The organism is Chlorobiota bacterium, assembly GCA_016700335.1.
In the GTDB taxonomy this organism is placed as follows: domain Bacteria; phylum Bacteroidota; class Ignavibacteria; order OLB7; family OLB7.
Genome location: CP065014.1, coordinates 57,672 through 277,500, shown reverse-complemented (window position 1 = coordinate 277,500; position 219,829 = coordinate 57,672). Strand labels below are relative to the sequence as shown.

Here is a 219,829-nt window from a genome sequence, read left to right as displayed (position 1 = left end):
GTTCTAATTCAAGCATTTTTGCTACTTCTTCAACTCTTTTATTGATATCAACAATCAATAATTTTCTCATTTTTAGTGCAAAAGCTAAATTTTCCCTAACAGTCATGTGAGGATATAGAGCATAATTCTGAAAAACCATTGCAATATCACGGTCTTTTGGAGGTAAATAATTAACAACGGTACCATCAATAATTACTTCCCCTGAAGTTATTTCTTCTAACCCTGCAATCATTCGGAGTGTTGTTGATTTCCCACACCCTGAGGGTCCTACAATAACACAAAATTGTCCATCTGGTATAACTAAAGAAACATTATCTACAACTGTTGTTCCATCATCAAAAATCTTACTAAGATTTTTTAAAGTTACTGAAGCCATAAAATGATTTTCTCTAAATTTATTCTTTTATTTGTAAAATATCTATCAGAGTCTTTACTCTGTAATCATCATTAAGATTAATTAGTGTACAATGGGAATCTGCTAAAGAACAAAGTATAATTTGAGAAAGTGTAATGTATAAATCGTTATAGCAGTTCAACTCACATCCACCTTTTAAAGATCCAATGTTTTTTACTCTAAAACCATCTTCAAATTCTTCAGTTTCAATACCTAGCATTTCATAATTATTAACTATTGCTAAGATTCTATCACATGTTTGTTGCCTCATATCGATAGCTCCTTTAACAATAATTTCTCCACCACCAGCTCCAATTAATGTTGAAAGCAAAACAATGGATGAACCCAAATTTTTAACATCATCACAATTCAATACTAATTTCCCACTAATGTTGGAATAAACTGGGATAAGAGTTTCGCTTTTTAAATAATTTATATTGCAATTATTATGTATAAGTCCAAATCTAGCATTTATTTTAGGTATATAATTTAAAAATGTGGTCTCTTTAAACAAACAAGATCTATTATATAATTCAATATTATTTTTATTAGATAATAAACCCAAAATTGTCAAACAATCACAAATTAAAGTGTCAGAAGGTAATTCAGCATTAAATCCATTATAGACATTTGGTTTTACATTAATATGATATGATTTGTTAAAATCTAAATTGCAATCGAAAAAATATTCTGTAATAGATCTTGAAGGGTATGGTTCTATAATCTCAGTATTTAAACCACTATAAGAAGATGCTATAATTAATGACGATTTTAAATAGAAATTTGGGATTGGTAAATCTATAATAACATCTGTATTGTAATTAGAATTTGGGAAAATTCTTACTGGAGAAGTACCCCTTTCAGAGCAAATAATTTCACATCCTAATTCTCGAAGTGGTATTAAAGTTCTTTCAATATTTCTTTTAGAAAGCGGAAATTCAGATTCTATTATCCCATTTACATTTTGAGATTGTGCTATTGCAATAAAAATTCTCATTGCATATCCAGCATTTTCAAAATTTATTGAGAATTTTTCATTAGGGATATCTTTAGCTAATGGATTGATCAATATCTTATCACTCTCTCTTAAAATGCAAAACCCAATTCTTATTAAAGATTTGATTAATAAATCTGTATCATGGTCATCAGGAACATTCGTGATTATTGATTCAGTGGTTGATAAACAAGCCAAAGCAATAGCATTCTGAGCAAATACAGAATCCCCTATTGTATTAGATTTAAAAGTTAAATTGTTTAACGGATAGATTACCAACATAAATTCATTTATTCCATTTAGAAATTATCAACCTTTTAAATTAAAGATAGATTATGGATACAGTATAGAACTTTTTAAAAAAATAAAATGATTATATTTATATAACAAAAAATCAAATTAATTTTAATCATTATCAATTGAAAGCACTGCTAAGAAAGCTTCTTGAGGAATTTCAACTGAACCCACTTGTTTCATTCTTTTCTTCCCTTCCTTTTGTTTTTCTAACAATTTTCTTTTACGTGAAATATCACCACCATAACACTTAGCGGTTACATCTTTTCTCATGGCTCTAACAGTTTCACGAGAAATTATTTTAACTCCAATTGCAGCTTGAATAATTACTTCAAACATTTGCCTTGGAATCAATTCTCTAAGTTTTGAGCAAAGTTTTTTACCATAATAAAACGATTTAGATCGATGAGTAATAATTGATAAAGCATCTACTGGCTCGTTATTTAACAACACATCAACTTTTACTAAATCACCTTCTCTTAAACCAATTATTTCATAATCAAGGGAAGCATAACCTCGAGTCATTGATTTAAGCTTATCATAAAAATCAAAAATCACTTCAGCTAAAGGGAGTTCAAAAGTAATATCAACCCTTTCTGAAGTTAAATATTGAGTGTTCTTATAAATACCACGGCGTTCAATGCATAATTTGTTAATAGCTCCAATAAACTCAGAAGGACAAATCATTTGAGCTTTTATATAAGGTTCTTCAATAAAATCAATATTTCCAATTGGTGGCATTTGGGAAGGATTATCTATTATAGAAGTTTTTCCATTATTTAAATGAACAATATATTCAACATTTGGAATTGTTGTAATAATTGATTGATTAAACTCTCGTTCAAGTCTTTCTTTGATAATCTCCATATGTAACATTCCCAAAAACCCACATCTGAAACCGAATCCTAATGCAGTTGATGTTTCAGGTTCATAAACTAGTGCAGAATCATTTAAAGAGAGTTTCCCTAAAGAATCTCGCAATGACTCATAATCTTCTGTTGTAGTAGGATAAATACCTGCAAATACCATTGGTTTTACTTCACGAAAACCTGGTACTGGTAGTTCAGATCCTCCTTTTAATTTAGTAACAGTATCTCCAACTTTAACATCCTTAACATCTTTTATTGCAGCAGTAAAATATCCTACTGAACCACAAGGAATTTTCCCAGTATTAACTCTATTCATGTATAATATGCCACATTCTTCAACAATGAAATCTTTTTTGGTGTTCATAAACCTAATTTTATCTCCAGATTTAATTTCACCATCAAGAACTCTAACATAACCAATAACCCCTCTATAACTGTCAAACAATGAATCAAAAATTAATGCTCTTAATGGTGCATTCTCATCACCTTTAGGAGAAGGTATTTTTTCAACAATAGCTTCAAGAATTTCTTCAATTCCAATACCAGCTTTTGCTGAAGCAAGAATTATTTCATTTTCCTTACAACCAATTAAATCCATTACTTGTTGCTTTACTCCTTCAAGGGTTGTTAATGCTGATGGTAAATCAATTTTGTTTATAACTGGAATTATCTCTAAGCCTGCATCTATTGCCAAATACAAATTTGAAATAGTTTGAGCTTCAACTCCTTGAGTTGCATCTACGATTAACAATGCCCCTTCACAAGCAGCTAATGATCTTGAAACTTCATAACTAAAATCGACATGACCAGGAGTATCAATCAAATTTAAGATGTATTTATCGGTATCACCAGTTGCTATTGGTCTAATATAATCCATTTCGATAGCATGCAATTTTATTGTAATTCCCCGTTCTTGTTCTAATGGATTATCATCTAGAATTTGAGCGTTTGTCATTTCTCGTTTAGTAACACGCCCAGTATGTTCAAGCAACCTATCAGCTAAAGTCGATTTGCCATGATCTATATGTGCAATTATGCAAAAGTTGCGAATTTTTTTCATTTAATAATTAATTAAGTAACGTTTGAGATAAAGTAGTAAAAAAAATTAAACAAAGTTAAGAAATAAGGTGTGAAGTATTAGTTATTGATTATATTAGAGATTTATCAATAACAAATCATGCTTAATTACAATTTACTTTTTGAAAATGTTTGTAATTTATAGATAGTTAAGATTGAGTTTAGAAATGGTGTGTGATTTTATATTATTCTATAAAATTTCATACATATTTATATTCTAAAAATTGTATTTATATTCTAAAAATTGTACTTATATTTTTAAATAAATTTATTAATAAAGTATTAAATCCTTTTTTAAATTATAAAATTATATTTATAAAAATTTACCATGCAAATGTCATGGTAATTCTACCTAACATTTCATCGTAATTTAGAGTTTTATCAATTGTATTATCATAAATATTTTTTTCCCCTCTCAATTCAATAATTCCATATTTACTTCCATCTTTATTTTGAAAAACCCTATATGAACTTGATAAACCGACTCCAAGTTTACTATCAATTGAGTTTGTTGATTGACGATAGAAATTGATTCCATTATCCCAAATTTGAAAAGCTGTATAAGTAGCACCTAAATTAACATCTAATATATCTGATTTAATATCTACCAATCCAGTTTGAGCCAAGCTATTAACTGATACTCCAAATGATAAAGTTAAAGGAAAAGCAAAACTTAAAGTTTGATTTAAAAACAGTACACTGTTATCGAAACCAATACTGTTCTCAAAATTATTTTCTTGGGATTGTTTGTTAAAAGCTGCAGTTGTAGATCCATAAATGGATGAATTTTTATCTATTGGATAGCTATAAGAAGCTTGTATTCCTAATGATGTTGTTGTACTTTTTAGAGTAAAAACAGAATCTGTTCTATAACTACTTTCTTGGGATATTGGAGAGTAATTCATAGATATAAAAGGTAATCCTTTAAAATTTAATCCCAATTTTAAACCGAACCCATTTGATACAGTAGTTGAACTTTTTAAATTTGCTAAATTGTCAGATTCTGTTCTATAAAATCCACCAACGGAAATTTGCCTTGAAAGAAATTTTTGTTCTGCAATTGCTTCATATTTCAAGTAATCTGTTCTTAAAAAAGGAGTACCTAATGATAAATAACCAGGACCTACATATTGAGTTGATAAAGAAACATTAAAATCACTTTTAGGTAAATTCAACATGGCTTTTCCAAGAAAAGTTAAATCAAGATGAGTTGATGTTTTAGGACTAACAATTGAATTTAGTTGATCTGGAATTAAGCCTTCGGTACTGCTAGCTCTTTCATCTTCAGTAATAGAACTTCCATTAACTTGACCTAATATTGTTAATTTATCTTCCAAAAAAGAGATTTTACCTTCTAGTCCTAATACATAATTTGATTGAGGAGCAACTTGTTTTGAAATTGAATCATTTAGTGAAGTAATATCATCATTTGCATACAATCCTGTTAAAAAGATATGGGTTCCATCATTCCTTCCAAATCCTGCTCTAGCTGAATATAAACCCCTGTAATAAGTAGGTGTAACATTTACAGAATCGGTAGTTAATGGATCTATAATTACACCAAATTGATTAACTGCTTTTTGAGATTTACCAAAAGCTCCAGCTAGATAAAGTAAACCACCTGGATTAAATTCAGCCATAGCACCATTCATTGTCAACCCACTTAAAATATATTCTGAAAAATTTGGTGTTATATTGCCTATTCCAAATGAAGGAAAATTTAAGAAAATACTTTCTGCTCCAAAAAGCAAACCTGTATTTTTAAGTTTATCAATATCTTCAGGAATTTTTGCCTCAGTAAGTTCTTTTAGTTGAGTTAGTTTTGATTCTAAACCATCAAGATCTTTCAATTGTTCTGGTGCATATCTGCTTAATGAATCTCTTAACATATCAATACCAATTCTATCTTTAAGTTCATTTAAATCTTCAAGTTTTGATATTTGATTTGAAATCCTAGAGCCAAGTAATTCTCTTAATTTTTGAGTTCCAAAACTTAGATTAAATGAGGCTAAATTAATATTTTGCCTAATATCTGTTTGTTCAGAAGATATTAAGAAAAGAGCACTGAAAGGAACTCCATATAAAAATATGGTTGGTTCTGCTTCTATTCTCCATAATGTTGCTGGTCTTTGCGATAAAGTATCTCTTCTATCAGAAGATTCTAGAGAAGCTCGAGCTGTTCCTCCAAAGCCAAATTTTTGAGCTATTACTCTATTTTGTATAGTAACAATAGTTACCAATATTACTAGAAGCAATTTTTGAGCTTTCATAATTTATTGAGGCTTTAATTAGTTTTTCAAAAAACAAAAATAGAAACTAAAACAAATAATAACCGCTTTATTTGAAATATATTTAAATTAATTTGCATAATTATTTTTTAAGGTTTTTTAAGTGGTAAATAATTTAATTTTTAATTCAATAAATTTACATCTAATTTCAACTTTAAATTACATGTGATTTATAATACCAAAATTATACTAAAATTAAATATCTATGAAGTATTTATTAATTACCATCTTAAGTTTTTTAATCGTAAACTTTTCATACTCACAAATTCATTCAATAATATATGAACAAAATAAAATCTTTTCCCAATTGAATTACAGTTCAGAATTAGAATGGGATAGTTTAAATTTAAAAAGTAATGATATTGAAAATTATTCAACTCAATTAAAGTCGAAGAATGATTTAACACTCCAAAAACTAAATGATAGTTGTAAACTTAATAAAATAGTTTTTGGTTGGAATCCATATTGGGTTGGTTCTAATTATAATGAATATGATTTTTCTTTACTTTCTGATATTTCATATTTTGGTTATCAAGTTGATGGAACTACTGGAAATTATTCTTCAATCCATAGTTGGAAAACAACTGATTTGGTTACTAAAGCTAAAGCAAATGGAGTTCGAGTAAATTTGTGTGTAACTTTGTTTGAAAACCATTCTTTATTTTTTTCAAATCTTGAATCTCAAAAAAGATTAATAGATAGTCTGATTTCATTAGTAAAATTGCGTGCTGCAAATGGAGTTAACATAGACTTCGAAGCAGTTCCTTCATCACAAAAAACCCAACTTACTAATTTTTTAAAAGAATTAGGGAAACGATTTCATAATGAAATTCCAGGTTCTCAAATTTCAATTGCTCTTCCTGCTGTTGATTGGGGCAATACCTTCGATGTAAATTCTATGTTAGGATATGTAGATTTATTTATTATCATGGGTTACGATTATCATTGGTCAAGTTCAGCTCAATCTGGTCCGGTTTCACCAAAAAATAATGGGATAATGTGGAGCGCATATGATGTTACAAGGTCTATCAATTATTATTTAAACAAAGGAGTTCCAAAAAAAAATCTTTGTCTTGGTTTACCATATTATGGTTATAATTGGAATTGTAAGGATTCAACACCTGCTTCAAACACAATTGGTAAAGGGAATGCAGAATTTTATTCTACAGCCGTTTCAAAAGCGAATTTAATAGGTAGAAAATGGGATCCACAATCATCAAATCCATATTATGTACAAAAAATAAATGACTCTTCATATAACCAATGTTGGTATGATGATGAAGAAAGTTTAGGCTTGAAATACGATTTAGTAAATATGAAAGATATTGGTGGAATTGGAATTTGGGCTTTAAGTTATGATGCTGGCTCGAAAAAACTTTGGAATAAATTAAAAGAGAAATTCACAAATTGTGGGGATTCTCCCTGTCAAGGTTCAATCACTGACATGGGTGGTTCATTTGGTAATTATTATGATAATGATAATTTCTCATTTACAATAGCTCCTTTAAACTCTAAGCAGTTAACAATAAAATTCAAGAGTTTCAACATTTCAAATGATGAGATGAAAATTTTTGATGGTAAGGATAATTTATCAAAGTTGATTGGAGTTTTTACTTCAACAAATTCACCTAATATTATAACATCTAAAAGTGGGGCAATAACAATTCAATTCAAATCTGATGGAGCTTCAAATTCATGGGGTTGGCTTGCAGATTGGGAGTGTAGTTTGAATACTGGATATCTAGATGAAGTAAATTCAAAGGCTGATATATTACAAGTTAAATTATTTACTATGCAAGGTAAATTAATTAGTAGTTTTCAAACTAATGAGAAGGACTTATATAATAAACTTAATAGATTAAATTTGCTTAAAGGGGTTTACCTAATTCAAAAAATTTCTGGTGATAAATTTATGTTTGAAAAGTATGTTAGATAATTAATATTGTTTCAATTAAATATTTTTTTTTTGCATATTGTATATTAAAATAATTCATTACACTTTATTATTTTTAGTCTACTAATTCAAATTTCTTTTGATTTGAGAATACAAGCTAAATGATTATTAATTTTACAAACATTCATGCCTATATATTACTCTTTTATTGTCATCTCTAAACCAATTTGAGGATTTATAAATACATTGTTTAATTTTCACTAATATTTTAAGTCAATTGATAATTTTTTGAAGTTGTTTATAATAGATTATGATTCAAAACTTTAAATTCAGAATTATATATATTTATGAGATTTGAAACATCTTTTAAATTTTTTCTTACAAACCAGCAGTATTGATTCTAATTTAGATATTCCCTTGTTTGATAATTTAAGTAGTAAAAATCAAAATCAGCCATAAACTTCAATTTTCAATTTTCTGTTTACTAATAACTAAAATTTAACATTTATTAACTTTGAATTACATAATGTTCTTTCAAAAAATTTATCTTTGCAACATATAAATTTCAATTTTTATGAATCCAGATATTTTTAGCCGTCCACGAAGATTAAGAAGAACACCTCAAATAAGGGATTTAGTTAGGGAGACAACATTAAATAAAAACAATTTTGTTTATCCATTATTTGTTGTTCCTGGGAAAAAATTTCGAAGAGAAATATCTTCAATGCCAAATGTATTTCAGTTATCAATTGATGAAGTGGTTAGAGAATGTGCTGAACTTTTAGATTTGGGTATAAATTCTGTAATTTTATTTGGGATTCCAGAAGAAAAAGATGAGGCTGGTTCTGGAGCTTATAACGGTCACGGAATTGTACAAGAAGCAATTCGAGCAATAAAAAGAGAACTTCCTGAAATGCTTGTAATTACCGATGTATGCCTGTGTGAATATACTTCGCATGGTCATTGTGGGATATTAAATGGTGATGAAATATTAAATGATCCAACTGTAGAGTTATTGTCAAGAATAGCTTTATCTCATGCTGAAAGTGGAGCAGATATAATTGCACCAAGTGATATGATGGATGGCAGAGTTGGTGCTATTCGTGAAACTCTTGATGATAATGGTTTTGATGATATTTCAATTATGAGTTATGCTGTTAAATATTCGAGTGCATTTTATGGACCATTTAGAGATGCAGCTGAATCAACACCTAAATTTGGTGATAGGAAAACACATCAAATGGATTATTCAAATTCGCGCGAAGCAATTAAAGAAGCAGCATTGGATATTACTGAAGGTGCTGATATACTAATGGTTAAACCAGCAATGCCAAGTTTAGATATAATAAAGTCTCTATATGAAATAACAAACCTGCCAATTGCAGCATATCAAGTTTCTGGCGAATATTCTATGATTCATGCTGCTTCTCAAAATGGATGGATTGATTTAGAAAAAGCAATGTTAGAGTCTTTAACTGTTATTAAAAGAGCTGGAGCAAGTATTATTATATCTTATTTTGCTAAAGACATTGCATTGAAATTATAAAAATTGAATTGAATTTTATTTCAAATTAAATACAATTATTATTACTTTTTATCTTCATTTGTAATAAATTCTTTTTGTTTACATTTAATGTGGATTGTCTAAATTCATAAATCAATTTTCAATAAAAAAAATAATTAAAGATAATATGGTTCCTATTTTAGAATCATAACTTAATTTTGTACAATAAAAATTAATGAGTTTTAATAATTGAAATATAGGCTGTTATATGCAAATACTTGAAGGGCGCATTGCCATAGTAACTGGAGGTTCAAAAGGAATTGGGAAATCTATTGTTGAGAAGTTTGTTAAGGAAGGGGCTAAAGTTGTTTTCACTTATAATTCATCTCCTCAATCTGCTGAAGATGTATTAATTGCTCTTGGTGAAGAAAATGTTATGGCTGTTAAATGTAATGTAACAAATACTGATGAAGTAACAGCATTGATTGATGCAACTAATGCAAAATTTGGAACAATTGATATACTCGTTAATAATGCAGGTATTACCAAAGATACATTAATAATGAGAATGAGTGAGAATGATTTTGAATCAGTCATTAAAACTAATTTAACAAGTGCTTTTATCACTATTAAAGCTGTTATGAGAACAATGATGTCAAAACGAAGTGGTAGAATAATTAATATAGCCTCTGTTGTTGGCTTGATAGGAAATCCTGGTCAAGCAAATTATGTTGCTTCAAAAGCTGGATTGATTGGAATGAGCAAATCAGTTGCTCAAGAGGTTGCATCAAGAAATATTTTAGTAAATTGTGTTGCTCCTGGTTTTATTGAAACAGATATGACTTCTAAACTTTCATTATCTGATGATCAGCGTTCAGCTTTAATGGGTCAAATTCCATTAAAGAAAGCAGGTACTCCAGAAGATGTTGCGAATATGGTAGCTTTTCTTGCAAGTGATAATGCAAAATATATTACTGGTCAAGTTTTTGCAGTTGATGGGGGTATGACAATGGTTGGATAGATTATTATTTGAATTATTTCAATAAAATTAAACATTTAGAGGGATTTGTTTATCCTTTCATTTAAGAATTAAAACAAGCAAGTTATAAATAATTATATTATCAATTATCAATTTAAAAATCTAATGGTTGAGTCACAAGTAAAAAGTATTATTGTAAGTAAGTTAGGTGTTGAAGAATCTCAGATTACTCCAACTGCATCATTTATAAATGATCTTGGTGCAGATTCTTTGGATACTGTTGAACTTATAATGGAATTTGAAAAACAATTCAATATCACAATTGACGATGCAGATGCAGAAAAAATTACTACAGTTGGAGATGCAGTAACATACATAACTGCTAAAGTATAATTATTTTATTAGTTTTAATAAGGTGGAATGATTAATTATTTATAATTCATTCCATCTTTATTTTTCTTTTCAATTTTAAAATTTAAACTTAAGTAAAACAATAAGATATATGAACAATACATCCAAAAGGAGGGTGGTAATTACTGGAATGGGTGCTGTAACTCCTATAGGGAATACAGTTCCAGAATATTGGGCAGGTCTTATTCAAGGTAAAAGTGGTGCTGATTATATTACACGCTTCGATTCTACTGATTTTGATACAAAATTTGCTTGCGAAGTAAAGGGATTTGATGCAATTGCAAGGTTAGATAGAAAGATAGTTAATAGAACTGATATATATTCTCAATTAGCACTTGCTGCAACTGACGAAGCTATGCAAGATGCTGGATTAAGTGCTGAAAAGATTGTGTCAGATAGATGTGGGGTTGTCTTTGGTTCTGGAATTGGTGGTATGACAACTTACCATACACAACAAAAGATTCTTTTTGAACAAGGACCTTCAAGAATTTCCCCATTTTTTGTTCCAATGATGATTTCAGATATTGCAGCAGGGTTAATATCAATGAGATACATACTGAAAGGTCCAAATTATGCTACAACTTCTGCTTGCGCTACTAGCTCTAATGCTATTGCTGATGCTTTTATGCTTATTCAAAGAGGAAATGCAGACATGATGGTTGCTGGTGGATCTGAATCTGTTGTTTCTCCAATGGCTATTGGAGGGTTTAATGCTATGAAAGCTTTATCAACTCGGAATGATGACCCTAAAACTGCAAGCAGACCATTTGATACCGGGCGTGATGGATTTGTTTTAGGTGAAGGGGCGGGAGTTTTTATACTTGAACTTTTAGAATCAGCAATTAATCGTGGAGCAAAAATTCATGCTGAATTAGTTGGTTGTGGTTTGACTGCCGATGCTCATCACATTACTGCTCCTCATCCTGAGGGTGAAGGAGCTGCTAGAGCAATGATTCTTGCTGTTCAAGATGCTGGTTTGAATATGAATGACATTAATTATATTAATGTTCATGGCACTTCAACTCCATTAGGTGATATTGCAGAAGTTTCAGCAATTAAAAGAGCTTTTGGAGATCATTCCAAAAATTTGTTAATAAGTGGTACTAAATCAATGATTGGTCATTTACTTGGTGCTGCGGGTGTAGTTCAAGCAATTGCAACTGTTTTAATGATGGAGAATTCATTAGTACATCCAACAATTAACAATATAAACCCAGATCCATTGTGTGATATAGATTTTGTTCCTAATATACCTCGTAAACATGAGATTAATGCTGCTGTTTCTAATGCGTTTGGTTTTGGAGGTCATAATGTTTCACTTTGTTTTAGAAAATATACTGAATAGATTATTATAATTATTTTTCTTTCTTAACTTATTCCTTCAAAATATAGTTATTTATTAAGATTACAAAATGAGTATCGACTCATACTCAATTAAAAATTTACATGTTATGAATATTTGATGAAGAAAATTTTTTCTTACATAACAAATCTATTTACTAAGGATTTTGCTAATAATACTCCTAAAGTAGAAGATTCTAAGTTTCCTTCAAAGAATTTTTTATCAAATGAAAGTTCACTTGCTTTAAAAAAAATAATCAATTATGATTTCAAAAATATAGGTTATTTTGAACAAGCACTAACCCACAGAAGTTACTTACAACTTACCAACAAACAAACCTTAAGCAATGAAAGATTAGAGTTTCTTGGAGACTCAATTTTAAATATGCTTGTTGGAGAATCAATTTTTAACAATAATCCAGACTGGCAAGAAGGTCAAATGACTAAGCTTAGAAGTAGATTAGTAAGCAGGAAAGCTTTAACATTATTAGCTCATAGAATAGGCTTAGATAAATTTGTTTTGTTAAATGTTTCTGCTGAACAATCCCTCGAGCAAGGTAATGATTCGCTTTTAGCAGATGCTTTTGAAGCTATTATAGCTGCAATTTATTTAGATAGCGGAAGTAATTTAGATGAACCTAGAGAATTTTTAAAAAGAACAATTTTAAAAGAAGAGACAATTCTAGAGGTGCAATCTTCTGACATCAATTTTAAGAGTTTATTACTTGAATATGTACAAGGAATCGGCTCAATAGCTCCTCATTACGAAGTTATCCAACAAGAAGGACCAGATCATGAAAGAGTATTTACAATAGTAGTTCATGTTAATGACTCAATCCATGGTACTGGGAAAGGTAGAAGTAAAAAAGATGCTGAACAACTTGCAGCTGCAGAAGCAATCAAGTCATTAGGCGTACCTATAAATACAAATGCCTAAAACAACAATTTGGATTTTAGCAATAAGATTTGTATTTTCTCAAAAAATTAAATCTCATCTTTAATTCTAGTTAATTCTTTTTCAATTGCCTTACTTGGAATTATCCAAACTATTGCTACTATTGTAAATATTGCTAATGATACTTTTGTATTCCAAAATGAAATGGGAATTGAAATTGAATAAAGCAAAATTGAAAATAACTCCTTTATCTTAGATTTTACAACCTTTTTCATCCTATCATTTGAATCTAAACTTTTATATATTGCTTGACTCAAAAAGCTATATGCTAACCCACATAACAATAGCAATATTGCATATACTATAACAGTAAATTTATCAAAATGAGATTCATCCATCCATTTAGTTGCAAATGGGACCAATGATAACCAGAACAATAAATTTAAGTTTGTCCACATAATTAATGGAGAAACTTTAGATGCAGAATGTAATAAATGGTGGTGATTATTCTAATAGATACCTACAAACATAAAACTTAAAAAATATCCAAATATTGTTGGCAATAATATTAAAAACCCTTCAATGTTAGCCGATTCTGGGGTTTTAATTTCAAGCACCATTATAGTGATAATTATTGCTATAACACCATCACTAAAAGCCTCTAACCTATTTTTATTCATATTTAATAAATTTTATTTTAATAATTTGAATGCTATTCTTTGATAAATTAAGTACATTATTTACATAGTTAAAATAAAGAATACAATAATATATATTAATTTTGAGTTGAATTTTGAGTTATAACTCCTATAAAACTTGAGTTTTAAACTTAACTTGTTATAGTTTTAATTAATGAATAATTTTATAATTGAAGAACCTCCATTTATTTTTTTTATTTTTAACAGATAAGCACCTTTAGTTTCTGAAGTCAAATCGATTTTTAAATTATCAGAACAAATATTGTTTTGATAAATTATTTCACCTAATTCATTAATTATTTCTAAACTTGAAAATTTTACATTTGATTGTAAATGGAATGTTCCATTGCTTGGATTTGGAAAACAAGTTATTCTATCAATTAATCCTAGTTGGTCTAAATAAGTAGTTAATGGCACTTTAAATTCAAATGCTCCTATGGATCTTTTTAAATTAAAGTTAAATCCAGAATTATCTGCTTTAGGTTCAGAAACCGTTTTCCCAATTCCTATAGCAGGACTTCGTGCTGCAAGATGAAAATTATTTTTTGAAGTATCTACAAACATAACTGTTTCTTTGCCTAACAGAATTAGGTTATTTTCTTTAACCAAATCCATTTCTGGAGTATCCCAAAAAGGACCATTAAAATTAGTGTTAACTAAACTATAATAAATGTTGTTATTGAAAAATGTTGAACCAGCTTGTTGGGTACTTCCGTTCATATATGCATTCGAGCCAAATGCAAATAAATTATTAACTACAATATTGTTATTCAATAATGGATATAAACTGCTTGTTTTTAATAATCTTATAGTTGCTCCACTACAATTATAAAATGTATTGTTAACTACTTTACAATCTTGAGCTGATGACAAAGCAAACCCCCTAGAACCACCAATTATTAAGTTTGAATAAAATCTTAAGTTTTTCACTTCAAAAGTATCATTTTTACAATAGAATTGAGGACCAGTATCTCCACCAAATTCAAAAACAACCCAACCATTAGTTGAAGCATTAACAAATGTGTTTTGCTCCATAGTAATATCTGAAGCACCACCTTTTATGTGTCCTGCTGATTGGCAATTTTCTATGTAATTTCCTTTAATTAAACCATGATGACATACATTAAAATCGAAAGCACTACAATTTGGGAAGTTCTTGAAAATACAGTTTGTAACTTGAAAATTTTCTACCCCTCCAAATTTGAATGATGTAATAGCATTAATATCTGTAACATCTGAAAAGCTACAACTATCAAAAACTATATAGTTAGATTGGGTTGAGCAATCTCCATTATTATCAACATTAATTAATCTCCCTGTAGAATTGATATTTGCTTTAAAATTTAAATTTTTAAAAGTTATATATTCACAAGATTGAAATTGCCAATTACCACTTATATCATGAATGTCATTCTTATAACGAGTTATTACAATTGGCTTTTTCGATGTTCCTTTTAACCCAGTTATTCCTTGATAACCTTTGTATGAACCTGCATGAACAAAAATAGTATCCCCAGGTTTAATTATAGTTGAGGCACTTTGGATATTTTTATAAATTTCATTTGGTCCGATATTTATTTGAGCAACCAAATTTTGAAGGAACATTAATAAAATAAAATTGCAAAAAATGATTCTATTTATTTTAAGTATTACTTTCACAATTTAAAAATTAAGTTCTTAAACAGAAAATTCTTCATTTCTATTATTAATTATTTGTTTAAAATAAAAAAAACTACTGTAAATATTTTAATATATTATAAACATATTTAGAATCAATTTTATCCAATTTAATTTATATTAAATATCAAAAAAACATATAATAAATAAGATTAAATGTTAATGACTTTAGAATAGATTCCTATGCTCTTGATTACTAATAATCTTATAAAATAACTAATGATAAAATTTAATAATATTTGGAATTAGTCAATTTAAACTTTAACGATTTAGTTTAATTCGATACTATAATTTTTTTATTTATAGTTGTCAATCCATTAGTAATTAATATTTGATATTCTCCTGAATATAACGTTCTTGTATCAAAATAAGCTATAGTACTTCCTTGATAAATTATAGTTTTATTTAACAGCTTTCCATTAACATTATATAGTTCTAAAAAGTAATTCTCATTAGTAATATGATTTAATTGAATAGCAACCAAATCTGTGGCAGGATTTGGATAAACAGTAACATACATTTCAACTAAATTGCTTTCATGAATTGTTGTTGCAGGTGGAGTATAAGTTGTAACTTGCTCGCCAATATTTTGTACTTTAGAAGAGTTACGAACGCCATAAAAAGTAGGACCTATTACATAAGGATAAGCTGAATTCCAATTTTCATCTACTGTACAGAAGTAACAATATATTCCTTGAGGATATTCTGGGGTAATGCAAAATCTTCCATTATGTTCATCTAAATAATCTGGTGTTGATTCTGAAGTAGGTATATATTCATAATCTTCACGGAAATATCCTACAGGATATTGTGTACTAACTCCCGGACCATTAGTAACATTAGAGCCATCAGCATAATTAGTTCTTACTGAAATATCCCTTTTTCTAAAACTTGATTTCATTCTAATTATTTCTCCTTTACCATTAACATTCTTAAATCCATAAGCACCATAAATTGGGAATCCATCATATGCAAAACCTATTAAAGGAGAATGTTTTGTAGAATCAATTTTATATAATCCATCAGATGCATACAAATTACATACATTGGAAATTGAAGTTAAATCTAAATTAAATGCACTAGGATTTTGATGATGATGATAATTCCCCATAGCAGGATGAGCCTTAGCACAATCAAATCCAAGCCTTTCTCCAACAACTGCATCTCGTGTCCAGACGTTATCTCCCATGCCCATTATTGGACCACCCTTTAATGAGTTTGAAGAATTTTGCCAAGAAACCCCATCCCTATAATCAAACAATGCTACTCCATTTATAAAAAGTCCTATATTCCCTCCCGTTGTTCCAGTAGGTGTTCCAGTGTTTTTGATTGGATTTAAAGGTAACTTAAAAATTCCATTTTGACTAGTTGCTAAAGATGGATTGCCATCTAAAAATGGACCAGTTATATAAGATGGGATTCCGTTAGTTGCAATGTAAACAGAATTTGCAGAGTATTTAACGGACTGACAGTTTACTAAAACATTATCAGCAATTGGAGTAGAATTTCCTTTTACATAATGCCTCCCTTTTATTCCTGTTGTGTTTTGTAACCATTTGGTGATACAAGGATTTGTTTGTGATGAAACATCTTTAACAAGCAAACAAATTGCAATTAAAGTAATTATTTTACTTAACATAATTTTTCTTTTTTATTAAAATTTTTTTCAAATTATAGTTATTTTTTTAAATTTTTCTAATATGTTCAAACATACAATTCTTTAAGCAATTTTTAGTTTTATAAAATTACTTTTTTTGATTTAAATTAATAACCACAATTTTTTCGATTCAATAAATTCAAAAAAATCATTTAATTTTCATAAATATTAAACTAATTAATAAACATTGTTAAATTTGATTGATTTAATAACTAGTTCAAATCAAATAATTTCAATATCATATTTATCTAACAATCCAATAATATTTTGAATAGAAAATTTTGCCCCTTTAACTTTGTTCATTTCTAAATCTATTGAAAAATTGTAAGATGTCTTAAAATCAACGTTTTCTAATATAGAATTAATAAATTTTGAATTAAGTAAATTGCAGTTTTCAAATTGAGAACTTGTTAAATCTGTTTGGTTAAATTCAACATCTTGTAAACTTGAATTAATAAATTTAGTTTTTTTTATTTTTAATTTAAAAAAAGATGATAAGTTCAAATTACAATTTTCAAATCTTACATCAAATGTAAATTGGTTGCAGTCCTCAAAATGCAATCCTATTAATTTTGAATTCAAAAACAAAATTGAATTGAACGAAGTTTTAAAAAGATTCACCATACTCAAATTACAATCAATGAACTGACAATCTGTAAAATTATAATTTGATAAATCACATTCATAAAAGTTGCAATTATAATAATTGCAATCACTATAATCACCTTTATCTAAAAATTCTTCAGTGAAATTTTTATTCTCGAATGTAATTCCATCTATAAAAACAAGATCCATTATTTAGATTTTTTCTTGAATACTTTAATTATACTTTATTCATCTTCTGCAAAAGTTAAAACATAATTATTTACATCTACTAAAGAAAATTCTGTTGCTCCATAAAATGTTTTATCTAAATGTTTAAGAATAATAACTTCATCTTTTATCCTATTGTAAAACTCCCTTATTCCCTTGATTTGAATATACAATAATAAAGATCCACCATTATTTCTTTTTATTGGAGGCAAATCATCACCAATACTATTAAAAGTTTGAAACATTAATTCAACCTTATTACAGCTCATCATAACCCAAACAAATTCCCCTTCTTTTGGAACAGTTATTTTAACATCAAAACCTAACAATTTATAATACTCTATTGTTTTTTGTATATCCTTAACAAAAATGTTTGGCGTTAGTGATTCCATCATTAGAAAATTTATTTATTAACTGAAATTATTTGACTGAATTTAATTTTTGAGTTGTTTAATTCCTCCTCCATTATTCTATTATTAGTTTCATTTGCAACAAAGTTAATGTGTTTATAAATAATTGTTCTATCTAAAAAAGAGATGAATGTATTTTGAACTTCTGGGTTTATTCTATTTAGGTTTACATAGCTTTCTTCATCATTTAATGAAGGTACATATGTTATATCTATATACTCTATTTTCAGATCCTTCGCTAGTTTAACTAATTCATTTGTTCTATTTTGTTCAGAAAAATTATGATCATTTCCATAAACAAAATAAACCTTAAAATAACCTGTTCTAATTTTGTTTTGATAATCCAAAAAAGTAAGCCATTTTTTAATGTCAACCCAATTCGGATTATTTCCGATGAAATAAACTAGACCTTGAATCAATCCATACTTACATATAGGACAAGTTCTAGAGCCTTTATCAGGACCCCATACATGAAAGGGCATAAATGATGGGCTATCTTCCCCTATCTCCAATCCAGATGCACTCTTTTCACTTTTTGATACTTCAATTTTTTTGTTAAGATTGGTATTCTCCTTGCATCCATTTTGAAAACAAATTGTTAAAATTATTATAGGAATTAAAAATTTAAACATCATAATATTTTAAATTTTGTGCAAGTTTTGCAATTTACTTACTAGATTATTTAGATTAAATAACTCATTAAATTCCTAAAGCTGTCTGTTGAATTATATAATCAACAACTGCTTTTGTATCTTTATCATTTTCATTATATACTTTTAGTTGTCTTTCAGCACCAGTATTGTTTTCTAGTATAGTTTTAATATATTCAATTTCATTTCGGCTTCCTAAGTCATCAACAACATCATCAACAAAGTGAAGCAATTCTAGAATAAGTTCTCGAGTTGAAACTTCTTTTTGTTTTCCAAAATCAATCAACTTGCCATCTAAACCATATCTAACAGCCCTCCATTTATTTTCCATAATTAAAGCTCTACTATAAAGTCTAAAAGTTAGATTTTTTTGATAAAGTTTAAACAATTTTGCAGTTATTGCTTGAACTAAAGCTGCAATTGCAACAGTTTCGTTGAGCGTCATCGGCAAATCACAAATCCGAATTTCTAGAGTTGGAAATGTAGGATGAGGTCTTATATCATACCAAACTTTTTTTGCATTATCAATACAATTGGTTCTAATTAAAAGTTTTACATAACTTTGATAATCATTCCAACTTTTAAACTCTCCTGGTATTCCAGTTCTTGGGAACCTTTCAAATACTTTTGAACGATAACTTTTCAATCCAGTATTAAAGCCAGTCCAAAATGGAGAGTTAACTGCTAAAGCTAAAATATGTGGCATAAAGTAACGTAACTCATTCATTAGCTGAATCTGAATTTCACGATTTTCAATACCAACATGAATATGCATTCCAAAAATTATTAAAGAGCGTGCAAGTACTTGCATGTCTTCTACAATAGCCTCATATCTGGCATCTGGTGTAATTTCTTGAGTTGACCAATGTGAAAATGGATGAGTACTTGCAGCACCAAGTTTTAAACCATTCTCTTCAACTAAATCAATAACAATTTTTCTTATTCTTCTTAAATCATCTTTTAATATTGCAGAATTGTTACATACTTCACTACCAATTTCGAGCATTGATCCATGCATTTCGGGCTTAACATTTGAATGCAATTTCACTTGGGCTTTTTCTAATATCCCAAATTCCAAATGAGATTTTAATTCACGTGTATTAGGATCTATAATCATATACTCTTCCTCTACACCTAAAGAAAATGTAGGCTTTAAATATGGATCTATTTCAGATGAAGTTTTATTTATAAACTCTTGTGGTTTCATTAAATATGGTTTTAATGCAATTTGTTTTATTGGTAATATTAATCTCTTAAAGAATCTATAATTAAGTACTATTTTTTTTCTAATTTTAAAAATACGAATTTCTAAATCATATATTATCTATTAACTTGTTTCAATAAAACAAAAAAGCAACCAGTAATTTCTTACCAATTGCTTCTTTATTAATAAATTTATACTTTATAAATTATGATTTTTTTAACTCAATGTTACAAATTAAAGTAACTTCTTTACCAACAACTGCACCTCCAACTTCAGTTAAGGTATTCCATTTTAAGTTATAATCAAAACGATTGATTTTAGTTGTTGCTTTAAAACCAGCCTTAACATTTCCCCAAGGATCTTTTACAGTTCCTCCATATATTACATTAAATGTAACTGGCTTAGTTATGTCTCTAATTTTAAGGTTTCCAATTAATTTATAGTTATTACCTTTAACTTTTGTAAAAGATGTGCTTGTAAAAACTGCTTTTGGAAATTGTTCAGCATTAAAAAAATCATCACTCTTTAAATGTTTATCACGGTCTGCATTATCAGTGTTAATAGAATTAACATCAATATCAAAATTAATTAATGCATCGGTAAAATCTGGCTTATCTGAAAGTACACTTGCATTTGCAATCTTGAAAGTACCTTCAGTTTCTGACACTAGTAAATGTGTAACAGAGAATTTTACATTTGAATGAGATTTGTCCAAATCCCATTTTCCTACTGGAACTGGTTTAAATGCTAATACACCAAAACCTATTAAAGTTACTAAAGTAGCTAAAATTAATTTTTTCATTTTTATTGTTTTTAAGTTAGTTTTAAATAAAATTTAACTGATTATTTTGAGTTTGCAATAATTGATGTTGCAACATCAATTATTGCAAAAAAAATTATCAAAAATTAGTCGATAATAACTTATGATGTTTAACTATTAATTTTATTTTAAAACATTTAAAAAATGTACATCCCAATTTCTTTATCATCTCCAAAATTAGAATTAGGTGAAAGAGAACTTAAACAATATTTAAAAAGAATTGGGGCTAGTTATGATCATTTAGGTGAGTTGAGATATTTAAATCACCTACATCATAGGCATTTGCTTTCTGTTCCTTTTGAAAATTATGATATAGTAAACAAAATTCATATTGAATTAGAATGGCCAAATTTATTTGATAAAATTATTATTAGAAAAAGAGGTGGATTCTGTTACGAATTGAACTATATGTTTTCTTGGATGTTAAAAAATACTTTTTATGAAGTGGATTTAATATCAGCAAATGTATATTCAAGAGGAAAATTTCCAGTTAATGATTCTAATTTACCAAAATCTACTTTCGATTTGTTGATTAATGATTGGGTTGCTGGAAAGTTAGGTCAAAACTTTGATCATCTATGTTTGATTATAAATACTTCTAATGGAAAATATTTAGCCGATGTAGGATTTGGTGGATTATTTATTCATCCGTTAAAAATTGAAATTGGTGTGGTAACTGAACAAAGATCTGGGACTTGGAGAATTGTTGATGGAATTAATAATAAATATATATTGGAAAAATTTTACAATAATATTTGGCTACCAATATATAAATTCTCAACAACTACTTACGATATAAAAAATTTTTCTCAAATGTTAAATTATCATTCCACTTCACCAAAATCAACTTTCACACAATTTTCTCAAGCACAAATATTAACAGAAAATGGGAGGGCTTCGTTCAATGGGAACATGTTATCAATTAAAAAGGAGAACCTTATTGTTTCACAAAAAGAAGTTTCAATTGAAGAATTTAAATATTACCTTGAACACATTTTTGATTTCTTACCTAGTGAAATTGAACAAATCACCAACGGAAATTATTTTTTATAGAAAAATTAATTATCTATTTTATTCTTTTCTAATGCCCAAAAATGCTTAGATCTTCGAGAGTTATCCTTTGATAATGATCCATTTTTTTTCCTAGAAATTGTTCTCCAACCTCCACAAATTTATGAGGAAGATCTGTTAGATAATATTCATATCTCGGATCATCACTAGTATCATTTAAAAGATTATTTTCGGCTAGAACTTTCTTAGCTTCAATAGAAGTTGCAATTCCAGGATCAATTAAAACAATATTATCACCACAAATTTCAGCTATACTTGGCTCTAAAACAGGATAATGGGTACAGCCCATAATTAATGTATCTATTGAATTATTTAATAAAGGTTTTAAATATTCATTAGCAATAAGTAGTGTTGCTTTATGATGAGCCCACCCTTCTTCAGCTAGTGCAACGAACAAAGGACAAGCCTGAACTGAAACTTGTGAATCTTTCTTGAATTCTGTTATATATTTTTTATATGCTCCAGATCTAATAGTTCCTTCAGTACCAATCACACCAATCCTACCCATTTTTGATAATTCAACTGCAGCTTTTGCACCTGGCTTTATCACACCAATCACAGGGATCTTTACCCTAGATTGAACTGCTTCTAAAGCAACAGCTGATGCAGTATTACATGCAATAATAATTATCTTCACTCCTAAACTCTCTAAATATTCTGCAGCTTGAAGTGAATATCCAATTACTGTATCAGTTGATTTTGAACCATAGGGAACTCTTGCTGTATCACCGAAATAAATAATGTTTTCATTTGACATAGAAGCCATTACCTGCCTTACAACAGTTAATCCACCTATACCAGAATCAAATAACCCTATTGGAGATGTCTGCTTTAACAAAAGATACCTATGATTGATTTAATTTATTAATTAAGTTTTTTCTAGTTAACGTAACTAATCTAGAACAAAAGAAATTTAAAATTAAGGTTTATTATAATTTTGATTAGTAATTTTATAAATATAAAGTTATAAATTCCTATTTTCCACTAATATTATGTCTAACTTTCTAATGAAATATTTCTTAATAATCTTATTTGTATCCATTGAATTGTTTTCTTGTTCCAGTCATGATTCCCCTTCTGAAACAACTAAACCTAAGCCAGATTCTGCATATACTAATTCTCAAGCCCCAAAGCCCAGTTATTATCAGCCTCTAAACAAAACAAGCATTGAAGACATGATGTTCAATGAATATGCAAAGCGTGCTGTTGATATTCCTAAAAGAATTTTAGATAGCGCAATGAGACTTAAAAATGTAGCAAAAATAAATAACACAATTACAATTTATGCTGCAAAGCAAGACCTTATTGCAAGGAAAATTATTTGTGAAAGATATCATGTAACTAATGAAGAATTAAATAGAGTATTAAAGAAAAAAGAAAAAGAAAATATGAAAAAGAATAAATAATTCTTAATTAGATTTAAGCAACTGTATAAATTCATTTCAAAAAATTTTTGTTTAATAAATCTATTATTATTAATTAAGAAAATCAAATTTTCATGTTATTTTTATATTATACTCTATTACTTAATCAATTAATTCAATAATTTACATCCATTTTATGAACTCAATATTTACGAAACCTTTTTTGCTTGAATCAAATTAATTTTTAATTTTAACTTTCATTGTGAACAAACAAATTTATCCTTATTTATGGTTTGATTGAAAAGCCAAAGAAGCAGCAGATTACTATTGTTCCATTTTTAAAGATTCTAGAGTAACATCAGAAAATCCTCTAGTTGTTACTTTTTAATTAAATGGAAATAAATTCATGGGTTTAAACGGTGGTCCAAAATATAAATTCTCACCTGTAACTTCATTTGTTATTGAATGTGATACTCAAGAAGAAATAGATTATTATTGGGATAACTTAGGTAAAGATGTAGTTTATAATCAGTGTAGTTGGTTAGATGATCAACATGGAATTTCTTGGCAAACTGTTCCAACAATACTTGGTCAGTTAATGTCAAATCCAGAAAAAAGTCAAAAAGTTATTGTAGCGTTTTTAAAAATGACTAAATTTGATATTGCTACTTTAATAAATTCTTAAAATTAATACATAATGAAAAATGCTATTAACTGGTTCGAAATCCCAGTAAAAGATTTCGCAAGAGCTAAAAGTTTTTACGAAACAATATTAAGTTGTGAAATGCAAGTAATGGAAGGCATGGGTATGAAATCTGCATTCTTTCCTGCTGATATGCAAAACGGTATTGGTGGTTGTATTATTGAAGGAGATGGTTATGAGCCATCAATTAATGGATCATTAGTTTATTTAAATGGTGGAGAAGACTTAAGTTTAGTTTTATCTAAAGTAGAATCTGCAGGTGGTAGTATCATATTATCTAAAACCCTTATAGGTTCAAACGGCTTCATGGCTTATTTTACTGATACAGAGGGGAATAAAATTGGTCTTCATTCAACTAAATAGTTTTTTATTAATTTTGGAATAAAAACTTCAATTATAATTTTAAAAATATTTAAATTTTCATTTTATACATATGATTGCTATTATATTATGATTTTATCTGAGTTTTTTTAAAAATTATCCAAACCTTCCAATTATTTTTTTAGATAATATTTGGAAGGTTTTTTAACTTTAATTCTAAAATGAACTTATTAAAATAGCACAAACAATTTAAAGTTTTATAAGCTACTTCAAAATAGATATTTTTTTATTAAACACTTTCCCTTTATATGTTACTACTTGAACAAAATAATCTCCATTTACAAATTCAGGTATATTAAGTTTTTCCATAATTGAAAAATTAACAAATTGTTTTTTAAAAACTTCTTTACCATTAACATCAAAAATTGTCAACTCAAGTTGTTTTATATCATTTGAGGGTAATAATAGATTTAAATAATTACTAATTGGATTTGGATAAACTGAAAACTCATCTTTTTGAATGTTAATTTCATCTAAGTCTGTTGTGCCTAAGTCATACTCCCAAAAGTCATTTTGAAGCCCTTTCCCTACTACAGATCCTAACCCAACATAACCCTTATTACCAATCGAAAATGATACAGATTCGAAACGTTCTCCACCTGGGAAATTAGTTGCAACAGTCCAACTATTTTTCAATTGATTGTAAGCCCAAAAGTCAACTGCTCCACCTGTATGTCCTAAACCTACAAACGCATATAATCCTATTACAAATGAAACAGATTCAGACCTTGCAACTCCAGCATAATTTAATTTTTGTGACCATTTATTATTGATGGCATCATATTCCCATAAGTCATTATAGACCGATGATCCATTTCTCCCTGTAGTTAAATATGCTTTATTCCCTAAGGTAAACACAATTGAAGCATCACGTATTGATGCAGGCAAACTTGCTTTTACTATCCATTTATCTAATTGTGGATCATATTCGTATAAATCATTATTTTTTACTTTAGAATCACTTCCTAATCCAATATAACCTTTGTTATCTATTGCAAAACCAATTGCATCCCTTCTTGGGGTTCCAGGAAATTTTGTTTTTACTGTCCACTTATCTATAGCTGGATCATATTCCCAAAAATCATTTATAAGTGAAGTTCCATTCATTCCTGTCCCTATGTATGCTTTGTTTCCAATAACAAAAGCCACAGGCTCGCGTAATCCATCAATTGGAGCATTAGATTTTTTAATCCAACTATCATTGCTTGGGTTGTATTCCCAAACTTCATTAGTCCAATTTGGATATTTAATTGTACCACCAACAATGTAACCTTTCCCATTTATAGTAAATCCTACTCCCTCATGAGTAGCAACTCCTGGAAAATTAGCCTTTTGAATCCATTTACCTTGTCCATATAAAGATATATTTAGAGTCAAGATTACTGAAAGTAGAACAACAAATTTATTCATTTTTTTTGATTTTTTTTGATAACATATATTAATTATTTTTAGCACCATCATCTAACCAACAGCTAATTTTTTTTAGCTCTAAATCAGATAATGACAAATTTACTGGCATATCTTTTTTCTCTAAAACTCGGTTCTTAAAAGTTCCTAAATTAACTGAAACCATAAGCCCCTCATAAGTTGCGTAATTTGTTGGGGCTACTCCAGCACCATCGTGGCACCTTGCATTCATACAAGTTGAATTAATTATTACTTTAATAGAACTTGAGTACTTCGAATCTAAATTTTCACAAGGTAATTGAGCATCTAAAACCTTTGTGTTATTTGTACATGAATAACAAAACTGTATTAATAATACAAACAAAACTATATTATTATAATGGATTAGGTAATTTAATTTAAATTTCATTTCTATGAATAACAATTGTTATAATTTAAATTTCAAGTTATAAAATTTCTTGAAATTAGAATGTACTATATTGACTAATCAATACGAAAACTTATTTACTGATTTTTGTTAATACATTTTATTAATTAAACTTCTCTAAATTAAATTTGAAATACTTTGCAAATTGACAATTATAAATAAATGTTTTTTAAACTACATAATACTCGTAGTTTATTGTTTGAAAAAAATCAATATTCTATTTTTTAGATTTCATGATTAATCAAAAATTTAATTAATAAATTCTAATCAAATGAACATTAATCATTTCTTAAAAGTTTTTCAAAATTCTACAAATCTTTTAAACAGTTCAGAACTTACAAAATTAGAAATAGATTTTAGTGTTGGTATTTATTTGGACTCCGTTTTTTTGAAATTATATAAAAAAGAATGGGGTAATAATTTTAGTGATCCATTAAATGCTAATACTAGAATTTTTTTTTCTGTTTGGGTTAGCAACAAAACTCTTCTCAATGATAAATTGTTTTATAATATTCATGCTTTTAAACTCAGGGATTTAAAAGGTTATTCAATTTCAAGCAGAGATTTTGCTTCAAATTTTAGGTCAAAATTCAATGCTTTCAAACATGAATGGGAAAATGTAAGTGTTAATTTCGGTCCATTAACATTAATGGAAGGATGGGTTAATTATAACAAATTAGAAATCGAAAGAACTATCTCCAACTTAGCAAATAATTTTATTAAAATCTCAGACTTGATTGATGAAACTCTAAAAATATTTGAGCACCAAAGTAATAAATAAAAATCTAAGATGTTTCATTTTTTTAGTTAATTAGTTAATTACAAATATTTATGTAATAATATATAATTTTATATAAAGTATTTTATTCACTCTTAGAATCATAAGCAATTTCTACATTAATAAATTAATTTCCAAGTTTTTAACTCAATTAGTATTTTCAATAATATCTAATTTACAAAATGAAAATTTCAGAAGAAAAATCAAAAAAAATATTTATTGATGGAGCAATTACTCCAAACTTCATAGCAGAATCTATAGCAAAACATAGTATTAAAAAGAACATTGGAGCTCATCAAATTTTCTTAGGTCAAATTAGAAGTGATGAAATTAATGGGAGAATTGTTCAAGCAATTGATTTTACAGCATTTAAAGAAATGGCTGAAAAAGAGTACTATAATTTACGTGAAATTATTTTTGGGAAATATGAATTAACTTGTATGCACGTTTATCACAGTCTAGGAAAAATTTATGCTGGTGAAATAAATTTATTTGTATTCACTTCATCAGCTCATAGGAAGCATGCTACTGAAGCTTGTGCTGAAATGGTTGAGCTTATAAAAACTAATTTGCAAGTTTGGGGTAAGGAAATATTTGATGATGAAAATCATTCTTGGAAAGTAAATAAGTAAAGAAATTTAAAGTAGAAAACAATAAAATAATCTAGTAATGAAATGATTTATGGTTGATATTATAAATAAAATTAAAACACTTCGTTATGCTAAAGCTCAAGCAATTGTAAGGCTAAGTAGTCAATCAACTGTAGAAACTATATTAAATAAGTTAGTACCTAAAGGTGATGTATTTGAAATAGGAAAAGCCGCAGCATTGCTTGCAATAAAAAATACAAGCAATGTAATCCCAGATTGTCATCCAATACCAATAGAATTTGCTTCTGTTAATTTTTGGATTGAGTTATTAGAGATAATTATTGAAGTTGAGGTTAAAACTATTTATAAAACTGGTGTTGAAGTTGAAGCAATGCATGGAGCATCAATTGCTGCTTTAACAGCTTATGATATGCTCAAACCAATTGATAAAGGTATTGAAATAAATTCAATTAAATTGTTAGAGAAAAAAGGTGGTAAAACTGATTTTAATGGAAAGTTTATGATGGGTTTAAATGCTGCAGTGGTTGTATGTTCAGATTCAATATCAACTGGTAAAAAAGTTGACTTTGCTGGCAAAGCAATTATAAGCATGTTGGAATCATTAAAAATTAATATTAAAGATTATTCAATTATACCAGATGAACCTAAGCTTATTAAAAATAAAACTCTAAGTCTTGTTGATGATAAAATAAATTTGATAATTTTTTCCGGTGGTACTGGCCTATCCCCACGAGACCTTACACCTGAAACTATCTTACCTTTAATTGATAGAAAAATTCCTGGAATTGAGGAAACTATGAGGAGTTATGGTCAAGAGAGAACACCATACAGTATGTTATCTAGAGGTGTTGCAGGAATGATTAAGGGCTCATTAATACTAACACTTCCTGGCTCAACAAAAGGTGCACAAGAAAGCATGAATGCTCTTTTTCCATATATACTTCATGTGTTCAATGTAATGAATATGGAAAATCATTATTGATTTTATATTTTTAAAAAATATTTGATTAAATTAATTTGATAATAAAAATTGGCAAACAAAACTTCACAACATATTTTAGGAACCTCAACAAACTTACTTGGTTTCTGTTTGATTATAATAACATCATTACACTTAACCAATCAAACTGAAAGTAATTACTTAGACGAATTTGCTTCCATTATTGCATTACTACTAACAATCTCTTCTGGGTTATCTTTTTTATCTGTTAAATCTGAAAATATAAAATGGGAATTTAAATTAGAACAAATGGCTGATTTTTTGTTTTTTGTTTCCTTACTAGGAATTTTTGGAATTGTTATAATTCTACTCACAAATTTTTGGAATAAATAATATAACATAATCATAAAGCTTTATCTAGCTTTATGAATTATGTAGGTAACAATTCCCCAGACAGAAAAATCATTCTCTTCAGTAATTATTATTGGCTCATAATCAGTGTTTGCTGGCATAAGCCATACTCCTTTTGCGTTTACACGGAGTGTTTTGAGCGTGAATTCTGAATCAATATAACAAACAGCTTTTGAGCCATCAACTGGAGTTAAAGACCTATCAATCACTAGAATATCACCCTCATAAATTCCAGCATCTCGCATTGATTGTCCTCTTACACGACCATAAAAAGTTGAGCTAGGGTTTTTTACAAGTTCTAAGTTAAGATCAATAGCAAGTTCAAGATATTCTTCAGCTGGGCTTGGGAAGCCCGCACTAATGCGTTCAGCTAATGGTAGCATTAATTTTGTATCTACATTTGCTGTATAAAAATCTATCGTCGATGTACTGTAAAGTTTTTTTAACATGTTATTAAGTTACACTACCTTTTTAAACTATCTTTTTAAAAAATATTTACAAATGATTACTAATATCAACTTAAAAGTAAAAACTGAAAGTAAAATTTTAAATTTATAAATAAAATTCTATTTATTCATTTTATAACGCAGAATTACTCTATTATCTGGATCTAAATATTTTTTTGCAACTCTTAAAATATCATTTTTGGTAATAGCTTTCATCATACTTATTTCTTTGTTTATTAAAGCAGGTTTTTGAAAATAAAAATCAAGCTCACCCAATTTAATTGACTTTTCAAGTGTATTAGATCTTTCTTCAACCATTTCAAACTCCATCATATTTTTAGCTTTATTTAGGTCTTGATCAGTAACTTCTGAATTTGATATATTCGAAATTTCTCTATCTAATTCAAGCATAATATTCTCGAAAATTGTGCTAGGATACATTACTGCGAATATACCAAGTATACCCCCTTTTTCAAAAAATAATGGTAACCCTTGTACATCTAAAGCGAGGGAGTTAGTTGATATTAGATTTTGTGAAATTTTTGAAGATCTCCCTTCAACAAGAATTTTTGATAACAAAGCCACTGCAATGTAATCAGAATCTTTTTTGCCAATGGTTTTATAAGAATAAGAAATTGCTGGGAGATCATTCTTAGAATCTTTAATATCAATTTGGAGTTCCTTTGTGGATGGCTTCCATTCAAAATTTTGCCTTGGAATTAAATTCCCTTTTGGAATTCCAGAAAAATAATCTAAAACCCAAGATTTTGTTTTAATAGTATCAAAATCCCCAGATAAAATGAGTATGGCATTATTGGGAACATAAAACTTTTTATAAAAGTCTTGAAACTCTCCAATTCTAGCTCTATCAATATATTGTGCTGAGCCAATTGGAGCCCAAGAATATGGCGTTCCTAATCCATTGTAAGCAAGAATATTCTCAATTACAAAACCATATTGCTTGTTGTCAATTAATTGTTTTCGTTCCTCACGAATTATTCTTCTTTGAGATTCAATTCCTGCCTCTTCAATTCGAGCACTTTTCATTCTTTCTGCTTCTATCCACAAACCTAACTTGATTTGATTCGAAGGAAGCTCACTGTAATAAACTGTATAATCATTAGTTGTAATTCCATTAATAGTACCACCTGCAATTTGAATTAAGTCATCAATTTCTCCATGCTTAATATTATTGCTACCTTCAAACATCAGGTGTTCAAAAAAATGTGCGAACCCTGTTCTTTCTGGTGATTCATCCTTTGAACCAACCCGATACATCATTACTGCTGTGACTGTTGGGGATGTTTTATCTGGACATAATATTACCCTCATATCATTAGGCAAGAAGAACCTAGAATACCTTATGGTAATACTATCATCTTGAGAATAACATTTTTGAATGTAGAAAAATGAAAATACTATAATTATATATTTGAAACCTTTTATCAATATTTTCAATTTGACAAATTTATATTTCTAATTAAATTCTGATATTTCAATTAAATTGAATTGGAGGATTTTTATTTTGAATTAAAAAAATGCAAATCATTAATAGTTGAATTGTAAGAAGCAAATACCATTTATAGATTGCAATTTATAATATTTTAAATGTAATTTTTTACTTATCAGCTTCACCCATCACTGGATCTAGTGATCCTATAATTGCAACAACATCAGATATCATAGCCCCTTCACACATAACTTGTAATGCTTGAAGATTACAAAATGATGGAGAATGTATTTTCATTCTCCAAGGGTGACCAGTACCATCCGAACAGATATAAAACCCAAGTTCACCTTTAGGTGATTCAATTGCTTGATAAATTTCACCTTTTTCAGGCATTGCACCAAAATTTACTAGCATAAAATCATGGATAAGTTCCTCCATTTTTGTATAAACTTCCTGCTTATGTGGTAAAGAATATTTAGCTTCATCGGCAATTATTGCACCTTGAGGATTCATATTCAGAAGTTGATTTACTAACTTAATTGATTCTTTCATTTCATCTCCGCGGACCAAATATCTTGATAAACAATCTCCATCAGTATATGTAATTACATCAAAATCTAATTCAGGATAAAGAAGATATGGTTCATCTCTTCGGAGGTCATGAGCAACACCACTACCTCTTAAGCAAGGTCCGGTAAGTCCTAATGAAATAGCATCTTTTGCAGATATTACACCTAACCCTTCAATACGATCCATGAATATTCTATTTCTATTAATTAGTCCTTCAAAATCGGATAATTGTTTGGGAAATTGAGAAATAAAATCTTTAATCATAGGAATAACTTCAGGAACAAAATCGTTTGCCACACCACCAATTCTACTATAGCTTGTTGTAAATCTTGCTCCACAAATCTTCTCAAAAATATCATATAATTTTTCACGTTCTCGGAAAGTCCAGAGTAACATTGTAACAGCCCCAACATCCATTGCCATAGCCCCCATAGCCATTAAGTGAGAGCTTATACGTGCAAGTTCACAAATTAGAGTTCGAATCCATTGAGCTCTATGTGGGGCATTTATACCAATTGCTTTTTCAACTGATAATGCACAAGCAACATTGTTAGACATTGGCGATAAGTAATCAAGCCTATCTGTATGAGGAATAAATTCATGATATGTAATATTCTCAGCTAGTTTTTCATAACCACGATGTAAGTACCCTAACTCTGGAATACATTTTTCTACTCTTTCACCATCAAGCCTTAGCAACACTCTCAATACCCCATGAGTTGCAGGATGCTGAGGTCCCATATTTAATACCATTGTATTATCTAAAGGATCATGTTCAGTAAATGTTATATTTTTATCTAATATTTTACTAACAATTTTGCGTTGTCTTTCTCCATAAACGCGTTCAAGAGTTGCAGTTGAATTCAATTGAATTATATAATATTTTATTTTATTTGACTAAATTCTTTTATAAATTTTGATTATGAATTTTTAGTAATACATTCCATATCAAATAAAAAATAACGATTCTAAGTAACAATTCATAACTTAATTTTTAATTAATCAATCACGTTGTGGCAAAGGCAATGAACCAGGAATTCCCATTACTGGAAAATCTTTTCTTAAAGGATACAAAGGTTCTCCTGTTGAAGGATTGTTAAAATCATCTGGCATATACATTCTCCTTAAATCTGGATGATGGCTAAAATATATTCCATGCATATCGAATGCTTCACGTTCATACCAATTTGCTGCAGTATATAAATTACAAATTGAATCTACTCTTGGTGAATCTTCAGTACATGTTGTTTTGATTCTAAGCCTAAGATTATCTTTTAAAGAAAATAAATTATAACCTACCTCAAATCTTGGATTTTTTTTATACCAATCAACACAGTATATATCTTTTAATATATCAAAACCCAACTCACTTTTTAAAAAAGAAATTACTGTATGCAACCCTTCCTTGGGAATTGTAATAGATGTCTCTTCTCTAAAAATTATTTTTTGAAATTCTATTTCAGGAAATTTTTCAATTAATTTTGGAATTATTTCAGAATCTATAAATTCGATTTTAGACATTTATATTATATTTTTTTTGAATAATCATTTAAGAAATTTTTCTCTTCTTTAGTTAAGTTATCAATTCCATGTTCATGAATTTTTTCTAACAACTCGTTCAAAATTTCCTCATTAGTTTGAATTGTTTGTATAAATATATGTTGAATAAGTTTTGGTCTTGCATTCTGAACTTTTGTTTGTACATTGTTATTAAGCACTGGTAAGCTTGACAACACATCTATGTGATTGCCATCAACAAATTCTTCAACTTTTCTGATTGGACCTAAGAAAAGAGAATACTTCTGATATCTAACATGGAAATAGACTCCACCAAGAATAATCCCATATATACTTTCAGCAAGGAATGGTAGAATTAATTTATCGTAAATGGCTAGATAAGCAGATATGATTACAACAATTCCTGTTGCAAAATATAAAAGAAATTTACTCTTAAAACTGAACACAAAAAAACGAAGTTCGCTGTTTGGGAATAAGTAAACAAAGCCTACAAGTACGAACATAGATACATTTCCTAATGCTCCAAACATATTACTACTCCTGTAAAAGAGTATCATATTTAGCATTGCAGTAATAAGAGTAATGGAAATTATAAGGAGAGTAAATCTCTTTTTACCAAGAAAAACTTCAAGCTCTTCAGATGGTAATGAAAAACAAATTATGCCTATAAAAAAACCAAATACTTCAAACTTTAATGGGAAAGTAACTAGCCTCCAAAGTTCAAAACTTGGAAAAACTTTTAAAGGTATTAAACTTGTATAATAATTTATTATTACACCTATTTGAAAAAATGAGCAAGCCCAAATAACAAATATACCCACCAATATTTTTCTTGAAACTGAATACATATTATGTGCAAAAATAAGTTAATTTATTGAGTTTTAACTTCCAAACTTTTATTTATGTTTAAAGTATTTTAAATCAACCTTAACTTTTGAATAATTTAATAATTCAATTTTTTTTATAATTTATTATTCAATTTAACTTCTATTAGCTCACTTTTAAATAATTATTATCAATTTAATCATATTTAGATTTATTTCTAATATGAATCATCTTATTATTTAAAAAATTTTCAATTCAAGAAAGCACTTTTATATCAATTTCTGGATTTAAATTACTCAATTAAACATAAATTCTCAATTCCTTTTTTTAATATTTATTATTTTTTGTATATTCGTGCCTCAAAAAAATTAGCACTCTAATTTAAAGAGTGCCAATAATTTTTAAACTGAATCGTTTTAGCTCCAAACAAACTTATAAATTTTACTTTAACTATATTTAATTACAAAAATGAATTTAAAACCACTTCACGACAGAATTATTATCAAGCCAGCACCAGCTGAAGAGATGACTTCCTCAGGTCTTATTATTCCAGATACAGCAAAAGAAAAGCCACAACGTGGTGAAGTTGTTGCTATTGGAACTGGTAAAGTTAACGACGAAGGTAAAGTTACACCTTTAGTAGTTAAAGCTGGAGATACCGTACTTTATGGAAAATATTCCGGAACAGAAATTTCAGTTGAAGGTTCAGATTACCTAATTATGCGTGAAAGCGATGTATTTGCAATTATTGGTTAATAAAAACTTTGAAAACTGCATTCTATCAAATATCAAGTAAGATATTGAATTTATATAACAATTTATTCAATATAAATTTAATAAAATCAACAGCTAAAAACAGCTTTTCATTTTCAAAACTTTAAAAATTAATTTAACAAAATAAAATGGCATCTAAAATAATAACATTTGATACTGACGCACGTGCAGCAATGAAGCGTGGAGTTGATCAATTAGCTAACGCAGTAAAAGTAACTTTAGGTCCTAAAGGACGTAACGTAGTTATTGAGAAGAAATTTGGCGCACCACTTATAACTAAAGATGGTGTTACAGTTGCAAAAGAAATAGAACTTGAAGATGCAATTGAAAACATGGGAGCTCAAATGGTTCGTGAAGTTGCATCAAAAACTAGTGATGTAGCTGGAGATGGAACAACAACAGCAACAGTACTTGCTCAAGCAATTATTAGAGAAGGATTAAAGAACGTTACAGCTGGAGCAAATCCAATGGACTTAAAAAGAGGTATTGACTTAGCTGTAACTCAAATAGTGATTGGTTTGAAAGAAATTAGCCGTGAGGTTCAAGGTAAAAAAGAAATTGCTCAAGTAGGCACAATTTCTGCAAACAATGATTCATCAATCGGAACATTATTAGCAGATGCAATGGACAAAGTTGGTAAAGATGGTGTAATAACAGTAGAGGAAGCTCGTGGAACTGAAACGGTTTTAGATGTTGTTGAAGGTATGCAGTTTGACCGTGGTTATTTATCACCATATTTTGTAACTGATGCTGACACAATGGAGGTAATTTTAGAAACTCCATTTATTTTAATTCATGATAAGAAAATCTCAGCAATGAAAGATCTTCTTCCAATTTTAGAAAAAGTTGCTCAAGCTGGAAAAACTTTATTAATTATTTCTGAAGATTTAGAAGGAGAAGCATTAGCAACTTTAGTTGTTAACAAACTTCGTGGCACTTTACGAGTATGTGCAGTAAAAGCACCTGGCTTTGGAGACCGCAGAAAAGCTATGTTAGAAGATATTGCTATTTTAACTGGTGGTACTGTTATAAGTGAAGAAAAAGGATACAAACTTGAAACTGCTACAGTTGAATATCTTGGAACTGCTAAAAAAATTAGTGTTGATAAAGATAATACAACAATTATTGAAGGAGCTGGAACAAGTGATGAAATTAAGAAAAGAATTAATGAGATTAAATCTCAAATAGAAAAAACAACTTCTGATTATGACCGTGAAAAATTGCAAGAACGACTTGCAAAATTATCTGGTGGAGTTGCAGTAATTAAAATTGGTGCAGCAACTGAAGTTGAGATGAAAGAGAAAAAAGCTCGTGTTGAAGATGCTCTTCATGCTACTCGTGCTGCGATTGAAGAAGGAATTGTACCAGGTGGTGGAGTTGCATACTTACGTGCAGTTTCTAAACTTGATGGTTTGAAAGGTGAAAATGCAGATCAAAATATAGGGATTTCTATTATTCGTCGTGCTATAGAAGAACCTATTCGACAGATTGTTTCAAATGCTGGATTAGAAGGTTCAGTTATTGTTGCAAAAGTAAAAGATGGAACAGGTGATTTTGGATATAATGCTTACAATGATGAATATTGTAATATGATTGAAAAGGGAGTTATAGATCCAACTAAAGTTTCAAGAGTAGCGCTTGAAAATGCAGCGTCAGTTTCAGCACTATTAATTACTACTGAAGCAACAGTAGTTGAGAAAAAAGAGAAAGAAGAGCCAGCTGCTCCGCATAACCATGGTGGTGGAATGGGAGACATGTATTAATAGATTAATTATTTTATGTAGATTTAAGAAGCTCATTTGAATTGATTCAAATGAGCTTCTTTATTTTAAGCTATGTATTTTTATTAATTGAAATAATAAATACATACAAACAATTAGTTAATTTTAACCACTTCGAAAGGCTTGACAAGCTCTGGTAAGTAGCTAGTAAGAGTATTTGTTATTGTATCTAACACAATATAAGTTGCTGGAATATCTCTTTTTTTTGAAGGATCATAACCCATAACTGTGCCTGGATTTGCAAGTATTGTGTTCTCTTTTCTTTCAATATTGTAAATGTGATTATGTCCATAAAAAACAATATCATAAACAGAGGATCGAGCTAGAATTTCTGCTATATTATCAAAATGATGCATTGCTATTCTTAAGCCTCCAACGTCACGTTTTTCATAATCTCCAAATAAATTCTCGAAATCAACTCTTTTAACTAGCTTTCCATTGTATTCAACTAACTCAGCAAATTCACCGTGAATATGTACATCAAATTGAGTTTGATGAGCCTTCGCCGTAATTCTAAAAGAATCACCATCATTGTTACCTAACACTAAATGAATTGGTTTCTTCTGAAAACTATCCATCATTAAACCTAACGTGAATGGAGAACATAAATCTCCTAAAAAAATCATAGCGTCTAAATCATTGTGATCTGCAAGGGTAGATCTTAAATTTCGGATATGATCATGGATATCTGATAATACTAATATTTTCATCTATTTTTGTTTTGCACCTTGTTTCTGTAATTGTTCCTGAATTTGCTTTTGAAAGATTTGTTGTTGATCTTTTTCGCTGTTATTTGAGGTAACATTTTTATTAACTTCTTTTGGTTGTTCAATTGCCAAACCTAATCTAGAATTTGCTTCTGGTAAATATCTATTCTCACCCTGAATTTTTTCTATCACTCCCACCACAGCTCGACTAGAACTTTCAGTAAGTTTAAGGAAAGTATTTGGTTGAAATCCAATCCATACAAATAAGATTACTAATGGAATAACTAATCCAATTTCAGTTTTTGTTAAATCTGATAAAGTACTATTTTCTGTTTTAGTTATAGCACCCATAAATATTTTTTGATAAAGTAACAACAAATAAACAGCTGCAAAAATTACACCTGAAGCACCAATAATTGCAAACCATTTTGATGATAAATGTTGAGAAGTAAAAGTACCAATAAGTGTTAGATATTCACCAACAAAACCATTTAACCCTGGAGCACCAACACTCGAGAGCATTGCAAAAGCAAACATCACTGCAAATATTGGCATAGATTTAGCAACCCCCCCAAACTCATTAATCTCCCTAGTATGCCTTCTTTCATATATAAATCCAACACATAAAAACAACATGCCTGTCGATAAACCATGATTTACCATTTGAAGTACTGCCCCTTGAACTCCTTCTACTGTCATTGAAAATATGCCTAGAACAACAAATCCTAAGTGAGCAACAGATGAATAAGCAACTAATTTCTTAATGTCAGTTTGTACCATTGCAACTAAAGCACCATAAATAATTCCAATAACTGCTAAGGTTGATATAACATCTGCATAATAGAGTGAAGATTGTGGAAACAACTGCAAATTAAATCTGATAAGACCGTAAGTACCCATTTTTAAAAGTACAGCTGCAAGTAATACAGATCCAGCAGTTGGAGCTTGTGTATGTGCATCTGGTAGCCAAGTATGTAATGGGAATAATGGAACTTTAATACAGAAAGAGAGTGCAAATGCTAGAAAAAGCCATTTCTGTGTTACAAATGGGATTGAAGGTCCAATATGCATAAGTTTGATAAAATCTGAAGTAAAAGCACCTCCAGATTTTTGAGCCTCGTGTCCTAACCATATTATAGCTACAAGCATTAATAAAGAGCCCGCCATTGTATAGATAAAGAATTTAACTGCTGCATAAATTCTTTCTTTTCCACCCCATATTCCTATAAGTAAATACATTGGAATTAGAACTAACTCCCAAAAAACATAAAACACAAATGTATCAAGTGATATAAAAACGCCTATAACTCCAAACTCTAATAATAATAATAATGGGTAATAAAAGGATTTTTTTTCCTTAATAGATTCCCAACTAGATATTATTGCTATTGGGAAAATTAGAGTGGTGAGTAAAACTAACAATAAGGACATACCATCAATTCCAAATTTGAAATTAATATCTAATGAATTGATCCATGGGTAACTTGTTACAAATTGAAATTTCGAATCTGATGGATTAAAACCACTGTAAAACAATAACGAAACTGCAAATGTTATTATTGAGAAAAAAGCAGAAGAATATTTAACTGCTTTCCCATTAAGAAATGGAGTTATTATTGCTCCTATTAAAGGTATTAGTAAAGTAAGTAACAGCATTTATCAATTTATATTTATCGGTTAACAATAATTGAATTTGCAATAATTATCAATTTCAATATTTAAAGAAGAAAACAATCCATCCTAAAATAACTACTACTCCAGCTATAAATAAAGTTGCATAATGCTGGACAACTCCAGTTTGTATTTGCCTAAAGATACCTGAAAAACCAGCAATTAAGCGGCTTCCACCGTTGATGCTTCCATCAATTAATTTTCTATCTATTACATTATACAAGAATTTATCAGAAATAAATTGAATTGGTTTTAAGATAAAATTATTATAAATTTCATCTACATACCATTTATTCAAAAGCAACTTATAAATTCCATTAAATTGAATTGATATTTTTTGAGGTAGTTCAGTTTTCTTCAAATAAAAAGTTCTTGCTAGCATAATTCCACAAGTAGCAATAACAGTTGATATTATAATTAAAATCATTTCTAAAGAATGCTGCTCATGAACAGTATTTAAAAATTTTTCTGCTGGATCAAAAACTGGTTCAAGCCAATGATGTAAAACATTTACAAAATTAAAATTTCCAATTATAGCAGGAATTCCTAACAAACCAGCAGTAGCTGATAGTAATGCAAGTATCCATAATGGAATTGTCATTGTTTTAGGAGATTCATGAGGGTGCACATGATGATGATCAAAATTTTCATTCCCATCAAAAGTCATATAAACTGATCTAAACATATAAAATGCAGTCATAAAAGCAGCAACAGCTGCTACAATCCATAACACCCAGCTTCCATTTACCCAAGCTTTAAATAAAATTTCATCTTTAGAAAAAAATCCAGAAAGAGGGGGTATTCCAGCTATTGCAATAGCGCCTATTAAGTAAGTTTTATAAGTTTGAGGCATATATTTTTTCAAACCACCCATTTTTCTCATATCCTGTTCGTGGTGCATTCCATGAATAACAGAACCACTTCCCAAGAATAAAAGAGCTTTAAAAAATGCATGGGTTAGAACATGAAAAACTGCTGCAGAAAATGAGCCAACTCCTAAAGCAACAAACATAAATCCTAGTTGAGAGACAGTTGAATAAGCTAATACTTTTTTAATATCATTTTGTACTAAACCTATAGTTGCAGCAATCAATGCAGTTGTTATTGCAATTCCAGTCATTACAGACATTGTAAATGGTGATAAAGCAAAAAGTACTGATGTTCTAGAAACTAAGAATATTCCAGAGGTTACCATTGTAGCTGCATGAATAAGTGCTGAAACAGGTGTAGGACCAGCCATTGCATCAGGGAGCCATACTCCTAATGGGATTTGTGCAGATTTCCCGCATGCTCCTAATAATAAAGACAATGTTGCATAAGTTAAAGCACTACTTTGCCCTGGTGAGAAACCACCATTTGAAACAATTGTAATTAACTCTTGATATTTTAAAGTTCCAAATTCATTATATAAAATAAACATTGCAATCAGCATTCCCAAATCTCCAATTCTATTTACAATAAATGCTTTTTTTGCAGCGTCTCCAGTTGTTTTAATACCTACTCCTTCAAACTTCTGATCATACCAAAACCCTATCAATAAAAACGAACACAATCCAACACCTTCCCAACCCAAAAAAGTTACAGCTAAGTTATCAGCTAAAACTAGATTGAGCATCATGAAAATAAATAAATTTAGGTAAGCAAAAAATCTTGCAAATCCTTTATCTCCATGCATGTATCCAATTGAATAAATATGGATTAGAGTACCAACACCAGTAATTACTAAAAGGAAAACAATTGATAATTGGTCTAATTGGTAATTCAAACCTACATTGAATTTCCCTGCTGAAATCCAATCTGCAACATGCACCATAATACTCCTTTTTTCAACTGGCAAACTGATCATATTGAAAAGTAAACTAACTGAAATAATGAAACCGATGCCTACTGTACTCGTACCAATAATTCCTGAAATCTTTTCATTATTTATCTTCTTACCAAAAATGCCATTAATAGCAAATCCAATAAGCGGTAGAATAATTATTGTTACTATATAAAAGTCCATAATATAAAAATTAGTCTTGTATCATTATTAATTTCGAAAATGAGAACTACAACAAACTAAATTGTTAGTTTTATTCTTTACATCAAATAAATTGTTGAAATTTAGTTCAGTTGTTTAAAACTAATATTTAAATTTTCATCAACAATCATCATTGAATTTCTTTCAACTCTCATCCAATCAGATTTATTTTCTGTAAATGGTTCGCTTGCAATAATAACCGAGCCAGCTTTCCCTGTATCTGGAATCATATATGATTTTTCGTTTTCATCTACAATATACTCTTTACCATAAACATAATAGAGGGAGGCAGGTTGAACTCTCGGATTTGTTGTATATCTAGTAGCAATTATTGATTTGCCATTAGTTACACATATATTAATGTAAGAATGTTCTTCAATTTTTTTCTCTAGCAACAATTTTTTCAAATCATTATACATATCGCTCAATGCAATTATCATTTCATCAGTTGAAACATCACCTTTAGGATTTTTGAGTTTATTAAGAAACAATCCAAACATATATTCACTATCTGTTGAACCCCGGATTACCTCATAACTTTCATCATTAAGTCCACTTAGCAAAGATCTCCTAATAGATTTGAAACCACCAACCATACCATTATGCATCCAAGAAAGCTGACCATATACAAATGGATGGCAGTTTAATTGATCTATTATAGCTCCAGGTGAAGCTGCTCTAACGTGAGCAAACAATAATGATGTTTTAATTTTTTGGCATAATAATCTTAAATTAGTATTCGACCAAGACGGATGAATAGAACGAAACTGACCAGGCTCTGAATCAATTCTAAAATCATACCAAGAAACTCCACATCCATCACCATTGATAGGAGTAGACATTTCTTCAGCACGAATTGCTTGTCTCTGCATTAAGGAATGTTGTGGTTTGTAGAGCAAATCGCTCGCAAGAACCGGCTTGCCTGCATATGCAATTAATCTACACAAACTGATTTATACAATTAAATATTAAAGAGAAAAATAAATTATAAAGAGAAAAATATTTCGCAAAATTAAGATATATGATTAAATATATGGTATGAATATTAAAATCAATTTAAACCATTATCAAAATTAGTTCCATTAAAAATAACATTTAAAAATTGATTTTAAATTTAATCAATAATTATTGATATTGAGTTGTAACAAAAATTTAACTTTTGTGTCAATTATATCTATGTATTGATTTATAAAATAATTTTAAAATTAATTACAAACTATTTTCATAATTTTACAATCTTACTTTATTATAAATCTCAAAAACTTAAAAATTATAAATTACTTTAAAAAATTAATGATGAAACGAATTCTTATTTACGTGACTATGTTGTTTGCTACTTTTTCTTTAAGTATAGCTCAGCAAAGTATAGAACCTCAAAAAATATCTGATTCAAAAATTGATTATTCAAAATTTACTCCAACTGTTTCAACTACTGGCATTTCAAAAATAGCTGAAGCCCAAGATTATGTATGGCAGAGTAGTATTTTAAGAAGAATTGATGAAACCGGACGTGATACAAATAGAAATGATATGCGAGTACCTTTAAATTTTGGTAGCGGAACTGAGTTTCGTGGCTTTGGTCAGGTGTTCTCACCCCAAGCTGTATATAAATTTTTCAATGGAAAAGTTTATAACTCAACAAGCAATATAATTAAAAGTGACAATCCTGAATTTAATGATTCTGTTTGGATTGCTCAATTTAAAGAGCCAAAAGGTTCTTTTACTGTTGATTCTGTAAAGTTTTTTGTTTACAAAAATCCTAATAGCACTCCAAATAACTCTGGTAAAATACTTGCATTCAAATATAAAAATGCAGGATTAACTGGTACAACTTATATTAAAGGTGGAATTAATTTAAACAGAACTACATTAAATTCTGCAACTAATTATTTTGAAGGATATAAAGCTCCAGTTCAATTTGAAGTTACTCCAGATGAAATGGATAAAAAAATAACAGAGGGTGATCAACCAGGATCTTACAGAATTTCACAAACTGTTGTTGGGTTTGAACCACCTTTGAAAGCTACTTCAAGTGATGCAATAATAATAATGTACGTAAATGATGAGTCACCTGCTTTAACACAACCTGTTCAAGAATCAGATGAATATCAACAAATAATTACTACAAATGAGTTTAGAGAAGGAGATTTCACTGTTGATGGAGATACAAGAGCTAACCCATTAGATTCTTTTATGGCTATGAGTGTTGTACTTTATAAGACAGGAACTACACAATCTATTATTAGTTCATGGAAAGGATTAGTATTTACATCTAAAGATGGAGGACAAATTAGAAGTCATTTGAATATCAATATGTCATGGTATGGAACAATAATTTTACCATCTGGTGTTGAATATCATTATGGAACTGATGCAACTTCTCAAGGATTAGATAACGTTGTCCCATCACCTGTTGTTCCAGGGAAAATATCTCGTCAGAATTTTTCAATTACTCAGAGAACTAACCTTACAATTCAGATGTTTGATGCAACTGGTAAGTTAGTTAAAACGCTTATTGATAATCAAGACTATATACCTGGAAAATATTCAATATCTCTCCCAGTAGAAGATTTGCTAAGTGGAACTTATATGGTAAGTATGAAAACTGGTGAAAATGTTTATACAAGTAAAGTAAATATTACCAAATAATTTTTATAATTTTTAGAAATCTAAATAGATTGTTTAAATTAGATTTAAACTGTTTCCTTTAAAAGGATAATTAAAAACCTTCATCATTAAATAGTGCTGAAGGTTTTTTTATATTGCAAATTAATAATAACTTTATCCAACATTTTTAATTCAATGAGCATTTCATTTTGGGAAAAAGAATCCTTTACTTGTAATGATGTTATTGTAATTGGAGGAGGAATTATTGGTCTTTCAGTAGCAATTAGTTTATTAGAATCAAATAGTAAATTATCAGTATTGTTACTTGAAAGAGGAGTATTCCCAAGTGGAGCAAGCACTAAAAATGCTGGTTTTGCTTGTTTTGGTAGTCCAACAGAGATTTTAAATGATATTGAAATAAATGGTTTAGATAGTACCATTGCTATAGTTGAGAAAAGAATTCATGGTCTTGAATTGTTGCGTTCAAGATTGGGAGAAAGCAAAATAGGCTTTGAACAAAATGGAGGATACGAATTACTTTTTGATTCATATACACTCTCAAAAGATAAACTCAATAACTTGAATGAAAAACTATTTGGGTTATTTAACCAAAACATTTTTTCATTCCGAAATGATCTAGTTTACAAATTTGGGTTTGATCAAGTTCATTCATTAATTCAAAATAAATTTGAAGGTCAAATCCATACTGGCAAAATGATGAAATCATTAATTGAGAAAGCCAAATCTCTTGGTGTAAATATATTAACAGGTTCAGAGGTTATAGAAATAAATGATAATGAAAAATTTGTTGAAGTAATTGTGTCTAATCAATCTATTAATGAGAAAATAAAATTCATTTCATCTAAAGTTTCGGTATGTAATAATGCATTTGCAAAAAAACTATTCAAAACATTACCCCTGAAGCCAGCTCGCGGTCAAGTTATGATTACTTCTGAAATTAGCAATTTAAAATTTAAAGGGACATTTCATTTTGATAAAGGATTTTACTATTTTAGGAATGTTGGTAATAGAGTTCTTATTGGTGGCGGCAGAAATACGGATATAACCAATGAGGAGAGTTTTGACTTTGTTGAGAATTTAGATATATTATCTACTTTGAAAAAATACTTAACTGATATAATACTACCAAATAATAATTTTGAAATTGAAATGAATTGGCAAGGAATAATGGGATTTAGTGAGAACAAATTACCTATTGTAAATAATGTTTCTACAAATGTATTTTGTGCCTTTGGTTGTAATGGAATGGGTGTAGCACTTGGCTCACAAATAGGTATTGAAATGGCTTTTTTAATGAATCAAATCATTTAATCAACTAATAATAGTCTTATAATTTAATGTGATATTATCAAACTTTTAGTTTGAGACCAAGAACCAGATCTTAATTTATAATAATATACCCCAGATGGTAATTTACTTGCATCTATTTCTAAAATGTAATCACCTTTTTTTAGATTTTCATTAATTAATTCAGAAATTAGTTCCCCATTTTTATTAAATAGAATCATTGATGTAGGGTTTGTAAATCCTAAACTAAATTTAATTTTAAAGCTATTATCTGATGGGTTTGGCTCAGTTTGTTTCAATGAGAAATTTACATTTGACAAATCAATTAACCTAGATTTCAAACCACAAACAGAGTCAATTGAAACTATTGATGATTCTGGTTGGTTAATTATACAGTCATTAAATGAGTTAAAATCTAAATTACACTTCAAAAATCCTTTTTCGGTTTCACCAACAAACAAAATAAATTTCATATTAAACAACTCTCCTGTTCCATTTAAATACTTATTCAAGGAATAGAACTCAATAGATAAATTTCCTGGAGTATATTGAATTATATTAAAGTCCCAACCATCAAGTAAAGTCCCTTTTATCATCGAAGAAGCTATATCAATTTTTGAATAATTTATTAAATTTAAAACAGTTTTTTCATATCCTAAATTTAATCTAAATTTATTTATTTTAAGTTCGCTAATATCATTTTTCAATAAATAAGGAACAGATAATACTTGATTCAAATTGCCATGATAATATTGCGACAAACCTGAAGCTAATGAATATTTATTTACTTTACCAGATATGTTAGTGGTAGCACTTTCTATTAAAATATCTGAAGTTGCATCTAAAATATCAAACAAAATCTTAGCATTGTAATCTCCTTCCTGAATTGGTTTTAAAGCTATAGAAATAACTATTGAGTCGTTGTAATTAAGTATTTTTTTAGAAGAATCCAAAATTGTTATAGTATTATCTTTATCAACAATTCTGAAATTATTTACTTTTAAAGGAACATCAACATAATTTCTAATCACTATTTTTTGTAATGTTATTGAACACAAAAAAGCATTTACAAAATCTATGTTATTGTTAAATTTATACAAATATCCATCTTTATAAGCCAAACCTGTTAAACTTGGGATTGAATCATCGCAGAATGAATTATCTGATATTAATTCAAGTTTTGCAGATTTCTTACCAGTACTTAATGGTTTGAAAGTAATAGGGATTTTTCTAATTTCATTTGGCATAATTACCCATTTATTTAAACTATCAGGGAGAATAAACCCTGATTTAAAAGTAAAATCGAGTGAATCCTTGCCAATTATTTTTATTCCAGTTATAGTAGTGTTACGTGTTTTACGAGCAATCAAAAGTACATCTTGATTAATTTCAGTAAGCTTAGGACCTTTGAATATTAATACTCCAATATTTGTTTTGTCAACAATTAAATGAGATTCAGTTCCTTCTCCAAGAATTTGGGTTTTGATAGTGTCACCATTCTTAAGAACCAAAACCAAATTGCAATAATATTCTTTTTCAGATATTGGTTTAAAAATTAGATGTACGGGAAGAAAATTATACTTTGAACTAATTCCAAATATTGTATCTGTTGAATTTAAAAGTTTTGTTGTATCTATTTTAAAAACACCCATTTCGTAATCTAGTCCTTCAAGGAATACTTTACTTATATTAAATGCTCTTTCTCCATTATTGACAATATAAATTGTAGTATCATATTGTTTAATAATATTCTTAGTACATTTAACCTCATTTGAAATCCATTTGTCACCCCAATCTATATGAGTTAAGTAAGGGTCTGGCTTAGCAGCTTTCCCTTTAAAGAAGAAAGGGAATTTTTTAATTCTACAATTCAATTCAATTAAAATAGTATCTGAAACAGAGTCATTAATACTTATCTGACGAGCAATTATATTTACTTTTTCATTTCTTTTTAGAAAGACAGGAATTGATTGTGAAAGTGATAATAGATTTACATTATCCCCAAATGAAAATTTAAGAGATTGAACAAAAATAGTTTTATCAGATAAGTTTGTAAGTGTAAAATAGTAATACGAATCATTAGGCAAATGCCTAATAGAATCACTCTCTAATTTTAAATTTGTCTGTTGAAAATGAAAATAATATCTCCACTTTTTACCACTAATATCAGTAATTACCAATGTTCCTTCAGCATCCGCTGAGGTATCAATAACTGCAACTTCAACTTCTGCGTAAGTTGATTTGAAAAGTGACTGAGGGTTTGGTGGGTTTATAAAATTTAGTCTTAAATTTTTTGGATTTTCTAAATAAATACTTCTTAATCCAATTGGATTTTTGTTTAAAGTTTTAATTATTATAGATGCTGATTGGCAGTAAATAGTTGTATCTACAAACAATGTATCACCCCCTCTTTGGTATTCGGTTTCAGATGACAAAGCATAACCAAATCCATCGTAAGCCTGGAAACCATATAAGTAAGCTGCAAAAGGGCAAGTACTAACAAGTTGATAAGATCCATTACTTAAATTGATTGTCCCTCCTAAATAAGTTTTACCATTATACTTGACTGGGAATGGCTTAAAACCATTATTTGTGTCAGCTATAACTTTTACTAAGGGTGAATTAATTTTACCAATTTCTAATTTGTCAAACTCAGATGAATCAATTACAACATTAAGATAGTTTTGAGAAAATGATGTGTCATCCAAACTAAAAAGAACTTTCCCTTTTTTAATAAATTGCTCAGTAGGTATTAAATTTAACATAAACGGGTCTGAATTTAACACAGAATCGTAAGTCCAAGAATTTGAAAATTGTTGAACAAATATTTGCTTATTACTTACAAAAGTGGTTAAATCGTTAGAGTTGGAGTTGGAATTGTATTGGAACCAACCTTTAAAATTCTCTCCTCCATATGTTGGTAAAGTTCTCCATAACACTTCATTTATAAATACCTTACTATTTGTATCACCAGAATATATTCTATATGTATCAGATGAAGTTCTAGTTTTTAATGGGACTGAGTAATAAATTTTTCCCCAAGAAGTTGTTGGAATAATCATTTCAACAATATGGTTACAAGCTGTATAAGTATCATCTGGAATTTTTATACATTGAGAACCAGAAACTAAAGCAATAATTTTATCTGAAGTTATTTTAGTACCAGACAAATCTGAGTTTGTTACAAGATCATTCCCAACACAAATAAATACATCACCTTTATTCATATTTACAGAAAAATTTCTTGTGTGATTCAATGATTTAGTATTAGAGGGAATTGTTATATTAATATCTGAATTATCAGCTGTGGCTATAATCATCATTTGTGATGAAGAATATGAAGGGAAAATATATTCATCTCCTAATGATTCTAATGGTAGGATTAACATCCCATCGCTCGATTGCAGGGATCTGTTCATCCCATAAACTGTAATTGGGTAGTCGGACTTTATAAAGAGAGCTTTATTTTTAAAAACTAAATCATTTTTTAATGATGAAATTGGGGTAACTTGAGCGATATCAATTGGAACATCGAATGTAGTAACCTCAAATGGTTTTGCTTTTACTAACCCAATTAAACTATCACCTTTGTAAATTCTTACATCACCAGAATTATTTCCAGAAGTAAAATAAAGCCTAATATATCTTAATACAAATATATCATTTCTATTGTTTGGGAAAGAACACCAAAACTCAGTCCCTCGCCCATTACTTTGGGCTTTTACTTCATAACTATTTATAGAGTATATAAAGGTTATTATAAGAAAAAAATATAATATTAACTTGTTCAAAACGAAAAGGGATTAAAAAATTCAATTCAAGTTTTTAGGTTAAAATAATTTTGATAACATTAGGTTTTCAGATATTTATTTAACTAACTAAACGTTATTCACTTTACAGTAAAATTAACTACATTCAATAGAAAATTTCACAATATAGAATCAAAACAATTTAAAGTTTTAGATTATCTACTCATCATAATAATTTTAACAACAATTTTATCTTTGCCCCTTAATAAAGTAGTTTCAACTTCATCACCAGGAATGAATTCACCTAGTGCATCTGTATAATCATATATATTATCAATTACTTTGTTATTCATTTTAACAATGATATCACCATCTTTTACACCAGCTTTTTGAGCAGGGGCACCATCAGTAACGCCGCTTAATTTTAGCCCCTTTCCATCGTAGGCATAATCTGGAATTGTACCAGCATATACCTTAAATCCAGTTGAATTGCGGTTCTGAGCCGATGCTTGCACCTTAGTAAACTCTGGCTTTTGAATCATTTGATCTATCCCATTCACACATTTATATACTAATCCTAAAACTTTAGCCATTCCTGAAGTATTAATTTTATCCCAAGTATCTGTTGGTTTGTGGTAATCTTTATGAAGCCCAGTAAAGAAAAATAATACAGGAATATTTTTTGTATAAAAACTTGAATGGTCACTTGGTCCAAATCCATCTTTTACAAACTTGATGTTAAACTTATCATATTTGTTTAAATTCTTAACAAAACTCTCCCAGATTGGTGAAGTACCAGAGCCTTGAACAATTAGATTATTAGAATCCAACCTACCAATCATATCCATATTTATCATAGTAATCACTTTTCCTAGTTCTAAAGGAAATTTTTCAACAATAGCAGCTGAACCAAGAAGTCCCATTTCCTCAGCATTAAAACAAATGAAAACCAGAGTTCTTTTTGTTTTGATATTATTCTTTCCAAAAGCCTCGGCTAAAGCCAAAACCCCTACAGTACCAGAAGCATTATCATCAGCTCCATAATGTATTGATGGAGTTTTTGTAGTGTTTAATGAACCATCATCACCCATTCCTAAATGATCAAAATGACCTCCAATAACAATAAACTCATCTTTAAGAACAGGATCAGTTCCAGGTAAAACACCTATCACATTTGGTACATTTTTTTTCTCTAAAATTAAATCACAAGTGATATTTGCTTTAGAATCTTTTATTATATAAGAAGCAGGTTTTCGTACTGAATCAATATGTTGTTGAATTTCTTTTAAATTTCTACCTAAACTATCTCTTAGATTAATAAAAACATCACCACTAACTGACACACATGGGATTCCACATCTTACAAAACTTTTATCAAGTTTTGTTTCAAATATTGAACTTGAATCTTTCGGTGGTGAAATAAAAATTATTCCTGCGGCAGCGTTCTCTTTAGCAGTTCGTACTTTACTAGTCATAGATCCATATTTAGCAAACAAACTGTGTGGGTTGTTGTTGTTTGGGAAATATCTCATTATAATAATTATTTTCCCTTTTACATCAATTTCAGAATAATCATTATATTGCAATTCAGGTGCATTAATTCCATACCCAACAAATACCAGACTTGAACTTATTGATGATGAATCGCTAAAACTCATAACTGAATAACTATTATTTAGTTTTAACTTTTGCTCAACTCCATTAATATTAATTTCAACCTTTGAATTATCTCCAGTTTTAACTGATGCTAAAAATGAAAAATAATTATAGTAATCTTCATTTGAGTATTGTTTCTTTTTAGTTGTGTTGTATCCAATTGGCTTTAATCCTGCTTCACGGTATTTAATGGCAATGAAATTAGCGGCATCAGCATTACCTTTCAAGTATGGGCTTCTGCCAGAAAGTGAATCACTGGCAAGAAATTTAATATTATCTCTTAAATTCAAAGAATCAAAAATTATTGAATCATTTTTTAAGTTTTGAGTAAAAGAATTTGAAAAAATTAAAGTACTAAAAAAAAGGGAAAAAAGAAATTTCTTCATCAATTATATTAATTTTAATTATACAAATATAAATTTTTAGTTTTTTAATTAACTACTTTTTAAAAGACAAAAACAATTTGGAATTAATTGGTTAATTAAATCCTTTAGTAAAAAACAAGATACAATTTCACTAATATTTAGAAAATCATATCTTGTAAATTTTAAATTTCTTTTATTAAAGTACTACTAATACAAGCATTGGATTATATTTAGGAATTTCTTCAAAAACTTTATTAATAAGTTTAAGGCTTCATACTTAGTGTATTAACAGCAACAACCAATTCTTTAATTTTAGCAGCATCAGTTCCGCCTAAATATATATACAATGCAATATGTTTTTGAGATTGTTCAGGTGAAACTCCTGCAAAAAAGTCTGGTGAGTTCAATTCCCTTAAATAGAACTTATCACCATTTGGAGATTTTTCTTCCCAAACTTTCCATTGAAGTGGTTGTGCAGCAATAACAACATTTTCAATTGTGCTATCTGATTGACCAGCAAAACCATTTGGTGGCTTTGATGTAACTTGTAACCTAGCAAAAGCTCTAACAGTAGCCGATTTGTCTTTTAAGCTTGGATCACTTTTATCAAAAATATAAAATGCAGATCCGTTGCCTGATGCTTCAGGACTAATTGCGAAATTTTTCGGTAATGTAATCCACAAATCAGTTCCAACAAATTTACTCAAAGGTATTTGGAATCTACCATCTTTTGCAACTGGAAGAGTGCTTTGGGCAGGATCTTTTACAGGAAAATTAATAATTGTATCTTTTGAATCAGTAGTATCATATTCGTTTGTAATTCCATTCTTTGTTTTACTATTTAAATTTGCATTCTCTTTCTTGCAAGATGTTAGAACAAACAATAAAATTAGAAGTAAATAAATTTCTTTTTTAAACATTCTTTGATTTATATTTTTTGATAAAGTAATTCGTTGTAAAATAAACAACAACTAAAGCTAAAACTGACAATACAACCATATTATATTCAGATAATAATTTCACACCATACTCCCAATTGTCTCCTAATAATTTCCCAATATTTATCAAAATGGTGTTCCATATTAAAGCTGAAATAGAACATAAAATTGTGGTAGGAACAATTTTTAATTTAGACATTCCAGCAAAAAAAGAAATTATAGCTCTTGTTCCTGCCAAAAATCTATTTGCGATAATAATTCCATAATTATACTTTTCAAACCAATTTTCAACTTTTTCAAATGAACTTTTATCAAGAAATTTAAATTTCTTATCATCAATCCATTTGCGTCCATATTTCCTACCTAACCAGAAAGCTGTTAGAAAGCCAGTTATACTTCCTAATGTTGAAATAATAATTGACTCTCCTAAGCCAATTGTTCCAATTCCTATTAGTGTTGCAATAAATATTATTAAAATATCACTTGGAGAAGGTGGGAAAATATTCTCAATGTATGATATAAAAAACAACATAGAATAAAGACCAATTGGTGAGAGCTGTGAAAGCCATTTAATTATGTCTGCAAGTTCAATCATTATTTTTTTTCAAAAATATCATTTTAATTTTGGTTTTAGATATTTTTCAAAACAAAAAAAAAGACGTATCAATTATTGATAACGTCTTTCATTTTTCAGTTTAATAATTATTTTGATAACATTAATATTATTTTCTTGCAACCAATTTCCCTTTTGTATATTTTGATTGTTTGAAAGAACTGATTTTACTTTCAGATTTATTTACTTTAATATTTTTTTTAGCTATTAACTTTTTCTCACTAATATCATTTGATTCAGTTGATTTTTTTCTATCTGAATTTTTATTAGTAAGGGTATTCTTAGTTAGATTATTTTTTTTAATAACTATCTTTTCACTTTCTTTTTTAACAGATTTAGAATTTAAAGATATGTTTTTGTTATTCTTTAAATCAATTCCAGTTGATTTTTTTGTGTTAGATTTAATCTTAATCTTTGAACCAGTTTTTAAGCCATTTTCAGCAGTTTCTGGGTTCCATTTTTTTAAATCTCCAACACTAATTTCATATTTAGTTGCAATTCCATAAAGGGTTTCACCCTTTTGCACTGAATGCTCCTTGCTTATCTCTTTTTTAGATTTAGTCGTTTTATCTGCTAAGTCTTTTTTAGTATTACTTTTAGTATCCTTTAAATTTTCCTTTTCTATATTTTGTTTTTTATCTTTATTTAAAGTGAGATTCTTTTTTGAAAGGGATTCTTTTTTAGAAGTTAATTCCTTTTTTGAAGCAATTTCTTTTTTAGATACTATTTCTTTTTTTAAAGATATTTCTTTTTTAGATGCAATTTTTTTTGATAATACATTATTGTTAGATGTTATATCTTTCTTTAAAGTTGTATTCAATGAACCAGTTTTAGAAGTAGTTTTATTTTTTATTGAATTATTTGGTTCTTCATCCTCAATTTTAGAAATTGCAGATGATGTTTTTTTATCTTCTGGAACTAGGTTCCTTTTTATATTAACATCATCATTAGATTTATCTTTTAAACCTGTTTCTGGTTCTTTCTCTTCTTTAGTTAATGGTATTGTTCCAATTTCACTTTTTGAATTAGATTTAATATTCTCATTTTCTGAAATATTTTGGAGTACGCTGTTTTCTAAACTATCTTGAGAAAGATTTATGTTTAAATCCTGATTCAAAGTAATATCTGTTTTTGTTCTTTGAATTTGTATTTTCAAAGTAATTCCACGACCAACCTGAGAAGTTGGAGAAATATTGTTTAAATCGCAAATAGAATTTACTGTTACATCATATTTAGATGCAATTGATTTTAAAGATTCACCTTTTTGAACTTTATGAGATATAAGTGAATTAGTTAATGTATCAGCAGGCAAGCTTTTCATTGCTTCATAAATATCCACTGTTACATAGGTAGGTATATTCAATGGATAATCATAATAACCTGATGGAATTTTATCTCTTAAGAGTTCAGGATTAAATCTGCGTAGTTCATCAACTGGAACATTTGCTGCCTTAGATATTTTGTCAAATGAAGTACCCCCTTTTAAAACAATCGTTTTGTATTCTGTCGGTTTTTCATAATTAATATCAGTAAAACCATAATCTTCTGGATTCATTGTAATTAAAGCAGCAGCAATATACAATGGTACATATTGTTGAGTCTCACGTGGTAAATACTTTCTAACTTCCCAGTAATTGCGGCTTCCACCAGCTGAATTAATTGCTTGACGCACTCTGCCAGGTCCACAATTATAAGAGGCTAAAGCCAAATGCCAATCACCCATATCATCATTTAAATCACTTAAGTAACGTGCAGCAGCTCTAGTAGCTTTTTCAGGATTACGTCTTTCATCTATTGCCCAACTCGTATTTAAGCCATACATTCTACCAGTACCTGGGATAAACTGCCACAAGCCAACAGCCTTTGCCCATGACGCAATTGTAGGGTTAAGACCTGACTCAATCATTGAAAGAAATTTTAATTCTAATGGTGCACCTTCTTCCTTCAATATCCTATCATACATTGGGAAATATTTTGTAGTTCTCCCTAACCAATTACTAAAAGTACGCCTTCCTTTTTCTGAAGTAAAATATGCTATACACTGGTCAACTGCTGGTTGGTCAGATAATTCAATTTGCATTCCATCAACCTTACCTTTAACAGGATTTTTCAAGTCACTTCTTTTAACTCTAGATTTATCAATTGGAATATTTTCAATTTCACTCATTATTTTGTCACGTAAAACAAAGAAGTTACTTCCTGGTTCTAATTTATCAAGTGGGATTTTTTCTTCATAATCTTTTACTACAGTCTCTGAAAGTTTTGCAAAATCTTTATAGGAATATATATCTGGATACGTGCTTAATTCATTCAATATACCTAATGCAGTTTCGTAGTTTTTGGCAGCTTGAGTAATCTTCTTAACATTAGCATATCTACCGGCAAGCAAATAATAACCACGAGCTTCATCGAGTTTTCTTCTTATTGCTGGATCATTAGCATACTTATCAACTGAATTCTCATCAAGCACAGAAAATTCATCATCAATCTGAACCTTGCTCGCACGCTTGGTTTTAGAGGATTGCGTTGAACTACCGCAACTTGAAAGTATTATAATCGATATAAAAAATATAAAGAATATTCCTATTTTGTTCTTCATAGTGGAAAATTGATTTTACTAAATAATTTCATTGAAAAATGTTTAGTTGTAAAATAAAAAATGTATAAGGCATATTGCCCTAACAAAAATAAATTAGCTAAATCTGTAAAGTTTGATAATAACATACTTCAAAATAAAGTACATTATTCTCTTACATTAGTTCCAATTAGTTATCGTAAAGATTATTAGTTTAATTATGAAAAAAGAGAAAAAAATAATAGTAGTTATAAAACTACATTTTGAGATTCTGAAATTTACAACTTTTTATCCATAAAATTTAATAACAAAAATTTAATGAATAAAAATTGTTTCTTGAAAGTAAAGAATTTTATTAAATAGATTTTTTAACTAAACTAGAATCTACAAATTTTATTGTACTAAATTCATAAATTAAAAGTGCTACAAATAACAAATTATCAAGTTGAAGTAAGATCTTAGTTTTTCAATCTGTTATGAATTTCAATAGATTAGGAGAGATAATTTCTGTATTTATCTATATTTATATGACACGAATGCACAAATGTTTATTTTATTCGTGCATTCGTGGCAATTTTCTTCTATAATTTTTTAAAAGAAATACCTAATTAGAGCTTAGTTTTTCAATCTGTTTTGTATTTCAATAGATTAGGAGAGATAATTTCTGTTTTTAACTATATTTATATGCCACGAATTCACGAATGTTTATTTTATTCGTGCATTCGTGGCAATTTTCTTCTATTATTTTTTAAAAGAAATACCTCTGTAAAGATATATTTAGACTAAAAAAACATTGTAAAACTTAGTCTTCCAAAAAATGGAGTTCCAGGAGTAAAGTGAATTTCTGAAATTGGTGCCGATTCAGATTGTAACTGACTTTCAGTGTCAAATTGAGTTTCCTTCCATTTAGTATTTAGCAGGTTTTGAATAGATAATCCAGCTTCCCAATTACTCGTATTATAATTAATTGCTGCATCAATTATAAAGTACCCTTCAGCTATAATTGTATTATCTTCATTTGCTGGTCTGGAGTCCATAAACCTATAACGTAAGCTTCCATTTAACCCTTTTTCATTTCTGTAAGTAAGACCTCCAACACTTGTGAAACAAGGTGCTAATGGCAAATAACTTTCAGAAGCAACAACACCAACAGACTTTGGGTTTGCAAGACTTAAGTCTACATCTACAAATAGATTTTTCACCACTTCAAATCTTGCTGAAAGGTCAAAGCCTAATCGTTGTGATTGACCTCCTGGTTCAACTATACCTTCATCACCTACATATACAAACTCCTGGTCAAGCCATAAATACCATAATGCTGATTGAACTATTAAGTTATCACCAATTTTAAAAATTCCACCTAAATCTGTTCCATAAGCAGGTGGTAAAACTTTCTTTCCATTTTGTTGTACAGCTACTCTTGTATCGTTGCTATGAAATCCTTTGCCATTATACAAATATAATTGTACATTATCATTTGCACGATAATTGAAATTTAGTTTCGGACTTATGATTGTTGAATTTGATGTTAATCCTTGTGAAATTAATTTATCATTATATTGGTTATTATAATAATCAAATCTTAATGCTCCAGTTATGTCAAAATTATCTGATAAAGATATATTTTGTGATAAATAAGCTGCAGCATTTAACTCATTAACAATACCAATCATTATTTCTTTAGTATTTACAATTCTGTTCTTTGTACGAGTTAATTCTATATCATCAACAATATCATATCTTATTTGAACACCAGCCTTAGTTTCTGTGATTAATTTTCCTATATAAGAATCTTTTTGATAAAATCCATTGTAGCCAATAATATTCCTGCTTTCTTTCTGCCTTATTTGGTCACCATTTATTCGATCCTCTTTATAAAAAGTGAAGTTGGAATATAATTCAAAATTGTATTTGCTATAATAAAGTTGATTATTAAGCAAACCACCATCACTAAATCTGCTTTGCAAAGCAATATTTAAATTATGACGAGAAGTACTTCCACCTTCGGTATTATCAATTGCTCCATAAAAACCAACACTGCCATTTTCAACTGCTCGATCGGGTATTTGACCTGATGCATGCCAATTACTTTTAAACCCAGTTAGTGTTGCGTTTAATGTGTTTTGATTGTTAATGTTACCATGATATTTAAGCAAACCATTAAAGCGACTAAAATCTTGTGGGCTTTCAAAATACCCTTTAGTAAACGAACCTTCTCCAGCAAAATATAAACTTTGATCTCGTTTTTGTCCTTCAGGTTTTAATATATTAATACCAGCTATTCCACGAAAAGTATTAAACTGACCACCTTCTGTTTTTACAAAATTACTTTCTAAATAATCTTTTGTTTTAAACTCAACAAAACCTGCAGTTGTAAAATTTCCTTTATCAGCATAATATGGTCCTTTATTAAAATTTACATTATCAATTATTTCAGGGATTACAAAATGCAAATCGGCATAGCCTTGACCATGCGCATGACTTGGCATATTAACTGGCATACCGTCAACTGAAATATTTATATCTGTTCCATGGTCTATATCAAAGCCTCTTAAGAATATCTGCTCTGCTTTACCACCGCCTGCATGTTGACCAATAAATAAACCAGGAACCATTCTCAAAACTTCTTGTGAGTTATTTATTCGACGTAAATGAATATCTAAATCACTAATTGTTTTAAAGATTCCTTTATTTGCAGATACGACAACATTTACTTCCTGTATGCTTGTAACTTTGGGGGTTAAATAAATAATTGAACTTTTATTAATAAAAGTGAGTTTTGTGATTTCAATATTTATTGATTGAAAACCGACACATGATATTATTAAATTTTTTGATAAAACTGACAAATTTTTTAAATCAATAAAACCATTCTCATCTGAAATTGTATTAAAACTATTATCATTACTTTTTACAGATACATCTTGTAATGGTATTTTTGAATTAATATTTACTAAATAAATTCCTTTATCAGTTTCTTGAGATTTTAATAAGATGGGAACTGAAAATGTTAACAAACAAATTAAAAGAAAGTAAATATTTTCTATATGAAATCGCATTTTAAAAGTTGGAAAATAATTTGATATTTCATCAAAGTACGAGAATAGATTCTTTTTGGATTTTGAATAAATAAGATTTGTTTTGTTATATCAAATTATATTTTAAGGTTAAGAATCCAATAAATGTTTAAAATGGTCTTATCAAATTTTTGTTCAACTTTTCTACTTTAGTTTTTATATAGTTGTTTGCCACGAATGCACGAATAAGAATCAAAGAATAATTCTTTTGTAATTCAATTTTAATTCCCCAAAATTCACAATTAAAGCTAAACTATTTTGAGATACTTTTAAGTAATTAATTGCCTGTGCTATAAACTCATCTGGAATTAGTAAAAAACATTTAATTTCTAAAATTATATTTCCATTTACTACAAAATCAGCATAAAATTTGTGAAGTAGAATGATTCCTTTGTAATTAACTTCATACATTTTTTCTCTTTCAAATAAGATATTGGCTTTTCTGAATTCATATTCTAATGCATCTTTATAAACTATCTCCGAAAATCTAGCTCCGAGATTATTATGCACTTACATACATCTACCTATTATCAAGTAACTTTCTTCCTTATATAAAATTTTATCCATAATATTTCTTGCCACGAATGCTATTTTTTATTCGTGCATTCGTGGCTATTTTCTTAATAAATAAAAAGCCTAATCCAATAACCCTTTTCCCATGAGAATTTGTTCTTTAAATTTTTCTATTCTTGCAATTTTAGTTTTAGATTGTTTTGGTTGTGAAAAGTAAAGAATGTATGCTCTTTGTCTTCCTGGTGTTAATAATTCAAATGCAGTTTTTAAAGCAGGGTTTTCTATTAATTTGCTTTGGAATTCTTCTGGTAACTTATATTCAATTGTATTTTTTAATTTTACTTTCAAACCAAGATCTTCAACTTTACAAGCTTCAAAAACATATTCTTTTAAAATTGATTTCAAACTCTCAATTTCATTAACAGATGTAAATCGAATTTGTCTTGCTGATTGAACATTCTCTGTTTGTTGAATTAGTACACTTTTTGAATCTTTTAGTAAAACACCTTTGGGAAATAAAATTGCACAATATTCTTTAAAAGTATGAATCAATACAATGTTACTTTTCTTGTAAGTGTAAGTTGGAACACCCCATTTTAATTCTTCTGTTAGCTGACAATCAAGAATTATAGACCTTAATAATTTTATTTCTTTTTGCCATATATTATCCTTTTCAAAATACCAATCAACCTTTTCCTTCATGATTATAATTAGAGATATTATTCAAATTTAAAAGGCAATTGAATTACTTAAATAAGCATTGGTTATTAAATACTGGAACATTATTGCTTGTATTCAACTCACAAATGTTAAAAGTTTGATTTTGTATTTTCAAAATTGGAAATTGTTAGTGATAATCTTAATAAAATTTATTTAACTATTTCTGTAATAGCATTGAATTAGTTTTTCTCCAACTTCCTGAGTGTAGTGTATAATAATATAAACCTGATGGATATGCTGCTGCATCCCATTCTATAACATAGCTTCCTGATTTCAAATATGTATTAACTAATGTTTCAACTTTTTCACCAATTGAGTTGAAAATTTCTATCGAACTATACCCATCAAGACCTAATGTAAAAGAGATATTAGTTGAAGGATTAAATGGATTTGGTTTGTTTTGGTCAAGAGAATAATTATTGTTAGTTAATTCTATTAACCTAATGCTTGATCCGCAAACACTATCAATTGAAACATTAGCTGAATTGGTTGTAAACTTTACACATTTAACTTGTTCATTTTGTTCTAATGTATATGTAATTTTACTTGTTAAAGACTGACCTAAAAACAAGCCAAATTCAAGATTTAATAAAGTTCCTTTACCTTTGAGTATTTCACCTTGAGGAGCAGTAAATATAACGCTTAATGTGCCTGGTATATTACTTAAAACATTCCCTTTCCACCCATCAATTAAAGTTCCTTTTGTTAAAGATTCTGTATTTACATCAGTTTGATTTGCAAGTATTATACAGTTTGTTTGATAAGTCAAAGTAAATTTCAAACTACTTACGTTGCCAGTATCTGCTGAATTATCATTAACTAAAACTGGAATTGGAATCAATCCTTCTGGTTTAGGAGAATTAATATTGCTAATTGAGGTATTTGTAATCAAACTAAATCCTTTTCCATAAAGCTTTGTGAAAGTGGTTGTTAATACTTTAGTTCCTGTAGAATCAAAACAATTAATTAACACATCTGCTGAATCTGGTAAATCATTTTTTGGATAGAAAGAAACAGGGATAGAAACTTTCTCCCCCTTTCTTATAATTGTTGGGTTAATATCTGAAACTATAAAAGCTGGATTGTTTGGGGTTAGCAAAGCGGTTTTAATCAAAAGTACTGCATCGCCAGTATTTGTAACATTTATTTCACTCGAATCATTAGAGCAAGAAATGACATCTTTAAAATTAACTTTTGTCGCAATTGCTTCTGATTTTGGTGGAATAGAATCAATGTGAAGCAATTCCACATTTATAACAGTACAGCTATCATCACATTTGGAATGATCGCCTACAACACATACATTTGCACTTTTCTTCCCATTTTTTGATGCTCTAAAGCGAACAGGAATATCAAAACTTTCGCCAATAGCAAGAGTTTTAATTCTATCTGGTTTTGGCAAAGGAAATAATGGATCAAAAGATATTTCAAAATCACCTTGAATTGTAATTCCAGATATTGAAAATGGTCTTGTTCCAACTGATTTTACAGATAATGTTTTGTAATAGTAAACACCAAACGAATCAACTAAACCAAAATTAACTGGATCTACTTTTACATGCGATTCAATTCCTGTTCCTCTAATTATACTTTCAACTGTATCACCAACCCCTGTAACTAACCTTAGTTTACAACTATATTCTCTTTCATCTTTTGGAGAAAAATAAACAAGTTGATATCTAAAATTATCTTCAGTTGAATCCTTGCCTCTTAGTTTATCTCCAATTTGAATTTTAGGTTTGTTACCAAATGAAAAATATCCATCTTGAGCATCTTTTCCTATTAATTCAAAATTCTTTATTACGTATTCACCTGAACCATTATTCCAAGCTTTTACAATTGTTTCATATTTAGTTGTATCATTTTTAGTACAACTATTTAATGGAGTTGTAACTTGCTTAGTGCTAAAATCATAAGACGAAACACGAGGACCAGGCACCTTTACAAAAGCTGTCCAATATGATGTATCACGTCTTCCAGCTGCTGTTGAATAGAATTGAGATTTATTCACATAATAGCCTTCTGTGTCTGATTTAAAAGTAATCTCAACATCAATACATTCTTGATGACCAATTTTTGCATTTCTTAATTTGACAAGTTCAGCTTGGCTTATTGAAAAACTACGATTCAACCATTCAACAACATCTCTACCAGGACCAGGGCTTTTAAAGGCAACTATTCCACCACCTATATTACATACTTGCAAAGTTTTTGTTCTTGATTCTCCCGGAAGTAAATCACCAAAATTTAAGTCATCAATATAAATCCAAGGTTCATTTCCCCTTAGAGAATATACTGTTGCAATTGTTTGAGTACATTCAGTCTGCAATAAAATACTATCTCTATAAAATACTTTTCTTGCTGATTCTGGTGGAGGAGTTTGACTAATTTTTATTAATACTTTTTCTCCTGGTTTTAAAGTTGCTGGCAATGGAGGTTCAGATGAAACAAAAGTAAATCCCCATAATTTATTTACAAAATCTACTTTAGTAAGAACAACAGTTTTTGAATTATTATTTACAGCTTCAAATTCAATTAATTTTGATTCAATTTGAGGTGTTACTTCACCCATTAGAATTGTATCTTTAAGTAAAGTAAGTTTCTCTGAATAATAATTATATTGTAGTTTCCAACTGTACCCTGTTCTATCCATAATAACGACTGTTGCAGAGGCGTCTTTTGTTTGATTAACAGGGACAACTTTAAAGGAAATGTTTGAATCTCCAATAACTCTAAAATAACTTGTTGGCTTAACGAATAATATTTTTGAGTTATTATTATTTTCTAAAAGTACAGATCTGAATCCAGATTTATTTAGATTTAATATACTTGCATTTACATCTAAAGCAGGGCAAGTATAACTAGTATCTATTTTAACAGAATCATGGGGCTGAAGATACCATTTATTAGGTGCAATTGGGTAACCATAACTACGTGATGAGTACTCAAGATATTGTGCTCTTGGTCGTTGGTTTTCAAAACCACTGTTATCACGACTTAATCCATAACATACTGCATAAAATTTACCTGAAGATGAATTTAAAAAGCCAAATGTATTCATTTGCAACTTAATTGTTGCCCAAACTAAATCACTTCCTTTAACTTTTTTTGTAAAAATAATTTTAGAAGCAGAACCATTATTGTTAGTAATTTCAATACTCTGTGAAGAAGCTGTTGCGGAGTCTGTAACAATATTCAAATAATTGTCCATTGCAGTTTCCGGAGTGAAAAACGGTCCTGATTTAATCCATTGTTCACGAGGAACTAATTCAACCATATATGGGGCTTGTGTAAAAGCTGATGTTTGAGCTCCTTCTAGAGTAAGACCACCAAACATTTGTTCAGCATAGGCTGAAGATGTGGAATACGCTTCAGTTGGTTTATCTGACTTGAAATATGTTGCTTCAAAAGTTGAAAATACTGAGCTTGTTGGAGTTACAATAAACTGATTATTTGGTAACACTGATCCAGTACTATTTGAAATTTGTCTAGTAAATAATGGCAAACCAGTTGTTGTATATGAATCTGTACTTGTTACTACTGTATTATTTGCTGATGTACCTATAAAACGTACTATTTCATTTTTGCGTAATGCACCACCTGTTTGCGGAGCAAGTCCTAATTCTTGTTTTCCATCCCATGTTGGCATAAAAACAAATTCTTTTCCTAAAGTTTGAATTGGTGACATAGCTTCTATTAACATATTTTTATGTGAATTTCTAGTTATCCCACGAAAAACTGTATCAGGTTGAAAGCCACCATTACTTCTCATGTTTCCAGAAATTACACCAAACGGTTTTTCTGATGTTATTTTAGTACCTCCAATATCACTTGCAATTACTAAGTTTCCATTCATACTTACTGCACTGTGAATTGCATAAGAGTCATCTTGACCAATGAAAACTACATTCCTTGCGCCTTGAGGAGTAACTGCTGCTTGATTTACAGTTCCATAACCTGGAACTTGATAATATATTAATGTGTTAGTATCTAAAGATGTTGTAATAATTTGAGAAGGGGCAGGAATATTATTTCCTCTTGAACTAAATCTTATAACAGTACCTGGAACTGTTGATGCATAGTACTCTTTACCCCATTGTTCACATGGAACTGGAGCCCAAGCCTCTGCTTGAGTTTTTGTTTCCATATAACAATAAACTAAAATTGGATCAGGTGATTCAATCCTGAAAGTTCTTCCAGCATTAACTACATCTGGTGTTTGAATAAAAGGATCTATAGTTCCGGCAACTAATTTATTCTTTGATACTATATCATATATATATGGCTTTTTAGCAAGTACTTTTACTAAATCAAATAATCCATCAGGACGCTTAATTGATACGGTTTGTGCGACTTGAGAGAACATACACAAATATGAATTTGCTTCGGTTTTATCAGGTGTAGAGAAATTATCTAGTTTATCTGTTTGAGTTGCTGGAAAAGCTATTACAAACAATCTTCCTGCTGAACCTTCATCAAAACTTTGGGCTGATATTTTAATATTAGATTGAAAAATTAAAAAAAATATTATTGCTAATATTAAATTTAACGAACCATTCAAAAAGTATTTCATGAAGTACTTAGTAATAAATTTGATCATTTTGTTATCATGTAAAGTTGAGTAGAATTTATTAATTATCTAGAAGACTTTTCTAAATTAAAGTCCGTTAAAACAAATAATCAATAAATTTAAAATTGTTTGAAATGTAAAGACACCAAAGTAATAAATAAAAGTTCATACTTCTACCAATTTGATACTTTATTTCTCCTTCAAAAATAACTAAATATAAAATTCATAAGAACATATTTAACAATTTATGGATTTTCATTAAGTCGATGATTTGTTTTTACAATTAAATAATAATGCAATTTATTACTCTTAATTTAAAGTTATATGATTTAGCTTTTTGTATTTATACAGTTTAGTTATTAAATATAAGTGTTTTTTTAATTGACTTTACAATTAATTTATTTTTAAAACGACTGAAATTAACTCCATATTTTTCAAGTCTGAAAATTATTAAATTAAATTTTTTCTGCTAGAAATTCAAATAATATTATAAAGATATAATCTCTAAAGTTCAGATTAGTTTTTACAAAAAAATTGCATTAGATAATTTCTATTTAAAAACAATTACTTTTGCCAACCAAATTTCAATAAAAATAAAATTATTTCAAAATATGAATACTGATAATAAAACAAAAAAGAATAAAATTTCTTACGTTTGGGCTTTCAATGAATTTATTTGGCCTAGAAAAAAAATTATTTCTATTGGATTAGTGTTAATAATGATTAGGAGTTTGGCTGCATTAATCTTACCATATGCAACAAAATCTCTTATAGATGACATTATACCTAATAAAAATTATACATCTTTAAATATATTATTAGTTGTTGTCTGCCTTTCAATTTTGCTTCAAGCAGTTAGTTCTTATGTTTTAACAAAGTTGTTAAGCGTTGAAGCTCAACTCTTAATCTCGCAGATGCGTGCAAAAGTTCAACGGAAATTGATGACTTTACCAGTTAGTTTTTTTGATAATAATAAGTCCGGTGCTTTGGTTTCTCGAGTTATGAATGATGTTGAAGGTGTAAGAAATTTAATAGGAACTGGATTGGTTCAATTGATTGGTGGTACAATTACTGCAATTATTTCTTTAGTCATACTCATTCGAATTAATGCTACTATGACTTTATTTGTTTTGTTACCCGTAGCAGTTTTTGCAATTATAGCTATGAAAGCTTTTGCTTACATTCGTCCTATTTTTAGAACTAGAGGTGTGCTCAATGCAGAAGTAACTGGAAGATTAACAGAAACATTAAATGGTGTTCGTATTATCAAGGGGTTCAATGCCGAGGAACAAGAAAGTAAAGTTTTTGAAGATGGAGTTGAACGATTATTTATAAATGTTAAAAATAGTTTAACTGCAACTTCATTAATAACTAGTTCTTCAACTTTTTTATTAGGTCTTGCTTCAACAGGAATTATGGGTATAGGTGGATATTTTATGATGAATAAAACAATGACTTATGGGGATTTCTTATCATTCACATTGTTTTTAGGGTTCATGATAGCACCAATAGTTCAAATGAGTAATATTGGAAGTCAGTTAACAGAAGCTATGGCAGGGTTGGACCGCACGCAAGAGCTGATGGTAATGGATGAAGAAGATAATCCTTTGGTTCGAACAGAAGTTATAAACTCTATTAAAGGTGACATTGTGTTTAATGACGTTTCTTTTAGGTATCAAGAGAATAAAGATGTACTTCATAATATTTCATTTGATGCACCTGCTGGAAGTGTTACAGCTTTAGTCGGTTCATCTGGTTCTGGTAAGACAACAATTGCCGGACTAGTTGCAACTTTTTTAAACCCAATTAGTGGGTTAATCACTCTAGATGGACATGATTTATCAAAAATCAATTTAAGTTCTTATCGCAAATTTTTAGCAGTAGTTTTACAAGATGACTTTTTGTATGAGGGAACTATACGTGAAAATATATTATTTCCAAGACCTAATGCCACAGAGGAAGATCTTCAGAATGCAGTTGTGGGAGCTTATGTTAATGAATTTACAGACCGATTTGATTTAGGTTTAGATACTGTAATTGGAGAAAGAGGTGTGAAATTATCAGGCGGTCAACGCCAAAGAATTTCAATAGCTCGAGCTCTTTTGGCAAATCCTAAAATTATTATTTTGGATGAAGCAACTTCAAATTTGGATACTGAAAGTGAATCTTTTATTCAGAAGAGTTTGCAAGTTCTTATGAAAAATAGAACAACTTTTGTTATTGCTCATAGGTTAAGCACCATTCAAAAAGCCGATCAGATTTTAGTAATTGAAGATGGTAATATTGTTGAAAGAGGTCAACATCAAGATTTAATCGAATCTAAAGGGAGGTATCATGATTTGTTTACTTATCAGAGTAGAATATAATTAGGTTAATATTTTTCTATGTTAATTATTTTTAGTTAATAATCTGGCTTATTTTATAAACAATCTTCTTGCTCCAATCAAAACTAAAATTAAAAGTGAATAATAAATAAAAAAAGGTAAAATATAATTCTTTAAACCTAAAGGAAGCATGACCGCTATAATTAGCAATTGGAATCCTAATCCATAAATTGATAGAAAGGTCATGAACCAATTGGGGAACGTTTTTACTTTGTAAGCATTCTGATCAATGAAATAAATAGTGCTATCAAAAATTATATAACAAACTCTAAAAACAATATATAATATATTAACTAATTTCTGCTTTTCCCCTGGCAGAGCTTTAGGAGTTTTATTTTCAAAAATCTTACTAGTCTTATCACCACCAATTGATTTATTCCTTAATATTACATAGTAGTAATTATACAATGTTCCTTGGAGTTGCATCCCAATAAAAGCTAAGCTAACAGATAAAATTTCAGCATTAGAAACGTGACTAATTGAGAGCAAAATTAATAGATTTAATATTATGTCAAATATACTATCCAAGTACCTACCAGAATATGATGGAGTCTTTTTGAGCCTTGCTAATTCACCATCGGCGGCGTCTAGGCTAGATTTCAATATGAGAAAAAGGCCAGCAATTAAGAAGTAATTGTTATAAATACAATAAACTGCAATTAAGCCTGATATTCCAAAATAAAAAGTAACATGAATTGGAGTCGTGTTTGTTTTTTTTAGCCTGTTTGCTAAAAATTTTCCAAAGAATCGACCATAATCTGACAAATCCAAAAATTTGTCTTTATCTGATAGTTTAGTCATTTAATTTGATTTGTAAATAGTACTGCATTACCTTCAATGCTTAAATACACAGAGTTGATAAGCAATAACTTTTGAAATGCCAATTACCAAAGATATAAAGATAATATAGTTTTAAATTTAGAAAACCAATATTTTATTAAATTAATTCTTATAAAGCATTAAAAAATAGAGTTAGTTTGACTTATCAAACATTATACATCACAAGTCAAGTTCGAACTTAATTTGCATATTGTTATAAGGGCAATTTTTAACCATTATAAATTTTGTATATTTGTTTTATTAACTCTTTTTTAAAGGCTTACCAATAGCATTTTTTATGATAGCCCTTATTGACTGCAATAATTTTTATGCTTCCTGCGAAAGGGTTTTTAATCCTTCCTTGCAAGGCAAGCCTGTGGTTGTATTATCAAATAATGATGGCTGCGTAGTTGCTCGGAGCAATGAAGCAAAGAATTTAGGTATTAAAATGGGGGAACCTATTTTTAAGATTGAAAGCGTTGTCAGTAAGCATAACATAAAAGTTTTTTCTTCAAACTATGCACTTTATGGTGATATGAGCGGACGAGTGATGAGCACTTTGAGAGAGTTTTCACCTGAAGTTGAAGTTTATTCTATTGATGAAGCCTTTCTCAGTTTCCAAGGAATTGAACAAGATAATATTCATGGTTATTTAAGTAAAATCAGAAAAACAATTTTACAGAACCTAGGTATTCCAGTAAGTATTGGTCTTGCTAAAACTAAAACTTTAGCTAAAGTTGCTAATCATTATGCAAAAAAATTTCCTGCTTACAAAGGAGTTTGTATTATTGATTCAGAGGAGAAAAGAATTAAAGCCTTACAAAGTTTTGATATTGAAGAAGTTTGGGGGATAGGTCGCCAATACGCAAAGCTACTAAGAAAACATTCCATATTTACAGCTTATGATTTTACTAATTACAACCCTAACTGGATTCAAAGAAAAATGACTGTTGCTGGGGTTAAAATGCTTAATGAGCTCTTAGGATATAGTTGCCACAACCTTGAGCTAGTTGCTAGTTCTAAGAAACAAATAATCAACTCTCGTAGCTTTGGGAGTATGCAATCAGAACTGACTCAGCTCAGCGAAGCAGTTTCAAATTTTGCCTCCTCTTGTGCTCATAAATTACGCAAACAGAAATCATGCTGTAATCTTATAACTGTATTTATACACACAAATTTCCATAGAAGAGATTTACCTCAATACTCAAACTCTACCACTATTCAGCTCCCTGTTGCCTCAAACAGCTCTTTTGAACTTATTGAGTATTCTAAAAAAGCACTTGCTTCAATATTTGTTGAAGGTTATCGATATAAAAAAGCAGGGGTAATAATAAACGGAATAGTGCCCGAACTTCCCTTGCAACCAGCTTTTTTTGATTCAACCAACCGTAACCAACATAAATTAATTTTAAAAGAATTAGATAAAATCAACCTTCGTTATGGAAAAAATACACTGAGAAGTGCTGCACAAGGCGGACGTAAAAAAGAATGGAGACTAAGGCAAGAAAGGTTGTCCCCTTCTTACACCACAAATTTAGATGAAGCAATTTTAGTTGTTGTTTAATCTCTGTTAATAAATTTTATTGGAAGTTCTTTTTTTATGTTGTTTGGAGTGTGAATGTTTGAATTAAGAAGTTTGTTATATACTACTTGATATTACCATATCTGAAAAGTAAAAAAAGCCATAAACTTGGGAAATAGTTTATAGCTTTAATTTAGCTCCGCAGGTAGGACTTGAACCTACGACCCCCTGATTAACAGTCAGGTGCTCTAACCAACTGAGCTACTGCGGAATAAATTTTAGGACAGCAAAAATAAGGTTTTGAACTTATCTCACAAACATTTTTTTTAAAATATTGATATTTATTAAATTAATTTGCTCTAAATAAAAAAGTAACTTAATGAACATATTGCATAATAAATATTTTTCTGATAATTTTCAAGGTCAATTTTCCTCAGTTCTAGACAAGATTTTATTAGGCTTATTCTTCTTTCTAGTGTGTAACAATCTATTCTCACAAAACAAGCAGATAATAGGAAACAAGGCTATTCCAACTTCGGTTATTCAAGAGGTATTATCTAAATATTCAAAAGATTCTTTAATTGAAAATTTATCTAAACCTTATTTTGATATTGGATATTTTTCAGTACAGTTTATAATTGATTCAAACGAAGTTATTGTTAATGAAGGAGATCAATTTATTTTATCAGATATAATTATTGAACCAGATTCTATTATAAAATTTATACCAAATTCAATTAACAGAATTCATGACCTATTAGGTAGTAATTATTCCACCAATACTTTAAAATCTATTATAAACTCTATTCTTAATGAGCTAGACTTGAGAATGTTTCCTTTAGTTCAAGGATACTTAAATGGAATCGATTTTACTGATAATTTAAAATTAGCAGATTCAATTAAAGGAAAAAATAAATGTAAAATTGGGTTGATATTTGAGAATATTAAAAAGGTAAATATTTCTGAATTAAATTTTATTGGACTCAAAGAAACATCTGAAAAATTGTTAAGGGTTGCATCTGGAATTTCAGAAAATGATTATTATAACTCAGCTGTTGGTGAAAAAATCAAACGTAGAATAAGTGGTCTTAATGTGTTCAGTAACGTTGGGGATCCTGAACTTTATTATATTAATTCAGATATAGATTCAACTCGCAAAGATACTTTGATGAGTAAGGATAAAAAGTCTGCTTCAATTATTGCAAATGAATCTAGTAATGCTTCAACTAAATATGGATTGCAATTAAAAGTAACTGAAAATAATTCAAATAGTTTTGATGGAATAATTGGCTTGGTTCCTGATGCAAACTCAAATGAACCTATAAAAATATTTGGAAGTATAAAAATTGGACTAAAGAATATAAGTGGTACTGGCAGGAATTTATCAGCAAAATGGGAAAAGCTTCAAAATAATAGTTCTGAATTGTCAGCAGAATATCATGAACCATTTATTTTCACACTCCCATTTGATTTCAACCTATCATATTCTCAAACTCAATATCCTTCAACTAATTTTCTAACAAGTTATGTTCAGAGATATATTAATTCATGGGGTGAATTTTATGCTTTCGATAACTTAATTTGTAAATTAGGTATTGGTTACGAACAGAGTTTACCTCAGCCAGACACAACAAGGGCTTGTTTTGAGCAGCTTATTAAAACAAGTGCTTATTATGGTGAGGTTGCTGCAAAATATGATACAAGGAATAGTAGAATAAATCCAATTACTGGTGTTTACTACAATACATCATTAACTTTTGGAATCAAATCTCTTAATCAAACAGAAAGTTGTTACGATTCAACTATTATAGGGAGTTATCAAAGGCAAAAAGTTGATGTTAACCTGCAATTATACCAAAAGATTTTCAAACCAATTATTGGTGTTATTACATTTAATTTTAGTTCAGTTATTTCAGACCAAATTCAAGAGAGTGATTTATACAAATTTGGAGGACAATCCACTGTTCGTGGTTACCGTGAGAGTCAGTTCAGAGCTGATAGAATGGCTTGGAGCAATGCTGAATTAAGATTGCCATTAAATGAGTTTTCATACTTTGGTTTATTTTTTGATTTAGGTTATTTTTTAAAAAATGGAAGTGTGAAATCAAACATTGATAAAATAGAAAATTATATTTTTGGTTATGGTTTGTCATCCCAACTTGAAACTCCAATAGGAATTGTAAAAGTTTCGTTCGCATTGAGCAAAGATGATAAATTCGACAGTGGTAAAATATTTTTTGGATTACTAAGTGAAATATAAATTGAAGAATAACGTGTTATTAGTTTATAATTAAATTATAAATAATAAGATAAATTTTGATTATTTATCAATACATCTAATCTGAAATTTATTTCGTATATTTTATTTACAAATTCAGTTAAACTAATAAATAAATGGAGTTAACAATTTTAGAGAACAACACAGTTGCAAGTAAATATGATTTTATTGGTCAATTGGAAAATAGTTCTATATCCCTAACCCCAATTTCAATTGATACATTGCAAATTAACACTGGTAAATTATGTAATCAGGCTTGCAGACATTGCCATGTTGATGCCTCTCCAACTCGAACAGAAATGATGAAAAAAGATGTTTTTGATAAAATTTTGGAAGTGCTCTATTTACACCCACAAATTACAAAATTAGATATTACTGGTGGTGCACCAGAATTAAATGAACATTTTAATTGGCTTGTAATTGAAGCCAAAAAACTTGGGAAGCATATTATGGTAAGGCACAACTTGACTGTTCAATTTGATGGTAATCCTGTAACTGGCGAATCAAAAAGCTATCTTCCTGAATTTTTTGCTGAATACAATTGCGAAGTAATATGTTCGCTACCTTATTACAGTGAATATTTTACTGATAAACAAAGGGGTAAAGGTGTGTTTAATAAATCTATAGAAGGTATTATTAGACTTAATAAAGTTGGGTATGGTACAGATAAAATTTTAAATTTAGTTTATAATCCAGTAGGACCTTTTTTGCCTGCAGATCAATCTCAACTTGAATCAGATTTTAAAAGAGAATTGGATAAAAATTTTGGTATTAGATTTAATAATTTATTTACAATTACAAATATGCCAATTCATAGGTTCAGAGAGGATTTGTTAAGAACTGGAGGTTATGAAGAATATATGAATAAGTTAGTGAATGCATTCAATCCAACTGCTGCTAATGGTGTTATGTGTAGGTCGTTAATTAATGTGAATTATGATGGTACACTTTCAGATTGTGATTTTAATCAGATGCTAGATATGCCCCTTGAAAAAAATGCACCCCAAAACATTTTTGATTTTGATTTTGATAACATAATATCAAGAAAAATATATTTTGATGATCATTGTTTTGGATGTACTGCTGGTGCTGGAAGCTCATGCGGAGGTGCCACATCCACATAATCATAAATGAAAAACAAAAGAGTGAAAAATATTACTTCTTTTCTAGTAGTACAGAATAAAAACAATCTGTACCATGAATATGGCTCCAAAGCCTCATAGATCCGTCATTGGATAAAATATCTGACTTAGATTTAAACGGTTTTATTTTCCATTCTTTATTTTTTTCTAAAAAATTCTCGATTTGTAATTCATTCTCTTCAGTTAATAATGAACAGGTTGCATAGAGTAAATATCCTCCTTTTTTAACAAGTTGAGAGTAATCGTTTAAAACATCAGTTTGAACTGCAATCATTCTTTCAAGTGTGTTAACGTCAAGATTCATCCTTGCTCCAGGGTTTCTTCTCAAAACACCTGCACCAGTGCAAGGAGCATCAATAAGAACAATATCAAATTTGCCAACTAAAGATTTTTTATTCTCAAGATATTCTTCATTGTTCATTGTTCTTACATTCTGTACTGTACTTCTCTTTAGTCTAGTTTTAGACTCACCAAGCCTTCGGGCATTTGTATCGTGAATTATTATGGAACCTCTACCCTTCATGAGTGCTGAAAGATGAAGGGCTTTTCCACCTGACCCGGCACATGCATCAAAAATTTTACTTGTCGGCTTTGGATCAAGTAACTCACAAATCATTTGACTTCCTTCATCTTGCAATTCAAAATGACCTTCTTTAAATTCAATTAATGCATTTGCATTTATCCTTCTCTGCAATATTATTGAGTCCTTACTTATTTTGCCCGCACCACTTGGAATACCTTGTGCCATCAAATTAACAATTAGTTCTTCTCTATCAGTTACTAAAGTATTTGTTCTTAAAGTTATTGGAGCTTGTTTATTTAATGATTCAAATAATTTCTCAGACCATTCTAAATTGTGTTCTTTAAATATTCTTTCAACAATAAACTCTGGCAAAGAAAAAAGAATTGAACAACGCTTTATATCTGTTAAAGTTTCAATTTTTTCTAAAGCAGTTTTAACAAGCTTTTTTACTTTTGGAATATCGCCATCATCAATTTCCATTGCTTCGCATAACATTCTTTCATCTGGAACTAAATTAGTTTTTATACAATGTAAAATTATAATTTGCTTAACTGTATAATCACCATGAAGTATAAAATCATAGAAAAATATATTTCTTAGAATCGAATAAATATTATCTGAAATAAATCCACGATCACGACTTCCAAGATATTTTCTATCTCTAAAAAAACGAGTTATTAAAATATCTGCTGGGAAAGATGGATTCTCCAAAACCTCCGTTAATAATTCACCACAATGAGATAAAAGAAACCTATAATTTGGTGTACGGCTTTGCTTATGATTTTCTTCGTTGGTTTTATATTTAGCTTGATGTTTTATATTCAACATTCTTTTTTTAATTATAAAATTTCGTCCTTTTAGTATATAACATTTTAACCACTCCTATTATTAACATTAAAAGAAATTTGGTTATTAATTTGCAGATTTAACTAATTATTTTTGGAGTAATAAACCACTCTAGTGATCCAGATGGCATTGGTCTAAGTCTGAATAAATCTATTAGTATTAATGATGATGTTGGAATTTCAATCAATAAATTTTTTTGAGAACAAACGCTTCTTATAAATTCACCTATGATTGGTTCATGAAAAACAAATAGCAAATTACCACAATCAGAATTTTCACTTATAACTTCTGAAACTGCTCCTATTTCTGAATTAGGAACTAACCTTTTATCAATCTCAATATTATTTATGTAACCAACTGAATCAGAAATAATTTTTGCAGTTTCATTTGCTCTTACATAACCACTAGAAATTATTCTATCGAAAGATAAACCAACATTTGCAATGTGCTTAGCAATTTTCATTGTATTAAAAATTCCTTTTTCAGTTAATCTTCTATTCGAATCTGTTGATGAAAAATCTTCTGCTTTTCCATGTCTCATTAAATACAAATTCATATATAAAATATCATTATTAAAAAATTAAAGCAAATCTTTTATCATTCATAAAGTCTGATAATTAATAATTGAAACAAAAAAAAATCAAAATTTTATCCTAATAAATAGAATATTAAAAAGCAACTATTTAATTAAAGTAAATTTCTTAGAATTCTCAGATTCATTTGAAGAAATAGTAATTACATAATTACCTGAACTAAACTCTGACAAATCAATTGAAAAATAATTTGTTCCTAAAGACTGATATCCACCATTTTTAATTAAAATTAGTTTACCTCTTTCATTGAATATTTTGAAAACTACTTCTGAATTATTTTTCAAATAATAATTTAATGAAATTCGGTTGTTAGTTGGATTTGGGAACAATTCATAATTTAATTTATTTTTACTTTGCAAATTTGTGCTTATTTGAGTTAACTGACTATATATAGAAATTAAAGCAGGCGCACCTGATTTATCAACCCTCATTTCAGCAATTATTAAATATCCTTCATTTGTATTATTAGTTATCCAAATATAATTTCTATCATCTGAGTAAAGAACTTTACTGCCCAATTGTTCTACAAACATTTTCTGAGTATGTTCAATCAATAATACAGATTTTTCTATAGTTTTACCATCAACTGTATTAAACTTAATAGTTCCAGATTTAATAACTTTATTACTATCTAAAATTGTATACTTAGCATTACTCCCTGATATTTCAGAATTGTTTGATAAATAATCAGCTTTCGAATCCCATTTAGAGTCATTAGTAATAGGAAACTTAAATAGCATTATCCAATCTTTTGTATAGTTATGAATTGTATCAGAGCAAGAACCAAGAAGTTTAAGTGAATTATTATCTAAGTTTAAGTGCTTCCAATTATAAGGAATTGAAGAATACTCTTTAATAAAAAAATTTGCACTTTTGAAATTTGTATCTGTTTTACATGCATAATCTGGTACACTGTTTGTGAATTGTTTATCTATACCATTTTTAAAAAATATTGTATTTGTTAAATTCCAATAATTAGTATCAATTTTAAATTTTGGATTTATAGATTGTGAATTATAAACAGTACAACTTTTACCAATTAAATTTTTAAAATCTTGTTCATTTATAGTTTGTGCATTTAAGTTTGCATAGAATTTACAGATAATTATGAATACAATTTTGTTCATTAATTTTCAATATTTGTTTTAATAAATTGGATATATGAATGTTTTATTGATTGAAAGAATCAATCAATGAGCTTTACAAATGAAAATAAATTTTATTGAAAAAGCTAAATTTATGTTTTTTGTTTTTTCTTTCTAGCCGATGGAAAAAGAATATTGTTTAAAATGAGCCTGTAACCTGGAGAGTTTTTATGTAATGATAAATCTGTTGGTGGATCATTTATTGCATGTTGATAATCTTCTGGATCATGGCCACCATAAAATGTAAATGTACCTCTTCCAAAATTACCAGTTAAATATTTTACTTCATCAGTACCTTCTTTTTCACCAAGAACAATAACGTTTTTCTTGATATATTTTTTATGGAAGGACGTTGTTTGCCCCATAAATCCATTTATAATATCTGAATGACATTGAGTTAACATTGTTGGAACAGGATCATTTTTTGCAGAAAAATCAAACAAACTAAATATATCAGTTGAAGCTGAACTACCAAAACTTGTTTCTACATCAATTGAAGAAAATTCATATACTAATGGGCTTTGAACTATAGTAAAATTTTCAAAAGCAATTGTCTGATTAAAATCCAGTTCTTTATCTATATTCGGAGAAGCTGGATCACCATCAAAAATTGATTCACAAATATCTGTATTTTGAGCTGCTAAAGCTATGTCATAACTGTCTGTAGCTGAACACATAGCGAACATAAAGCCACCATTCCCAATATACTCTTTAATTTTTTTTGCAACAGCTAGTTTTAGTTTTGATACTTTTTTAAACCCCAAATCACTTGCAGTTTTTTCTAACATTGCGACTTGTTGTAAATACCAAGGAGCATTTGCAAAGCTAGAATAGAACTTCCCATACTGACCTGTAAAATCTTCATGATGCAAATGCAACCAATCATACTTTGAAAGTTTTCCATCTAATACTTCTTTGTCCCATATTTTATCATATGGAATTTCGGCATATTCCATTGCCATTGTAACAGCATCATCCCATGGTTGAAAAGTTGGGGGCACATAAATTGCAATTTTAGGAATTTTCTCTAACCTTACAACATCCATATTTCCCGCATCTGACTGAACCTCATTATAAATTAATGTTGATTGAGCTCCGCTTAGAGTTTCAAATGAGACTCCTCTAATTCTGCATTCAGCAGCTGTTAAATCTGAATAATCACAAAGGAAAGAACCTCCTTTGTAATTTAATAACCAGTCAACTGTTAAATTTTTTGAAACAGACCAATATGCAATTCCATATGCTTTCAAATGATCATTCTGAGTTTTATCCATTTGAATAAGTAACTTAGTCTGAGATTTTAAAGATGAAAAAGAAACAATTATTAAAATAAATGACAAGTAAAAATATTTCATCTATATAGCTAAATAATAATAATTTTTCTACAAACAAATTTACTTTTACAAATTAATATTAAATTATTTAACTACAGTTATTGGTACGCTTTGTATAGCTTCTTTAGTAGTAATAGTTACAAAGTACGAGCCAGATTGAAGTTGATTATTTACTTCAAAATTATTAACCACATTTACCAATTTACCTGAATGTAATATGGCTAATCTATCACCTTGAACGTTATAAATTTCTATTCTATAATCTTGATTTAAATTTTTAGAATTTACAAAAACTTGAATTGAATTCTTTTCCTTAGAATAAAATGCTGATAAATTTACTTTATCCGATTTAATTTCTATTGGTAATTCTGTTGTTCTATTTTTTTGTAAATAAAAATTATCAATTCCAACAATCATTGTTGCTGTACCAAGCACATCACTAGTTTTAATTCTAACTTTCATTCTATTATTTACCCCAATATAATCACGCAATTTAAGCTCAATATGTTGCCATCCACCTCTACCTATTGCAGAGTCATTTGTAGCTAACTTATACATTGTCACCCATTTAACACCATCATCATTTGAGACTTGAATTCTTAGAGAGTCTCTAACTGTGTCTTTTTTATAATGAACAAACCAAAGTTCTAAATCAAGTTTTGGGTCTTCATATTCAATCAAGTTCATTGTTGGTGTTGTTAGTACAACTGATCCTTTATTCACATCTACCTCTGCTGGAGGAGTGTTGTATGGTGGATTGCCAGTAAGGTAAATATAACCTCCTGGATTACCAGAAGCCTCATTCGGAGGATAAGCCCATTGAGCTTGCGAAAATGGAAGGTAAGGCTTTAATCTTGTCCATTGACCAGTTAGAGCGTTGTCAATAGAATCTGATGTTTTCCATCCTAAATCTAAAGTAAAATTATCTCTATAGGTATGTGTTAAATTTACAGTAAGGACTTGATTATTTTGAACAACATTAATACCCTTATAACCTTGATTATATCCCCACTTTCCAACATTTACCCAATATGTTTCAAATCTTTGTAATTTTATTTTTGCTTCATTACCCACTGATGGAGTTGAACCAAAAATAGGTTCTATTGAATACTGAAAATCTGAAATAGGGTTATTATTCTCATCAACAGCCTTTATTATTACCTCATATAATTCTTCTGGATTTAATGGGATATTTTTTACTTGATTCCCTTTAATTAAATCATTATAAACAAATTTATTATAACCTAGTTTTGTTGTTATAAAAGAAATAGAATCATCATCCACGCCACCAATATAATATTTCCCTTGAGCATCTGATTTTATATTTGATTTTTTTCCATTAATCATTACTTCAAATTCTGCATTTGCAATTGGTTTGTCATCAATTTTATTTAATACAATACCAGAAAAAGAACCACCTGATTTAAGTCTTAAGTTCATTACCCATAACCCTGTTTGTCTGTCACTTGACACAATTTTATTTGATTTTCTAAACCAAAAACTTTCCCATACTCCATTATATTCATTTTTACTCTGACCTGGATAAGTATCATAATAAGCAACTTCACGAGGATGATATGGATCAACCATATCAATTAGCCTAACCCCTGCTGTGTACCATGAAACCAAAGCATAGTTTCCATACGAATGTACGTTATGAACAATATCGTCTATATTTGGAGTAAATTCTGCAACCTTAGAAACATTTGTTAAATCTCCAATACTCCATATTTTAAGCGTCTTTGGAGTAAATCCAATTTCATCTGCACTCATTAAAAATTTACCATCTTGAGTTGGTTCAGCGTTATGTGGACCGGAGTAAGGATATGTAATAGTTGTTAATAGTTTTGGATTTAATTTATCTTTAACATTATAAATATCAATACCTTGACCATAAATTGCACATCCGTATAAAGTATCACCCCGCTCATATGCATCATGATAATAATATGGTTTTACATCACCAACTTTAACTGGATGTGTTGGATCAGGTTCCAAATCTAAAATCAACGCCCCTCCATTTACTTTTGTTTCTGCTCTAGTACCCATAACATACAACAAATGACCTTGTATAAATAAAGTATGTGAGCTAAAGAAAAAAGAGGTATCAGTTCTTACTAATGAAGCCTTTGCTGGAAGATTAGATAAATCAATAATTTGCAAACCTGTTCCACTATCTCGTGATTCAGTTCCAACATAAGCATAATTTTTATAAACTTTCATTTCTCTCCATGTACTTCTTGGTCCCCAAATATATTGACACATTTTGATAGGTTTCTCTGATATGTCATAAATATACGTTCCTCTTTGTCCCCCAAAAATTGCATATTCATGTCCATTAGGAGCTGTATAACCCCATAGTGCCGAATGCGGACCAATTGAATCTACTGTAACATGATCAAACAGACTCATATTTTTTGAATCATTAGTTTGAGCATTTAGATTGAAAGCAAACAGAACACAAATACTGACGAGTTTTAAAATAATTTTCAATTTATTTATAAAATATAATAGATGTAAATACAAATTAATCTTTCGAGAACATTGCTCTAAATACATGACCTGCAACTTCTGGATTTTCCTTGAGTCTTCTAATTGAATAACCATACCAATCTAATCCAAAAGGGACGTAAACTTGCAGATCATGACCCTGTTCAATTAGTTCTTTTCGTTTATTTTCACGAACTCCAAGGAGCATTTGAAATTGATATTTTTCTTTTGGATAATTCATTTCTTTTATCATTTTTCTTGCTCCATTAATTAACACATCATCATGAGTTGCAATTCCAACAAAACAATTATTTTCAAAAATTATTTTTAGGCATTTTAAATAATTATCTTGAATTTCTTTTCGATCTTTAAAAGCAATATCTTCAGATTCATTATAAATCCCTTTGCATAATCTAAAGTTAACATTATCTTTTACTAAAGATAAAATATCACTTTCAGATCGCCTCATATAAGCTTGAAGAACAATTCCTATATTATCTGGGAATACAGCTTTTATGCGTCTTTGAAGCTCAATTGTTTTTTGAGTGAAAGGAGAATTTTCCATATCTGTTCTTACAAACAAGCCGAGTTCATTTGCTCTTTTAACCACTTTAAACAGATTGTTGTAAGCAAATTCTTCATCTATTCCTAACCCAAGTGATGTTAATTTAACAGAAAGTTCTGCCTTTAAATTACCATAACTTATTTGATTTAACACTTCTATAGATTGTTCAGTTTCATTTAATGCAACTTCACGACTTTCCACAAATTCACCTAATACATCTATTGTTACTGATGCACCTTCTTTATTAAGAGCAGTGGTTATTTTCATTGCGTCTTCAATAGAAACCCCTGCTATATATTTTCCAGCAATTTTTTTTACAATTGCTTTTGGAGTTAATGGTAAAAATTTTACTATTATTTTATCTAATATACTCAACTATCTTATTTATTAATTTGATTAAAGAAATATTTCTGTAAAATTTCAAATTCCGGAAACAATAATTGTTAGTTTATCTGAGAAAGTTTTCTATTTTTAATGCCGAACAATATTGTACATATAACAGCAATTAAGCCACTTATAGAGGTTATAATCAATCCATTATCATATGCAACAGATTCATATTTAAATTCAACTTTATGTTTTCCTGATGGAACTTCAACCCCTCTTAAAGAATAATTTGTTCGTAATAAGTTTGTTTCTTTCCCATCAATAAATACTTTCCATGCAGGAAACCAAATTTCGCTTAACAACAACAAACCATTTTTATCTGTTTGTGCATCAATTGAAATTTGTTGATTATCATAAGAAGTTATATTGGCAGTGCCAACACCATCAGCACTTAGATTTAACTTTTTGTCGCTATTAACAACTGCTGTTTTTGAGAAATCCATTGATGGATCTTTCATTAATTTACTAGCTGATGAATCATCATTTGTAACTATAGCATTATACACAAACCTTACATGTGGGTAAGCTGTTTTCCTTTCAGTTAAACCAGCCCCTCCCTTATCGTCAGTTTCAATTCCAAATTTTACATTTAACAAATCATTCGAAGTTGATTCATCTTTAGCTGGAGGAATAATACGTTGAAGCAACAAAGGATTATAACCTTCAATAAGCATAATATCACTTATACAACCTTGATTTCGTTTCATCAACATACCTTGCTGATTACGCATATTTACTCTAAAAATATCTTTTGGTGGATTTGACTTTAAACCTTGCATACTCGGTTCATCGTTTGTAGCCTGATAAACTTGTTCTGGATTAACCATACCCTGATTTTGTTTGATTCCAAATGCAAATAAATCAATAATTGTTAGTACAAGTATAGCAATTACAGCCCCAAATTTTGGGAACGAGCCTTTAAGAACTAAATATGAAATAATTCCAACCGCAGCACCAATAATTAATGCAATCACACCACTCGAAGAAGAACTTTGAAGAATTTCTTGAGTAGCTCCAAAAATTTTAGGTATAAATCCAGTAACAGTTAAAAGACCTAAAAACGCTACTAATAGCCCACTTATCAACCCAACCTTAGCCAGTTTGTTCTTTTCTATTAAATTACTATTATTTGAAATTAGCTCATCTAACCCAAACCCTGAAAGTACCGATGCCCCTAACACAAGGAAACTAGCCATTCTAACTGGATTTCTAAAGAGTTTGAAAAACGGAAGATTCCAAACTAGAGAATGAATAAAAAATTTATCTCCCATTCCATAAAACAATCCTAATAATCCCATACCTAACAAAAACCACCTCAAACCACCTAATCGATTGCTAGCAAGAGCTACAACCATCAATATTAATCCTACAACTCCGAAATAAACAACAGTTTCCCAATAATAATATCTTTGTTTGCCTTCAAACCAAAACTCTGAATCTGGCTTTGGTTCAGCACCAGAATACCCCAGCACCTTTGGCAATACTAAAGTAAATATTTGAGAAGGAGACATTGCTCCATCTAATGCTTGTTGATAAGTCATTTCAGCTCTTCTTGAAATTGGTGCTAGCTCTTGAGCTGGAAGAAATTGAATTGCGTAAATACCGACTCCTAACACTACTGGGATTATCATATTAATTATTGCACTTACAATAGTTTTCTTTTTTTCAGGATTTCTAAAATCATTAATCAAAATAAACATTGCCAACGCGCCTAAGAAAAATACTATATAAAGCGTCATTTGAGGATGACCGCTAAGCAAGGTAATACCTAATACAATAGAACATAAAAATGAATAATAATAATTCCTTTCAGTAACTCCTTTATAAAATAAAGCTACAATTAAGGGGAACCAAGCTAAATGAATTAATACTGCGTGGTGAATCATTCTTACAACTAAAAAACCACTTAACCCATAAGTTAACCCAGATAAAATACCCCCCCAATTTGATGCACCTAATGTTTTAGAAAGCTTCCAAGCTCCTACCATTGCAATAAAATAATGCACCACCAAAAAAACTTGCAACAAATGAACACTCAAATTCCCTCCACTTAATAAATAAACAAGTTGATGACCAATATAGAAAAATCCATTTTGCAAATCTGCTGTAAATGGCATACCTGCAAACACGTAAGGATTCCAAAATGGTATATGACCCGAATGAAAACCTTTTGCAGCAAAATGTTGGAATGGGTAATACATTTCCATAAAGTCTTCCCACATAAAAACATTCCCTGTGATGTGCCCCCAGAAGAATACTGTTGAGATAATGGCTAAAACTGCTACTGCAACATAATTTGATATTACTGGAACTGGCTTGCCGATACTTGTTTTATTTGGAGAGCGTACTGAAATAAATTCTACTTCATTTTTTTTTGAAGACTGCTTACTCATTTGTAGTATTTAAATGTGCCGTAATTAGATATTGTTAAAATATATTTGATAACAAAAATAAGTAATCAATCAATACTTTAATAGATATGAATTTGAATTATTATTTCTAACAATTTAACTGATAAAATTTCAATTGTTATTCTCAACATTTTTTTCGTAAAAAAAATCCCCTCAACAACTTTTTGTTATTAAGGGGATTATACTTTTTTTCCCAAGATTTAATGTACCACCTCAATCTTCTCCACTCTTATTCCTCCCTTTGATTTTATTGTTATGAAATATATTCCTCCCTTTATTTCTGTTACATCTATCTCATATTCTTCTGTTCCTGTTATTGTTCCTATTCCCTTATAACTCTTTATTTCTTTCCCAAATACATCCCGAATTGTTAGCTCTTCTTCTCCTGGTTGTAATCTTACTTTTACTGTTGTACTTGTTGGGTTTGGATATAAAATCAATTCTCCTTTTTTCTTTTCTGCTTTATTTCTTACTTCTGATATCGGATCCGATAATTTAGCTAGGTATAAATTCAAACCATCTCTACCATATATTATTATATTTCCTAATTCATCTATTAAACAATCTGTAATTTTATTATTAATCATTTTTGGGAAATCTTGTTGCCAAAGTCTATTACCATTTTTATCAAAACTAGTAACGTAAAAATGTCGAGTACTACTTGTTGAATCTATCATTTTTACTACTTCTCCAGCAACAATAAATCTTCCATCCTTTGTTTCTTTGACTTCTGAAATATTTGTCTCTTTTGCATCTAATATCGATATATCTTTCTGCCATAACAATTTTCCTTTTTCAGATAATTTATATAACATTGCTATATCTTTTTTATTTGATATAAGAGATCTTTCTACTCCTGCGAATACAAATAATTCTTTTTCTTTTGTTTCGATTATTCCTCGAACTGCGTACTCTGTATCTATTCCTAAAGTTATATTCCATTTTTCTTTATAATCCGATGAAATCGAAATCACATTAAATCCATTATTAAAAAAACTTCCTTTAATACCTCGAATAGAACCTATTATAAATCCATTCTCTTTTGTTATTGATATTACAACTGGAAAATATGTATATATCAAATTGTTTAAATAAAACATCTCATCTTCAATTATTCCATTACTATCTGCAATTGTTAGTTTTATTACACTTGTATCATAATTGATACCAAAATTAAAGTTACTTGCATCTATAAAACCATTTTTAAATTTTGTTATTGGATGATTTATAATTACTCTGACTGTTTTTCTTGAAATTGAAGTATCTAATAACTCACTTATTTTCACACCATTATAATCAATATTTACTAAATAAAAAAAATTATATGAAAGACTAAAATTACCTAATATTTGATATCCAAAATTCTTTTCAGTTAAAATTATTGGGGTCATTTTTAATTGATATTTTCCAATCCAAGTATCAAGAAATTCTTTCCTCCATAATTGGTCACCATTTTCATTTGTTTTAATTACTACACCATCATAAGTGTAAAGTTGAGTTTTATCATCGTAATTTTGTTTTGCTCCTGCTATTAAATATCCTTTATCTTTTGTCTGAATAAATACTGTGGAATTACCACTTACTTCGCCTAACGAAAATCTCTTCTCCCATTCTAATCTTTGAGATATCAAAATAGCTGGACTTGAAAGTAAAAATATTATAATTAATTTCATAAATTTTTGATAAGTTAATAATTTATAGGGTAAAGAATTATTTCCTTTACCCTAAATGTAAAGTTTATTATACTAATGATTATTGACGTTTACACTTTTTTTGTTATCAATAATTTTATTTTTAATAATTTTTACTGATTTATTTGTGTTAACAACATTACTGAATTTTTTAATATCATTTTCTATATTTAAAAACTCAGCATTTTCACACCAATCCCTACAAGGTAATACTTTAGCACCTATTGGGAAAACTAGAGGGTTAGTACCACTACAATTTATTTGTGCTGTACTGTCAGCTACAGGCAATTTGCTATAACTATTAGTGTTAAATGGATATTCTATATATTTTATACAACAAGCTAACCCACATGGTTTGTAGTCGATAGTCCAACTTGGCTGTGATACTACTGGTGGATTATTTGGATTTACATTTGGATCTGGATTAAAAATTGGTAAGGTTTTATATATACCAATCATCATACAAACCTTTTGAACGTTATTTATAACTTTAATGTCTGCTCCACTATTCTGAGAATAATACCAATTAATTGCAATTCTAAAAAATAAAAAATCTCTAAGTTTCATATATTTATAGAATAAGTTAGTATCATTTGCTAGAGTATCCCTAAATACAAACATTCATTGCAGATAATTATTCTTTTAATATCTATGAAAACATTTGTTCCACATATCCTCAATTCGTAATCAACAAAAACTCTACAATCATTGCTATCTGGTGGAGAAGATGCTGGACCAGGTGGGTTCTGATTAACCCAAATTGTATCTCTCTTTGTTTCTACTTGACAATTAGTTGTAGGATAACATGGAACTGGTACTACTTGAAAAGGATTTAATGGGGGTAAGTTAACTTCTCCCTCACAAGGATGTGAATCTAATCTAAATGTTTCATATCCATCATGAAATTTTTTTTGTTGGTTGTACGGAAATGTTTTGATAGTATTACCCAAGAAAATAAAAACTATTAATAGACTTAATATTAAAATTTTTAATAATTTTATTTGTCTGAGGTCTGAGGTCTGAGGTCTGAGGTCTGAGGTCTGAGGTCTGAGGTCTGAGGCTTTTGGTTTGAGCCACTTCTAGAGCTTTGTTTTGTTCCATTTTGTTTGTTGGAATTTGTGGTTAAAAAACAGTTATTTTTTTTGTTAAAACGAGTGTTATTTATTAACAGGGGTTCTAACTATTTTTCTTCTTTTGGATTTATCAAATCTAATTATTTGTTTTGGTTTGGCAATATTATTTTTTACTGCTTTTATTTTTTATAAAATCCCCTCAACAACTTTTTGTTATTAAGGGGATTGTACTTTTTTTCCCAAGATTTAATGAACCACCTCAATCTTCTCCACTCTTATTCCTCCCTTTGATTTTATTGTTATGAAATATATTCCTCCCTTTATTTCTGTTACATCTATCTCATATTCTTCTGTTCCTGTTATTGTTCCTATTCCCTTATAACTCTTTATTTCTTTCCCTAATACATCTCGAATTGTTAGCTCTTCTTCTCCTGGTTGCAATTTTACTTTTACTGTTGTACTTGTTGGGTTTGGATATAAAATCAATTCTCCTTTTTTCTTTTCTGCTTTATTTCTTACTTCTGATATCGGATCCGATAATTTAGCTAGGTATAAATTCAAACCATCTCTACCATATATTATTATATTTCCTAATTCATCTATTAAACAATCTGTAATTTTATTATTAATCATTTTTGGGAAATCTTGTTGCCAAAGTCTATTACCATTTTTATCAAAACTAGTAACGTAAAAATGTCGAGTACTACTTGTTGAATCTATCATTTTTACTACTTCTCCAGCAACAATAAATCTTCCATCCTTTGTTTCTTTGACTTCTGAAATATTTGTCTCTTTTGCATCTAATATCGATATATCTTTCTGCCATAACAATTTTCCTTTTTCAGATAATTTATATAACATTGCTATATCTTTTTTATTTGATATAAGAGATCTTTCTACTCCTGCGAATACAAATAATTCTTTTTCTTTTGTTTCGATTATTCCTCGAACTGCGTACTCTGTATCTATTCCTAAAGTTATATTCCATTTTTCTTTATAATCCGATGAAATCGAAATCACATTAAATCCATTATTAAAAAAACTTCCTTTAATACCTCGAATAGAACCTATTATAAATCCATTCTCTTTTGTTATTGATATTACAACTGGAAAATATGTATATATCAAATTGTTTAAATAAAACATCTCATCTTCAATTATTCCATTACTATCTGCAATTGTTAGTTTTATTACACTTGTATCATAATTGATACCAAAATTAAAGTTACTTGCATCTATAAAACCATTTTTAAATTTTGTTATTGGATGATATATACCTACTCTGAGTGTTTTTCTTGAAATTGAAGTATCTAATAACTCACTTATTTTCACACCATTATAATCAATATTTACTAAATAAAAAAAATTATATGAAAGACTAAAATTACCTAATATTTGATATCCAAAATTCTTTTCAGTTAAAATTATTGGGGTCATTTCTAATTCATATTTTCCAATCCAAGTATCAAGAAATTCTTTCCTCCATAATTGGTCACCATTTTCATTTGTTTTAATTACTACACCATCATAAGTGTAAAGTTGAGTTTTATCATCGTAATTTTGTTTTGCTCCTGCTATTAAATATCCTTTATCTTTTGTCTGAATAAATACTGTGGAATTACCACTTACTTCGCCTAACGAAAATCTCTTCTCCCATTCTAATCTTTGAGATATCAAAATAGCTGGACTTGAAAGTAAAAATATTATAATTAATTTCATAAATTTTTGATAAGTTAATAATTTATAGGGTAAAGAATTATTTCCTTTACCCTAAATGTAAAGTTTATTATACTAATGATTATTGACATTTACACTTTTTTTGTTATCAATAATTTTATTTTTAATAATTTTTACTGATTTATTTGTGTTAACAACATTACTGAATTTTTTAATATCATTTTCTATATTTAATAACTCAGCATTTTCACACCAATCCCTACAAGGTAATACTTTAGCACCTATTGGGAAAACTAGAGGGTTAGTACCACTACAATTTATTTGTGCTGTACTGTCAGCTACAGGCAAATTTCTATAACTATTAGTGTTAAATGGATATTCTATATATTTTATACAACAAGCTAACCCACATGGTTTGTAGTCGATAGTCCAACTTGGCTGTGATACTACTACTGGTGGATTATTTGGATTTACTTTTGGATCTGGATTATAAATTGGTAAGGTTTTATATATACCAATCATCATACAAACCTTTTGAACGTTATTTATAACTTTAATGTCTGCTCCACTATTCTGAGAATAATACCAATTAATTGCAATTCTAAAAAATAAAAAATCTCTAAGTTTCATATATTTATAGAATAAGTTAGTATCATTTGCTAGAGTATCCCCTAAATACAAACATTCATTGCAGATAATTATTCTTTTAATATCTATGAAAACATTTGTTCCACATATCCTCAATTCGTAATCAACAAAAACTCTACAATCATTGCTATCTGGTGGAGAAGATGCTGGACCAGGTGGGTTCTGATTAACCCAAATTGTATCTCTCTTTGTTTCTACTTGACAATTAGTTGTAGGATAACATGGAACTGGTACTACTTGAAAAGGATTTAATGGGGGTAAGTTAACTTCTCCCTCACAAGGATGTGAATCTAATCTAAATGTTTCATATCCATCATGAAATTTTTTTTGTTGGTTGTACGGAAATGTTTTGATAGTATTACCCAAGAAAATAAAAACTATTAATAGACTTAATATTAAAATTTTTAATAATTTTATTTGTCTGAGGTCTGAGGTCTGAGGTCTGAGGTCTGAGGTCTGAGGTCTGAGGTCTGAGGTCTGAGGTCTGAGGTCTGAGGCTTTTGGTTTGAGCCACTTCTAGAGCTTTGTTTTGTTCCATTTTGTTTGTTGGAATTTGTGGTTAAAAAAACAGTTATTTTTTTTTGTTAAAACGAGTGTTATTTATTAACAGGGGTTCTAACTATTTTTTTCGTTTTGGATTTATCAAATCTAATTATTTGTTTTGGTTTGGCAATATTATTTTTTACTGCTTTTATTTTTTATAAAATCCCCTCAACAACTTTTTGTTATTAAGGGGATTGTACTTTTTTTTATCTTGCTTTAATGAACCACCTCAATCTTCTTCACTCTTATTCCTCCCTTTGATTTTATTGTTATGAAATATATTCCTCCCTTTATTTCTGTTACATCTATCTCATATTCTTCTGTTCTTGTTATTGTTCCTATTCCCTTATAACTCTTTATTTCTTTCCCTAATACATCTCGAATTGTTAGCTCTTCTTCTCCTGGTTGTAATTTTACTTTTACTGTTGTACTTGTTGGGTTTGGATATAAAATCAATTCTCCTTTTTTCTTTTCTGCTTTTACTTCTGTTATTCTTGGCTGGTAAAAAAATGGGGTACCACTAGATGTAATAGCAAATCCTAATTCACCAATAAAACATGATACAATAAAAGATTCATTTGCAAAGTTTTTATTATAATAATCTGATACCCATATTTTTCCTCCATCAGTAGTTTTTAATATCTCCGAAAGCCCTCCCATCAAACCATTTAATGAATCTTTAAAAGAAATAAATGGATATCCACCTCTTTTTAAAATTGATCTAATTTCGCGGTTTACAATTTCCCAATTCAAACCTCCATCTTTTGTTTTGAATAAAATTGGGATTTGTAAATTAGTTATAGAATCAGAATTAAACCCTGATAAAAATCCATTTAAACTATCACTAAATGAAAAATTACATAAAGTTGTTTTAACATCTATAAGTGGATTTGTAATTATATTCCAATTTTCACCACCATCAATAGAAGTTGCAATTCCTTCTTTATTAAGAGTCCAAGATACTAATGTGCAAATTAATCTATTTTTACTTAAACAAATTAATTCACTTATTAAACAATCATTCCAACCGCCTAAAAATCTGTTATTTATTTCTATCCATTTTAATCCTCCATCTGAAGTCTTAAATATTCTGTCTGGACCAGTATTTGAAGTACATAAATACCCATATTTCTCATCAATCATTGATATTTTTCCCTGCCAACCTGCTTGTGAAAAACCTGAATTTAATTTTGCAAACTTATATTTAGCCCAAGTTTTACCTCCATCTATTGTTCTGACAACGTACCCACTATCATATTGTGCAATTGAAAAATTCTTTTTTGGATATGAAATGCTTTTTGAATATAAGTGCCTACCAGTACTTGAATCAGTATAAACAACTTTCCAAAAATGACCACCATCCTCAGATTTAAAAATACTTACATATCCATTATCTTTACCATAAGCAACTATCATTTTGTTTAAAGAATCAGATGAAGAAATATCTGATAGCCGAATATTTGTTAGACTTTTGCCTATAACCCATTCTCCACTTTGGGCAATTAATTTTCCTAAGAATATTGTTATTAGAATGAGAATAACTATATTTAATTTGATATTCATAATTAATTATAATAAGGGGATTTGAAAGTAAAACTAGAATCAGAAAACCAACAATCTGGTACACATGGATTTGTAACTAAGGTATTATTTGGAATACTATTACTACAATCTGGAAGAGTTTGTTGATCTAAAATAGGAGAAATAGTGTAAATAACTTTAGTTTGTTCTTGGTTCCAAAATGCACAAAAATTAAAAGTAGCTTTACAGCAGGTTGGTGAACAGTTTATATAAACTTTTTCACCAGGTAAAATTGGTATTAAATTAGGTGTTGGTCCAACTAAGTTCCATGGGTTATAATCTGTGACAAATGCAACTGAATTCCCGTTTGGATCATGCCCTGGAGTATTGTAATAATTAAATTCTTGTTTACATGAACCACTAAATATTCTTATATTATTTACACATGGATTAGTAATTGTTGGAACACATTTCAACCCATTTGTTATTTGATTAGCTTGTAATAAATAACAAGCTATCGAATAATTAATAATTATGCTTTTACTGACAGTAATTGTTGGACAAAATCGTAATTTATAAGCAGTAATATAAATATAACATTTACCACAACCATAAGCTTCTTTGTAGTATAATCTTACTGAGCAATTAGAATCTATGTTTTGGTTTATATTTCCTGGAAAAACAGTCATAGAATCATAATGCCATACCAAATCTGTGCATTCATTACCTATGCAAGGTGGTGGACTTATAATTGGATCCTGTGCTAATAATAAATTGGTACTGAAAAATGTAAAAATTACTCCCAAAATAATACAAAGTATTTTAGTAGTTATTTTGCGGTCTGAGGTCTGAGGTCTGAGGTCTGAGGTCTGAGGTCTGAGGTCTGAGGCTTTTGGTTTGAGCCACTTCTAGAGCTTTGTTTTGTTCCATTTTGTTTGTTGGAATTTGTGGTTAAAAAAACAGTTATTTTTTTTTGTTAAAACGAGTGTTATTTATTAACAGGGGTTCTAACTATTTTTCTTCTTTTGGATTTATCAAATCTAATTATTTGTTTTGGTTTGGCAATATTATTTTTTACTTCTTTTATTTTTTATAAAATCCCCTCAACAACTTTTTGTTATTAAGGGGATTGTACTTTTTTTTATCTTGCTTTAATGAACCACCTCAATCTTCTCCACTCTTATTCCTCCCTTTGATTTTATTGTTATGAAATATATTCCTCCCTTTATTTCTGTTACATCTATCTCATATTCTTCTGTTCCTGTTATTGTTCCTATTCCCTTATAACTCTTTATTTCTTTCCCTAATACATCTCGAATTGTTAGCTCTTCTTCTCCTGGTTGTAATCTTACTTTTACTGATGTACTTGTTGGGTTTGGATATAAAATCAATTCTTCTTTTTTCTTTTCTGCTTTTACTTCTGTTATTCTTGGCTGGTAATATAATGTAGTTACATCAGTAGCTATTGCTATTCCAAGATTCCCTTTTATCCTTGAAACAAAGTAAGAGTCACCCCCATCGTTCAATGTTGAATATTCACTATTCCATGTATGCCCACCATCTGTAGTGTTCAATATTTCACCTGTTCCACTTATTATTCCGTTTAATGTGTCTTTAAATGAAATTCTGGATATTCCTCCTCTTAACAATAACAATCTTTTATCCCTTTTTACTTCTTCCCAATTAATTCCGCCATCTTTTGTTTTATATAATAATGGGAATTTAGTTTTTTTTATTGAATCACTCTTGTAACCTACTAAAAATCCATTTTGTTCATCAATAAATGAAAACTCTTGTAATGTTATAGTTGAATCAAACAATGAATCTGAATTTAATGTCCAATTTAATCCTCCATCTATGGAAGATACAACCCCATATTTTATAAGTTTATTGGAAGTTGCAATACAAACAATTTTATTTTTACTTAAACATATCATGTTTTCAATAGAACAATTCACCCAATCGGTAGGAAAATTACAAATTAAATCTTTCCAACTATTACCTCCATTTTCTGTTTTAAAAATTCTATCAGGTCCAGTATAAGCTGTACTTAAATAACCATATTTTTCATCTACCATTGAAATTAAACCTTGCCAACCAAATATTGATGATGGTGCAGTCATGTTTGTAAACTTATTTACACTCCAAGAATTTCCACCATCAGTTGTTTTAGCTAAATTAAAATTATCAAACTGTGCTATTGCAAAATTTTTTGTTGGATATGAAATACTTCTTACTCTATTTGAAAAACCATTACTAATTTGTACAGTACCTTTAAATACAATTTTCCAACTTTTTCCACCATCTTCTGTTTTTATAATTGTTCCACCATCTCCATCTGCAGTTGCCATTGCATTTAATGAATCAGCAACAGACAGGCTTGTAAAATATAAATATTTAAAGCTGTTAGAATGTACCCAGTCTCCTTTTTGAGCAAACAAATTATTTGCTATTATTAGCAATAGAAAAATTAAGTTGTATTTCATTTATGTTCTGGTTTTAGATAATAGTTTGATGCTTTACTAAAGTTCCAAGTATTAAACCAACAGCTTGGCAAACATGGATGCAGTGTTTCATAAGGATCCACAGGTGAAACTGAATCACAAGGTGGTATTAAAGTAGTATCTGATTGTGATATCATTGACCATGATATTTGAGATCCTGATTGATTAAATGTTACACAAATTTTATATTTTGTTTTACAACAAATTGGTGAACATGGTACATAGACTGTTTCACCAGGCAAAATTGGGATAAATGTTGGAGTATTTGGACCTAAGAAACCCCATGGTGATATAACTGGCACATATGCAGCACTACTGCCAAATGGGTCGTGCCCTGGTGTATCATAATAATAGTAAGCTTTCATACATGAACCTGATGATACTTTTACATTTTCTATACATGGTGTAGTTTTTGTTGGTTTGCAAGCATTTTCCATTAACATAATCTGTAACAAACAAGCATTTAATAATAAAGATTTATTTGTTTCAAAATTATTGTTACATCCATGTACTTTATATGAAACAATTGAGAATTTGCAAAGATTACAACTAGTACTTACTTTGTAATCTACAATAATATAACAAGAATCCCCTAAATCCAAACCCATGCTAGTAAAATCAGGTTTATTAAATTGTGCAGTTTTATGGTACCATATTTCACCTTCACATTGATTATCATTACAATGCGGAGGGGAGGTCTGTTCAACTAGAACTTGTGCTAATAATAAATTGGTACTGAAAAATGTAAAAATTACTCCCAAAATAATACAAAGTATTTTAGTAGTTATTTTGCGGTCTGAGGTCTGAGGTCTGAGGTCTGAGGTCTGAGGCTTTTGGTTTGAGCCACTTCTAGAGCTTTGTTTTGTTCCATTTTGTTTGTTGGAATTTGTGGTTAAAAAAACAGTTATTTTTTTTGTTAAAACGAGTGTTATTTATTAACAGGGGTTCTAACTATTTTTCTTCTTTTGGATTTATCAAATCTAATTATTTGTTTTGGTTTGGTGTACTTTTTTTCCCAAGATTTAATGAACCACCTCAATCTTCTCCACTCTTATTCCTCCCTTTGATTTTATTGTTATGAAATATATTCCTCCCTTTATTTCTGTTACATCTATCTCATATTCTTCTGTTCCTGTTATTGTTCCTATTCCCTTATAACTCTTTATTTCTTTCCCTAATACATCTCGAATTGTTAGCTCTTCTTCTCCTGGTTGCAATCTTACTTTTACTGATGTACTTGTTGGGTTTGGATATAAAATCAATTCTTCTTTTTTCTTTTCTGCTTTTACTTCTGTTATTCTTGGCTGGTAATATAATGTAGTTACATCAGTAGCTATTGCTATTCCAAGATTCCCTTTTATCCTTGAAACAAAGTAAGAGTCACCCCCATCGTTCAATGTTGAATATTCACTATTCCATGTATGCCCACCATCTGTAGTGTTCAATATTTCACCTGTTCCACTTATTATTCCGTTTAATGTGTCTTTAAATGAAATTCTGGATATTCCTCCTCTTAATAATAACAATCTTTTATCCCTTTTTACTTCTTCCCAATTAATTCCGCCATCTTTTGTTTTATATAATAATGGGAATTTAGTTTTTTTTATTGAATCACTCTTGTAACCTACTAAAAATCCATTTTGTTCATCAATAAATGAAAACTCTTGTAATGTTATAGTTGAATCAAACAATGAATCTGAATTTAATGTCCAATTTAATCCTCCATCTATGGAAGATACAACCCCATATTTTAAAAGTTTATTGGAAATTGCAATACAAACAATTTTATTTTTACTTAAACATATCATGTTTTTAATAGAACAATTCACCCAATCGGTAGGAAAATTACAAATTAAATCTTTCCAACTATTACCTCCATTTTCTGTTTTAAAAATTCTATCAGGTCCAGTATAAGCTGTACTTAAATAACCATATTTTTCATCTACCATTGAAATTAAACCTTGCCAACCAAATATTGATGATGGTGCTGTCATGTTTGTAAACTTATTTACACTCCAAGAATTTCCACCATCAGTTGTTTTAGCTATATTAAAACCATCAAACTGTGCTATTGCAAAATTTTTTGTTGGATATGAAATACTTCTTACTCTATTTGAAAAACCATTACTTAATTGTCCAGAACCTGTAAATACAATTTTCCAACTTTTTCCACCATCTTCTGTTTTTATAATTGTTCCACCATCTCCATTTGCAGTTGCCATTGCATTTAATGAATCAGCAACAGACAGGCTTGTAAAATATAAATATTTAAAGCTGTTAGAATGTACCCAGTCTCCTTTTTGAGCAAACAAATTATTTGCTATTATTAGCAATAGAAAAATTAAGTTGTATTTCATTTATGTTCTGGTTTTAGATAATAGTTTGATGCTTTACTAAAGTTCCAAGTATTAAACCAACAGCTTGGCAAACATGGATGCAGTGTTTCATAAGGATCCACAGGTGAAACTGAATCACAAGGTGGTATTAAAGTAGTATCTGATTGTGATATCATTGACCATGATATTTGAGATCCTGATTGATTAAATGTTACACAAATTTTATATTTTGTTTTACAACAAATTGGTGAACATGGTACATAGACTGTTTCACCAGGCAAAATTGGGATAAATGTTGGAGTATTTGGACCTAAGAAACCCCATGGTGATATAACTGGCACATATGCAGCACTACTGCCAAATGGGTCGTGCCCTGGTGTATCATAATAATAGTAAGCTTTCATACATGAACCTGATGATACTTTTACATTTTCTATACATGGTGTATTTTCTGTTGGATTGCAAGCATTTTCCATTAACATAATCTGTAACAAACAAGCATTTAATAATAAAGATTTATTTGTTTCAAAATTATTGTTACATCCATGTACTTTATATGAAACAATTGAGAATTTGCAAAGATTACAACTAGTACTTACTTTGTAATCTACAATAATATAACAAGAATCCCCTAAATCCAAACCCATGCTAGTAAAATCAGGTTTATTAAATTGTGCAGTTTTATGGTACCATATTTCACCTTCACATTGATTATCATTACAAGGCGGAGGGGTAGTCTGTTCAACTAGAACTTGTGCTAATAATAAATTGGTACTGAAAAATGTAAAAATTACTCCCAAAATAATACAAAGTATTTTAGTAGTTATTTTGCGGTCTGAGGTCTGAGGTCTGAGGTCTGAGGTCTGAGGTCTGAGGTCTGAGGCTTTTGGTTTGAGCCACTTCTAGAGCTTTGTTTTGTTCCATTTTGTTTGTTGGAATTTGTGGTTAAAAAAACAGTTATTTTTTTTGTTAAAACGAGTGTTATTTATTAACAGGGGTTCTAACTATTTTTTTTCTTTTGGATTTATCAAATCTAATTATTTGTTTTGGTTTGGCAATATTATTTTTTACTGCTTTTTTTTTTATAAAATCCCCTCAACAACTTTTTGTTATTAAGGGGATTGTACTTTTTTTCCCAAGATTTAATGAACCACCTCAATCTTCTCCACTCTTATTCCTCCCTTTGATTTTATTGTTATGAAATATATTCCTCCCTTTATTTCTGTTACATCTATCTCATATTCTTCTGTTCCTGTTATTGTTCCTATTCCCTTATAACTCTTTATTTCTTTCCCTAATACATCTCGAATTGTTAGCTCTTCTTCTCCTGGTTGTAATCTTACTTTTACTGTTGTACTTGTTGGGTTTGGATATAAAATCAACTCTCCTTTGTTCTTTTCTGCTTTTACTTTTGTTGTTCTTGGCTGGTAATAGAATGAATTACCTAAATTTGTAATAGCCAATCCATGACTACCTTTAACTTTTGTTACTTTAAACCCTTGGTTAGCGGCTTTTATCCTATCATAATATTCTGATTCCCATGTACTTCCTCCATCAATTGTACTTATTATTTCTTCACGAGCCCCCATTACTCCATTTAAAGAATCTGTAAAATAAATACTTGAGGGTCCACCTTTTTTTAAAATTGATTTATTATTCATTTTTATTTCTTCCCATTTTAATCCACCATTGTTCGTTTTAAATAACATTGGAATTTCAATTTTAGTTAATGTATCTAAATAATATCCCATCAAAAAGCCGTTTACACCATCTAAAAAAGAAAATTTAGTAAAATGGCATTTATTCTCGAATAAATCATTAGTTATTATTACCCAATTTTTCCCACCATTTAAAGAAGTTGCAATCCCATAACTATTAAGTGCCCAAGAATCTAAAATACAAATTATTTTATCTTTGTCAAGACAAATCAAGTTTTCTATTAAACAACCATCCCAACCATTTAAGAATTTATTATTAACTTCTATCCAATTTGTTCCACCATCAATTGTTTTGAATAATTTATCTGGAGCAGTATTAGAAGTACTTAAGTACCCTATTTTATCATCTTTCATGGAAATAATTCCGTTCCAACCAGTCAGTGAATATGGAGGATTAATATTTGTAAACTTATATTTATCCCATGTCAAACCTCCATTAGTAGATTTAACTATGTACAAACTATCAAATTGAGCTATTGCGAAATTCTTTGAGGGATAGGAAATGCTTTTAACAGATAAAAACTTACCTTTACTTGAATCTAAATATACTCTTTTCCAAGATCTACAGCCATCTTCTGATTTCATTATAGCACCATTACCACTTAAATCAGTAATTGCGATCATACTATTCATTGAATCAGCACTAGTAAAATCTGAAACACTACTAAGATTAGCTTTAGAAGTGAATACCCAATTACCATTTTGAGCTTTAACTATATCTACAATGAATAACATAATTAATAATACTATTGCTGTAATTATTTTAGTTATGTTTTTCACTTATGAATTGGTTTTGATATTGTTTTATAAAAATTTGAAAACCAACAATCAGCTATACAAGGTCTGTTATCATTCGTATATGATACTGCTTCAGAACAGTTTGGGGTTAATCCAGAATCTGGAGTTGAAATCAAAGTATAAACTACAACTTCTTGATTAGCCACTATACCAAAAATAGCACAAAATTGATAAGTTGCTTTACAACAAACAGGTGAACATGGTACATAAACTGTTTCCCCAGGTAGAATTGGAATATAAATAGGTACATTAGGTCCTAAAAATCCCCATGGTGAAATAATTGGTACATATGCAACTGTATTACCATTTGGATCATGTCCTGGGGTATCATAATAATGGTACTCTTGTTTACAAGCACCTGTAAAAACTCTGATTGAATTTACACATGGTGTTTGTTTAGAAGGCTTACAGGAATTTGGGTCACCCATTACACTATTAACTAAAATATTCTCAAGTGCACCATTCAATATCTGTTGTTTAAAATTATTGAAACCTACACAATTAATTATCTTATATCCTATAATTGAAAGATAGCATTTTCCACATCCTACAGCATGTTTAAAATACATTTTAATGGTACAAATTTCTTGTGGGACTTGATAATTAAACAGTTGTGGTTGAACAATTAATGAATCATAATGCCATACCAAATCTGTGCATTCATTACCTATGCAAGGTGGTGGACTTATAATTGGATCCTGTACTAATAATAAATTGGTACTGAAAAATGTAAAAATTACTCCCAAAATAATACAAAATATTTTAGTAGTTATTTTGAGGTCTGAGGTCTGAGGTCTGAGGTCTGAGGTCTGAGGTCTGAGGTCTGAGGCTTTTGGTTTGAGCCACTTCTAGAGCTTTGTTTTGTTCAATTTTGTTTGTTGGAATTTGTGGTTAAAAAAACAGTTATTTTTTTTTGTTAAAACGAGTGTTATTTATTAACAGGGGTTCTAACTATTTTTCTTCTTTTGGATTTATCAAATCTAATTATTTGTTTTGGTTTGGCAATATTATTTTATTCAATTTTAAAATTGTTTTTTATAAAATTATTAATTTTAACAATCTTAAATTATTATCGATTTTTTATTGGATGTTAAGATCTCATTAATTAACTACATTTTTTCATAACTAAAGTTTTATTTTCGTAATTAATTATATTTGAAACACTTCAAAAAATTTTTTGTTGTAATTATGAAATTTATTTCTACATTCTTTATCTTTTTTTGTTTTATAATCCCAACTTTATTTACGCAGGAGGCTAATAACTATGAGCGTTCCAGACCAAGTATAGATCCAGATTTGGATAATGAATCCATTCAAAAAGATACTGAAAAAGAAGACTGGTTTAAATATATTTTAGGAGCAAATGCAACTGAGAATTTCTATTTTCTAAACAAGAATATGGTTGTTGAACCTCCAGCAACTACAAGAGCACAAAATGAATCTTCCATTGCTATCAATCCAACTGACCCTAACAACATTATTTCATCGGCTGTAGATTACCGAGGATGCGTTTTTTATATTTCGAATGATGGTGGCAAATCTTGGAGAGATACGGTGTTTACAGACATTAAATATATGTATGTTAAGGATACAATTAAAAATGGAATACAAAAAAAAGATACTTCTTTTAAATCATGGAAAATTGGTAATGATCCGTCTGTTGGGTTTGATGATAAAGGGAATTGCATAGTAATGTATGGTGCCTTTCCGAGTGGTGTTTATACTGGTGAAAGCGGTGTTTATTTAAGCAAATCATCAGATGGTGGGAAGTCTTGGATTAACCACATTAAAGTTATTGAACATAAAGGAACCATGAGTAAAGATTCAGCTTTTGAAGACAAATATTACATACAAATTGATAATAGCAAATCATCGAATTATTATGGTAGAATGTACACTCCTTGGAAGCGTGTAACAGATCGTGATAGTGCCACTCAAATTGTTTTTACGTATAGTAAAGATGGCGGGATGAATTGGTCAACTCCTGTAAATGTAAGCCCAAGAAAAACTGGTATATCAACTGATACAACATTTGGACAAAGCTTCCCAATTTCTTCAACAGGACCTTTAGGTGAAGTTTATGTATGCTGGAATGATGGTCCTTCCAGGTCAATAGGATTTTCTAAATCGCTAGATGGTGGGTTAACTTTTTCAACTCCAACTTATATTATAAAAAATTATTCAACTCTTGGTACTCCTCGTAAAGTAAAGGATAGTTCAGTTTATCATGTTTTAAAAAATACTTTTCGAGCTGAAACTTACCCAACATTATGTGTTGATAATTCAAATTCAAATAAAAAAGGTACTATTTATTTAGCTTATGCTTCTGGTACTTCACCAAAAATTAGATTTACTAGTTCAAGTGATGGTGGCAACACTTGGAGCATCCCAAAATTAGTTCACTCTGATTCAACAAATGATAAATGGTGGCCCTGGATGAACGTTGATGTAACAACTGGGGATATTGCTATAACCTATTCAGATAGTCGTGATGATCCAGAGAACATAACTGTTGAACAATACGTCTCTTACAGTAGTGATGGAGGTGATTCATGGATTGATAGAAAGATGAGTGACTTTGCAAGTGATTACAGAAAAAATCCTTTTGTTGATAATATCTTTGCTGGGGATTATAGTGGGAATTCATTTTATAATGGAAAAATTTATCCTTCTTTTTTAGATACAAGAAAAGCTAAAACTGGATCACTTGAAAATGATGTTTATACTGCAGTTGTTTCTTTATACAAACCGCAACCAGTTTCTAAATTTAAAGTTACTGGTTCAATAATAAATGTAAATCAAGCAACTTTAATTTGGGAGAATCCTTCAATGGAGACAATGTTTAAAAAACCTGTTGTTGATTATTCACTTTTAATTGAGAAAGATGGAAAACCTTTAATCACCTTACCCGCTGGTACTATCAAATATATTGATTCAGTTAGTGATGTTAATAAAGAGTACAAGTATTCAATGAAAGTAGTAACTTCAATTGATACTAGTCAAGAAAGAACAGCTATATTTAATCCTAGAAATGTATTAATCCCTTCTCCACCAAAATTTTCTGATGTTATTGGTTATCAACCTGAAATTGAGCTCCCATTATTTATTCCAAAATACAGAGCTGACTCGGCTACAGCCTTTAACAATCCTAAAAATTATAAAATATTTAGAGATGGAATTTTATTGTTAACAGAGCCTATTTCTATAAATGATACTGGAAAGATATTAATACTAAAAGATTCTCCTAAAAGAGGTTATTATAAATACAATGCAGTTCTAACAGATTTATCAGATAACGAAAGTAAATCTTCTGATACTATTTTAGTTTATGTTGGTGATGGTTCACCTTATAAAGAAAATTTCGATTTGATTACTCCTAAGTTTTTAATTCCTAAAGGTTGGGGAACAACTCAATCTATTTCACTTAGTGCACCAAATTCATTTACTGATTCACCAACAGGAAAATACTCTCCAAATACAAACAATGCTATGCAAGTATATCCAGTGGAAATTACAGACGTAGGAATTGAACTTCAGTTTTCACATATTAGTATTGTAGATAAAGGTGATTCTGCAATCGTTGAAATGAGTTTAGACAAAGGGAAAACTTTTAACAAAATTGCAAGTTACAATTTGAATTCTTATCAAGAATGGAAAGATTCATCTGCAAATAATAGTGATTGGAAAAGAGAATTTTTCACTCTAAAAATTCCACCTACACTTCCTCCAGGAAAATCTTATGCAATTGTAAGATTCAGACTCAAAACGTCAGCTTTGAATGAGTTAGATGGATGGTATATTGATGATATAGAGTTTGGTAAAACTGCAAATATAAATAGTAATTTAACTGATGAAAAATTTATAACTACTGTATCACCAAATCCTTTCAAGAACACAACTATGATTACTTATTTTTTACAAAATGAATCTAAAACTAGTTTTTATTTATATGATAATCTAGGGCGTGAAGTGTTATCAAAGCCCTTAATTAATGGGATTAAAGGATACAACTTCATTACATTATCAAGCGAAAATCTTTCAAACGGTATTTATTATTATTTAGTTAAATATAAAAAAGATATTTGTCGAGGATCTATTTTATTATCTAAATAAATAAAATAGATTAAATAAAATAATCACATTTTATTTCATCTAATTTATAAAACACTATGCTGTTTTTGTTGTTATAATTCTTGTCTTGAATTATAATTTTTCTTTTTGTCAATGTAGTCTCTTCTCCCAATCCTTTGAAAGCAAAGATTTTGTTTTTACATTTCCTATTAATTCTGAAAATGGAATTAAAGGGACAGGAACTTTAAATACGAAGGTATATGTTTACTCTAAATTTAAATCTAAAATTGAAATTTTTAGTGGTAATTATCTTGTTATCGAAAAATATACTATTCCTTTTGATTTTTTGACTATTGACATCCCTACTGATTTTGCTCAAGTTATTCCTTATCCTTCAATTAACAACCCAAAAATACCAGAAGACAAGTTATATATTAATAAATCTTTACAAATAATCTCAGATAATTTGATAACTGTTTATGCTTTGAGTGGTCATTATTTTACATCTGTTGGTATGACTAATTATCCTGTTAATTCTTTAGGTACTCATTACAAAATTCAGTCTTTTGAGAACGCATCAAATCCTATTTTCAAAACTAATGGTCAATTTTCAATATCATCCCCTTGATAGTTCAGATGTTTTTATTACACTACCCTTAAATATGAATTCTAAAAGCCATAGAGGTGCTGATGGTACTTTTAAAATTAGAATGAATAAAAATGAAGTTTTCTTAATGATGACTGATTCCATTTATCAAGATTTAACTGGCACTAATGTTATTTCTAACAAACCTATCGCTATTACTGCTGGACATGTATGTGCTTATGTTCCTACAACATCTTATGCTTGCAATCATTTAGAGGAGATGCTTAGACCAACTGATACTTGGGGGTTTTCCTATCTTGCTTTCCCCTTTGCTACTCGTAAAGAGGGGGATACTTATAGAGTTTTTGCTTCTGATATTAATACTAATGTTTATATTAATGGTTCACTTTATAAAAACTTAATTACTACTTCTAGTGATTGTAATAACTCTTGGTTTGAATTTCAACAACCTCCTGTTGTTCCTTTAGTGTTTAGTACTGATAAGCCTATTTCTGTTGTTCAGTATTCAAATGGTTCTTTTTGGGATAGAGTATTAAACTCAGATCCTTCTATGTTGACATTAACCCCTACTGAACAATTTATAAATGAAACTCATTTTACTACTTTATCTACTTCAATTGTTACATTTAAACATTATCTTAATATAATTTCTGATTCTTTAGGTTTGTTTGATTTAGAAATCTATTTTAAATTTACTGATAAATGGAATAATCTCTTTTCTGTTTTTGGCAATAGTTTCTCTACTTTCTCCTATAAAGTTAATGGCGTTACTTATGTTGGCAAAACTATTTCTATTCCTGATGGCGAATATGCTCTTAGATCTAAATCTTTGTTTGCCGGTTATCTTTATGGGTATAACGAAACAGATGCTTACAGCGTTCCTTTAAATGCTGGGACTAAGTTTATTCATCTCCTTGATTCTTTCAAGCCTAAGGTTATGCATATTCAAGACTGCCTTAGTAATGTTGATGCTCTCGCTCAAGATCTGCCTTTTGATTCCCTTTATCGTAGTAACTTATCTATCATCTTCCTTGATCCTGATTCCTCTTTTAATTATGAACTTATTGTTGATCCTTTTATTCCTGGTCTTGATTCTATTGCTCACTTTAAGCTAAATGTTATTGATAAATCTAAAGATGCTCGTGGAATTATTATTGTTTCCGATATGTCCGGTAACTCTGTTTGTGATACTATCTTTTATTTTACTTTCTCTTTTAAATTTAATCTTAATTCTTTAGATTTTGGACTCCTCTATTTACCTAAATCTATTGATTCTTCAGTTATCTTTTCTAACTCTTCTGTTCATAAACTTAATCTTAAACCTCTATATCTGTTAAATGCTAATAATGGTTTCTCTATTATTAAACCTACTTCTCCCTTTACTATTGATTCTTCTCAATCTCTTACTTGTTTTCTCAAGTTTGCTTCCTCTGCTCGGGGGACTTTCTTTGATACTCTTGTCTGTGAACAAATCTCTCCTTTTGGAGTTGATTTCCCTTGTAAAAAAGTTCTCCTTCCACTTAAAGCTAAAGTTGTTGCTATCTTAATCAAAGTCTCTGATATAGACTTCGGTACCATTGTTGTTAACTCAACTTCTCTTGATTCTTTCTCTATCAACAATGCTTCTCTTGACTTTGAGGCTAAGTTATCTGTGTTTAATGCTTCAGGTATTCGCACTCCTGCTTTCTCTTTTACTAATGGGTTACCTTCTTTACCATTTGTTCTTAATTTCTTGGATCATAATACTGTTAATGTCTCCTTTAACCCCTCTGTGCCTGGTTCCTTTATTGACACTATTTTCTTCTCTCATAATGCTTACTCTAATCCTTTAAATGATAGTATTGCTATAATAAAAGGTAAGGCTGTTTATTCTCAACTCTTTGCTTCTGATTTTGATTGGGGGAGAATTAGAGTTAAGTCTGGGTGGCAGGATGGTTCTGTGCTTTAGCATAACATCGGTAATTCTGTAGCGCTTGTTAATGGTGTTATAAATTACTCCTTTGATTCTAATGATTTTAGAATTAATCCTCTTAATTTATCTCTTCTTAATAACTTATCTATTCCGCCTAATGATAGCGTTCTGATTAACGTTCAGTTTAATCCTTCTGCTATTAAATCTCGTAAAATGATTATTGAGTATAATGTTATTAAAGGAGGCAATGATGTTAAATCTTCCCTATCTGGGGATGGAACTATTCCTCTGCTTTTTACTCAAGATTATAACTTCGATTCCTTAGCTGTTGGTCTTGGACCCAATAATAGAAGTATTGTTTTCTCTATCAGTGATTCTAGCTTTATTGACTCTGTTTCTATTGTTGCTTTTAGTTTTAATAATTTGTCTGGTAATGATTTCTCTATTGATTCTAATTTTAAATTCATTAAACTTGTTCCTCCTATTGTTCTTAAAAATGGAGTGAAAGATTCTATTAATTTTGATGCTTTCTTCTCTGCGTTAGATACTGGGCTTAGATTCGCTAACGTTAAAGCCATTACTTTAGATAATGTTGACACCACTTCCCATTGGGTTGGCGTCGGTATCAACAATGGCTCTGTTCACGCTTTGGGGGCTGATGCGCTGAACGTCTGTGTTGGGCATGATTCTATTGTTAAAGTTAATATCTCTAATCTTGGATCTCATTTTGTTACTTTCAATAATTGTTCTTTTATTGATTCTTCTGTTAAGTTAATCTCTTCTCTTCCTCTTACTCTTTCTCCTAAGCAAAGTTTTGATCTGTTGTTTAGATATTCTCCTTCTGTTCAAGATAATAAATCAATCTCTATTGCTTTGTTTCATAATGATCCATTTTCTATTTCTCCTCTTTTTGTTATTCTAAATCTTAGTTCTGTTTCTGAATCTGTTTTTTTCTAAAGCTTCTTTATCTCCTCTTAATAGTAAGCTCTGCTTTATTGGCTCTGATCTGCAATTTAATGTTTACCCTGCTAATAGTTTTAATCTTCTTAATGTTAATTACTTTCAAGCTGTTGTTGATTACAACGTTAATGAGCTTCTATTTGATTCTTTAAATTTCTCTTCTTTGTCCGGCAATATCAATCTAAATTATTCTAAAAGTGTTCCTGGTAAAATTGTGTTTGATCTTTCTAACGCTATCTTTAAACCTAATGCTCCTCTGTTTTCTTTGAACTTCGGGGTTAAGCTATCGGGTAATGATAAGCCTTCTGTTGCTGTCTCTTTTGTTTCTACTAACTTACCTTGCGCTAATCTTGTTGGCTCTTCTGCTTCTATTTATGTTGAACCTATTTGTGGTTTGAAAAATAGATTAATTCAACTAACTAATTCTAACTATTATTTAAATCAAAATGTCCCTAATCCTTTTAATCCTATTACTAAAATTCAATATAGCTTAGGGCTTAGTGGATTTACTTCTTTTTCTTTCTTTGATTTTAATGGTAAACTTATTAATAAATTTATCAATCAGTTCTTAGAGGCTGGTAAATACGAACTTGAAATTGATGTATCTAATTTACCAAGTGGTTACTATTATTACTCTCTTAATAGTGGTTCATTTTATAAAACTTTAATTCTTTCTGTTGTTAAATAATTTATACTTTTTGGTTTGGTTTTTTCTTTCTATTGTACAATTACTCTTTCTTCTATTGCTCTTGACATTGTTGCTTCATCTACAAATTCGAGTGAACTTCCAAGTGGAATTCCACGTGCTATTCTAGTAACTTTAATTCCTAGAGGTCTTATCAATTTTGACAAATATAGAGTAGTCATATCCCCTTCAATATTCGGATTTAGTGCAATAATTATTTCTTTTATAGTTTCATCAACTAATCTTGAAATTAGTTCTTTTACATTTATGTCTTCTGGTCCTACCCCACCCAAAGCATCGATAGTACCGCCAAGCACGTGATAAAGCCCATGGAAATCATTAGTTTTTTCAATAGAGATTACATCACTTGGTTCAGCAACAACACAAATTATTTTTTTATCTCTTTTCTCAGAAGTACAAACTGGGCATGGGTCAACCTCTGTAATATTGCAACAAATTGAACAATATTTTGTTTTATCTTTCATATCAAGAAGAGCTTGAGATAAAGCTGCAATATTTTCGCGAGGTTGTTTCATTAAGTAAAGTGCAAGCCTCTGTGCAGTTTTTCTTCCAATAGTTGGGAGGCTGCTCAAATGACCTATAACTGCCTCTAATGATTCTGATGTATATAGCATTTCTAAATTATTATTTGATAAATAGTATTAAATTTTTTAAAAAATACAAGTTGAATATTTTATCGAATAAAATTATTTTTATTAGATATTTACAATTCAGTTTTAATAGATTTTGAAATAAAACTAATTAAAATATTATATCATTAAAACTCTAGAATAAAAGATATACAATTAGAGAATTAAATTTTTTAACAGATTAACCATTTTACAAATTACTATTTATAACTTCCTGTATATACTGAACTAAAACCAATAATTCTATCATAGCTACCTAAAGCAATATCCTGATAATAAACAAACCCATAAAATAGTTTCGTTGAAGTTTTGGAATTCCCTTCAAGTAAAGTTGGTTCATATTCAGTCAGTACATTTAAATCATAATTCCATTTTCCAGCAAGATATTCATACTCATGTTTTGCTCTTCTAATCAACCCCCTAGTTCTATAATATCCAGTTTTTGGATCATAAAATAATCTCCATTTATCAGATGGAGTCCAGTCATTAAAAGTACCAACAACACATATATCTTGAAGAACACTCCCTCCTTTTAAATCTAATCTAAATTCAAAAGGGATGTAGTCTTCTTCATTACTTGGAATTAGCGGTATTAAAAGTACACCATTATTATCTGCTACAGCCCCTCCATTTCTAGGTAGATCGCTTAAAGGAGTTGTTAATGATTGGGTACCAATAAATGGGAATGAACTTATATCTGTTAAATCTAATAACCTATGTTCATTCCCAGCTGGAATGTTCATAAAATCTGCATTTACTCTACTTGAAAAACTCTGGAACCACCTAGCAAAGATATATCCTTTCTTAAACTCATTTGTAGATTCTTCTGCCACAATAGGGAAATTCCATTTTCCACTTTCATAAAGTACCAATGCTTTTATATTGTATCCAAATATGGTATAATCTGGTAAAATCTCTGATGTAACTCTGAAACCATGTTGAGGTACATCAGTTTGAGCACTTTCGTAAAATCCCGATTGAGCAATAAAACTAATTTTCGCATTATCTTCAACAACAAAGAATTTAGCCTCTGCTAACACTTTGTTACTGTTGTAATAATCTAATACTTGAGCTATGTAATTACCTGAATGTTCAATTTTTAATAAACTAGATTTTGATGGGAAAGATATTTCAGCTGTGTAATCGTATTGCCTTACTCCAATTGGTGCTCTATGAATTAAAAAATCATTTGATCTCATATTTACAGGATCTTGAATAAAAACATTTTTTGTTGATCTCCAGTTTCTATCACAATGAATTATCTGTAAAGTTAAGTTCGGTGTATTATGTGCAACTATATCACATGAAATTGTCAATGCTTTCCCATTCCCATAAACATCTTGATTTATATTTAGTGGCTGTTCGTTAAAAAAAATAATTGGTGGAGATGATGTTTCTCCAATTCCATAAATTCTAATTCCTCTTACTAAAACTTCATTATCAATTTGTGTTGAATCTGAATCTGATCTTTCACCAGTTTTATTACTTTGTATTTTGATACAAGAACAAACAAGTAACGATAATATCGACAATGTTAAAATTGAACCTGAATTTATTTTATTTTTCCAAATCATCCTTAACATATTTATTTAAATATAATTTCACGTTTTAAAAGTATTATTTATAGATATTACTTCAATATTTTTTTAATCGATGAAACAATATTGTCTATATCCAACAATGATGTTAGCCCCATATTCCCAACTCTGAATACTTTTCCTTTTAATTTATCTTGTCCCCCAGAAACTACAATTCCAGTCTCTATTTTCAATTTTTCAATAAAATTATCAAATGGTAGAAAATATGTTAATACTCCATTGGAAGAATTATTTGGGAACATTTCAAATCCAATTTTCTTCATTTCACTTTTGAACAAATCAGCTGTAATTTTATGTCTTATCCAAACTTTTTCAAGACTTTCATCAATAATTAATTTTAGACTTTGATTTAAAGCATAGATTAAATTTACTGCTGGAGTAAAAGGGCTTAAATTAATCTTTAAAGACTCCTCATATTTTTTTAAATCTAAATAATATTTAGATATATTTGATTGGATTTGAAAACTTTTAGCTCTTTTGCTTAGACATATAAATGATAAACCTGCAGGTGACATTAACCCTTTTTGTGATGAACAAATTGCAACATCAACACCCCATTTATCAAAATAAAATTGATGTACTCCAATTGAAGTTATTGCATCAATAATAATCAATCCATTGAAAATTTTCCTTAATGAAAGAATAATTTCTTCAATATCATTTAATGCACCAGTTGAAGTTTCAGAATGAGTTAAACAAATTGCTTTTGTGTTTGGGTTATTACTCAAAGCAAATAAAATCCCTTCAATGCTTACACTTTCACCCCAAAGTACATTTATCAAATGTGGTTTTATATTGAAACAAATTGCTAAATCAAACCAACGTTCTGAAAATTTTCCTCCACCACAAACTATTATTTCATCTCCTTCACTTAATGTGTTCACTAGTGCAGTTTCCATTATTCCGGTTCCACTTGTTGCTAATGTATATACTTCTTCTTCAGTTTGGAAAACGTATTTTAATCCTTTATTTACCACTTCAAACAATTGCTTAAATTCATTTGATCTATGATACACTGGCTGTTCATTCAATGCCAATAAGGCTTGCATTGGTAACGGAGTGGGTCCAGGTGTGTATAAATATTTTGTCAAAATAAATTTCTTTGAAATTGGAAGGACTGTGATTAATTCATTTTACTAACTGTATGTAAACTATTTTTTTTGACTAATAGTATCCTTATTGGTTTTGATTGAGTTATTATTTATCAACAGATATTTTCTATTCCTTGTGGAAGGATGTTGAATTTTCAGCCATTCTTTTTCAGCTGAAAAATTTGATTTTTGAAAAGGACATACTTCTTTGTCATTAATATCTTTAGCATGACATGAATAGCAATCTTCAAGAGAACCCCTAACACCTCCGTTCATTTCAAATGCTAAACTATCTTGCATTATTTCAAATGTTGAATACCTTGAGCCAGCTCCATGACAAGCTTCACAGGAAACTCCGTCATCAGCTAATTTTAATTCATATTCATTTAATGGTTTATGTGAAACTGAAGTATGGCATTTGTAACAATTTGAAGAATCCATTTGTTTCAAAGCAATAAAATCTTTTGCTACTTTAGAAAATAAAGTTTTATATGCATTTGAATGAGCACTATTTAACCAAATTTTATATTGTTCACCTGAACTATTAGTTTCATGACAAGTTTTGCATCTATTGCTTCCAATAAATCTTGTTGATTCTCCATGTTCATCTTGAGTTAACCAAGCAATAATACCTATAGCTATTGCAACTGCAAGTGCAAAAATTATATAACCAGTTCTATACATTATAGTTTAAATTAGCTAATCCATTGTTGTTCAAAATAAATATTTTATGATTTAAGTTTAGTTAATAAAAGATAATTTTCAAACTCCAAAAGTAATTTAATATACAAATTCCTTTTTATTTACTCCTTTAGAATTACCATAAACTACTACTGTGAAATTTTTTAAATACTTTTGTGCAGTTTCATTTAATTGTTCTGGTGTTATTTTTTTTAATTGTTCAAGAACATTATAAGCTTTAAGCCATGAGCCAGTATAAAAGTATGCCTCACCAATTTCATCTGCTTGAGATAAACTAGTTTGTTCCTTCAAATTATTGCTTGTAATCCAACTCGCTAATCCTGATTTCATAGAAATATCTTGCAAAATATAATCTTTAAAAAAATCAAGTACATAATTTCTAGATGTTCTCCAAGCTGAATCTGGAAGTGTTGTTGAAATACTTATCTCACCATAACTTATTTTTCCAAATTCTACATTAGCATCTGGCGCATAACTTAAATTTCGTTCAACTCTTACTTCACGGAATAATGATCCACCTAAAAAGCTTGTAAGCCTCATCATTGGATAATACAAAGAATCTCCAATATTTGGTGAGAGATATCTGGCAATAATATAACTTGTTGGTGCTGACCTCCCTTTTTCTGGCTTCACTATATTTACCGAAGACATGGATGCATTTTTAGGTATATCTAATTTTAACTCTTTATAATTTCCTACTGGGAAATTATAAAATGCTTTTTCAGTTTTATTGTAAATGTTTGTTGAATCAACAGCCCCAATAACAACCATGAATAATCTTGATTTTTGAAATAATGATTTAAAATGAGTTTCTGCGTCTTGAATTGTTAACTTTTCAACTTCCTTAACTTGAGCATATCTGCCATAAGGGTGACCAGCAAAAAAAATACTATCAGCTAAAAAGCTGGCATAACCTTCAGGGCTTGCAGTTCTGTTTTTAACTCCATTTATTATCCTTTCTTTAACACTTCTAAATTCTACAGAATCAAATTTTGGTTTACTTATTATATCTGTAAAATAATTCCAGACTTTCTCGAAATCTGAATCAATACACCTTAATGTAACTACTGAAAAATCCCTTCCATCACCTCCTGCAATTCCAGCATACATTTTGTTTAATGATTTTTGATATTCAATTTTATCCGTTCCATCTGGTCCTGATAAAAATGGAATTATCATAGCTAATTGCTCAAGAGCCGGTGACACACCTTTAGACAAATATGAAGTGCCACCTTTTATATAAAGTTTTACAGTTATTATTCGTTGTCCTCCACCTGTAGAACGCATAATTACTGGTAATCCTCCAGCATTAAATTCTTTTACATCTGGGTAACTATTTTTTTTGGGAGGTATTATAGTTAATTCACTAGGTATACTTTTTATTGAATCTAAAATTTTAGTTTTTTGATTCTCAACTTTTAAAGTTGAATCATTAATTGATGCCGCTATAGGGACATTTGTTTGAATTTTTCTTGATACACCGCATGAAGTCAAAGCCGTAACTCCAACAATCAATAATATCAAATAAGTATAATAACCTGTTTTTATATTTAATTTCATTCTAAATATCATTTTAAATTATATTCTAAAAAATTTTTTAGATAAATTTTTGTAATTAAGTTGTTTAATTTTTATCTTCCAAAGATAAAGATTAACTGAGAATATTTTGTTCAAGTTGGATTTATCAATAATCTAATTTACTGTTTTCAAATTTGTTATTTTCTATAAAATTTATATTCTTGGATATAGTTGTATCTGTCAATGTGTATAAAAATTCTATAATATCTAATTTATCTTTTTCTGAATAATTAATTCTTTTTATCAAAGTGTCTTTTTGTGGATTCTTGCAACCTCCATTGTAAAAAAAATCAATAACATCATTTATTGTTTCTATACCTCCATCATGCATATATGGAGATGTATTCATTACGTTTCTCAATGAAGGTGTTTTAAATTTTCCATCATCTTTACTTAGATTTGTGAACATACTCAACCCAAGATCGTTTGATGGGTATTGAAAATATAATCCTATGTTATAAAAATTGTTATCTGTAAAAAGTGGTGGTACATGACATTTATTACAAGCATAATTATCTGAGTTAAATAATTCTAAACCACGTTTGGCACTGGCTGAAATTGCATTTTTGTTTCCTTTAACAAAATTATCATAAGTTGAATTGAAACTGTTTAATGTTTTAACAAATTCAGTTATAGCCATTATTATTGATCCATATGTAATTGTTGTATCATTTGGAAATGCCAATTTAAACAACTTCTTATATTCTTTATCATTTTCAAATTTTGATAGATATTCTTTGTTATTGCTATCAAGACCTAACTCCTTTGGTGTAATAGAGAATAAAGGCTTTAGCATTTGCTGTTCAAATGTTGTGATATTTGGATTTGACCAATGAAGCACTTTCCTATACTTTGCATTAATTAAGCTTGGTGCGTTATGATCAAGTACATCTGCTTCTAACCCAGTTGATTTCCTATATCCATCTGTAAAAGCAAAATTTGGATCATGACAACTTGCACATGCCTTTGTACCGTTTAAAGATAATTTAGTATCAAAGAAAAGTTTTTTGCCAAGTATTTGCTTTTCGTTTAATGTATCCTTTTTCACATTATAATTGCAAAAAGATAAAATTAAACAAGTGAAAATAATTATTGGAATTGATATGTATCGATATTTATTGTTTGGTTTTTCCAGTTGATATACAAACTAAAATATTAGTTAGTTTTTATTGATTTAAAACTCTATTTTAAATTGATTGGTAACAGAATTGATAAAATTAATTTCTTACAAATTATGGATTTAATTTAGTTAATCTTTTTAGTCCTTTTAAAAACTCTTTTAAAATTACAAACTTATTTAATTTTTGTTTAATTTTATACATTCTATTTAAATGATAATATTTTTCGTATAAAGCTTTTTTAAAATTTCAATAAACAACAAATTATTATGAAACATTCTTTCAAAATTAATTTTTTACTTTTATTTATTTTACAATTTTCATATTTATTTGCAGTTACACCTACAATACCTAAACTCATCAAACCTTTAAATAACGCTAGGGGTGTTCCTAATTTCTCTACTAAATTTGAATGGGAAAGCATAGAAGGTGAAGTAAGTTATCATTTACAAATTTCAACAGATACAAACTTCATAAAAATAATTTTCAATGCAGATTCATTAACCGAAACTGATTATTACTACAATGATTTGTTTACTTTCAAAACAAAATATTTTTGGAGATTAGCTTCTAAAGATAAAACTGGAACTAGCAATTGGAGCGAGGTATGGAGCTTTACAATTACAGGATTACCTGATGCTCCTTTATTAGAATATCCTAAAAATAATGCAATAAATGTGGAGAAAGAATTAGCTTTCCTTTGGAGTGAAACCCCCGATGCTTTATTTTATGATATTCAAGTTTCCACTGTTGAAAATTATGCTGTTAGAGCAATTGACCAAGGTGGGATTCAAACTGGGGGTTATGAAACAATTAATCTTTTACCTAAAACAAAATACTTTTGGCATGTTAACTCACAGAACACTTTCGGGCTTGGACCTTGGTCTGTTAACTGGAGTTTTACAACTGGTGATTACATTCCAAGCAGTGTAAATAATACCAACTCAAATAAAGTTAATTTAATATTAAAACCAAACCCTGTTAAAAATCAAATTGTTTTGGAATTTAATTTAGATAAAAAATGTTTATCGAGTTTTTCAATAATTAATGAACAAGGTAACTCAGTTTATAATTCACATAGAGAATTTGAACTTGGTATAAACGCTTCTATTATAAATATTTCTAATTTTAATCTTGCTAAAGGTGCTTATTTGCTTATGTTTAAAGCTGGATCTACAATTATCAATAAAAAATTTACTGTTGAATAGTTTTTATTTTATACTAAATTATTCTACTATGAAAAATGTCATTTTTATTTTTGTTAGTCTTTTCTTACTTAACAAATCTGTACGTTCTCAGGTTGTATTTGCAGTAGTTCATGGTAATCAAAACAAAATTTCGGTAGGTAGTACATTAGGTAGTGGATTATTCTTAAGTAAAGATTCATTAAAAACCTGGGTTCATCTTGGTCCAGAGAATATCAAAGCCTTTTGTGTTGATGCAATTGACTCATGTAATGGCAAAGTAATATTTCTTGGTGCTGGAGATGGCATCCATAGAACATTGGATTATGGTGCGAATTGGAAAACAGTTACCGATTGGAGAGTTAAAGAAGTTTTAGATATTAAAATTGATCAGTTTAATTCTAATTACATTTATGCTGCCACTGCTTTTGGCTTTTGGCTTTCAACTGATGGTGGGGAAACATGGTCTAACCCAAATACACCCATGAAAAATAAATATTCTTATAAAGTTATAATACGAAAATATACATCTAATACTAACTCAGTTATTATAACTGGCGAGAATGATTCTATTGCATATATTAGCAATAACAATGCTAAAACCTGGTTAAAGTATGGTCTATGCTGTCGTTCATGCATATATCCAACTTGTAATTCAATAATGAAGAATATCTATTCATGTATTTCTACTATAAATGGTTTGGTTGTTGCTGGTGAAAAAGGATTGATTATTAATAGAGTAAAAGAAGGTACACCAAAATGGGTTGATATTTCCAATAATTTACCAACTCCAGTTATACATTCTGTTGTAGAATACAAAAATAATTTAGTAGTTGGTACCTGGGGAAATGGTATTTATAGATTTATAAATAATGTATGGGTACCATCAGGCCTAGAAGGAACACAGATTTGGAGCTTAACTGTAAAACCATATTTTTAAATTTAGTTTTATATTTGAAGTTTTTTAGGGTAACAATTCAAATTATTTGTAAAATAAAACCAGCAAGTAAAATTCAATGCTTGCTGGTTTAATATTTAAGACTCTTTTTAAATTAAAATAGAATCTGTTTAGATAATTATTAAATTAATTACTTTCTTTTTTCAGGCTTTTCAGCAACATTAACTTCTTTAGTATTTAATTTTTGAACATTAGTAATACCCAATATTGCTTTAACTTTCTCTTCTAATGATTTTAACATTACTGGTGATTCAGTCAATAATTTTTTTAATGCATCGCGACCTTGAACTCTTTCTTCACCAAAAGTAAACCAAGCACCACTTTTTAATACTATTCCTTTATCAATTGCCACATCTAGCATATCACCAACTTTAGAGATTCCTTCGTTATACATTATATCGAATTCAACTTCTTTAAAAGGAGGAGCAACTTTATTTTTTACAATTTTAATTTTTACTCTATTTCCAATAATATCAGAACCATCTTTTATAACCTCTTTCCTTCTAATATCCATTCTAACAGAAGCATAAAATTTAAGTGCATTACCTCCAGTAGTTGTTTCTGGACTACCATAAATTACTCCTATTTTAGAACGTAATTGATTTGTAAACATTACGATTGCATTTGACCTACCAATAGCTCCGTTTAATTTTCTCATTGCCTGTGACATCAGCCTTGCATGAGACCCAACTTGAGCATCTCCCATTTCACCTTCAATCTCACTTCTTGGGGTTAAAGCAGCAACTGAATCAACAACAACAACATCTATAGCACCACTTCTTACTAATGTTTCTACAATTTCTAATGCTTGTTCACCGAACTCAGGTTGAGCGAGTAAAAGGTTGTTAATATCTACTCCTAGCCTTGATGCATATTGAATATCAAGAGCATGCTCAGTGTCAATAAATGCTGCAACACCACCAATTTTTTGAGCCTCTGCAATTACATGCAAACAGATAGTTGTTTTACCAGATGACTCTGGTCCGTATATTTCAGTAATTCTGCCACGAGGAATTCCACCAATACCAATTGCAGCATCTAGGGATAAAGAACCAGTTGAGATTGATTCAACAGGTACTGCTGCACTATCAGAAAGACGCATTATTGCTCCCTTTCCATACTGTTTTTCGATTTGTTCTAATGCACCAGCAATTAATTTTGCTCGTACATCTTTTGTTAATTCAGCCATTTTGAAAAAATTAATAAATAGTTAAACGTTAATAGTGGCTTGTAAAATTAAGTTGTTTTATAAAATCCCTAACCACTACCGATAATTGTAATAGCAAATTTCCGAAACTCAATTGAAATATACTTATTTTTTTTAGGGATTTTTTATTTAGGTACATATAACCTTTGGTAAAATTAATGTTCAATTTATATCTATAGCTTGATTGTTTACTTTTTAATAAGTAACTTAATCACTGATATTTACTAATCTATTTTGCTTCAATCTCTATTTCAAGAGGCATAGCAGTCATTATCTTTCCATTATTTTTTAATCTATACTTTAAAGCTTGTAAAATTGGATCTTCAAGAACTTGCTTCACATCAACTCCAATAAGTTTTGGCATTAATCCTGAAAAATCGACAAGTGATGCACTTGGCATAGAAACTAAGTCTATTTCAACATTTTCTAATCCTGCTTTTTTCTTTGCAACATTTATTGCAGTTTCAATTCCACCTAACATATCTATTAATCCAATTTTAAGTCCTTCAGTACCACTATAAAAGTGACCTTGAGCCAATGGTTCAATATCATCAAATTTTTTATTCCTACCAGTTGCAACTTTGGTTACAAATTCTTTGTACATTTCTCTAATTTCTTTTTCAAAAAATGATCTTTCTTCTACAGTAAATTCCCTATCAGGTAACCCTAAGCCTATAACAGGTAATGTCATACCAAAGCCAATATCAGCATGGTTTCCAACCTTGACCATATCAGTTGATAAGCCGAGTTTTTCTTTAGCTTCTTTGTTATACATCCAACCAGAAATAACTCCAATAGAACCTGTTATTGTATTTGGTGCAGCAATTATAGTATCCCCATACATTGAAAGCCAATACCCACCAGAACCCGCAACATACCCTTGAGAGATAATAACTGGTTTTTTTCCTTTAGCTTTTTTTAATGATTCAGAAATTAAATCAGAAGCTAAGGCATCACCACCAGGAGAATCAACTCGTAATACAATTGCTTTAATATTTGGATTGTTAACTGCAGCATCACAATATTGAACTAATGATCTAGCATTTATTCCTTCATCCATTGCACATGCACCAATTGCATATATTACTGCTATCTTAGGTTTGTTGCCCCAATAATTATCTTCTGGTAAATTATTCTTTTCTATAAAACCATAACCAACTTGCATTTTAGAATTCCCTTCTAACTCTCTAATAACTGAATCAACAGACTCCCATCTACCAATCTTATCAATATAACCTGCTGATAATGCATTTGTTGAATTTAGCATCATTTGATTATTTACAGTATTATCAAATTTCTCAAATGATATTTTTCGTCCTTCACATATATCATTTTTTGCTAAATTATAATAATCATTTATCAACTTCTGTCGCTGCTCCTTATCTGCTATCGAAAACTTGTCACGTGAGAAATTTTCAACTGCTGATTTATATTTAAAAAATCTTAATTCATCATATCCAACTCCAAGTTTTTCTAGAGTTCCTTTCAAAAAAGTTCTACCTGCAACATAACCTTCAAGCGTCATAGTTCCTAATGGATCCATAACAATTTTATCTGCCACTGAAGCAAAATGATAATCATCAATTCCTACTCGATCAAAAAACACTACTATTTTTTTTCCTGAATTTTTAAATTCTTTAAGTGCTTCATGTATCTCCCATAACATCTCTTTATTTATACTCATACCTGACATGTTAATACAAATACCAGCTATTGCATTGTCATCCTTGGCATCATTAATTTGTTCTAATGTAGATAATAAAGTTTTAGAGTTATCAAAAAATTGGAACCTCTGATAATTCATTCCTCCATTCATGTTTAAAGATAAATATGCATTCTTTTTGTTAAACATTCCCCTAAAGATATTCCTATCATATCCCCCTAGCCTGATAGAATAAGTTTGAAAATCTGAGTTTTTATCATCCTTTGAAATGTGTTCTTGCATAGATAAACCTAAACCTCCTAAACTAAATTGTAATCCTAATGAAACATTTTTATCATTAAAATATCTACCAGTTAAACGAACTCCAGAAATAGGCTCAAAAATTGCACCAGCACTCCAATTTCCTGCAAATAATTTCTGACCGGTATGCACTCCATAATCTGCAAAAAGAGTTATTAATTCATTCTTAAAGGGTCTGATCCCTAAATCTAAAACCCCTTCTGTGGTTGCCTCATCTAATCCAATAGTTCCAGATAATCCATAAGATAAAAATTGATTACGTGAAAGAGACCCTAATGTTATTACGCTCGATCTTTTGAAGATTGTTGTGTCCCCACCAGACCATCCAAATCCAATTCCAGAGGAATTACTTTTATCTCCAAAACCAAAAGATATTCTATAGTCATTCTCAGTTACATCTCCAATTTTATTCTTAATCCAACCAAAACCTAATCCATTTGTGGCTGCAAATAATCCAAATCGATTTGCTTTATTAAATGGGTTATTATCTTTGTTCTGCCATGAGAATAATAAATCAAAGTTTTTTTGATAAGTCAATAAAGCTGGATTCTCCCATCCATACAAGCCTATTCCTAACGATCCTGGCGATGATAACCACATACTATTTATTGAATAATATGACTCAAACCCTAGATTTTGTGCACTTGATATTGAGAATGCAAAATGTATTGCAATTGTTATAATACTATTTCTAAACATATGTTTTATTTTTGACTTTAAGTTTTAGATCATATTTAACAAGCTAATTTAGATAAAACAATTCAATTATAATTTAATGATTTCTTTAAATAATATTATCTTTTAGAATCTAATTTAGATTAAATTTTATTTTAGTTTTTAACTTAAAAATTTTAATTGTTTTTTAAGAATTTTACTTTTAATTATAACCTAACCAAACTCCTTATCTTTGAAAAATTAAATATTAAAGAATGCATCAAGAAAATAGTAAAGTAACTTATATAAAACAAATAAGAAGTAACGTTTTTGTTCTTCGTTTTTATTCACCAATCATTTCAAGCAAATCACTTCCTGGTCAGTTCCTTAACATTAAAGTTGATGAATCAAATGATCCATTATTACGAAGAGCATATAGTCTGCATAATATTTATGATAATGATGTAGAGATTATTTTTAATGTTGTTGGTAAAGGTTCAAAAATTCTTTCAAATAAAAAAATTGGAGATTCAATTGATGTTATAGGCTTACTTGGGGTACCATTCAATACAAGTTCCACTTTCGAAACAGGGATTTTAGTAAGTGGTGGTTTGGGTATAGCTCCAATGCCTATTACAGCAAAATCAATAATTGCTAATGAAAAAAAAATAGTAAATATTCATGGTGCTAGAACTGAAGATATGCTAATAAACGATGGAAGACTTTTAAATCCTGTTTATTGTACAGATGATGGTTCTATTGGAATTAAAGGAAATGTTGTTTTTACTCTGAACAAGTATTTAAATGAAAATGATTTGGGAGTAGTAAAAGTATTTTCTTGTGGACCAAATAGAATGATAATGGCACTAGGGAATTATTGCTTATTAAATAATATTGAGATTGAAGTATCTCTTGAATGTCAAATGGCTTGTGGTATAGGTATTTGTCAAGGTTGTCCTGTTGAAATGACGAAAGGTGAAAAAAGATATTCTTTGGTTTGTACACAAGGACCAAACTATAATTTTAAAGATATTAATATGGAATCACTTTTAACTGGGGCACATTAGTTTAGTATTTTTAATATGTCTAAAAAAATTAATTCTGAAAGAAAACACGTAAAGATTTATACTGATGGTGCTTGTTCTGGAAATCCTGGCAAAGGTGGATATGGAGCAATTATAACGTATGAAAATAGAGAAATTGAAATCTCTCAAGGTTTTGTTCTCACTACTAATAATCGCATGGAATTAACAGCAGTAATTGTTGCTCTAAAGAAATTAAAATTCCCATGTGATGTTTCAGTTTATTCTGATTCAAAATATGTAGTTTCAGCTATTGAGGAGAAATGGTTAGTAAATTGGCAAGCAAGAGGATGGTGTAAGGCAGATAGGAAGCCAGTTTTGAATAAAGACTTATGGGTTCAATTAGCTGATCTTCTTGAAATTCATAACGTGAAATTTAATTGGGTGAAAGGTCATTCATCAAATTTATTAAATGAAAGGTGCGATATTCTTGCGGTTAAATCTTACAATTTGGATAATTTAATTATTGATAAAGGTATGAATATTGTTAATACATAATGTTTGTTTTATAACTATTTGGTTTAATTCGTGAGATTACTTTTTTATATATAAATTAATTTATTTTTCGTTAAACTATCACTTCTAAAATTTGAATTTAATATCAAATTCAAATTAAATTTCTTTTACTAAGATCTAATAAAAATTTATAAAGTATGATTGTTCCATTGAAACCTAGGCATCTAAAAATTAATGAACTCTTCGTTTCAATTCAAGGGGAAGGAACTCGTGCTGGGTTGCCATGTTTTTTTATTAGGTTGCAAGGTTGTGGGTTAAGATGCTCATATTGCGATACCCCTTATGCTTTAGATCATAGAATTGGTGGTGAATGGAAAAGTTTTGATTTTATTAAAAATGAAATTATGAAGTATAATATAAAGTTTGTAGAATTTACTGGAGGCGAACCATTAGAACAGTCAGAAGTTTATGTTTTAATGAACGAACTTTTAGATGAAGGTTATGAAGTTGCCGTAGAAACTGGTGGTCATATTAACATTTCAAATTGCGATAAAAGGATTATTAAAATTATGGATTTGAAAACACCAGATTCTTTAATGATGAAGAAGAATTTTTTAGAAAATATTAATTTTCTCAGTAAGAATGATGAAGTTAAATTTGTATGTTCTTCTATTGTTGATTATGAATGGTCAAAAGAATTGATTATAAATTACAGCTTAATTGAAAAAGTAAAATCAGTTTTAATATCCCCTGTGTTTGGTAAAATTGAACCAGTTGAATTAGTAAATGCAATTCTTAATGATGGTTTGAATGTTAGGTTTCAACTCCAAATGCATAAATTTATTTGGCATCCAGAAACTCGTGGAGTATAACAGAATTCCAATATTATTATAAAATTTAATTCTATCAATATAAATTTAAAATTTAAAAATGTATAAATTAGTAGCATTATTTACAAAACCAGAAGACGTTGAGGCATTTGATAAACATTACAATGAAATTCATGCTCCGCTAATGAGAAAAGTGCCGGGTTTGATTGATTTAAAAGTGTGTAAGAATATAAGAGCATTTACTCCTGATGCTCCATATTATTTAATTGCAGATATGATTTTTGCAGATAAAGATTCATTTAAAATTGCGATGCAATCAGATGAAAATAAAGCCGCTGGGAAAGACGTAATGGGCTTTGCAGGAAAATTTGTTACTATGGTTCACGGTGAATTTGAATAAACAAATAATTCTAATACAAGCAATATAAAAAGCCAAACTTGAAAATTAATTTCAATTTTGGCTTTTTCTAATTATGATATACAACTTATAGAATTTATTTTAACAATTCTGGAAATTCTCTTATAGCCTTATTTAATCTTGGTATTGATTCATGCTTTACATATGAATTTTCTGGATGATTTTTAACATAATCTTGATGATAATCCTCTGCTTTCCAAAAATATTTAAATTGATTTACTTGAGTTGAAATTGGCTTGCTATACTTCCCAGATTTATTTAAATCTTTGATGTAACTTTCTATTTCATTTTTTTCTAAATCATTCTTGTAAAAAGCAATAGATCTATATTGAGAACCCATATCAGGACCTTGACCATTCACTTGAGTTGGGTCTTGAGAATTAAAAAATACCTTTAATAAAGATTTGTAAGTTACAATAGAAGGATTATAAAGAACTTCTATTGATTCAGCATGGCCAGTTTCACCTTGACCTACTTGCTCATAAGTTGGATTCTTTTCATCACCACCTGAATAACCAGAAGTTACTTCAATAACACCTTTAATCTTTTCAAACACTGCTTCAGCACACCAAAAACATCCTTCTGAGAAAACAGCTTTACTTAATTCTTTGTTTTGTTTTGATGATATAACTTCATTAACTTTTATTCTAACATCTCCTTTCTGAAATAAAAGTGCAACTCCATCTATACAATATCTTAAACCTGTTGGTTTTGGTCCATCATCAAATACATGACCCAAATGAGCTTCACACCTTTGACAATGAATTTCGTTTCTTGACATTCCTTGTGAATCATCTTGAGATGTATTTATACTTTTGGTAGAGTATGGCTTAAAATAACTGGGCCAACCTGTTCCCGATTCAAATTTAGTTTCAGAGCTGAATAATGGGTTATTACAACATACACACAAATAAATTCCTTTATCATGATTTTTATAATATTCACTTGTAAATGGTCTTTCTGTTCCCTGTTCACGGGTTATATAAAACTGTTGCGGTGTTAGTAATCTTTTCCAAACTGTATCAGGTTTTAAGATTTTTGTAGTCCAGTTAGTGTCAATTTCTGTTACAATGTTTTCGTTTAAAGCAGATTCAGTTATATGACCTTCGTTTAGATTTTCAATTTTTTGTTTGGAAGATTGGGCACAGCTAGTTAAAACATTTAAAAGAATTAAAACTGTGAGAAAATTACATAGACTAAATTTCATCTTGTATATATATTTAAAAAATAAAAATTAACTTACCAAATACTATTGAATTATTACTAACGACGATTTAGAAATTTATTTAAGTTTAGTTTTAACATTAATTTTACAACTATTATTTTTAACTAAATCGATAATTAAAATAATTTATCAATTTAGTTTTTCAAATTTTCCATCCACAATTTTTAACACTCTATCAGCTAATCCAGCAAGTTCTGAATTATGTGTAACTACTATTACAGTCTGTTTATTCTCTTTACAAATTTTCCTTAAAAGTTCATGTAAGTTATTGCTATTTTCACTATCTAAATTCCCCGAAGGTTCATCTGCAAGTATAATTTTTGGCTCTGGTGATAAAGCTCTAGCAACAGCCACTCGCTGTTGTTCACCACCTGAGAGCTCATTTGGCTTATGATTTGCTCGATCCTTTAATCCAACTAAATCAAGGTACACTAACGATTTTACAATTGATTCCGATTTTGGAATTCCACGGATCATTAAAGGAATTGCCACATTTTCAACTGCAGTAAACTCTGGCAATAGGTGGTGGAATTGAAAAACAAAACCTATGTTTTTGTTTCTAAATTTTGCAATTTCATTATTAGATAACTTATCAATTCTAGTTGAGCATACTTCAACATCTCCACTAGTAGCCTCATCTAATCCCCCTATAATATTAAGCAAAGTACTTTTACCAGCACCAGATGTACCAATAATTGCAATTAACTCTCCCTCAAAAACTTCAAGGTTAATTTCACGTAAAACTGGAATTAATTTTCCATCTAATGTAAAATTTTTAATTACGTTTTTAAGCTTTAAAATCTCGTTCATAATACATTAATAAGAAAATAATAATTTAAAACTCAGTTGTATAATCAGTTGGGGTTAGGGCTTCATTTGATTCAAGTTTATTTTTATCAATTTTATCAAACAGACCTAACTCCTTCAATATAGGTTCGGCATCAAACTGACCTACAACCCCCCAGCCAGAGCCACGTCTTCGTTGTAAGGAAAAAATTGGCTTGTAGTTTTTACTTTTTTTTGCAATAAAGATTAAAAACCAAACTGAATTTTTTGGTCTAATTCTTAACCTTCCATAATAATGCCAAGGGTCATCTTTTTCACTTGAATAATTTTCATTAACTGGTTTCATTTCAGTAATCATTTTAATTAGTTTGCAAGTTTGTTCTTCTGAAACTTTAATAACATTACCTTGAAATTCAAATGAAGTTTCAGCTAAAGAATAACAATCAATTTCATTCATTTCAGATTGAGTTCCCTTTGCTCCTACAAGAAAGTTATTTACTAGTAATGATACTATTACCCCAAGCCCAATTATTCCAATTACTAATATTTTAGATATGTTTTTTTTATCCATTCAAATTTTAAGTTTTCAATTATTAAATCAATCTTTACTTTAATTATTTTTATACATACTATCTGGTGCACTAACTCCTAAAATTTTCAAACCATTTGATAATGCAATTTTTGTACTTATGCATAACAACAATCTTGCAGCTCTAATATTTTCTTCTGATTTAATTATTCTGCATTCTCTGTAAAATTTATGATAAGAAGAGGCAATGTTTCTTAGATGTTCACTTAAAATTTGAGGCTCTAATTCTCTTGAAGCTCTTTGAATAATTTCTGGAAATATTATTAATTCCTTAATCAAATCAATTTCTTCAACTTCCTTTAAACAAGATAAATCTGCTTTTAAATCTATTTTATAATCTAGTTCATCCGAATGCCTTAAAACACTTGAAACCCTTGCATGAGCATATTGCAAGTAGAACAATGGGTTTTTATCTGATTGTTCTCGAGCTAAATCAATATCAAAAGTTAAGTGAGTATTAACACCTCTCATCACAAAAAAATATCTAACAACATCAGCTGTAAATTCTTCTATCATTGTATCGAGTGTTAATGATTTTCCGCTACGTTTCGAGAATTTAACTTCTTCTCCACCTTCAATAAATGTTGCCATTTGATTCATAACAATCTTCACTTTATCATCATCATACCCTAACATTTTAATAGCTTTTTTAACATCTTGAGCAGTAGCAATATGATCAGCTCCAAATACATCAATTATATATTCATATCCTCTTTTAAATTTCTCTACATGATATGCTATATCAGGAAGCCTATAAGTTGGTTCTCCAGTTGATTTTACAATTACCCTATCATTTTGTCCTTCTTCTTTGAATGTGAGCCATAAAGCTCCATCTTTTTCATATGTCATTCCAATTATTGTTAAGTCATCAATTGTTTCTTTAATTTTTCCTTCAGAATACAATGTATCTTCATTGTAAAATACTTCATGATTAACATTAAATGCTTTTAGTGTTTCAATAATTCTATCGAAATTATATTTTTCAGCAAAGAATCTAAATGAATCTAAGTTAGCTTCGTTCTCTTCAAAAAATCCATCACCATTTATCTTTAAAAACTCTTTTGCAATGTCAATAATATATTCCCCTTGATAGTATTCTTCTTTCCAATTAAATTGCAACCCAAGTAATTCTAGGTATTTAGCTTGAACTGATAAGGCAAGTTTCCTCATTTGGTTACCAGCATTATTAAAATAATATTCTCTAGTAACTTTATAACCCGTCCATTCAAGCAAATTTGCAATTGTATCACCAAGTGCTGCTCCAATTGCATGCCCAGTATGAAGCGGACCAGTAGGGTTAGCACTTACATATTCAACATTTGTTTTCATATCATTTCCAATATTTGATTTTCCATACTCATCTCCTTTGGCAATTATTTCAGATAATTTAATTTGAAAAAATTTATCTGTAAACTTAAAATTGATAAATCCAGCACCAGCAATTTCAATTGAAGAGATTAAAGAATTATCATAGTTTAGGTTAAGAAGAATTTCTTCAGCAATTGCACGAGGATTTTTTCTCAATGGTTTTGCTAAATTCATTGCTATATTTGTTGCTAAATCTCCATGTTCAATTTGTCTTGGAGACTCTAAAGTGATAAGAATATTTTCTGTAGAACCAATTTTTAATATTGCTTCATTTAAAATTTTAATTAAGTAATTTTTCATCTTTGGTATAATTTGAACTGCGAAAATAAGTAAACTGAAAGTTGCAACCCCAGTGAATTAAAGAACTATTTTTGCATTGATAAATTTGAACTCATTTTTATAATCGATAATTCTCAAAATGACTTTATCAATTTATTACCAATTTAAAAATATTTTTTGTAGAATCAATCTTATACGTTTGAATTTATTATAGATTATTCATCATTAATTACATTCAGATTTAGTTATATTATTTAGTTAATAATTTGATTTATTTATAAATGCAAAAAGAAAATTCACTCTGGCAAAATCTTGATTTTGTTAAACTATGGTCTGGGCAAACATTTTCAGAATTTGGTTCGAGAATAACACGCACAGGATTACCAATAGTTGCACTTGTAACACTTGGTGTTAGCGCAAAGCAAATGGGGTTTATATCTGCTATTGGTTCGTTGCCAAGTGTATTGTTTGGCTTGTTCGCTGGTGTACTAGTAGATAAATTCAAAAGAAAACCAATGTTAATTACAACTGATATTGTTAGATGTTTAGTGCTTTTAACAATTCCTATTGCATTTCATTATAATCAATTAACATTGTTTCAACTCTATTTTGTTACTGTTCTTTCAAGTATTTGTGGTGTATTTTTTAATGTAGCTTACAGGTCATACTTGCCTACATTAATTGAACGTAAAAATTTAGTTTCAGCTAACGCAAAAATTTCATTAAGTAATTCTATTGCTGAAGTTTCTGGTCCTGGAATTGCTGGAGTATTAATTGTAGCAATAACTGCACCCTTTGCAATAATATTTGATTCAATATCATTTCTTGTATCTGCATTTAGCCTACTTCTAATCAACAAGAAAGAAGAGTCTTCAATTTCAAATCAAAGTACTACTAACATCAAAGTATTTGATGAGATAACTCAAGGAATCAAATTCGTATTTAAAAATAAGATTTTGCTTTCATCAGCATTTGCTGTTGGAGGAATTTCATTTTTTTTCGGATTCTTTGGAACTTTGTACTCTCTTTATGCAATAAGGGTATTAAATATAAATATTGGTATTCTTGGTTTGATTATTTCAATTGGAGGAGTGAGTTCTATTTTTGGATCAATGTTTGCAAACAGGATTACTAAAAAATTTGGAGTTGGTAAAACAATGCTTATTGCATCATTTTTGATTGCTTGTTCAATGTTGTGCATTCCATTAGCAGGTTATTTTGGAAAAACATTTGCAATAGTTATGTTATCGTTATCTCAGCTTGGAGACTGTTTTCTTGTTATATATTTCATTAATGATACTACTATAAGGCAAATTATTACCCCAGATAATATGTTGGGGAGAATGAATTCAGCAATGCAACTTTTTGAAGTTGGGTTAGCACCATTTGGTGCTCTTATTGCAGGCTTTCTTGCAGATTATATTGGTATCCAACCAACAATGTTTTTTTGTGCCACAGGTGGATTTACAGCATTTTTAATCCTATTTTTTTCGCCAACTAAAAATATTAGAAATTTTGATTCAATTAATCTTTTATATGATGAAATATAATTTAGAATTTTTAATGGTTTAAAAATTAAGTTGATGTATTTCATAAATTAATGTTTAAATTTACGAATTGTTATTCTTGAATTATGTTTAATTTTAAATTATTAATCCTAAATAAATCTAATCATTTGTAGTTATTCTTTTTGGCAAAGTTAAAACCATTACTTCTCATTTTTAAACTAATTCCTAGTTGTATTTTGACTAGGTAGTATATATTAAAAATAATCTTAACTAATAGTTTTGAATGAGAAGTTATGAAAAAATTATTCTTAAAAATTTATGCTATAACTAGCATACTAACATTACTTGCATTTCTATTTTTTAATAGAGTTAATGCCCAATCTGATTTAGCCATTCAAGGTATTAAAGTGCCTGGAATTAAGGTTGAAATTGGGTCACCAATAATTCCAATAATTACTGTAATTAACAACGGACCATTGCAAAATGACGGTTTCAATTGTCAGTATGATTTTTTAAATTCAAACAACCAACCAATTTCCCCAGGAACTATACTAGGACGTCCTTTACAACCTGGGGTTCAAGAAGATTTCACTAGCCAACAAACTTGGAATCCAGTAGGTTTGGGTTCTTTCGGTTTTAGAGTTAATGTTCAAACTCAACAAGATCCAATTCAAAAGAATAATCAAGCTCAAGTAACTTTCATGGTTGTTCCAATGTCAATCAAAAGAGTATCATTAAATGTAATCAAGCAAGTTATAGAACTAAACACCAGAAAAGATAGTATCAACCTTTATGTATTACCAAATCCGATATCAAAAGATTCTTTATTATATTCAGGAGATTCGATTAGTACTTTAGATGAAGAATTCCAAACAATTATTATTAAAGAGCATTCTTATCTATTCTTTTTAGATGAATATCCGAATCAATTATTTAACCATCCATGTAAAATTATAATTGCATCAGCATTAGATGGGAAAATTCAAGTTGTTGCCAATGCTGAATCGTACCCATTAATAAATAATGTTTTACCACATTTTGGTCCAGATTGTACTTTTAACGACAATAAAGTTTATGGGAAACAGAATAATTGCATTCCAAAAGTAAATCCTTATAAAGAAGTTCCAACAAGTAACTCATCTGATTGGGCAATAGCATTTTCAGGTGGTACTGATAAAGAAGTTGAAAAAATGGTTATTGATAATGATATTTGTAAATGGAAGGAACGACTTAATGGAAGCCCTACAGGTCCACAAATTAATGGAGCAAATATTGCAGTTCATCGCGGTGAAAATAATTGTGGCTTGACTTCAAAAGAACTTTGCGATATTATTGACTCATATAAGGGTAAAGCTTGTAAAAAATTCTTTATAAAATATGTGGGTCATGGTAAAGGAGCACCTGGGGAGAAAAATGATGGAATTTGGTTGTGGGATGAAAACAGAAAAAAATTAGTGTTAATGACTTTTGAAAAACTTGTTTGTAAGTTAAAAGATAATGGGATTACTGAAGTTTGCATAGAAATTACAGCTTGTTATAGTGGTGGAATTATCTCTCAACTTGTTAAAAAGGGAATTAAAGGTGTTGTGATTACTAGTTCTGATGATAAACACCCAACTCCATACGATGGTGATGGGACAGGTACACCTTGGGAAAAAGCATTAGAAAAATGTAGTAAAGATCCTTTAGCAAATTTAAATCGTGATACACATACCGATTTATGTGAACTATATGCTTGGGTTATTGTACAAAGCAAAAATGATCCTAAAATAATTGGTCCAAACCCTCAAATTAAAAAATTGAATGATACTCTTAGAATTACTAATGTAACAAGTAATAAAACTGCAACTTCGAAAGTTTCAACTTCTGGTGGTGATATAGATGTTTATGTTGAAAGAATATGTGTTAAAATGAAACTTAAAGTTGGGAACAAAGAAGTTGATTCAGTTCATTATAGCCAAGCATTATATCTTGAGAACACATCAAATGGAGTCCGAAATTCAGATAAAACTTATAAGGTAATTGCTTTATGTAAAAATGGGAAAAAAATTGATACACTCGTTTTAGTAGAGGATTACAAACCATCTGTAGACTCCAAAAGTAAAATTTGCCTTGCAAGTATTCCAATAAATTGTTTTTCTTATGAATTTGTAGAAAAAAATAAAAAGAAGAAATCTACATTCTTTGATAAAGATGAAAAACTATTTTTATCTTCAAATGAAATCAGTCATACAAATGAGATTATTAATGGCTTTGCAATTCATTCATCAAATGAATTTATACTTTATAGATTCCCAATCATAAATGAATCCCAATTTTTGAACAATTATAAATCAAGGGTTACAAGTTCGAATTCCAAATGGAATGCTACATCATCTCCATCATCATTCTCATTAGATAAAAATATTGAAACTGATTTATTCGTAAGCGCTAATATTTCTGATAGTACTCAATTTGGAGGTTTAATAGAAACTGAATTAACTGATTCCCAGAGTAACGATACAATTTTATTTGTACTTAATACTTTGATTACAGATTCTATATATGGAAATATCAATTCTTCTTTAACTAAAAAATATAATTGGATAAATGCAAGTGGATCTTTATTAGTTTCAGGTTTGAATCAATTCAATGTTAGTAACTCTTTTTTGGATGTTAGAGACTCATTTAAATTAATTATTGATGGAACTTCAATTTCCAATTTTTCGAATTCTATTTTCAATTCCGATGGAAATGATTCTTTAAAAATTGATTTAAAAAATGGCACATTTAATTTTAATAATTGCCTGTTTAGAAATGTAAAAGATGGGTTAATACTTAATTCAAACTCATACAATATTGATGGCTTGGTTGTTACTGGTAACTCTAATAATATAATAACTATTAATAAAAATGGGAACTCAATAATCAAATTTCTTACTTCTATAGGAGCAACTAATAACTCTATTTTTATTAAAACTGGTCTAAAAGATACTCTTAAACTTTACGGAACTAGTTGTGAACTCTCCTCAGATAAAGATATATCAGTCTCTGGAAACTCCTATGTTACATGTACCGATTGTAATGTAAATGATAAGAAAATTCAAGTGGAAAATGGTTCTGTATTTAGACGATTCTCTACACTTGAAGTTGTTGTTAATGATACCAATTCTATTGCATTATCTAATATTGCAGTAAGAGTAGTTAACTCAAATGGAACTGAGCTTTTCAGGGGACTCACAGATAAATTTGGATTTATAAAAACTAAAATCCTTCAAAGTGAGTTTATAAATGGTAGTTATATAAATTATGGACCATTCAAAGTTTCTGTTTTTGTTGGGAGTGATAAAGCTGACTCTGTTTATGAACCATATTCTTTCAAACAATTAGTTTTTTGGATGACTCCTTCAATATCATCTGTTAATGAAATAGAAAATAAATTTAGTTTTAGTTTGTTTCCTCAGCCAGCTCAATCAGGGAAATCTGTAAAAATTGTATCTAACAATTTTTTAAATGAAATTCAAGTTATTGATTTAATTGGAAATACTATTCTAAAACATAACAATTTAATAGTTAAAGAATTTACTATTGACTTATCAAATTGTTTAAGTTCGGGTTTATATTTCTTATCAGTAAAAGACTTATTTGGCAATAAGTTTTTAAAGTCAATTGTTATAAATAATTAGTTATCAAATAACTTACTTCTTGTAACTCCAATTAAGTTTACCAAAAATAAATTTAAAATGGAGTTTTTTTATTTGGTATATTTTTCATATATTTGGACTTAGTCTAAATAAGAATTTCAACATATTAAATGTAACAAACAAATGCTTAAGGTATTTATTTTTTTATATCTCATAATAAACATTTTTAATAATTGTTTATTTGCTCAAGATAGAGTTTTTAATCGAACATATCAAACTAATATACTCCCAAAAAATTCAATTGATATTGAGTACCAAACAACTTCTAGGTTAGGTCGGGATAATATGTTTTTTCACAGACTAGATCAAAAACTCGAATTTGAATTAGGTGTAATCGATAACCTTCAATCATCGTTTTATATATTATCAGAAAGTGTTACCTCTGGCACAAATGATCTTAAAACTGAAAATGTAAACGGATTTGCAAATGCTTGGAAATACAAATTGTCAGATCCAATATTAGATTTTATTGGATCAGCATTATATGCTGAATTAACAGTTTTTCCAAAGGAGGTAGAACTAGAAACTAAGTTAATTCTTGATAAAAGAATTGGTGACAACGTAATACTTGCTTTTAATGCGGTTTATGAAAAAGAATTTGAATTTGAGTATAAGGAAGGTAGTACCGAGCTTGAGCCTGAGTCAAAATTGGAATTTGATTTAGGGTTTATGCATAAGATTACGAATAACTTTTCTATTGGAATTGAAGCAACAAATTACAATGTAATCTCTGAAGATAAAGGCTGGGAGTTCTCAACAATGTATGCAGGACCATCAATTAATATTACTGGAAAAAAATGGTTTCTAAATTTAGGTTTTATGCCTCAAATAGGAAATTTAAAAGGGGACAAAAAATACATACTAGATGAACATGAACGAATTGAAACTAGATTAATTTTCTCATATAATTTTTAATTTATTAAAATGAAAGCAAATTTTATTTTTTTTATCTCATTAGTTTATATTGCTTGTGCATCATCTATTAAAATGCCAACTGAAAAGAATTTAGTTGTCGCTAAATTTAAATGGGAAGATTCAAATTTAGAACAGTTGCAAAGAGGTTATAAATTATTTACTACAAATTGTGGTGGGTGTCATGGAATTCCTGAACCTAACAATCATACTAATAAAGAATGGGAGACGATAGTACCACAAATGTCAAAAGTATCTAAGCTTAATGATAATGAATCATTAGATATTTTGAAATTTATTATTTCAGCAAAAACTGATACAACAAAGATATAAAATTATAAAGTTTACTCATAAAAAAAGCCGTAACGAATCTCTCTCATTTTCGTTACGGCTTTTGTTTGTATGGGCAATACAAAACATAAGTAAGTTTAATTATTTAGATCATAATGGTTCATACCCTCTCTCTAAAGTATTTAAATTAAATCTAAAGATTAATTTCTACTACTTATTAATTTTAATCCATTATCCTTCTTAGAAAAGCAGGCTTCTCGAACTTACGAGCCTCTTGTACTTCATCTACTTCTTCACTAACATTCTGACTATTTTGATAATCAGAATTAATTTTTGAAATATCAAATCCACCTCTATAAATACCTACATTTCTTCTTTCAAAGGCTGGTTTGTTGTATTTATCAAGCTCTTCATTGCCATTTGGAACATTACCTGAAATAACTTTTCTTTCATAGTTATTGTGTTTATGTTCTTCATGGTTGATGTTTGAATTGTGATTATTTTTTATTACTTCAAGTACTTCATCTTTCCCAATGTTTAATGATTTTGAAATGTTTTCAGTAACTATATTTGGATTAGGTTTGTTAAACCCAGTTGCAACTACAGTTACAATCATTTCATCACCAAGATCTTCATTGTATACCAATCCGAAAATTACATTAGCATCATCACCTGCTGCTTTTTGAATTACACTAACTGCTTCATCTATTTCAATCATTGGCATATCAGATGAGCAAGTAATGTTAATAAGAACTCCTTGAGATCCGGCGATAGAAACTCCATCTAAAAGTGGAGATGAAATTGCATTTTGAGCTGCTTCAGTTGCTCTGTTTTCACCACTGGCAACTCCAGTACCCATTATTGCATCACCCATATCTTTCATGATAGCTCTTACATCCGCAAAATCTACATTGATAATTCCTTGACCCATAATAATTTCAGAAATACCTTTTGTTGCATCGTATAATACATCATTCACTTTATTAAATGCATCTTTAACGCTGGTTTTCTTGTCTATAACCGCGGTTAATTTCTGATTTGGAATTATAATAAGAGTATCTACATGCTTTCGAAGTTCTGCAATTCCATCATTAGCATGATTCATTCTTTTAATTCCTTCCCAAGAAAATGGCTTAGTTACTACACCAACAACCAAAGATCCTTGAGATCTTGCAATTTCAGCAACCACTGGTGCAGCCCCTGTACCAGTCCCACCACCCATACCAGCTGTAACAAAAATCATATCACAATGGCTGACTGCTTGAGTTAATTCCTCTTGATCTTCCATTGCAGATTCTCTTCCAATAATTGGGGTTGCTCCAGCCCCAAGACCCCTGGTCTGTTTTTTCCCAATTTGAATTTTCACATGAGCTTTGCTTGATGAGAGTGCTTGCATGTCGGTATTTACTGCAATAAATTCGCAACCGACCAACCCACGTTCAATCATGTTGCCTACAGCATTGCCGCCACCACCACCAACACCTACAATTTTGATTTTTGCTCCGTGAGATTCTTTACTGTTGTCTAATTCAATCATAATTTTTACCCTCTAAATTTAATGAGATGAGTGTTATCAGTTTATTTGTTTATCTTAGTTCTTGTTATTTAATTATTTAATTTCTAATTCCTAATTTTGTTTTTCTACATTAATTCAAAAATTGGAACACTAAATTTATTGTTTTTTTAATTTATAATTTGGGGATTATTAATTAAAATTCATTGAAAAATTTCTTCATTTTAATAAAGATATTTTCTTTTGGTTCACCATTATCTTCAGGAGTAAAAATCTTAGTTTTTTCAGGTTCAATTTTTCTAAATTCTACTTTTTTAAACTCAGTAGTTACTCCATTTTTAGTTTCATGTTTTTTATGTTCAAAAACATTTTCAATTTGAACATATTTATACTCCATTTTATCAAATGTAGTTTTTACCAATCCAATTGCTGTTGCATATAAAGGGCTTTCAGCTTGCTGAGCTAATGCTCTTCTTCCAAGGGAAGGGATACCAATTTTTACAGGTACTCCAAGAATAGATTCAGCTAATTCAGTTATACCTCTCATCATTGCTCCCCCACCTGTAAGTACAACACCAGCTGATAATTTATTATAACATCCACTTTTTTCAAGTTCCATTCCTACAAATTCTAAAATTTCTTCCATCCTAGGTTGTATAATTGAACACAATGTTTTTTTGGAAACCTCTTCTGCTCTCCTACCACCAATGCTTGGAATTAAAAATTTATCATCATTAATAATCATCGATTCTAAAGCACATCCATTTTCTTTTTTTACATTTTCGGCTTGATCTGATATAATTCCCAACCCGACCCTGATATCCTCAGTTACCATTCTACCACCAATTCCTATAACAGATGTATATCGTAGTTTCCCTGCTTCAAAAACTGCAACATCAGTTGTACCACAACCAATATCTACTAGTGCTACTCCAACTTCTTTTTCTTGTTCAGATAAAATAGCTCTGCTACTTGCTATTGGTTCTAAAACAATTTCCTCTACCTCTAACCCAACACGTTCAATACATCTATCAATATTTTGAATTGCATTAACCATTCCAGTAATTATATTTACATTAGCTTCAAGCCTTATTCCAGCCATACCAATAGGTTCGATTATACCATCCTGTCCGTCTATTACAAAGTCTTGTGGTACTACATGTATAATTTTCCTTTCTGCACCTAAAGCAAGCCTTTTAGCGTCATCTAATAACCTATTAACGTCTGCTTTAGATACTACTCTTTCTCCATTTGAAATTGTTACAACTCCCCTGCTTGTAAAAGTTTTTATATGGTCACCAGCAATACCAACAGTTACTTTACCAATTGTTACTCCAGATTGTTGTTCTGCTATTTCTATAGCTTTTTCAATAGAACGAACAGTTCTTTCTATATTCACAACTACTCCTCGACTTAATCCATCAGATGGAACTTGACCTATACCAAGAACCTCAATGTCCTCAGGACCCAACGGACCTCGAGAGGCGATAATTGCACATACTTTACTTGTCCCAATGTCAAGCCCGACTACAATTTGCCGCTCTTCATTATTCTTCTTTGAAGAATTACTTTTGCTCCAATAATTCATGGGCGTACTTAATTTAATTAGTTTATCTTTTGTTTTTATCTTAGTTACAGTATTAACACACATTATCTATTCTTATCAACTCCAATTTCAGTTTTTTTAATCCCAACCCTTTTATTTTTTTCTTTTATAAATTCAGAAGATTTATTTTCAGAATTTTGACTGTTTTTCTTTACAACAATGGTATTAAATAATTGATTTCTTTTTTGACGTTCATAATTTCTTAAAGCTAATTTCTTATCATCTTTTGTTTTTTCAATCACTTGTTTATTTTCAATCTTCTTGCTTTTATCTAAACTTTTAGGTATGATTTTTTTTATTGAAATCGAATCAGATTTCTTCGATTTAGAACCGCTATTTAACGATTTAGATTTAACATCTTTATCAACTATTTTCTTTGTTAATCTACCATTAGTATTTTCATTTTTTTTATTTCTATTGACTTGATTTTCAGAGTTATTCAATCTAGTAATAATACTTTTAATTATTGGAATAGCTTTGCTGCTGTTGTTTGATTTGTCAATAGTTGTTTTTGATATAATTGATTTTTCTTTATCATTTTTTAATAGTTCAGGTTTTATAGAATTTGATTTATTATTCAATACGTTATCTAATTTATTTTTATCAGAAGAAATGTTATTCTTTAAATAGAAATCAACTTCTTTAACTTTATTTATATTTTTTGTTAATTCTCTTTTGCTAGATTTACCATTAAATTTTGATTTAAAATCGGTAGTTAGACTAGGTATATGATAATGATTATTTTTAGTGGTAACACTTGAATCAACAAAATTATTTAATAAAGAATCTGCCATTTCATGTTGATCAGATTTCCATTTAACAATAACTTTTCCAAACCATCTTAAGTCAATTAAATTTGTTTGTGCCCCCCCCTTTTGAGACAAAATATTTTCCATAAAAACTCTTAATTTCCTTAGTCTTGCAGGAAACTGTTCTAATTCTTTTCCAATCAAAACTGGTATAGAATTATCAGTTAAATAAATAATAAAATTTCCATCAGTAGCATATTGAATTTCAGATACAAGACTATTTAATTCAGAAACGCTATCACGAATTATTTTTAGTACTTCTAACGTTTGCCATAATTTATTTCTATCCACTTTATCCGACCTCATAATACCTGTTATTATAGGCACATCTATTATAGAAAAACTGGATCTATGATCTAAAAGTTTAGCTGTTGAATCGGAATACATTACAGAATCTCCTACAATTACTCTGGCTATAGGGACTCTCTCAGTTATATCAATTTTCAGGTTACCTGTTTCACCTCTATAAACTTCTGCATTAGCTACAAATGGATTTTTTAAGACATTTGTTTCAATTGAATCTAGATTTAAATTCTTTAATGCTGTATATGAATTTATTCCAGCATATTTAGAAATTTCAATACTATCTAACAAATTCAATCCAGTAATTCGAACACCCTGTACATGTGTATTATCAAGCCATTTATTAGCCATTACTAAAAGAGTGGCTGATAACCCAATAATAATTATTCCCCATGAAATTTTTGTAGCAAACTTTTTACTTTCGTTTACCCTTAACCTTTCAACGTTCGATATTTTAATTTTTTCATTCAATAAAACAAGCCTATTTAATTTATTTAATTCAAACTGATTCTAATTTTTCTATTAACTTTTATCATTTGTGAGATTAAATTTATCAGTACAAAGATTAGTTCTTTATTACATCAAAACCTAAAAGCTTAATCTCATACTCTAACATAATACCAGTTTTATTAAAAACCCTTGTTCTAACTTCTTCAGCCAATAGAAGTATGTCATTTGCTTTTGCATTACTTATATTTACAATAAAATTAGCATGTAATGCACTAACTTCTGCGCCTCCAATCTTTAACCCTTTTAGTCCACATTCCTCAATTAATTTTGCTGCAAAAGTACCCTTTGGATTTTTGAATATACTCCCAGCATTAGGTAATTGCACAGGTTGAGAATTGTTTCTTTTTAACATAGTTTCTCTTCTACTTATTTTTAAATCTTCTTTAATTCCTTCAGGAAGTTTAAATGTTGCTTCCAACACAACATCATTTTGTAATGCTGAATTTCTATACTCAAATCCAGCTTCATTTTTAGGAATGGTTAATAAACTCCCGTCTCTAATTACTAGAACATCAATCAAATATTCTGAAATTTCACCACCATAAGCACCAGCATTCATAATAATTGCACCTCCTAAAGTTCCTGGTATACCAGCTAACATTTCTACTCCACTTTTATTCTGAGAAATGCTATAATCAACAAATTGAGCAAGTTTAATTCCAGCACCTGCAGTTATTAACTCACATTCTGGTTTATAATTTATTTTATTAAAACCAAATTCTAAATTTATTACTGCTCCTTGAATACCCTCATCACTTATTAGAATATTACTTCCATTTCCCATTATGAATCTAGGAATTTTCATTTTTTGCAAATAACTAATAATTGCAATTGCATCTTCTTTATCGTTAGGTTCCAAATAAATATCTGCAGTACCTCCAACTCTAAATGTTGTATATTTTGAAAGAGGTTCATTGATTGAAATCTTACCTTTAAAACTTTTCCTTATGTCATCTAATGCTATCAATTGTAAATTTTGAATTTTTGAATTTATTTTATTATTCTATTGTCAAAAAGAGAATTTTGTATTTATTATGATTCAATTTTTAACTGTTTTAATACCTCATCTGCAGTTTTCCAGATATCACCTGCACCCATTGTAATAACAATATCACCACTCTTAACTATCGATAGAATTTTGTTTGCTAATTCATTTTTATCTTGTACATATTCAACATTCCTATGACCAAATTTTGATGCACTTTCAGAAACTAATTCACCAGTAATTCCTTGTATTGGTCTTTCTCTAGCTGGATAAATATCAGTAATTATTGCTAAATCAGCATTAAAGAAAGCTTTGCCAAAATCTTCATAGAAGTCACGTGTTCTTGTAAAAGTATGAGGTTGAAAAACTCCTATCACTCGCCTATCTTTCCAACCTTTTCTAATAGCCTCAAGTGTTGCTTTTACTTCTGTGGGATGATGGGCATAATCATCTATTACAATAATCCCATTTTCCTCACCCTTAACTTCAAACCTTCTGTAAACTCCTGTAAAACTTTTTAATGATTTAGCAATATCCTCAATATTAACACCTGTTTCCAAACCAACAGTAATAGCTGCCAAAGCGTTTTTTACATTATGTTCACCAGGTACGCCTATAGTTACTTCACCTAAATTTTTTCCATTATAAATAACATTAAACTTAGCAGTCCTTTCTGAAAATACCATATCAACTGCTCTTATATCACACTGTGGGGTTGTGCCAAATCCAATTACTCTTTTTTTAATGAATGGTATTATATCTAATAATGAAGTTTCATCCAAGCAAATTGCAACAAATCCATAAAAAGGAACTTTGTTTGCAAATTCAATAAAGGCACTTTTAATATCATCTAAATCCGAATAAATATCTAAATGTTCCCTTTCCATATTATTAACCACTGCTATTGTAGGAGAGAGTGTAAGAAAAGATCTATCAAACTCATCTGCTTCAACAACAGTCCATTCTCCATGACCAAGCCTAGCATTTGTTCCTCCTAATGATGATAGTTTACCACCAACAATTACTGTTGGATCTAAGCCACCTTCAATCATAACTAATCCAATCATTGATGTAGTAGTTGTTTTACCATGTGTACCAGCCACTGCAACTCCATACTTCATTCTAGTAACTTCAGCTAACATTTCAGCTCTTCGAATAGTAGGGATTTTCCTTTTTAATGCCTCAGCAGTTTCAACATTCTCTTCAGGTTTAACAGCACTCGAATACACAACCACATCAGCATCAATAATGTTTTCAGCTGAGTGACCTGAAAAAATCTTTGCTCCTTGCATTGTTAACCTTTCTGTTACATCAGTTATATTTAAATCACTCCCAGAAACTTTGAAACCTTGATCAATTAATATCTCAGCAATTCCTGACATACCAATACCACCTATTCCAACAAAATGAACTGTATTTATGCTTCTAAACAATTTGATATTTATATTTAAATTATTGTTTAACCTTTATGTTTTTTTTATTGATCTTTGTTCAACTACTTAATAATTACTTTCTCTTTTTTGATTTAATAACAATATCATTTCCTTTAGCCCATTCTTTAATTTCTTTTACTAATTCTGCACTATTTTCAAATCCAGCAGGACGAAGCCATAAAGCTCTTCTTCTATTTTTGAGTTTGAATTTCATAACAGGTAATGCAATTTCTTTTAGTCTCACTTTACTCTCTCTTGCAATTGAAATCCATAAAATATTTTCATGATTAAATATCCTCTCTTTTAAATTCGAATGAAATATTATAACTTTATTATCAATGATTATTTTTCTTTTTGCAATACCCATTGCAATTAAAGCAATGATAGAAACAATCCATAATATTCCTAACAAATAAACTATTGGATCTCGCCAAACTACTTCAAACATCTCTCCAATTACACCACCACTTATTATAATATATAATAGGAAAATTGTGCCATATGCAATTCCCGATATGTAATAAATATCTAGCTTATGTTTAAATATTTTCATTTCTATATTATTAAAAATTTTACCTTTATTAACAGATATTGTTCCTTTTCAAACTTATTCAAATCAACAAATTTTTTATATAAATTTTGTTTCATCAATTAATGCTCAATATGCTTCTTGCAATTTTATCATCTGCACCAAAGCTTGCATTAGATAATGCTTTAATTGACATTTCTTTAAGTTTATATGGGTTCTTTAACAACATAATAATTTTATCAAATAGTTGTTCATTTAAGTTTCCATCAAGAATATATTCACTCGCTCCAATTGCATTAAATGCTTCAGCATTTTTTTTCTGATGATCTTCAGAAGCAGTTGGTAATGGAATCAAAATAGATGGTTTTCCAACTGCTGATAACTCAGATATAGTTGTTGCACCTGCTCTAGCAATTACCAAATCACAAGCTGAATATGCTTTATCCATATCATAAATATATTTTGATCTATACATGAATTTATTTTTCAAATCACCCCTCAAAAAACTTTTTCCAGTTTGCCAAATAAGTTGAATCCCATTCTTTTGAAGAGATTCCATAATTTTTTCAATCACATTATTAATAGCCATTGAACCTTGAGATCCACCAAACACGAACACTGTAAAATTATTTCCTAATCCGAAAAATGATAAAGAATTTTGTTTATCAACCTTTTCAAAAAATATTTTTCTAATTGGATTCCCACTTAAAATTGTATTGCAATTTTTCAAGTACTTTTTTGCATCACTAAATGCTAAATGAATTTGAGTAGCACTTGAAGCAAGTTTTTTTGTTGACAAACCAGGAATAGCATTAGATTCTAAAAGAACAGTTGGTATCTTTTTCCATTGTGCAACTTTTCCAATTGGAAACGAAACAGCAGAACCAGCACAAACAACCACAGTTGGTTTTAACCTTCTTAAAAGTTTATATGATTGAATAAAAGAAGCAACAATTTTAATTGGTAATGTTAAATTTTGAACCAAACTTCTAAAAGTAAAACCCCTTTGTAATGAACTAATCCAAATTAGGTTTAATTTGTAACCTTCACGTGGAATTATTTCTTCTTCAATTCTTCCGTGAGAACCAACAAATTCAATTTTTAAAGATTGATCTATTTCATAACATTTATCAGCTACAGCAATGGCAGGATAGATATGCCCACCAGTTCCTCCGGCGGCAAAAAGAAGAAATCTATTTGTCCTTGTGTTGCCCATATAAATTTTAACTTTAAAAAAATAACTTTTAACTATAAAAAACCATCAACTAAATTTTGCAATAATTAGCAATTATTTTTAATTATTTCTTGGCATTATATTTGAATATTGCGAAATATTCAAGAGTACTCCAACTGCCATTCCACTAATTATTATTGAGGACCCACCATAACTAACAAAAGGCATTGGCAAACCAGTTGTTGGAGCTAATCCCGTGGTAACAAAAGCATTAGCAATTGCATACAAACCAATAGATAAAGTTATACCAACTGATAGATATTTTCCCAATTCATCTGGTGATAATTTGGAAATTTTGAACCCTCTCCAAATAATCAACCCAAATAATATTAGAATTAAAGCTGCTCCAACAAAGCCATATTCTTCACCTACAATTGCATAAATAAAATCCCCATATGGTTCTGGTATATATTTTCTTTGTATACTATTCCCAATGCCAACACCAAAGTATTTCCCAACCCCAAACCCAATCAAACCTTGATTCAATTGATAATTTAGATTACTCAACACATTAGAACTATCTGAATTAACAATACCAAGGTACCCTTTAAATCTATTCATTCTATAAGGGGCACTAATTGCATAAAAGAATGCACAAACCAATCCTAAAACTGTAACTCCTGCAAAGTATCTTAATTTTAATTTTCCAATAAACAACATGCTCATAGATAAAGTAAATATTACCATCATTGTAGAAAAATTAGGTTGCAAAGCAATTAAAACACAAACTGATACAATCCAAACCATCATTGGTATAAAAGACATCCAAAAGTCATCTAAATAATTTTTCTTTTGAGATAACATAACTGCCAAATGGAATACTAGTGTAAACTTAGCCAATTCTGATGGTTGAAAGGAAACGAACCCAAAATGAATCCACCTTGTTGCTCCTTTTGCTTGAACTCCATCAAAGAAAACATAAATCAATAAACCAATTGCCAATATTAAAATTGGTTTAGAAAATTTTTCAATCCAATGATAATCAATTTTTGAAAATGCTAACATTGCTATTATTGCCAATCCAACTCTTATAACATGATTCCAAAAAATTGCTTCTGATGAGCCAGATTTATTCATTGCAAAATTTGATGATGCAGAATAAACAAAAGCCAATGAACTGAACATTAAAGATATGACCCCTATAAGAACATACCAGTCAACATAACCATGCCTCAATATTTTATTATCATTCATTAACATTCATTTTACAATTTTTAATAAACTGGATAATTACTATATTCAAAATCTAATATTAATTTTATATAATTTTTAAATAGATTATTACTTCAAATTCATAACTAGTTCTTTAAACACATCCCCTCTATGTTCATAATTGTTAAACATATCAAAGCTTGCACAAGCAGGTGATAACAATACTACATCTCCATCTTCAGCTATGTTCTGAGCAATTCTTAAAGCATTTTCTAATTCATTCCCTGCTTTTACTATTTTCGTAATACCTTCAAATGCCAAATTCATTTCATCACTTGCAATCCCAATCAGTACTACAGCTTTTACTCTACTTTTTATTAACTCTATAATTGAATCATAATTATTTTTTTTACTTATTCCTCCAGCAATTAAAATAATTGGTTCTTCAAAACTTTTAAGAGCTACTTCAGTTGCATCCACATTTGTAGCTTTTGAATCATTCACATATTTCACTCCTTTGAGTTTTCTTACCTGTTCTAACCTATGTGAGACACCCTTAAATTCTTTTAAACCTTTACAAATTATTTCAAATGGAACTTTCATTGAATATGCAATTAACATTGCTACCATAGCATTTGCATAATTATGAGAACCAATTATAAAGATATCTTTAACATCTATAACTTCAATAAATTCAATGCCTTCACTATTTTCAATTTTTAAAAATATTTTATTATTCTTTAAAAAAGCACCTATCGGAACCTCATTAGTTAGACTAAAATATAATTTCTTTACGCCTTTATTTGGAATTAATTCTTTTAATTTAAGATCATCATAATTCAAAATAATTATATCATTTTCACTCTGATTTTTAGTAATATTATATTTTGCATTTGCATATTCATCAAAACTGACATACCTATCTAAATGATCTGGAGTAATATTTAATATTACGCTTATTACAGGTTTGAATAATTTTACATGTTCTAATTGAAAAGAACTAACTTCTAGAGCACAGATACCAATGCTTGATGCCACTCTTGCTACACTACTAAAAGGAGTTCCTATATTTCCAGCTGTATATGATTCATAATTACATAATTTGAAAATAAAGCCAGTTAGTGCTGTAACTGTGGTTTTACCATTGGTTCCGGTTATTGCAATAGTTTTTCCTTTATAATATCTGAAAGCAATTTCTATTTCACTTGTCAATTCTTTCCCATTCTTTACTCCTTCTTCAACAATTTTAATAGTATCCGGAATTCCAGGTGAAATTGCAATCACATCACATTCTAATACTTTTTCTGAATGACCACCCTCTTCATAAATTACTCCAATAGAATTATAATATTTTTTATTATCATCTGAAATCTTATTTAATTCACTTACAAAAACTTCCTCATTATTTTCTTTTAACAACCCTGCTAAAGCAGTACCTGAGCGGGCTGAACCTAGTATAGTATATTTCATCTTTTTATATTTTCTATCTAATTTTCAAGGTGGTTAAAGCAATGATTGCTAATATCGCTGCAACTATTATAAATCTTGTAACAATTTTTGCTTCTGCCCATCCACTTAATTCAAAGTGATGATGTAAAGGAGACATTTTAAAAATTCTTCTTCCTTCTCCATATCTTTTCTTTGTGTATTTAAAATACATTACTTGAATTATTACTGACAATGATTCTGCAAAAAACACTCCACCGAGTATTGGAATCATATATTCTTTTTTTACTAAAATCATCAGCGAACCAATTGCTCCACCTAAAGCTAATGACCCAGTATCCCCCATAAATATTTGGGCAGGATAAGCATTATACCACATAAAACCTAAGCAAGCTCCAAACAATCCAGCACACATAATGGTTAGTTCATCTGCACCTGAAATAAACGGTATATTTAAATATTTCGCTACAATTATATTCCCTGAAACATAAGTAATTAAGCCAATTGCTAATGCTACAATACTTACAGTTCCAATTGCCAAGCCATCTAATCCATCAGTTAAATTTACAGCATTTGAAGTAGCAGTCAGTACAAATATTACCATTGGAATATATAGCCAGCCAAAATCAAATAATACAGTCTTAATAAATGGAATAGTTGTTTTAGTATTTATTGCAGCGTAACCAGTTGAAAAAAATTCAGGAAAAAAATAAATTGTACCTCCAAGAATAAATCCAATAAACACTTGACCTACAATTTTATATCTTCCAATGAGTCCCTTAGGAAGTTTTTTTACAACTTTCAAATAATCATCAATAAAGCCAACAACACCTAAGAAAAGAGTAACACTAATTGCAAGAATTACAAAAGCACTTTTTATATCACAAAATAAAAGAACTGGAACAGTAATTGAAAGTAGAACAATTAACCCACCCATGGTAGGAGTTCCAGCTTTAGAAAGATGATTTTTTGGAGCTTCTTTTTTACCTTGTTCACCAATCTGTTTATTCTTTAAAAAAGAAATAATTTTAGGTCCTCCCCAAAGCCCAATTGTTAAAGCTACTAATGCTGCACTTGCAGCTCGAAAGGTGGTATATCGAAATAATCCAATTCCAGGAATATGATATATACCGTCAAGATATTTTGCTAAATAATATAACATACTTACATTTTATCTTATTTGATTTACCTAGTTTTTAAAATTGAATAACTTCTTGTAAAATCAATTAGAAATTTAAACACTTAATGAATTTACAACTTCTTCCATTTTCATCCCTCTAGATCCTTTTACTAAAAGAATATCATGTGCAATAAAATTAGGCTTTAAATCATTTATTAATTTCTCCTTTGATATATAATGGATTCCTTTGCTATTATCATTAAATTTTTTATAAGCATATTTCATTTGTTCTCCATAAAAATAAACATTATCTAATTTCAACTTTGATAATTCAATACCAATTGATTCATGTTCAATTTTCGACATTTTACCTAATTCTTTCATATCCCCAAGAACCACTATTCTCTTACCACCCTTTCTAATTTTCATATCAAATAATGTTTTCAAAGCAACTAAAGTTGAATCTGGATTTGAATTATAAGTATCATTCAAAATCCTTGAAGAATTCTTTAAATTGATTACTGATAATCTAGCGTAACCAGATTTATATTCTGTTGGTTCGAAATTTTTTAAAACTTTAGTTATCTTCTTTTTACTAACCCCCAACTCTAAGGCAATTGCTGTAGCTGCTGTTGCATTAATTGCTGTATGAACTCCAGGAGTTTTTAACTGAGAAATTATTTCATTTACTCTATTTCCAGTTTTATAACTCAAACTAATTTCTGGTGCACCATATTCATTTATTTTTTTTACTTTTAATTTTAAATCAGCATTAATTTTTTTACCATAAGTAAATTTATTTTTAATTGATTTGCCCATCTTTGAAATGTGAATATCATCTAAATTTACAAATGAAGTCCTATTATTATTTTTTAAAAAATTAAACAATTCTCCTTCTTCTTTTGCAACCCCTTTTAAATTCTTTAATAATTCTAAATGTTCTTTTCCAATGTTTGTAATTGTGCCATGTGTTGGATTTAATATATTTGAAAGCCTTTCAATCTCACCTGGAGAATTAGTACCAATTTCTAATACTGCACAATTATAATTGTTATTTAATCTTAAGAGCATATTTGGCAAACCAATTAGATTATTCAAATTCCCTTCAGTTCTTAATACATTATACTTACTTGAAAGAATATCTGATAGTAATTCCTTAGTTGTAGTTTTCCCATTCGAACCAGCAACCGCAATAATTGGGAAAATGAAATTGTTCCTATAATCATTTGCAATATCTCCAAATGCTTGAAGGGTATCATTAACAACTATCAATGGTTTTATAAAATATTTACCTTTGTTTAATTTGTACCAATTTTCGTTTACTATGCAAGCTGATGCCCCCAGATCAAAAGCAATATTAATGAACTCATGTCCATCATAATTTTCTCCTTTAAGTGCCACAAAAGCTGACCCTTTAAATAATGCTCGTGTATCAGTTGAAAAATCAAGAATCTTTTTTTTAATATCATCTTGATTATTTGCAATTACAAATGCACCAAGTTTTTCTGTTATATATTTTATACTTTTATTCTTCAATTTTCATTCAATAAAATAATTATTACTTTTTCATTTTCAATCATTTGAATTTATATTAAGAAATTTTCTAACGATTTCCCTATCATCTAAATGAATTTTTTGATTTCCTATAACTTGATAATCTTCATGTCCCTTGCCTGCAATTAGAACAATATCATTTTTATTTGCAATCTTTATTGCTCTTTTAATAGCAACTTCCCTATCAATTTCAATTTCATAAAAATTACTTTTATCAATAATTCCAGTTACAACTTCATTAATAATATCAAGAGGATTTTCAGTTCTAGGGTTATCAGATGTTACTATAACTTTATCTGACAATCTCGATGATACCTCACCCATCAATGGTCTCTTAGATTTATCTCTATCACCACCACATCCAAAAACACAAATTATTTTTCCATCATTAGTTATCAAATTTCTTAAAGTAACTAACACATTTTCTATAGCATCTGGAGTATGTGCATAATCAACAATAACATTAAATCCTATTGAACTTTTAAAAGTTTCCATTCTACCTGGAACTCCGATTAATTCACTCACAGCTTTTGTTAATCTAATCTTATCAAACCCTAAACAATCACATAATGCTACAACTGAAGCAACATTATATACATTAAATTCACCTGTAAATTTTGTTTGAAGATTGTAACAATTTCCATTTTTCATAATTAAATCAAACCTTGTAAAGCCTAATTCTAACTTGATATTTTCTATTCTAGCAGATGTTTCTTTCTGTTTACCATATGTAATTGCTTGAGTTTTGCACATATCCACAAACTTATCCCCATAATTATCATCAATATTAATTACTGCAAAACCATTAGAATCAAGGTTTTGAAACAATTTCAACTTAGTGTTTAAATATTCTTCAAATGTTTTATGGAAGTCTAAATGATCTATTGTGATATTGGAAAAGATAGCTCCGTTAAAATTAATTCCGAAAACTCTATTCAAAGCTAAAGCATGTGAAGATACTTCCATAACCACAGCCTTACATCCTTTTTCAATTGCATCATTCAATATTATTGCTAAATCTGGTGATTCAGGTGTTGTAAAACCAGTTGATAAAAAATCATTTTCTATCATCACACCAAGTGTACCAATTAAAACAGTTTTTATTCCTTCATTCTCAAATATTTGTTTTATTAAATATGATATTGTTGTTTTACCATTAGTACCAGTTATGCCAAATAACTTTAATTTGTTTTGAGGTGATCCATTTAATTTAAAGGATAACTGAGCCATTGCAACTCTTGCGTCTTCAACTTCTATAAATGTAAATTCCTCATCTAATTTTATTTTTTTTAATTCATTGATATCTACTAAATCTTTGTTGTCAAAAACTATAACTCTAGATCCATTTTCAATTGCTTGTGGAATAAACTGTAAAGCATTATCATCTAAACTATTTATTGCAACAAACAAATCTTCTTCTGAATTTACTTTTCTACTATCATAACAAATTTTATTAACATTATTATTTAAAGTGCCATTGACACTTTTAACTCTATCAATACTTTTTATTAAATCTTTTAGAATCAAAACATTATTGAATTTTTTAAATGAACATTAATATTTACAATTATATTAATAGATTTAAATTTACTTATCCACATTCTATTAAAATTTTAATCTTCCCATCAAGCAAAGTTCCTGCTTTTGGGGTTTGATTCATTACCACACCTCTTCCTTTAATATTACTTCTCAATTTAAATACACTCAAAATGTTCAAAGCTTGTCTAATAGAAAGACCTTTAAGATCTGGCATTTTATAACATAAATTTTGAGAGATTAACTTTATTTTAATTGCAGATTGAATTTTTACTTTAGTGCCGGGGGCTGGTGATTGCCAACCTATAATCGAACCTTCATTATTACTGAGTATTCTTAAATTAGAAATGTCCGCAACTGATATTGCTGAGTTTTGATTCATTCCCCTTAAGTCTGGAACTATCACTTCTGTTTTAAGTAAAGAATCTGGAGTAATTTTCTCTGTCATTATTTTTACTGACTTTATAAAATTTGGGTCAGTATCATTCATTTTTGCACTTGAAATTCTTTTTGCAATTTCACCAAATATTGGAGCTGCTACTTCACCACCATAAAAAGCATTCTTAGGAGAATTCAATAGAATCAATAATGAGATACTAGGCTTGTATGCAGGAAAAAAGCCAACAAATGATGCATTGTAATTCTCAGAATACTTTCCATCTAATACTAATTTTGCTGTCCCTGTTTTTCCTGCTATCCTTAAGCCTGGTACTGAAGCTCTTCTGCCAGTTCCCTTACTTCCCTCAACAACTCGTACAAGCATATCTCTAACGTTAGCTGCAACTTCAGGGACTACAACCTCCCTAATTTCTTTAGGTTTAATTTCTTCTTTAATAGATCCATTATTATTAAATATTTTTTTAACAATAAATGGTTTCATTATTTTTCCTCCATTTGCAATTGCAGAGTATGCCATAACCATTTGTAAAGGAGTAACTGATAGACCGTAACCATGAGCATTGTAAGCTTGCATTTGTCTTGTAAAATCTTTTCCTTTACAAACAAATCCACTAATTTCACCAGGTAAATCTATCCCAGTATTTATGCCAAAACCAAAATCTCTAATATATTTTCTAAACTTAGGATTAGGAATCTTTAATGCAACATCTGCAAAAAATACATTACTAGATTGTTCCATTGCTTCATTGATATCTATTGTTCCAACTTTATGATCATCGGAAATTGGATAAGGCAATAAATTATTTGTCGATGTATTTATTTTTTCATTTACATTGATTACTTTTTCTTGAAGAGCAGCTGAAGCAGTTACAACTTTCATTGTAGAGCCAGGTTCATAATTATCTACCAAAGCCCTCATTCTAGAATTATTATTGTTCATAGAACTTAAATCATTCGGATTATAGGTAGGTAAACTTACTAAAGCAAGAACTTCTCCTGTTCTTGGATCAACCGCAATTGCAGTTCCAGAAGCTGCTCCAGCATTCTTTACACCTTTAAGAAGTTCCTCCTCAACAATTTGTTGGATATTAATATCTATTGTTAGCCCAATACCTTCTCCATTTACTGCTGGTACTTTTGGTAAATCTACGCTTGGTGTCCTTTGGCTTAATCTATCCCTTTGCATTATCATATATCCATTCTCACCTTTCAAAACTTTATCATAATATTGTTCTAAACCACTTATACCTTTTAGATCTATATTTGTTCCACCAAGAATTTGAGATGCAATTGTACCATATTCATAATTGCGTTTAATTTGTTTCCTTATTATTATACCTTTATCTATTCCTTCTAAATTACTCACAACTGAATATTTGAATCTACCTTTTATAGGAACATACCTGGTATCTTTTGAAGTAACTAATGATAATGCATCACTATATTTAATCTTCAGATATTTTGATAATGACTTTGATAAATCAGTTTGATTCTGTACAGATTTAGGATCGATAGCAATTGTGTAAACATCATTATTTGTAGCAAGTATATGTCCGTTACAGTCAAAGATTATTCCTCTAGTTGCTATAAGTGGCTCAACAGATTCATACTGCTTTTTTGCCATGCTAACAAAATCATCTCCTTTTATAATCTGCAACCAAACCAACCTTCCTCCCATAATTAATAGGGCACCAATTAGTAATGATAAAACTGAGTTAGTTCGCCAATTGTCAATATTTAAATCTTTTGATTTCAAATTTGGATATTACTATTATTCTAAACTATTATATTTATAAACTATTTTCTTATTAAATGAATATCAATACGTTGGTTCAGTCAAATCTATTGCTGCTTTTTTGGGAAACCGCATCCCGAGCTTCTTCTGAGCTACAGGTCCAATATAATCTAATGCTGTTAACCTCAATACATCTGCTCGATATTGTTCATTTTTAGCATGTATTGAATTACGTTCTTTTTCTAAGTCATTTATTTTCTTAATTGCTTTATCCACAACAATTGTATTTGAAATATACAAAACTGCCAACCCTGCCATCAACCCTAACACTATAACAATCGTCCATCTTCTTAAAAAGAGTTGTTTAGAAGGAGCTCTATTAGCTATTGCTTTATTTTCATCTCTCAATCTTATCACTTTAATTTTCTTGGGATTTATTATTCAATCCTTAATATTTAATCAACTATATTTTTTTACCAACAAATGACCTGACTTAGAATTTAATCAATTCATTTTTTTTGTTGATAGAACTCTTTCAGCAACTCTCAGCTTAGCACTTCTTGATCTCTTATTATTTTCTAATTCCAACTTTCCTGGAACTATTGGTTTTCTTGTAATTATCTTAAGTCGCTGTTCTTTGTCACATATACATTTCGGTACAAATGGAGGACAAATACAGTCTTTCATTTCATCCCTAAAAGAATATTTAACAATTCTATCTTCAATTGAGTGATATGTTAGTACAACAATTCTCCCTCCTTCAATTAAAATATCTGTGTAACCACTTAAAGCCTTTTCTAGTTCATCCATTTCATTATTCACAAATATTCTTAGAGCTTGAAAAACTCTTGTTAATGTTTTTACAACAAATACTTGTGGTATTTCATCTTCAATAATATTTTTTAAATCTAAGGTTGTCTCAATTTTTTTAGTTTTACTTTTGTTATGTATTGCTTGTGCAATTTTCCATGCTGCTGGTTCTTCGCCAAATTTTCTTAGAACATCTGCAATATCTTCAGCGTTTGTTTCATTCAAAAATTCTTTGGCTGAAATTTTATCATCACTTCTTCTAAACCTCATATCTAATGGCATTTCACTTCTGTAACTTAGCCCAATTTGAGAAGAATCTAATTGTCTACTCGAAACACCTAAATCTAGAATCACACCATTTAATTTGATATTATTTTCTTTTAGAAAATTTACTGCTTCTGTAAAATACTTTTGATGTGCAGAAAAATTAATTTTGACATTATCTTTAAACCTCTCTTTTACAAATTCAATTGCTTTTTCATCTGCATCAAAATCATAAACAAAACCATCTTTGGAAATTAAATCTAAAATTAAAGATGTATGTCCACCACCTCCTGCAGTTCCATCAACATAAGTTCCATTTAAATCTGTAATTAATAATTCAATACTTTCTTTTAAAAGAACCGGAATATGGTAATTATTTTTCACTGATACCGGTATTGAAAAATTTATTTATTTAGGCAGGCATATTCCTTTCAATTAATATTAATGAAAGAAAAATTGTGTTGCCCACTTTATTAATTTTGTTTATTTCTAGTTGACTTAAAATTCTAGATACTCTTCCCTAAAACTTCATCTGTAACATTCGGGAATTCAACTTCTTTCGATTTACAATAAGTAAAATAATTCTCTGGATTCCAAAGTTCTATATGATCCATTGCACCAATTATTAAAACTTCTTTTTTTAATTCTGCATATTCAACTAAATCTTTAGAAACAGAAATTCTGGATTGAGAATCAAGTTCAATTCTCTCAGCATTTTCTAAAAATGTTCTAATAAAAAATCTATCTTTTTCTCGATAGTTATTCAAACTTCTTAATACCTCAATTTGATTCTTCCATTCATCCATAGGATAAATAAATAAACATTTTTCTGAATCTGGTCTGCGTGTAATAATCATCCTTTCTTTGTCATCTCCTTCAATATCCTTGCGCATCTTTAAAGGGAAGTTTACCCTCCCTTTTGAGTCTAATGAATATATCTCCTTACCTATGAAAAATGACATTTATATTAACTTTTCGTTTTATCGGGATTTTTCCCCCACTATCCCCCACAAAATTAATTAATTATCATTTCCACAATACAGTTAATTAAAAATATATTCTCTTTTTATTGAATTTTACAACAAAAACCTTTTTTTTAAATAATTTCGAGGTTTCTCAAATGATCAATTGCCGTTATTACTTGTTCACAACATTTTTGTAATTATACTGAATTTATTTTCAGTATATGGACTTTTTTGAAATTTAATACTGCTGATTTTATATTCAGTATTAATCAATAGTGGTGAAAAGTGGGGGTTTTGAAGGATAATTATAAGTTAATTTGTATGGTAATTTACTTGTTGCTATTTTCAATATCTAACGGATTAAATTGTAAAATTAAATCAATTCAAATTTCAAATTTATTCGATATTGAATTGAAATTATAATTTAATTTATTTATAGTTATTAAATCTATAGAATTTTAGAAAAATTTATATAAAATTTTCCAAAAAAAAATCATACTTTACAAAAAAAATTACATACTAAATTTTGATTTATCACAAAAAAAAACTTGAAAAAAATTTATATCTTTTTACAAGTTTTTTAATACTTTGATAAACTAATGTTTAATTGAATCAGTTTTTTAAATTTGAATTAAACACTATTAAGAAGAAATTATTCATCTATTGAAAATTATTTGCAAGCTTAAAACTAATCTAACTATTTTATCTTTTTGCATTTGTTTAATTTTAAATTCAAATATTGTTAATGTTTAAAGTGTCTCATTCCAGTCATTATCATAGTAGCATTATTTAAATCTGCTGCCTCAATAACTTCATTATCTCGAACAGATCCACCTGGTTGTATTACAGCTGTAGCTCCCGAATTAATAGCTTCAAGTAATCCATCAGCAAATGGGAAAAAGGCTTCTGAAGCAACAGCTGATCCATTTAAATCAAGCCCAGCAACCTTCGACTTACGAGTTGCTGTTATAACAGAATCAACTCTTGACATTTGTCCTGCTCCAATACCTAAAGTACGATTATTTTTCGCATAAACAATTGCATTGGATTTTACATGTTTTGAAATTTTCCAGGCGAACATCATAGATTCCCATTCTTCAGGCGTCGGTTCTCTTTTAGTGACTACTTTCATTGAGTCTTTATCAAATATATCTGAATCATAATTTTGTACTAACATTCCACCTGATACTGATTTGTATTCAACTACTAACTCACTTTTCAACAATTTGTAATCTACAATAATTAGTCTTCTATCTTTCTTTTTTTTCAACAAATTAATCGCATCATCATCAAACTCTGGGGCAATAATTACTTCACTAAAAATGGTGTTCATTTCTAAAGCTGCCTCTAAATCAAGTTTTCTATTTACTGCAATAATACCTCCAAATGGAGATAATACATCTGTATCAAATGCCATTTTATATGCATCTTTTAAATTACCTGCGCTAGCAACTCCACATGGATTTGTATGTTTTACAATTGCACAAGTTGGATTATCAAATTCAAGGACTAATCTTGCTACTGAATCAATATCTACAATATTATTGTATGATAACTCTTTACCATGTATTTGATTAAAGATTTTAGTGAATCCGCCATACAAAGCTGCTCCTTGATGTGGGTTCTCACCATATCTCAAGTTCTGATCTATTAAATAATTTAAGTTTAGCTTATCGGGAAAATTATTTTTTTTATTATAATTTATATAGTTTGAAAAATAATTCGATATTGAATTATCATACTCAGAAGTTAATAAAAAAGCATCTGATGCTAATTTTAAACGTAGCCTATTATTTATAGTATTATTATTTGAACTTAGCTCACTTAATACTTCATAATATTGATGCGGATTTGTAACAATTGCAGTAAAATTATAATTCTTAGCACTACTTCTTATCATTGCTGGACCACCAATATCAATTTGCTCTATAATTTCTTCATGTAAGGCACCACTTAAAACGGTCTTTTGAAATGGATACAAATTTATAATTACAATATCGATTGATACTATGCCATGAAGCTTCATAATGCAGATATCTTCTTCATTATCTAGTCTTCCTAAAATTCCACCATGGATTTTAGGGTGAAGTGTTTTTACTCTTCCATCCATCATTTCTGGGAAACCAGTAACATCACTTACATCTGTTACTGTCAAACCTGATTCTCTTAAAGCTTTTGCAGTGCCACCAGTTGAGATTATCTCAATTCCTGTTTTACTTAGTTCTGAAGCAAATTCAATAATTCCAGTTTTATCATAAACACTTATTAATGCTCTGGATATTTTAATTTTAGACATTTAGATTATGAACAATTGTTGATGTAATTTTGATGGAAAAGTAATTTAAAATTAACTACAAAATTCAATTAAATGATTCTAAATATAAAAACTAAAGCCACAACCTTAACTATTAGGATGTGGCTTTAAAATATATTCAAATTAATTAATTAACTTTTTTATCTAAAGATTCTATTGGAGATACCGCTAATAATGGTAATACATCTGCAGAAAATTCATGAAAAGAATTCTTAGGAATGAACATTTGAGGATCAACTTTTTTACCATCAACATGCACTTCGTAATGCAAATGAGGACCTGTTGAGGCACCTGTAGAGCCAACTAAAGCGATAACTTGACCAGCTGTAACTTCATCACCTTCTTTTACTAACATTTTACAAGTATGACCATATAACGTTTGATATCCATAACCATGATCAATAATTACAACATTTCCATAACCACCTTTTCTACCTGCAAAAACAACTACACCGCTATTTGGTGCAATAATATTTGAACCTTGAGGAACAGATATATCAATTCCATCATGCTTTTTAACTCTCTTACTAATTGGATGAATTCTATACCCAAATAGTGATGTGAGCTTTCCTTCTCTTGGTAATAAATTTGGTATTGATTTAGAAATAGATATTCTTTTATTTGAGAGTAATGAAATTTCATTAATCACCCAAAGTTGTTTTGACAAAAATTGCGCTATAGAAACTTGATCATTACCAGGAAAATCATTTTTTAACGTAGATGTTATTTCATTAATCCTTTTGTTAATTTCAATAGAAGTTTCACTTGCAATTGGAAGTGGTGAATCTGAAGTGAAGCTATTGCTTCTTTGTATCAACTTAAATATTGAACCTTTTAACTCTATTGCTTTTGTTTGAAGTTCATTTACTACTGATGAATCTTCAGGTTTTGCTTCGTTATCAGTTGATGATGTTAGAAACAAATAAGCAACTATAACACATAATGATAAGTAGAGAGAATAACTTTTTTTCATTTGTTTTTATTTAATACAAATAAGATTTAAAGATTTATTTAAAAATCCTTTTAACCAATAAGTATATTATAAGTTTGATTTTGAGAGATTATGTTTAAAAAATTAACTCCTATCAATTAGAATTTAAATTTTTAAAGTAAAAGAGATTTGCAACAATAAGGCTTTTTTTAATTTATTGCAATTAAAGATTTTTTAATAAAACTTTTCATATTTAAATAACTAAACATTTTTTTCATTCAATATTTAATTATTTTAAAGTCTTAATAATATAAAATCCAATATATTTCTAATGAATTTAATTTTTTTTTGCGTGGAACTGAGAAACAATTGTAAAGAAAATATATTTGTATTAAGTTCGCATAATTAAGATTTGGGCAAAAACAAAAATTACACAAATGCCCCAATTTAGTTTCATAATTATTTCCACTATTTTTATTTTTAATCAGCATGATTGAGCTAAAACAAACAGAAGCTATAGAGGCTTGGTCACGCTGTCTTGAAATGATAAGAGAAAAAGTTCCATATCAATCTTTTAAAACATGGTTTGAACCAATTCAACCGTTAGAATTGCAAGAAGTTAACCTAACTGTTCAAGTTCCTAATCAATTCTTTTATGAATGGATAGAAGAGCACTTTTATAGTATAATACGTAAAGCTATTATTGATGTATTAGGAGTTACAGGCTCATTAAGATATTTTATTGAAGAAAATAATTCTCAACCAGCTTCCGAACGATCTGTAAAAGCACCAACTAATAATAATAAAATTTTTCAAAAAGAAGATAAGGAGTTAAAAAGCAATTTTAATCCTAGTCCTACATTTGAGTTAATTGCTCCTTTACAAACTGCTAGTGAAGTTGAGGGTATGTTAAACCCTAGATACACATTCGATAATTTCGTCCGTGGTAGTAATAATGAATTAGCATATGCAAGTGCTAAAGCTGTTGCAGATAATCCTGGAGGTACAAGATTCAATCCTCTTGTTATTTATGGTGGTGTTGGGCTTGGCAAAACCCATATTGCGCAAGCCATTGGACGTGAAATTTTACAAAACAATACCGGAAAAAAAATAATTTATATTAGCTCTGAGAAATTTGGAATTGATTTTATTAATTCTATTCAATACAACAAAACACAAGAGTTTGCCTCTCATTATAGATCTACAGATGTTTTAATTGTTGATGACATTCAATTTTTATCTGGTAAAGAAAAAACACAAGATAATTTCTTCCATCTTTTTAATACTCTACATCAATTTAACAAACAAATAGTTTTAACTAGCGATGTACCTCCAAAACAATTAAAAGGAGTAGATGAAAGATTAACAAGCAGATTTCAATGGGGATTAACAGTAGATATTCAATCTCCAGATTTAGAAACCAGAGTAGCTATTTTAAATAAAATTAGTTTAGATGAAGGGCATCAAATTAATGCTGATATTCTTTATATGGTTGCTCAAAATGTTACTAGCTCTGTAAGAGAATTAGAGGGAACATTGATAAGGCTTTTAGCAGAATGTTCTCTCCAAAACAGAATTTTAACTATGGACTTAGCTCGTGAAGTTGTTCAAGGAATTAATTCAATTCATAACCAAAATGTAACTATTGAAGATGTTCAAAATGCTGTATGTAAGAACTTGGGTATATCAATGAATTTACTAACAGGACAAACAAGAAAACAAGAAGTTGTTTTTGCAAGACAGATTGCTATGTTTTTGATTCGTGATTTAACTAATTCTTCACTTAAAACAATTGGCAATCATTTCGGCGGACGAGACCATACAACTGTTATGCATGCTCTAACTTCTATTGAATCTCAGAAAAAGAATGAAATCAGGGTTCAACATACAATTGATAATATTTCGAAAGACCTTAAAGTTGTTATTAATTAATAGTTTAAACATTAATTCCATAAATTTTCAGGAAGTCACTTCTACAATATTTTTTTACAATATTTTACTTACTTAATACTGTTTAATAATGAAAATCAAATTTAATTTAGTTTTATTTGTTACTTTAATTTTTTACTCGAATTTAAATATTTTTATTCATGCTCAAAGTAAATCAGCATCTAAAAAATTATCTTCAAACTACAATTCTCCATTTCAAACTGATAAATTATCTAATGGATTAGATGTTATTACTATTGAAAACAATAATGTTCCACTTGTAACAATTTCGATTGCTGTTAGAAATGGTTCGTTTACAGAGCCAGAAGAATTCGCTGGTTTATCACATTTATACGAACATATGTTCTTTAAAGCCAATGCTGTATTGCCATCTCAAGAAGTTTACATGAATAGGTTGCATCAATTGGGTATTGTTTTTAATGGTTATACTTCAGATGAAGTCGTTGTTTATTTTTTTACTCTTCCTTCCAAAAATTTAGTGGAAGGTGTTGAATTTATGGCGAATGCAATACGTTCTCCAATGTTTAAAGAAGATGAACTTGCACGTGAACGCCCAGTTGTTCTTGGTGAATTCGATCGTAATGAAGCTGAGCCTACTTTTTCTTTAAGATATGCTTTAGATTCTGCTATGTGGAATCCTTTTGTATGCAGGAAACAACCACTTGGTCAGCGCCCAGTAATTAATAGTGCCACTGTAGAAAAGATGAAACAAATTCAAAAAAAATTTTACATACCTAATAATTCAGCCCTTATAATATCTGGAGATGTTAAACATAAAGATGTTCAATCATTAGCTAAAAAATTCTTAGGTGATTGGCAAAAAGGTGAAAACCCTTTCCCTACTTATTCTCCCCCTGTTTTTCCTCCTCTAGTTTCACAATTAATACAAAGAGAAGCTAAAGTACCTGACGTATTAGTCAGAATGCTTTTTAGAGGTCATTCTGTTATTAAAGATGGTAAAGATGATTATACTGCTGAAATTATTGGAACTATTTTAGGACAAGGAACTTCTAAATTCTATAAAAAATTTATTGATAGTGGGTTAGTTACTACTGGAGGATTTGGATTTGGATCTTCAATGAATGTTTCATCATTGGGTTGTTACTTAACAATTCCAGTTGATAACGTTAATAAAGTAATTGAATTGATAAAAAAAGAAATTAAAGAGATGTCTGAAAAAGGCTATTTTACAACAGAAGAAATAGCAACTGCAAAACAAATTATCTCAGATGGAAAATATTTCGAACAAGATAATCCACAGTCATTCAATATCAATACTACTGCTAGAATTTGGAGCAAAGCATCCTTAAAATATTATGATGAATTTGATAAAAATTCATTAACAATTAATGAAATAGATATAAACAATTATATAAAAAAATACCTTTTAAATAAACCATTCGTTTTAGGAATTGGTAGTGATAAAGAGGAATCATTGAAAATTAATGCCAATGATAATTTGCTAAAATGGTAATAATCTACAAATTAGATTTTCAATTTTTTTATTCAACCTAATTTAATAATTTCAATAACATACATGAAAAATAGAATTTTAATTTTTATAGTACTAACAATTTCCTTACAAGTAAATATATTTTCACAACCACCTAGTGATGTTTCTGAATTTAATTCCAATGGAATTAAGGTTATTGTTAAAACCTCTAAGAGTCCATTAATTTCTGTTATAGCTGGTTTTGAAGGTGGCATGATAGATGGATTAAATAACAACCCAGAGATTTCATCATTCGTAAGTGAACTTATTACTGAAAGTGGATCTAATAAATTTCCAAAAGATCAGTTAAGAAGTTTTTTATCCAAAACATCTACTTCGATTAGAGGCGATGGTGGGCAAAGAGGGGTTACTTTTACTATGAACTGTACAAAACAACATTTTGACAACTCATGGGATTTATTTTCTTCATTAATCTTAAATCCTAACTTTGATTCAGTAGAGTTTTCAAATATACTTAAACGTAGAATTAACAATGTAAACTCACGTTGGTCTCGTCCTGAACCTTTAGCAAATTTGATTGCAGATAGTCTAATAAAACTAAATCATCTTATACTATCAAAGCGATCTTATGAAAAAGATGTTAGAGCCTGTACAATAAGTGAAATGAGCAACTATTACAAAATGATTTCTGAAAGATCAAGATTAATTGTTGTAATAGTTGGAAATGTTACTATAACAGATATTGAATTAAAAATTAAAGGATTTTCTTCAATGCAATTAGGTAGCTATAAAGGATCAAATGTATTACCAATTCAATTTCCTAATGATTCAAAAGTTGAGATGGTTGACAAACCATTACCTACAACTTATATACAATGTATGTTTGTTGGACCTGATATAACTGATAAAGATGCTTGGGCATTAAGAGTTGGATCAAATTATTTCCGTGAAGTTTTATTCAGAGAAGTTCGTACAAAACGCAACTTATCTTATGCACCCGGAGCTGGTGTTCAAATTGCACTAGGTAAATTAATTGGAACTATGAGCGTTAGTACAATCAATCCTGACTCATCAATTTCTGTAATGAAAACAGAACTTAATAATTTGAAGAATGGTAATTTTGATGAAACTGAGTTTTCTTATTCCAAGAATGTTTATTCAACTAGCTTTTTTATGAGCCAAATGACAAATTCTTCTGTTGCAAATACAATTTATTCTGCACAAAGATCGTTTGGAGATTGGAAATATGCATTCTCCTTCAATTTAATAAATTCTGTAACTAAGGCTGATGTTGTTAGAGCTTATTCTAAATATGCCAATAATTTTCAGGTAGGGATTGTTGGGAAAACTCAAATAATCAGTAAAGAAAAGTTTTTAATAAAATAAATTGTTCAATAAATTTTAAAAAGCTCATAATTAACTTATGAGCTTTTTTTTAATATTGAAAAAAGTAATATAAGTAGTGATATAACCCCACATAATTTTGGCAACCAATCATTATACTTAACATAAAAAGTTCTATCATTCCTTAACTCAACAGATTCAGTAAGTGTTGTTTTTACACCTTCATTGGATTTTTTTAATTTATAACCATAAGGATTTATAAAGCAAGAGATACCAGTATTTGCTGCTCTGACAATAGATCTTCTATTTTCTATTGCTCTTAATACTGCGAATTGATTATGTTGTATTGGACCAGGAGTACCTAAATACCATCCATCGTTTGTAATAATAGTCAATAAATTCGCACCTTTATCAACGAATTTTCTCACTAAGTTTGGGTATATACTTTCAATACATATTACTGTCCCGATTTTTATACTATCATTAAGTTTTAAATTTAACACTTCACTCCCAAGTCCCCACGAAGAAATTCCAACTCCCCATGTTAACATAGTTGATAATGATGGAATTGCATCAATGAATGGGATTCTTTCTCCAAATGGTACAAGTTGGGTTTTATGGTAAATACTACTTAATCCAAATTTTGGAATAAATAATCCAGCAGAATTAAAATAATCAAAATTAATTGTATCACTTTTTCCATCTATTATTCTTTCTTCTTTTCTAGATGAATTTGAGATTTTATTTTTTTTGTCATAAACTTCATAATCCGCAAAACCAGTTAATATTGGTGTATTTATCGAATCAACAAATGATGTCATTTCTTGAAGTTTATCCTTGTATGTTGGATGTCTTAATGGATACGGAATTGCAGTTTCTACCCATAAGAACAATTCCGTTTTTTCTGATTTTAATGATTTAATGCTAAGGTCAGCATTTATTTTAATTTGATTTGATGTATCAATTTCATTCCATTTATCCCAAGGATTTATATTAGGTTGTATAATTGTTACTTTTATTTTTTTATAGCTCCCACTTTCATAAAATACTTTGTAAATTCCAAAAAAGTAGGGTACTATAATAATTACTATCAATGTAATTATTGATTTTTTAAGTATATTTTTCTTTATAATAATCTCCTTTTCTCTAGAAAATATTAGATAAGTTAAAATCGAATTTTGAAATAAAATTAGAAGACTTAACCCCCAAACCCCTGTATATTCTATAAATTGAGAATACAATAAATTATATGTTTGAGTATTACCAATCGTAAACCATGGGTAACTAGCTTCGCTTAAGGAATGTAGGTATTCACCAAAGCACCAAAATAGAGAAAAACAAATTAAACCTACGAATTCTCCCCATTTTTTTAATACGAATTTATAAATAACAAAGGCTGGTAAATAAAACAATGGGTGTAAAGTAATAAAAGCTATACAAGTTAATATTAAAAATTTGTCAGAATTAGCTTGCCAACTACCCATCCACCAGCTGGATAAAAGGGTAAAAATTATCATTGTGTAATAGCACTTTCTTAAAACATCCTTATAATCAGGAGAGTACTTTATATAAAATAGAATTGGAATAAAGCCAAGACCTGCAAATAAAGCACCTAATGGGTTTGGTGGGAATGATAGTCCTAATAATATTCCACTTAAAATTGGAGCATACTTAATTAACTTATTTTTTTCTATTAATATTTTTATCAAACTCAATACTTATTTTAGTTTAATAGTACACTATTCCACAGTTACACTTTTTGCTAAATTCCTAGGTTGATCAACATTACATCCTCTTTCCAGTGCAATATAATAACTTAACAATTGTAATGGAATTACATTTATAATAGGAGCTAAAAAAGGCAATGTTTCTGGGACATAAATAACATGATCTGCTAAATGTTTTATTGTTTCATCTCCTTCTGTTGCAATTGCAATCACTTTGCCACTTCTAGCTTTTACTTGTTCTATGTTGGAAATTATTTTATTGTATATTTCATCTTTTGGTGCTATAAATACTACAGGCATATTTTCATCAATTAAAGCAATTGGACCATGTTTCATTTCAGCTGCTGGATAACCCTCGGCATGTATATAGCTAATTTCTTTTAATTTTAAAGCACCCTCTAAAGCAACAGGAAAGTTAAAGCCTCTCCCTAAATATAAAAAATTTTTACTATCTGCATAAATTTTAGCGATTTCTTTTATTTGATCATTTACCAATAAGGCTTTACTTATTTTATCTGGCAAATCATTCAAAGCATTAATAATGTTTCTACCTTCATTTGCCCCCATCCTTCTCATTCTAGCCATTTTAACTGCTAATAATGCTAATACCGTTAATTGAGAAGTAAATGCTTTTGTTGAAGCAACTCCAATTTCAGGTCCTGCATGTGAGTAAACTCCTGCATCTGTTTCCCTGGGAATACTAGAACCTACAACATTAACAATACCTAATGTAGTAGCCCCTTTTTGCTTGGCTTCCCTTACTGCTGCTAAAGTATCTGCAGTTTCACCTGATTGAGAAATTGCAATTAATATATCATCTTGTTGTATTATAGGTTCTCTATATCTAAATTCACTTGCATATTCAACTTCTACTGGAATTCCAGCTAATTGTTCAATCATATATTCTCCAACTAAAGCAGCATGCCAACTAGTTCCACAAGCAGCTACTATAATTCTTTTAGAATCTCTTAATTTATCTTTAATTTGCTCTAAACCACCAAGCTTTACATTATCTTCAAGCAATCTACCTCTCATAGCATTCTTAACTGTATCTGGCTGTTCAAATATTTCTTTTAGCATAAAATGATCAAATCCACTTTTTTCAATCGCATCAATATCATAACTAACTTGTTCAATTTGTCTGATTACTGGTACATCATCAATAGTTTTTATAGAATAACCTTCATTTGTTAAAATACTCATTTCGCCATCTCCTAAATAAATTACATTTCTTGTATATTCAACAATAGCAGAAGCATCACTTGCAACAATATATTCATTATCACCAATGCCTAAAGCTAATGGCGAACCATTTCTTGCTATATACAGTTTATCTGGTTCTAAAGAACTTATCATAGCAATACCATAAGCACCAACAACTTGTTTTAATGCAGATCTAAATGCGGTTTCTAAGTCGCCAATTTTATCATATAAAGATCTCACAAATTGAACCAATACTTCTGTATCTGTATCAGAACGAAATGTATAACCTTCTGAGATTAATGATTTTTTAATAGATGCATAATTCTCAATAATTCCGTTATGAATTAAGGCGATTTCTTCTTTTGAATCAGAATGTGGATGAGAATTTACAAAATTAGGTTCTCCATGAGTTGCCCATCTTGTATGGCCAATTCCAATGTTACCAGTTAAAACTTTATCTTTAACAACATTTGCTAAATCATTTACTTTTCCAGTTTGTTTGCATATACTAATATTATCATTTAATATTGCAACACCTGCTGAATCATAGCCTCTATATTCCATCCTTCTCAATCCATTTAAAAGAATTGGCAAACATTCTTTTTTACCTATGTATCCAACTATTCCACACATGATTTTTTTTAAAATTATATTTTTTGTTAAATTTGAATAATAAAGTTTAATTATTTTCAAATCTATATAAATATCTAAACAATTAAAACTCTTACTTTATTTTTTATCCTTTTTTCAAGTTTTATTATCCTAAAATCACAAACTTTTAGTTTTGTAATTCCTTCTTTAATTGAATCTGGTTATTTGACCCGAAATTGGGTTATAGACTCATTAAACAAAGATTCTACTTTAACAGATTTAACAAAACTTGATTTAATTTATTTATATTCTCAGAAAGTTTGTAACAATGATCTTGGACTTACATTATTAACTTGCCTTTATTCAACCTTTGAGCATAAGAATATACCTTTTACTTTTGGACTAAAAATTCCTTTGTCATTTGAATCTAATCTAAATTTTATCAAAAGAACTCAAAATTTACCATCTCATTTATTTATAGATCAACCAAATGTTTACGATAAAGATAAATTACAACATTTTTTTGCATCAGCATATCTTTATTGGCTAATTGAAAATAGGTATATTGCAAACTTAACTGGTATTCTAATTGAAATAGGTGAAGATTCATTTATTAAAGGTGGAGCTTATGATGTCCGAGACTTAAGATCAAATCGTTTAGGACATTTATTTTATGAACTTTTAAAAATTCACCCTGATGCAACTCCTTCATTAATTTTTCAATCTTGGAATAAAGAATTTTTGGGTAGAAATTAATTTCTATGTCTTTAATTATAAAATTTAAAATAATTTATTCAACAATTAATTCACTTTTGTAACTATTCTTACCATTTAGAATTACATAATATTTCCCTGAATTTAGATTCTCAATTGTTATATGATTATCTTTAATTTCTAAATCTAATTGTTTACTTCCTAGACTATTATAAATTTTTAATGTATTTACATTATTAGGTAAATTTAAGAAGATTTTATTACCTTTAATAAAATAGTTTGGGACTAATTTAAATTCTTTAACCTTCTCCTCATTTATACTTTTAACTCTTAAGCTTTTTAAATTATAATATACAGTCATTTGAATATATTTCAATCCTTCTTCATTTATTTCAATAATATTGTTCCCATCTTTTATTGTTTTATTTACTCTTTTACCTGAAAGTTGTACATCTTGAAAATTAATCGAATCAATTCCTTTTGATAAAATTTTATTTGGAAAATTTATAATAACTTTTGTACCAATATATCTAAATATTTCAAACTCATAAGTACATTTATAGGTATCTATTGAGAAATTTTTCACATTATCAGGAATTCCTCTAAAATCATTTATAGATCTATCACCAATAGCTTTCGTCTCAAGATGCTGATCTGTAAAACATACATAAAATGATTGAGGAGGTGGACCAGGTATTATTGTTTCCCTCTCCTTTAAATCTAATCCATCAGTAAATTTATCACCTGAACCAAATGGTAAACTAATTGGTAAATCAGTATTTGGTGAATCAGATGTAAATTTAACTGAATCTATGATGTTAATTTGTGATTGTAATGCTTTTATATTTACCATCACTAGAAGTATCAATACAACTCTTTTCATAATTTATTTATTAAAATAAAATGGGTGAGAAATATGAATTTAAGTATTTCTACTTACTCAATTTCTCACCCATTTATAAAACTTGTTAAAAATTATTTATTTACAACTAATTGACGAACCTCTTTAACACCACTTGAAGTAGTCATTGTATAATAATAAATTCCTGAAGGTAGTCCTTCAACAGAAAATTCTACAGATTTAGTACCTTCAACTTTTCCTTCGAATAATGTATTTACTTCATTACCAATAGAATTGTTTAATTTGATTTTAACATATTCTTCATTTGGTAGGCTAATTGAGAACATTGCTTTACGTTGAACTGGATTAGGAAAAGCTGAACCTAAAGAAACTTTTGAAATGCCATTTCCAACTAATTTCAACGAAGTTGATTTAGAATTGTTAATTGTCACTTTAGAATTAGTTCCTTGTTTAACTTCCCCAAATACTTCACCAGTTAATGCATCAACAACTGTATAATTAGCATCTGAATTTGAGACGCTTAACACAACTGGGAAATCAGCTCCTTGTAAGTTAATTGTATGAGAACCACTAACATTATTTGTTGAACTAACAAATCCATTATTATTAAATCTTACATCAAACATTCCAGTTGGAGGTAATGGAGGTAATTCATATTTAGTATCATTAATTTTGTTGGAGCCAAAATATAAAGAACTAGATTTTTGAGAATTATCAATCAGTGTAATCTTATTTAATAATCTATACTCGTCACTTAAAGCTGGTGCTTCTTTTCCAAATGAACCTGGAAGAGGTTTAATACGGAAATAACCTGAACTACTTATCTTAATCCAATATCCAAAACCTGGAAGAATTAATGAAACTTGTTCATATCCTCTATTTGTTACATAACGATAAACCTCACCAACTCTAGATGGAGTTGCTAATCCTCCAATTGGTCCAAATGCAATATCTGCTGTTGAAGCAGTAGCAGATAAACCTCCAACTGAGTTCCAACCTTCAAATATTTTTACTCTATATGGAGTAGTTAACTCATGTATCTCTTTAATTTTAGCACCTGAAACGTATTGATCAAGTTTCCATAAGTCATTATCATACTTAATAAAATATCCAATTCCTGGGGCAACACTATCTTCTGAAAAATATTGTGCTTGAGTAAAACGAATTGGTCTACCTGATCCTGCATTTGGGAAAACACTTCCAGATCTTGGATCTCCTGGTCGAACTGGCATAGATATGAAATTCCAACCGTTTTTCATTTCTGGGAATTGTGTAACTTTTGGTAATGTATATTCTATACAGAAACCTTTAATGTTCGGGTCTCTAATATAAAATGCTCTTTTTGAACCACCTAGACCAGTTGAATTTCTTAAATCAGTTGACCACAAACTTCCATTCACATCGTCTCTAATATAAACTATAGAGCCTATAGGGAAATCATTTACATCATACTCGATAGATATTGGATAAAAATTAGGAGCTCCTGCTGAAAATTTAGCACAATAAACAATAGTTGTATCTGATTTAAAATTACGAATATCAATACTATTATGTTTAATAGTAGGCTTAGGAGTAGCGCCAGTTGAAGGTGTTCGTCCGTAAGGATCTGAATTATCATAACTTAAATCTGGAAGGTCATCTCTTTCATCGTAAAAACCTCTATTTGGATGAATAGAACCATCTCTATCAGTAATATTAGTAGTAGGGAACCATCTTGCATCAAATTTGTTTGACATTATTGTATCACCTGGTAATGCTTCTACCTCACCAAACAATGTATCTAAACCATTAGTTGCATCTTTACCAGAACCAAAAGTCATGTAAGTAGTATCAGGAGTTGGAGCTGAGTTTCTAACTAAAAGTTGAATTCCTTTTTGATTATCTGATTCATCTTCATATTTTAAATTTGGTTCTAATGGATTTCTATAAACAACTAAAGTAACTTTCAATCTCAAAGCACTATTAACTGCATCAGATGATTTAAAAGTAATATAGCCTGTATAAAAACCAGGTGCTGGATAATCTGATGGATTATCACCAGTACCATTAGCTAATAAAGCAGGATTAGCAATTATATTTACTATTTTTTGTAATCCAACTTTTCTAATTTGATAACCTCTTTCTAAAAATGGGTTTGAACTTCCTCCAGCACCAAAAGTAGTATTTGTATCAACTCTAAGCCAATTATTATCAGATTGAATATCAATGTTTGTTAATTCTGTTCCATTCAATAAATTTACTAAAGTTAATTGTCTTGCAACGATATTAGTATTCTTATACCATGTTCTAATTGGAAGTATTAATTCCCAATTTGTTGAATCTCCATTAAGAGATTTAACTAAATTAGATGGACGTAAGTCCATTTCTGGTCTAGCTACAATCCATACTATTCTAGCTCCATAATTATTTGGATAACTTGCAACAGATGGAATTGAAGGGAAAATCACATTAGAACTTGGTCTAATAGACGCTGGAGCAGGATGGAATCCTCTTGCAACCATTGCTGGAGTAATATTTGTTGGATCATAACGAATACCAATGTTTCCACCATAATGTATTGAATCTTTGTTAATTATGATTTGATCACGATCAATACCACTACTTAATCCTCCAGTAATATTATTACCAAATTGATCAGTAATTACTTCAAACTTCGCCCAAAATAGAACAGACCAACCTCTTAAATCCCAGTTTCCTTTTGGAGGATTATTTGTTAATGCTCTTGATAATGGTAATGGAAGTGTTGATGCTCCATCAATCATTATTCTTGATCCATACAAAGACGCTCCATTAGTTGTCTGAATTTTGTAAGTAGAATCGTCAGCAACTTTAGCTGCTAAATTAAAATCTTTTGCCAAAACAGTTGTATCTCCATTTGCTGGACCTCTTTTTTCTAACCCAACAAATTTAAGATGAGTTTTGTTGTACTGAATTTTAAATTGAAAACTGTAAATTGGCTCGCCAGATACAATTTTATTTCCAGTTGTGTAAGTAGTTTGTTCTAAGCCGTTTTTAATAAAAACTGGCATAGATACATAACGTTTTTCGCCAGGACCTGGCTCAGATACAAATTGCTCTAGAGGAGCTTCTGGATCACCAGCAACTGGGTTTTGTAAACTCAGAATAGGTAAAAATTTGTCAGGGCCAGATTGCGCTGAAGTTTTTTGAATTGCAATTGATGTTAACATCATAATTGCAATCAGACCTCCTAACCAATACTTTTTGTTCATAATTTACTCTCTTGGATAGAGTTAATTTATTATTGTTATTTGTTTATATTTTTTTATCAAATTTTCATTGGTAAATAATAAAAGATATTTACCATTACTTAACTTCTCATTAAGTTGAATAACTATATTCTTTTCAGAATGATTTTTCTTTTTACTAAAGAGTATTTTTCCACTTAAATTAAATAAATCTATATTATTAAAATCTTGAACATTATTAAATACTAATGAATTGTTATAATAATATACATTTAATTTATTTTCTACTCCGTAACTTTCAATACTACTTATTGTATCCTTCTTCATAATTGAATTAGCGTTGATTTTTGAATCAATTTTATCAATACTATAAATACAACTTTCTTGATTCAATTCAAAACTATTAACTCTTATATAACTTGAAAAACTACTGTCACTAGTTCTTGTAAAAATCAATTTAATAAATGGACCTCCAATCTCAATTTCCTTTTCAGATTCAAATTCACCATACAAAGTATCATTTACAATCTTAATATTTTTTACTTTCCATCTCATTGAATCGTAAACAACAGCACTCTTCCAATCAACTATTCTAACTTTATTAATATCACTAACTATATTGAAATTAAATTTATATACACCTTTTTTATTGAATTTTTCAACATTTAATGTAACAGAATCTAATTTATTTGTATCAATATCTTTATCTAAAATATATACTCTAGCTCTATTTTTTTCTGATGTATCTTTTATAATCTTTACAAATCCTGTACTAATTTTCTGTAAATATTTATTTGGACTTAAGATATCAATACCTGGTGCTACTGTAATCCACCCATCAGGGAGATTAATTTGACCTTTTTTAATAACTTTCCCGCTTAAATACATTAAAGGAATATTTTTGCCAACTAATGGAAATTTACTATTTCCAAATTCAACTACTAACCTACCACCTTCAGGATCTATAAGTACTTTTTTAGATAATATCTCAGCTGTATTGCAAATTGTGTTTTGACTACAGACAACATCTTCAATTTTTAGAGAACTTTTGTCCCATAATACAACCATTCTAATACTATAAATACTATCAACGAAATCAAAATCTTGAGTCCAAACTGGCATTATAAAACTTCGATCTTCTTGACAATAATTAATGTTTAAAGTATCAAAATTTACTTTAAACTCAATTAATTTCTGACTATAAACAAAACTTAAAGGACATATACAAATTAAAATAAACAAAAAAGAATATTTTATAAGTATACTTTGTATATGTCCCATAGTTTTTTTTATTTCAAACTATTTAATAATTTGAATTGGCATTACTTTTGTGTTGCCATCAAATGTTAACTTGCAATAATAAGAACCAGCTTCAATAGTATTATCATTAACATCTTTAGTATTCCAACTCACTTTATATGAACCAGATTTAACTTCTGAATCAACTAATGAATTTACTAATTTCCCAGTATTGTTAAATATTTCAATTTTAACATTACCATTTGTTGGAATATTGTAGTTAATAACAGCTAAATTATTTGCAAATATTGGATTTGGAACTAAATTTAAAGACAATTGCAACTCACCAGTTACACCATTATTAACACTATATTTACGAACTCCAAGATTTTTACCATTAATTTTAACATTGTTAAATATAACTTCTCCACTTTCAGGAGCTTCTACTGTTAAAATGGCAATAACTTCATCTGGACTAAACTTGCCTGCTGCAGCTAATGCAACAGTATTATCATTATTTACAACCTGAACTAAACCTGAATTGATTTTGTCATTTGCTTTAATGTCAACTATTTTAGAACCATTTGAAACATTAATTAATAAACCAACAGATCCATTTACAAAACCATTAAATGTAAGAGGAATATCAATTGTATTACCTTTGTTTACTAGACTTGAAGATATATTGATATCGTTAGATTCATTTAAAGGATTAACTTTTCCTGTGAAAGGAGGTAAAGTATCTGGCAACCAAGGTAATACTGGTAATTTTGCAGCTAAATAATGCATGATCAAAGCAGCATCCATTTCATCTGCATCAAACAAGTATCTTTCAAATGTTGGATCAAATGAGAATGGTACATTATAATCAACAGTTTTTGATCTTTCATACTTTATGTATCTAAATATTTTGCCATTAATAATTGAATCTGAAGTTCCATTCCAATTGCTTGAAGAGTAAAAGAATCTTCCATCATGGTTAACATCACCATGGTAACCATTCTGACCAAATGTATAATCCCAATTTGGATCTGGTCCTTGACCAAATGCAGCATGTCTTAAAATTGTGATTACATCTTTATAACTGACATATAATCTCTGTCCTTCACATGAATAATCAGGAGTACGTGGATCTGATTGAGAAACATCAGCATCTCCATCACCCCAAATTCCTTGACCTCTAACTTTTCTTCCACTAAATCTAAAACATAAACCTGGATTTCCAGATGGTGGCCAAGTACCATTGCTTAACATTCTACTGAATTTAGCACTATCTAATAATCCAGTTTCTCTAAAAGCAACAGCATTAATAAATGTTGAAAATCCACCAAATTGATAAGGATCATCTTCAATACCTACAGAAGTACCACTTACTTTTACAATTCCAGCAGAACCTAAAGCTCCATAATGAAATTCAATATCACCTTGTTTAGAATTTTTCGGATTCTTAACAGGATCAATTGGTGCTTGTATAATCCAACATTGGAATGTACCAACTGAAGTAGCTTGTGGTTGATGTAATGGAGTAGAAGGAGAATTTGGATTTAATGGATCGAATCTAAAATTTATGTTCATATTATTCCACTCAATAACAACTGTATCTGGTTCTGTTTGAATACCACCAACTCTTGCAGATGGCATATTTACAACTCTTACTAAACTAGGGCGATAAGCACGTCCTGCTGGATCGCTAATATCTACTCCGAAAGTTCTTAAAAAGTGATCTCCAAAATATGGCGCTAATGTTAAATTAGGTCGCATATTGTTGAATAAAGAATTTGGATTGTATGTTAAATAAGCTCCTTGAGCTGCAAATGTAATCCAACCATTTACACATATAAAATATTGACTATAAAGTTGACCATTATAATCAAATGAAAATCCTAAATTATATGGTCCTGCTACTCCATTGTCAGCATCTGATACTGTTGGAGAATATAAATCTTTGAAATCATTTCTTCCAAGTGTTGTTCCACCTAGCATTGGGCGGTAAAACCTAGGCACAATTTCAATTCCAAATTGACTTGAGATTTGCGCAAAAGCTCCCTGAACTCCTGCGAAGCAGACCAGAGCTATAGCAAATACTCTTAGAATTGTACGACGCAAATTCATGCTGATAATATTTATTTTAATGTTAATAATTGCTTTTTAATAATTTAAATACGATAATAATAAAGTGTCTTAATAATAGGAGGGTAACAATTGCTACCCTCCATTTAATAATTATTTAGTAAGAACTACTTTTCTTGTTAAAATTGCTCCACCAGCATATAATCTGAATGAATAAACACCACTTCCAACAGATTTTCCATCATTATCTTTTCCGTTCCAGATATATGACTTACTACCTGCTTCAAATGTTCCATTAAATAGTGTAGCAACTGCTTTACCATTTACGTCGTATACTTCAATTATTGCTTTAGCAGATTTTTGTGATTTTACTGTAATTTGTGTGCTAGTCGAGAATGGATTTGGAATACTTGAACTTAAAGTAAATCCTGATCCAGTAACAGCATCGTCAACACCTCCAATCTCATTAAGAGTAGGTTTCTTTGTAACTATTTTAAATCCTTCTATTAATGTAGATTTTATTACTAATGATAATGAATCACCAGCTGCATTTGCAATTAATTCAACACCTGGCTTAATGACAGAACTTGCTGCACCATTTGCCATATCAACTGCAAAATATGATTGATTTTGATCTGTTAAGTATAACCCATCTGGTGTATTCAATCCCATTTTTTTATTAGCATTATCAGCTTCTGCTTTCTTCCAACTAATTCTCACTGGATAATTTGGACTTCCAGTTTGTAAATTTCCTGCTTGGAATGTAGCTTTCCATGTCATGGTATTTGTAACTGATCCAGGGAATATATTTCTTAATACACCATTTCTTGTAACTACTGTCCAACGTGTATCAAATACATCTCTTGGAGGTAATGGTGGAAGTTCATATTCACAATATATTTCGTCTAAATTACCAAGATTAGCATTTTCATCACCTGTAGTAGCATTTTGAGCAGATCCGAAAGTTAATTTCTGATAAGCATTTGGAGCAACTCTTCTATTAGCATCAATTACTGTGTTAACTATATCTAATCCAACCTTCCATACTAATGGTTCACTAACAGAAATTTCGTATGTAATTTGATCAGTATTTCCAGCTAAGTCAGTAACTTTTACTGTAATAGGTAGTTTCTTTCCTCTCAATGAGGCTGGAATTGAAGCTGCTGTAATTTTTATACAAATTGAATCTGGTGTTATATCTCCATTTATTGTAGATGGTGTTGCAGTAAACACACCAGCTGGATCAGTTATCTGAACTTGAAGTTTTTCACGAACATCACAATTACCATTTTTCAATCTTAATAAGTCTTTATCTGTAACACAAATGCTGTCTTCATATTTATCATCTGCATCAACACAAACAATTGCTGGACGTCCATAAAATCTTGGACGATGATTAGTTGAATCAACATTTAAATTATAAGATTTAACATCCATTAATCCACACTCATCAACAGCAACAACTGTAACTACTTCTTGAGGACAACCATTTACTGTACCTCTTGGTGCATCATTAATTCCAGGTGTACCATAAAGAATACCAGATACAGGATTAATCTTTAACCAACTTGGTGTTGTTTTTGAAGCAGTTAAAACACCTGCTTCTTGATAACAAGGGTCACGACTTAAGAATGCTGTAGATGCATCATTTGTTCTAACAGTTCCATTTTCATCTTTTACACTTGCTCCATTTTGAAATTTGCTTTCATTATTAGCATCATTTTTGTAAATTAAGGAATATCTAACTCTTTGATTGTAATTTCTATCAACAGCCATAATTGATTTTGAATAATCTCTTAACTCTGGATTATATTCAAAGTCTTCTTTAGCATTCGGTAATGTTGCTTCTTGTAAAACTGGAGGAACATTAACAATTACTTTAACATTCTTATAATTTTGACCAGTATGACCATCATTAACGAATACTGTAAAGGTTGTATCAAAATTATAAACGATATTAGATTGAGCTGGATTTTTAAGTAATTCAAAAGCTTCGTCTTTTGGAATCCTTACAATTATATTGCCATTTTTAGTTACTGAAACACCTTGATCTGGAGTTAAATTTTTATTTGTTAAATATTTATCAGCCATCCAAGTTGGTCTAACTTCAGTTACATCATCATCTTGATTATTATCAATGTTACTAGCGTTTCTATCTGTAAATTTAAATCCATAGGTAGTTCTACCATATCTAAAATCCCATCCTTCTACTTCAGCTGCATCATCCTCTTGCTCGTCGTCTGTAACTACATCATAGTTAAAGCGAAGTTTATCAGTTAAGTTGGCTGTTACTTTACCTAAACATAATGGACAAGGAGTTACATCTGTTTTAAATACAGGAGGTGTATCTTGAACAAATATTCTTAAACGATATGTTGCAGTTGATCCTTGGCTAAAATCGATTGAATCTTGTTGTAAGTATCTTGCTGTTTGTACATCATATTGTTCACAATTGTAATATGGTTTGTAAATAAACACATATTTAGCTACAACACTATCAGCTAATATTCCTTTCAAATGATCTACTATTCTAGCATCTGGAGCATAATTTGATACTTTAACTTGCAACAATTCTCCACCTGGTACAACATCAGGATTGTGAGGAGTACCCCAAAATCTTAAGAATCCACGTGTATTCTCACCAACTGGATCTACATATTGACCTGGTTGATTTGGATATACATTTTCACTCTTTAGCCAAGAAGCTAATCTAACCAATTTAGGATCAGCACTTTCTTTAGTTGTGTTTACATTTGGACACTCTTGAAGAGGTGACCATTCATATTTTAATCCTAAATATTTGTCTGGGAAATAACATGACAAAGGATCATAGAATTTATTAATATCATATGCTGTAGCATCTAATATCTCAGAACGAGTTACTCCAGTTGGATCACTTTGATATACTTTATCTTCAACTAAGAATCTACTATTTCTTAATTCAGCTGGAGTTTTATTTTCAAGTGAATCTCTTTGTCCAAATATAACTGGAGGTAATACATTAGTACTAATTTGAAATTCTAATCCTCTTACCCTAGCTGCTTCTAATACTCTATCAGTAGCATCCCAACGATTAGGATCATTCCATGCAATACTATCTAAAACTTCCCATAAATTTGTTCTAGAAACAACAACTACTCTATCTCCATTAATTACAGGAAGAGCTTGATATCTATCTCCAGCATAATAATCTGCATATGTAACTGCTTTTACTGTACCAAAACTTGCGTTTGATGGATTGTTCTGCCAATATCCAAATCCAGGTCCTCCTAAATCTGCAACACCATTACCATATCTTCTTCCAAGTAATGCAGCTGAATCTTCTACTTCAGCAGCTCTATGACGAGCCCATTTTAATGCACTTATACTTTTAAGTTTAGCTGTAACTGCATCATCAGTTATTTTAGGTAAAAACACTGGAGGAACATTACCATTATGATTCTCCAAATAATATTGAGGAGTTAATCTATACAATTCATTATAAGAAAATGCTGCTCTTTCTTCACGAGATCTACGAGCTAATGGATTACGTACATTTGAATCAGGTACAAATTCAACTCTTGAATATAAATTGCAATTTCCTTCTTCTTTTTGTTTCATTGTAGAACGAATAAACTCTCCAGTTTCAACGTTTACTACATAAAATACTGAATGGTTCAATGAATAAGGATCATCATTTAATGTATCTTTACATCCAGTATAATTTGCACATGATTGTAAGAACATAGGATAACCAATTGGATGATTACCTACAAATTCTGCTTGTAATTTACCTAAACACGAATCACCAGCATTGTTACATTTCTCAACTTGGAATGGATCGCGTGTTAAACGACGAACAACTTTATCTGTATAATATCTACTAGTTGAATCTGTAAATCCTAAACTTGAAGGAGCATAAGATCTTAATCTAGCAGGAATACCTACTGCAAAGTCTTCAATAGGTGCTAATCTAGGATCTGAATAATCAGCACGTTTGATATCAACTCCTTTATCGAATATATCATAAACTTGACCTTCCATTAATAATGTATCAGGTACTATACCAATTGGAATACTTTGATATGTATAATATGTTCCTGGAGGATCAAATGTTTTACGATAAGATTCAAAAGGACCTTGTTGATTTATTATAGCTGTATTTTTAAGTGGTAATACACAATTTCCATTTCCTTTAACAAAAAATGTTGTTTGAATTGTTCCAGTTGGTAATATTGTAGTAACAGGTGCTTGTGTCTCACCCCAATAATTTCCACGAACTGTATCTGTTCCACTTAATCCTAAACCAGGTATGTTATTAGGAGCATCTGGTAATCTTAAAATAAATCTTGCATCATTATCATATACTGAATTAGCATTACTTGAATATACAGTTGCAACCTTGAATGGATCATATTTATAAATACCATATGCTAATGGTCCTTCACATTCACCATAAAAAGTAGCAGCAACTGTTCTTGAAGCAACTGGATCTGTATAATAATTATCGACTAAATCTGTATTTCTTCCCTCTGTAGAAATTGCTTTGTTTTGAGAAACTAAACAACGATTCATAACAACTCGCATTTCATAATTGTCTGAATATACAGCTGAACCAGACCAAGCTTGATTTTGTTCAACTCTTACTCTATGTAAAATCATTGAATCGGTTCTTGGTGCTCCAGGTGTTGGTGCATTTGGTTGACGATCATTTATATAGATTGCCCCACCTAAACCTGTACCATTTCTATCAGGATCTCCCATTTGAATTGTATTTGCTCTTGGATTCCTATTTAAAGGAGTCACCATATCTTTATTAACATAATTCCTTAAAAATCTTGTTAGTGATAATTGACTTTTTGGTTCTGGACCACAGAAAAATTCACCACCAACAACTTGATCGTTACTAGCACCTAAGTAACGATTTGATCTAACTGGAGCAATCATTGCCAAACCTCCACCATTTCCTCCAATAACCCAATTACCAAAAAATTCTGTTCCCATAAATGAACCATTATTACCATAGTATGAGAATACTCCACCACCTCCAAGTACATGTTCCATTAATTTAGGAGAACAAATAAATGAATCTCTAACTTGATAAGTACCAAAGTTCTTAATGAAATTTCCAAACGGTTCAACTAATGGATTATGTAACAGAATTAAACGATAATCATTAGATGAAGGATCACCTACAGCGTTACCATTAATTCTAGTTTGATTAATTGACCCACGGCTATTAACTGAATTAGTTCTGTTATCTATTGTAACACCACCTCCAGATAAGCAAGCACGGTTATCACTAATTTGTATTCTGCGATCTAAAGAACCATCAGCACAATTTCCGCAAAAAATATATTTAGATTCAATTTGTATATTTCTTTGAGTGTAAATAGCACCGCCATCATATTCTGCTTTATTTCTTAAGAAATAAATACTATCACCTGTAATTAATGGCGAAACTGTATCTTTATTCCAAGCATCTTCAATAGCACCTGTATAAACACCACCTCCTTGACCAGACTTGTTATTTATAAACCAAGACAAATCTTTAATTGTTAATCTTGGAGATTTAGATGACATATAAATACCACCACCTTGAGATAACAAAGCACGGTTTTCCCAATCATCTCCTGATATATTTGGTGTAGCTGTAAAGTTTTCTTCAAAACGAGCACGTTGGAATACCATTGAAGAACTATCACCTATGTGGAATGCACCTCCTTTTGCACCATTTGTAAATACTGATGCTGCTTGGAAGTTTACAGCATGATTACGTTCGCAAATTATTTCATCATATGGGTCACGTGCATAAGATCCATTTTGACATGAATCATTTGGAGGAGGAACTGTTTGACACAATAAAGGACCACCATTATCTATACGAACATTAATTATTGGAGTTAATAAAGATTGACCAGCCCCAAAAAATACTGTCGTTAATCTACGACCTGAAACATATACAGCACCACCGTATGCTTCATTTTTTGCAATGCCTCCAGTATTATACAATGGTGCAATTACTGTTGTATCCCTGTAACCTTTTACATCATCAACAGTTGCACCAACTACTACTCTATTGTCTCTAAATATTAGACGACGAATTCTTCCCATATTAGCTGCCATACGACCATCATCATAAGTTGGACGATATTGAATCGGATTAGCTAATAAAGCAACACTACCTGGTGCTGGTTTAGGTGAAATCAATAAATTTGTTGGAGGAACTGAAGTCATTCCAGGAACTTTAACATTACCAACAGGCATTATATATCCGCTAGTAGCTGTATTATATAAATCATAAGTTTCTGGATTAACTGGAGCATTCGTACCAACTAATGGGAAAGGAGCAGCATTAGCAGCAAAAGCGCCATTTTGAACAATCGTATTTGTGTTAAACGAATTTGCACTACATCCAGCAACTCCATAACCTAATGCACCTACTTCATTATTATACACATTTGGATTTGCTGCATAAACTAACCCTGTTTTGTCACAAGGAGCTTGTAGGAATTGAACTGCACCTCCATGAGAACGAGCAAAACAGCTATCAAAACGACAATCAATTAACCAAGTTTTTGATGAGAAAACTGTAATAGCTCCACCACCTCCACTTGTTAACCTTTTCATTTCATTATTTAAATCAAATCCTGCTAGAATTTGAGAATTATTATAACCATTTAATTGATTTGGGTTATAAAATTCTGTAGAATTCGTAACACTTGTATCTTTTCTAAAGTTAACAAATTTAACATTTCTAAAAACTGCTGTATCAGCACCTGGTAAAATTACAATGTGTCCCCACTCACGTGAATAACGATTCGCTGGACGACCACGGAAAATGATCGGAGCACGAGTTACATCTCTGCGATAAGGTGTGTCATGAAGATTTGGATCCTGATTGCAATAAGTTAACCTATTTGCATACCAGAACAATGTCCAAGGAACGTAACTCATCCAATTTGGCTGAGGATTACAATTTCCAACTGTATTTCCATCTGGTTTTCTCCAAGCTGTTGCTGGATTTAAAGATGATGGATCAATTGAAGGCTCTGGACGACCACCTTGCATTACAGTTGCCATCACATAATTCCTATCGCAATAACGCTCTGGATATGATAACAAATTGAATGTGTTTCTATTCCAAATTGCCTCTACTTCTCCGTCGGCGATAATTTTACCACCTACAGAGTCGATTAAACGACTATTTGGAAGGAACTCTACTGTAGTTCCTGGCTCAATGATTAAGAAGCCTGCCACCTGATAATGACCTGCTACTTGATAAAGAGTATCGCGAGTTAAAACGCGAATTTGGTTCTGTGCTAAACGACCTGAAATAGTAGCAATTGGTAATGGTTGTGAATAAACCAAAGTTGTTGCTGTAAACAGAATCGCAGCTAAAAGAATTGTGTTCTTTAACAAACGCTGCATAATTTCTCTCAAAAGAGATGTTTGTTGTTGTTTATTATTAATTATATTTTTTGTAATCATTTAATTTGGTAAGTTAGATTGTAATGTTTAATTTAGCTAAGGCCATTTTTGCTTCAGCACTAGCATTTGAATTCTCGAACTTTACAACTACTTCTTTGTAACTATTAATTGCTTCATCTTTTTTTCCTCCCTTTTCATAGTTTTTCGCTGCATTGAATATATAGTCTGATGCATTCAACTCTTCCTTATCTTCTTTAACAGCTTTCAAATATTCTTCGGCAGCATCAACTGATTTGCCTTCTAATTCTAATATTGCTGCAATTCCTGCATATGATCCTGATCGTATAATACTGCTACTTGAACTTGATGCTTTTTCATATGCTTCCTTTGCTTCTTTTAATTTGCTTAATCCTAAATAACAATTCCCTAACATTAAAGAAGCTATTTTACCTGCATCAGTTGAAGAAAATTCTTCAGATACTCCTTTCAATCCTAAAGGTTTTTCCGACTTACTATATTTAACAATAGAATCTCCATTAATTGCAGCTAAAAATTCTCCTTTATCATAAATAACTCTAGCTCTTGACAATGCAATTTGGGCTTCAGCATTATTTGCACTATTATTTACTTTGATATACCAAAAACCTCCTATTAAAATTATAAGAATTACTCCAATAATACCCAAGAACTTAGGATTTTTGAGTTTATCCATTAATCCGTTTGTAGATTCCTGATTATTTTTTTGTTTTTTATCCGACATTAAATATTTGTTATATTTCTTTTATTTACTATCTTTCTAATATTACTTTATATGTGCTCGAATTACCAGAAAAGCGCTCTATTGTACGCCCGGAGGGAATCGAACCCCCAACCCTCAGAACCGGAATCTGATGCTCTATCCATTGAGCCACGGGCGCATGAACGTGTAAAAACTTTTATTTTAACCTATTCACAAACGACCGAATGTAGGCAAATATAGCACCGTTTTTTGTTTCACACAAATTATTTGTAACGATTTTTTACAATTACTATATTAAATTTCTTTTAAAAATTAGTATAAATCAATAATTATGCCAACTATTTAACATTGATTTTAATCAAAAATCATTGTTTAGCTTTTTTAAGTAACCATATTATGTGAATTAATTTCACAATCCGTGAGTTATCTTCACGGCTAAAATTTTAAATTATTTTTAAATTTATTTTAGTTTCACACTTTTTGGAATTAAAAAATTTTCACTTGTAATAGTAATATCAGTTTCCAATGATTTTGCTTCAAAAATTACCTTGTTCCCCATATCAATTTCTATTCTCATTGGAATTCCATCAAATAACCAAGCGTTTACATTATCTAAACCTGACGCACCAATAACTTTATAACCCTTACATTTTTTATTAATTATAACTTTATCCTCAATTGCTACCACTAGTTTATTTTTCCCAACCTCAGATTCGCAAGCTGATAAAACTCCGCTTAACTCAGATAAGTAACCAAATGCACCTCCAGGTGATTTTTGTTTTAAACCCTGATTGGTTTCAAGATTATAGCTTGTTGTACCTGAACTATCAACAAGAAACATATTTCTTTCTTTTGGAGTTTCTAATAATACAGCCTCTTTTCGTCCGTTATTATCCCACCACCATGTTAATTTCATGTCTTTAGCCATTGAACAATCCATCTCCATTTTTCCTGTTTTATTTTTGAATTTATCAGCTTTTGCATATACATTTAATAATTGCCGTGTTACAACCCCACTTTTACTTGCTTCGGAATTAATCTTATTTCCGGCTGTTTTAGGTGACTCTTTAGAACAAGAAATTATTAAAAAACTTATTGCTAATATAAAAAGATACATTCTCGAATTAAAAAATTTGCTCATTTATATTTAATTTTATTATTTTTTTAACTGACTCTTAAACGAATTCCATTAATCGTTAAGCTTAAAATTTATTCTTCAATTTTAATATCATTAGGTATCTGAAATTTGGTTGGAGAAACTGGTATGTCAAGTTTTAATGAACTTGCTTGTGCTACTATCATTCTATCATTACCTATTTGTGCTTGAATGTACAAAGGGATTCTTTCCCAAACCCATACTTTAGATTTTATTCCTTTAACTATCAGAGTATAACCCTTACATTTTTTATCAAGTACTGTAAAGTCTTCAATTGACTTTACATCAAATTCCTTTATTATCTCAGGTGTTAAATTTGATGCAACATAACTAGTTGTTCCAATAACACCAATTTGTGCTTCAGATGCTAGTGCTTTATTACCATCTTTAGAATCTAAATCATAAACAGTTATATAACCTTTATCTTCAATTATTGCTGTCCTAGATGTTTTAACACCTTCAGTAGATGGTGCTTCAATGTAGGTTGCTCTTTTTGATCCATAATCATCAAAGTAAATTGTTTGTTTCATTCCTGCAATCATTGTACTTGTCATTTCTATAACACCAGATTTTGAATTATATTGCTTCTTCTGATCTAATGTAATATCTTTCTCCCCCTTTTTCATTTCTTCATTATGTAAATTAATGAGAGAATCATTTTCTTGCATTGAAGGATTTTTTGTAGTATCTTTTGTTGTTTCTTTTTGAATTAAACTTCCTGATTCTGATTTTGGTGTTTTGCAAGAAATCAGAATTAAAGAATTGATTAATACAATCAGTATAAATTTGTTTTTCATTGAATTAAATTTTTTTACAAAAATAAGTGTACTTATATAACTACAATGAATCCTTTAATTTTGTGTGATGAATCTATCCTTTTTGCTCAAGAAGCTTTTTCTCAATTTGGTGAGTTAAAACTAATTCCAACTTTAGATATAAAGAACAATTTGTTAGAAGATGCAAATTTATTGATTATAAGATCGGTGACAAAAATTGACGAAACTCTTCTAAAAAATTCAAATATAAAAATTATTTGTACAGCCACAACAGGAACTGACAACATTGATTTAGAATATTTAGCAAAAAATAATATAAAATTATTTACATCAGAAGGTGCGAATTCAATTGCGGTTGCTGAATACATTCAAAGTTGTTTAATTTTTATTCTAAATAAATACTATTTAAAGCATGATAATTTGAAATTAGGAATAATTGGTATGGGTAGAATTGGGAATATAGTTTCGAAAGTTGCAATTAATTTAGGTTTTAATATAGTTGTTTATGATCCACCTAAGCAATTAGCATCAAATAATTTTAAATCATCTTCTTTAACTGAAATTTTTGATTGTGATATAATCACACTTCATGTACCACTTACTAGGAGGCAAGAATATGAAACTTATCATTTAGTAGATAATGATTTCTTATCGTCAATGAAGAAAAATGCTACTTTAATAAATACTTCTAGAGGTGGAGTTGTTGATTCAATGGCTCTTATAAAAGCCCTTAATAACAAAACAATTACATCTGCAATATTAGATGTTTGGGAAGAAGAACCTTTTTTTAATTTAAATCTATTTAATTTATGTGATATTATTACTCCGCATATTGCAGGTTATTCATTAGATGCTAAACTAAAAGCTACAGAAATGTTATCAATTTCTATTTCTAAAGAATTAAAAAAAACAAATATCTTTACTATTAAAAATATTTTACCAGCAACAAATAATTATCTTCTATATGATGTACTTAAAGATAATAATAGTTTTATGAGTTTAATTAAATTGTCGAATAAAAATATAGAATTAAAAAATGAACCTTATATTTTTAATTTATTTAGAAAAAATCTAAATCTTAGAAGAGATAACTTAAATGTTTAGTTTTTATACTAGATATTCATTTAATCAAGTCTTTATCATATCTATTAAGAAATAAACATTTGTGTAATTCAATAATGGATATTAGATTTGCGAAAAATAATTTTGAACTATTTCCAACTATCACAAATTTTAATAAACTAATGAACAAACAACAACTAATTGAATCGGTTGCAAAGAAAACTGGTCAAACAAAATCTAGCACTGAAGCTTCTCTTAATGGTATTATTGATTCAGTAAAAGCTGAGCTTAAAAAGGGTGGAACTGTTCAGTTAATTGGCTTTGGTACTTTTGGAGTTTCTGCACGTAAAGCTCGCGCTGGAAAAAATCCACGTACTGGTGAAGCAATAAAAATTTCAGCTAGAAAAGTTCCTACATTCAAGGCTGGAAAAGGTTTGAAAGATACTGTTAATAATAAAAAGAAGTAATTTAACTTTAGGGTTTCAAGCCGTTTGAATATTTTAATCATATATTCTACGGCTTTTTTATCTCCGAAACTTATATAAAATATTTGGCAAATTTATATTTTTTTAATTTTGAATATTATTTTTAAAATTAATATTGTATTTAATTTTTTCAATCAAGATTTATTCATTAAATTTGCAATCCAAAATTACGGAGCGGTAGTTCAGTTGGTTAGAATGCCTGCCTGTCACGCAGGAGGTCGCGAGTTCGAGTCTCGTCCGTTCCGCAATTGTTTAACGTCGGTCTTATTTCAATTAAGGCTGACGTTTTTTATTTTATTTGATTAGTCCTAATTATTAAATAATATCTGATGTTATTGCATACTTCTCTAATGAGAAAAGCTCTTGAAGTTGCTGAATTAGCTTTGTTAAACAATGAAGTTCCAATTGGAGCAGTTATTTCAATAGGTTCAGAAATTATAGTTGCAACTCATAATCAAACTGAAAAATTGAAAAATGCTACTGCTCATGCTGAATTTTTAGCTATTAGTGAAGCATGCAGAATATTAGGCAAAAAGTATCTGAATGAATGTACTTTGTACGTTACTTTAGAACCTTGTTCTATGTGTGCTGGGGCAATGGTTAACACAAAATTAAAACAATTAGTTTTTGGTGCTTACGATGTACATGCCGGAGCAACTGGAACTGTTATAAACATTACAAATAGTAATTCACTTAATCATAGAGTCAATACTCTTGGTGGCGTTTTAGATACAGATTGTTCAATTCTTTTAAAACAATTTTTTAAATCAAAAAGAGAAAAATTCTGAAAACAAATCAAATCTTTTTTCATTTTTCATTTTCCTTTTATTTTCTTATATATAGTATGATAATTATTGTTTTTTTTCTAACACATTGGTTTGTTTCATTATTTTTTCAAACCATGTTTCTTCATAGATATGCATCTCATAAAATGTTTACAATGAGTAAAGGATGGGAAAAATTCTTTTACATTTCTACATATTTTGCATTAGGTTCTTCCTATTTAGTCCCTAGTGCATATGCAATTCTTCATAGAATGCACCATACATATTCTGATACTGAGCAAGATCCTCATTCCCCTGTTTTTTACAAAGATGTGATTTCAATGATGATGCATACAAAGGATATTTATTCTGGTTTAGTTCAAAATACTCTAAAAGTTTCTGATAAATTTTTAGGGAGTTATCCTGTTTGGAAGTCTTTAGATAAATTTGGTGATTCTTTATATTCTAGAATTAGTTGGGGAGTACTCTACACCTCAATCTATTCATACTTTGCTAACTCTCCTTGGTGGTTTTTATTGCTTCCTATTCATTTTTTAATTGGACCAATACATGGTGCAACTGTAAATTGGTGTGGTCATAAATATGGATATAGGAATTACAACATTAATGATAATTCTAAAAATTCATTAGTTTTTGATTTTTTAATGTTAGGGGAATTATTTCAAAACAATCATCATAAACATCCAAATCGATATAATTTTGGGGTAAAATGGTGGGAAATAGATCCAACTTATCCAATTCTAAAAGTACTTCATATTATGAAAATAATTAAATTTAGAAACCCAGAAGTCTCATAATTTATTGTACAATTGATTTTTAAAAATTGATACTTATTGCAAATTTTTTTTATTTAAAAAATTCAACAATAGAATCAACAACATAATTGATTTGATGAAGATTAAGTTCAGGATAAATAGGTAGAGCTAAAACTTGGCTTGCTATAAGTTCTGAATTTGGGAAATCACCTTTTTTATACCCTAAATAATCAAAACATTTTTGTTCATGAAAACATACTGGATAATAAATTTCGTTCCCTATATTCTTATTGTCTAGAAATACTTTAAGCTTATCTCTTTGTTCAACTCTTACCACAAATTGATTCATTATATGATTATTCTCAACATCATAAACAAACTGAGGCAAAATAATTTTATTTGAGTTTGAAAAAATTATCGTTTCATCTGAAATTTCTTTTTGTATAAATAATTTTTTATACTCAGATGCATTTGATTTTCTTTTGTTGCTCCACGAGTTTAAATAAGGTAATTTAACATTCAAAACTGCTGATTGAATTTCATCAATCCTAAAATTTCCCCCCAAAACTTGATGATAATACTTAGGCTCACCACCATGTACACGCATAATTTTCATTTTATCATAAAGTTCTTTATTATTAGTTGTTACTAACCCAGCATCTCCAATTGCACCTAAATTTTTTGTTGGATAGAAACTAAAACAGCCAACATCTCCAATTGATCCTGTTTTTCTTCCATCTTTATAATTTGCACCTATTGATTGAGCACAATCTTCAACAACAAAAAGATTATACTTAGAGGCTATATTCATAATTACATCCATTTCTGCACTTTGTCCAAATAAATGTACTGGCATAATAGCCTTAGTATTTGGAGTTATTAATTTTTCAATCTCATTAACTGAAATATTATATGAATTAAAATCTACATCTGCTAAAACAGGCTTTGCACCTAACCTTGCTACAGTACCAGCTGTAGCAAAGAAACTAAATGTTGGCATAATTATTTCATCATTCAATGACATTCCAAGTCCCATCAAAGCTAACAATAATGCATCTGTTCCACTAGATACTCCTAATGAATATTTGGTTCCTATATACTCAGATACAGAATTCTCAAGCTGATTAGTCTCATCACCTAAAATGGCTCTTTGAGATCGCATAACTTTTAATACTCTTTCCTCAGCTAATTCTTGATAAGTAGAATACTGAGCTTGTAAATCTAATAATGGTATTTTCAATTAATTCAGGAATTAAATTAAAACAATAAAAAAATGAATGAAATTCTACAACAAATTTTACAAAAAAATTTACATTTTTCTCATTTGAGATTCAACAACAGCAATTGCTACCATATTGACAATTTCTCTAACAGTACTACCTAATTGTAAAACATGAACTGGTTTATTCAATCCAAGTAGAATTGGTCCAATTGCCTCACAATCTGCTAATTCTTTTAATAAATTACAAGCAACATTACTAACAGAAAGATTTGGGAAAATTAAAGTATTTGCTTCACCATATGCAAAATGAGAAAAAGGGTGATTGATTCTCATTTGTTCAGAATCTAATGCTAAATGAGCTTGCATTTCCCCATCAACAACCAAATCTGGATGCTTTGATTGAAGAATTGCTGTAGCTTTACTCATCTTTTCTGCATCTTCACCTTTGGCACTGCCAAAATTAGAATAAGTAACAAGTGCAATTCTTGGCTTGATATTAAACCTTTGAATTGCTTTTGATGTTAATTCAGTTATTTCAACTATTTCAGAAACAGTTGGATTAAAATTAACTGTTGTATCTGCTAAAAAAAGTGGACCTTTTTTAGTTAAAAGGATATACATTCCTGAAACTTTTGTAACTCCTACCTCTTTTCCTATTACTTGAAGTGCTGGTCGAATTGTATCTGGATAACTTCTTGTTAGACCAGAAATAAGGGCGTCTGCTTCGCCTGTTTCAACTAACATTGATCCGAAGTAATTACGAAATGACATCATTTTTTTGGCTTCGGCTGCATTAACACCTTTTCGTTGCCTCTTATTAAAGAACATTTCAGAAAATTTCAATAATCTTTCTTCTTGAATTTGATCATAAGGATTCATAATTGTTATCTCACTTAAATCGATATTATTGAGTTTTGCTAACTCATTAATATTACTTGAATTACCTAATAATACTGGAAAAGCTATCCCTTCGTCTCTTACTTGTTGAGCAGCTTTTAGCACTTGAAGGTTTTCAGCATCTGCGAATACAACTTTTTTAGGGTTTTTACGAGCTTTGCTAATTATTACTTTTGTAATTTGATTGTCTTGACCTAGTCTTTTCTCTAACTCTTGTGAATATAAGTCCCAGTTCTTCATATGCAATTTGGCAACACCAGAATCCATTGCAGCTTTAGCAACTGCTGGAGCAATATTTGTAAGTAGTCGTGGATCAACTGGTTTTGGGATAATATAATTTTTACCAAATGATAAATTTATTTCATTGTATGCTAAATTTACAATATCTGGAACTGGCTTTTTAGCTAATTCAGCAAGTGCATGCACTGCAGCAAGTTTCATTTGTTCATTAATTTCACTTGCTCTTACATCTAAAGCACCTCGAAAAATAAACGGAAAACCTAGTACATTATTTACTTGGTTTGGATAATCTGATCGTCCGGTAGCCATTATAACATCTGGTCTAGCAGCAATAGCTTCTGGATATGTAATTTCTGGATCAGGATTAGCCATAGCAAATACAATTGGGTTTACAGACATAGAACGAACCATATCTTGTGATACCAAATTAGCTTTTGACAAACCTAAAAATAGATCTGCACCAACCATTGCTTCATTTAAAGAATTATAATTTCTTGGAGAAATAAATTCTTTTTTCATTTCATCTAAATCACTCCTTAAGCTATTTATATGCCCTTTACTATCAAACATATCAATTTGATCAAATCTAACACCTAATGATTTGTAAAGTTTGGTACATGATATTGCTGAGGCACCTGCTCCTGAAACAACTATTCTTATTTCATCTATTTTTTTATCTACAATTTCAAGAGCATTCAGTAAAGCTGCAGAGCTAATAATAGCTGTACCGTGTTGATCATCATGCATTACTGGAATTGATAGAATTTCTTTAAGTTTTCTTTCAATTTCAAAACATTCAGGTGATTTAATATCTTCTAAATTTATTCCACCAAAAGTTGGCTCTAAAATTTTAACAGTTCTTACAAATTCATCTACATCTTTAGTATCAAGTTCTATATCAAATACATCTATATCAGCATATATTTTAAAAAGCAGTCCTTTACCTTCCATTACCGGTTTACTTGCTTTTGGTCCTATATCACCAAGACCTAAAACAGCAGTACCATTACTAATAACAGCCACAAGATTTCCTTTTGCAGTATATTTATAAACATCATCTTCATTTTTAGCTATTTCTAAACATGGTTCAGCTACACCAGGTGAATAAGCTAAAGATAAATCAAGTTGAGAACTATATTCTTTAGTAGGTATAACCTGTATTTTACCAGGTCGACCTTTAGAATGGTAATGTAATGCGTCTTCTTTTCGTATTTTATTATTCATACTTGTAAAATATTAAGTATCCTATTGTTTTAAAACTTGGTCATAATTACTTTTATATTAAAGAAATTAAAAACTATTGTTGCAAATATACTGTTTCAACATGGAAAATATTTAATCAGTATTATCCCAACAAAAAACCTGAATAAATTTTAGTTATTCAGGTTTTTTGATAATGAAGACTAATCTTAAACTATTTGTCCTTAATCCAAGAATCGATATACCTTTTTCCATTTCCTGTTACAATAACTACATAAGAACCAGCTGGTAGTAAATTTGTTAACATTATGTTATCTCCAGTAAATTTTTTAGTATAAACTTCTTTTCCTGTAATGTCTACTAGTTGTATCAAGTAATTATTAAAGTTATCTGGTAACTGTAAATAAGTATTTGAATTTGATGGATTTGGAAATATTTTTATAAATTTACCATCATAATCTTTTGTTACTCCTCCTTGTTTATCACAAAGAATAAATAACTTGCATTCTTCACATTTTTCAGTACCACATTGCACTGAAATATTTACAGTGTAAAGACCATTCAAATTAAAATTAATTACCTGAGATATTGAAGTACTTGTGTAAGTATTAGTTCCAGTAGTTCCATCTGGCCTTGTAATAGATAATACATAAGTTGGAGTGCAATTAGCAGGGCAAGAATATGATGCATTAAATGTATATTGTAAATCACAAACAATCTTAAATTGTCCATTACATTTTAAAGGGATATTTGATACTGCTGGATTAATCAAAGTTAGCTGAGTCCATTGTCCTGGACAGCACTTTTTAACTTCCCCACAATCAACTTTAAAAATAATTTTACATTCATCACAAATTTTTCCACCACAATAAACAACTATTAAGACAGTATAATTACCAGAGATAGTAAACAATGGTGCATAATTTATTGACCCTGATTGAGACTGAGTGCTTGTTATTCCGTTTGGATCAGTCATTGTAATAACATAAGTTGCAGGACAATTTGTATTACAAATATATGTACCAATAATATTATAAGAATATTTACAATTCGCATCTATTGTCGAACCACATTTAAGAGGTTGTGGATATGTTTTTATTAATGGTCCACTAAAAGTATATTGTAAATCTTTCCATTTTCCACATATACATTCACAATCAATAACCCTGAATATTATTTTACATTCATCACAAATTGTATTACCACAATACACAGTTATGAGCATTGCATAAGTTCCATTTTGAGTAAAATTAACTGGTACTGACAAAGTTGTATATGTATTAACAGTTGTTGTTCCATCAGGATTATAAACTGTAACAACATATTTTGGTCTACAAGTATCTTTACAAATATAATTTCCAAGAAGTGTATAATTTACTTTGCATTTCAAGTTAATTATATCACCACATTTCACAGGGAATTTAATGTTACCCGATGTTAAGGTTAGGTTACTTTCCCATTTTCCACAACAATCTAATGGAGGGCATTCAACTTTAAACTGTATTTCACATTTTGCACAAACATTGTTTCCACAATGAACTGTAATAAATAATGTATAATTTCCAGATGTTGTAAAAATTATTGGCGTATTTAGAGTTGTATTTCCTGTAGTATTTAAAACTGGGTTTCCACTTGGATTTAATAACAAAACATCATAAGTAGCATTACAAACTCCACTACAAATATAATTTCCAACAAGGCTATAAGGTTTATTACAAATTGCATTATATCCTTTTCCACAATCGATAGGTTGGCTTATAGTTTGACCTTGGACACTACTATTTAATGATGTGAATTCCCATCTTCCGCAATCACATACGCAACCTTGAACATTAAAAGTTAATTTACATGTATCACAAATTGTGTTTCCACAATAAACAAGAATAGTAACTAACCAATTTCCATTTTGATTGAAAGTTAAGTTTCCAGAAATTACATTAGTAAAAGACTGAGTTGTTGTTACCAATGAAGGGCTAGTTATTGAAACTACATAATTAGCTGTACAGCTTTGAGACGAACATACATAGGTACCATTTAATGTATATTGAGTATTACATTTTACATCAAAACTTTTTCCACATGACAATTGTTGGGCACTTGTTCCATTGTTACCTAAGGTCAAAGATCTCCATTTACCACACTCACAACCTTTAGCAGAATCAGCTTTAACACAAGCGGGTGCTGGCTCTACAGGACAAAGTGGAGTTGAGGAATTTATACCTTTAGCTTCAACTGCGTAACTGTTGCAAGCAGTTAAGCCAACTTGTGTATTTGGAGAAACTGGAACTGAAAAGAATATGCTTACACTCCCAGCTGCTGGAATTGTTAAGAGTGTTCCGTAATTTAACTGGAATGAATATGTTGATAATGGAGTTCCTAACCAAGTTCCTGCAATTGCTCCAACAGGATCAGAGCTAACGCAATTAAATAAATTTGTTCTAGTGGGATTTTTAGAATTTATATTCTGATTGTACAAAATTGCAAAAGGTGTTGGTGAAACACTCAAACCAGTTGTAGGCATATCAAATAAACTTCCACGTATGGCATAATTTGGTAAAACTTTTATATCACCAATATGTGGTAGAATATCTAATATTCTGATGTTCGTTAATGCAATATTACCTGTATTATTAATAGTTAGCATATAATCAGCATTTGTTCCAACTGGCACATTAGCAGTTGAAGCATAAGATGTAACTGGGTCTGTAGCCTTCTTAACTAATTTAGAACATGTCATCTGATAAATGGCATTAACAGTTAAAGTAGCAACATTTGAAATCATTCCTAATGGATAATTGGCAGCATTAAAATTGAAAGTATTAGGATAATTTCCAGCTGGTGCCATAATTGGTGTATCGGCAATTTTCACATCAAATTCTATTATAAAATAATCTAACAAACCATCGCATCTAAATGGCAACACTGAAAAGTTCCAAACTAAATTTTGATTCCCAATGCTTGGAGTTGAAGTCATTGTACCAATTTGTGCTGGTGGAGTTAGTGAAAAACCACTACATCCAGGATAATATTGTGTTGGGGGTGAAAACAAAGCTCCATAATAATATGTTGGGTTACCAGCATATGTTAAATATGTTGGAAGATTGTCGGTAATTAAACACAAATTAGCATTTTGATTACCAATATTCGAAACAGCAATTCTCCATCTTGCTGTCTGGCCTGGAAGGTATGGTCCATAATTACTGTTTCCATTAACACTTGGACAATTTGGAACTTGCAGCTTTAAAGCTGATATTTTAGGACCAGAAGGTTCAATTGCTTTAGTATGAACGGCAGAAATTAATGGTAAATTTGATGCTATTGCATTAACATTGTTTGTAATGTTTTGACCAACAATAACTGGAGCATTTGTTAAAAAATTAGCAGGTAAAATTTCAAATTGGACATGATTGTAAATATAATCTGCTGATGCTACCGTAGAATATGTCCACCTTAATTGAGTAACATATTCATTTGAATTTAATCCAAAATCATGTGTGCCACTTCCATATGGATTTGATACAATTGTTTGTGTTGAAACTGATGTAAATGGATATCCTGGTGCTGTCAAAAAAGGAGACCAAGTTCCAGCTATTTTATCATATTTAACATACTCAAGATTAACTAATGTTGCAGCTGGACACCATGTCCATACTTGTTTGATTTTCTCTTCTTTTGGAAGACTATCAGTAATTTTAAGATTTATTAAAGGAACATTCCCTTGATTGAAAAAATAGACTAGATAATCTCCACAACAACCTGGTGTAAACGATGGCAAATATTGGTTTCCTCCCCAAAAATAAGGGTTTACAGTTAACCATTTGCTTAATGAACCTTGAGGATTAGGTGCAACCAAACTTACACAAGCAGTATCACTCATAGTCTGAACGTTATTATTGCAAGGTGTTTTGTAACATAAAGTTGCTGTGTCGCATACAGTTTGGCCAATTGAAAATTGACTTGAAGGATAAGTTACAGTTACTAAAGTACCATAATAAGCTTGACCGGGTTGAACAGTTAGAGTTGTTGGTCCAGTAAGAGTCACCGCATTCCCAATTTGAGAATAAGTTGAGAAATTACCTGTTGCTCCAGTAACTACTGCTCCATTTGGCATACTATCTTTCAAAACCAAGTTAGTTAAATTCAATCCCCCAATATCACCTCCATTTGGATTTTTAATAAATATCCAATATGTTGTTGAACCGTTTATAACATTTCCAGAATAATATAATTTTTCAATTGTAAATTTTACTGCAGCTGTAGCAGTGACACACACATCATTTGACTTTGCACCAGAATTTCCTGTTGCTTGTATTGTTGCATTATTACAAGCCAGTTTATTATTACACGTAATTCCAGGTTTAAATCTTACATTTATTTGAACAGTTCCAGAAGTTGGTCCTAAATTCCCTAAGTTGAATGTAACTGGTGTACCAGAGATTGTCCAGGATGGAACAACTGTACTTGGAAGAGTATTCAATACATCCAGCTCTGGAGGTACATTATCAGTAATTGTTACATTGTTTGCAATTCCAGTTCCAGATATACTATACGCAATAGTATATGTGAAGGTCTGTCCTGATGGTACAGTTGTTACATTACTACTCTTATTTATAGCAAAAGAAAGTTGTGCATTTGAATGTTGCAATGAAGTAAACACTAGAATTAAAAAGACTAATGTTAATTTTAAAATTTGAGATTGATTCATTTTTATTTAAATATTTATTAAGAATTATTTTATATATTGTTTGAATTTTAAATTAAATACGAATTGTTTAATTTACTAGAACAAAATATTAAAATATCACCTTTCATAAATTCAACTATGGTGGCATATGATTGAAATTAATTCTTTAACATAACCGAGAAAATTTAAAAATTTGCACTTCGAATAATCTAAATAATGTAATAGTCCAATAAGGAATTAATTTTAAACAATAAATTTTAAAAGTTTACTTACTTAATCTGTATTATGTCTGCGTACACAATCCTACTACGTAATTTTATAGGATTATTAAAACCATGAACAGTTTTTGAAATTGTATCAGCGATATCAGATTCATAAAATTCAAATTCTCTTATTGAAACACGTAAAGGAGCATTTCTATCAAAATCAATTTTTTTGCTTATAATATCTTGTCCATTTGCAGTTCTAACTTTATTATCAGTCATATCTATTTTAGCGAGCCATATCATTGTATCATCAACTTCTTTGAAAGGAGGAACAATTAAATTAGTAAATTCCTCACTAACAGGAATCCAAGTATTTACACCAGTTTTTTTCTCAATTGTAGCCATAATAACTCTACTATACTGCAAGCCTATCCCTACTTCTTTACCTTCTTTATTTTTGGTTTGGTAATTATATATATCACCAATATTTGCTTTCACAGTAAATGAATTTGTTCCATAAGTTCCAGAAACCATAATTCTGAATCTATCTTTATCTGTAAATGTAATTGCTGCAACCCTACTTGGAGTTAACTGTGCAAAATCTGACAAAATAACTGGAGATAAATGTGTATCATCAATTGAGTTTGGTTGAAATCTTGCCAATGCCATTCTTATAAATGGATAATAAGTATTTCCCATGTCAACATCAATATCACAATACCAAAGCCCTCTAACCTTGTCATACTCTGGTTTATGACCAACTGCTGTTACTGTTACACCTTCTAAATCTGGGATAGTTAATCCTGAAAGTGTTTTAACAGATAATGGGAAATCTGTTGAATCTGGTGTAACTCCTTTTAATAATTCTGAACTCCAAATAGGATCATTTCCCCATTGAGTAACATAAGGTTTAAGTTTATCTGGGATATTTTTTCCACCAGTATTTTTAATAGCTTTTAAACCAGATGAAGCTGTAAAACCTTCAGCTAGTATAACCCCTAATAATTCTTCATCTCCACTGCTGAACCAAGGTCTTTCTAAGTAAACGCGTAATCCACCTCCACAACGCCTACTAACTATATCGATAGGCACACCATTACCAGAATTTGTAGGAGCTCCTTCACTTGGTTTATCCCATCCAAATGTTGGAACAACATATAAAATTTTTGGAGAGTCTGGTCTAGCACTATTTAAAACCTTAACTTCAATTTTTTCACCAATCCTATGAATCCTCTTTTTAAGGTCTTCACCATTTAAAACATCATCATTTTTAGGATCATTAATTTCATTACCCCATATTTCTTGTGGAAAATATTCTCTAAACCTAGTTGTACCTTTAATCATATAACTTACTTTATGATACTTAGTATCCCCAAATTCATGTTTAAACAACATATTGTCAAAATTCAATGGTAGGAGATATTTCTTTTGCCATTTAAAATAGGTCTCTTTAGCAAAATTATTTTCTGACAAATCCAATTTGACCAAGCTAGTATCTAAAGGTATAGCCTTTAAAAAATTGAACTTAACGTTATCTGAAGTTCTTTTATTAGCTTCAAAGTTATCATCTGAGTTGGTTCTCTTTGATTTCTCTTTTCCTCCTTCATCACGCCCATCACCTCTAATGATTTTATCTTCATTTGTATTTTTTACAGAATCTTCATTTTTAGAAGGAATATTTTTTATTAAATCTAATTCGTCACTAATTGAAACAGAATTTGGATTATACTTTTTATTCATTAATAGTAAATCTCCAATATGACCTTTATTGTTAATAAAATCTTCTTCACTTTCACCACCAGTATACTTTTTATTAGCTGGATCATCATTTGGATCTTTCCATTTAGCTAGAATATCTATTTGCCCTGTACTTTCTACATTTACATCATATTTACCATCAAGTAGTGCATAAGTTTGGCCAATTAATTCTTTCCTTGTTTTTAAGTTTGTAAATTTAGGGGCAATTAGAGGCTGTTGTACAGCATGAACCATTGTTAAAGTTCTCCAAGGAGTAATCATCCAAGTCCCACCAATAGTAGCTAGTGTTTTAGCCATTGATTTCTTATCATTTGGCAACCAATCAATAATACCCATATAGTCTGCATCTGACGAATTTATAAAACAGCTAAAATCTACATTAGCAACCATAGCTTTTGGAAGTTTTACAATAAGAGTTCTTGTAGAAACATCCCATGACGGAACCCCATTTCCTTCAATAATTCTTATCTTAAAAGGTGATGCATCTGGGAAAGAAACATCAAATGGCACTTTGGTGATTAACTCTCCCCCTGATTCTGGAACAGTAACGAATTCAATATAACCCCCTCCACCTCCTGCAAAAGGTAATCTTCTAAAAGAAGCTCCTTTAGCTATATGTTCTGGTAAATAAGGTAATACTAATTTTTCAGATTTATTAACAATGTATTGCCCTTGACCTAATGGTTCACCTGGGGCAAGAGGAAGTTTTGCATGCGGAAGTGGTGTGTTTGGAGTAGTAATAATTTCAATATCACCACTAACATCAATCGTCTTTTCACCTGAATTAATATCTACAATTTTAGTATCAGAAAGTTGTCCTTCTTCTTTTAAAGCAATTTTATACCACTGTTCATAATTTTTATTAATTCCTAAAGCTGAGTCAAATACTTTATGATGTTCGGCCATATTTTGAGCACTTTTAGGGGGAACAACATGCCTATCATTTTCATGGAAGTAACCATTATAGTATTTTTTAATGGTTATATCTTTAACATAATTTTGATCATTATATTCAAAAGAATTTTTTTCATAATTACTTCTTATTACCATAGCTTCCAAGCTTTCTCCTTCGCTAAAAGTTTTGCGAGGCATTAAAACTGGTGATGGAATTGGTTCGAATCTTCGATAAGTTAAGGGAGCAGACGCATTTGTATCACTTTGGGTTTCTAATGGTAATGAATTTCCCGCTAAATCAACTGTTCTTAATCTGAATTTATATGAATTCCCAAACCTTAATTTAGGTAAAGAACTTGGTTTAGTTTTAAAATTTGTTATCAAACCAAATTCTGTTTCAGGTTTTGATTCATCTCTATGTTTAACTTCTTCTCTTGGAGTTTCTAGTGCTTTTCCTGAACTATCATAAGTGTTTTGAACTATTGTTTTTCCTGGTTTATCTGCAACTAAGCTCCATCCAAACCAAGTAAAAACTGCTTCGTGCAAATAAGCATCTAATTCTGATCTATTTGATTTTGACGAGTCATTATCTGGATTTTCCCTTGACATTGAAGCAGACTTCAAATAACCTTCATCAATGATTTCAAAATTCTTATTCCCAAGTTTATATTTTCCAACCCTTTCGCATAAGGACCTCCAAGCACCTTCATTTATATCTTTAACATCAACTCGGTAACCTCTTAATAAATCTTCTGCATAAAAAAGCGGTGCTTGATTATTTTCGATTGCTGTTTTATTTGCAAATGCCATTCTATCTATCATTGCTTCAACATACTTAGCTCTTTCTTGTTTGGTTAAGGTGATACCATTTGATCTTAGAGCAGGTAATGGTTGTTCTTTTTCTTCTCCTAAATCTTGTAAATAAAATTTAGCTGGTGGTGTTTGAATCAAATTACTAATGTTTGCCTGCTCAATCATCAAATCATCTGTAGAGGCATACATTGGTTTTGATTCTGGTAAATTGGAGTAAGGTAGTAGAGTTCTAGCTAATTGAATGATTTTCAAACCAGCACCATCTACATCTAATCCAACAAGTTTAAATAATGATTCATCATTCAATTTAACCATACCATTTTCTACTTCAGATTTAGCTCCTAATTCAGGGTTGTTAGCTGCTTGAAACTTCCCACCATTTAAAGCGATTGCTGTTTTACAAAAAGTATCTTTATTATAAGCCACCGGTGTATGAATACCCCAAGGTGATTCGAATTGAATCCATGTGGCAGATGATGGCAAACTTGAAACAGGAATTTCAAAATCAATAACAACACCTAACATTCTCATCAATTTTGGGAAATCACTCATTGATGATAATGCTTCATGAAAATCAATCTTAGGAGTTGTGATCCTTTTAGGTACAGTTTTATTAATGATATTATCTCCTCTTTTAATATCTCTAATACTTTTATCTCTTGTATAGTACCTACTTAACAAAAAGAAATTCTTTTCAGTATTGTTTTCAAATCCAAAATCAGTAATCTTTGAACTATTAAATGATCGAAACTGCTTAGTACCGTTTGCGCTTTGTATTCCTTTAGTATTCATTTGCTTTAACATCCCATTACTAAATCCTTCATTCAATGACTTATTACCTATATCCGTTGTAAGTTTTTTTAAAGGTATTAATTTTTCCTGATATTCAATATTATTCTCTTTTGGATCTGGGCTAGAGAAAATTGGTTTTTTATTTAAAGATTTTCCACCAACTTTTGAATAAATATCCTTTATCTCCTTAAACACATCATTGACAGGATAAGATATAATTGGTTGAGTTGTTAGGTAAACTGGAAATTTATATTCTCTAACAAATGAACTAACAGGGAATAAATCATTCCAAAACTCTTCTATTATATCATTTTTACTAGAATCAGTTGCTTCTATTATTGTACCATCTGAAAATTTAACTTTTAACTTTAGTTTTTTAGCAACTGCTGCCCAATTCACCCAATCATTAAAATTATTTAAAGTTGGATACCCTAATGAATCTTTTTTTTCATCACTCATTAACCGAGGTGAAATAAACAATGATAGATAAATTTTCTTTGAATCACGGCCTTTTGGAAGAAGTGTCCAGATTATTCTTTGATCTTGCATGGCTTTATATATTTCAGTTAATTAGTAATTAGCTTTAAGTTTTATCTTTTAAAATTCATTTACTTTTACTAACAAAAAATATTTGTTAGAAATGAATTTCAAACTTAACATTCTTTTGATATAATTATTCAATAAATTAAAATAATTTATAATTTTCTTTAAAATAAAAATTATAATGCTTGAATATATTAGTTGTACATAATAACCACCAAAAAAAATTTAAGATCAATAATTTGTGAAATCAAATTTATATTGAATTATACACTTACAATATAATTTCATTAATTATATAATCTAGCTTTTTTTGTAAGCCGAACCCAGTATTTCAGGGGCAAAAATCAATTAGATTTTTTATTATTATTTGCAAGGTCTTTATACCTTAGCTATTTTGCGTAATTGAGTATTAATATTCAAGATATTTGGCACAATTGTTGTCCATATAAATTCCCAAATCGAATGTAGTATAACAATATTTCTAATCAATGTTAAAATAGTTATTATTTAAGGATACAAATTTTATGTTAAAAAAATTAATTGAAAATGTTTTCGGTTCTAAAAAGAAGCGTGATGTTGAATTGTTAAAGCCAATAGTCAAAGAAATAAATGAATTTTTCGAAGAGTACAAATCTTTAAGTGATGAAGATCTACGAGAAAAAACTAATGAGTTTAGAGGTCGAATAAACAAAGCAATTTCTGAGGATGAGGCAAAATTAGCTCAACAACGAGAGGAACTTAAAAAAGATTTAAGCTCAAATGAAAGAGAAATAATATTAGAGGATATTACAGATTTAGAAAAAAATATTTATGAAACTATTCAAGAAGTTCTAGCTGAAATTCTTCCTGAAGCATTCGCAGTTGTAAAAGAAACATGTAGAAGACATGTTGGAAAAGAATGGGAATCATCTGGTGGAATTATTAAATGGGATATGGTTCATTATGATGTTCAGTTAATTGGAGGAATAGTACTTCATCAAGGTAAAATTGCTGAAATGGCTACAGGTGAAGGAAAAACTTTAGTTGCCACTTTACCAACATATTTAAATGCAATTGCAGGCAAAGGTTTACATATTATAACTGTTAATGATTACCTTGCCAAAAGAGATAGCGAATGGATGGGTCCAATTTATGAGTACTTAGGGTTAAAAGTTGGTTGTATTCAATCTAATATGAGGCCAGAACAACGTAAAAAAGAATATGATTGTGATATTACATTTGGAACTAATAATGAATTTGGTTTTGATTATCTTAGAGATAACATGGTTTCAGATGTAAAAGATATGGTTCAAAGGGGGTATAATTATGCCATAGTTGATGAAGTAGACTCTGTTTTAATTGATGAGGCAAGAACACCATTAATAATTTCTGGTCCTGTTGGTACTTCAAATGATGATGCATTCGTTCAAATGAGGGCAAGAGTTGATAGGCTTGTATCACTTCAAACTAAAGAAGTTGCTACTATGGTTGCCGAGGCTGAAAAATTAATTCATTCAACAGATAAAAAAGAGGTAGAACAAGCCGGAATCTATTTATTTAGAGCTAGAAGAGGTGCTCCTAAAAGCAATAAATTATCAAAGATGTTGCAGGATCCTGCTGCAAGGAGATTGGTTGAAATTACCGAAAATGACTTTTTAAGAGACAAACAAGCAAGAATGCATGAAATTGATGATGAATTATATTATTCAATTGATGAAAAAAATCATTCTATTGATATGAGTGATAAAGGGAGGCATGCAATAGCGTCTGGTGGTGAGGATATAGAGATGTTTACCCTTCCAGATTTGGCGACCGAATTGAGTATGCTTGAAGGAAGTGATGAATCAAAAGAGGACAAACAAATAAAAAGAGATAAACTTATGATGCAATATTCTGAAAGATCAGAAAGAGTACATATTGTTTCTCAATTGTTAAGGGCATATTCACTTTATGAAAAAGATGTTGAATATGTTGTACAAGATAACAAGATTAAAATTGTTGATACATTTACTGGACGTATTCTTGAAGGGCGTAGATACTCTGAAGGGCTTCATCAAGCAATTGAAGCAAAAGAAAGCGTAACTGTTCAGGAAGATACTCAAACTTTTGCAACAGTTACTATTCAAAACTATTTTAGATTATATAAAAAGTTGGCTGGTATGACTGGTACTGCTGAGACTGAAGAAGGTGAATTCGGTGAAATTTACAAATTGGATGTTGTTGTTATTCCAACTAACAGAGATATTTCTCGTAAAGATTCGAATGATCTTATTTTAAGAACTAAAAGGGCTAAATATCTAGCTGTTATTGACAAAGTCCAAGAATGTAGATCTAAAGGTCAACCAGTTTTAGTTGGTACAACAAATGTGGAGGTATCAGAAACTATTAGCAGAATGCTTAGAATGTCGCAAATTCCTCATTCAGTTTTAAATGCTAAACAACATCAAAAAGAGGCTGAAATTGTAACTGCTGCAGGACAAAAAGGATCTGTTACAATTGCAACAAATATGGCTGGTCGTGGTACTGATATTAAATTAGGACCAGGAGTAAAGGAAGCGGGTGGCTTGTTTATCCTTGGAACTGAAAGACATGAATCTAGACGTATAGATAGGCAGTTAAGAGGTAGAGCTGGAAGACAAGGCGATCCTGGTGCTTCACAATTTTTTATTTCTTTAGAAGATGATTTAATGAGACTTTTTGGTGGTGATAGAATTACTTCAATTATGGAAAGATTTGGTGCAGCTGAGGAAACACTTGAAAGCCCTATGTTAAATAAATCAGTTGAAAGAGCTCAGAAAAAAGTAGAAGAAAATAATTTTGCTATTAGAAAAAGGCTTCTCGAATATGATAATGTAATGAATCAACAAAGAGAAGTTATTTATGACCGAAGAAGACACGCTTTGTTTGGAGAACGATTAAAAGGAGAGATTTTAGAATATGTTGAGGAATTTGTGGAAGATTTAATTGATGCTCATTTTCCAGATTCAATCTCAATTTTAAGAGATGAACTTAGAACTAGGCTTCTAATTGATATAGAGATTACTGATGATCAAGCTAAAAACCTAAGTAAAGATAAATTAAAAGAAGGGATTATAGAAATTGCTCATAATTTTTATCATAGAAAAGAAGAACAGCTTGGTTTGGATTATATGGTTCAGTTAGAGAAGTATGCAGTTCTTAATACTATTGATGATAGATGGAGAGAACATCTTCGTGAAATGGATGACATGAAAGAAGGTATTTATTTAAGAGCTTATGGTCAAAAAGATCCTTTATTAGAATATAAAAAAGAAGCATTTATTTTATTCTCTCAAATGATTGGAGATATAAATCTTGAAGTAATTGCAACTGCATTTAAATATTTTCCAGAATCTCAATCTAATGAAGATAGAAAAAGAGCGGAAGACGCACAAAGACTAACTATTCAAAAAGCATTAAATAATAATAGAAAGAATGTAACTTCTGGTGCTCAATTACAATTTACTCATGCAAATACAACTGGATTGGGTATGATTGCTAATAGTGATGACATAGATTCTACTGTAATTACAGCAAATACCATTGATCAACAGAAAAAAACTTTTGTAAGAGATGAGAAAAAAATTGGAAGAAATGACACTTGTTTTTGTGGCAGTGGCAAGAAATATAAAAATTGTCATGGTCGTGAATAATTACTAAGTATATCGCAATTTTTACATTAAATAATTTCTATTTTTTTTATTTAATTACATAACTTAATTTGAGGTGTCTAATATGAACAGAGAATTTATCCCTGTTTTGTTTTACACCTCTTTTTTATAGCATTTTAACATTTCTAATTTTGTTAAAATTATTATCAATCACATTTACAATTAATTCATCAATATAAACTAACATTAAGTTATTAAAATTGACTGAAATTATTTAGTATTATTTTATATGTTAAAAGTTAATTTTAGTTTTACAAAAGAATGTTTTCTTTTAATTACTGCAATTCAGAGCCTAGTATTTTGCTCAAATTCTTTGTATTGTCAAATCCAACAAATTGAAAAACCTACAATTTCAATAAATTCCCTTAAGTCTGCTGTAACATTAATATCAGATAAATCTATTAAACTAGAATATTCATTTGATTCTCCAGTTTTAACAAATGGTCATTTAAACAAATCTGTAAGATCTCCTAAAGGATTGGATAAAATTAATACATTTGGAATTGAGCTTTGTTCATTTATTAGAGAAATTAGTTGTGAATCTAGCAATATTTCAATCGAAAGTTTAGAATCTTATGAAATTCCTTGTATTGATGAGATAATATTTGATAAACAGATAATAAATAACAATGGTTATCTAAATGATTGGGTAAATTTAAGTTATGCTGGAATTATGGGAAATCTTCCAGTAAGTTCTGTGATAATACATCCTTATAGGTATTTGCCAAATAAAAAATCTATACTTTATGCTAAAAAAATAGTTTTAAAGATTGATTCAAAAATAGAAATTGATAAAAAATTTTTCGCAAACCCTGAATTTGGGAATGAATCTGAATACTTTATAAATAAGAATAATAGATTTTCTGCAAAATTACAATCAAATTCAATCAGAAAAAATGTTGCTCCAGATGGCTATGAATATAAATTTTCTATAAATAAAGATAATATTTATAGGGTAACAGCTTTAGATTTAAAAAATTTAGGTATTCCAATTTCAGATTTAAAAACCAATTCCTTAAAGTTATACAATGATAATATTGAATTACCAATTTATATTGATGATAAAGGTGATGGTGTTTTAAACGTTGAAACAAATGATTTTATTGAATTTTTTGGAGAACAATATAGACCTAAATTTCAAGGACTTTCAAGTGATATAAAAACAAGTAACTATACAAAATTCAACGTTTATTTTTTTACTTGGGGGGGGGCTAAAGGATTGAGAATTATTGATGAAAATGCTGAAGTTAGAACAAGACCATCCGTTGATTCTGGTCGTACATTAACTATTGTAGATTTAGGCCAGGCTCAAAGCTCATTTACTAGCTTCCTTCATTTTGAGATTAATAATGAAAAAGCTAATAAATTCCCAAATTCTAACATCAATTCTTACAGTGATGATAATGATAGAATCATGTGGACAAAAATTGAGAAAGGAACTCAATTCATTTTTGATAGTTTAATTTTACCTTCTCCTGATCAATTTGGTGATGATCTAATTAAAATTATATTATCATTAAGAGGTACTTCTATTGAAGGTGAAAGAAGAGATCAACCACCAAGGATGTTGCATAAGGTTGAAACATTTATTGGTACTCCAGAATATACATCCAAAATATTAGATGCAAAGTTCAAAGGTGACCAACCATTCATTTCAAGTTCTGATACAAATAAATCATTTGTAAATAATGCTATCAAACAACCAACAAGTAGAATTCTAAATCCAGATGGTAAAAGCAGAATTGGAATAGTTAATCAACCTATCGACACAGCTTCTATTGAAGCTTTTTATCTCAATTGGTTTGATATTGGTTATCAAAGGAAGTACTATGCTTGGCATGACTCTTTAACTTTTACAACACCTAGGGAGAGTGGATCAAAGTATTATAATTTCACTATTAGAAAATTTACTAAACCAGATATTAGAATTTATAGAAAAGGTATTTCTAGGTTAATAAATTTGTCTATTCGAAATGAACCTACTTTATCTGATACATCAGCAAACACATTTGAAGCATATTTTCAAGCTTATTCTTCAACTGATAAAGAACAATTTTATGCAATTACTGAAAAATCAATTCCGAAACCTATAATGCAAAAAGATACTTCTAGGTATCTTAAGAATTCAGAAAATGATTTTAATTATGTAATTATTGTAGATGACTCTACATCAGATTATATTAATATCAATAATCCAAATCATCCTTTAAATATATTTGCTGACTATAAAAAAACTAATCAAAAATTCAATGTTAATGTTGTTAGAGCAACTGATATTTATGATGAGTTTAATGGGGGGGTAGTCTCTCCTGAAGCAATTCAAAGATTTACAGAATATGCTTATGAAAATTGGAAAACCCCTTTGAAATATGTATTAATTGCTAGCTGTGGTGAACCTTTAACTCCTCAATATATTAAAGATTTAGATCTTAGAACTTTTTATGAAGAACATAATTATGTCCCGAGCATCTCATACCAAACTTTAGAATTTGGAGCAACAACATGTGATTACCTTTATGGATGCATTAAGGGTAAAACTGTTATTAGTCAAGGAAGTGTTGGAATATATTCTCCTAGAAAATATTCATTAATTAATGATTTTGTTGCGGAAGTTTATTTTTCAAGAATATCAGTAGGTTCAATTATTGGAATCAAGAATTATATTGAAAAATTTATTTCTCAAGAAAAAACTCAAAATAAAGAACTATGGAGGGGTAGATCTGTTTTTGTGGTCGGTTCTGATGAAAAAAAGAAAAGTATCTTTGAAAAAAATGTAACTCAAATTTTAGACTTAGGTGAAGCAGATAATTTTAGTGAGCCAGTTCGATTCTTTACAGATTCTGTTAAAAGGAGTTCAAGATTTATTCCTGGGTCAAATTTTATGGACTTTTTAAACAAAGAATCAGCTTCAATTGTAAGTTATCTTGGTCATGGAGGGGGGGGGCAATGGGAAGATGCTAATTATTTTACACCAAAAAGAGTCTCAGAGTTAACTAATGCAAATAAAATGCCTGCTGTTTTGAGTTTTTCTTGCTTTACTGGCAATTATACCCCCAACCCTGAGCAAGGTATGATGACAGCATTAATGACTCAATCAAAAACAGGTGCATTAAATGGGTTGGGAGCAGCTGGATATAGCTTTAGAGACAACAATGCTTACTTAGCTATAGCTTTATTTAGTGTTTTAAATAACCCATCTTATAGAAATTTACCGTTTGCTCAAGTTGTTTCAATAGCAAAGGCAAGATACTTCGCTGCATATCGAGGACAACAATATGATAGTACTTTTATTCCTTCGGTTATTTGTGCAATGTATTCAATTTTTGGTGATCCTTCTCACCCTTTAGATCATGCACAAGATATTTTAGACTTATATCCAACAAAACAAATTGTAAATCAAGGAGAAGAAATATCTGCAATAGTGAATTTTCCATTTTTACCAAGTAACATCTATGTTTCTTTGTTTGATACAACAGAAATTAATTTACCAGAAACATTTTCATTAACAACTTCAAATTCTAAAAATTTTACTGCTAAAGGGATTGTTCCATCAGGTTATCAAGGAAGATATATTGGAATTAGAGTCTATGCTTATGACGAATCAGGAAGAACAGCAACCGGTACTATTAGATATGGAATAAATACCCCTAATTTGATTTCTATTAAACCAAATGGAGAACTTAGAGCAGGTGTTCCCATACAATTTGATGTAAAAGCAACAGGTGATAATAAATTTTTAGGCTTAGGAGTTTTAATTGTAAACTCTAAAAATAGAATGATTTTAGATCAAGTTAGTAATCTAAATCAAATTAGTGTTGGATTATGGAGAAGTGACCCGATTCCTGCAAATTATATTCAAAATGGTTTGATTATTGCAGTAACTCCAAAAGTATTAGGTTCTTCAACCCAATCTGAAAAATTCTTTGTAGTTAGTGGTGGAGCAGATCCATCTGCAATTGCATTAACTCCTGAAGATAGAACTAGAGAAAAATATACTCAGCCCGATGAACTAAAATTTGGTGCAATTGTAAATGAAACCATCGGATATAGTTCAACAATCAGGGGGGGTAAACTTTCCTTTTACTTTTATAATTGGGGGGATTTGGATATGAAGAATGGTTTAATCAATGTAAAAATTAAATCATCATTGCCAGGTAATGGAGTTTCTCAAAATTTGTTATATAGTAATTTACTTACAGATACTTTAATTTATACAGGTAAAATTTCAATTCCAGCTAGAGATTCTATAAAAGTTGAACTTCCTAACTTATTAAATTTACCACCACTTGAAAGAGTTGTACAAGTATCTTTTATACCTGAGTCTGATACAATTTACAATAACACTTATTCTACAAATGATTCTGCATTTAATTTAGTTGATATTTGTGGAATGGGGTTTATTCAAAATTTAGGTTACTCTACTGATGGTATTTTGCCTACAAAATTTAGTTTTCAAAACATTGGAAATTTAATTATTCCACAAAATAATATTAAAATAAATGGTGTAACAACTATATCTATTTTTAAAGACCTTCCAATTACTCAACAAAAATGGAGGTTTTTAAAAGTTGGAACTGATGCTATAAATACTCAAGCTCTTAGAATAATTACTAAAAATGAATCAGATAACAATACAGAGGGAATTATAACATTAAGTGTTTATAAAGCTGACACATCTTTTTATAACTCAAGGATTGTAAGATACGATTCAGTTACTAAGTTATGGTTAGGGTATGAAACTACTAGATCTATCTCTGAAGGGACTATCTCAGCAAAAATACCATTAAATGGTATTTTTGCAGTAGCTACAGAGTGGGATTCTAAAGGACCATTAGTTAAATTTAATATTGATGGTCAAGCGTATATCAAAGGCACACCAATTCCTTCCAGTCCTAACATTGGGATTTTAGTCACAGATCCTTCTGGAATAAATACAAACCCTGGAACTTTAAAAGTAACAATTGATGGTAAACAATTGAATTTTAATCAAGATTTTGTTTATTTAGATTCTACTATAACTCCAGTATCCTCGAATATTAAATTGGAACCAAAATTTACTGAGGGTAATCATAATGTCTGTATAGAAGTTCAGGATAGATTAGGTAATATAACAAATGTATGTGAAACATTTGAAGTAAATGAAGAAGTAAAACTTGTTATGTTAGGTACTTTCCCAAATCCTTTTAATAGAGAATTGTTTTTCGGATATGAATTACAGGGCTCAACACCTGCTTCTACAGTTGAACTAAAACTGTTTACTACTTCTGGTAGGTTAATAAAAACATTTAATTACCCTAACGAAACTCCTGTATCTGGAATAACTGGATTTTACAAAGGTGGGACTGGGCTTCCTACATCTTTAGGATATCATGAAATTTGGTGGAATGGTAGAGATGAAGATGGAGTTCAGGTACCAAATGGAGTTTATTTTTATAGGTTAAGATTAGAAGTCAATGAAAGTACTTATGAACAAAAAGGGGCTATAACTAAAATTAGAAGTGGTGGAAATTAATTTATATGTAACTTAAAATTTAACATTTTTTCTTGTTCATTATATTATAATGTTAATTTTGTGAAAAATTATTAATACAAATTAGTGAACGATTTTTCAACAGAAATATATAGCACTTCACTTAATGAAGAGCAAAATTCAATTAAACAAATGGCTCGTGATTTTGCAGAATCTGAGATTAAACCATTTGTTATGGAATTTGATGAATCTCAAGAATTTCCAACTCAGATATTTAAAAAAATGGCTGAACTCGGATTCTTAGGAATAACTGTACAACCAGAACTTGGTGGATCAGGATTAGGATACATGGAATATGCTATAATAGTTGAGGAGATTGGAAGAGTTGACCCATCTATAGGATTAGGTGTAGCTGCACATAATGGATTATGTACTGGTCATATTAATCGATTTGGAAGTGAAGAGCTAAGACAAAAGTATGTTCCAATGCTTTCAAAAGGTGAAACTATGGGAGCATGGGGATTAACAGAGCCTGGCAGTGGTTCTGATGCTGGTGGTACTCTTACTTTTGCAATTCAAGATGGAAATGAGTGGGTTATTAATGGCTCTAAAAACTTTATAACTCATGGATCAGTTGGAAATGTAGCGGTGATTATGGCAGTTACTGATAAAGAAAAAAAAGCAAATGGAATCTCAGCATTCGTTGTTGATAAAAGTATGAAAGGTTTTTATGCTACTAAGAAAGAAAATAAATTGGGTATGAGGTGCTCAGATACATCCTCTTTAGTGCTTGAAGATGTTCGAGTTCCATTAAATAACTTAATAGGAAATGTTGGAGAAGGATTTAAACAAGCATTACAAATTTTAGATGGAGGAAGAATTTCAATTGCAGCCTTATCGGTTGGTTTGGCTCAAGGTGCTTTTGAAGCAGCATTAAAATATGCAAAAGAAAGAAGACAGTTTGGCAAAGCCATTATTGAAAACCAAGGCATTCAGTTTAAACTTGCTTCAATGGCAACTGATATTGAAGCTTCTAGATTGTTGACTTATCAAGCTGCTTATATGAGAGATAATGGACAAGATTACGCTATTTCTGCTGCAAAAGCAAAGTATTTTGCAAGTGAAACAGCTTGCAAGTGTGCTACAGAAGCACTCCAAATACATGGAGGATATGGCTACATAAAAGAATATCCTGTTGAAAAATATTATAGAGATGCAAAGTTGTTAACTATAGGAGAAGGTACATCTGAGATTCAAAAGATTGTAATTTCTAGAAGTCTAATTAATTAGGTAATTTTGTCTTGACAACCTGACATTATCAATCGATATTTTGGTTAAATGTCATATTGTCTTACATTCAATTTTATTTTAGAAATTAAAGTTACATGGCACAAAAATTGTGTCTCACAATTCAAAGTTAAATTTATTTTTCAATCAAATTCAATCACCGTTTAAGCAAAAAATAATAAAATGGACATAACACTTCAAATAGAGAATTTGTTTCGTAAGGATAGAAGTAAATTGTTAAGTTTCATACGTGAAAGAGTACGTTCCAAAGAAGATGCTGAAGATATTTTGCAAGATGTTTTAACAAATGTGCTTGCAGCAAAAGATACCAACAATAAAATAGAAAACATTGGTGCTTGGGTATTTGCATCTGTAAAAAATAAAATTATTGATTGGTACAGAAAGAAAAAAACTACAAGTTTCAGTGATTTAGTTAAAGATGAAGACTCAGAAGTATTTTTTGATAGTTTATTAATTGATAATTCTTTTAATCCTGAAAGAAGCTATACTAGACAAGCAATAAGATTAGATTTAGAAAAAGCACTTCATAAATTGCCTGATGAACAAAGATATGCTTTTGAAAAAAACGAACTTGAAGGTAGAACATTTAGAGAAATGGCTGATGAAACGGGTGAGAATATTAACACTCTCTTAGCAAGAAAAAGATATGCTGTAATTGCTTTAAGAAAAGATTTACAAGATCATTACGAGTATATTAAAAATTAAGTTCAAATAGTTTATTAAAAGTCATGTATAATACATGACTTTTTTTTTATAATCAAATTCTTTTTATTAAAATTACATTTTTTTAATAACAAGTTTTAGAAATAATTATTTTCTTTACTTTAAATAAAATCTACTATCAATTCCTTAATTTAGTAATTTATATAAAATATAATATGCTAGAAACAAATTCTACAAATCTTTTAGATTCGGATTCAAATGAAATTCCATTAACAATACTTAGTCTAAATTATTTAGAAGAGGCAAGAAAATGGGTTTTATTTTTATCTATAATTGGCTTTATCTCAGCTGGATTTTCAATGCTTGGTGCTTTGCAATATATCATTGGTGGAATAGGATTGTTATTAGGCGGATCTTCAATGAACGAATTTCAAGAAATATTAGGGGGTAGTGTAAGCCCAATAACTTTAGCAGTATTTGCTTTGTTAGGTGGAATTTTGTATGCTGGAATTGGTGCAGTGGGGATTTATCAATCAATGTATGAATATAAGTTTTCAGATTATTCTCAAAAAGCAATCAAATCATCTAGTAATCAGTTCTTTTCTTTAGCAATTAATAACTTAGCTAAAAGTTTTAGACTTAAAGGAATTACAGCTCTAGTTGGAATTGGGTTATCTATTATCTTCATCATTGGTTTGATTGTATTTCTTTCTTTTAATTCCGATAAATTACAGGATTTAAAAAATAGCAGTGAGAAAATTTTTACATATACTCAAATTATTAATAAATATATTAAATCTTAATGGAGGATATTTCAAAAATTAATTTGAACAATCAATTGAATGGGTTATCAATTAATGAAAACTCAACTATTGATTTAGGTATTGCTTCAAAATGGTCAAAGATATATTCATATATAATCTTAGGTGTAGGGATATTTTACATATTAACTATAATTTTAGCAGGATTTGCTTTCAATTATTTTAGTGGATTTCTCGGACATACAGAGACCTTAATAATTTTTTGTGTTTTAGGGTTTGTAATGCTATTAACTTTATTGTTTATGTATTTGCTCTTTTCTCCTTTATTGAAATTTTCTAATAATATACAAAATTATATAATTTTAAGAAATCCTAACGAGCTTGAAAATGCATTCGATAACTTAAGGAAATACTATAAATATCAAGGTATCATGATTGTGTCATCTGTTGTTATTGCATTTTTAGCAGTATTTTTAATATTCATAATCTTTATTACTGGCTTTAGCGGAATTTTAAACCAATAATTGTAATTTGCATATTTCTAAAAAAGATAATTTTTTTATTGGAGGTGAATTGTTTTCCTCAAGACTAATTTTAGGTACAAGTAGATTTCCAAATCCTAAGATAATGGTTGATTCATTAATTGAAGCAGATGTTGATTTAATTACAGTTTCAATAAGAAGAATGAATTTAACTGATAAATCTGCAACATCAATATTAGATTATATTGATCGTACAAAATATAAATTATTACCTAACACTGCAGGATGTTATACAGCAAAAGAAGCTATTTTTACTGCACAACTTGCTCGTGAAGCCCTTGAAACAAATTTTATAAAAGTTGAAGTTATTGGTGATGAAGATACTCTTTATCCAGATGTAGAACATTTGTTAAAAGCATGTACTGAATTGGTTAAAGATGGGTTCAAGGTTCTACCTTATTGTAGTGATGATGTTGTAACTTGTTTGAAACTACAAGATTTAGGTTGCGTTGCTGTAATGCCTTTAGCCTCACCTATTGGCTCTGGAATGGGATTATCAAATCCTTATAATCTTCAAATAATTAGAGAAAAAATATCAATTCCAGTTGTTATTGATGCTGGAATTGGAACTGCATCAGATGCTACTAAAGCAATGGAGATTGGTGCAGATGCTGTACTTCTTAACTCCGCTGTATCTGGGGCTCATCACCCAGTTGTTATGGCTAAAGCAATGAAACATGCTGTTATAGCTGGAAGATCAGCTTATATTGCTGGACGCATCCCTACAAAGTTTTATGCAAAAGCATCTAGCCCAAGTGAAGGGAAGGTAAAATCTAAATTATTCTAACATGTAAAGAAACTTTTTATACAAATAATTATATTGAATCATTCAAATTTTCAATTACATTATAAATTGGACAATCAATATCATGTGCTCCGGGCAAATAATTTGTACTCATAAGAAATTCATTAACTATTTCACCACCAGTAAATTTGAAAGTATCTTTAAACAATTTAGTCCATCCTTTTAACTCAATGAATTTTTGAGAATCCAACCAATTCTTAAATGAACCGAATTTTTTAATTAATTCAACTATAATTTGTGCATTATAAATTGTTGCATTAATTTTCAATCTATTTCTGATAATACCTTTATCATTTATTAATCTTTCAAAATCTGATTCAGTATAATTTGAAATGAGATTTATTGAAAAATTATCATAAGCTTTTCGAAAATTTTCTTGTTTATTCAAGATTGTTGTCCAATTCAAACCCGCCTGATTAATTTCCAAAATTAATCTACCAAAAAGTTCATCATCATTTTGAATTGGAAAACCATATTGCGTATTATGATAAATTTGATGAACATTCATTTGTTCATTTTGTAATGCATTTACATATTTACAATAACTCATCGGTAATTATATTTAAAATTATTTAGATTTTAATCCCCTTTTTTATCCAAAATTTATTGAGTAAAGGAATCATTATAAATACAAATACAGCCAATATTGTTCCTGCAATAATGTCAACAGTATAATGATAACGGAGGTAAATTGTTGAGATAATTATACTTAATGCTGAAATAAGCATAAACCATTTTAGTTTTGAATTTAGTTTGAATGAAAGCATTACAGCAAGCAATGACATCATAGTGTGTCCACTAGCCATACAATCTTTATTGACATATTTAAAAAAGTCTGTCATACCAACTTTAACTCCATTTGCTTTATCAACAAAATTTCTTAGAAATGGTGTTGCCCAAACTCCAGGTAACTCTTTATTTATATCCCAAAAATTATGAACTTCAAATCTTGGTCCTATTGCAGGAAATAGAAAATAAATAAGATAACTTGAGAAAAACCCAAACATAATAACCATTGTATAGAATCTGAAATTTTTATCATCTCTACGTAAATAAAAATCAACCGCAATTGAAAGAACAATTATTTGAAACAAACAATACATCCATTGCAGATATTCTGTTAAAATTGAGTTAGAGAATTGATATATCCATTGAGTAGGATTTACTCCGAAAATGTATTTATCAATTTGAGCTAATGCTGGATCATAACAATTAGAATTAACTTGAGGTATGTAAAGATGAATTTGTTCATAGCCTAAATAAAAAACCGGTACAATATAAAATGAATGCAGAAAGTAAGTTAATTTAGAATTTAATTCGTTGTGTTTAATTGCAATTAGAATTATTGAAATAAGTATTAATAAATTGAGAATTAATACAATTAGCGAGTTATTAATTTGTTTAAAAAAAATTAAATCTAGTATTGTATAAATTGAAACAATTCCAAAGCACATATAATCATGACTATAAAAGGAAGTTTTAATCAAAGAAAGAAATTTATTAGATTTTTTTTTTACAATCATTTTCTTATTTTCCAATTAATTCATTTACGATTTTTGTTAACCTTATAAAATCAACAACTGATAGTTCTTCAGCCCTTTGATTTTCCTTAATACAAGCCATATCTAAAGCTTTTAACCTTACTTTTAAATCTGGGATTGCACCATTCAAAGAGTTCCTAAGCGTCTTTCTACGTTGATTAAATCCAGATTGAACAATTTTCTCATACAATGATTCTAACCCCTCTATCCCAGTCTCTTTTTTTACTGTAAATTTAACAATTGATGATGTAACTTTAGGAGCAGGAAAAAATGAGTTTGGTCCTACATGAAACAATATCTTCACATTAAAATAAGTTTGAACTGCAATAGACATTGATCCATATTCTTTTGTACGAGGTTTTGCTATAAGCCTTTTTGCAACTTCTTTTTGCATCATCAACATTGCGTCAGTAATAAATTGCCTATATTCAATTATATGGAATATAATTCCTGAAGTGATATAGTAAGGAATATTACCAATAACCCTAACTTTTTCACAGTTTAAGTGTTTTGTTAACATTATGAAATCAGTTTTCAAAATATCTTGTTCTAAAACCGTAACTTTTTCGTCATAAAGTTTACGAATTAACTCTGCTGCACGATTATCTATTTCAATTGCCGTAAGTTTGCAGCCAGAATCTATTAAAAGACCAGTCAGCGATCCTTCGCCTGGTCCTATTTCAATTACATATTCATTTGGTTTTGGATCAAAGTCAACTATTATTTTTTGTGAGATATTTTTATCTGTAAGAAAATGCTGACCTAAAGATTTTTTTGGAGATATTTTAATCATATTATTCTTTCAAAAATATAATTTAGATTTTGTAAAAAAGTGATAAACTTTAAATATTATAAAATGCTTAAAAATTTAAATCGTAAAATTTTTCTAGTTACTTTGTTAATCGTTGTTTATTTCTTAACAACTTTAATAGTCAATGCTCAAACACCAGCTCATAGTAGATCAAAATCATTTACAAACCCAAAAGATTCTATTGAGCTTTTTAATTTAATAAATAATTACTTATCTATTAATGATACAGTTTCAACTTCAGAAACTATATCTAAATTTACAACTGGTAGACTTCTTAAACAAATTTTGAAAGAAGATAGCCGAATGGTAAAACAACCTCCTGGATATCCATTTGGAATTAATTACATCTGTTCTGTTTCTTCTATTGATTCATTAGCATTAATTAAAACTACCTCTCCAGTTGATTCAATGTTGAATTTTGGTTGGTTTGATTTGGATTGGTATTTCTATTGTATTAAAAATGAAAAAAATGAATGGAGAATTTGCGAAGTTAGAACTCAAACTGAAAATATCAAGCTTTATAGTATGTTGAAAGTAATGGAGCAAGATACTTCAATTCCTCCTATGGTAAAACCGCTTATAGTTCGTGAAAGATCTGGTACATTATTATCTAACAAACAATTAAAAGATATTTTTGATTCGAATCAAGAAAAATTTAAATTCTTAGGAGAAAAAATTAGTGGCAATGATTCTTTAAATGCTTTAGTTAGAAATGATGATAGGATTGTATTGTTAAATCGTTCACAAATTGATTGGCAAGATGCTAGTGAAGATATGCCAAATGATGCAATTGAATGGATGAATTCCAGATTAGATAAAAAAGCACAGAAAAAATTTCAAACTCATCTTAGATCAACTGAAAGAATAAAAAAGCAGGGATTTGATACTCTTCAAAGCAAAGCAAAAAAGTACAAATTAGATTATCAAGAACTTAAAAATATTGTATCAATTTTACGAGATTTGAGAATTTATGGATTTAATAAAATTTTTAAAAAGCAAGATGCAATCCAATTTGTAACTGGTGGTAGAGATGAAAATATAGCTGGTTTTTTATACTCACCAAAAGGTTTTCTTCCATTTATTCTACCTGAAGAATATTATTGCCTTGAAGAAATTGGGAATAATTGGTGGATTTTTAGAAAAACATAATTCAATTCTTGTAAAAATATATATCTGTATTCAAGTTTAATTTCTGATTTTTTTAAAATAAATTTTATTCCAATTTATCAAGTAACATTAATACCCTTTAATTTTAAAAACATTTATTAATTTTGTTAATTACTAAAGTAACAAACTTATAATCGTCAATATAAATAATGAATGAATTAAATCTGGATAGAAGAAAATTTTTAACAATTTTAGGAGCTAGCTCATTCGTTGTTGGAATTTTAGGAATTCAATCTTGTGAAAAAAATATTGTAGAGCCATTAACTCTAGGTGAAGAAATTTCATTTATCACTCCTAACAGTAAATTCTTTTATAAAAATGGGGCAGATGTTTCTATAAGTAATTGGAAATTGCCAGATATTAGCAAAGATTCTTGGGTCTTAAAAATTGATGGATTAGTTGGGAAACCACTTGAAGTAAAATTTTCAGATTTACTTGCCGAAGAATCAAATTCAATTACAATGTTAAAAACAATTAGATGTGTAATTGATTCTAATGATACTCAAGGTTTAATTGGTAATGCTATTTGGAAAGGAATTCCATTGAAGATTTTTCTTGACAAAGCTGGAGTTGATTCTGCCAAAACTAAAAGATTTAGACTTTATGGGTCTGACACATTTACAAACAATATTAAGTACGATAGATTATATTCAGCAAACAATCCAAAAGATTTAATTCAACCTCTTTTAGTTTATGAAATGAATGGATTACCGCTAACCCCTGAACATGGTTTCCCTGTTAGGCTTATAGTACTTGAAGGTTATGGATTTAAAAATGTAAAGTGGATTTCAAGAGTTGAAGCAACAGATAAGAATGATGAGTTTGGAACTTATCAAGATGCAGGTTTTATTGATGATGGGGTTATTAGGACTAATTCTAGAATGACATATCCAGTTCAAAATGCTCAAGTTGTTTCTGGTGCTGTTAGGTTATCAGGATTTGCTGTAAGTGGCTCAAATGGTATCAAAGCTATCGAAATTTCAGTTGATGATGGAACATATCAAATTGCTAAAATGATGTCTGAAACTGAGCTTAAAACATCAATCTCAAATGATGTAAAAGTGGTTCAAATTAACAATAAAGATTTTACCTTTCCTTACAGAGGTGTTTGGATTAAATGGTCAGCTGATTTAACACTTTCCCCTGGAAGTCACTTAGTAAAAATTCGTGCAACTGATTTAGATGGGAATATTCAACCAGACTCAGATAATGACAATTCAGATGGAATCAATGCAATTTCAACAATCTCAATAAAAGCAATTTAAACTGTTAATTTATTATTTTATTTATATTCTCTTATAAATTCTAATCTTTCTCTTAATTGAGTTACTGGAACAAGTAATTTTTCCTTTCCATAAATAGCATCCTCTGGTTTAGAGAATACAAGTTCAAATTCTTTACTCATAACTATAGCTTCTTCAGGACAAACTTCTTCACAATAACCACAGAATATACATCTTAACATATTAATTTCAAATAATTCTGGGAAACGTTCTTTTTCTTTTGTTGTTTCACCAGCTTTAACTTCAATTGCAATTGCTGGGCAAACCCTTGCACATAATCCACAAGCAACACAACGTTCACCTGATTCTTCAAGTACTAATACAGGGCGACCACGGTAATTTGATGCAGGTATATATGTTTCTTCAGGATATTGTCTTGTAAAACTAGGTTGAACCATTTGTTTTAAAGTCAATTTCAATCCTCTTGCAATTTCTGGAAGATACAATTTCTCCCAAAAAGTCAATCGCTTTACAACTTTGTTCTTATTGATACTATCCATATTTAACTAAAACTTTATGTTAAAAGATAATTAAAAAATACTAAATAAAATTCAAGATTATGGCAGTTACTACAACATTTAGAACAGCTAATGGTAACATAACTTTCCATCCTAAATCCATTAATTGATCATATCTAAATCTTGGTACAGACCATCTAACCCAAACAAAAAAGAAAATAAAGAATAATGTTTTAACAAAAAGTGCTCCAAATTGTATTAGTGGTCTTAAAATTTCACTTTCTTTTATAATAGTTAAATCTTGAATCCAAGGGGCATTATATCCACCAAAATAAAAAGTTGACATTAAAACTGACATTAATATAACATTCCCATACTCAGCTAAAAAAAACAGACCAAATTTAAGTCCACTATACTCTGTATGAAAACCTCCAACTAACTCTGGCTCTGCTTCTGGCAAGTCAAATGGTGCTCTATTGGTTTCAGCAAATGCTGAAACTAAAAATAGTATAAATCCGAATGGTTGTAAAAATAAATTCCATTTAGGTATAAAACCAAACCAATATCCACCCTGATCTGTAACTATTTTTGATATATCTAAAGTACCACAAACCAAAACCAAACCAATTATTGAAAGACCCAAAGATAATTCATAACTTATCATTTGTGCTGATGAACGAAGCCCACCTAATAATGAATATTTATTCCCAGAAGACCAACCAGCTAATGTTATTCCATAAACACCAATTGATGACATAGCTAAAAGAACTAAAATTCCTACATTTAAATTTGGTGCAACTGTTGTTGCAATTAACATCCCCCCAACTTTAAATGGAGCTGTAAATGGAACTAAAGCCCAAGCCGAAATTGCAACTGCTATTGACAAAATTGGAGCTAACAAGTGGAATTTATACTCAGCTGCTTTAGGCACAATATCTTCTTTCATTACTAGTTTTAATACATCAGCAAAGGACTGCAATGAGCCTCTCCAACCTGTTCTATTTGGACCCACCCTGTTTTGAATCCAAGCAGATACTTTACGTTCTAGTAGAACAACGTATGCAGCACCAACCAAAAAGATATGTAGTACAACTACAATTTTTATTAGTATTATTCCTAGTTCAATTAAGTTCATTTTTATAGATTATTGAAATGCAAATTTAACTAAGTTAAAGTTTCTGAATTATTATTGTTGAAAAATTTTATTATTAGATTAATCTTCATTTAATAATTTCAAGTTTAGTTTGATAAATGTTTAATCTATTATTACGATAAATTAATTTTTTATCTTTATGTTGAAATTATTAATCACTATTTTTTAATTGAAAAAAATTGCAATCGTTGGTGGAGGAGCAGCAGGAATATATGCTGCTATAGCTGTTCTAAAGTATAGTATAGATTCAAATATTCAGATTGATTTATATGAACGTAATAGAAGAATTGGTATTAAAATTCTTATTTCTGGAGGGGGTAAATGTAATATTACACATAATGCTTCACCAAAAGAAATTGAAGATGGTTTCATTCCAATGGAAGCAAGATTTCTTAGATATGCTTTAAATGAATTAACTCCTCAAGATGTAATTAATTTTTTAAGTAATAATAATCTTCAAACCATTACAAGACCGAATGGAAGAGTTTTTCCCAAAAGTAATAATGCTGAAGATGTACTTTTAACTTTTGAAAATTATCTGTTTGAAAATAGGGTAAATATATTAACAAATAATTATGTAAATGGATTGGTAGTTGAAAACAATAAAACAATTGGCATAAATATTAATGGTAAAATTAAAAATTATGAATGTGTAATTGTCACTACTGGTGGAAAATCATATAGTAAAACTGGAACAACAGGTGATGGAATTTATTGGGCAGAAGAACTAGGACTAAAAATTGTGAAAGTAAGACCAGCTCTTGCACCAATCTACTTTATTAAAAAACCACCATCTAACTGGCAAGGAGTTTCTATTAGAGATGGAGTACTTTTCATAGACCCAGCTAAAATTGTATTACAAAAAATCTTAAAATTAAAAACTCCAATTAGTTGGAGAGATGATTTTCTACTTACTCATAAAGGGATTAGTGGACCTTCAGTATTAGAGATAAGCCGATCAGTTGCCTATTGCAAAGAGTTAATTTCCGAGTATAAATTAAATGAAAAATTATTTATATATGCTGATTTAGTTCCAGATAAGTCATTTGATGAGTTGAATATTGAATGGGCAAATCAAAAGAATAACAATGGAAAAATTCATATAAAAACTTTTATTGAAAGATTCGTACCAAATGCTATTGCCCCATACTTGCTTGAATCTGGAGATATTAACTTAGGAACTATTATTTCTGTTGCAACAAAATTGCAAAGAGACAATATTTTAAGATTGTTAAAAAAATGGGAAATTGGTGAAGTTCAGGAAGTTGATTTAGAAAGGGGTGAAGTTACTGCTGGAGGAATTGACTTGAATGAAATTAATCGTATTACTATGGAATCAAAAAAAATATCAGGATTATTTTTTGCCGGTGAAGCATTAGATTTAGCTGGCAGAGTTGGTGGTTACAATCTTCAAGCTGCTTTTTCAAGCGGATTTATTGCGGGTAGAAGCGCTGTGGAATTATTAAAGAAGCAATAGCAATCTGCTTTATGTTTTAATTTTAAATAGTTAGATAATTTTTCATATAATCCAATTCTAATTTATTTATATTACAAAAAGTATTAAGAATAAAAGCAACCATAAAGCAGTTACAAAATGCCAATAAATCCCTGTGACAGCAACATAATTTTTCCTTTTAATATTGAAGTAATTCCTAGAAACTCTAATTGTTAAAAGAGCAAGCATCAAAATCCCACCAAACACATGCACTCCATGAAGTCCTGATAAAAGGTAAAACATTCCATTATTGTTATTATCAGTCGCATAAAAAGAAGTTAATTGAAGCTCTTTCCATTCGAATATTTGAAGTACAAAGAATATTAGCCCTAGTATAAAAGTTGTATATGTAGCAATTTTAAAAAGGTTAATATCATTTTTGGAAATAGATTTTTGAGCAATGAATAAAGAAACACTGCTTAACACCAATAACACTGTATTGAATGGTGTAAATCCAAGTGGCAATGGGTTATAATCTTTGAAATTATTGTTAGAAGTACGTAAAATAAAGTAACCTGCGATTATTCCAGCAAAAAGCATAAACTCAGTTGCTACAAACAAATACATACCTAACCTTGCATTATTCATAAAACTTCCACCTCCTTCTGAAACTTGAAGTTGTGGCGGAATTGCTAATTTTTTTTTCATTAAAAATATTTTTTTTCATTTTATAAAATCAACTCAATTCAAACATATCATTTTATTGGAATAAACATTGGACCAATAAAACATGGATAAGATTTAGTTGAATAGATCCCCTTATCATCAATAAAAGCCTCTGCCCAACAATATTCTCTCCCTTTTGTATCATCATTTTTCATTTGACCTACATACCATAATACTAAAGTTTTATTTTGAATATTTTCTGGTGAAGGTTCAATAAATTTCTCGGGTCCTTGATGATAATCAGAATTACAGCAAGGACCAATAGTTACAAGATCTGATTCACCTTCATCTTTTTCAGGATGAGATAAAGTAACAAAAGTATATGCATTATCACCGCGTCCTTTATCATTAAACTGTCCCCTTCCTGGCTCAATAAAAAATCCTCCGTTTACTCCTGAATATTTGTATTGATATCCTTCAGTTGTATATTGGGTTTTAGGATTTTGTTCGTTCCACTTTTCTTTATCCCAAATACTCCAATTATTTTCCTTCCATTCAGAGAAAGTATTGTCATTACCTGCGAGTGCAATTCTCATAACTGGACGGTAAGTGCCATTGTTTCCACAGCCACGCCCCAAGCTTGCACATGAAACTCTTACTCTACCATCATTATAGAATTCAAACCTCTGTAGATAATTATAATTACAAGGTTGAGGCCAACCTTCACTATAAAAGAATTGCTCCAAAGTAAACCCAACTTCCTTTCCTGATTCCAATAATGTTTTAATTTTGGGTGATTCAATTGCTACAACTGCTGCATTACTAAAATATGGGCATCCAACAGCATCGCTATAACCGAAGCCATCAGTGTTTGAATAGCTTACATGCCAATCAACTAATTTTGCATTTAGGAAAACAACTTTACCATTATACTTTACATCTGAAATTCTTAAACCATCAGAACTTGTTAACATATAGTCCAAATCCCAACCATTTCTTACTAATTTATTTACAGTTTTACAATAACATTCTGTTAACTTTTCATTCTGAATTTTTCTTTCAGTTACAATTGGTACGTTCCCAACATTTGTCCATCTTACTCCAACTAATTTTAAATCAGTCAAATCAACAATTGCCCACAATGCTTTATTTCCTTTTACAAAAGTAGGCGCAACGCACAAATGCCTCGATCTTTCACATTTTGTTTTATTTAATGCAGTTTTTGTATCACTCATTATTGCATCTTTTTGATCTGCTTTATAACCTAAAGCCTTTTGCACTAAACTAGATTCTACTGCTATTTTAAGAGCTAATTGTTTTAAAATTGGAGAAATATCTGGCTGAGTATAAGGCAACAAATATGAACTTATTACTTTATTAGCTGTAAGACTTACTAATGCAACAGTTGTTGTATTTAATCCATAATTATACATTTCTACTCTA

Annotated in this window: 157 protein-coding genes, 3 tRNA genes and 3 pseudogenes (2 of these 163 only partly in view); 56 read left to right on the top strand and 107 right to left on the bottom strand. The window is 29.5% G+C overall.

Features of this window, described 5'->3' with window-relative positions; translation table 11 throughout:
* From ugpC to IPP08_01080, 4 genes are all read right to left on the bottom strand, one after another.
* A protein-coding gene (gene ugpC / locus IPP08_01095; protein ID QQS66803.1) for a sn-glycerol-3-phosphate ABC transporter ATP-binding protein UgpC crosses the window boundary here: on the bottom strand, window positions 1-376 show its 5' end (the start). It extends 707 nt beyond the left edge of the window; only the first 376 of its 1,083 coding nucleotides appear in the window; the start codon lies at window positions 374-376; the stop codon falls past the left edge of the window.
* A gap of 19 nt (window positions 377-395) precedes the next feature.
* Window positions 396-1,670: a hypothetical protein gene (locus IPP08_01090; protein ID QQS66802.1), complete on the bottom strand. Its 1,275-nt coding sequence runs from the start codon at window positions 1,668-1,670 to the stop codon at window positions 396-398.
* Window positions 1,671-1,793: 123 nt separating this feature from the next.
* Window positions 1,794-3,611 (bottom strand): elongation factor 4, encoded by a 1,818-nt coding sequence (gene lepA, locus IPP08_01085; GenBank protein ID QQS66801.1) that lies wholly within the window; start codon window positions 3,609-3,611, stop codon window positions 1,794-1,796.
* A gap of 340 nt (window positions 3,612-3,951) precedes the next feature.
* Window positions 3,952-5,898, bottom strand: a complete 1,947-nt coding sequence (locus IPP08_01080) for a hypothetical protein (GenBank protein QQS66800.1) — start codon at window positions 5,896-5,898, stop codon at window positions 3,952-3,954.
* Window positions 5,899-6,223: 325 nt separating this feature from the next.
* Here IPP08_01080 and IPP08_01075 point away from each other — a divergent pair, with 325 nt between their 5' ends.
* The 6 genes from IPP08_01075 to rnc all read left to right on the top strand — a co-directional run bounded on the left by IPP08_01075 (window position 6,224) and on the right by rnc (window position 12,982).
* Entirely contained in the window at window positions 6,224-7,852 is a 1,629-nt protein-coding gene (locus IPP08_01075) for a T9SS type A sorting domain-containing protein (GenBank protein ID QQS66799.1), read from the top strand.
* A gap of 532 nt (window positions 7,853-8,384) precedes the next feature.
* On the top strand, window positions 8,385-9,356 hold the full coding sequence (hemB, locus tag IPP08_01070; protein ID QQS66798.1) for a porphobilinogen synthase: 972 nt from the start codon (window positions 8,385-8,387) through the stop codon (window positions 9,354-9,356).
* A 226-nt stretch (window positions 9,357-9,582) separates the two neighbouring features.
* Complete coding sequence (fabG, locus tag IPP08_01065) at window positions 9,583-10,335, top strand: 3-oxoacyl-[acyl-carrier-protein] reductase (protein QQS66797.1); 753 nt, start codon at window positions 9,583-9,585, stop codon at window positions 10,333-10,335.
* Window positions 10,336-10,458: 123 nt separating this feature from the next.
* A complete protein-coding gene (locus IPP08_01060) occupies window positions 10,459-10,686 on the top strand; it encodes an acyl carrier protein (protein QQS66796.1) in 228 nt (75 codons plus the stop codon).
* 109 nt (window positions 10,687-10,795) lie between these two features.
* Entirely contained in the window at window positions 10,796-12,049 is a 1,254-nt protein-coding gene (gene fabF, locus IPP08_01055; protein QQS66795.1) for a beta-ketoacyl-ACP synthase II, read from the top strand.
* Window positions 12,050-12,166: 117 nt separating this feature from the next.
* Entirely contained in the window at window positions 12,167-12,982 is an 816-nt protein-coding gene (gene rnc / locus IPP08_01050) for a ribonuclease III (protein QQS66794.1), read from the top strand.
* Between the two features lie 47 nt (window positions 12,983-13,029).
* Here the strand turns inward: rnc and IPP08_01045 are convergent.
* The 8 genes and pseudogenes from IPP08_01045 to IPP08_01010 all read right to left on the bottom strand — a co-directional run bounded on the left by IPP08_01045 (window position 13,030) and on the right by IPP08_01010 (window position 20,851).
* A pseudogene (locus IPP08_01045) lies at window positions 13,030-13,620 on the bottom strand (DUF1211 domain-containing protein).
* 165 nt (window positions 13,621-13,785) lie between these two features.
* Entirely contained in the window at window positions 13,786-15,243 is a 1,458-nt protein-coding gene (locus IPP08_01040; protein QQS66793.1) for a T9SS type A sorting domain-containing protein, read from the bottom strand.
* 346 nt (window positions 15,244-15,589) lie between these two features.
* On the bottom strand, window positions 15,590-16,954 hold the full coding sequence (locus tag IPP08_01035) for a YHYH protein (GenBank protein ID QQS66792.1): 1,365 nt from the start codon (window positions 16,952-16,954) through the stop codon (window positions 15,590-15,592).
* Window positions 16,955-17,194: 240 nt separating this feature from the next.
* A complete protein-coding gene (locus IPP08_01030) occupies window positions 17,195-17,767 on the bottom strand; it encodes a pentapeptide repeat-containing protein (protein QQS66791.1) in 573 nt (190 codons plus the stop codon).
* A gap of 35 nt (window positions 17,768-17,802) precedes the next feature.
* Window positions 17,803-18,177: a glyoxalase gene (locus IPP08_01025; GenBank protein QQS67804.1), complete on the bottom strand. Its 375-nt coding sequence runs from the start codon at window positions 18,175-18,177 to the stop codon at window positions 17,803-17,805.
* An 11-nt stretch (window positions 18,178-18,188) separates the two neighbouring features.
* Window positions 18,189-18,830: a hypothetical protein gene (locus IPP08_01020; GenBank protein ID QQS66790.1), complete on the bottom strand. Its 642-nt coding sequence runs from the start codon at window positions 18,828-18,830 to the stop codon at window positions 18,189-18,191.
* A gap of 64 nt (window positions 18,831-18,894) precedes the next feature.
* Window positions 18,895-20,052, bottom strand: a complete 1,158-nt coding sequence (locus IPP08_01015; GenBank protein QQS66789.1) for a carboxylate-amine ligase — start codon at window positions 20,050-20,052, stop codon at window positions 18,895-18,897.
* A 202-nt stretch (window positions 20,053-20,254) separates the two neighbouring features.
* Window positions 20,255-20,851 (bottom strand): YceI family protein, encoded by a 597-nt coding sequence (locus IPP08_01010; protein QQS66788.1) that lies wholly within the window; start codon window positions 20,849-20,851, stop codon window positions 20,255-20,257.
* A gap of 162 nt (window positions 20,852-21,013) precedes the next feature.
* Here IPP08_01010 and IPP08_01005 point away from each other — a divergent pair, with 162 nt between their 5' ends.
* Window positions 21,014-21,922 carry an arylamine N-acetyltransferase gene (locus IPP08_01005; GenBank protein QQS66787.1) on the top strand — a complete coding sequence of 303 codons (909 nt, stop codon included), beginning with the start codon at window positions 21,014-21,016 and terminating at the stop codon, window positions 21,920-21,922.
* Window positions 21,923-21,950: 28 nt separating this feature from the next.
* Here the strand turns inward: IPP08_01005 and IPP08_01000 are convergent, their stop codons facing one another.
* Entirely contained in the window at window positions 21,951-22,778 is an 828-nt protein-coding gene (locus IPP08_01000) for a glutamate racemase (protein QQS66786.1), read from the bottom strand.
* 154 nt (window positions 22,779-22,932) lie between these two features.
* Between IPP08_01000 and IPP08_00995 the strand changes: the two genes are divergently transcribed.
* From IPP08_00995 to IPP08_00985, 3 genes and pseudogenes are all read left to right on the top strand, one after another.
* Window positions 22,933-23,346, top strand: a complete 414-nt coding sequence (locus IPP08_00995; GenBank protein ID QQS66785.1) for a hypothetical protein — start codon at window positions 22,933-22,935, stop codon at window positions 23,344-23,346.
* 292 nt (window positions 23,347-23,638) lie between these two features.
* Window positions 23,639-23,989 (top strand): annotated as a pseudogene (locus IPP08_00990) (VOC family protein).
* A gap of 12 nt (window positions 23,990-24,001) precedes the next feature.
* Window positions 24,002-24,370, top strand: a complete 369-nt coding sequence (locus tag IPP08_00985) for a VOC family protein (GenBank protein QQS66784.1) — start codon at window positions 24,002-24,004, stop codon at window positions 24,368-24,370.
* Window positions 24,371-24,592: 222 nt separating this feature from the next.
* Here the strand turns inward: IPP08_00985 and IPP08_00980 are convergent, their stop codons facing one another.
* On the bottom strand, window positions 24,593-25,798 hold the full coding sequence (locus tag IPP08_00980) for a T9SS type A sorting domain-containing protein (GenBank protein QQS66783.1): 1,206 nt from the start codon (window positions 25,796-25,798) through the stop codon (window positions 24,593-24,595).
* 28 nt (window positions 25,799-25,826) lie between these two features.
* Window positions 25,827-26,204, bottom strand: a complete 378-nt coding sequence (locus IPP08_00975; protein QQS66782.1) for a hypothetical protein — start codon at window positions 26,202-26,204, stop codon at window positions 25,827-25,829.
* 289 nt (window positions 26,205-26,493) lie between these two features.
* Here IPP08_00975 and IPP08_00970 point away from each other — a divergent pair, with 289 nt between their 5' ends.
* The 4 genes from IPP08_00970 (at window position 26,494) to IPP08_00955 (ending at window position 28,944) form a co-directional block, all read left to right on the top strand.
* A complete protein-coding gene (locus tag IPP08_00970) occupies window positions 26,494-27,003 on the top strand; it encodes a hypothetical protein (protein ID QQS66781.1) in 510 nt (169 codons plus the stop codon).
* A 185-nt stretch (window positions 27,004-27,188) separates the two neighbouring features.
* Window positions 27,189-27,632: a molybdenum cofactor biosynthesis protein MoaE gene (locus tag IPP08_00965; GenBank protein ID QQS67803.1), complete on the top strand. Its 444-nt coding sequence runs from the start codon at window positions 27,189-27,191 to the stop codon at window positions 27,630-27,632.
* Between the two features lie 49 nt (window positions 27,633-27,681).
* Window positions 27,682-28,593 (top strand): bifunctional molybdenum cofactor biosynthesis protein MoaC/MoaB, encoded by a 912-nt coding sequence (locus IPP08_00960; protein QQS66780.1) that lies wholly within the window; start codon window positions 27,682-27,684, stop codon window positions 28,591-28,593.
* A gap of 48 nt (window positions 28,594-28,641) precedes the next feature.
* On the top strand, window positions 28,642-28,944 hold the full coding sequence (locus tag IPP08_00955) for a hypothetical protein (GenBank protein QQS66779.1): 303 nt from the start codon (window positions 28,642-28,644) through the stop codon (window positions 28,942-28,944).
* A gap of 20 nt (window positions 28,945-28,964) precedes the next feature.
* On the opposite strand, the gene umuD is transcribed toward IPP08_00955, so the two are convergent.
* The 5 genes from umuD to IPP08_00930 form a co-directional block, all read right to left on the bottom strand.
* The gene (gene umuD, locus IPP08_00950; protein ID QQS66778.1) at window positions 28,965-29,411 is read right to left on the bottom strand and encodes a translesion error-prone DNA polymerase V autoproteolytic subunit; all 447 of its coding nucleotides are present in this window, start codon (window positions 29,409-29,411) and stop codon (window positions 28,965-28,967) included.
* A 117-nt stretch (window positions 29,412-29,528) separates the two neighbouring features.
* Window positions 29,529-30,866 (bottom strand): insulinase family protein, encoded by a 1,338-nt coding sequence (locus IPP08_00945; GenBank protein ID QQS66777.1) that lies wholly within the window; start codon window positions 30,864-30,866, stop codon window positions 29,529-29,531.
* A gap of 160 nt (window positions 30,867-31,026) precedes the next feature.
* Window positions 31,027-32,295, bottom strand: coding sequence for an NADH dehydrogenase (quinone) subunit D (gene nuoD / locus IPP08_00940; protein QQS66776.1), 1,269 nt, complete (start codon window positions 32,293-32,295; stop codon window positions 31,027-31,029).
* Window positions 32,296-32,430: 135 nt separating this feature from the next.
* The gene (locus tag IPP08_00935; protein ID QQS66775.1) at window positions 32,431-32,949 is read right to left on the bottom strand and encodes an NADH-quinone oxidoreductase subunit C; all 519 of its coding nucleotides are present in this window, start codon (window positions 32,947-32,949) and stop codon (window positions 32,431-32,433) included.
* A gap of 5 nt (window positions 32,950-32,954) precedes the next feature.
* Window positions 32,955-33,794, bottom strand: a complete 840-nt coding sequence (locus IPP08_00930; protein QQS66774.1) for a hypothetical protein — start codon at window positions 33,792-33,794, stop codon at window positions 32,955-32,957.
* A gap of 445 nt (window positions 33,795-34,239) precedes the next feature.
* On the opposite strand from IPP08_00930, the gene groES reads away from it, so the two are divergent.
* Window positions 34,240-34,527 carry a co-chaperone GroES gene (gene groES, locus IPP08_00925; protein QQS66773.1) on the top strand — a complete coding sequence of 96 codons (288 nt, stop codon included), beginning with the start codon at window positions 34,240-34,242 and terminating at the stop codon, window positions 34,525-34,527.
* A 146-nt stretch (window positions 34,528-34,673) separates the two neighbouring features.
* A complete protein-coding gene (gene groL / locus IPP08_00920) occupies window positions 34,674-36,308 on the top strand; it encodes a chaperonin GroEL (protein QQS66772.1) in 1,635 nt (544 codons plus the stop codon).
* 113 nt (window positions 36,309-36,421) lie between these two features.
* On the opposite strand, the gene IPP08_00915 is transcribed toward groL, so the two are convergent.
* The 4 genes from IPP08_00915 to IPP08_00900 form a co-directional block, all read right to left on the bottom strand.
* A complete protein-coding gene (locus tag IPP08_00915) occupies window positions 36,422-37,036 on the bottom strand; it encodes a metallophosphoesterase family protein (GenBank protein ID QQS66771.1) in 615 nt (204 codons plus the stop codon).
* Window positions 37,037-38,689, bottom strand: coding sequence for an NADH-quinone oxidoreductase subunit M (locus IPP08_00910; GenBank protein ID QQS66770.1), 1,653 nt, complete (start codon window positions 38,687-38,689; stop codon window positions 37,037-37,039). It abuts the gene before it with no gap.
* A 55-nt stretch (window positions 38,690-38,744) separates the two neighbouring features.
* On the bottom strand, window positions 38,745-40,709 hold the full coding sequence (gene nuoL / locus IPP08_00905; GenBank protein ID QQS66769.1) for an NADH-quinone oxidoreductase subunit L: 1,965 nt from the start codon (window positions 40,707-40,709) through the stop codon (window positions 38,745-38,747).
* 101 nt (window positions 40,710-40,810) lie between these two features.
* Window positions 40,811-41,674 carry a class II glutamine amidotransferase gene (locus IPP08_00900; GenBank protein ID QQS66768.1) on the bottom strand — a complete coding sequence of 288 codons (864 nt, stop codon included), beginning with the start codon at window positions 41,672-41,674 and terminating at the stop codon, window positions 40,811-40,813.
* A 349-nt stretch (window positions 41,675-42,023) separates the two neighbouring features.
* On the opposite strand from IPP08_00900, the gene IPP08_00895 reads away from it, so the two are divergent.
* Together IPP08_00895 and IPP08_00890 are read left to right on the top strand one after the other, a co-directional pair.
* Window positions 42,024-43,376, top strand: a complete 1,353-nt coding sequence (locus IPP08_00895; GenBank protein QQS66767.1) for a T9SS type A sorting domain-containing protein — start codon at window positions 42,024-42,026, stop codon at window positions 43,374-43,376.
* Between the two features lie 153 nt (window positions 43,377-43,529).
* Complete coding sequence (locus IPP08_00890; GenBank protein ID QQS66766.1) at window positions 43,530-44,666, top strand: FAD-binding oxidoreductase; 1,137 nt, start codon at window positions 43,530-43,532, stop codon at window positions 44,664-44,666.
* Between the two features lie 23 nt (window positions 44,667-44,689).
* Here IPP08_00890 and IPP08_00885 read toward each other — a convergent pair whose 3' ends face one another.
* The 9 genes and pseudogenes from IPP08_00885 to IPP08_00845 form a co-directional block, all read right to left on the bottom strand.
* Entirely contained in the window at window positions 44,690-48,433 is a 3,744-nt protein-coding gene (locus IPP08_00885; GenBank protein QQS66765.1) for an IgGFc-binding protein, read from the bottom strand.
* A gap of 173 nt (window positions 48,434-48,606) precedes the next feature.
* The gene (locus IPP08_00880) at window positions 48,607-50,433 is read right to left on the bottom strand and encodes a M20/M25/M40 family metallo-hydrolase (protein QQS66764.1); all 1,827 of its coding nucleotides are present in this window, start codon (window positions 50,431-50,433) and stop codon (window positions 48,607-48,609) included.
* 242 nt (window positions 50,434-50,675) lie between these two features.
* Complete coding sequence (locus IPP08_00875; protein ID QQS66763.1) at window positions 50,676-51,332, bottom strand: hypothetical protein; 657 nt, start codon at window positions 51,330-51,332, stop codon at window positions 50,676-50,678.
* Window positions 51,325-51,945 carry a DedA family protein gene (locus IPP08_00870; protein QQS66762.1) on the bottom strand — a complete coding sequence of 207 codons (621 nt, stop codon included), beginning with the start codon at window positions 51,943-51,945 and terminating at the stop codon, window positions 51,325-51,327. The genes IPP08_00875 and IPP08_00870 overlap by 8 nt, the downstream gene beginning before the upstream one ends.
* Window positions 51,946-52,072: 127 nt before the next feature.
* A complete protein-coding gene (locus IPP08_00865; protein ID QQS66761.1) occupies window positions 52,073-54,562 on the bottom strand; it encodes a transglycosylase SLT domain-containing protein in 2,490 nt (829 codons plus the stop codon).
* Window positions 54,563-55,320: 758 nt separating this feature from the next.
* A complete protein-coding gene (locus tag IPP08_00860) occupies window positions 55,321-57,597 on the bottom strand; it encodes a TonB-dependent receptor (protein ID QQS66760.1) in 2,277 nt (758 codons plus the stop codon).
* A 210-nt stretch (window positions 57,598-57,807) separates the two neighbouring features.
* Window positions 57,808-58,182 (bottom strand): annotated as a pseudogene (locus IPP08_00855) (GxxExxY protein).
* 69 nt (window positions 58,183-58,251) lie between these two features.
* Window positions 58,252-58,830 (bottom strand): YdeI/OmpD-associated family protein, encoded by a 579-nt coding sequence (locus IPP08_00850; protein ID QQS66759.1) that lies wholly within the window; start codon window positions 58,828-58,830, stop codon window positions 58,252-58,254.
* Between the two features lie 175 nt (window positions 58,831-59,005).
* Window positions 59,006-63,421 (bottom strand): IgGFc-binding protein, encoded by a 4,416-nt coding sequence (locus IPP08_00845; GenBank protein QQS66758.1) that lies wholly within the window; start codon window positions 63,419-63,421, stop codon window positions 59,006-59,008.
* Between the two features lie 608 nt (window positions 63,422-64,029).
* Here IPP08_00845 and IPP08_00840 point away from each other — a divergent pair.
* Window positions 64,030-65,784, top strand: coding sequence for an ABC transporter ATP-binding protein (locus IPP08_00840; GenBank protein ID QQS66757.1), 1,755 nt, complete (start codon window positions 64,030-64,032; stop codon window positions 65,782-65,784).
* Window positions 65,785-65,832: 48 nt separating this feature from the next.
* Here the strand turns inward: IPP08_00840 and IPP08_00835 are convergent, their stop codons facing one another.
* Window positions 65,833-66,603, bottom strand: coding sequence for a CDP-alcohol phosphatidyltransferase family protein (locus IPP08_00835; protein ID QQS66756.1), 771 nt, complete (start codon window positions 66,601-66,603; stop codon window positions 65,833-65,835).
* Between the two features lie 316 nt (window positions 66,604-66,919).
* Here IPP08_00835 and IPP08_00830 point away from each other — a divergent pair, with 316 nt between their 5' ends.
* Window positions 66,920-68,185, top strand: a complete 1,266-nt coding sequence (locus tag IPP08_00830; GenBank protein ID QQS66755.1) for a Y-family DNA polymerase — start codon at window positions 66,920-66,922, stop codon at window positions 68,183-68,185.
* A 155-nt stretch (window positions 68,186-68,340) separates the two neighbouring features.
* Here the strand turns inward: IPP08_00830 and IPP08_00825 are convergent.
* A tRNA-Asn gene (locus IPP08_00825) sits at window positions 68,341-68,414 on the bottom strand.
* Window positions 68,415-68,522: 108 nt separating this feature from the next.
* On the opposite strand from IPP08_00825, the gene IPP08_00820 reads away from it, so the two are divergent.
* Both IPP08_00820 and arsS read left to right on the top strand, forming a co-directional pair.
* Window positions 68,523-70,403 (top strand): BamA/TamA family outer membrane protein, encoded by a 1,881-nt coding sequence (locus IPP08_00820; protein QQS66754.1) that lies wholly within the window; start codon window positions 68,523-68,525, stop codon window positions 70,401-70,403.
* A gap of 134 nt (window positions 70,404-70,537) precedes the next feature.
* Window positions 70,538-71,545, top strand: a complete 1,008-nt coding sequence (gene arsS, locus IPP08_00815; GenBank protein ID QQS66753.1) for an arsenosugar biosynthesis radical SAM protein ArsS — start codon at window positions 70,538-70,540, stop codon at window positions 71,543-71,545.
* Window positions 71,546-71,576: 31 nt separating this feature from the next.
* Here the strand turns inward: arsS and IPP08_00810 are convergent, their stop codons facing one another.
* The 20 genes from IPP08_00810 to IPP08_00715 form a co-directional block, all read right to left on the bottom strand.
* A complete protein-coding gene (locus tag IPP08_00810; protein ID QQS66752.1) occupies window positions 71,577-72,914 on the bottom strand; it encodes an RsmB/NOP family class I SAM-dependent RNA methyltransferase in 1,338 nt (445 codons plus the stop codon).
* 97 nt (window positions 72,915-73,011) lie between these two features.
* The gene (gene sixA, locus IPP08_00805) at window positions 73,012-73,488 is read right to left on the bottom strand and encodes a phosphohistidine phosphatase SixA (GenBank protein ID QQS66751.1); all 477 of its coding nucleotides are present in this window, start codon (window positions 73,486-73,488) and stop codon (window positions 73,012-73,014) included.
* Between the two features lie 123 nt (window positions 73,489-73,611).
* A complete protein-coding gene (locus tag IPP08_00800) occupies window positions 73,612-74,652 on the bottom strand; it encodes a T9SS type A sorting domain-containing protein (protein QQS66750.1) in 1,041 nt (346 codons plus the stop codon).
* A gap of 110 nt (window positions 74,653-74,762) precedes the next feature.
* Entirely contained in the window at window positions 74,763-76,025 is a 1,263-nt protein-coding gene (locus IPP08_00795; GenBank protein ID QQS66749.1) for an asparagine synthetase B, read from the bottom strand.
* 63 nt (window positions 76,026-76,088) lie between these two features.
* Window positions 76,089-78,497, bottom strand: coding sequence for a choice-of-anchor B family protein (locus IPP08_00790; GenBank protein QQS66748.1), 2,409 nt, complete (start codon window positions 78,495-78,497; stop codon window positions 76,089-76,091).
* Between the two features lie 34 nt (window positions 78,498-78,531).
* On the bottom strand, window positions 78,532-79,434 hold the full coding sequence (locus IPP08_00785) for a proline dehydrogenase family protein (protein QQS66747.1): 903 nt from the start codon (window positions 79,432-79,434) through the stop codon (window positions 78,532-78,534).
* Between the two features lie 68 nt (window positions 79,435-79,502).
* Window positions 79,503-81,839 carry a YfhO family protein gene (locus IPP08_00780; GenBank protein QQS66746.1) on the bottom strand — a complete coding sequence of 779 codons (2,337 nt, stop codon included), beginning with the start codon at window positions 81,837-81,839 and terminating at the stop codon, window positions 79,503-79,505.
* A 218-nt stretch (window positions 81,840-82,057) separates the two neighbouring features.
* Window positions 82,058-83,530 (bottom strand): T9SS type A sorting domain-containing protein, encoded by a 1,473-nt coding sequence (locus IPP08_00775; GenBank protein QQS66745.1) that lies wholly within the window; start codon window positions 83,528-83,530, stop codon window positions 82,058-82,060.
* A 72-nt stretch (window positions 83,531-83,602) separates the two neighbouring features.
* Entirely contained in the window at window positions 83,603-84,115 is a 513-nt protein-coding gene (locus tag IPP08_00770; GenBank protein ID QQS66744.1) for a hypothetical protein, read from the bottom strand.
* A 29-nt stretch (window positions 84,116-84,144) separates the two neighbouring features.
* Window positions 84,145-84,498: a hypothetical protein gene (locus tag IPP08_00765; GenBank protein QQS66743.1), complete on the bottom strand. Its 354-nt coding sequence runs from the start codon at window positions 84,496-84,498 to the stop codon at window positions 84,145-84,147.
* A 369-nt stretch (window positions 84,499-84,867) separates the two neighbouring features.
* Window positions 84,868-86,340 carry a T9SS type A sorting domain-containing protein gene (locus IPP08_00760; protein ID QQS66742.1) on the bottom strand — a complete coding sequence of 491 codons (1,473 nt, stop codon included), beginning with the start codon at window positions 86,338-86,340 and terminating at the stop codon, window positions 84,868-84,870.
* A 72-nt stretch (window positions 86,341-86,412) separates the two neighbouring features.
* Window positions 86,413-87,312 carry a hypothetical protein gene (locus IPP08_00755; protein QQS66741.1) on the bottom strand — a complete coding sequence of 300 codons (900 nt, stop codon included), beginning with the start codon at window positions 87,310-87,312 and terminating at the stop codon, window positions 86,413-86,415.
* Window positions 87,313-87,705: 393 nt separating this feature from the next.
* Window positions 87,706-89,052, bottom strand: a complete 1,347-nt coding sequence (locus IPP08_00750) for a T9SS type A sorting domain-containing protein (protein ID QQS66740.1) — start codon at window positions 89,050-89,052, stop codon at window positions 87,706-87,708.
* A 2-nt stretch (window positions 89,053-89,054) separates the two neighbouring features.
* Window positions 89,055-89,816, bottom strand: a complete 762-nt coding sequence (locus IPP08_00745; protein ID QQS66739.1) for a hypothetical protein — start codon at window positions 89,814-89,816, stop codon at window positions 89,055-89,057.
* A 345-nt stretch (window positions 89,817-90,161) separates the two neighbouring features.
* On the bottom strand, window positions 90,162-91,496 hold the full coding sequence (locus IPP08_00740; GenBank protein ID QQS66738.1) for a T9SS type A sorting domain-containing protein: 1,335 nt from the start codon (window positions 91,494-91,496) through the stop codon (window positions 90,162-90,164).
* Entirely contained in the window at window positions 91,493-92,275 is a 783-nt protein-coding gene (locus IPP08_00735; protein QQS66737.1) for a hypothetical protein, read from the bottom strand. Before IPP08_00735 ends, IPP08_00740 begins: the two co-directional genes overlap by 4 nt.
* 261 nt (window positions 92,276-92,536) lie before the next feature.
* A complete protein-coding gene (locus IPP08_00730) occupies window positions 92,537-93,871 on the bottom strand; it encodes a T9SS type A sorting domain-containing protein (GenBank protein ID QQS66736.1) in 1,335 nt (444 codons plus the stop codon).
* Window positions 93,868-94,650 carry a hypothetical protein gene (locus IPP08_00725; GenBank protein ID QQS66735.1) on the bottom strand — a complete coding sequence of 261 codons (783 nt, stop codon included), beginning with the start codon at window positions 94,648-94,650 and terminating at the stop codon, window positions 93,868-93,870. Before IPP08_00725 ends, IPP08_00730 begins: the two co-directional genes overlap by 4 nt.
* Before the next feature lie 342 nt (window positions 94,651-94,992).
* Window positions 94,993-96,348, bottom strand: a complete 1,356-nt coding sequence (locus tag IPP08_00720) for a T9SS type A sorting domain-containing protein (GenBank protein ID QQS66734.1) — start codon at window positions 96,346-96,348, stop codon at window positions 94,993-94,995.
* Window positions 96,345-97,112, bottom strand: a complete 768-nt coding sequence (locus tag IPP08_00715; GenBank protein QQS66733.1) for a hypothetical protein — start codon at window positions 97,110-97,112, stop codon at window positions 96,345-96,347. The genes IPP08_00720 and IPP08_00715 overlap by 4 nt, the downstream gene beginning before the upstream one ends.
* 442 nt (window positions 97,113-97,554) lie before the next feature.
* Between IPP08_00715 and IPP08_00710 the strand changes: the two genes are divergently transcribed.
* The 5 genes from IPP08_00710 to IPP08_00690 all read left to right on the top strand — a co-directional run bounded on the left by IPP08_00710 (window position 97,555) and on the right by IPP08_00690 (window position 104,604).
* Window positions 97,555-100,479, top strand: coding sequence for a T9SS type A sorting domain-containing protein (locus tag IPP08_00710; protein ID QQS66732.1), 2,925 nt, complete (start codon window positions 97,555-97,557; stop codon window positions 100,477-100,479).
* A gap of 85 nt (window positions 100,480-100,564) precedes the next feature.
* Window positions 100,565-101,065, top strand: a complete 501-nt coding sequence (locus IPP08_00705) for a hypothetical protein (protein QQS66731.1) — start codon at window positions 100,565-100,567, stop codon at window positions 101,063-101,065.
* The gene (locus IPP08_00700) at window positions 101,037-102,992 is read left to right on the top strand and encodes a hypothetical protein (protein ID QQS66730.1); all 1,956 of its coding nucleotides are present in this window, start codon (window positions 101,037-101,039) and stop codon (window positions 102,990-102,992) included. The genes IPP08_00705 and IPP08_00700 overlap by 29 nt, the downstream gene beginning before the upstream one ends.
* Window positions 102,993-103,169: 177 nt before the next feature.
* Window positions 103,170-103,913, top strand: coding sequence for a hypothetical protein (locus IPP08_00695; protein ID QQS66729.1), 744 nt, complete (start codon window positions 103,170-103,172; stop codon window positions 103,911-103,913).
* A gap of 166 nt (window positions 103,914-104,079) precedes the next feature.
* Window positions 104,080-104,604 carry a T9SS type A sorting domain-containing protein gene (locus IPP08_00690; GenBank protein QQS66728.1) on the top strand — a complete coding sequence of 175 codons (525 nt, stop codon included), beginning with the start codon at window positions 104,080-104,082 and terminating at the stop codon, window positions 104,602-104,604.
* 29 nt (window positions 104,605-104,633) lie between these two features.
* On the opposite strand, the gene recR is transcribed toward IPP08_00690, so the two are convergent.
* The 6 genes from recR to IPP08_00660 form a co-directional block, all read right to left on the bottom strand.
* Window positions 104,634-105,236: a recombination protein RecR gene (recR, locus tag IPP08_00685; GenBank protein ID QQS66727.1), complete on the bottom strand. Its 603-nt coding sequence runs from the start codon at window positions 105,234-105,236 to the stop codon at window positions 104,634-104,636.
* Window positions 105,237-105,451: 215 nt separating this feature from the next.
* Window positions 105,452-106,834: a DUF5103 domain-containing protein gene (locus tag IPP08_00680; GenBank protein ID QQS66726.1), complete on the bottom strand. Its 1,383-nt coding sequence runs from the start codon at window positions 106,832-106,834 to the stop codon at window positions 105,452-105,454.
* Window positions 106,835-106,881: 47 nt separating this feature from the next.
* Window positions 106,882-107,940, bottom strand: a complete 1,059-nt coding sequence (locus IPP08_00675; protein QQS66725.1) for an alanine--glyoxylate aminotransferase family protein — start codon at window positions 107,938-107,940, stop codon at window positions 106,882-106,884.
* A 60-nt stretch (window positions 107,941-108,000) separates the two neighbouring features.
* Window positions 108,001-108,624, bottom strand: coding sequence for a cytochrome c family protein (locus IPP08_00670; GenBank protein ID QQS66724.1), 624 nt, complete (start codon window positions 108,622-108,624; stop codon window positions 108,001-108,003).
* 96 nt (window positions 108,625-108,720) lie between these two features.
* Window positions 108,721-110,202 carry an insulinase family protein gene (locus IPP08_00665; GenBank protein QQS66723.1) on the bottom strand — a complete coding sequence of 494 codons (1,482 nt, stop codon included), beginning with the start codon at window positions 110,200-110,202 and terminating at the stop codon, window positions 108,721-108,723.
* 124 nt (window positions 110,203-110,326) lie between these two features.
* Window positions 110,327-111,268: a di-heme enzyme gene (locus tag IPP08_00660; GenBank protein QQS66722.1), complete on the bottom strand. Its 942-nt coding sequence runs from the start codon at window positions 111,266-111,268 to the stop codon at window positions 110,327-110,329.
* A 339-nt stretch (window positions 111,269-111,607) separates the two neighbouring features.
* Between IPP08_00660 and IPP08_00655 the strand changes: the two genes are divergently transcribed.
* A complete protein-coding gene (locus tag IPP08_00655) occupies window positions 111,608-112,546 on the top strand; it encodes a T9SS type A sorting domain-containing protein (protein ID QQS66721.1) in 939 nt (312 codons plus the stop codon).
* Between the two features lie 28 nt (window positions 112,547-112,574).
* The gene (locus IPP08_00650) at window positions 112,575-113,462 is read left to right on the top strand and encodes a hypothetical protein (protein ID QQS66720.1); all 888 of its coding nucleotides are present in this window, start codon (window positions 112,575-112,577) and stop codon (window positions 113,460-113,462) included.
* Window positions 113,463-113,610: 148 nt separating this feature from the next.
* Here IPP08_00650 and recA read toward each other — a convergent pair whose 3' ends face one another.
* Together recA and sppA are read right to left on the bottom strand one after the other, a co-directional pair.
* Window positions 113,611-114,669, bottom strand: a complete 1,059-nt coding sequence (recA, locus tag IPP08_00645) for a recombinase RecA (protein ID QQS66719.1) — start codon at window positions 114,667-114,669, stop codon at window positions 113,611-113,613.
* A gap of 247 nt (window positions 114,670-114,916) precedes the next feature.
* Complete coding sequence (sppA, locus tag IPP08_00640) at window positions 114,917-117,349, bottom strand: signal peptide peptidase SppA (GenBank protein ID QQS66718.1); 2,433 nt, start codon at window positions 117,347-117,349, stop codon at window positions 114,917-114,919.
* A 230-nt stretch (window positions 117,350-117,579) separates the two neighbouring features.
* Between sppA and IPP08_00635 the strand changes: the two genes are divergently transcribed.
* The 4 genes from IPP08_00635 (at window position 117,580) to IPP08_00620 (ending at window position 120,072) form a co-directional block, all read left to right on the top strand.
* The gene (locus IPP08_00635) at window positions 117,580-118,371 is read left to right on the top strand and encodes a dihydroorotate dehydrogenase electron transfer subunit (protein ID QQS66717.1); all 792 of its coding nucleotides are present in this window, start codon (window positions 117,580-117,582) and stop codon (window positions 118,369-118,371) included.
* A gap of 15 nt (window positions 118,372-118,386) precedes the next feature.
* Window positions 118,387-118,884, top strand: a complete 498-nt coding sequence (gene rnhA, locus IPP08_00630; GenBank protein QQS66716.1) for a ribonuclease HI — start codon at window positions 118,387-118,389, stop codon at window positions 118,882-118,884.
* 155 nt (window positions 118,885-119,039) lie between these two features.
* Window positions 119,040-119,714 carry a radical SAM protein gene (locus IPP08_00625; protein QQS66715.1) on the top strand — a complete coding sequence of 225 codons (675 nt, stop codon included), beginning with the start codon at window positions 119,040-119,042 and terminating at the stop codon, window positions 119,712-119,714.
* A 58-nt stretch (window positions 119,715-119,772) separates the two neighbouring features.
* Complete coding sequence (locus IPP08_00620) at window positions 119,773-120,072, top strand: EthD family reductase (GenBank protein ID QQS66714.1); 300 nt, start codon at window positions 119,773-119,775, stop codon at window positions 120,070-120,072.
* Between the two features lie 94 nt (window positions 120,073-120,166).
* Here the strand turns inward: IPP08_00620 and IPP08_00615 are convergent, their stop codons facing one another.
* The 4 genes from IPP08_00615 to IPP08_00600 all read right to left on the bottom strand — a co-directional run bounded on the left by IPP08_00615 (window position 120,167) and on the right by IPP08_00600 (window position 124,358).
* A complete protein-coding gene (locus IPP08_00615; protein ID QQS66713.1) occupies window positions 120,167-121,297 on the bottom strand; it encodes a bifunctional methionine sulfoxide reductase B/A protein in 1,131 nt (376 codons plus the stop codon).
* A 147-nt stretch (window positions 121,298-121,444) separates the two neighbouring features.
* Window positions 121,445-122,116 carry an ABC transporter ATP-binding protein gene (locus IPP08_00610; protein QQS67802.1) on the bottom strand — a complete coding sequence of 224 codons (672 nt, stop codon included), beginning with the start codon at window positions 122,114-122,116 and terminating at the stop codon, window positions 121,445-121,447.
* Window positions 122,117-122,150: 34 nt separating this feature from the next.
* On the bottom strand, window positions 122,151-122,672 hold the full coding sequence (locus tag IPP08_00605) for a hypothetical protein (protein ID QQS66712.1): 522 nt from the start codon (window positions 122,670-122,672) through the stop codon (window positions 122,151-122,153).
* Between the two features lie 39 nt (window positions 122,673-122,711).
* Window positions 122,712-124,358: an arginine--tRNA ligase gene (locus tag IPP08_00600; GenBank protein ID QQS66711.1), complete on the bottom strand. Its 1,647-nt coding sequence runs from the start codon at window positions 124,356-124,358 to the stop codon at window positions 122,712-122,714.
* Between the two features lie 260 nt (window positions 124,359-124,618).
* Here IPP08_00600 and IPP08_00595 point away from each other — a divergent pair, with 260 nt between their 5' ends.
* The 4 genes from IPP08_00595 (at window position 124,619) to IPP08_00580 (ending at window position 130,773) form a co-directional block, all read left to right on the top strand.
* Window positions 124,619-125,887 carry an MFS transporter gene (locus tag IPP08_00595; GenBank protein QQS66710.1) on the top strand — a complete coding sequence of 423 codons (1,269 nt, stop codon included), beginning with the start codon at window positions 124,619-124,621 and terminating at the stop codon, window positions 125,885-125,887.
* A gap of 251 nt (window positions 125,888-126,138) precedes the next feature.
* Window positions 126,139-129,510, top strand: a complete 3,372-nt coding sequence (locus IPP08_00590) for a T9SS type A sorting domain-containing protein (protein ID QQS66709.1) — start codon at window positions 126,139-126,141, stop codon at window positions 129,508-129,510.
* Between the two features lie 141 nt (window positions 129,511-129,651).
* Window positions 129,652-130,443 carry a hypothetical protein gene (locus IPP08_00585; GenBank protein QQS66708.1) on the top strand — a complete coding sequence of 264 codons (792 nt, stop codon included), beginning with the start codon at window positions 129,652-129,654 and terminating at the stop codon, window positions 130,441-130,443.
* 9 nt (window positions 130,444-130,452) lie between these two features.
* Complete coding sequence (locus IPP08_00580) at window positions 130,453-130,773, top strand: c-type cytochrome (protein ID QQS66707.1); 321 nt, start codon at window positions 130,453-130,455, stop codon at window positions 130,771-130,773.
* A gap of 181 nt (window positions 130,774-130,954) precedes the next feature.
* Here IPP08_00580 and ftsZ read toward each other — a convergent pair whose 3' ends face one another.
* From ftsZ to IPP08_00490, 18 genes are all read right to left on the bottom strand, one after another.
* A complete protein-coding gene (gene ftsZ, locus IPP08_00575) occupies window positions 130,955-132,268 on the bottom strand; it encodes a cell division protein FtsZ (protein QQS66706.1) in 1,314 nt (437 codons plus the stop codon).
* 172 nt (window positions 132,269-132,440) lie between these two features.
* Window positions 132,441-133,895 (bottom strand): cell division protein FtsA, encoded by a 1,455-nt coding sequence (gene ftsA, locus IPP08_00570; protein ID QQS66705.1) that lies wholly within the window; start codon window positions 133,893-133,895, stop codon window positions 132,441-132,443.
* Window positions 133,895-135,433 carry an FtsQ-type POTRA domain-containing protein gene (locus IPP08_00565; protein QQS66704.1) on the bottom strand — a complete coding sequence of 513 codons (1,539 nt, stop codon included), beginning with the start codon at window positions 135,431-135,433 and terminating at the stop codon, window positions 133,895-133,897. Before IPP08_00565 ends, ftsA begins: the two co-directional genes overlap by 1 nt.
* 94 nt (window positions 135,434-135,527) lie before the next feature.
* Window positions 135,528-136,439, bottom strand: a complete 912-nt coding sequence (gene murB / locus IPP08_00560) for a UDP-N-acetylmuramate dehydrogenase (protein ID QQS66703.1) — start codon at window positions 136,437-136,439, stop codon at window positions 135,528-135,530.
* 65 nt (window positions 136,440-136,504) lie between these two features.
* Window positions 136,505-137,890, bottom strand: a complete 1,386-nt coding sequence (locus tag IPP08_00555) for a UDP-N-acetylmuramate--L-alanine ligase (GenBank protein QQS66702.1) — start codon at window positions 137,888-137,890, stop codon at window positions 136,505-136,507.
* A gap of 73 nt (window positions 137,891-137,963) precedes the next feature.
* Entirely contained in the window at window positions 137,964-138,443 is a 480-nt protein-coding gene (locus IPP08_00550; GenBank protein QQS66701.1) for a hypothetical protein, read from the bottom strand.
* A 94-nt stretch (window positions 138,444-138,537) separates the two neighbouring features.
* Complete coding sequence (gene murG / locus IPP08_00545) at window positions 138,538-139,635, bottom strand: undecaprenyldiphospho-muramoylpentapeptide beta-N-acetylglucosaminyltransferase (protein QQS66700.1); 1,098 nt, start codon at window positions 139,633-139,635, stop codon at window positions 138,538-138,540.
* A gap of 78 nt (window positions 139,636-139,713) precedes the next feature.
* The gene (locus tag IPP08_00540) at window positions 139,714-140,847 is read right to left on the bottom strand and encodes a cell division protein FtsW (GenBank protein ID QQS66699.1); all 1,134 of its coding nucleotides are present in this window, start codon (window positions 140,845-140,847) and stop codon (window positions 139,714-139,716) included.
* Window positions 140,848-140,934: 87 nt separating this feature from the next.
* The gene (gene murD / locus IPP08_00535; GenBank protein ID QQS66698.1) at window positions 140,935-142,275 is read right to left on the bottom strand and encodes a UDP-N-acetylmuramoyl-L-alanine--D-glutamate ligase; all 1,341 of its coding nucleotides are present in this window, start codon (window positions 142,273-142,275) and stop codon (window positions 140,935-140,937) included.
* A 13-nt stretch (window positions 142,276-142,288) separates the two neighbouring features.
* Window positions 142,289-143,413 (bottom strand): phospho-N-acetylmuramoyl-pentapeptide-transferase, encoded by a 1,125-nt coding sequence (locus IPP08_00530; protein QQS66697.1) that lies wholly within the window; start codon window positions 143,411-143,413, stop codon window positions 142,289-142,291.
* Between the two features lie 72 nt (window positions 143,414-143,485).
* Window positions 143,486-144,907: a UDP-N-acetylmuramoyl-tripeptide--D-alanyl-D-alanine ligase gene (locus IPP08_00525; protein QQS66696.1), complete on the bottom strand. Its 1,422-nt coding sequence runs from the start codon at window positions 144,905-144,907 to the stop codon at window positions 143,486-143,488.
* A 36-nt stretch (window positions 144,908-144,943) separates the two neighbouring features.
* On the bottom strand, window positions 144,944-146,452 hold the full coding sequence (locus tag IPP08_00520) for a UDP-N-acetylmuramoyl-L-alanyl-D-glutamate--2,6-diaminopimelate ligase (protein ID QQS66695.1): 1,509 nt from the start codon (window positions 146,450-146,452) through the stop codon (window positions 144,944-144,946).
* A gap of 64 nt (window positions 146,453-146,516) precedes the next feature.
* Window positions 146,517-148,616 carry a PASTA domain-containing protein gene (locus IPP08_00515; GenBank protein QQS66694.1) on the bottom strand — a complete coding sequence of 700 codons (2,100 nt, stop codon included), beginning with the start codon at window positions 148,614-148,616 and terminating at the stop codon, window positions 146,517-146,519.
* Window positions 148,617-148,679: 63 nt separating this feature from the next.
* Complete coding sequence (locus IPP08_00510; protein ID QQS66693.1) at window positions 148,680-149,012, bottom strand: hypothetical protein; 333 nt, start codon at window positions 149,010-149,012, stop codon at window positions 148,680-148,682.
* Window positions 149,013-149,099: 87 nt separating this feature from the next.
* Window positions 149,100-150,053 (bottom strand): 16S rRNA (cytosine(1402)-N(4))-methyltransferase RsmH, encoded by a 954-nt coding sequence (rsmH, locus tag IPP08_00505; protein ID QQS66692.1) that lies wholly within the window; start codon window positions 150,051-150,053, stop codon window positions 149,100-149,102.
* Window positions 150,054-150,175: 122 nt separating this feature from the next.
* Entirely contained in the window at window positions 150,176-150,631 is a 456-nt protein-coding gene (mraZ, locus tag IPP08_00500) for a division/cell wall cluster transcriptional repressor MraZ (GenBank protein QQS66691.1), read from the bottom strand.
* Window positions 150,632-151,376: 745 nt separating this feature from the next.
* Window positions 151,377-152,930, bottom strand: coding sequence for a bifunctional phosphoribosylaminoimidazolecarboxamide formyltransferase/IMP cyclohydrolase (gene purH, locus IPP08_00495; protein ID QQS66690.1), 1,554 nt, complete (start codon window positions 152,928-152,930; stop codon window positions 151,377-151,379).
* Between the two features lie 145 nt (window positions 152,931-153,075).
* The gene (locus IPP08_00490; protein QQS66689.1) at window positions 153,076-153,921 is read right to left on the bottom strand and encodes a M23 family metallopeptidase; all 846 of its coding nucleotides are present in this window, start codon (window positions 153,919-153,921) and stop codon (window positions 153,076-153,078) included.
* A 447-nt stretch (window positions 153,922-154,368) separates the two neighbouring features.
* On the opposite strand from IPP08_00490, the gene dnaA reads away from it, so the two are divergent.
* The 3 genes from dnaA (at window position 154,369) to IPP08_00475 (ending at window position 158,668) form a co-directional block, all read left to right on the top strand.
* Window positions 154,369-155,811, top strand: coding sequence for a chromosomal replication initiator protein DnaA (gene dnaA, locus IPP08_00485; GenBank protein ID QQS66688.1), 1,443 nt, complete (start codon window positions 154,369-154,371; stop codon window positions 155,809-155,811).
* Window positions 155,812-155,899: 88 nt separating this feature from the next.
* The gene (locus IPP08_00480) at window positions 155,900-157,303 is read left to right on the top strand and encodes an insulinase family protein (protein QQS66687.1); all 1,404 of its coding nucleotides are present in this window, start codon (window positions 155,900-155,902) and stop codon (window positions 157,301-157,303) included.
* Window positions 157,304-157,366: 63 nt separating this feature from the next.
* The gene (locus IPP08_00475; GenBank protein ID QQS66686.1) at window positions 157,367-158,668 is read left to right on the top strand and encodes an insulinase family protein; all 1,302 of its coding nucleotides are present in this window, start codon (window positions 157,367-157,369) and stop codon (window positions 158,666-158,668) included.
* Between the two features lie 35 nt (window positions 158,669-158,703).
* Here the strand turns inward: IPP08_00475 and lnt are convergent, their stop codons facing one another.
* The gene (gene lnt / locus IPP08_00470; protein QQS66685.1) at window positions 158,704-160,335 is read right to left on the bottom strand and encodes an apolipoprotein N-acyltransferase; all 1,632 of its coding nucleotides are present in this window, start codon (window positions 160,333-160,335) and stop codon (window positions 158,704-158,706) included.
* A 30-nt stretch (window positions 160,336-160,365) separates the two neighbouring features.
* On the bottom strand, window positions 160,366-162,189 hold the full coding sequence (gene glmS, locus IPP08_00465) for a glutamine--fructose-6-phosphate transaminase (isomerizing) (GenBank protein QQS66684.1): 1,824 nt from the start codon (window positions 162,187-162,189) through the stop codon (window positions 160,366-160,368).
* A 183-nt stretch (window positions 162,190-162,372) separates the two neighbouring features.
* Here glmS and IPP08_00460 point away from each other — a divergent pair, with 183 nt between their 5' ends.
* Window positions 162,373-162,903: a hypothetical protein gene (locus IPP08_00460; GenBank protein QQS66683.1), complete on the top strand. Its 531-nt coding sequence runs from the start codon at window positions 162,373-162,375 to the stop codon at window positions 162,901-162,903.
* A gap of 34 nt (window positions 162,904-162,937) precedes the next feature.
* Here IPP08_00460 and IPP08_00455 read toward each other — a convergent pair whose 3' ends face one another.
* The 9 genes from IPP08_00455 to IPP08_00415 form a co-directional block, all read right to left on the bottom strand.
* Window positions 162,938-163,744 carry a hypothetical protein gene (locus IPP08_00455; protein QQS66682.1) on the bottom strand — a complete coding sequence of 269 codons (807 nt, stop codon included), beginning with the start codon at window positions 163,742-163,744 and terminating at the stop codon, window positions 162,938-162,940.
* A gap of 92 nt (window positions 163,745-163,836) precedes the next feature.
* Window positions 163,837-166,953: a T9SS type A sorting domain-containing protein gene (locus IPP08_00450; GenBank protein QQS66681.1), complete on the bottom strand. Its 3,117-nt coding sequence runs from the start codon at window positions 166,951-166,953 to the stop codon at window positions 163,837-163,839.
* 21 nt (window positions 166,954-166,974) lie between these two features.
* Window positions 166,975-168,210 (bottom strand): hypothetical protein, encoded by a 1,236-nt coding sequence (locus IPP08_00445; GenBank protein QQS66680.1) that lies wholly within the window; start codon window positions 168,208-168,210, stop codon window positions 166,975-166,977.
* Between the two features lie 18 nt (window positions 168,211-168,228).
* A complete protein-coding gene (locus tag IPP08_00440) occupies window positions 168,229-170,280 on the bottom strand; it encodes a T9SS type A sorting domain-containing protein (GenBank protein ID QQS66679.1) in 2,052 nt (683 codons plus the stop codon).
* Between the two features lie 111 nt (window positions 170,281-170,391).
* Window positions 170,392-177,708 (bottom strand): T9SS type A sorting domain-containing protein, encoded by a 7,317-nt coding sequence (locus IPP08_00435; protein ID QQS66678.1) that lies wholly within the window; start codon window positions 177,706-177,708, stop codon window positions 170,392-170,394.
* A gap of 13 nt (window positions 177,709-177,721) precedes the next feature.
* Window positions 177,722-178,408, bottom strand: coding sequence for a hypothetical protein (locus tag IPP08_00430; protein QQS66677.1), 687 nt, complete (start codon window positions 178,406-178,408; stop codon window positions 177,722-177,724).
* 84 nt (window positions 178,409-178,492) lie between these two features.
* Window positions 178,493-178,565 (bottom strand) — tRNA-Arg (locus tag IPP08_00425).
* Window positions 178,566-178,847: 282 nt separating this feature from the next.
* Window positions 178,848-179,528, bottom strand: a complete 681-nt coding sequence (locus tag IPP08_00420) for a hypothetical protein (GenBank protein QQS66676.1) — start codon at window positions 179,526-179,528, stop codon at window positions 178,848-178,850.
* Between the two features lie 68 nt (window positions 179,529-179,596).
* Window positions 179,597-180,340, bottom strand: a complete 744-nt coding sequence (locus tag IPP08_00415) for a hypothetical protein (GenBank protein QQS66675.1) — start codon at window positions 180,338-180,340, stop codon at window positions 179,597-179,599.
* Window positions 180,341-180,385: 45 nt separating this feature from the next.
* Between IPP08_00415 and IPP08_00410 the strand changes: the two genes are divergently transcribed.
* The 5 genes from IPP08_00410 (at window position 180,386) to IPP08_00390 (ending at window position 183,448) form a co-directional block, all read left to right on the top strand.
* Window positions 180,386-181,423, top strand: coding sequence for a 4-phosphoerythronate dehydrogenase (locus tag IPP08_00410; protein QQS66674.1), 1,038 nt, complete (start codon window positions 180,386-180,388; stop codon window positions 181,421-181,423).
* A 140-nt stretch (window positions 181,424-181,563) separates the two neighbouring features.
* Entirely contained in the window at window positions 181,564-181,848 is a 285-nt protein-coding gene (locus tag IPP08_00405) for an HU family DNA-binding protein (protein ID QQS66673.1), read from the top strand.
* 189 nt (window positions 181,849-182,037) lie between these two features.
* Window positions 182,038-182,111: transfer RNA gene (locus IPP08_00400), tRNA-Asp, on the top strand.
* A 105-nt stretch (window positions 182,112-182,216) separates the two neighbouring features.
* Entirely contained in the window at window positions 182,217-182,654 is a 438-nt protein-coding gene (locus IPP08_00395) for a nucleoside deaminase (protein ID QQS66672.1), read from the top strand.
* Window positions 182,655-182,710: 56 nt separating this feature from the next.
* On the top strand, window positions 182,711-183,448 hold the full coding sequence (locus IPP08_00390; GenBank protein ID QQS66671.1) for an acyl-CoA desaturase: 738 nt from the start codon (window positions 182,711-182,713) through the stop codon (window positions 183,446-183,448).
* Window positions 183,449-183,497: 49 nt separating this feature from the next.
* Here the strand turns inward: IPP08_00390 and IPP08_00385 are convergent, their stop codons facing one another.
* The 4 genes from IPP08_00385 to IPP08_00370 form a co-directional block, all read right to left on the bottom strand.
* The gene (locus tag IPP08_00385; GenBank protein ID QQS66670.1) at window positions 183,498-184,646 is read right to left on the bottom strand and encodes a DegT/DnrJ/EryC1/StrS family aminotransferase; all 1,149 of its coding nucleotides are present in this window, start codon (window positions 184,644-184,646) and stop codon (window positions 183,498-183,500) included.
* A gap of 69 nt (window positions 184,647-184,715) precedes the next feature.
* Complete coding sequence (locus tag IPP08_00380) at window positions 184,716-186,989, bottom strand: NADP-dependent malic enzyme (GenBank protein ID QQS66669.1); 2,274 nt, start codon at window positions 186,987-186,989, stop codon at window positions 184,716-184,718.
* A gap of 190 nt (window positions 186,990-187,179) precedes the next feature.
* Entirely contained in the window at window positions 187,180-191,670 is a 4,491-nt protein-coding gene (locus tag IPP08_00375) for a T9SS type A sorting domain-containing protein (protein QQS66668.1), read from the bottom strand.
* A 248-nt stretch (window positions 191,671-191,918) separates the two neighbouring features.
* The gene (locus IPP08_00370) at window positions 191,919-196,661 is read right to left on the bottom strand and encodes a hypothetical protein (protein ID QQS66667.1); all 4,743 of its coding nucleotides are present in this window, start codon (window positions 196,659-196,661) and stop codon (window positions 191,919-191,921) included.
* 518 nt (window positions 196,662-197,179) lie between these two features.
* Here IPP08_00370 and secA point away from each other — a divergent pair.
* From secA to IPP08_00335, 7 genes are all read left to right on the top strand, one after another.
* Entirely contained in the window at window positions 197,180-200,305 is a 3,126-nt protein-coding gene (gene secA, locus IPP08_00365; GenBank protein QQS66666.1) for a preprotein translocase subunit SecA, read from the top strand.
* 247 nt (window positions 200,306-200,552) lie between these two features.
* Window positions 200,553-205,835 (top strand): hypothetical protein, encoded by a 5,283-nt coding sequence (locus IPP08_00360; protein ID QQS66665.1) that lies wholly within the window; start codon window positions 200,553-200,555, stop codon window positions 205,833-205,835.
* Between the two features lie 150 nt (window positions 205,836-205,985).
* A complete protein-coding gene (locus IPP08_00355) occupies window positions 205,986-207,083 on the top strand; it encodes an acyl-CoA dehydrogenase family protein (protein QQS67801.1) in 1,098 nt (365 codons plus the stop codon).
* Between the two features lie 180 nt (window positions 207,084-207,263).
* Entirely contained in the window at window positions 207,264-207,806 is a 543-nt protein-coding gene (locus IPP08_00350; protein QQS66664.1) for a sigma-70 family RNA polymerase sigma factor, read from the top strand.
* Between the two features lie 173 nt (window positions 207,807-207,979).
* Window positions 207,980-208,567, top strand: a complete 588-nt coding sequence (locus IPP08_00345; protein ID QQS66663.1) for a hypothetical protein — start codon at window positions 207,980-207,982, stop codon at window positions 208,565-208,567.
* Window positions 208,567-209,049, top strand: coding sequence for a hypothetical protein (locus IPP08_00340; GenBank protein QQS66662.1), 483 nt, complete (start codon window positions 208,567-208,569; stop codon window positions 209,047-209,049). The genes IPP08_00345 and IPP08_00340 overlap by 1 nt, the downstream gene beginning before the upstream one ends.
* 37 nt (window positions 209,050-209,086) lie before the next feature.
* Window positions 209,087-209,854 carry a thiazole synthase gene (locus tag IPP08_00335; protein QQS67800.1) on the top strand — a complete coding sequence of 256 codons (768 nt, stop codon included), beginning with the start codon at window positions 209,087-209,089 and terminating at the stop codon, window positions 209,852-209,854.
* Between the two features lie 28 nt (window positions 209,855-209,882).
* Here IPP08_00335 and IPP08_00330 read toward each other — a convergent pair whose 3' ends face one another.
* The 3 genes from IPP08_00330 to rsmA are packed head-to-tail and all read right to left on the bottom strand — an operon-like array spanning window position 209,883 to window position 212,206.
* On the bottom strand, window positions 209,883-210,422 hold the full coding sequence (locus IPP08_00330; GenBank protein ID QQS66661.1) for a DNA-3-methyladenine glycosylase I: 540 nt from the start codon (window positions 210,420-210,422) through the stop codon (window positions 209,883-209,885).
* Window positions 210,423-210,444: 22 nt separating this feature from the next.
* Window positions 210,445-211,395 (bottom strand): phosphatase PAP2 family protein, encoded by a 951-nt coding sequence (locus tag IPP08_00325; GenBank protein QQS66660.1) that lies wholly within the window; start codon window positions 211,393-211,395, stop codon window positions 210,445-210,447.
* 4 nt (window positions 211,396-211,399) lie between these two features.
* On the bottom strand, window positions 211,400-212,206 hold the full coding sequence (rsmA, locus tag IPP08_00320; protein QQS66659.1) for a ribosomal RNA small subunit methyltransferase A: 807 nt from the start codon (window positions 212,204-212,206) through the stop codon (window positions 211,400-211,402).
* A gap of 63 nt (window positions 212,207-212,269) precedes the next feature.
* Here rsmA and IPP08_00315 point away from each other — a divergent pair, with 63 nt between their 5' ends.
* Both IPP08_00315 and IPP08_00310 read left to right on the top strand, forming a co-directional pair.
* Window positions 212,270-213,373 (top strand): hypothetical protein, encoded by a 1,104-nt coding sequence (locus IPP08_00315; protein ID QQS66658.1) that lies wholly within the window; start codon window positions 212,270-212,272, stop codon window positions 213,371-213,373.
* Window positions 213,374-213,540: 167 nt separating this feature from the next.
* Complete coding sequence (locus IPP08_00310; protein QQS66657.1) at window positions 213,541-214,656, top strand: molybdopterin-dependent oxidoreductase; 1,116 nt, start codon at window positions 213,541-213,543, stop codon at window positions 214,654-214,656.
* A 17-nt stretch (window positions 214,657-214,673) separates the two neighbouring features.
* Here IPP08_00310 and IPP08_00305 read toward each other — a convergent pair whose 3' ends face one another.
* Together IPP08_00305 and nuoH are read right to left on the bottom strand one after the other, a co-directional pair.
* Window positions 214,674-215,174 (bottom strand): NADH-quinone oxidoreductase subunit I, encoded by a 501-nt coding sequence (locus IPP08_00305; protein QQS66656.1) that lies wholly within the window; start codon window positions 215,172-215,174, stop codon window positions 214,674-214,676.
* A 40-nt stretch (window positions 215,175-215,214) separates the two neighbouring features.
* Window positions 215,215-216,267, bottom strand: a complete 1,053-nt coding sequence (nuoH, locus tag IPP08_00300) for an NADH-quinone oxidoreductase subunit NuoH (protein QQS66655.1) — start codon at window positions 216,265-216,267, stop codon at window positions 215,215-215,217.
* A 187-nt stretch (window positions 216,268-216,454) separates the two neighbouring features.
* On the opposite strand from nuoH, the gene IPP08_00295 reads away from it, so the two are divergent.
* On the top strand, window positions 216,455-217,762 hold the full coding sequence (locus tag IPP08_00295; protein ID QQS66654.1) for an aminoacetone oxidase family FAD-binding enzyme: 1,308 nt from the start codon (window positions 216,455-216,457) through the stop codon (window positions 217,760-217,762).
* A gap of 66 nt (window positions 217,763-217,828) precedes the next feature.
* On the opposite strand, the gene IPP08_00290 is transcribed toward IPP08_00295, so the two are convergent.
* Window positions 217,829-218,428 (bottom strand): heme-copper oxidase subunit III, encoded by a 600-nt coding sequence (locus tag IPP08_00290; protein ID QQS66653.1) that lies wholly within the window; start codon window positions 218,426-218,428, stop codon window positions 217,829-217,831.
* Window positions 218,429-218,475: 47 nt separating this feature from the next.
* On the bottom strand, window positions 218,476-219,829 hold the 3' portion of the coding sequence (locus tag IPP08_00285) for a hypothetical protein (GenBank protein QQS66652.1). The gene runs 428 nt beyond the window's last position; the window shows 1,354 of its 1,782 coding nt (coding positions 429-1,782); its start codon lies off the right edge, out of view; it ends in the stop codon at window positions 218,476-218,478.

Bases quoted from the DNA above. Each gene is read 5' to 3' on its own strand.
- IPP08_01025 (QQS67804.1), bottom strand. From the start codon at position 18,177: ATGGAATCACTAACGCCAAACATTTTTGTTAAGGATATACAAAAAACA.
- IPP08_00880 (QQS66764.1), bottom strand. From the start codon at position 50,433: ATGAAGAAATTTCTTTTTTCCCTTTTTTTTAGTACTTTAATTTTTTCA.
- IPP08_01090 (QQS66802.1), bottom strand. From the start codon at position 1,670: ATGTTGGTAATCTATCCGTTAAACAATTTAACTTTTAAATCTAATACA.
- IPP08_00375 (QQS66668.1), bottom strand. From the start codon at position 191,670: ATGAATCAATCTCAAATTTTAAAATTAACATTAGTCTTTTTAATTCTA.
- IPP08_00795 (QQS66749.1), bottom strand. From the start codon at position 76,025: ATGAAATATTTTTACTTGTCATTTATTTTAATAATTGTTTCTTTTTCA.
- IPP08_00835 (QQS66756.1), bottom strand. From the start codon at position 66,603: ATGACTAAACTATCAGATAAAGACAAATTTTTGGATTTGTCAGATTAT.
- IPP08_00620 (QQS66714.1), top strand. From the start codon at position 119,773: ATGTATAAATTAGTAGCATTATTTACAAAACCAGAAGACGTTGAGGCA.
- IPP08_01060 (QQS66796.1), top strand. From the start codon at position 10,459: ATGGTTGAGTCACAAGTAAAAAGTATTATTGTAAGTAAGTTAGGTGTT.
- IPP08_00595 (QQS66710.1), top strand. From the start codon at position 124,619: ATGCAAAAAGAAAATTCACTCTGGCAAAATCTTGATTTTGTTAAACTA.
- recR (QQS66727.1), bottom strand. From the start codon at position 105,236: ATGCTATATACATCAGAATCATTAGAGGCAGTTATAGGTCATTTGAGC.
- IPP08_00760 (QQS66742.1), bottom strand. From the start codon at position 86,340: ATGAAATTAATTATAATATTTTTACTTTCAAGTCCAGCTATTTTGATA.
- IPP08_00600 (QQS66711.1), bottom strand. From the start codon at position 124,358: ATGAAAAATTACTTAATTAAAATTTTAAATGAAGCAATATTAAAAATT.
- fabG (QQS66797.1), top strand. From the start codon at position 9,583: ATGCAAATACTTGAAGGGCGCATTGCCATAGTAACTGGAGGTTCAAAA.
- IPP08_00490 (QQS66689.1), bottom strand. From the start codon at position 153,921: ATGAAAAAAAGTTATTCTCTCTACTTATCATTATGTGTTATAGTTGCT.
- IPP08_00430 (QQS66677.1), bottom strand. From the start codon at position 178,408: ATGTCGGATAAAAAACAAAAAAATAATCAGGAATCTACAAACGGATTA.
- IPP08_00360 (QQS66665.1), top strand. From the start codon at position 200,553: ATGTTAAAAGTTAATTTTAGTTTTACAAAAGAATGTTTTCTTTTAATT.
- IPP08_00845 (QQS66758.1), bottom strand. From the start codon at position 63,421: ATGAAATACTTTTTGAATGGTTCGTTAAATTTAATATTAGCAATAATA.
- IPP08_00445 (QQS66680.1), bottom strand. From the start codon at position 168,210: ATGGGACATATACAAAGTATACTTATAAAATATTCTTTTTTGTTTATT.
- IPP08_00330 (QQS66661.1), bottom strand. From the start codon at position 210,422: ATGAGTTATTGTAAATATGTAAATGCATTACAAAATGAACAAATGAAT.
- IPP08_00910 (QQS66770.1), bottom strand. From the start codon at position 38,689: ATGCTGTTACTTACTTTACTAATACCTTTAATAGGAGCAATAATAACT.
- IPP08_00355 (QQS67801.1), top strand. From the start codon at position 205,986: ATGGCTCGTGATTTTGCAGAATCTGAGATTAAACCATTTGTTATGGAA.
- IPP08_01080 (QQS66800.1), bottom strand. From the start codon at position 5,898: ATGAAAGCTCAAAAATTGCTTCTAGTAATATTGGTAACTATTGTTACT.
- IPP08_00390 (QQS66671.1), top strand. From the start codon at position 182,711: ATGATAATTATTGTTTTTTTTCTAACACATTGGTTTGTTTCATTATTT.
- IPP08_00475 (QQS66686.1), top strand. From the start codon at position 157,367: ATGAAAAATAGAATTTTAATTTTTATAGTACTAACAATTTCCTTACAA.
- hemB (QQS66798.1), top strand. From the start codon at position 8,385: ATGAATCCAGATATTTTTAGCCGTCCACGAAGATTAAGAAGAACACCT.
- IPP08_00585 (QQS66708.1), top strand. From the start codon at position 129,652: ATGCTTAAGGTATTTATTTTTTTATATCTCATAATAAACATTTTTAAT.
- IPP08_00710 (QQS66732.1), top strand. From the start codon at position 97,555: ATGAAATTTATTTCTACATTCTTTATCTTTTTTTGTTTTATAATCCCA.
- IPP08_00975 (QQS66782.1), bottom strand. From the start codon at position 26,204: ATGAAATTTAAATTAAATTACCTAATCCATTATAATAATATAGTTTTG.
- secA (QQS66666.1), top strand. From the start codon at position 197,180: ATGTTAAAAAAATTAATTGAAAATGTTTTCGGTTCTAAAAAGAAGCGT.
- fabF (QQS66795.1), top strand. From the start codon at position 10,796: ATGAACAATACATCCAAAAGGAGGGTGGTAATTACTGGAATGGGTGCT.
- IPP08_00960 (QQS66780.1), top strand. From the start codon at position 27,682: ATGGTTGATATTATAAATAAAATTAAAACACTTCGTTATGCTAAAGCT.
- IPP08_00915 (QQS66771.1), bottom strand. From the start codon at position 37,036: ATGAAAATATTAGTATTATCAGATATCCATGATCATATCCGAAATTTA.
- IPP08_00530 (QQS66697.1), bottom strand. From the start codon at position 143,413: ATGTTATATTATTTAGCAAAATATCTTGACGGTATATATCATATTCCT.
- IPP08_00865 (QQS66761.1), bottom strand. From the start codon at position 54,562: ATGAAGAACAAAATAGGAATATTCTTTATATTTTTTATATCGATTATA.
- IPP08_00665 (QQS66723.1), bottom strand. From the start codon at position 110,202: ATGAAATTAAATATAAAAACAGGTTATTATACTTATTTGATATTATTG.
- IPP08_00730 (QQS66736.1), bottom strand. From the start codon at position 93,871: ATGAAATACAACTTAATTTTTCTATTGCTAATAATAGCAAATAATTTG.
- IPP08_00580 (QQS66707.1), top strand. From the start codon at position 130,453: ATGAAAGCAAATTTTATTTTTTTTATCTCATTAGTTTATATTGCTTGT.
- IPP08_00820 (QQS66754.1), top strand. From the start codon at position 68,523: ATGAACATATTGCATAATAAATATTTTTCTGATAATTTTCAAGGTCAA.
- IPP08_00455 (QQS66682.1), bottom strand. From the start codon at position 163,744: ATGAAAAGAGTTGTATTGATACTTCTAGTGATGGTAAATATAAAAGCA.
- ftsZ (QQS66706.1), bottom strand. From the start codon at position 132,268: ATGATTGAATTAGACAACAGTAAAGAATCTCACGGAGCAAAAATCAAA.
- sixA (QQS66751.1), bottom strand. From the start codon at position 73,488: ATGAATTTGTATTTAATGAGACATGGAAAAGCAGAAGATTTTTCATCA.
- IPP08_00700 (QQS66730.1), top strand. From the start codon at position 101,037: ATGGTCAATTTTCAATATCATCCCCTTGATAGTTCAGATGTTTTTATT.
- mraZ (QQS66691.1), bottom strand. From the start codon at position 150,631: ATGTCATTTTTCATAGGTAAGGAGATATATTCATTAGACTCAAAAGGG.
- IPP08_00420 (QQS66676.1), bottom strand. From the start codon at position 179,528: ATGAGCAAATTTTTTAATTCGAGAATGTATCTTTTTATATTAGCAATA.
- IPP08_00930 (QQS66774.1), bottom strand. From the start codon at position 33,794: ATGTATTCAGTTTCAAGAAAAATATTGGTGGGTATATTTGTTATTTGG.
- IPP08_00415 (QQS66675.1), bottom strand. From the start codon at position 180,340: ATGAAAAACAAATTTATACTGATTGTATTAATCAATTCTTTAATTCTG.
- IPP08_00935 (QQS66775.1), bottom strand. From the start codon at position 32,949: ATGTCTAAAATCGAATTTATAGATTCTGAAATAATTCCAAAATTAATT.
- rnc (QQS66794.1), top strand. From the start codon at position 12,167: ATGAAGAAAATTTTTTCTTACATAACAAATCTATTTACTAAGGATTTT.
- IPP08_01030 (QQS66791.1), bottom strand. From the start codon at position 17,767: ATGGATCTTGTTTTTATAGATGGAATTACATTCGAGAATAAAAATTTC.
- IPP08_00875 (QQS66763.1), bottom strand. From the start codon at position 51,332: ATGTTTAAAAAAGAAATTTATTTACTTCTAATTTTATTGTTTGTTCTA.
- lepA (QQS66801.1), bottom strand. From the start codon at position 3,611: ATGAAAAAAATTCGCAACTTTTGCATAATTGCACATATAGATCATGGC.
- IPP08_00895 (QQS66767.1), top strand. From the start codon at position 42,024: ATGAAACGAATTCTTATTTACGTGACTATGTTGTTTGCTACTTTTTCT.
- IPP08_00350 (QQS66664.1), top strand. From the start codon at position 207,264: ATGGACATAACACTTCAAATAGAGAATTTGTTTCGTAAGGATAGAAGT.
- ftsA (QQS66705.1), bottom strand. From the start codon at position 133,895: ATGTGTGTTAATACTGTAACTAAGATAAAAACAAAAGATAAACTAATT.
- IPP08_00650 (QQS66720.1), top strand. From the start codon at position 112,575: ATGAAAAATGTCATTTTTATTTTTGTTAGTCTTTTCTTACTTAACAAA.
- IPP08_00480 (QQS66687.1), top strand. From the start codon at position 155,900: ATGAAAATCAAATTTAATTTAGTTTTATTTGTTACTTTAATTTTTTAC.
- dnaA (QQS66688.1), top strand. From the start codon at position 154,369: ATGATTGAGCTAAAACAAACAGAAGCTATAGAGGCTTGGTCACGCTGT.
- IPP08_00850 (QQS66759.1), bottom strand. From the start codon at position 58,830: ATGAAGGAAAAGGTTGATTGGTATTTTGAAAAGGATAATATATGGCAA.
- IPP08_00450 (QQS66681.1), bottom strand. From the start codon at position 166,953: ATGAACAAAAAGTATTGGTTAGGAGGTCTGATTGCAATTATGATGTTA.
- IPP08_01010 (QQS66788.1), bottom strand. From the start codon at position 20,851: ATGAAAAAATTAATTTTAGCTACTTTAGTAACTTTAATAGGTTTTGGT.
- IPP08_00655 (QQS66721.1), top strand. From the start codon at position 111,608: ATGAAACATTCTTTCAAAATTAATTTTTTACTTTTATTTATTTTACAA.
- IPP08_01015 (QQS66789.1), bottom strand. From the start codon at position 20,052: ATGAAACCACAAGAGTTTATAAATAAAACTTCATCTGAAATAGATCCA.
- IPP08_01005 (QQS66787.1), top strand. From the start codon at position 21,014: ATGTACATCCCAATTTCTTTATCATCTCCAAAATTAGAATTAGGTGAA.
- IPP08_00395 (QQS66672.1), top strand. From the start codon at position 182,217: ATGAGAAAAGCTCTTGAAGTTGCTGAATTAGCTTTGTTAAACAATGAA.
- IPP08_00995 (QQS66785.1), top strand. From the start codon at position 22,933: ATGTCTAACTTTCTAATGAAATATTTCTTAATAATCTTATTTGTATCC.
- groES (QQS66773.1), top strand. From the start codon at position 34,240: ATGAATTTAAAACCACTTCACGACAGAATTATTATCAAGCCAGCACCA.
- arsS (QQS66753.1), top strand. From the start codon at position 70,538: ATGGAGTTAACAATTTTAGAGAACAACACAGTTGCAAGTAAATATGAT.
- rsmA (QQS66659.1), bottom strand. From the start codon at position 212,206: ATGATTAAAATATCTCCAAAAAAATCTTTAGGTCAGCATTTTCTTACA.
- IPP08_00985 (QQS66784.1), top strand. From the start codon at position 24,002: ATGAAAAATGCTATTAACTGGTTCGAAATCCCAGTAAAAGATTTCGCA.
- IPP08_01020 (QQS66790.1), bottom strand. From the start codon at position 18,830: ATGATGTTTAAATTTTTAATTCCTATAATAATTTTAACAATTTGTTTT.
- IPP08_00780 (QQS66746.1), bottom strand. From the start codon at position 81,839: ATGAGTAAGCAGTCTTCAAAAAAAAATGAAGTAGAATTTATTTCAGTA.
- IPP08_00380 (QQS66669.1), bottom strand. From the start codon at position 186,989: ATGAATAATAAAATACGAAAAGAAGACGCATTACATTACCATTCTAAA.
- IPP08_00605 (QQS66712.1), bottom strand. From the start codon at position 122,672: ATGGATAAAAAAAACATATCTAAAATATTAGTAATTGGAATAATTGGG.
- IPP08_00290 (QQS66653.1), bottom strand. From the start codon at position 218,428: ATGAAAAAAAAATTAGCAATTCCGCCACAACTTCAAGTTTCAGAAGGA.
- IPP08_00615 (QQS66713.1), bottom strand. From the start codon at position 121,297: ATGAAATTTAGTCTATGTAATTTTCTCACAGTTTTAATTCTTTTAAAT.
- recA (QQS66719.1), bottom strand. From the start codon at position 114,669: ATGGCTGAATTAACAAAAGATGTACGAGCAAAATTAATTGCTGGTGCA.
- IPP08_00870 (QQS66762.1), bottom strand. From the start codon at position 51,945: ATGATTGAACTTGCAGACATAATTAAATGGCTTTCACAGCTCTCACCA.
- IPP08_00680 (QQS66726.1), bottom strand. From the start codon at position 106,834: ATGTTAAGGATGATTTGGAAAAATAAAATAAATTCAGGTTCAATTTTA.
- IPP08_00670 (QQS66724.1), bottom strand. From the start codon at position 108,624: ATGTATAGAACTGGTTATATAATTTTTGCACTTGCAGTTGCAATAGCT.
- IPP08_00590 (QQS66709.1), top strand. From the start codon at position 126,139: ATGAAAAAATTATTCTTAAAAATTTATGCTATAACTAGCATACTAACA.
- IPP08_00550 (QQS66701.1), bottom strand. From the start codon at position 138,443: ATGAAAATATTTAAACATAAGCTAGATATTTATTACATATCGGGAATT.
- IPP08_00345 (QQS66663.1), top strand. From the start codon at position 207,980: ATGCTAGAAACAAATTCTACAAATCTTTTAGATTCGGATTCAAATGAA.
- IPP08_00695 (QQS66729.1), top strand. From the start codon at position 103,170: ATGATTATTGAGTATAATGTTATTAAAGGAGGCAATGATGTTAAATCT.
- IPP08_00770 (QQS66744.1), bottom strand. From the start codon at position 84,115: ATGAAACTTAGAGATTTTTTATTTTTTAGAATTGCAATTAATTGGTAT.
- IPP08_00540 (QQS66699.1), bottom strand. From the start codon at position 140,847: ATGAATGATAATAAAATATTGAGGCATGGTTATGTTGACTGGTATGTT.
- rnhA (QQS66716.1), top strand. From the start codon at position 118,387: ATGTCTAAAAAAATTAATTCTGAAAGAAAACACGTAAAGATTTATACT.
- IPP08_00370 (QQS66667.1), bottom strand. From the start codon at position 196,661: ATGCAAGATCAAAGAATAATCTGGACACTTCTTCCAAAAGGCCGTGAT.
- IPP08_00435 (QQS66678.1), bottom strand. From the start codon at position 177,708: ATGATTACAAAAAATATAATTAATAATAAACAACAACAAACATCTCTT.
- IPP08_00830 (QQS66755.1), top strand. From the start codon at position 66,920: ATGATAGCCCTTATTGACTGCAATAATTTTTATGCTTCCTGCGAAAGG.
- IPP08_00315 (QQS66658.1), top strand. From the start codon at position 212,270: ATGCTTAAAAATTTAAATCGTAAAATTTTTCTAGTTACTTTGTTAATC.
- sppA (QQS66718.1), bottom strand. From the start codon at position 117,349: ATGTTTAGAAATAGTATTATAACAATTGCAATACATTTTGCATTCTCA.
- IPP08_00810 (QQS66752.1), bottom strand. From the start codon at position 72,914: ATGTTGAATATAAAACATCAAGCTAAATATAAAACCAACGAAGAAAAT.
- IPP08_00750 (QQS66740.1), bottom strand. From the start codon at position 89,052: ATGAATATCAAATTAAATATAGTTATTCTCATTCTAATAACAATATTC.
- IPP08_00340 (QQS66662.1), top strand. From the start codon at position 208,567: ATGGAGGATATTTCAAAAATTAATTTGAACAATCAATTGAATGGGTTA.
- IPP08_00860 (QQS66760.1), bottom strand. From the start codon at position 57,597: ATGCGATTTCATATAGAAAATATTTACTTTCTTTTAATTTGTTTGTTA.
- IPP08_00980 (QQS66783.1), bottom strand. From the start codon at position 25,798: ATGAATAAATTTGTTGTTCTACTTTCAGTAATCTTGACTCTAAATATA.
- groL (QQS66772.1), top strand. From the start codon at position 34,674: ATGGCATCTAAAATAATAACATTTGATACTGACGCACGTGCAGCAATG.
- IPP08_00625 (QQS66715.1), top strand. From the start codon at position 119,040: ATGATTGTTCCATTGAAACCTAGGCATCTAAAAATTAATGAACTCTTC.
- murD (QQS66698.1), bottom strand. From the start codon at position 142,275: ATGAAATATACTATACTAGGTTCAGCCCGCTCAGGTACTGCTTTAGCA.
- IPP08_00635 (QQS66717.1), top strand. From the start codon at position 117,580: ATGCATCAAGAAAATAGTAAAGTAACTTATATAAAACAAATAAGAAGT.
- IPP08_00800 (QQS66750.1), bottom strand. From the start codon at position 74,652: ATGAACAAAATTGTATTCATAATTATCTGTAAATTCTATGCAAACTTA.
- IPP08_00890 (QQS66766.1), top strand. From the start codon at position 43,530: ATGAGCATTTCATTTTGGGAAAAAGAATCCTTTACTTGTAATGATGTT.
- IPP08_00310 (QQS66657.1), top strand. From the start codon at position 213,541: ATGAATGAATTAAATCTGGATAGAAGAAAATTTTTAACAATTTTAGGA.
- IPP08_00405 (QQS66673.1), top strand. From the start codon at position 181,564: ATGAACAAACAACAACTAATTGAATCGGTTGCAAAGAAAACTGGTCAA.
- nuoL (QQS66769.1), bottom strand. From the start codon at position 40,709: ATGGACTTTTATATAGTAACAATAATTATTCTACCGCTTATTGGATTT.
- glmS (QQS66684.1), bottom strand. From the start codon at position 162,189: ATGTGTGGAATAGTTGGATACATAGGTAAAAAAGAATGTTTGCCAATT.
- IPP08_00775 (QQS66745.1), bottom strand. From the start codon at position 83,530: ATGAAATTAATTATAATATTTTTACTTTCAAGTCCAGCTATTTTGATA.
- IPP08_00740 (QQS66738.1), bottom strand. From the start codon at position 91,496: ATGAAATACAACTTAATTTTTCTATTGCTAATAATAGCAAATAATTTG.
- IPP08_00840 (QQS66757.1), top strand. From the start codon at position 64,030: ATGAATACTGATAATAAAACAAAAAAGAATAAAATTTCTTACGTTTGG.
- umuD (QQS66778.1), bottom strand. From the start codon at position 29,411: ATGTTAAAAAAACTTTACAGTACATCGACGATAGATTTTTATACAGCA.
- nuoH (QQS66655.1), bottom strand. From the start codon at position 216,267: ATGAACTTAATTGAACTAGGAATAATACTAATAAAAATTGTAGTTGTA.
- murG (QQS66700.1), bottom strand. From the start codon at position 139,635: ATGGGCAACACAAGGACAAATAGATTTCTTCTTTTTGCCGCCGGAGGA.
- IPP08_00305 (QQS66656.1), bottom strand. From the start codon at position 215,174: ATGGATAGTATCAATAAGAACAAAGTTGTAAAGCGATTGACTTTTTGG.
- IPP08_00325 (QQS66660.1), bottom strand. From the start codon at position 211,395: ATGATTGTAAAAAAAAAATCTAATAAATTTCTTTCTTTGATTAAAACT.
- purH (QQS66690.1), bottom strand. From the start codon at position 152,930: ATGTCTAAAATTAAAATATCCAGAGCATTAATAAGTGTTTATGATAAA.
- IPP08_01040 (QQS66793.1), bottom strand. From the start codon at position 15,243: ATGTTCCTTCAAAATTTGGTTGCTCAAATAAATATCGGACCAAATGAA.
- IPP08_00410 (QQS66674.1), top strand. From the start codon at position 180,386: ATGAATCCTTTAATTTTGTGTGATGAATCTATCCTTTTTGCTCAAGAA.
- IPP08_00970 (QQS66781.1), top strand. From the start codon at position 26,494: ATGAACATTAATCATTTCTTAAAAGTTTTTCAAAATTCTACAAATCTT.
- IPP08_01035 (QQS66792.1), bottom strand. From the start codon at position 16,954: ATGTTAAGTAAAATAATTACTTTAATTGCAATTTGTTTGCTTGTTAAA.
- IPP08_00440 (QQS66679.1), bottom strand. From the start codon at position 170,280: ATGAATTTGCGTCGTACAATTCTAAGAGTATTTGCTATAGCTCTGGTC.